This window comes from Clostridium carnis, assembly GCF_054657435.1.
In genome coordinates, this window is record NZ_BAAHYS010000001.1 from 1,510,001 (window position 1) to 1,740,686 (window position 230,686).

General features: G+C 29.5%; 229 protein-coding genes, 7 tRNA genes, 2 rRNA genes, 4 pseudogenes, 3 riboswitches and 2 other annotated features (2 of these 247 cut by a window edge). Of the genes and pseudogenes, 222 read left to right on the forward strand and 20 right to left on the reverse strand.

Annotated elements, in window-relative coordinates; all coding sequences use genetic code 11:
* The 4 genes from ACYQ1T_RS07090 to ACYQ1T_RS07105 form a co-directional block, all read left to right on the forward strand.
* Window positions 1-2,440 (forward strand): 23S ribosomal RNA (locus ACYQ1T_RS07090); it begins 466 nt to the left of the window's first position.
* Window positions 2,441-2,586: 146 nt separating this feature from the next.
* Window positions 2,587-2,703, forward strand: a 5S ribosomal RNA gene (gene rrf, locus ACYQ1T_RS07095).
* A 5-nt stretch (window positions 2,704-2,708) separates the two neighbouring features.
* Window positions 2,709-2,784 (forward strand) — tRNA-Phe (locus ACYQ1T_RS07100).
* 5 nt (window positions 2,785-2,789) lie between these two features.
* A tRNA-Cys gene (locus tag ACYQ1T_RS07105) sits at window positions 2,790-2,863 on the forward strand.
* A gap of 45 nt (window positions 2,864-2,908) precedes the next feature.
* Here the strand turns inward: ACYQ1T_RS07105 and ACYQ1T_RS07110 are convergent.
* Both ACYQ1T_RS07110 and ACYQ1T_RS07115 read right to left on the reverse strand, forming a co-directional pair.
* On the reverse strand, window positions 2,909-3,832 hold the full coding sequence (locus ACYQ1T_RS07110) for a S66 peptidase family protein (protein ID WP_459833345.1): 924 nt from the start codon (window positions 3,830-3,832) through the stop codon (window positions 2,909-2,911).
* Window positions 3,833-3,922: 90 nt separating this feature from the next.
* A complete protein-coding gene (locus ACYQ1T_RS07115) occupies window positions 3,923-4,870 on the reverse strand; it encodes a magnesium transporter CorA family protein (protein ID WP_459833348.1) in 948 nt (315 codons plus the stop codon).
* A gap of 270 nt (window positions 4,871-5,140) precedes the next feature.
* On the opposite strand from ACYQ1T_RS07115, the gene ACYQ1T_RS07120 reads away from it, so the two are divergent.
* The 15 genes from ACYQ1T_RS07120 (at window position 5,141) to ACYQ1T_RS07190 (ending at window position 16,748) form a co-directional block, all read left to right on the forward strand.
* Window positions 5,141-5,656, forward strand: coding sequence for a DUF6106 family protein (locus tag ACYQ1T_RS07120; RefSeq protein ID WP_459833350.1), 516 nt, complete (start codon window positions 5,141-5,143; stop codon window positions 5,654-5,656).
* 126 nt (window positions 5,657-5,782) lie between these two features.
* Window positions 5,783-5,979: riboswitch (cobalamin riboswitch) on the forward strand.
* 158 nt (window positions 5,980-6,137) lie between these two features.
* Window positions 6,138-6,965: a sirohydrochlorin cobaltochelatase gene (locus ACYQ1T_RS07125; RefSeq protein WP_459833353.1), complete on the forward strand. Its 828-nt coding sequence runs from the start codon at window positions 6,138-6,140 to the stop codon at window positions 6,963-6,965.
* Window positions 6,965-8,263, forward strand: a complete 1,299-nt coding sequence (locus ACYQ1T_RS07130) for a cobyrinic acid a,c-diamide synthase CobB (RefSeq protein ID WP_459833355.1) — start codon at window positions 6,965-6,967, stop codon at window positions 8,261-8,263. Before ACYQ1T_RS07125 ends, ACYQ1T_RS07130 begins: the two co-directional genes overlap by 1 nt.
* 2 nt (window positions 8,264-8,265) lie before the next feature.
* Entirely contained in the window at window positions 8,266-8,892 is a 627-nt protein-coding gene (locus ACYQ1T_RS07135) for a precorrin-8X methylmutase (RefSeq protein ID WP_459833358.1), read from the forward strand.
* Between the two features lie 4 nt (window positions 8,893-8,896).
* Window positions 8,897-9,985: a cobalt-precorrin-5B (C(1))-methyltransferase CbiD gene (gene cbiD / locus ACYQ1T_RS07140; RefSeq protein WP_459833360.1), complete on the forward strand. Its 1,089-nt coding sequence runs from the start codon at window positions 8,897-8,899 to the stop codon at window positions 9,983-9,985.
* Window positions 9,985-10,593, forward strand: coding sequence for a precorrin-6y C5,15-methyltransferase (decarboxylating) subunit CbiE (gene cbiE, locus ACYQ1T_RS07145; protein ID WP_459833362.1), 609 nt, complete (start codon window positions 9,985-9,987; stop codon window positions 10,591-10,593). The genes cbiD and cbiE overlap by 1 nt, the downstream gene beginning before the upstream one ends.
* Window positions 10,594-10,600: 7 nt before the next feature.
* Window positions 10,601-11,179 carry a precorrin-6Y C5,15-methyltransferase (decarboxylating) subunit CbiT gene (gene cbiT / locus ACYQ1T_RS07150; RefSeq protein ID WP_459833365.1) on the forward strand — a complete coding sequence of 193 codons (579 nt, stop codon included), beginning with the start codon at window positions 10,601-10,603 and terminating at the stop codon, window positions 11,177-11,179.
* A gap of 2 nt (window positions 11,180-11,181) precedes the next feature.
* The gene (locus tag ACYQ1T_RS07155) at window positions 11,182-11,847 is read left to right on the forward strand and encodes a cobalt-factor II C(20)-methyltransferase (RefSeq protein WP_459833367.1); all 666 of its coding nucleotides are present in this window, start codon (window positions 11,182-11,184) and stop codon (window positions 11,845-11,847) included.
* 7 nt (window positions 11,848-11,854) lie between these two features.
* Entirely contained in the window at window positions 11,855-12,601 is a 747-nt protein-coding gene (cobM, locus tag ACYQ1T_RS07160) for a precorrin-4 C(11)-methyltransferase (RefSeq protein ID WP_459833370.1), read from the forward strand.
* 2 nt (window positions 12,602-12,603) lie between these two features.
* Window positions 12,604-13,572 carry a cobalt-precorrin 5A hydrolase gene (cbiG, locus tag ACYQ1T_RS07165; RefSeq protein WP_459833373.1) on the forward strand — a complete coding sequence of 323 codons (969 nt, stop codon included), beginning with the start codon at window positions 12,604-12,606 and terminating at the stop codon, window positions 13,570-13,572.
* Between the two features lie 13 nt (window positions 13,573-13,585).
* Complete coding sequence (cobJ, locus tag ACYQ1T_RS07170; protein WP_459833375.1) at window positions 13,586-14,302, forward strand: precorrin-3B C(17)-methyltransferase; 717 nt, start codon at window positions 13,586-13,588, stop codon at window positions 14,300-14,302.
* Window positions 14,299-15,066 carry a cobalt-precorrin-6A reductase gene (locus tag ACYQ1T_RS07175; RefSeq protein ID WP_459833378.1) on the forward strand — a complete coding sequence of 256 codons (768 nt, stop codon included), beginning with the start codon at window positions 14,299-14,301 and terminating at the stop codon, window positions 15,064-15,066. The genes cobJ and ACYQ1T_RS07175 overlap by 4 nt, the downstream gene beginning before the upstream one ends.
* Before the next feature lie 11 nt (window positions 15,067-15,077).
* Window positions 15,078-15,803 carry an energy-coupling factor ABC transporter permease gene (locus ACYQ1T_RS07180; RefSeq protein ID WP_459833381.1) on the forward strand — a complete coding sequence of 242 codons (726 nt, stop codon included), beginning with the start codon at window positions 15,078-15,080 and terminating at the stop codon, window positions 15,801-15,803.
* Window positions 15,803-16,084 carry an energy-coupling factor ABC transporter substrate-binding protein gene (locus ACYQ1T_RS07185; protein WP_459833383.1) on the forward strand — a complete coding sequence of 94 codons (282 nt, stop codon included), beginning with the start codon at window positions 15,803-15,805 and terminating at the stop codon, window positions 16,082-16,084. The genes ACYQ1T_RS07180 and ACYQ1T_RS07185 overlap by 1 nt, the downstream gene beginning before the upstream one ends.
* A complete protein-coding gene (locus ACYQ1T_RS07190) occupies window positions 16,059-16,748 on the forward strand; it encodes a CbiQ family ECF transporter T component (RefSeq protein WP_459833386.1) in 690 nt (229 codons plus the stop codon). Before ACYQ1T_RS07185 ends, ACYQ1T_RS07190 begins: the two co-directional genes overlap by 26 nt.
* 77 nt (window positions 16,749-16,825) lie before the next feature.
* On the opposite strand, the gene ACYQ1T_RS07195 is transcribed toward ACYQ1T_RS07190, so the two are convergent.
* Window positions 16,826-17,977, reverse strand: a complete 1,152-nt coding sequence (locus tag ACYQ1T_RS07195) for a zinc-binding metallopeptidase family protein (protein ID WP_459833388.1) — start codon at window positions 17,975-17,977, stop codon at window positions 16,826-16,828.
* A 145-nt stretch (window positions 17,978-18,122) separates the two neighbouring features.
* Here ACYQ1T_RS07195 and ACYQ1T_RS07200 point away from each other — a divergent pair, with 145 nt between their 5' ends.
* From ACYQ1T_RS07200 to ACYQ1T_RS07230, 7 genes are all read left to right on the forward strand, one after another.
* Window positions 18,123-18,335, forward strand: a complete 213-nt coding sequence (locus ACYQ1T_RS07200) for a sigma factor G inhibitor Gin (RefSeq protein WP_459833391.1) — start codon at window positions 18,123-18,125, stop codon at window positions 18,333-18,335.
* Window positions 18,336-18,352: 17 nt separating this feature from the next.
* Window positions 18,353-18,988: a dTMP kinase gene (gene tmk / locus ACYQ1T_RS07205; protein WP_459833393.1), complete on the forward strand. Its 636-nt coding sequence runs from the start codon at window positions 18,353-18,355 to the stop codon at window positions 18,986-18,988.
* Between the two features lie 86 nt (window positions 18,989-19,074).
* Window positions 19,075-19,404, forward strand: coding sequence for a cyclic-di-AMP receptor (locus ACYQ1T_RS07210; RefSeq protein ID WP_459833396.1), 330 nt, complete (start codon window positions 19,075-19,077; stop codon window positions 19,402-19,404).
* Between the two features lie 17 nt (window positions 19,405-19,421).
* Window positions 19,422-20,354 (forward strand): DNA polymerase III subunit delta', encoded by a 933-nt coding sequence (locus ACYQ1T_RS07215; protein WP_459833399.1) that lies wholly within the window; start codon window positions 19,422-19,424, stop codon window positions 20,352-20,354.
* Window positions 20,355-20,356: 2 nt separating this feature from the next.
* Window positions 20,357-21,262 carry a PSP1 domain-containing protein gene (locus tag ACYQ1T_RS07220; protein WP_459833402.1) on the forward strand — a complete coding sequence of 302 codons (906 nt, stop codon included), beginning with the start codon at window positions 20,357-20,359 and terminating at the stop codon, window positions 21,260-21,262.
* A gap of 11 nt (window positions 21,263-21,273) precedes the next feature.
* Entirely contained in the window at window positions 21,274-21,477 is a 204-nt protein-coding gene (locus ACYQ1T_RS07225) for a heavy-metal-associated domain-containing protein (RefSeq protein ID WP_459833405.1), read from the forward strand.
* Between the two features lie 120 nt (window positions 21,478-21,597).
* Window positions 21,598-21,768, forward strand: coding sequence for a DUF362 domain-containing protein (locus ACYQ1T_RS07230; RefSeq protein WP_021876904.1), 171 nt, complete (start codon window positions 21,598-21,600; stop codon window positions 21,766-21,768).
* 136 nt (window positions 21,769-21,904) lie between these two features.
* Here the strand turns inward: ACYQ1T_RS07230 and ACYQ1T_RS07235 are convergent, their stop codons facing one another.
* Window positions 21,905-22,546 (reverse strand): MBL fold metallo-hydrolase, encoded by a 642-nt coding sequence (locus tag ACYQ1T_RS07235; RefSeq protein ID WP_459833409.1) that lies wholly within the window; start codon window positions 22,544-22,546, stop codon window positions 21,905-21,907.
* Between the two features lie 213 nt (window positions 22,547-22,759).
* Between ACYQ1T_RS07235 and ACYQ1T_RS07240 the strand changes: the two genes are divergently transcribed.
* The 5 genes from ACYQ1T_RS07240 to ACYQ1T_RS07260 all read left to right on the forward strand — a co-directional run bounded on the left by ACYQ1T_RS07240 (window position 22,760) and on the right by ACYQ1T_RS07260 (window position 28,560).
* A complete protein-coding gene (locus ACYQ1T_RS07240; RefSeq protein ID WP_459833411.1) occupies window positions 22,760-23,215 on the forward strand; it encodes a CtsR family transcriptional regulator in 456 nt (151 codons plus the stop codon).
* A 77-nt stretch (window positions 23,216-23,292) separates the two neighbouring features.
* Entirely contained in the window at window positions 23,293-25,737 is a 2,445-nt protein-coding gene (locus ACYQ1T_RS07245; RefSeq protein ID WP_459833414.1) for an ATP-dependent Clp protease ATP-binding subunit, read from the forward strand.
* A 176-nt stretch (window positions 25,738-25,913) separates the two neighbouring features.
* Complete coding sequence (trxB, locus tag ACYQ1T_RS07250) at window positions 25,914-26,855, forward strand: thioredoxin-disulfide reductase (RefSeq protein ID WP_459833416.1); 942 nt, start codon at window positions 25,914-25,916, stop codon at window positions 26,853-26,855.
* Window position 26,856: 1 nt separating this feature from the next.
* Window positions 26,857-27,084, forward strand: a complete 228-nt coding sequence (locus tag ACYQ1T_RS07255) for a glutaredoxin family protein (RefSeq protein ID WP_459833417.1) — start codon at window positions 26,857-26,859, stop codon at window positions 27,082-27,084.
* A gap of 12 nt (window positions 27,085-27,096) precedes the next feature.
* Entirely contained in the window at window positions 27,097-28,560 is a 1,464-nt protein-coding gene (locus ACYQ1T_RS07260) for an NADP-dependent glyceraldehyde-3-phosphate dehydrogenase (protein WP_459833419.1), read from the forward strand.
* A 40-nt stretch (window positions 28,561-28,600) separates the two neighbouring features.
* On the opposite strand, the gene ACYQ1T_RS07265 is transcribed toward ACYQ1T_RS07260, so the two are convergent.
* Both ACYQ1T_RS07265 and ACYQ1T_RS07270 read right to left on the reverse strand, forming a co-directional pair.
* Entirely contained in the window at window positions 28,601-28,828 is a 228-nt protein-coding gene (locus ACYQ1T_RS07265; RefSeq protein WP_459833422.1) for a glutaredoxin family protein, read from the reverse strand.
* 170 nt (window positions 28,829-28,998) lie between these two features.
* On the reverse strand, window positions 28,999-29,160 hold the full coding sequence (locus ACYQ1T_RS07270) for a hypothetical protein (RefSeq protein ID WP_459833424.1): 162 nt from the start codon (window positions 29,158-29,160) through the stop codon (window positions 28,999-29,001).
* Between the two features lie 136 nt (window positions 29,161-29,296).
* Here ACYQ1T_RS07270 and ACYQ1T_RS07275 point away from each other — a divergent pair, with 136 nt between their 5' ends.
* The 4 genes from ACYQ1T_RS07275 to disA all read left to right on the forward strand — a co-directional run bounded on the left by ACYQ1T_RS07275 (window position 29,297) and on the right by disA (window position 33,361).
* Entirely contained in the window at window positions 29,297-30,019 is a 723-nt protein-coding gene (locus tag ACYQ1T_RS07275) for a GntR family transcriptional regulator (RefSeq protein WP_459833427.1), read from the forward strand.
* On the forward strand, window positions 30,016-30,747 hold the full coding sequence (gene nagB / locus ACYQ1T_RS07280) for a glucosamine-6-phosphate deaminase (RefSeq protein ID WP_459833430.1): 732 nt from the start codon (window positions 30,016-30,018) through the stop codon (window positions 30,745-30,747). The genes ACYQ1T_RS07275 and nagB overlap by 4 nt, the downstream gene beginning before the upstream one ends.
* A gap of 165 nt (window positions 30,748-30,912) precedes the next feature.
* Entirely contained in the window at window positions 30,913-32,280 is a 1,368-nt protein-coding gene (gene radA / locus ACYQ1T_RS07285) for a DNA repair protein RadA (RefSeq protein ID WP_459833432.1), read from the forward strand.
* A gap of 16 nt (window positions 32,281-32,296) precedes the next feature.
* Window positions 32,297-33,361, forward strand: a complete 1,065-nt coding sequence (disA, locus tag ACYQ1T_RS07290; RefSeq protein WP_459833435.1) for a DNA integrity scanning diadenylate cyclase DisA — start codon at window positions 32,297-32,299, stop codon at window positions 33,359-33,361.
* A 71-nt stretch (window positions 33,362-33,432) separates the two neighbouring features.
* Here disA and ACYQ1T_RS07295 read toward each other — a convergent pair whose 3' ends face one another.
* A complete protein-coding gene (locus tag ACYQ1T_RS07295) occupies window positions 33,433-33,828 on the reverse strand; it encodes a nucleoside triphosphate pyrophosphohydrolase family protein (protein WP_459833437.1) in 396 nt (131 codons plus the stop codon).
* A gap of 294 nt (window positions 33,829-34,122) precedes the next feature.
* On the opposite strand from ACYQ1T_RS07295, the gene ACYQ1T_RS07300 reads away from it, so the two are divergent.
* The 66 genes from ACYQ1T_RS07300 (at window position 34,123) to ACYQ1T_RS07625 (ending at window position 84,914) form a co-directional block, all read left to right on the forward strand.
* Window positions 34,123-35,208: a PIN/TRAM domain-containing protein gene (locus ACYQ1T_RS07300; protein ID WP_459833440.1), complete on the forward strand. Its 1,086-nt coding sequence runs from the start codon at window positions 34,123-34,125 to the stop codon at window positions 35,206-35,208.
* Between the two features lie 15 nt (window positions 35,209-35,223).
* A complete protein-coding gene (gene ispD, locus ACYQ1T_RS07305; RefSeq protein ID WP_459833442.1) occupies window positions 35,224-35,892 on the forward strand; it encodes a 2-C-methyl-D-erythritol 4-phosphate cytidylyltransferase in 669 nt (222 codons plus the stop codon).
* A gap of 454 nt (window positions 35,893-36,346) precedes the next feature.
* On the forward strand, window positions 36,347-38,059 hold the full coding sequence (locus ACYQ1T_RS07310) for a proline--tRNA ligase (RefSeq protein ID WP_459833444.1): 1,713 nt from the start codon (window positions 36,347-36,349) through the stop codon (window positions 38,057-38,059).
* A gap of 11 nt (window positions 38,060-38,070) precedes the next feature.
* Window positions 38,071-39,471 carry a cysteine--tRNA ligase gene (gene cysS / locus ACYQ1T_RS07315; RefSeq protein WP_459833447.1) on the forward strand — a complete coding sequence of 467 codons (1,401 nt, stop codon included), beginning with the start codon at window positions 38,071-38,073 and terminating at the stop codon, window positions 39,469-39,471.
* A gap of 47 nt (window positions 39,472-39,518) precedes the next feature.
* Window positions 39,519-39,938: a Mini-ribonuclease 3 gene (locus ACYQ1T_RS07320; protein ID WP_459833449.1), complete on the forward strand. Its 420-nt coding sequence runs from the start codon at window positions 39,519-39,521 to the stop codon at window positions 39,936-39,938.
* A gap of 29 nt (window positions 39,939-39,967) precedes the next feature.
* Complete coding sequence (gene rlmB, locus ACYQ1T_RS07325) at window positions 39,968-40,882, forward strand: 23S rRNA (guanosine(2251)-2'-O)-methyltransferase RlmB (protein WP_459833451.1); 915 nt, start codon at window positions 39,968-39,970, stop codon at window positions 40,880-40,882.
* Between the two features lie 24 nt (window positions 40,883-40,906).
* Entirely contained in the window at window positions 40,907-41,419 is a 513-nt protein-coding gene (locus ACYQ1T_RS07330; RefSeq protein ID WP_459833454.1) for an NYN domain-containing protein, read from the forward strand.
* A gap of 69 nt (window positions 41,420-41,488) precedes the next feature.
* Window positions 41,489-42,133 carry an RNA polymerase sporulation sigma factor SigH gene (gene sigH, locus ACYQ1T_RS07335; protein WP_459833456.1) on the forward strand — a complete coding sequence of 215 codons (645 nt, stop codon included), beginning with the start codon at window positions 41,489-41,491 and terminating at the stop codon, window positions 42,131-42,133.
* 82 nt (window positions 42,134-42,215) lie between these two features.
* A tRNA-Thr gene (locus ACYQ1T_RS07340) sits at window positions 42,216-42,291 on the forward strand.
* Window positions 42,292-42,441: 150 nt separating this feature from the next.
* Window positions 42,442-43,635 carry an elongation factor Tu gene (gene tuf / locus ACYQ1T_RS07345; RefSeq protein ID WP_459833458.1) on the forward strand — a complete coding sequence of 398 codons (1,194 nt, stop codon included), beginning with the start codon at window positions 42,442-42,444 and terminating at the stop codon, window positions 43,633-43,635.
* Window positions 43,636-43,813: 178 nt separating this feature from the next.
* On the forward strand, window positions 43,814-43,963 hold the full coding sequence (gene rpmG / locus ACYQ1T_RS07350) for a 50S ribosomal protein L33 (protein WP_021876926.1): 150 nt from the start codon (window positions 43,814-43,816) through the stop codon (window positions 43,961-43,963).
* Between the two features lie 51 nt (window positions 43,964-44,014).
* Entirely contained in the window at window positions 44,015-44,248 is a 234-nt protein-coding gene (secE, locus tag ACYQ1T_RS07355) for a preprotein translocase subunit SecE (protein WP_459833462.1), read from the forward strand.
* Window positions 44,249-44,285: 37 nt separating this feature from the next.
* Window positions 44,286-44,807, forward strand: coding sequence for a transcription termination/antitermination protein NusG (nusG, locus tag ACYQ1T_RS07360; RefSeq protein ID WP_459833465.1), 522 nt, complete (start codon window positions 44,286-44,288; stop codon window positions 44,805-44,807).
* A 78-nt stretch (window positions 44,808-44,885) separates the two neighbouring features.
* The gene (gene rplK, locus ACYQ1T_RS07365; RefSeq protein WP_459833467.1) at window positions 44,886-45,311 is read left to right on the forward strand and encodes a 50S ribosomal protein L11; all 426 of its coding nucleotides are present in this window, start codon (window positions 44,886-44,888) and stop codon (window positions 45,309-45,311) included.
* 52 nt (window positions 45,312-45,363) lie between these two features.
* On the forward strand, window positions 45,364-46,053 hold the full coding sequence (gene rplA / locus ACYQ1T_RS07370; protein WP_459833470.1) for a 50S ribosomal protein L1: 690 nt from the start codon (window positions 45,364-45,366) through the stop codon (window positions 46,051-46,053).
* A gap of 42 nt (window positions 46,054-46,095) precedes the next feature.
* Window positions 46,096-46,225: a sequence feature (ribosomal protein L10 leader region), on the forward strand.
* 38 nt (window positions 46,226-46,263) lie between these two features.
* Window positions 46,264-46,767 (forward strand): 50S ribosomal protein L10, encoded by a 504-nt coding sequence (gene rplJ / locus ACYQ1T_RS07375; protein ID WP_459833472.1) that lies wholly within the window; start codon window positions 46,264-46,266, stop codon window positions 46,765-46,767.
* A 31-nt stretch (window positions 46,768-46,798) separates the two neighbouring features.
* Window positions 46,799-47,167 carry a 50S ribosomal protein L7/L12 gene (gene rplL / locus ACYQ1T_RS07380; RefSeq protein ID WP_459833475.1) on the forward strand — a complete coding sequence of 123 codons (369 nt, stop codon included), beginning with the start codon at window positions 46,799-46,801 and terminating at the stop codon, window positions 47,165-47,167.
* 375 nt (window positions 47,168-47,542) lie between these two features.
* A complete protein-coding gene (gene rpoB / locus ACYQ1T_RS07385; RefSeq protein WP_459833477.1) occupies window positions 47,543-51,250 on the forward strand; it encodes a DNA-directed RNA polymerase subunit beta in 3,708 nt (1,235 codons plus the stop codon).
* Between the two features lie 21 nt (window positions 51,251-51,271).
* On the forward strand, window positions 51,272-54,805 hold the full coding sequence (rpoC, locus tag ACYQ1T_RS07390; protein WP_459833479.1) for a DNA-directed RNA polymerase subunit beta': 3,534 nt from the start codon (window positions 51,272-51,274) through the stop codon (window positions 54,803-54,805).
* 153 nt (window positions 54,806-54,958) lie between these two features.
* Window positions 54,959-55,198 (forward strand): ribosomal L7Ae/L30e/S12e/Gadd45 family protein, encoded by a 240-nt coding sequence (locus tag ACYQ1T_RS07395; protein WP_459833481.1) that lies wholly within the window; start codon window positions 54,959-54,961, stop codon window positions 55,196-55,198.
* Between the two features lie 58 nt (window positions 55,199-55,256).
* The gene (rpsL, locus tag ACYQ1T_RS07400) at window positions 55,257-55,637 is read left to right on the forward strand and encodes a 30S ribosomal protein S12 (RefSeq protein WP_459833483.1); all 381 of its coding nucleotides are present in this window, start codon (window positions 55,257-55,259) and stop codon (window positions 55,635-55,637) included.
* A 144-nt stretch (window positions 55,638-55,781) separates the two neighbouring features.
* Window positions 55,782-56,252 (forward strand): 30S ribosomal protein S7, encoded by a 471-nt coding sequence (gene rpsG, locus ACYQ1T_RS07405; protein ID WP_459833486.1) that lies wholly within the window; start codon window positions 55,782-55,784, stop codon window positions 56,250-56,252.
* 75 nt (window positions 56,253-56,327) lie between these two features.
* Complete coding sequence (gene fusA, locus ACYQ1T_RS07410) at window positions 56,328-58,388, forward strand: elongation factor G (protein ID WP_459833489.1); 2,061 nt, start codon at window positions 56,328-56,330, stop codon at window positions 58,386-58,388.
* A gap of 187 nt (window positions 58,389-58,575) precedes the next feature.
* Window positions 58,576-59,769, forward strand: coding sequence for an elongation factor Tu (tuf, locus tag ACYQ1T_RS07415; RefSeq protein ID WP_459833458.1), 1,194 nt, complete (start codon window positions 58,576-58,578; stop codon window positions 59,767-59,769).
* Between the two features lie 555 nt (window positions 59,770-60,324).
* A complete protein-coding gene (gene rpsJ / locus ACYQ1T_RS07420) occupies window positions 60,325-60,633 on the forward strand; it encodes a 30S ribosomal protein S10 (protein ID WP_021876938.1) in 309 nt (102 codons plus the stop codon).
* An 80-nt stretch (window positions 60,634-60,713) separates the two neighbouring features.
* Window positions 60,714-61,343: a 50S ribosomal protein L3 gene (gene rplC, locus ACYQ1T_RS07425; protein ID WP_459833492.1), complete on the forward strand. Its 630-nt coding sequence runs from the start codon at window positions 60,714-60,716 to the stop codon at window positions 61,341-61,343.
* A gap of 24 nt (window positions 61,344-61,367) precedes the next feature.
* Window positions 61,368-61,988, forward strand: a complete 621-nt coding sequence (gene rplD, locus ACYQ1T_RS07430; protein ID WP_459833494.1) for a 50S ribosomal protein L4 — start codon at window positions 61,368-61,370, stop codon at window positions 61,986-61,988.
* A complete protein-coding gene (gene rplW, locus ACYQ1T_RS07435; protein ID WP_459833497.1) occupies window positions 61,988-62,278 on the forward strand; it encodes a 50S ribosomal protein L23 in 291 nt (96 codons plus the stop codon). Before rplD ends, rplW begins: the two co-directional genes overlap by 1 nt.
* Window positions 62,279-62,345: 67 nt before the next feature.
* Window positions 62,346-63,179, forward strand: coding sequence for a 50S ribosomal protein L2 (rplB, locus tag ACYQ1T_RS07440; RefSeq protein ID WP_459833500.1), 834 nt, complete (start codon window positions 62,346-62,348; stop codon window positions 63,177-63,179).
* Window positions 63,180-63,247: 68 nt separating this feature from the next.
* Window positions 63,248-63,532 (forward strand): 30S ribosomal protein S19, encoded by a 285-nt coding sequence (rpsS, locus tag ACYQ1T_RS07445; RefSeq protein ID WP_021876943.1) that lies wholly within the window; start codon window positions 63,248-63,250, stop codon window positions 63,530-63,532.
* Between the two features lie 20 nt (window positions 63,533-63,552).
* Entirely contained in the window at window positions 63,553-63,888 is a 336-nt protein-coding gene (gene rplV / locus ACYQ1T_RS07450) for a 50S ribosomal protein L22 (protein ID WP_459833503.1), read from the forward strand.
* Between the two features lie 19 nt (window positions 63,889-63,907).
* On the forward strand, window positions 63,908-64,576 hold the full coding sequence (gene rpsC / locus ACYQ1T_RS07455; RefSeq protein WP_459833506.1) for a 30S ribosomal protein S3: 669 nt from the start codon (window positions 63,908-63,910) through the stop codon (window positions 64,574-64,576).
* Between the two features lie 17 nt (window positions 64,577-64,593).
* Window positions 64,594-65,028: a 50S ribosomal protein L16 gene (rplP, locus tag ACYQ1T_RS07460; protein ID WP_066678360.1), complete on the forward strand. Its 435-nt coding sequence runs from the start codon at window positions 64,594-64,596 to the stop codon at window positions 65,026-65,028.
* A complete protein-coding gene (rpmC, locus tag ACYQ1T_RS07465) occupies window positions 65,028-65,240 on the forward strand; it encodes a 50S ribosomal protein L29 (protein WP_459833510.1) in 213 nt (70 codons plus the stop codon). Before rplP ends, rpmC begins: the two co-directional genes overlap by 1 nt.
* A 22-nt stretch (window positions 65,241-65,262) precedes the next feature.
* A complete protein-coding gene (gene rpsQ / locus ACYQ1T_RS07470; protein WP_459833513.1) occupies window positions 65,263-65,517 on the forward strand; it encodes a 30S ribosomal protein S17 in 255 nt (84 codons plus the stop codon).
* A 28-nt stretch (window positions 65,518-65,545) separates the two neighbouring features.
* Window positions 65,546-65,914, forward strand: coding sequence for a 50S ribosomal protein L14 (rplN, locus tag ACYQ1T_RS07475; protein WP_008681183.1), 369 nt, complete (start codon window positions 65,546-65,548; stop codon window positions 65,912-65,914).
* Between the two features lie 17 nt (window positions 65,915-65,931).
* Window positions 65,932-66,246, forward strand: a complete 315-nt coding sequence (gene rplX, locus ACYQ1T_RS07480; protein WP_459833515.1) for a 50S ribosomal protein L24 — start codon at window positions 65,932-65,934, stop codon at window positions 66,244-66,246.
* Between the two features lie 22 nt (window positions 66,247-66,268).
* The gene (gene rplE / locus ACYQ1T_RS07485; protein ID WP_459833518.1) at window positions 66,269-66,811 is read left to right on the forward strand and encodes a 50S ribosomal protein L5; all 543 of its coding nucleotides are present in this window, start codon (window positions 66,269-66,271) and stop codon (window positions 66,809-66,811) included.
* Window positions 66,812-66,826: 15 nt separating this feature from the next.
* Window positions 66,827-67,012 (forward strand): type Z 30S ribosomal protein S14, encoded by a 186-nt coding sequence (locus tag ACYQ1T_RS07490; protein ID WP_459833520.1) that lies wholly within the window; start codon window positions 66,827-66,829, stop codon window positions 67,010-67,012.
* Window positions 67,013-67,043: 31 nt separating this feature from the next.
* Entirely contained in the window at window positions 67,044-67,442 is a 399-nt protein-coding gene (rpsH, locus tag ACYQ1T_RS07495) for a 30S ribosomal protein S8 (RefSeq protein ID WP_459833523.1), read from the forward strand.
* 65 nt (window positions 67,443-67,507) lie between these two features.
* A complete protein-coding gene (gene rplF, locus ACYQ1T_RS07500; RefSeq protein WP_459833526.1) occupies window positions 67,508-68,050 on the forward strand; it encodes a 50S ribosomal protein L6 in 543 nt (180 codons plus the stop codon).
* A gap of 20 nt (window positions 68,051-68,070) precedes the next feature.
* A complete protein-coding gene (gene rplR / locus ACYQ1T_RS07505; protein ID WP_459833528.1) occupies window positions 68,071-68,433 on the forward strand; it encodes a 50S ribosomal protein L18 in 363 nt (120 codons plus the stop codon).
* Window positions 68,434-68,452: 19 nt separating this feature from the next.
* Window positions 68,453-68,950 (forward strand): 30S ribosomal protein S5, encoded by a 498-nt coding sequence (gene rpsE, locus ACYQ1T_RS07510; protein WP_459833531.1) that lies wholly within the window; start codon window positions 68,453-68,455, stop codon window positions 68,948-68,950.
* A gap of 11 nt (window positions 68,951-68,961) precedes the next feature.
* The gene (rpmD, locus tag ACYQ1T_RS07515; RefSeq protein WP_459833533.1) at window positions 68,962-69,141 is read left to right on the forward strand and encodes a 50S ribosomal protein L30; all 180 of its coding nucleotides are present in this window, start codon (window positions 68,962-68,964) and stop codon (window positions 69,139-69,141) included.
* A gap of 22 nt (window positions 69,142-69,163) precedes the next feature.
* The gene (rplO, locus tag ACYQ1T_RS07520) at window positions 69,164-69,604 is read left to right on the forward strand and encodes a 50S ribosomal protein L15 (RefSeq protein ID WP_459833535.1); all 441 of its coding nucleotides are present in this window, start codon (window positions 69,164-69,166) and stop codon (window positions 69,602-69,604) included.
* A 1-nt stretch (window position 69,605) separates the two neighbouring features.
* Window positions 69,606-70,880, forward strand: coding sequence for a preprotein translocase subunit SecY (gene secY, locus ACYQ1T_RS07525; RefSeq protein WP_459833538.1), 1,275 nt, complete (start codon window positions 69,606-69,608; stop codon window positions 70,878-70,880).
* A gap of 23 nt (window positions 70,881-70,903) precedes the next feature.
* Entirely contained in the window at window positions 70,904-71,554 is a 651-nt protein-coding gene (locus ACYQ1T_RS07530; protein ID WP_459833540.1) for an adenylate kinase, read from the forward strand.
* Window positions 71,554-72,303: a type I methionyl aminopeptidase gene (gene map, locus ACYQ1T_RS07535; protein ID WP_459833542.1), complete on the forward strand. Its 750-nt coding sequence runs from the start codon at window positions 71,554-71,556 to the stop codon at window positions 72,301-72,303. Before ACYQ1T_RS07530 ends, map begins: the two co-directional genes overlap by 1 nt.
* Before the next feature lie 51 nt (window positions 72,304-72,354).
* The gene (locus ACYQ1T_RS07540; protein WP_459833544.1) at window positions 72,355-72,666 is read left to right on the forward strand and encodes a hypothetical protein; all 312 of its coding nucleotides are present in this window, start codon (window positions 72,355-72,357) and stop codon (window positions 72,664-72,666) included.
* Between the two features lie 7 nt (window positions 72,667-72,673).
* Entirely contained in the window at window positions 72,674-72,892 is a 219-nt protein-coding gene (gene infA / locus ACYQ1T_RS07545; protein WP_008681165.1) for a translation initiation factor IF-1, read from the forward strand.
* A gap of 47 nt (window positions 72,893-72,939) precedes the next feature.
* Window positions 72,940-73,053, forward strand: a complete 114-nt coding sequence (rpmJ, locus tag ACYQ1T_RS07550; protein ID WP_003448032.1) for a 50S ribosomal protein L36 — start codon at window positions 72,940-72,942, stop codon at window positions 73,051-73,053.
* Window positions 73,054-73,272: 219 nt separating this feature from the next.
* A complete protein-coding gene (gene rpsM, locus ACYQ1T_RS07555) occupies window positions 73,273-73,638 on the forward strand; it encodes a 30S ribosomal protein S13 (protein WP_459833548.1) in 366 nt (121 codons plus the stop codon).
* A gap of 15 nt (window positions 73,639-73,653) precedes the next feature.
* Window positions 73,654-74,049 (forward strand): 30S ribosomal protein S11, encoded by a 396-nt coding sequence (gene rpsK, locus ACYQ1T_RS07560; RefSeq protein ID WP_021876963.1) that lies wholly within the window; start codon window positions 73,654-73,656, stop codon window positions 74,047-74,049.
* 23 nt (window positions 74,050-74,072) lie between these two features.
* Window positions 74,073-74,693, forward strand: coding sequence for a 30S ribosomal protein S4 (gene rpsD / locus ACYQ1T_RS07565; RefSeq protein WP_459833552.1), 621 nt, complete (start codon window positions 74,073-74,075; stop codon window positions 74,691-74,693).
* Window positions 74,694-74,795: 102 nt separating this feature from the next.
* Window positions 74,796-75,743: a DNA-directed RNA polymerase subunit alpha gene (locus tag ACYQ1T_RS07570; protein WP_459833555.1), complete on the forward strand. Its 948-nt coding sequence runs from the start codon at window positions 74,796-74,798 to the stop codon at window positions 75,741-75,743.
* 14 nt (window positions 75,744-75,757) lie between these two features.
* Entirely contained in the window at window positions 75,758-76,099 is a 342-nt protein-coding gene (gene rplQ / locus ACYQ1T_RS07575) for a 50S ribosomal protein L17 (protein ID WP_459833557.1), read from the forward strand.
* A 227-nt stretch (window positions 76,100-76,326) separates the two neighbouring features.
* Window positions 76,327-77,172: an energy-coupling factor transporter ATPase gene (locus ACYQ1T_RS07580; protein WP_459833559.1), complete on the forward strand. Its 846-nt coding sequence runs from the start codon at window positions 76,327-76,329 to the stop codon at window positions 77,170-77,172.
* Window positions 77,157-78,017 (forward strand): energy-coupling factor transporter ATPase, encoded by an 861-nt coding sequence (locus tag ACYQ1T_RS07585; protein ID WP_459833561.1) that lies wholly within the window; start codon window positions 77,157-77,159, stop codon window positions 78,015-78,017. Before ACYQ1T_RS07580 ends, ACYQ1T_RS07585 begins: the two co-directional genes overlap by 16 nt.
* Before the next feature lie 15 nt (window positions 78,018-78,032).
* Window positions 78,033-78,836: an energy-coupling factor transporter transmembrane component T family protein gene (locus tag ACYQ1T_RS07590; RefSeq protein WP_459833563.1), complete on the forward strand. Its 804-nt coding sequence runs from the start codon at window positions 78,033-78,035 to the stop codon at window positions 78,834-78,836.
* A gap of 26 nt (window positions 78,837-78,862) precedes the next feature.
* On the forward strand, window positions 78,863-79,597 hold the full coding sequence (gene truA / locus ACYQ1T_RS07595; protein WP_459833565.1) for a tRNA pseudouridine(38-40) synthase TruA: 735 nt from the start codon (window positions 78,863-78,865) through the stop codon (window positions 79,595-79,597).
* Between the two features lie 166 nt (window positions 79,598-79,763).
* On the forward strand, window positions 79,764-80,198 hold the full coding sequence (gene rplM / locus ACYQ1T_RS07600) for a 50S ribosomal protein L13 (protein WP_459833567.1): 435 nt from the start codon (window positions 79,764-79,766) through the stop codon (window positions 80,196-80,198).
* A 25-nt stretch (window positions 80,199-80,223) separates the two neighbouring features.
* Window positions 80,224-80,616: a 30S ribosomal protein S9 gene (gene rpsI, locus ACYQ1T_RS07605; RefSeq protein ID WP_459833569.1), complete on the forward strand. Its 393-nt coding sequence runs from the start codon at window positions 80,224-80,226 to the stop codon at window positions 80,614-80,616.
* A gap of 229 nt (window positions 80,617-80,845) precedes the next feature.
* On the forward strand, window positions 80,846-82,462 hold the full coding sequence (locus tag ACYQ1T_RS07610) for a Na/Pi cotransporter family protein (protein WP_459833571.1): 1,617 nt from the start codon (window positions 80,846-80,848) through the stop codon (window positions 82,460-82,462).
* Window positions 82,463-82,602: 140 nt separating this feature from the next.
* A complete protein-coding gene (cwlD, locus tag ACYQ1T_RS07615; protein WP_459833573.1) occupies window positions 82,603-83,298 on the forward strand; it encodes an N-acetylmuramoyl-L-alanine amidase CwlD in 696 nt (231 codons plus the stop codon).
* 201 nt (window positions 83,299-83,499) lie between these two features.
* On the forward strand, window positions 83,500-84,342 hold the full coding sequence (locus ACYQ1T_RS07620; protein WP_459833576.1) for a fumarate hydratase: 843 nt from the start codon (window positions 83,500-83,502) through the stop codon (window positions 84,340-84,342).
* 11 nt (window positions 84,343-84,353) lie between these two features.
* A complete protein-coding gene (locus ACYQ1T_RS07625) occupies window positions 84,354-84,914 on the forward strand; it encodes a Fe-S-containing hydro-lyase (protein ID WP_459833578.1) in 561 nt (186 codons plus the stop codon).
* Between the two features lie 211 nt (window positions 84,915-85,125).
* Here the strand turns inward: ACYQ1T_RS07625 and ACYQ1T_RS07630 are convergent, their stop codons facing one another.
* A complete protein-coding gene (locus tag ACYQ1T_RS07630) occupies window positions 85,126-85,986 on the reverse strand; it encodes a YitT family protein (RefSeq protein WP_459833580.1) in 861 nt (286 codons plus the stop codon).
* A 186-nt stretch (window positions 85,987-86,172) separates the two neighbouring features.
* On the opposite strand from ACYQ1T_RS07630, the gene ACYQ1T_RS07635 reads away from it, so the two are divergent.
* The 5 genes from ACYQ1T_RS07635 to ACYQ1T_RS07655 all read left to right on the forward strand — a co-directional run bounded on the left by ACYQ1T_RS07635 (window position 86,173) and on the right by ACYQ1T_RS07655 (window position 92,552).
* Window positions 86,173-86,868 carry a response regulator transcription factor gene (locus tag ACYQ1T_RS07635; RefSeq protein WP_459833582.1) on the forward strand — a complete coding sequence of 232 codons (696 nt, stop codon included), beginning with the start codon at window positions 86,173-86,175 and terminating at the stop codon, window positions 86,866-86,868.
* Window positions 86,852-88,627: a sensor histidine kinase gene (locus ACYQ1T_RS07640; RefSeq protein ID WP_459833585.1), complete on the forward strand. Its 1,776-nt coding sequence runs from the start codon at window positions 86,852-86,854 to the stop codon at window positions 88,625-88,627. The genes ACYQ1T_RS07635 and ACYQ1T_RS07640 overlap by 17 nt, the downstream gene beginning before the upstream one ends.
* A 68-nt stretch (window positions 88,628-88,695) precedes the next feature.
* Window positions 88,696-89,055 carry an arsenate reductase family protein gene (locus ACYQ1T_RS07645; RefSeq protein WP_459833587.1) on the forward strand — a complete coding sequence of 120 codons (360 nt, stop codon included), beginning with the start codon at window positions 88,696-88,698 and terminating at the stop codon, window positions 89,053-89,055.
* Window positions 89,056-89,264: 209 nt separating this feature from the next.
* Window positions 89,265-91,496: a ribonucleoside-diphosphate reductase subunit alpha gene (locus tag ACYQ1T_RS07650; RefSeq protein ID WP_459833590.1), complete on the forward strand. Its 2,232-nt coding sequence runs from the start codon at window positions 89,265-89,267 to the stop codon at window positions 91,494-91,496.
* 21 nt (window positions 91,497-91,517) lie between these two features.
* Window positions 91,518-92,552, forward strand: coding sequence for a ribonucleotide-diphosphate reductase subunit beta (locus ACYQ1T_RS07655; RefSeq protein WP_459833593.1), 1,035 nt, complete (start codon window positions 91,518-91,520; stop codon window positions 92,550-92,552).
* Between the two features lie 25 nt (window positions 92,553-92,577).
* Here ACYQ1T_RS07655 and ACYQ1T_RS07660 read toward each other — a convergent pair whose 3' ends face one another.
* Window positions 92,578-92,880, reverse strand: coding sequence for a hypothetical protein (locus ACYQ1T_RS07660; RefSeq protein WP_459833596.1), 303 nt, complete (start codon window positions 92,878-92,880; stop codon window positions 92,578-92,580).
* 357 nt (window positions 92,881-93,237) lie between these two features.
* On the opposite strand from ACYQ1T_RS07660, the gene ptsP reads away from it, so the two are divergent.
* From ptsP to iadA, 5 genes are all read left to right on the forward strand, one after another.
* Window positions 93,238-94,857: a phosphoenolpyruvate--protein phosphotransferase gene (ptsP, locus tag ACYQ1T_RS07665; protein ID WP_459833599.1), complete on the forward strand. Its 1,620-nt coding sequence runs from the start codon at window positions 93,238-93,240 to the stop codon at window positions 94,855-94,857.
* Between the two features lie 100 nt (window positions 94,858-94,957).
* Window positions 94,958-95,494: a chromate transporter gene (locus ACYQ1T_RS07670; protein ID WP_459833602.1), complete on the forward strand. Its 537-nt coding sequence runs from the start codon at window positions 94,958-94,960 to the stop codon at window positions 95,492-95,494.
* Window positions 95,494-96,018, forward strand: coding sequence for a chromate transporter (locus ACYQ1T_RS07675; RefSeq protein ID WP_459833605.1), 525 nt, complete (start codon window positions 95,494-95,496; stop codon window positions 96,016-96,018). The genes ACYQ1T_RS07670 and ACYQ1T_RS07675 overlap by 1 nt, the downstream gene beginning before the upstream one ends.
* Window positions 96,019-96,036: 18 nt before the next feature.
* The gene (locus ACYQ1T_RS07680) at window positions 96,037-97,158 is read left to right on the forward strand and encodes a tetratricopeptide repeat protein (RefSeq protein ID WP_459833607.1); all 1,122 of its coding nucleotides are present in this window, start codon (window positions 96,037-96,039) and stop codon (window positions 97,156-97,158) included.
* 19 nt (window positions 97,159-97,177) lie between these two features.
* A complete protein-coding gene (gene iadA / locus ACYQ1T_RS07685; protein WP_459833609.1) occupies window positions 97,178-98,353 on the forward strand; it encodes a beta-aspartyl-peptidase in 1,176 nt (391 codons plus the stop codon).
* A 32-nt stretch (window positions 98,354-98,385) separates the two neighbouring features.
* Here iadA and ACYQ1T_RS07690 read toward each other — a convergent pair whose 3' ends face one another.
* Together ACYQ1T_RS07690 and ACYQ1T_RS07695 are read right to left on the reverse strand one after the other, a co-directional pair.
* On the reverse strand, window positions 98,386-98,982 hold the full coding sequence (locus ACYQ1T_RS07690; protein WP_459833612.1) for a cell wall hydrolase: 597 nt from the start codon (window positions 98,980-98,982) through the stop codon (window positions 98,386-98,388).
* Between the two features lie 65 nt (window positions 98,983-99,047).
* Window positions 99,048-100,043 (reverse strand): hypothetical protein, encoded by a 996-nt coding sequence (locus tag ACYQ1T_RS07695; protein ID WP_459833615.1) that lies wholly within the window; start codon window positions 100,041-100,043, stop codon window positions 99,048-99,050.
* A gap of 154 nt (window positions 100,044-100,197) precedes the next feature.
* On the opposite strand from ACYQ1T_RS07695, the gene cdaA reads away from it, so the two are divergent.
* The 16 genes from cdaA (at window position 100,198) to ilvC (ending at window position 119,038) form a co-directional block, all read left to right on the forward strand.
* Window positions 100,198-101,055: a diadenylate cyclase CdaA gene (gene cdaA / locus ACYQ1T_RS07700; protein WP_459833617.1), complete on the forward strand. Its 858-nt coding sequence runs from the start codon at window positions 100,198-100,200 to the stop codon at window positions 101,053-101,055.
* A complete protein-coding gene (locus ACYQ1T_RS07705; protein WP_459833620.1) occupies window positions 101,022-102,275 on the forward strand; it encodes a CdaR family protein in 1,254 nt (417 codons plus the stop codon). Before cdaA ends, ACYQ1T_RS07705 begins: the two co-directional genes overlap by 34 nt.
* A 151-nt stretch (window positions 102,276-102,426) precedes the next feature.
* The gene (locus ACYQ1T_RS07710) at window positions 102,427-104,028 is read left to right on the forward strand and encodes an NAD(P)/FAD-dependent oxidoreductase (protein WP_459833622.1); all 1,602 of its coding nucleotides are present in this window, start codon (window positions 102,427-102,429) and stop codon (window positions 104,026-104,028) included.
* A gap of 173 nt (window positions 104,029-104,201) precedes the next feature.
* Complete coding sequence (gene ptb, locus ACYQ1T_RS07715; RefSeq protein WP_459833624.1) at window positions 104,202-105,110, forward strand: phosphate butyryltransferase; 909 nt, start codon at window positions 104,202-104,204, stop codon at window positions 105,108-105,110.
* A 20-nt stretch (window positions 105,111-105,130) separates the two neighbouring features.
* Window positions 105,131-106,201: a butyrate kinase gene (gene buk / locus ACYQ1T_RS07720; protein ID WP_459833627.1), complete on the forward strand. Its 1,071-nt coding sequence runs from the start codon at window positions 105,131-105,133 to the stop codon at window positions 106,199-106,201.
* A 146-nt stretch (window positions 106,202-106,347) separates the two neighbouring features.
* Complete coding sequence (locus tag ACYQ1T_RS07725) at window positions 106,348-107,181, forward strand: AIM24 family protein (RefSeq protein WP_459836488.1); 834 nt, start codon at window positions 106,348-106,350, stop codon at window positions 107,179-107,181.
* A gap of 91 nt (window positions 107,182-107,272) precedes the next feature.
* Window positions 107,273-107,575 carry a YerC/YecD family TrpR-related protein gene (locus ACYQ1T_RS07730; protein WP_459833629.1) on the forward strand — a complete coding sequence of 101 codons (303 nt, stop codon included), beginning with the start codon at window positions 107,273-107,275 and terminating at the stop codon, window positions 107,573-107,575.
* Between the two features lie 100 nt (window positions 107,576-107,675).
* Complete coding sequence (glmM, locus tag ACYQ1T_RS07735) at window positions 107,676-109,019, forward strand: phosphoglucosamine mutase (protein ID WP_459833632.1); 1,344 nt, start codon at window positions 107,676-107,678, stop codon at window positions 109,017-109,019.
* A 594-nt stretch (window positions 109,020-109,613) separates the two neighbouring features.
* Window positions 109,614-110,126, forward strand: coding sequence for an acetolactate synthase small subunit (ilvN, locus tag ACYQ1T_RS07740; RefSeq protein ID WP_459833634.1), 513 nt, complete (start codon window positions 109,614-109,616; stop codon window positions 110,124-110,126).
* A gap of 18 nt (window positions 110,127-110,144) precedes the next feature.
* Complete coding sequence (gene cimA / locus ACYQ1T_RS07745; RefSeq protein ID WP_459833636.1) at window positions 110,145-111,740, forward strand: citramalate synthase; 1,596 nt, start codon at window positions 110,145-110,147, stop codon at window positions 111,738-111,740.
* A 15-nt stretch (window positions 111,741-111,755) separates the two neighbouring features.
* Window positions 111,756-113,015 (forward strand): 3-isopropylmalate dehydratase large subunit, encoded by a 1,260-nt coding sequence (gene leuC / locus ACYQ1T_RS07750; protein ID WP_459833638.1) that lies wholly within the window; start codon window positions 111,756-111,758, stop codon window positions 113,013-113,015.
* A 15-nt stretch (window positions 113,016-113,030) separates the two neighbouring features.
* The gene (leuD, locus tag ACYQ1T_RS07755) at window positions 113,031-113,519 is read left to right on the forward strand and encodes a 3-isopropylmalate dehydratase small subunit (RefSeq protein ID WP_459833640.1); all 489 of its coding nucleotides are present in this window, start codon (window positions 113,031-113,033) and stop codon (window positions 113,517-113,519) included.
* 38 nt (window positions 113,520-113,557) lie between these two features.
* On the forward strand, window positions 113,558-114,628 hold the full coding sequence (gene leuB / locus ACYQ1T_RS07760; RefSeq protein ID WP_459833643.1) for a 3-isopropylmalate dehydrogenase: 1,071 nt from the start codon (window positions 113,558-113,560) through the stop codon (window positions 114,626-114,628).
* A 21-nt stretch (window positions 114,629-114,649) separates the two neighbouring features.
* Window positions 114,650-116,308: a dihydroxy-acid dehydratase gene (gene ilvD, locus ACYQ1T_RS07765; protein WP_459833646.1), complete on the forward strand. Its 1,659-nt coding sequence runs from the start codon at window positions 114,650-114,652 to the stop codon at window positions 116,306-116,308.
* A 36-nt stretch (window positions 116,309-116,344) separates the two neighbouring features.
* Window positions 116,345-118,021: a biosynthetic-type acetolactate synthase large subunit gene (gene ilvB / locus ACYQ1T_RS07770; protein ID WP_459833649.1), complete on the forward strand. Its 1,677-nt coding sequence runs from the start codon at window positions 116,345-116,347 to the stop codon at window positions 118,019-118,021.
* Between the two features lie 12 nt (window positions 118,022-118,033).
* Window positions 118,034-119,038, forward strand: coding sequence for a ketol-acid reductoisomerase (gene ilvC, locus ACYQ1T_RS07775; protein WP_459833652.1), 1,005 nt, complete (start codon window positions 118,034-118,036; stop codon window positions 119,036-119,038).
* Window positions 119,039-119,069: 31 nt separating this feature from the next.
* Here ilvC and ACYQ1T_RS07780 read toward each other — a convergent pair whose 3' ends face one another.
* Both ACYQ1T_RS07780 and ACYQ1T_RS07785 read right to left on the reverse strand, forming a co-directional pair.
* A complete protein-coding gene (locus ACYQ1T_RS07780) occupies window positions 119,070-119,864 on the reverse strand; it encodes a TPM domain-containing protein (protein WP_459833654.1) in 795 nt (264 codons plus the stop codon).
* Window position 119,865: 1 nt separating this feature from the next.
* Window positions 119,866-120,435, reverse strand: a complete 570-nt coding sequence (locus ACYQ1T_RS07785) for a LemA family protein (RefSeq protein WP_459833656.1) — start codon at window positions 120,433-120,435, stop codon at window positions 119,866-119,868.
* A gap of 184 nt (window positions 120,436-120,619) precedes the next feature.
* Between ACYQ1T_RS07785 and ACYQ1T_RS07790 the strand changes: the two genes are divergently transcribed.
* The 9 genes from ACYQ1T_RS07790 (at window position 120,620) to ACYQ1T_RS07830 (ending at window position 130,059) form a co-directional block, all read left to right on the forward strand.
* Entirely contained in the window at window positions 120,620-121,045 is a 426-nt protein-coding gene (locus ACYQ1T_RS07790; protein ID WP_459833659.1) for a YczE/YyaS/YitT family protein, read from the forward strand.
* Window positions 121,046-121,284: 239 nt separating this feature from the next.
* The gene (locus ACYQ1T_RS07795) at window positions 121,285-122,136 is read left to right on the forward strand and encodes a hypothetical protein (protein WP_459833662.1); all 852 of its coding nucleotides are present in this window, start codon (window positions 121,285-121,287) and stop codon (window positions 122,134-122,136) included.
* Window positions 122,137-122,226: 90 nt separating this feature from the next.
* Window positions 122,227-122,646: a hypothetical protein gene (locus tag ACYQ1T_RS07800; RefSeq protein WP_459833665.1), complete on the forward strand. Its 420-nt coding sequence runs from the start codon at window positions 122,227-122,229 to the stop codon at window positions 122,644-122,646.
* An 89-nt stretch (window positions 122,647-122,735) separates the two neighbouring features.
* Window positions 122,736-123,683 carry a 1,4-dihydroxy-2-naphthoate polyprenyltransferase gene (gene menA, locus ACYQ1T_RS07805; protein WP_459833673.1) on the forward strand — a complete coding sequence of 316 codons (948 nt, stop codon included), beginning with the start codon at window positions 122,736-122,738 and terminating at the stop codon, window positions 123,681-123,683.
* Between the two features lie 193 nt (window positions 123,684-123,876).
* Window positions 123,877-124,314, forward strand: a complete 438-nt coding sequence (locus ACYQ1T_RS07810; RefSeq protein ID WP_459833675.1) for a hypothetical protein — start codon at window positions 123,877-123,879, stop codon at window positions 124,312-124,314.
* A 75-nt stretch (window positions 124,315-124,389) separates the two neighbouring features.
* Window positions 124,390-124,650, forward strand: a complete 261-nt coding sequence (locus tag ACYQ1T_RS07815; RefSeq protein ID WP_459833678.1) for a GIY-YIG nuclease family protein — start codon at window positions 124,390-124,392, stop codon at window positions 124,648-124,650.
* A gap of 689 nt (window positions 124,651-125,339) precedes the next feature.
* Entirely contained in the window at window positions 125,340-127,166 is a 1,827-nt protein-coding gene (gene glmS, locus ACYQ1T_RS07820; protein WP_459833681.1) for a glutamine--fructose-6-phosphate transaminase (isomerizing), read from the forward strand.
* A gap of 55 nt (window positions 127,167-127,221) precedes the next feature.
* Window positions 127,222-127,383: a hypothetical protein gene (locus tag ACYQ1T_RS07825; RefSeq protein WP_459833684.1), complete on the forward strand. Its 162-nt coding sequence runs from the start codon at window positions 127,222-127,224 to the stop codon at window positions 127,381-127,383.
* A gap of 324 nt (window positions 127,384-127,707) precedes the next feature.
* On the forward strand, window positions 127,708-130,059 hold the full coding sequence (locus ACYQ1T_RS07830; RefSeq protein ID WP_459833687.1) for a sensor histidine kinase: 2,352 nt from the start codon (window positions 127,708-127,710) through the stop codon (window positions 130,057-130,059).
* Between the two features lie 88 nt (window positions 130,060-130,147).
* Here ACYQ1T_RS07830 and ACYQ1T_RS07835 read toward each other — a convergent pair whose 3' ends face one another.
* Window positions 130,148-130,885 (reverse strand): NAD-dependent protein deacylase, encoded by a 738-nt coding sequence (locus ACYQ1T_RS07835; protein ID WP_459833690.1) that lies wholly within the window; start codon window positions 130,883-130,885, stop codon window positions 130,148-130,150.
* 506 nt (window positions 130,886-131,391) lie between these two features.
* Here ACYQ1T_RS07835 and ACYQ1T_RS07840 point away from each other — a divergent pair.
* The 8 genes from ACYQ1T_RS07840 to ACYQ1T_RS07875 all read left to right on the forward strand — a co-directional run bounded on the left by ACYQ1T_RS07840 (window position 131,392) and on the right by ACYQ1T_RS07875 (window position 140,329).
* Entirely contained in the window at window positions 131,392-131,886 is a 495-nt protein-coding gene (locus ACYQ1T_RS07840) for a pyridoxamine 5'-phosphate oxidase family protein (RefSeq protein WP_459833693.1), read from the forward strand.
* Between the two features lie 299 nt (window positions 131,887-132,185).
* Window positions 132,186-133,838 carry a PTS transporter subunit EIIC gene (locus tag ACYQ1T_RS07845; protein WP_459833696.1) on the forward strand — a complete coding sequence of 551 codons (1,653 nt, stop codon included), beginning with the start codon at window positions 132,186-132,188 and terminating at the stop codon, window positions 133,836-133,838.
* A gap of 88 nt (window positions 133,839-133,926) precedes the next feature.
* Window positions 133,927-134,748 (forward strand): HAD family hydrolase, encoded by an 822-nt coding sequence (locus tag ACYQ1T_RS07850; protein ID WP_459833699.1) that lies wholly within the window; start codon window positions 133,927-133,929, stop codon window positions 134,746-134,748.
* A gap of 205 nt (window positions 134,749-134,953) precedes the next feature.
* Complete coding sequence (locus tag ACYQ1T_RS07855) at window positions 134,954-135,994, forward strand: substrate-binding domain-containing protein (protein ID WP_459833702.1); 1,041 nt, start codon at window positions 134,954-134,956, stop codon at window positions 135,992-135,994.
* 171 nt (window positions 135,995-136,165) lie between these two features.
* Complete coding sequence (locus ACYQ1T_RS07860) at window positions 136,166-137,488, forward strand: ABC transporter substrate-binding protein (RefSeq protein ID WP_459833705.1); 1,323 nt, start codon at window positions 136,166-136,168, stop codon at window positions 137,486-137,488.
* A gap of 80 nt (window positions 137,489-137,568) precedes the next feature.
* Complete coding sequence (locus ACYQ1T_RS07865) at window positions 137,569-138,495, forward strand: carbohydrate ABC transporter permease (protein WP_459833708.1); 927 nt, start codon at window positions 137,569-137,571, stop codon at window positions 138,493-138,495.
* Between the two features lie 18 nt (window positions 138,496-138,513).
* Entirely contained in the window at window positions 138,514-139,377 is an 864-nt protein-coding gene (locus ACYQ1T_RS07870; protein ID WP_459833711.1) for a carbohydrate ABC transporter permease, read from the forward strand.
* Window positions 139,378-139,462: 85 nt separating this feature from the next.
* Window positions 139,463-140,329, forward strand: a complete 867-nt coding sequence (locus tag ACYQ1T_RS07875; protein WP_459833714.1) for an N-acetylneuraminate lyase — start codon at window positions 139,463-139,465, stop codon at window positions 140,327-140,329.
* A 175-nt stretch (window positions 140,330-140,504) separates the two neighbouring features.
* On the opposite strand, the gene ACYQ1T_RS07880 is transcribed toward ACYQ1T_RS07875, so the two are convergent.
* The gene (locus ACYQ1T_RS07880) at window positions 140,505-141,191 is read right to left on the reverse strand and encodes a L,D-transpeptidase family protein (protein WP_459833717.1); all 687 of its coding nucleotides are present in this window, start codon (window positions 141,189-141,191) and stop codon (window positions 140,505-140,507) included.
* Window positions 141,192-141,356: 165 nt separating this feature from the next.
* Between ACYQ1T_RS07880 and ACYQ1T_RS07885 the strand changes: the two genes are divergently transcribed.
* From ACYQ1T_RS07885 to ACYQ1T_RS07905, 5 genes are all read left to right on the forward strand, one after another.
* Entirely contained in the window at window positions 141,357-141,995 is a 639-nt protein-coding gene (locus tag ACYQ1T_RS07885; RefSeq protein ID WP_459833719.1) for a lactate utilization protein, read from the forward strand.
* Between the two features lie 44 nt (window positions 141,996-142,039).
* The gene (locus tag ACYQ1T_RS07890; RefSeq protein ID WP_459833722.1) at window positions 142,040-143,068 is read left to right on the forward strand and encodes a homoserine dehydrogenase; all 1,029 of its coding nucleotides are present in this window, start codon (window positions 142,040-142,042) and stop codon (window positions 143,066-143,068) included.
* A gap of 45 nt (window positions 143,069-143,113) precedes the next feature.
* Entirely contained in the window at window positions 143,114-143,671 is a 558-nt protein-coding gene (locus ACYQ1T_RS07895; protein WP_459833724.1) for a 5-formyltetrahydrofolate cyclo-ligase, read from the forward strand.
* Between the two features lie 73 nt (window positions 143,672-143,744).
* Window positions 143,745-143,869, forward strand: a riboswitch (SAM riboswitch).
* Window positions 143,870-144,080: 211 nt separating this feature from the next.
* Entirely contained in the window at window positions 144,081-145,358 is a 1,278-nt protein-coding gene (locus ACYQ1T_RS07900; protein WP_459833727.1) for an O-acetylhomoserine aminocarboxypropyltransferase/cysteine synthase family protein, read from the forward strand.
* Window positions 145,359-145,382: 24 nt separating this feature from the next.
* Window positions 145,383-146,603, forward strand: coding sequence for a homoserine dehydrogenase (locus ACYQ1T_RS07905; RefSeq protein WP_459833730.1), 1,221 nt, complete (start codon window positions 145,383-145,385; stop codon window positions 146,601-146,603).
* Between the two features lie 42 nt (window positions 146,604-146,645).
* On the opposite strand, the gene thrS is transcribed toward ACYQ1T_RS07905, so the two are convergent.
* Complete coding sequence (gene thrS / locus ACYQ1T_RS07910) at window positions 146,646-148,583, reverse strand: threonine--tRNA ligase (RefSeq protein WP_459833733.1); 1,938 nt, start codon at window positions 148,581-148,583, stop codon at window positions 146,646-146,648.
* Window positions 148,584-148,712: 129 nt separating this feature from the next.
* Window positions 148,713-148,931: a binding site (T-box leader), on the reverse strand.
* Between the two features lie 155 nt (window positions 148,932-149,086).
* Between thrS and ACYQ1T_RS07915 the strand changes: the two genes are divergently transcribed.
* Window positions 149,087-149,170 (forward strand) — tRNA-Leu (locus tag ACYQ1T_RS07915).
* A 5-nt stretch (window positions 149,171-149,175) separates the two neighbouring features.
* Window positions 149,176-149,250 (forward strand) — tRNA-Gly (locus ACYQ1T_RS07920).
* A 106-nt stretch (window positions 149,251-149,356) separates the two neighbouring features.
* Here the strand turns inward: ACYQ1T_RS07920 and ACYQ1T_RS07925 are convergent.
* Window positions 149,357-149,767: an HNH endonuclease signature motif containing protein gene (locus tag ACYQ1T_RS07925; RefSeq protein ID WP_459833735.1), complete on the reverse strand. Its 411-nt coding sequence runs from the start codon at window positions 149,765-149,767 to the stop codon at window positions 149,357-149,359.
* A 228-nt stretch (window positions 149,768-149,995) separates the two neighbouring features.
* On the opposite strand from ACYQ1T_RS07925, the gene ACYQ1T_RS07930 reads away from it, so the two are divergent.
* From ACYQ1T_RS07930 to ACYQ1T_RS07945, 4 genes are all read left to right on the forward strand, one after another.
* Window positions 149,996-150,670, forward strand: a complete 675-nt coding sequence (locus ACYQ1T_RS07930) for a hypothetical protein (RefSeq protein WP_459836490.1) — start codon at window positions 149,996-149,998, stop codon at window positions 150,668-150,670.
* A gap of 64 nt (window positions 150,671-150,734) precedes the next feature.
* Window positions 150,735-150,808, forward strand: a tRNA-Gly gene (locus ACYQ1T_RS07935).
* A 5-nt stretch (window positions 150,809-150,813) separates the two neighbouring features.
* Window positions 150,814-150,889 (forward strand) — tRNA-Lys (locus tag ACYQ1T_RS07940).
* A 308-nt stretch (window positions 150,890-151,197) separates the two neighbouring features.
* Window positions 151,198-151,305: riboswitch (SAM riboswitch) on the forward strand.
* 89 nt (window positions 151,306-151,394) lie between these two features.
* Window positions 151,395-152,675, forward strand: a complete 1,281-nt coding sequence (locus ACYQ1T_RS07945) for a Na+/H+ antiporter NhaC family protein (protein ID WP_459833737.1) — start codon at window positions 151,395-151,397, stop codon at window positions 152,673-152,675.
* Window positions 152,676-152,789: 114 nt separating this feature from the next.
* Here the strand turns inward: ACYQ1T_RS07945 and ispF are convergent, their stop codons facing one another.
* Entirely contained in the window at window positions 152,790-153,263 is a 474-nt protein-coding gene (gene ispF / locus ACYQ1T_RS07950; RefSeq protein WP_459833739.1) for a 2-C-methyl-D-erythritol 2,4-cyclodiphosphate synthase, read from the reverse strand.
* A gap of 351 nt (window positions 153,264-153,614) precedes the next feature.
* Here ispF and ACYQ1T_RS07955 point away from each other — a divergent pair, with 351 nt between their 5' ends.
* From ACYQ1T_RS07955 to ACYQ1T_RS07975, 5 genes are all read left to right on the forward strand, one after another.
* A complete protein-coding gene (locus tag ACYQ1T_RS07955) occupies window positions 153,615-154,205 on the forward strand; it encodes a class D sortase (protein WP_459833741.1) in 591 nt (196 codons plus the stop codon).
* 15 nt (window positions 154,206-154,220) lie between these two features.
* Window positions 154,221-155,216 (forward strand): anti-sigma factor domain-containing protein, encoded by a 996-nt coding sequence (locus ACYQ1T_RS07960; RefSeq protein WP_459833744.1) that lies wholly within the window; start codon window positions 154,221-154,223, stop codon window positions 155,214-155,216.
* A 17-nt stretch (window positions 155,217-155,233) separates the two neighbouring features.
* Window positions 155,234-156,007, forward strand: coding sequence for a 23S rRNA pseudouridine(2604) synthase RluF (rluF, locus tag ACYQ1T_RS07965; RefSeq protein WP_459833746.1), 774 nt, complete (start codon window positions 155,234-155,236; stop codon window positions 156,005-156,007).
* A gap of 308 nt (window positions 156,008-156,315) precedes the next feature.
* Window positions 156,316-157,047 (forward strand): DUF3298 and DUF4163 domain-containing protein, encoded by a 732-nt coding sequence (locus ACYQ1T_RS07970; RefSeq protein ID WP_459833748.1) that lies wholly within the window; start codon window positions 156,316-156,318, stop codon window positions 157,045-157,047.
* Window positions 157,048-157,077: 30 nt separating this feature from the next.
* Window positions 157,078-158,454 carry an aldehyde dehydrogenase gene (locus tag ACYQ1T_RS07975; protein WP_459833751.1) on the forward strand — a complete coding sequence of 459 codons (1,377 nt, stop codon included), beginning with the start codon at window positions 157,078-157,080 and terminating at the stop codon, window positions 158,452-158,454.
* 59 nt (window positions 158,455-158,513) lie between these two features.
* On the opposite strand, the gene ACYQ1T_RS07980 is transcribed toward ACYQ1T_RS07975, so the two are convergent.
* Entirely contained in the window at window positions 158,514-161,180 is a 2,667-nt protein-coding gene (locus ACYQ1T_RS07980; protein ID WP_459833755.1) for a cation-translocating P-type ATPase, read from the reverse strand.
* 385 nt (window positions 161,181-161,565) lie between these two features.
* Between ACYQ1T_RS07980 and ACYQ1T_RS07985 the strand changes: the two are divergent.
* From ACYQ1T_RS07985 to ACYQ1T_RS08040, 12 genes and pseudogenes are all read left to right on the forward strand, one after another.
* Window positions 161,566-161,823, forward strand: a pseudogene (locus ACYQ1T_RS07985) (sugar phosphate nucleotidyltransferase); the annotation flags it as partial.
* A 249-nt stretch (window positions 161,824-162,072) separates the two neighbouring features.
* On the forward strand, window positions 162,073-162,273 hold the full coding sequence (locus tag ACYQ1T_RS07990; RefSeq protein ID WP_459833759.1) for a hypothetical protein: 201 nt from the start codon (window positions 162,073-162,075) through the stop codon (window positions 162,271-162,273).
* Window positions 162,274-162,376: 103 nt separating this feature from the next.
* A complete protein-coding gene (locus ACYQ1T_RS07995) occupies window positions 162,377-163,570 on the forward strand; it encodes a hydroxymethylbilane synthase (protein WP_459833762.1) in 1,194 nt (397 codons plus the stop codon).
* Window positions 163,571-164,211: 641 nt separating this feature from the next.
* Window positions 164,212-164,505, forward strand: coding sequence for a hypothetical protein (locus tag ACYQ1T_RS08000; RefSeq protein ID WP_459833765.1), 294 nt, complete (start codon window positions 164,212-164,214; stop codon window positions 164,503-164,505).
* A gap of 149 nt (window positions 164,506-164,654) precedes the next feature.
* On the forward strand, window positions 164,655-165,569 hold the full coding sequence (locus tag ACYQ1T_RS08005) for an MvdC/MvdD family ATP grasp protein (protein WP_459833767.1): 915 nt from the start codon (window positions 164,655-164,657) through the stop codon (window positions 165,567-165,569).
* Entirely contained in the window at window positions 165,569-166,621 is a 1,053-nt protein-coding gene (locus ACYQ1T_RS08010) for a hypothetical protein (RefSeq protein ID WP_459833769.1), read from the forward strand. Before ACYQ1T_RS08005 ends, ACYQ1T_RS08010 begins: the two co-directional genes overlap by 1 nt.
* A gap of 2 nt (window positions 166,622-166,623) precedes the next feature.
* Window positions 166,624-166,809, forward strand: coding sequence for a hypothetical protein (locus tag ACYQ1T_RS08015; protein ID WP_459833771.1), 186 nt, complete (start codon window positions 166,624-166,626; stop codon window positions 166,807-166,809).
* A 24-nt stretch (window positions 166,810-166,833) separates the two neighbouring features.
* Window positions 166,834-166,992, forward strand: a complete 159-nt coding sequence (locus ACYQ1T_RS08020; RefSeq protein WP_459833774.1) for a hypothetical protein — start codon at window positions 166,834-166,836, stop codon at window positions 166,990-166,992.
* 70 nt (window positions 166,993-167,062) lie between these two features.
* Window positions 167,063-169,672, forward strand: coding sequence for a Spaf_1101 family AAA-like ATPase (locus ACYQ1T_RS08025; RefSeq protein ID WP_459833776.1), 2,610 nt, complete (start codon window positions 167,063-167,065; stop codon window positions 169,670-169,672).
* Between the two features lie 948 nt (window positions 169,673-170,620).
* On the forward strand, window positions 170,621-171,190 hold the full coding sequence (locus ACYQ1T_RS08030; RefSeq protein WP_459833779.1) for a hypothetical protein: 570 nt from the start codon (window positions 170,621-170,623) through the stop codon (window positions 171,188-171,190).
* A gap of 12 nt (window positions 171,191-171,202) precedes the next feature.
* A complete protein-coding gene (locus tag ACYQ1T_RS08035) occupies window positions 171,203-172,468 on the forward strand; it encodes a competence protein CoiA family protein (RefSeq protein ID WP_459833782.1) in 1,266 nt (421 codons plus the stop codon).
* A 72-nt stretch (window positions 172,469-172,540) separates the two neighbouring features.
* Window positions 172,541-172,840 (forward strand): helix-turn-helix domain-containing protein, encoded by a 300-nt coding sequence (locus tag ACYQ1T_RS08040; protein ID WP_459833784.1) that lies wholly within the window; start codon window positions 172,541-172,543, stop codon window positions 172,838-172,840.
* A 260-nt stretch (window positions 172,841-173,100) separates the two neighbouring features.
* Here ACYQ1T_RS08040 and ACYQ1T_RS08045 read toward each other — a convergent pair.
* Window positions 173,101-174,312 (reverse strand): annotated as a pseudogene (locus tag ACYQ1T_RS08045) (IS256 family transposase).
* Window positions 174,313-174,408: 96 nt separating this feature from the next.
* Here ACYQ1T_RS08045 and istA point away from each other — a divergent pair.
* The 50 genes and pseudogenes from istA to ACYQ1T_RS08295 all read left to right on the forward strand — a co-directional run.
* Window positions 174,409-175,658, forward strand: a pseudogene (gene istA, locus ACYQ1T_RS08050) (IS21 family transposase); the annotation flags it as partial.
* Window positions 175,652-176,410: an IS21-like element helper ATPase IstB gene (gene istB, locus ACYQ1T_RS08055; protein WP_459831189.1), complete on the forward strand. Its 759-nt coding sequence runs from the start codon at window positions 175,652-175,654 to the stop codon at window positions 176,408-176,410. The pseudogene istA and the gene istB, both read left to right, overlap by 7 nt.
* A gap of 445 nt (window positions 176,411-176,855) precedes the next feature.
* Window positions 176,856-176,996: a hypothetical protein gene (locus ACYQ1T_RS08060; RefSeq protein WP_459833787.1), complete on the forward strand. Its 141-nt coding sequence runs from the start codon at window positions 176,856-176,858 to the stop codon at window positions 176,994-176,996.
* 12 nt (window positions 176,997-177,008) lie between these two features.
* Window positions 177,009-178,346, forward strand: a complete 1,338-nt coding sequence (locus ACYQ1T_RS08065) for a recombinase family protein (RefSeq protein WP_459833789.1) — start codon at window positions 177,009-177,011, stop codon at window positions 178,344-178,346.
* A gap of 345 nt (window positions 178,347-178,691) precedes the next feature.
* Window positions 178,692-178,883 carry a hypothetical protein gene (locus tag ACYQ1T_RS08070; RefSeq protein WP_459833791.1) on the forward strand — a complete coding sequence of 64 codons (192 nt, stop codon included), beginning with the start codon at window positions 178,692-178,694 and terminating at the stop codon, window positions 178,881-178,883.
* Entirely contained in the window at window positions 178,880-180,430 is a 1,551-nt protein-coding gene (locus tag ACYQ1T_RS08075) for a recombinase family protein (RefSeq protein WP_459833794.1), read from the forward strand. Before ACYQ1T_RS08070 ends, ACYQ1T_RS08075 begins: the two co-directional genes overlap by 4 nt.
* 56 nt (window positions 180,431-180,486) lie before the next feature.
* On the forward strand, window positions 180,487-182,214 hold the full coding sequence (locus ACYQ1T_RS08080; protein ID WP_459833797.1) for an RNA-binding domain-containing protein: 1,728 nt from the start codon (window positions 180,487-180,489) through the stop codon (window positions 182,212-182,214).
* A gap of 71 nt (window positions 182,215-182,285) precedes the next feature.
* Window positions 182,286-183,107 (forward strand): annotated as a pseudogene (locus ACYQ1T_RS08085) (mannose-1-phosphate guanylyltransferase); the annotation flags it as partial.
* Window positions 183,108-183,253: 146 nt separating this feature from the next.
* A complete protein-coding gene (locus ACYQ1T_RS08090; protein WP_459833799.1) occupies window positions 183,254-184,339 on the forward strand; it encodes a CdaR family transcriptional regulator in 1,086 nt (361 codons plus the stop codon).
* A 90-nt stretch (window positions 184,340-184,429) separates the two neighbouring features.
* Complete coding sequence (locus ACYQ1T_RS08095; RefSeq protein ID WP_459833802.1) at window positions 184,430-185,686, forward strand: GntP family permease; 1,257 nt, start codon at window positions 184,430-184,432, stop codon at window positions 185,684-185,686.
* Window positions 185,687-185,711: 25 nt separating this feature from the next.
* Window positions 185,712-186,842 carry a glycerate kinase gene (locus ACYQ1T_RS08100; protein ID WP_459833804.1) on the forward strand — a complete coding sequence of 377 codons (1,131 nt, stop codon included), beginning with the start codon at window positions 185,712-185,714 and terminating at the stop codon, window positions 186,840-186,842.
* 264 nt (window positions 186,843-187,106) lie between these two features.
* Window positions 187,107-187,697: a zinc dependent phospholipase C family protein gene (locus ACYQ1T_RS08105; protein WP_459836493.1), complete on the forward strand. Its 591-nt coding sequence runs from the start codon at window positions 187,107-187,109 to the stop codon at window positions 187,695-187,697.
* 217 nt (window positions 187,698-187,914) lie between these two features.
* Window positions 187,915-188,280 (forward strand): ArsR/SmtB family transcription factor, encoded by a 366-nt coding sequence (locus ACYQ1T_RS08110; RefSeq protein ID WP_459833807.1) that lies wholly within the window; start codon window positions 187,915-187,917, stop codon window positions 188,278-188,280.
* A 15-nt stretch (window positions 188,281-188,295) separates the two neighbouring features.
* Complete coding sequence (locus ACYQ1T_RS08115; RefSeq protein ID WP_459833809.1) at window positions 188,296-190,539, forward strand: heavy metal translocating P-type ATPase; 2,244 nt, start codon at window positions 188,296-188,298, stop codon at window positions 190,537-190,539.
* Window positions 190,540-190,899: 360 nt separating this feature from the next.
* A complete protein-coding gene (locus ACYQ1T_RS08120) occupies window positions 190,900-191,493 on the forward strand; it encodes a manganese efflux pump MntP (RefSeq protein ID WP_459833811.1) in 594 nt (197 codons plus the stop codon).
* 127 nt (window positions 191,494-191,620) lie between these two features.
* A complete protein-coding gene (locus ACYQ1T_RS08125; RefSeq protein ID WP_459833814.1) occupies window positions 191,621-192,259 on the forward strand; it encodes a redox-sensing transcriptional repressor Rex in 639 nt (212 codons plus the stop codon).
* A 186-nt stretch (window positions 192,260-192,445) separates the two neighbouring features.
* Window positions 192,446-193,228, forward strand: a complete 783-nt coding sequence (locus tag ACYQ1T_RS08130; protein ID WP_459833816.1) for a short-chain-enoyl-CoA hydratase — start codon at window positions 192,446-192,448, stop codon at window positions 193,226-193,228.
* A 78-nt stretch (window positions 193,229-193,306) separates the two neighbouring features.
* A complete protein-coding gene (locus tag ACYQ1T_RS08135) occupies window positions 193,307-194,446 on the forward strand; it encodes an acyl-CoA dehydrogenase (RefSeq protein ID WP_459833819.1) in 1,140 nt (379 codons plus the stop codon).
* A gap of 14 nt (window positions 194,447-194,460) precedes the next feature.
* The gene (locus ACYQ1T_RS08140) at window positions 194,461-195,240 is read left to right on the forward strand and encodes an electron transfer flavoprotein subunit beta (protein WP_459833822.1); all 780 of its coding nucleotides are present in this window, start codon (window positions 194,461-194,463) and stop codon (window positions 195,238-195,240) included.
* Window positions 195,241-195,262: 22 nt separating this feature from the next.
* Window positions 195,263-196,270 carry an electron transfer flavoprotein subunit alpha/FixB family protein gene (locus ACYQ1T_RS08145; RefSeq protein WP_459833825.1) on the forward strand — a complete coding sequence of 336 codons (1,008 nt, stop codon included), beginning with the start codon at window positions 195,263-195,265 and terminating at the stop codon, window positions 196,268-196,270.
* A gap of 76 nt (window positions 196,271-196,346) precedes the next feature.
* Window positions 196,347-197,189, forward strand: coding sequence for a 3-hydroxybutyryl-CoA dehydrogenase (locus ACYQ1T_RS08150; protein ID WP_459833828.1), 843 nt, complete (start codon window positions 196,347-196,349; stop codon window positions 197,187-197,189).
* 156 nt (window positions 197,190-197,345) lie between these two features.
* Entirely contained in the window at window positions 197,346-197,774 is a 429-nt protein-coding gene (locus tag ACYQ1T_RS08155) for a C-GCAxxG-C-C family (seleno)protein (RefSeq protein ID WP_459833830.1), read from the forward strand.
* Window positions 197,775-197,863: 89 nt separating this feature from the next.
* Window positions 197,864-198,808 carry a DNA-3-methyladenine glycosylase family protein gene (locus ACYQ1T_RS08160; protein WP_459833833.1) on the forward strand — a complete coding sequence of 315 codons (945 nt, stop codon included), beginning with the start codon at window positions 197,864-197,866 and terminating at the stop codon, window positions 198,806-198,808.
* Window positions 198,809-199,090: 282 nt separating this feature from the next.
* Window positions 199,091-200,044 (forward strand): N-acetylglucosamine kinase, encoded by a 954-nt coding sequence (locus ACYQ1T_RS08165; RefSeq protein ID WP_459833836.1) that lies wholly within the window; start codon window positions 199,091-199,093, stop codon window positions 200,042-200,044.
* Between the two features lie 191 nt (window positions 200,045-200,235).
* Window positions 200,236-200,796 (forward strand): hypothetical protein, encoded by a 561-nt coding sequence (locus tag ACYQ1T_RS08170; protein WP_459833838.1) that lies wholly within the window; start codon window positions 200,236-200,238, stop codon window positions 200,794-200,796.
* Window positions 200,797-201,062: 266 nt separating this feature from the next.
* Entirely contained in the window at window positions 201,063-201,794 is a 732-nt protein-coding gene (locus tag ACYQ1T_RS08175) for a GntR family transcriptional regulator (RefSeq protein ID WP_459833840.1), read from the forward strand.
* Window positions 201,795-201,871: 77 nt separating this feature from the next.
* The gene (locus ACYQ1T_RS08180) at window positions 201,872-203,032 is read left to right on the forward strand and encodes an SIS domain-containing protein (RefSeq protein ID WP_459833842.1); all 1,161 of its coding nucleotides are present in this window, start codon (window positions 201,872-201,874) and stop codon (window positions 203,030-203,032) included.
* A gap of 26 nt (window positions 203,033-203,058) precedes the next feature.
* Window positions 203,059-203,493 carry a PTS galactosamine/N-acetylgalactosamine transporter subunit IIA gene (agaF, locus tag ACYQ1T_RS08185; RefSeq protein ID WP_459833844.1) on the forward strand — a complete coding sequence of 145 codons (435 nt, stop codon included), beginning with the start codon at window positions 203,059-203,061 and terminating at the stop codon, window positions 203,491-203,493.
* Between the two features lie 45 nt (window positions 203,494-203,538).
* Complete coding sequence (locus ACYQ1T_RS08190; protein ID WP_459833846.1) at window positions 203,539-204,396, forward strand: tagatose bisphosphate family class II aldolase; 858 nt, start codon at window positions 203,539-203,541, stop codon at window positions 204,394-204,396.
* Between the two features lie 25 nt (window positions 204,397-204,421).
* Complete coding sequence (locus tag ACYQ1T_RS08195) at window positions 204,422-205,765, forward strand: class II D-tagatose-bisphosphate aldolase, non-catalytic subunit (protein ID WP_459833848.1); 1,344 nt, start codon at window positions 204,422-204,424, stop codon at window positions 205,763-205,765.
* A gap of 207 nt (window positions 205,766-205,972) precedes the next feature.
* The gene (locus ACYQ1T_RS08200) at window positions 205,973-207,478 is read left to right on the forward strand and encodes a 4Fe-4S dicluster domain-containing protein (protein ID WP_459833850.1); all 1,506 of its coding nucleotides are present in this window, start codon (window positions 205,973-205,975) and stop codon (window positions 207,476-207,478) included.
* A 27-nt stretch (window positions 207,479-207,505) separates the two neighbouring features.
* The gene (locus ACYQ1T_RS08205; RefSeq protein ID WP_459833852.1) at window positions 207,506-208,207 is read left to right on the forward strand and encodes a TVP38/TMEM64 family protein; all 702 of its coding nucleotides are present in this window, start codon (window positions 207,506-207,508) and stop codon (window positions 208,205-208,207) included.
* Window positions 208,208-208,437: 230 nt separating this feature from the next.
* Window positions 208,438-208,722, forward strand: coding sequence for a co-chaperone GroES (groES, locus tag ACYQ1T_RS08210; RefSeq protein ID WP_459833854.1), 285 nt, complete (start codon window positions 208,438-208,440; stop codon window positions 208,720-208,722).
* A gap of 14 nt (window positions 208,723-208,736) precedes the next feature.
* On the forward strand, window positions 208,737-210,362 hold the full coding sequence (groL, locus tag ACYQ1T_RS08215; protein WP_459833856.1) for a chaperonin GroEL: 1,626 nt from the start codon (window positions 208,737-208,739) through the stop codon (window positions 210,360-210,362).
* A gap of 203 nt (window positions 210,363-210,565) precedes the next feature.
* On the forward strand, window positions 210,566-210,976 hold the full coding sequence (locus ACYQ1T_RS08220; RefSeq protein WP_459833858.1) for a prepilin-type N-terminal cleavage/methylation domain-containing protein: 411 nt from the start codon (window positions 210,566-210,568) through the stop codon (window positions 210,974-210,976).
* Between the two features lie 94 nt (window positions 210,977-211,070).
* A complete protein-coding gene (locus ACYQ1T_RS08225; protein WP_459833860.1) occupies window positions 211,071-211,823 on the forward strand; it encodes a prepilin peptidase in 753 nt (250 codons plus the stop codon).
* A 118-nt stretch (window positions 211,824-211,941) separates the two neighbouring features.
* Window positions 211,942-213,633 (forward strand): GspE/PulE family protein, encoded by a 1,692-nt coding sequence (locus ACYQ1T_RS08230; protein ID WP_459833862.1) that lies wholly within the window; start codon window positions 211,942-211,944, stop codon window positions 213,631-213,633.
* Between the two features lie 16 nt (window positions 213,634-213,649).
* Window positions 213,650-214,852 carry a type II secretion system F family protein gene (locus ACYQ1T_RS08235; protein WP_459833864.1) on the forward strand — a complete coding sequence of 401 codons (1,203 nt, stop codon included), beginning with the start codon at window positions 213,650-213,652 and terminating at the stop codon, window positions 214,850-214,852.
* A gap of 46 nt (window positions 214,853-214,898) precedes the next feature.
* A complete protein-coding gene (locus ACYQ1T_RS08240; protein ID WP_459833866.1) occupies window positions 214,899-215,312 on the forward strand; it encodes a prepilin-type N-terminal cleavage/methylation domain-containing protein in 414 nt (137 codons plus the stop codon).
* An 82-nt stretch (window positions 215,313-215,394) separates the two neighbouring features.
* Window positions 215,395-216,570, forward strand: coding sequence for a type IV pilus assembly protein PilM (gene pilM / locus ACYQ1T_RS08245; protein WP_459833868.1), 1,176 nt, complete (start codon window positions 215,395-215,397; stop codon window positions 216,568-216,570).
* An 11-nt stretch (window positions 216,571-216,581) separates the two neighbouring features.
* Complete coding sequence (locus ACYQ1T_RS08250; RefSeq protein WP_459833870.1) at window positions 216,582-217,130, forward strand: PilN domain-containing protein; 549 nt, start codon at window positions 216,582-216,584, stop codon at window positions 217,128-217,130.
* A 1-nt stretch (window position 217,131) separates the two neighbouring features.
* Window positions 217,132-218,370 carry a hypothetical protein gene (locus ACYQ1T_RS08255; RefSeq protein ID WP_459833872.1) on the forward strand — a complete coding sequence of 413 codons (1,239 nt, stop codon included), beginning with the start codon at window positions 217,132-217,134 and terminating at the stop codon, window positions 218,368-218,370.
* An 8-nt stretch (window positions 218,371-218,378) separates the two neighbouring features.
* Window positions 218,379-219,260 carry a type IV pilus modification PilV family protein gene (locus ACYQ1T_RS08260; RefSeq protein ID WP_459833874.1) on the forward strand — a complete coding sequence of 294 codons (882 nt, stop codon included), beginning with the start codon at window positions 218,379-218,381 and terminating at the stop codon, window positions 219,258-219,260.
* Window positions 219,261-219,273: 13 nt separating this feature from the next.
* A complete protein-coding gene (locus tag ACYQ1T_RS08265; protein ID WP_459833876.1) occupies window positions 219,274-221,412 on the forward strand; it encodes a hypothetical protein in 2,139 nt (712 codons plus the stop codon).
* Window positions 221,413-221,423: 11 nt separating this feature from the next.
* Window positions 221,424-221,999: a PilW family protein gene (locus ACYQ1T_RS08270; protein ID WP_459833878.1), complete on the forward strand. Its 576-nt coding sequence runs from the start codon at window positions 221,424-221,426 to the stop codon at window positions 221,997-221,999.
* Between the two features lie 40 nt (window positions 222,000-222,039).
* Window positions 222,040-224,922 carry a VWA domain-containing protein gene (locus ACYQ1T_RS08275; RefSeq protein ID WP_459833880.1) on the forward strand — a complete coding sequence of 961 codons (2,883 nt, stop codon included), beginning with the start codon at window positions 222,040-222,042 and terminating at the stop codon, window positions 224,920-224,922.
* Window positions 224,923-225,159: 237 nt separating this feature from the next.
* A complete protein-coding gene (kdpA, locus tag ACYQ1T_RS08280; RefSeq protein ID WP_459833882.1) occupies window positions 225,160-226,899 on the forward strand; it encodes a potassium-transporting ATPase subunit KdpA in 1,740 nt (579 codons plus the stop codon).
* A 17-nt stretch (window positions 226,900-226,916) separates the two neighbouring features.
* The gene (kdpB, locus tag ACYQ1T_RS08285; protein WP_459833884.1) at window positions 226,917-228,983 is read left to right on the forward strand and encodes a potassium-transporting ATPase subunit KdpB; all 2,067 of its coding nucleotides are present in this window, start codon (window positions 226,917-226,919) and stop codon (window positions 228,981-228,983) included.
* Between the two features lie 10 nt (window positions 228,984-228,993).
* Entirely contained in the window at window positions 228,994-229,587 is a 594-nt protein-coding gene (gene kdpC, locus ACYQ1T_RS08290) for a potassium-transporting ATPase subunit KdpC (RefSeq protein ID WP_459833886.1), read from the forward strand.
* 13 nt (window positions 229,588-229,600) lie between these two features.
* Window positions 229,601-230,686 carry the beginning of an ATP-binding protein gene (locus ACYQ1T_RS08295; protein WP_459833888.1) on the forward strand. Its footprint extends 1,620 nt past the window's final position, so only the first 1,086 of its 2,706 coding nucleotides appear in the window; its start codon is at window positions 229,601-229,603; its stop codon lies beyond the right edge, outside the window.

A 230,686-nucleotide genomic window follows, 5' to 3' on the forward strand; every position in this document is an offset into this window, starting at 1 on the left:
TACTACCTGATGACCGATAGTGAAGCAGTACCGTGAGGGAAAGGTGAAAAGAACCCCGGGAGGGGAGTGAAATAGAACCTGAAACCGTGTGCCTACAACCGGTCAAAGCCCCATATGAGGGTGATGACGTGCTTTTTGTAGAACGAGCCAACGAGTTACGGTATGTAGCAAGGTTAAGTACTTAAGGTACGGAGCCGAAGGGAAACCGAGTCTTAATAGGGCGACTAGTTGCATGCCGTAGACCCGAAACCGGGTGACCTATCCATGGCCAGGTTGAAGCGGGGGTAAAACCCCGTGGAGGACCGAACCACGTTGCTGTTGAAAAAGCATGGGATGAGCTGTGGATAGCGGAGAAATTCCAATCGAACTCGGAGATAGCTGGTTCTCCTCGAAATAGCTTTAGGGCTAGCGTCGGATATGAGTAATGGAGGTAGAGCACTGAATGGGCTAGGGGGCATATCGCTTACCGAACCTTATCAAACTCCGAATGCCATATACTATGAGTCCGGCAGTCAGACTACGAATGATAAGATCCGTGGTCAAAAGGGAAAAAGCCCAGATCGTCAGCTAAGGTCCCAAAGTGTAAGTTAAGTGGAAAAGGATGTGGGATTTCTAAGACAACTAGGATGTTGGCTTAGAAGCAGCCACTCATTGAAAGAGTGCGTAATAGCTCACTAGTCGAGAGATCCTGCGCCGAAAATGTCCGGGGCTCAAACTTACCACCGAAGCTACGGGCTGAAGTTTACTTCAGCGGTAGAGGAGCGTCGTAATCGGGCTGAAGTCGTACCGTAAGGAGCGGTGGACTGATTACGAGTGAGAATGTTGGCATTAGTAGCGAGATGTAAGTGAGAATCTTACAGGCCGAAAACCTAAGGTTTCCTGGGGAAGGCTCGTCCGCCCAGGGTTAGTCGGGACCTAAGCCGAGGCCGAAAGGCGTAGGTGATGGACAATCGGTTGATATTCCGATACCACTATTATCGTTATTATCGATGGTGTGACGGAGAAGGATAGGATGTGCTAGCGATTGGAAATGCTAGTCTAAGCGTTTAGGAAGTTAAGGTAGGCAAATCCGCTTTAACAATTCTGAGGCGTGATGGGGAAGGTCCAAGTGACCGAAGTATCTGATTCCATGCTTCCAAGAAAAGCATCTAGAGAGAGAAATAGTGCCCGTACCGCAAACCGACACAGGTAGGTGAGGAGAGAATCCTAAGGCCATCGGAAGAATTGCAGTTAAGGAACTAGGCAAATTGACCCCGTAAGTTCGCGAGAAGGGGTGCCTACGAGAGTAGGCCGCAGAGAATAGGCCCAAGCAACTGTTTAGCAAAAACACAGGTCTCTGCTAAAGCGTAAGCTGATGTATAGGGGCTGACGCCTGCCCGGTGCTGGAAGGTTAAGGGGAACACTTAGCGCAAGCGAAGGTGTGAACTTAAGCCCCAGTAAACGGCGGCCGTAACTATAACGGTCCTAAGGTAGCGAAATTCCTTGTCAGGTAAGTTCTGACCCGCACGAATGGCGTAATGACTTGGGCACTGTCTCAACTGCAAATCCGGCGAAGTTGTAGTGCGAGTGAAGATGCTCGCTACCCGCGATTGGACGGAAAGACCCCGTAGAGCTTTACTGTAGCTTAGCATTGAATTCCGATATTGTCTGTACAGGATAGGTGGGAGACTGAGAAACTAGGGCGTCAGCCTTGGTGGAGTCAACCTTGGGATACCACCCTGACAGTATTGGGGTTCTAACCGGACGCCATGAATCTGGTGACGGGACATTGTTAGGTGGGCAGTTTGACTGGGGCGGTCGCCTCCTAAAAAGTAACGGAGGCGCCCAAAGGTTCCCTCAGAACGGTCGGAAATCGTTCGAAGAGTGCAAAGGCAGAAGGGAGCCTGACTGCGACACCCACAAGTGGAGCAGGGACGAAAGTCGGGCTTAGTGATCCGGTGGTACCTCGTGGGAGGGCCATCGCTCAACGGATAAAAGCTACCTCGGGGATAACAGGCTGATCTCCCCCAAGAGTCCACATCGACGGGGAGGTTTGGCACCTCGATGTCGGCTCGTCGCATCCTGGGGCTGTAGTAGGTCCCAAGGGTTGGGCTGTTCGCCCATTAAAGCGGCACGCGAGCTGGGTTCAGAACGTCGTGAGACAGTTCGGTCCCTATCCGTCGCGGGCGTAGGAAATTTGAGAGGAGCTGTCCTTAGTACGAGAGGACCGGGATGGACTGACCTCTGGTGCACCAGTTGTTCTGCCAAGAGCATAGCTGGGTAGCTAAGTCGGGAAGGGATAAACGCTGAAAGCATCTAAGCGTGAAGCCCCCCTCAAGATGAGATTTCCCATAGCATAAGCTAGTAAGACCCCTTGAAGAACACAAGGTTGATAGGTCAGAGGTGTAAGTGTGGTAACATATTTAGCTGACTGATACTAATAGGTCGAGGGCTTGACCAATAAAAAAGAAGAAAACTCAGCATAGCTGAGTAAATTCGAGAAATAAAATCAAAGAATTTTGGCTCTCATTCATGTGCAATTTTCAGAGAACAAACTCTGAAAATTAAAAAGAAGAAACTAAATCAAAGATTTAGGATCTCAATCCATCTAGTGATGATGGCGTAGAGGAAACACTCCTTCCCATTCCGAACAGGACAGTTAAGCTCTACAGCGTCGATGGTACTGCACGGGTGACTGTGTGGGAGAGTAGAACGTCGCTAGGTCATGTGGCTCGATAGCTCAGTCGGTAGAGCAGAGGACTGAAAATCCTCGTGTCCCTGGTTCGATTCCTGGTCGAGCCACCAGGTATGGCGCTATAGCCAAGTGGTAAGGCAGAGGTCTGCAAAACCTTTATCCCCGGTTCAAATCCGGGTGGCGCCTCCAAAAAAACCTACAAGAATTATTCTTGTAGGTTTTTTGTTATATAAATTAATATTTAAATATATTTTCACAAATTGATAAAGTATCATTGTTACTAGAAAATTTAAACTTAGAACCTATAGGGAATGTTATATTAGGATAAGCATGTCCGGCAGGAAATCCATAGATAATAGGAATATTTAAAGGTGATAAGAGTTCATTAAATATTTCTTCAACTTTAAAGCTTCTTGGATTATTCGAAGAACAATCAGTAAAATAACCTAATATAATTCCATTGCAGTATTTTAGTTTACCACTGCTAATTAATTGAGAAAGTAATCTATCCACAGAGTATGGACTTTCATCCACTTCTTCAATAAATAATATTGAATTTCGACAATCTATTTCATATGGTGTTCCAATACTTGAGCAAATAATTGAAAGGTTACCCCCTATAAGTCTCCCTCTGAAATCCCTTTTATTATGAATAGTGTAATTTTCACCACAAATTTCTCTTAAATTATATGAAAATTTATTATTGTTACTTAATGAATCAAAGAAGTATTTATTAGTAATATTATCTTTAAAATTAGAATTAATCATAGGACCGTGAAAGGTAGGAATGTTACATTTTTTATTAAGGTAATTTAAAAGTAAAGTTATATCACTATAACCACAAAAAGGTTTTGGATGTTTTTTTATTGCTTTTAAATCTAGATAAGGAATCATTCTAATGGCTCCATAGCCACCTCTAAAACAGACAATAGCATCTACTTCATCATCTAGGAACATAGCTGTTAAATCTTCAGCACGATTTTTATCATTTCCAGCAAGATAGCCATATATGTCGTATATATGTTTTCCTTTTTTTACTTTAAATTCAAGTTCCTCAAACTCACATATTTTTTTATTTATGAAGAGTTCATCATCACAAGAAGCCGGAGAAACTATTCCTATTGTAGATTGTTTATTTATTGGGTTTACTTTTAACAAAGGAATTCACCTACTTAAAATTATTCTTATTTATAAATATATTAAAAAAAATATAGGTTAGTACAAATATACTAACCTATAAAGAATATACTAGCTAAACATATCGTGTTTGTATAAGAAAAATGCTGCACCTAATGTTAATATTATTGTTATTACCATAGTTATTTCAAAACCATATTCATGAGTTAATAAAGGCATTTTAATAAAGTTCATACCAAATATCCCACCAATTACAGTTGGAATAGCCATTAGTATAGTAACAGATGCAAGAACTTTCATTACTATATTAAGATTGTTTGATATAACAGATGCAAAAAAGTCCATTGTACTGGCAAGAATATTACTATATATTTCTGTCATTTCAATTGCTTGTTTGTTTTCAATTATTACATCTTCTAAGACATCTTTATCATCTTCATATTTTTGCATTATTTCAAGCTTAAGCATTTTTTCTAAAGTTATTTCATTTGCTTTAAGTGATGTAGAAAAATAAACTAAAGATTTTTCTAACGAATGTAGTTGAATAAGCTCTCTATTTTTCATTGATTTATGAAGTCTTTTTTCTATCATTAAACTTTTTTTATCTATTTGTCTAAGGTACAGTAAATAGAAAGATGAAATTTTATTTAATATTTGTAGTATAAATCTAGATTTCTTAAATGAGTAAAAAGATTTAACTTTTCCATTTATAAAATCAGTTAATATTCTACTATTTTTTAAACAAACAGTTATAAGTTGCTTTTCAGTATGAATTATAGCAAGTGGATATGTATCATAGGTAAGAGAGTTATCCTCCATTTCGGTAAAAGGAATATCCACTACAACTAAAACACAATTATCTTCTATATCAATACGGGATGTTTCTTCATCATCTAAAGGTGCTTTTAAAAAAGGTAGTGGAACACCGGTCTTTTTAGAAATTAAAATTAGTTCTTCATCAGATGGGGCCACTATATTAATCCAGCAACCTGGTTCTAAATTATCTAGTACTTTTAATGAAGGATTTTGTTCGCTCATGCTTTTGTAAATTTGAATCAAAAAATACACCTCCTATTAGTTACAGAAACAATTATACTATTAAATAGGATTTTATGACATTAAATTTAAAAAATACTTATATAAAATTTTAATATTGAAGATAAACAAAGATAACATTAGAAAAAGTATATATTTATGATTAGTTTTCATTAAACAAACTTTAAGATTGAAATATCATCGTTAATGAATGAATTTTAAAGTGGCTAAAACCAGTAATTATTAGTATAATCACAATATTGTTTATTAAATACAATACGGGGGATTTTTAAAATGATGCATAGGGAAATTATTGCTAAGAGAAAGGTGCCGGTAATAGTAATAACACTTACTGTACTTACTATATTTTTATATATATCTGAAGCAATAGAAAGATCTAATCTTAATAGACATATTTTAGGTCGTATATTTAATTGGACATTGGTAGTATTAACATTAGCTCTTATATTTAGAGAAATTAGAAGTTGCAGACAATCCTATAAGCATGCAATAATAGCAGACAAGCTTATAATAAATAGAATAACTTCTAGAGAGGAAAAGAACTTAGAGAGTATAAAAATATCAGACATATTATACATAGGAAAAAGAGTGGATATTCCTAAAAAATATGCAGCGATAAGAAGATGCAAAAGTTATTTATGTAATAGAATAGGTGATGATGTTTATTATTGCATATATAATAACGATAATAAAGTGAAGAAAATAAAGTTTCAACCTAGTGATTTATTTATAAAACGTATAATTAAACACGGAAGATTAGCTTGTAATATGAATAATAAAATTAATTAATATAAAAATAGGTTTTTATTATAAAGACCTATTTTTTTATTTTTTAGTAAATAGAGTTTTGTGATGTAAAATCATTCATAAATAGTAAGTGTTGCAAGGAATACTTTATTAAGATATAATTAAAAGAAAATATTGAAAATTTTAGGTGCTTTAGAGTTATATAGTTCTAAAGTTAAAAGGGAAAGTGGTGTAAGTCCACTACAGCCCCCGCTACTGTAAAAACAGACAATTCTCTATAATATCCACTGGCATATAATTTGTTGGGAAGGAGGAGATGCGGTAGAAGTTTAAGTCAGGAGACCTGCCTAAAGTTGATGCTATCCTTCGGAGGGAAGATAAGTAGCAAGGGCAAGTTATATATAGTTTTAAAACTGGAATATTATTATATTACAGATTATTAATCTTGCTTTTTGTTAGAAATTTAGCGTCTCTTAAGGAGGCGCTTTTATTTTTTTAATTAAAAATTATTAGGAGAAGATAAATGGAAAAGGTTATATTAGTTGTCAGTTTTGGTACTAGCTATTTAAATACATTAGAAATGTGTATAGAAAAAGCAGAAAATCAAATTAGAAGAGCTTTTAAGGATTATAAGGTTATTAGAGCTTTCACATCACATAAAATAATAAAAAAATTAAAAGAAAAGCATGAAATAAATACTGATACACCGGAAGAAGCTTTAGAAAAGTTATATAAAGATGGTATTGAGGAAGTAATAATACAACCACTTCATCTTATTCCAGGAGAGGAATTTAATTATATAAGGAATGTACAAAGAACATTTGCAGATAAGTTTAAATCTTTAAAATTAGGAAGACCAATATTTTATTATCAAGGGATAGAGGAATTGCCACAAGATTATTCATTATTTATAAATTCGGTAAAGGGTTTACTTAAATTAGATGAGGGAATAATTATGATAGGACATGGAACGGCTAATCCGTCAAATGCAGTTTATGGTTGTTTACAAATGGTACTAGAGGATATGGGCTATGAAAATGTTTTTGTTGGAACAGTTGAAGGCTATCCTAATTTTGAAACTGTATTAAAAAGAGTTAAGAGAAAAAATATAAATAGTGTTATGTTAGTTCCTCTTATGTTAGTAGCAGGAGATCATGCTATAAATGATATGGCATCAGATGATGAGGATTCTTGGAAAACAATGTTAGAAAAAGAGGGTATAAAAGTTAGAGTTCATTTACATGGACTTGGTGAAATAGACTCATTTAACAATTTATATATAGATAGAATTAATGATTTAATAGAAGATAGATATTTAGGCATTGGAGAAACTAAGAAGGGGAATAGATAATGAAAACATTAATAATTTCATCAAATTGTAGTGGTGGTGGAAAAACCACAGTTACTTTAGGATTAATGAAGGCTTTAAAAAATAGAGGGTATGATATTCAGGGGTATAAAAGTGGGCCAGATTATATAGATACAGGTTTTCATAGTGAGATAACAGGTAAAGCATCTAGAAATTTAGATTTACATTTAATGGGGGAAAATGGAGTTAAAGCGAGTTTTTCTAGAGGAGATGGGGATTTAGCAATTATTGAAGGGGCTATGGGCTTATATGATGGAATGGGGATAACAGAAGAAGGGTCAACTTATAGCTTATCTAAAGTTTTAAATAATGCACCAATACTATTGGTGATAACTCCTAAAGCACAGAGTGTAACATTATGTGCAGAAATTAATGGAATTAAGAATTTTAAAAATGCCAACATAGTAGGTGTTGTATTAAATTGTATTTCTGAAAGTTATTATAAGTTATTAAAAGTAGCAATCGAGTTAAATTGTAACTTAAAAGTTTTTGGATATATTCCTAAAAATGAAGAGATGAAATTATCAAGTAGACATCTTGGCTTAGTGCAAAGTGTTGAGGTAGATAACCTTATTAATAAAATAGAAATTTGTGCAAATGAAATAGAAGATAATATAGATTTAGATACGTTAATTGATGAATTTAAAGATATAGATAAATATGAGGATAAATTTCACTTAGATAATTTAGGTATTAGAATCGGTGTTGCATATGATGAGGCTTTTAGATTTTACTATAAAGAAAATTTAGAGTTGTTAGAAGAAGTTGGTGAGGTTATTTATTTTAGTCCATTGAGGGATAAAAAGTTACCAGATAATATTGATTTTATTTATTTAGGTGGAGGCTATCCAGAAGTATTTAAAGAAGAGCTTAGTAATAATAAAACAATGTTAAAAAGTATAAAAGATGCTTTAAATAGTGGTATTAATTGCTATGGTGAGTGTGGTGGATTAATGTATTTAACAGAAAAAATAGATGAAGTTCCTATGGTAGGTTTCTTTAATGGAAAAAGCTATATGACTAAAAGGTTAAATAGATTTGGTTATGCTAAAGTGAATTTTGATGGTGTAGAGATTAATTGTCATGAGTTTCATAAATCTTTAACTGACTCAAATGAAAAAACAGTATATGATGTTGAAAAAAATTCGTATACTGGGGAAAAAATATTATGGAACTGTGGATATAAAAAGAATAATACATTAGCAGGATATCCACATATTCATTTCTTTGGGAATATTGAATTCTTAAAGTATATATTAAAAAATAGTAAGGAGAGTTAATTATGGGATATATTAAAAATCCTATGGATATAGAAAATACTAGCTTTGAAATTATAGGAAAAGAAATGGGAAACCATAATTTTAATGAAGATGAACTTAAAATAATAAAAAGGGTAATTCATACAACAGCGGATTTTGAGTATAAAGAATTAGTTGAGATAAGCTCTGATGCAATAGAGACTGCTAAAAACATATTAAAATCTAATCCGGTTATATATACAGATACTAATATGGCTTTATCAGGTATAAATAAAAAAGCATTAGAAAAATTACATGGAAAAGCTATATGTTATGTGAATTTAGAAGAGGTTCATAAGGAAGCTAAAGAAAAATCAATAACAAGATCAATGGCAGCAGTAGAAAAAGCTTGTGATGATAATGTAGATATTTTTGTTTTTGGAAATGCACCTACAGCTTTATTTAAACTTAAGGAATTAATAAGTGAAGGAAAAGCAAACCCAAGACTTATAATAGCTGTTCCAGTTGGTTTTGTAGGCGCAAGTGAAAGTAAAGAAAATTTAGAGGATCTAAAAATACCTTATATAAGAGTTAGAGGTAGAAAGGGTGGAAGTACTGTAGCAGCAGCTATTGTAAATGCATTAATGTATATGGTTGCTGAAAGGACGTGAATAAATGCTAGATCTTTATATAGAAAGTGATGGTAAAAGGTTAAGATGTGGATATACAACTGGATCTTGTGCAGCAGCGGCTGCAAAGGCTGCAACTTTTATGTTATTTAATGATGAAATACTAGAGAGTATTAATATAAAAACCCCAAAGGGAATTAGTTTAAATATTGATATAGATTCTATAAAAAAAGAAGAAAATTCTGTAACTGTATCTGTTATTAAAGATGGTGGAGATGATATTGATATTACTAATGGAATAAAAATTTATGCAAAAGTAGAAAATTATAATGAAGATTTTTGTATTACTGGAGGAGAAGGCATAGGAATAGTAACCAAGGATGGATTGTTTGTAAAAAAAGGAGAATATGCCATTAATGATATTCCAAGAAAAATGATAAAAGAAGAAGTATACTCTGTTAAACCTAAAAATAAGGGAGTTAGAGTAACAATTTTTTCTCCAATGGGGAAAGAAATAGCAGTTAAAACATTTAATCCAAGACTTGGAATAGAAAATGGTATATCAATACTAGGAACTACAGGGATTGTTAAACCAATGTCTGAAGAGGCTCTTAAGGATTCAATAAAAATAGAAATTAATCAAAAAGCTATAAATAAAAAAAGACTTGTATTAGCAATAGGAAATATAGGAGAAAAATGTGCTTTAGAAAATGGATTTAATAAAGATGAAATAGTCATAGTATCTAACTTTATAGGTTTTTCATTAGAATGTTGTTCCTTAGCTAAAGTGAAAGACATTGTTCTTGTTGGACATATAGGAAAAATAAGTAAGGTTGCATATGGATGCTTTAATACACATAGTAGAGTTGCTGATGTAAGGCTTGAAGTAATAGCATTAGAATTAGCACTATTAGGTCATAAAAAGGAACTAATAGAAGATGTGTTAAAAGAAAAAACAAGTGAAGGAGCTGTTAAACTGCTTGGAGATGGCTATGAAAGCTTATATAAGAATATAGGTGAAAAAATAAATAATAGAATGACGATATATTCCTATGGAGAAATTAAATGCAATACAATAATGTACTGTGGTTTTTCAGATTATAAAATACTATACAATTCTTTGGAGGATAAATAATGGTTTATATAGTTGGTGTAGGCCCAGGAAGCTTTGAATATATAATACCCGAAGCTATAAGAATTTTAAGTGAAAGTAATATTATACTAGGATTTTCTAGAGTAATAGATTCATTGGACAAAATTAATACTAAAAAGGTTAAAGTGTCATCACTAAAGGAGTTAGTAGATAAAGTTAACGAGTTAAAGGAAGATGAAAATATATCTATAGTTGCATCAGGAGATCCAACATTTTACGGAATAACAAATTTTATAAAAAATAATTATAATGGTAATTTAAAAGTGATACCGGGTATAAGCTCTTTTCAATATTTAACATGTAAGATTGGAGTTTGTTGGAATAATTCATATGTAGGAAGTTTACATGGAAGAGATGATGACTTTATAAACAAAGTTAATGAAAATAAATTATCTATTTGGCTAACTGATAAAAGGAATAATCCTCAAAATCTTTGTAAAATTTTATTGAAAGAATCTATAAATTGTAAAGTAGTAGTTGGAGAAAATTTATCTTATGAGAATGAGAGGATTTTAATAGGAAAGCCAGATGAAATAGTGAATGAAGTTTTTAGTGATTTATCAATATTTATAGTAGAAAGAGAGGATTAAAACTTTAATGATTTTAATTAAGGATAATGAGTTTATAAGAGGAAATTGTCCAATGACTAAAGAGGATATAAGAGCTTTAAGTCTTTTAAAAATGGAACTAAAGGAAGATTCAATAGTACTTGATGTTGGATCGGGTACAGGGACAATAACTGTACAAGCTTCTAAAGTTGTAACAAATGGAAAAGTATATGCAATAGAAAGAGATGAAGAAGCTTATGAAGTAACAGTTAAAAATATAGAAAAATTTAATTGTAAAAATATAAATTTATTTAAAGGTGATGCATCTGAGGTATTAAATGAACTTATAGAAAAGAAAATTAAGTTTGATTCTATATTTATTGGAGGTAGTGGAGGAAATATAGAAGATATAATTGAAAAGTGTAATGAGCTTCTTAATATAAATGGAACAATAGTAATGAACTTTATTACATTAGATAATGCATATAAGGCAATGGAATATATTAAAGGTATTGGATACATAGTTGATGTATCTTTAGTTCAAATAAGTAAAAATAGAGGGAAGAGCTATATGATGATAGCTAATAACCCAATTTATATAGTGAAAAGTGTAAGAGGAGAAAGTTAAATATGGCAACTTTATATGGAATAGGTGTAGGACCTGGAGATAGTGAATTACTTACTGTAAAAGGGGTAAGAATAATAGAGAAATGTAGTGTTATAGTTGCACCAAGTGCTATGGCAGGTGGAACTAGCATAGCTTTAGAAACCGCAAAAGAGTATATAAGAGAAGGTACAGAAGTTATAGTTAAGCATTTCCCAATGGGAACAAGTGATAAAAATATAAAAGTAAAAGAAGCTTATGACGTAATTGAGGAAAAACTAAAAGAGGGAAAGGATGTAGCATTTTTAACTATTGGAGATCCTTATGTATATAGTACTTATATTCATTTATTAACTCATATGGAGGAAAGGGGTTTTGAAGTTAAAACAATACCTGGAATAACTTCATTTTGTGCAGCAGCAAGTATAGTTGATAGAACTTTAGTTGTAGGGGATAACCCACTTATGATTTTACCAGCTACAAGAGTAGATGATATTAAAGATGAAAAGTATGTTGTAATTATGAAAGTTTATAAACATGAAGAAAATGTTGTGAATGTATTAGAAAAAAAAGGTTTTGATTATATATATGTAAGTAGAGCAGGTAGAGAAGGACAAACTATTTTAAAAGATAAAGAGGCAATAATAAATTCTAGAGATTATATGTCTTTAATTTTAGCAAGTAGGGAGTAGGTTGAAAATGGTTTATTTTATAGGTGCAGGACCAGGTGATGTTGACTTAATAACTATAAAGGGAAGAGATATTTTAACTAAAGCAGATATAGTAATTTATGCAGGTTCATTAGTTGCTAAGGAACATTTAACCTTTTGCAAAAAAGATGTTATTAGCTATAATTCAGCAAGTATGAACTTAGATGAAGTAATAGAAGTGATAAAGAAAAATGAAAATAAAATAATAGTTAGACTTCATACAGGAGATCCATCAATATATGGAGCTATTAAGGAACAAATGGATGAACTTGATAGGTTAAATATAGATTATAAAGTAATTCCAGGTGTTAGCTCATTTACAGCAGCAGCAGCAGCTATAAATAAAGAATTTACACTTCCATCAGTAACTCAAACAGTAATATTAACAAGAGTAGAAGGACGAACTCCGGTGCCAGAAACAGAAAATTTAGAGGTTTTAGCTAAAATAGGAGCATCGATGGCTATATTTCTATCAATATCAATGATAGATAAGGTAGTAGAGAAATTAAAAAAAGGTTATGGAAGGAATGTTCCAATAGCAGTTGTAGAAAGAGCAACCTGGGAAGATGAAAGAGTAATAACTGGAACATTAGATGATATTTCTGAAAAGGTTAAAAAAGCTGGAATTAAAAAATGTGCTCAAATATTAGTAGGAGATTTTATAGATTGTAGTTATGAAAAAAGCCTTTTATACGATAAGTCATTTACTCATATGTATAGAAAAGGAATAGAGTAATTATGATAGGTATAATCAGTGTTACTGAAAAAGGAAATATTTTAGCTGAAAAAATACAATGTGAACTTGGAGGGGATTTGTATTTAAAGTCTAAAGATAAAAAATTTTCATTAGATAATATAACATCTATTTGTTTTGAAAAATATAAATATGTAATATTTATAAGTTCAACTGGTATAGCAGTAAGAGCTATAGCTAAATATTTAAAAGGAAAGGATAAAGATCCTGGAGTTGTAGTAGTTGATGTTTGTAATAATTTTTCAATAAGTTTAGTTTCAGGTCACCTTGGAGGTGCAAATGAATTAGCAAGAAAGGTTTCAACAGTACTAAATAATACTGTAGTAATTACAACTGCAACAGATAATTTAAATAAAGAAGCACCAGATATTATAGCAATTAATAATAATCTTTTAATAGAAGATTTAAAGTTTGCAAAGGATATTGCCAGTAGACTGGTAAATGATGAAGAGGTTTATTTTAAAGATGATATAAATAAAATTAATCTTCCTAATGGATATATTGCAACAGATAAATTAAGAGAAAATACTTTATGGATTACTAATAAGCTAGAAGAACAGGCTAAGGTTTTAAAGCTTATAAGAAGAAATGTAATTTTAGGTATTGGATGCAGGAAAAATACTGAAGGGGAGAAATTGAAGAAGTTTATTTTTGATACATTGAAGGAAAATAATATAAGTGAAAAAGCTATAAGATATATAGCTTCAATAGATGTAAAAAAAGATGAAGAAGCTATTTTAAGTTTGACTAAAGAAGTAAAATGTGAATTTAAGGTTTTTAGTAAAGAAGAAATTTTAAAAATTGAAGATAAATATGAAGGTAGTAGCTTTGTAAAAAAACAAGTTGGTGTTAAATGTGTTTGTGAACCTGTAATAGAACTTTTAGGTGGAAATTTAATAGTAAAAAAAATTAAAAATAATGGAATGACACTAGCTATTGGTGAATTAGTTTAAAGGAGAATATAAAATGGGGAAATTATACGTAATAGGAATTGGGCCTGGTGGGTTAGAGCATATTACTACAAAGGCATTAAAGGCTATTGAAAAAAGCAATATTATTGTTGGATATACAAAATATATATCAATGGTCAAACCTCTTATAGAAGGAAAAGAAATTTTTTCAACAGGTATGAGAGGAGAAGAGGAAAGATGCAAGGAAGCTTTAAGGCTTTCAAAGGAAAATGATGTTGCATTAATAAGTACTGGAGATTCAGGGATATATGGAATGGCTGGTTTAATATTAGAGATGCAAAAAGATGAAGAGATTGAGATAATACCTGGAATAACAGCTTCAAGTGCAGCAGGATCATTAATAGGCGCACCGTTAATGCATGATAACTGCAATATTAGTTTAAGTGATTTAATGACTCCATACGAAGATATAAAAAAGAGAGTTAAGTTAGCAGCAGAAGGAGATTTTGTTATTTCTCTTTATAACCCAAGAAGTAAGGGAAGGCCTAATTACTTAAAAGAATGTATAGAAATTATAAAAGAATATAGAGAGTTAAAAACTCCAGTTAGTGTAGTTAGAAATGCATTAAGAGATGATGAAAGCTTTAAATTTTTTACCCTAGAGAATTTTGATGAAAATGTTGTAGACATGTTTTCTATAGTTATTATTGGAAACTCTAAAAGTTTCATTAAAAATAATAAGTTTATTACTCCAAGAGGATATTCTTTATGATAGGTTTTGTTTTAGGAACATCAGAAGGCAAAGAGATTTTATCACTTTTAAATAAACATACAAGTGATGTTATTATTTCAACAGCAACAGCTTATGGGGGAGAACTATTAAGTAAATATAAATTTAAATATATAAATACTAAGCCACTTAATTATGATGAATTTAAGGAATTAGTTAAAAGATTTAATCTTAAATCATTAGTTGATGCTTCGCATCCATATGCGAAAGAAGTGAGTAAGACATTAATCAAAGTTTGCGATGAAATGAATATTGATTATATACGTTATGAAAGAAAAAGTTATTTTGATGAGATACCAAAAGAAAACGTAATTGAAATTCAAGAATATTATCAATTAAAAGAAGCTCTATCTAATATAAAGGGAAATGTTTTAAATACCACAGGAAGTAATAATGTAGAAACTATAGTCAAGTTAGGTTTGAAAAATAGAGTTATACATAGAATACTTCCAAATCCAAATGTATTACAAAAGGTAATAAATAGTGGTGTTGATATAGAAGATATTATAGCTATAAAGGGTCCATTTGGATATGAACTAAATAATGGGATAATTAAGGAATACAATATTAAGGCCTTAATTACTAAAGAAAGTGGATTAGAGGGGGGGATAAAAGAGAAAATAGATTCTGCACAAAAGAATAATGTAAAAGTCATTATTATAAAACGTCCTAAAATAACATATGGACAAGTTTTTGATAATGTAAATACACTGGTTAGATTTTTAATTAAAAAATACTATATTTAGGGGGAGAAAAAATGAAAAGGTTAGGATTTATATTATTTACTTTAATGCTTTCGTTTAGCATACCATTTAATGCTTATGCAATGCATATTGCTGAAGGGTATTTATCTTTAAATTGGTGTGTATTCTATTTTGTTTTAGCAGCGCCATTTATATTTTTAAGTGTTAAGGAGCTAAGAAAAAATATAAAGAGAAATAGTGATATAAAAATGCTATTAGCATTAATGGCAGCATATGTTTTTATGATGTCTGCATTAAAGCTTCCATCAGTTACAGGAAGTTCATCACATCCAACAGGAACAGGTCTTGGGGCAATAGTTTTTGGACCAATAGCTATGGTTATAATTTCAGTAGTTGTACTGTTATTTCAAGCATTATTACTAGCACATGGTGGTTTAACTACACTAGGAGCAAATGTAGTGTCAATGGGGATTATAGGGCCATTTATAGCCTATGGAGTATATAGATTATTAAAGAAGAAAAATCAATCAATTGCAGTATTTTCAGCTTGTGCATTAGGAAATTTATTTACCTATGTTGTTACTTCAATACAACTAGGTCTAGCATTTCCATCACCAGAGGGTGGACCATTAGCATCTATGATTAAGTTTGCAGGGGTATTTGCTATAACACAAGTACCATTAGCTATTGTAGAAGGTATAGTTTCTGTTATTATATATGATTTTATTAAGAAACATTGTTCAAAAGAAGTATTAGAATTAGAGGAGGCACTAATGTAATGAAAAGGAAAAATTTAATTTTAATTATTATTTGTATTTTATTAGTTGCAGTGCCATTTGTAGTTAGTAAAAATGGAGCTTTTGAAGGGGCAGATGCTCAGGCAGAAGAGTTAATAACTGAAATAAATAGTGAATATGAACCATGGGCAGAAAGTTTATGGGAGCCACCATCAGGGGAAGTAGAAAGCTTTCTTTTCTCAATGCAGGCAGCTTTAGGAGCTGGATTCATAGGATACTTTATAGGAAAGAAAAAAAGTGATAAGAGAAATAAATCTATATAGTTTAAATAGTAAATATAGAGAAATTCATCCGCTAGAAAAAATATTTTTAGTAATAGTATCATTAGTTAGTTGTAGTTATACAAAAAATATTTATTTTATATGCTTCAATATACTATTAATCATAGTATTAAATTTATTAGCAAAAAATCCACTTAAAATAGTAAGTAAATTTTTAGCTATTATAAGTTTATTTTCACTATTCACAGCTATAACACTATTAATTGATAGATATACTATAAATTATATACTAATTTTAATTTTAAGAGGTATTAATGGAGGAGTATCTATAGGTTTCTTAGCGTTAACAACTCCAATAAATCATATTGTATATATATTAAGTAAATGGGAGTATACAAAAGATATTGGTGATATTATTAAATCTATGGAAAGATTTATTATTATTTTAGAGGATGATTTTTCAATAACATTAAAAGCAATAAAATCAAGAGCTGGATTTAATGGATTTAAAGGAAGCGTAATAGATTTTGGTAAGCTTTGTGGTGTTTCATTTAAAAATTTAATTAATAGATGGAAAGAAATTGATCTAGCATTGAAAAATAGGTGTTATATAGGACGTCATAATTATAGTTATAATTTTAATAAAAATAATAAAATTATAATTGGAATTATAATTTATACTACTATAACAATAATATTAATTTAAAGAGGCTATCGCATTAAAGGATATAGATATACTATATAGTATATTAAAATTTCTTTGTGCGGAAGCCTCTTTAAATTTTACTTCTTAAAAAATTCTTCTTTTACTTCTGATAATAAGTTTGAGTTTAAGATTATATCATATCCTGTAAAAGCCAAAGATAATGCAGCTTTAATACATTGATCCATAGCAAAATCGGAAATAGTAGCACTAGCAAATTCCTTTGTACCATACTTAATGTTAGGATTATCTACTATAGATATATAAGGGTGAATGCAAGGTAATTTCTTACTTACTACACCAAGACTTAAGCCTGAATATACATCTCTAGGTCCATTAATATTTATAATTCCATTTTCTTTAAGGTTATGACTAAATAACCTATTTAGCGTTCTATTAGTTAATAGCTCTTCATTTTCAGGCTCATAAAGAGATATAGAGTATTGGACTCTAATTAGCTTTGATACATATATAGCAATTTCTCTAAGTTTACTCTCAGCTAATCTTGCAAGATCCATATCTTTAGCTCTAATGTAGAATTTAGCTTCTGATTCTAAAGGCATTAATAATGGGGTAAATCCACCTTGTGATAGTATAGAATTTATTTCTATATCTTCAGGGAAGCCTTTAAGTAATGAATTTAGGATATTAAATGTTAATAAGATACCATCTAATGATGTATAACTACCTTTATTTAAAAAGCTTAGTCCACTATTACCAATAAACTTTATATTTAAAGGAATAATTGCTGAAGAACTACCACTTTCAGATGTAATAATATCAGGATGTGCAAGCAAAACAACATCTATGTCGTCAAAGACTCCTTGTTTAACCATAACAGATTTAGTTCCACCTAAATATTCACCAGGACAACCTATTATAATAACTGTACCACCACATTTTTCAATTATTTTACCAAGTGATAAAGCTGCTGCAATTGATGTAGATGTAAGTAGGTTGTGTCCAGTTAAGTGACCTTCGCCAGGAACAGCATCATATTCACATAAAAAACATACTTTAGGATGGCCATTTCCCTTAGAAGCATAAAAGGAAGTTTTTAAATCTAAATAATTTGTTTCAATATTAAAATCATATTTTTTTAAAAAGTTAGTAATATACTCACAACTCTTATGTTCATTATAACTGTCTTCAGGATTATCAAATAAATACTTATTTAATTTACATATATCTTCTTTACAAGTAGATAAATAAGAAATCATATCTTGTTTCATAGAACTTATTCCTCCCAAATTATCTTTTTCTTTAATTTTCCCTTAAAGTGAAAAAAATATTTATAAATTTTATTGTTTTAAAAAAGAATAAAATTTGTTTTATTAGTTCAGAATTAAAATAGTAAATTATGAAAGGGTGGGGGAAATGAATATAAAACCTAAAGAAATTTATAAATATGATAATAAAAATCAATGTATTATTTGTAGAAAAGAAAAAGATAATGGTATAATTATAGCTAAAAGACTATTATGCCAAAGCTGTTATAACAAAATAGCTAATTGTAGTATAGAAGATGCTAATTATAAATTTTACGTGGACAAGATAAAAGAAAATTTAATTAGTAAATTTAACATATAGATTAAGAGGTAAAAATAATGACAAGAGGAAAGTTTATAGTATTTGAAGGTGGAGATGGTTCAGGAAAAAGTACAATTTTAGAAATGGTGTACAACTATTTAATAGAAAATAATATAGAGTGTATTAAGACTCGTGAGCCTGGTGGAATAAAAATTTCTGAACAAATAAGAGAAGTGATATTAGATCCTAAAAATACATTAATGGACGGAAAAACAGAAGCATTATTATATGCTGCTGCAAGAAGGCAGCATTTAGTAGAAAAAGTTATAAAAGAATTAGAAAAAGGGAAAATAGTACTTTGTGATAGATTTGTATACTCCTCCTTAGCTTATCAAGGATATGCAAGAGGATTAGGAATCAAAGAGGTATTTGAAATAAATAAATTTGCGATAGATGATTATATGCCGGATTTAAGTATATTATTTGATGTATCCCCTGAAATTGGATTATCTAGAATATCTAAAAACAATGAAAGAGAAGTAAATAGACTTGACCTTGAAAAAATAGATTTTCATAAAAAGGTTAGAGAGGGATATGATATTATTTACAAGGATAATTCAAAGGATATAATAAAAATAAATGCAGAGAAATCAGTAGAAGAGGTTTTTGATGAGGTAAAGAATATAGTTTTAAGAAAAATAAATGAAAAATAAAACGTATATTAATAAAATTTACTTAATTTATACAGCATTTATGATAAAATATTATTAGGGTATTATATTTTAGGGGAGGATTTAATATGAAGTTAGTAATAGCAATGGTACAAGATGATGACGCACTAGATTTAGTAGATGCAATAACTGAAGCAGGCTTTAGAGTTACTAAGTTAGCAACAACAGGAGGATTTTTAAAATCCGGTAATACTACCCTTATTATAGGGGTAGAAAAGGATAAAGTTCAAAGCGTTATAGATGTTGTTGAAGAAGTATGTAAAACAAGAAAGCAAATGATAACAACACCAACGCCTATTGCTGGAAACACAGATATGTATATGTCATATCCAATAGAAGTTCAAGTTGGTGGGGCAACAATTTTTGTTGTTGATGTAGATCAGTTTATTAAGATATAAAATTAACGGAGGATTGCATGAGAAAATTTATAGGACATAGTAGTATAATTAATAGTTTTGAAAAAAGAATATTGTCTGGTAATATTTCTCATGCACATCTTATAGTAGGGGAAGATGGAATAGGAAAAAGTAGCTTAGCTAAAAAGTTTGCTGTTAAAATTTTAAATGGTGAAGAAAATAGAAACTATGTTGATATTATAAATTATAGATGTAAAAAATCTTCATTTGGAGTAGACGAGGTAAGAGATATTATTGAAGAAGTAAATAAAAAGCCATTTGAAGGTGATAAAAAGGTTATTATTATTCATGATGGAAATAAGCTTACAACTCAAGCTCAAAATGCTTTACTAAAGACAGTAGAAGAACCACCAAGGGGTGTATTTATAATGATTCTTTGTGAAAGTCTAGAGCTAATATTAGATACCATAAAATCTAGATGTCAAATATATAAATTAACACCATTATCTAAAAATGAAGTAATAGAATACATTGAAATTTTAAATAAAGATATAAGTGATGAAGAAATAACATCAGCAGTGGCTTATAGTGAAGGAGTTCCAGGTAGAGCTGAAAGATTTTTGACAGATGATAAATTAAAAAGTTTGAGAGAATTATTATTGGACTTGCTTGGGCAAATTGGGAAAAGTGACTTAGAAAAGATATTAAGCTTTGAAAATGAGCTAAATACATATAAGGATAAAAAAGAAGAAATATTAAACATTTTAGCCTCCTTTATAAGAGATATAATGGTTTATAAAGAAGTAGAAAATATTAGCGGAATAATAAATGGGGATAAAATAGAGGTTATAAAACAATTAGCTATAGATATGTCGTATAATAAGCTTAATGGTATTATAGAAAAAATAGGAGATACTAGAATTAATCTAATTAGTAACTCAAATTTTTCTATTACAATAAGAGTTATGCTTATAGACTTTATGGAGGTTTAAATATGATAAAAGTTATTGGAGTAAGATTCAAAAAGGCTGGAAAGATATATTATTTCGATCCTAAAGATTTAAATATACAAAAGGGAAATTATGTTGTAGTAGAAACAGCAAGAGGAATTGAGTTTGGAGAATGTGTAATAGGAATTAAAGAAATTCTAGAAACAGATATAGTCGCACCATTAAAAAGTGTTATAAGAGTTGCAGAGAAAGAAGATATAAATAAACATAAGGATAATAAGGTAAAAGAAAAAGATGCTCTTGAAATTTGTTTGAAAAAAATAACAGAGCATGGATTAAACATGAAATTAATAGATGTAGAGTATACATTTGATAATAATAAAGTTATATTTTATTTTACAGCAGATGGAAGAGTTGATTTTAGAGAATTAGTTAAGGATTTAGCAACAATATTTAAAACTAGAATAGAGTTAAGACAAATTGGTGTTAGAGATGAAGCTAAGATGCTTGGTGGATTAGGACCTTGTGGTAGACCAATGTGTTGTTCTACGTTTTTAGGTGATTTTGCATCAGTATCTATAAAGATGGCAAAGGAACAGAATTTATCATTAAATCCAACTAAAATATCAGGAATATGTGGTAGATTAATGTGTTGTTTAAATTATGAACAAAGCACATATGAAGAAATTAGAAAGAGATTACCTAGAGTTGGTTCAATAGTTAGAAATGAAGAAATGCAAGGTGAAGTTGTAAGCAATAACACAGTAAAAGAAAGTGTTAAGGTAAAATATAGAAGAGGCGATGAAGAGGTAGTAGAAGAGTTTAGAATAGAGAATTTAGAGCTTATTGAAGGAGTTTATGAAGATTCAGTTGAAGATTCAGATATTAAATTAGAAGTAGAACTACCAGAAGATAAGAAGTTAATTAGAGATCTTATAAAAGATAATTAGGAGGATTAGTAATGAAATCTTTAATAAAAGTAAGCAATATTAATACAAATAATGATGTAATTAGCATTAGAGAGGCTATATCTAATAATGAAGGAGTAATTGCCTGTGAAGTAAATATGTTAAAGAAAGAGGTTAGTATAGTATATGATGATAGAAGTATAACAATAGAAGATATAACTAACTCAATAGAAGAGAAAGGGTATAGTGTTATATAAACGATATAATTATACAATAAGTACTAGAAATAGATAATTTATTCATTCCTCTTTAAAAATTAAAATCATTGTGCTAAAATAGATATGAAATAAATTCAAAAAAATTAGGAGGTGCTTTTTATGGCATTCGTAATTCAAGATTCATGTGTAAACTGTGGTGCATGCGCTGCAGAATGTCCAGTAAATGCTATAAGTCAAGGAGACACTCAATTCGTTATAGATGCAGATACTTGTATCGATTGCGGAAACTGTGCAAATGTTTGTCCAGTAGGAGCTCCAGTTCAAGAGTAATCTAAATGAAAAAACCGTCGATTGACGGTTTTTTTTATTCTTTAGAAAATTATATCAAAACATAATTTATAGATAACTTCTAGTATAATCTTAAAGTTAAAAAGATTATACTTTATAACTTTTTTAGGTAAAGAATCTAATTTGAAAAAGGTAAAAGGATAACTGTATTTTTATTTTCAAAATTTAATTCATCTGTTTTTAAGATAGTAGATTTATATTTAATTACATTTTTCATATTAGATAAAAATTTATGGGGGCCATCTAAAAAGAAATATTCATTACAAGTTCTATAGCACATAGGTATAATGTATTTAGGGCCAATAGAAAGTGCTAATTTTGATGCTGTATATCCATCTAAGTAAAAATGCCCTCCAATAGGAATAAATAAAATATCTATATCTGTAAGAGTTTTTAATAAATCTTCATCAAGCTTATGTCCAAGGGCTCCTAAATGGCAAAGTTTAAGACCATCAATTTCGAAAATATAAATTATATTTTCACCTCTTTTAGTTCCATTCATATTATCTCTATAAGATAAAAATCCATTTAATGAAAGAAAGTCATTTTCAAAAGAACAAACGCTATTTATAATTTTACACTCGTTATCTACAAAATCTAAAATATTTTTATGATTATGAGTATGACTAAAAGTAATTATATTAGATTTAAAATCATATTTTTTAATAGTAGAAATTAATTGTACAGGATCTATTAAGATACGTTTTCCAATAGAATTTTTTATTATAAAGCTTGAACCACCAATCCATTGAATTTCCATAAAAATCACTCCTAAAAAAACAATATAATTATTTTTTGAAAAAACCTATAAAATAATTCCTATTTTTGAAAAATATATAGTGATTTAATATATTTCACTACTAAAATTATATTATAAAGGGTAAAACTTATAAAATGGACATAATAAAAAGAATAATATATAATGAAAGTCAAAGAAGGTCTATTTAAAATATAGGTTTAAGAAGGTGAAAAAATGGCAATAATTTCAGATACAATAGAAAGTTTTATAAAGAATATGATAAATGAAGAAAGAGGAAAGCAAATATTAATTCAGAGAAATGAATTAGCAGACAAGTTCTCTTGTGCTCCATCACAAATAAATTATGTATTAACTACTAGATTTACCTACGAGAAGGGGTATCTAATCGAAAGTAAGAGAGGTGGAGGTGGTTGTATAGTTATTAGAAAAGTGACATATGACAATCAGGATAAAAGATTAGATTTAATAAGAAATTCCATAGGTAGTAGTATTACATATAAAGGAGCAATATCAATTCTTGATCATTTAAAAGACTCTAATGCAATTACGCATAAAGAGTATGAAATAATAAAAATTTCATTAAATGATAGAACATTAATTACAGCAGAAGATAAGAATAAAATAAGAGCAGATATATTAAAAGGAATTATAACGGTAGTTTTATCATAATATGAATACTAAATTAGTTGTTTTAAATTTATCTGTTAATGAGGTTAAATATAGCAATAGGGTATGGAGGTATATATATGATTTTTGGGAGGTTTACTGAAAGAGCACAAGTAGTGCTGGTTGAAGCTCAAAAAGAATCACAATATTTTAAACATGGTTATATAGGAACAGAACATATTCTTTTAGGGATCCTTAGGGAAAATGGATATGCAGGACAGATATTATATGCCAATGGGGTTACAATAGAAAAAGTTAAAAAAATTATTGAAGAGTATTTAGGGTTTGGAGATATAGAAATTTCAATAGGAGAAATGTTACTTAATCCAAGATCTAAGAGGCTATTTGATGATAGTTTAGCTAAGGTAAGAAAGTATGATCATACTTATATAAGTCCTGAGCATATATTATTATCATTATTAGAGGATAAAGAGAGCATTGTATATAAATCAGCAGCTAATTGTAGCAAAATAGATTTAAATATAATAAAAGATGAACTTAATAAATATTTATCAGGTAAAGAAGTAGATGGTTTAAAATCAGAAGAAAAAGAAAAAAGGAAGAATATAAAAACTCCACTATTAAATCAATATGGTAGAGATCTTACTACTATGGCTAAAGATGGTAAGCTAGATCCTGTTATTGGACGAGATGATGAAAATCAGAGAATATTAGAAATCCTTTGTAGAAGGATAAAAAATAATCCTTGTTTAATTGGTGAACCAGGAGTAGGAAAAACTGCAGTTGTAGAAGGTCTAGCACAAAGAATTGTTAATGGAAATGTTCCAGAAATATTAAAGGATAAAATACTAATTTCTATTGATTTAACTTCTATGATAGCAGGGGCTAAGTATAGGGGAGAATTTGAAGATAGATTAAAGAAAGTAATGGATGAAATTAAAAGCAGAGAGGATATAATAATATTTATTGATGAAATACACACAATAGTTGGAGCTGGTGGAGCTGAAGGTGCAATAGATGCTTCAAATATACTAAAACCTGCATTAGCAAGAGGGGAAATAAAGTGTATTGGTGCAACAACTATAGAAGAATATAGAAAGCATATAGAAAAAGATACTGCTTTAGAGAGAAGATTTCAACCAGTTAATATAGGAGAGCCAACAAAAGAAGAGACATTAGAAATTCTTAAGGGCCTTAGAGATAGATATGAGTCACATCATATGGTAAAAATAACTGATGAAGCTCTAGAAGCGGCAGTAGAACTTTCAGATAGATATATAACAGATAGATTTATGCCAGATAAAGCAATTGATTTAATTGATGAAGCAGCAGCTAAGGTTAGAATTGAGAATTTAATTGCACCTCCAACTGTAAAAGAATTAGAAGATAAAATTGAAGATATAGTTAAAGATAAGGAAGATGCAATAAGAGGACAAGAATTTGAAAAGGCAGCATCGTTAAGAGATAATGAAAAGGAATTAAAAAGCAAATTAATATCTTTAAAAGAGGATTGGACAACACACAGTTCAACAATAACTTATAAGGTTGATAGAGAAAAAATAGCAAAGGTTGTTGCTATTTGGACTAAAATACCATTGGAAAAGCTTACAGAAAAGGAATCTGAGAGATTATTAAAGCTTGAGGAAATATTGCATAAAAGGGTAATAGGACAAAAAGAAGCTGTAAAAGCTGTTTCAAGGGCAGTTAAAAGGGCTAGAGTTGGTTTAAAAGACCCAAATAGACCTATAGGTAGTTTTATATTCTGTGGGCCTACAGGAGTTGGAAAAACAGAACTTTCAAATGCATTAGCAGAAGCTATGTTTGGAAATCAAAAAAATTTAATTAGAATAGATATGTCAGAATATATGGAGAAGCATTCAGTATCTAGATTAATAGGTTCTCCTCCAGGGTATATTGGTCATGAAGAAGGTGGTCAACTAACGGAGGCTGTAAGAAGAAATCCATATTCAGTAATATTATTAGATGAAATAGAAAAAGCTCATCCAGATGTTTTTAATATACTTCTTCAAATAATGGAAGATGGACGACTTACTGATAGTAAAGGAAAAAATGTAAATTTTAAAAATACAATAATTATAATGACATCTAATGTAGGTGCACATACTTTGAAGAAACAAAAAGTTATGGGCTTTACAACACCTGAAGCAATACAAAATAGTGAATATGAAAAGATGAAAGAAAACATTATGGAAGAAATAAAAAGACAATTTAAACCAGAGTTTATAAATAGAATAGATGACATAATAGTTTTCCATCAATTAGACAATAATGATATATTAAAGATAGTTAATATTATGCTAAATAATACTATAAATAAACTTAAAGAAAGAAAGATAAGTATAAATCTTGATGAAAACAGTAAAAATTTCCTAGTAAGTAAAGGTGTAGATATAAGTTATGGTGCAAGACCTTTAAGAAGAATTATAACTAAGGAATTAGAAGATAAATTAAGTGAAGAAATGCTTAAAGGATGTATAAAAGGTGGAGATAAATTAGAAGTTTATTGCGATGGAGCAAGTCTATGCTTTAAGCATATATCTTAAATAAAAAGGAGATTTTCCAAGGGGAAATCTCCTTTTTTATGAATAAAATATAATAGGTAATATAATAATAATTATAAAGAATAAAAAATATTAAATAAAAACTATTGCAATTTAAAGTGGAAATGACTATAATTATATCAAAGAATATACCCCCTGGGGGTAAAGGAGAGGATCTTATGGAAAAGGAAGTAAAGCATAAAGAGCTTATAATAATAGGTGGGGGCCCAGCTGGATTAACTTCTGCAATATATGCAAGTAGAGCAAAATTAGATATGTTACTATTAGAAAACCAAATCTTAGGAGGTCAAGTTAGAAATAGCTATACTATTGAAAACTATCCTGGATTTAAGAAAGTAAGCGGAACTGAATTAGCAGATTTAATGCAACAACAAGCAGAAGAGTTAGGAGCAGAAATTGACGAATTTGATGCAGTTGAAAAAGTAACTTTAAGCCATACAGAAAAAGTAGTTGAAACTGGTGATTACATTTATAAAACTAAGGCTGTAATAATAGCTACAGGCGCTAGTCCAAGAAAATTACCTATTCCATCAGAAAATGAATTTTCAGGAAAAGGGGTTCATTACTGTGCAGTATGTGATGGAGCTATGTATGAAGGTAAGGTTGTAGCTGTTGTTGGTGGTGGAAACTCTGCCTTAGAAGAAGCTTTATTTTTAACTAAATTTGCAGAAAAGGTAATAATGATTAGAAGACATGATTACTTTAATGGAGAAAAATCTACTATAGAGGAAGTTAAAAATAACCCTAAAATAGAAATATTATTTAGTCATGATTTAGTAGATGTAAAAGGTGACAGATTTGTAGAAAAGGCAGTAATTATAGATACTAAAACTAATGAAGAGAGAGAAATAGCTTTAGATGCAGTATTTGGATTTATAGGAACAGAGCCAAAAACTGGAGAGTTTAAAGATAATTTAAATTTAACATCAAATGGATACATCATAACTGATGAAAATATGCAAACTAATATTAAAGGTGTATATGCTGCAGGAGATGTTAGAGATAAGGCATTTAGACAAATAACAACAGCTGTAGCAGATGGTACAATAGCTGCATTACAAGCAGAAAAATATATAGTAGAAAAAAAGGAGAGAAATTAAAATGATAAAAATTTATTCAACATCATGGTGTCCATCATGTATAAAGGCAAAAAGATTCTTTGATATGAAAGGTTGGGAGTACAAAGAAATAAATGTTGCTGACAAGCATGAAGATAGAGAAGAAGTTTTCAAGGTTTCAGGACAAAGAACTGTACCTGTAGTAGATATTAATGGAGAGATAATAGTTGGCTTTGATAAAAAAGCTATCGAATTAGCTGTTCAAAAATAAGGAAGTGTTAATATGTTTAGTTGCATAAAAGGTAAAGAAAGAACATTTAGAAATTTTATAAATGGTCAATGGGTAAGTAGTGTAAGTGAAAAGTTTTTAGAAATATTTTCACCAATAGACTCTACTTTAGTTGGAAAAGTACCGGCAATGACAAAAGAGGAAGTAGATTTTGCTATTAAAAGTGCAAGTGATGCTCAAAAGTCATGGAAAAATGTTCCGGTTAATGAAAGAGCTGAAATATTATATAAAGCAGCAGATATTCTTGTAGAAAGAATAGAAGAACTTTCAGATATAATGATTAGAGAAATTGCAAAGGATAGAAAAAGTGCAGAATCAGAAATTTTAAGAACAGCTGATTATATAAGGTTTACTGCGGATACTGCAAAAAATATATCTGGAGAAAGTATACCTGGAGATAGTTTCCCAGGATTTAAAAGAAATAAAATATCTGTAGTAACAAGAGAGCCGTTAGGGGTTGTACTTGCAATATCACCATTTAACTATCCAATAAACTTATCAGCATCTAAGATTGCACCAGCATTAGTAGCAGGTAATTCTGTTGTATTAAAACCAGCTACACAAGGAAGTTTAAGTGCCTTATATTTAGTAAAAGTATTTGAACAAGCTGGAATTCCTGCTGGAGTATTAAATACTATAACTGGTAGAGGTGGAGAAATAGGAGACTATATTGTTACTCACCCACAAATAGATTTTATAAACTTTACAGGAAGTACAGAGGTTGGAACTAGAATATCTAGAATAACTTCTATGGTACCATTACTAATGGAGTTAGGAGGAAAAGATGCTGCAATAGTTTTAGAAGATGCAGATTTAGATTTGGCAGCTAGCAATATTGTAGCTGGAGGCTATTCTTACTCAGGTCAAAGATGTACTGCTGTAAAAAGAATATTAGTAATGGATAAGGTTGCGGATAAATTAGTTGAAAAAGTAAAAGAAAAAATAGAAAAATTAATTTTAGGAAATCCATTATTAGAAAAGGATGTTAATATAGTTCCTCTTATAGATACAAAATCAGCAGATTATGTATGGGAGTTAATAGAGGATGCTAGGGAAAAGGGAGCTCATTTAGTTATAGGTGGAAAAAGAGATGGCAATATGATATATCCAACTTTATTTGATAATGTAACTACTGATATGAGATTAGCATGGGAAGAACCATTTGGTCCAGTGCTACCAATAATAAGAGTTTCAAGTAAAGATGAAGCGATTGAAATAGCTAATAAGTCAGAATATGGTTTACAGGCGGCTGTATTTACTGAAAATATTAATGAGGCATTTTACGTAGCTGATAGATTAGAAGTTGGAACAGTTCAAGTTAATAATAAAACAGAGAGAGGTCCAGATCATTTTCCATTCTTAGGTGTAAAAGCTTCAGGGATAGGTACACAAGGAATTAGATATTCAATTGAATCAATGTCTAGACCAAAGGCAACAGTTATAAATTTAGTTAGATAAAAAATAAATCCTACTGTTTTTAAGCAGTAGGATTTATTTTTTATTTATTAAGAGCAGAATCGATAGCTCTCTTATCAAAACCTATTATTATTGTTCCATTTACATCTAGTACAGGAACACCCATTTGTTTTGATTTATCAATCATTTCTTGTCTTGCGTTCATATCATCTTGAACATTTAAGTCTTCAAAGTCTATGTTTTGTGATTTTAAATAACTTTTAGCCTTAACACACCAAGGGCAAGAGTTTGTTGAATAAACTTTAACCATATGTATAATCTCCTTAACTTTAAATTATTAAATAGTTATTTAATAATAAATATTATTTATTATTAATTTTACATCAATTAGTCAGATATTACAATAAATTTAAATCTATTTATTAAAATAAAAATTGTAATATGGTATTATAGGAAGGTGAAAAACAAAGAAAAAAGATTTTATTTAATAATATTTTGGTTATCTAAATTTGAATTTAGAACCATATTATCTAAGGAATTTTCTATATATGTATTAGAAAGTTCTTCAGATAAATTTTTTGAGTTGTTATCTCTAATTACATTGCGAGAAGCAACATTAGTAAAATAATCTTTATTAATCATTGGATCATCTCCTTATAAATTATTAAAGTTATTTTTACCAAAAAATAAGGTTATTATAACAAATTAAATAAAATTAATTAACTGGTCTAGACATCTATAACTTTTAATAATATAATAATAAATAGGAGGATTAATCATGATAGATAAAAATAGTCCAATTCCAGTATATTACCAATTGAAAAATGATTTAATAGCAAAAATATCACAAGGATTATGGAAAGCTGGTGAGTGTATAGCTAGTGAAAGAGAACTTTGTGAAATCTATGGTGTAAGTAGAATGACCATAAGGCAAGCAATTGGTGAGTTAGTTCAAGAAGGGATACTTTTAAGAATTAAAGGAAAAGGTACATTTGTTTGTGAGCAAACATTTAAGCAACAAGATATGATGAGCTTTACTGAAATAATTAAGCAAACAGGTAAGGATTTAAAGTCAGAGGTTGTTGAGTTTTGTAAAATTAGTACTCCAGAAAATTTAGCAGAAACATTTTCTTTAGATGAGCTTTATAAGATAAAGAGAAAGCGTATTGTAGATGGAGAATGTGTAGCACTTGAAACAGTTTTTATACCAGTAGATTATTGTGGATATATAGATGAAGAAATGTTAAAAGGATCTTTATTTAGAATTTTAGATGAATTTGGATACGTAGTTGAACATTCTCAGTCATCAATAGCTGCAGTAATAATGAATGATGAACTAAAAGATATATTTAATGTGGAAAATGAAGTTCCAATGTTGAAAATAATAAGTAAGACATTTGATAAAAATAATAAATTAATATTTTTAGAAGAGGCAATTTATAGATCAGATAAATTTTTATTACAAGTTAATATTTCAATGAGAGAGGGGAAAATACGATGAAAGTAATAATAACAAAAAATTATGAAGAATTAAGTAAAGCAGCGGCTAATGAAATGGCAAATATAATTAAAAATAATCCCAAAGCAATTTTAGGGTTAGCAACTGGTGGCTCACCTATTGGAATGTACAAAGAATTAATAAGAATGAATAAAGATGGAGAACTTGATTTTTCAGATATTACAACAGTAAACTTAGACGAATATGTGGGTTTATCAGGAGATCACAATCAAAGTTATAGATATTTTATGAATGAGAATTTATTTAATCATATTAATATAAATAAAGAAAAAACATTTGTACCTAATGGATTAGCAGAAAATATAGAAGAAGAGTGTAAAAATTATGATGCTAAGATAGCAGAATTAGGAGGAACAGATGTTCAATTATTAGGTATAGGAAATAATGGACATATTGCATTTAACGAGCCAGATAGCTCATTAGTGGCTGGAACTCATTTAACTAAATTAACTCAAGACACTATAGAAGCAAATGCAAGATTTTTTGAATCAATAGATATGGTACCAACAACTGCATTAACTATGGGATTAGGCGGAATAATGAAATCTAAGAAGATAATAGTTATAGCTAGTGGAGCTGGTAAAGCTGAAGCTGTTAAAGAAATGGTAAGTGGAAAAATAAATACTAATATGCCAGCATCAATGCTACAAATGCATAGAGATGTTGTTGTAATAGTTGATGAGGCAGCAGCAGCATTATTAAATAAGTAGTATAAATAGTTATAAATATGGGAATTGTTACTAAAAGGAAATATAGTAGCAATTCTTTTTTTTATTACATCAAATAAAATAGTTTTTATAAAATTATTATGATATATTATAATATAGTAAATAACTAAATTTATATAAAATAAACAAAGAATGGTAGTGAAATTTATGGCTAAAATTAAATCCATGTTTGTTTGTCAAGAGTGTGGATATGAGTCTCCAAAATGGCTAGGAAAGTGTCCAGATTGTAATAAATGGAATACTTTAGTTGAAGAAGTTAGAGACTCACAAAAAGATTTAAAAGTAAAAGTTAATAATGTTAGAATTATAGATAATATGCCAAAGAGTATAAGTGAAATAAAATCAGGAAATAAAGAACGTTATGATACGGGACTTAAAGAGTTAAATAGAGTTTTAGGTGGAGGATTGGTGAAAGGTTCACTTACTCTTATATCAGGGGATCCAGGTATAGGTAAATCAACTCTGCTTCTACAAACTGCGAATACTATAGCAGAAAAGTATGGTAAAGTTCTATATGTATCTGGAGAAGAATCAGAAGAGCAAATTAAGATAAGAGGAGATAGATTAGGGGTTAAAGCAAAAGAGTTATATATATTATCAGAGACTAACCTAGATCTTATCGAAGCTTATATTAATGAGTTAAAGCCAGTCTTCGTAATAATAGATTCAATACAAACAGTTTATAAAGAAACAGTAACATCAGCACCAGGAAGTGTTTCACAAGTTAAGGAATGTTCTAATGCTATTATGAGAATAGGAAAAAATCAAAATATACCTTTATTTATAGTTGCTCATGTAACTAAACAAGGGGAACTTGCTGGCCCTAGGGTATTAGAGCATATGGTAGATACAGTTTTATATTTTGAAGGTGAAAGAACAGAAGAATTCAGGGTTTTAAGAACCATGAAAAATCGTTTTGGAACTACTAGTGAAATAGGAGTTTTTGAAATGGCAGAAGAAGGCTTAGTAGAAATATATGATCCATCAAGAATATTTTTAGAAGATACTAATTTTAATCAAGAAGGTTCAGCAGTAATTGGAATTATGGAAGGAACAAGACCTATATTAGTTGAAATACAAGCACTTGTAAGTGCAACTAATATGCATATGCCTAGTAGAACAGCAGTTGGGATAGATGCTCAAAGGTTAAGACTAATATTGGCTGTATTAGAAAAGAAACTTAAAGTTCCTTTTTATAAATATGATGTTTATGTAAATGTAGTTGGTGGTTTAACTTTAGATGGAACAACAGGAGATTTAGGGTTAGCACTTGCTCTACTATCCAGTGTCAAAAGTTCAGGTTTTAAACTAGAAAGAACTGCTATAGTAGGAGAAGTAGGATTAACTGGAGAAATAAGACCTATAACATCTTGCGATAGATTGATAAAAGAAGCAGAAAAAATGGGATTTAAAAATATAATAATACCAGAAAGAAATAAAGATAAAGCTATAAGTAACGATATGAATATTATTAGTGCAAATAATTTAAGAGAAATAATTAGTAAGATATTCTAGTAGATTGGGTGAGTATATGAGGATTAAAAATGACAAAGAAATAAAAAATATATTAAAATTAATGAGTCCAGGAACACAGTTAAGAGAGGGCTTAGAAAATATCCTTAGAGCCAAAACCGGTGGATTAATTGTAATAGGTGATGGAGAAGAAATTATGAAGCTAGTAGATGGAGGCTTTAATATAAATGCCGAATATACACCTGCTTACATATATGAATTAGCTAAAATGGATGGAGCTATAGTTATTAGTGGAGATTGTAAAAGAATAATATCAGCTAATACTCAATTAGTACCAGATCATTCATTAACAACTTATGAAACTGGAACAAGACATAGAACTGCAAATAGGGTTGCAAAGCAAACAGGAAATATAGTTGTAGCCATTTCACAAAGAAGAAATATAATAACTATTTATAAAGGTGATATTAAATACGTATTACAAGAAAGTAGTGTTATACTTGCAAGAGCCAATCAAGCAATACAAACATTAGAAAAGTATGTAAATGTATTAGAAAGAGTAATAAATAACTTAAATTTATTAGAATTTCAAGATTTAACAACAGTATTCGATGTAGTAACAGCTATTCAAAGAACAGAAATGGTTATGAGAATTGTTGAGGAAATTAAAAGATACATAGTTGAATTAGGCAATGAAGGTAGACTAATATCAATGCAATTAAATGAGCTTGTTAAATTTATAGAAAGGGATGGAATACTTTTAATAAGAGATTATTGCAAAGAGGGAGTATGCCCAGATGATATTTATAAGGAAATTCAAAAGTTAAGTTCGGAAGAATTGGTTGATTTAGATTCTATAGCAAAAGTATTAGGTTATGGTGGAATATCATTAGTTGATTCCTTAATATCCCCAAAAGGATATAGATTATTATTTAAGGTTCCAAGAGTACCAAATTCAGTAATTGAAAATCTTGTTAAGCATTTTAAAGAACTTAAGTATGTTATAGAAGCAAATACTGAGGAATTAGATATGGTAGAAGGAATTGGTGAAGCTAGAGCTAAGGCTATAAGGAATGGTTTAAGAAGAATAAAAGAACAAATTTATTTAAAGAATGAAATTTAGTAAATTATTGTATAATAATTTAAAAAATAGACAATAATAGGAAAGCAGGCATATTAAGCCTGCTTTTAGATTTATCTAAATGTAAATTTTCCTAATGTTTTAATCTTATCTTCTTCTTTAAGTAAGATATCATATAAGTTTAGATCTAAACTATTACATAAGGAAGTTAGATAAAATAAATTATTTCCTATTTCACGCTCTAAGACTTCACGACAACTATTACAAATAGCACCTTCCAAATGGCTATTTAAGGAATAGTTAAAATCATCTGCTGAATTATCACTAGGTAGAATTTGTTTGCTAGCAGAAATATTAATACAGCCACAGTTTGTCACAGCTTTGGCTACAGCCCTATTTACTCTAGCACTTGATTCACCATACTTAGTAATTATATCAAGAATACTTTTATGTCGTAATAGTGATTCATTAACATCATTTTGAAAGTTATCAAATATTATGTCTTTCATATGCTTCAACTCCTTATAAAAATAATGGCTGTAATTAAATTATAAATATTTTCAGATAATTTTGTCAATACAACTTTAATGTGTATTTTATTCACTATTAATAATAGCTATTATTGTGAAAAATTTATAGGGGGTCTAAGAATTTAAATTAAGAAGAATTTAAGAAATACTCATTTTAGATATTACCTTAATGTGGTATAATGATATAAATTCTTCAAATTAATAGGAAATATATTAATTGGGATTAGAATTATAAAGAGAGATTACGTTAATAACAAATAAGGAGGTGACTTTATGTTAAAAAAAGCAATAAGAATTAGTTTTGCTCTAATAGGATTAATAAGTGGGTATATTGTTAGTGGTATTATTTTAGAAATCCCGAAAATTAAAGAAATAGGATTTTTATCAAAAACTATTGGCTCGGTATCATTTATTATTTTTATGATTTTATTATTTGGACTTATATTATATTTAATTTCTCCACGAATTTACGATTGGGTAGTTAATCTTGTAGAGTATGCAGAAAAAAACATTCAAAAGTTAAGTGCAACTGAGCTACTATATGGTGGATTAGGTATATTGATATCTTTAGTAATTACATCATTAATATTATTACCATTAAATAAATTGAATATATTTGGACCAATAATATTTACATTACTAAATTTAATATTTGCATTTATTTCAGCACATATATTTGTGGATAAGAAAGATGATATATCTGCTTTATTTGTAAGCTTAAAGAAAGCAAGTAGCAAGGAAAAGAAGTCTAAGATAATAAATAAAAGTAATCCTAAGGTACTTGATACATCAGTTATAATTGATGGAAGAATATTTGATATATGTCAAACAGGTTTTGTTGAAGGTCCGTTAGTTATTCCAAATTTTGTACTAGATGAATTAAGACATATATCTGATTCGTCAGATTCCTTAAAAAGAAATAGAGGAAGAAGAGGACTTGATATATTAAATAAAATTCAAAAGGAATTAGAAATTGAAACACAAATTTGGGAAGGTGATTTTCCAGAAATAGCAGAAGTGGATAGTAAATTATTAAAGCTAGCACAAACCCTTAAAGGAAAAGTAGTTACAAATGATTTTAATTTAAATAAAGTAGCAGAATTCCAAGGTGTACCGGTTTTAAATATAAACGAATTAGCTAATGCTATAAAGCCTGTAGTACTTCCTGGCGAAGAAATGAAAGTAGTTGTTGTAAAAGATGGTAAAGAGGCAACTCAAGGAGTAGCATACTTAGATGATGGAACAATGATAGTTGTTGAAGGTGGAAGAAGGTTTATGGGAGACCAAATTGTGGTTATAGTAACTTCAGTACTTCAAACAGCCGCTGGTAGAATGATTTTTGCTAGACCAAAAGAATAAATAGTAGGTGTTAATATGATAAGTGCTATTATTTTAGCTGGTGGAAAAGGTAAAAGAATGGGTGCTAAGATTAGCAAACAATATATAGAGATAAAAGGTAAACCTATTTTATATTATACTTTAAAGAGGTTTATAGAAAATAAAGATATAAATAGAATTATATTAGTTTTACCTAAGGATGAAATAGAATATTGTAAAAGTGAGATACTTAATAAATATTCTATAAAGGTAGATCTTATAGTAGAAGGTGGAAAAGAGAGGCAAGATTCTGTATATAATGCTTTAGAAGCTATTGAAAGTAGTGAAGTAGTTTTAATACATGATGGGGCAAGACCTTTTGTAACTGATGAAATTATTACTAAGGGTATAAGATTTGCAAAAAAGTTTGGGGCAGCAGCTCCAGGAGTAATGCCTAAAGATACAATAAAAATTAAGGATAGTAATAATTTTTCTAATAGCACACCTAAAAGAGAGAGTTTAGTGGCTATTCAGACACCTCAAGTATTTAACTTTAATATAATAAAAGAATGTCATAAAAAAATAAAAAAAGAAAAAATTGTGGTAACGGATGATACTATGGTAGTAGAGCAATATAATCATAAAGTTTACTTGTATAATGGTGATTACACTAATATAAAAGTTACAACTCCAGAAGATTTAATACTTGCAGAAAAACTTGTTTAGTATAGTATTTATGAATGTTGACATAATTTTACCTTGAAGATATAATAAAGCTACAATTTTATATACTAACGCAGTGAAAAAGAATAGTAAAAACCGCTATTTCAGAGAGAAAATCCATAGGCTGTAAGATTTTCACCTAGGTTTTGAACCAGCTTTAGAGTTGTAGGTAAAAACTATCGGTTTAATACCGTTATCATTTTAGAGAACAAATTTAGGTGGTACCGCGATATAAGTTCGCCCTAATCATAGGGGCGGACTTTTTTTATTTTTTGAGAAATTATATTTATAGACTAATTGTAGATAAGTACAACATATTAAGAAATATAAGTGATTTAGCCTAAAGAATAAAAATAAATTAAGATAAAGATTATAAATTAAATAGTAAATGATTTAAATAACGAAAATAAAAAAATACTAATAAGATATATAGTATAGAATATAGGAGGAAAATCATATGAAAATGTCAAATATGCTTATTTCAACATTAAGAGAGGTTCCAGCAGAGGCTGAAATAGATAGTCATAAGTTAATGTTAAGAGCGGGAATGATAAGAAAAATGGCTTCGGGGATTTATAACTATATGCCTTTAGGATTAAAGGTTCTAAAAAATATAGAAGATATAGTAAGAGAAGAAATGAATAATGCAGGAGCTCAAGAATTTTTAGCATCAGCTGTACTTCCAGCAGAACTATGGCAAGAATCAGGAAGATGGGATGTTTATGGAGAAGAGATGTTTAGATTAAAGGATAGAAATAACAGAGATTTCTGTCTTGGGCCAACACATGAAGAAGTTTTTACTGATATTGCTAGAAATGAAATAAAATCATATAAGCAATTACCAGTTAATTTATATCAAATTCAAACTAAGTATAGAGATGAAAGAAGACCTAGATTTGGAGTTATGAGATCAAGAGAGTTTATAATGAAGGATGCTTATAGCTTTGATAAGGATCAAGCAGGGCTTGATATATCATTTGATAAAATGAATGAAGCTTATGTGAAAATATTTAATAGATGCGGATTAGATGCTAAATGTGTAGAAGCTGATTCAGGAGCTATAGGAGGGTCAAATTCAGCAGAGTTTATGGTTAAGTCAGAGGTAGGAGAAGATGATATAGTTTTCTGTACTTCTTGTAATTATGCAGCTAATATAGAAAAGGCTCCATCAACAGTTGAAAAAGCAGATAAAGAAGATTTAAAAGAATTAGTTAAAACTGAAACTCCAAATGTTAGAACTATTGAAGAATTAGTTAAGTTCTTTAACACTGATAATAAAAAGTTTGCTAAAACTCTAATATTTAATGCAGATGGTAAGATTATTGCTGTAATGGTAAGAGGCGATAGAGAAGTAAATGAAATAAAGGTATCTAATGCGTTAGGTGGTATAGTTAATTTAAATATGGCTACTCCAGAAGAAGTTTTTGCTGCAACAAAAGCATCAGTTGGATTTGCTGGTCCTATAGGAATAAATGTTGAAGAACTTCTAGTAGATGAAGAAGTTGTAAATATGTATAATTTTATAGTAGGAGCTAATGAAACTGGATATCACTTTGAAAATGTAAATTACTCAAGAGATTTTGAAGGGAAAGTCGGAGATTTTAGAAACATAACAGAAGGGGAAAAGTGCCCATTATGTGGAGGAGCTGTAACAATAGCAAGAGGTACAGAGGTTGGACATATATTCAAGCTTGGAACAAAGTACTCTGAAGCTATGAAAGCTACATTCATTGATGAAAATGGAAAAGAAAAACCATTTGTTATGGGTTGTTATGGAATTGGAGTAACAAGAACTATGGCATCAGTAATAGAGCAACATCATGATGAAAATGGAATAGTATGGCCATTAGCGGTAGCACCATATCATGTAACAGTTATACCAGTAAACATAAAAGATGAAGCTCAAATGGAAATTGCTAATAATTTATATAATCAATTAAAGTCTATAGGTGTAGATGCATTACTTGATGATAGAAATGAAAGAGCTGGAGTTAAATTTAAAGATTCTGAGCTAATGGGAATACCAATGAGAATAACAGTTGGAAAGAAAATTACAGATGGAGAAATAGAATTCAAGTTAAGAGATTCTGAAATAGAAGTTATTAAAGTAGAAGATGCTATAGAAAAGGTTAAAGAGCAATTTGAAAAAAATAACTTAAATATTAGATAGGAGGTAATAGAATGAAAGTTTATAACACCTTAACTAGAAAAAAAGAGGAGTTTGTACCTATAAATCCAGATGAAGTAAAAATGTATGTGTGTGGACCTACAGTGTATAATTATTTTCATATAGGAAATGGTAGAACTTTTATAATATTTGATACTATAAGAAGATATCTTGAATATAGAGGTTATAAAGTAAAATTTGTTCAAAATTTTACGGATATCGATGATAAAATGATTAACAAAGCAAATGAAGAAGGAACTACTGTAAAAGAAATAGGTGACAAATATATTTGCGAATACTATAAAGATGCTGATGGATTAAATATAAAAAGAGCATCAGTAAATCCAAGAGCTACAGAGTATATAACTGATATAATTGAATTTGTAAAAGGATTAGTTGATAAGGGATATGCATATGAAGTTAATGGAGATGTTTATTTTAGAACAAAGAAATTTGAAGGATACGGAAAGTTAATAGGACAGAATCTAGATGACTTACAAGCTGGAGCTAGAATAAATGTAGATGAGAGAAAAGAGGATCCAATGGATTTTGCTATATGGAAGGCTCAAAAACCAGGTGAACCAGCATGGCAAAGTCCTTGGGGAATGGGAAGGCCAGGTTGGCATATTGAATGTTCATGTATGGCGAAAAAAATATTAGGCGATACTATAGATATACATGCTGGTGGAATGGACTTAGCCTTTCCACATCATGAAAATGAAATTGCACAAAGTGAGGCTTTAACAGGAAAGCCATTTGCAAACTACTGGATACATGGAGCATTTTTAAATGTAAATAATCAAAAAATGTCTAAATCATTAAATAATTTCTTAACAGCCAGAGAAGCTTTAAAAGAGTATGATGCAGATGTAATAAGATTTTTAATGTTATCAGGACATTATAGAGTTCAATTAAACTTTAGTGGTGAGTTGTTAGAATCAGCAAAGTCATCTGTAGAAAGATTATATAACGCTATCGGAAATTTAGAAAACTTAATAGAAGAAGTAGAAAAAGAAAAAATGGACGATAATGAGAAGGAATACTTTAAGTCATTAGATATTCACAGACAAAAATATATAGAAAAAATGGATGATGATTTTAATACAGCTGATGCTATTACAGCTATCTTTGACTTAATAAGAGATATAAATAGTAACGTTACAATAAATTCTTCAAAGGAACTATGTAATGAGGCACTAAACCTAATAAGAGAATTAGGTGGACCGCTTGGAATTCTTCAAGAGTCAACCAAAGGTAGTTTAGAAGAAGAAATTGAAGAATTAATTGCACAAAGACAGCAAGCAAGAAAGGATAGAGACTTTGCTTTAGCAGATAAAATAAGAGATGATCTTAAAGCTAGGAATATAGTTTTAGAAGATACGCCTCAAGGAGTAAGGTGGAAAAAGATAAACTAAAATATAAAGGCTGCAATGTTGCAGCCTTTATTTAAAGGAGTAAAGTTATGCTAGATGATTTAAGAATCGAGGAGTTTTCTAAAAATAAAGCGAGAATGTTAAATCCATTACAGTTAGCATTAATAGGTGATGGCGTTTATGAAATATTTATAAGAAACTATATATTAACTCAAAATAGCGAGTTATCTGCACATAAAATACATGTAAAAGCTATTGGATATGTAAAAGCAAAAAGTCAATCACTTATAATGCATGAAATAGAAGAAACATTAACCGAAGAAGAGGCCTATATATACAAAAGGGGAAGAAATGCAAAATCTGCAACAGTACCTAAAAATGCAGATGTAAGAGATTATAGAAATGCGACAGGGTTTGAAGCGCTAATTGGCTATTTATATCTTGTAGGAGATAAAAAAAGACTATCAGAAATACTTGAAAAAAGCATTAGCGTAGAATTAAATTACTAATTAGATAGAAAGAATAAGGAGTGTTATAAATGACAAAAGGTTCAAGAATGGTAAGAAAACAAGCTAGATTAGAAAGAGAGTTAGCAGAAAAGGGACAGATAAAAGGTAAAAGAGACTTTAGAGAACCTAGAAAAACTAGAGAATATGTAGAGCCTAGAAAAGGGAGAGAATACGGAGAAGAAAATATAGTTAATAATGATCAAATAAGAGAAGATATTATTATTGGTAGAAATGCAGTTATGGAAGTTCTAAAAAGTGATAGAACTATAGAATGTTTATACATAGCCAAAGGTGATATGGAAGGATCAATAAAGGCAATAATAAATAGTGCTAGAGAAAAGAATCTAGTTTTAAAGGAAGTTGATAGAAAAAAATTAGATGGAATGAGTGAAGGCGGAAATCATCAAGGTGTTATTGCTCAAGTTACTCCGTTTAAATATTGTCAAGTTGCGGATATAATAAGAATTGCAAAAGAAAAAAATGAAGATCCTTTTATAGTTATACTAGATGAAATAGAAGATCCTCATAATTTAGGATCAATAATAAGAACGGCAGAATTATGTGGAGCACATGGTATAGTAATACCTAAGAGAAGAAATGTTGGAATAACATCTACAGTATATAAGTGTTCAGTTGGGGCTATAGAACATATGAACATAGCGAAGGTTACTAATATAAACGCAGTAATAGAAGAGCTTAAAGCAGAAGGAATTTGGGTTTATGGGGCAGATATTAAAGGTGATGAATATAGCTATCAAGTAAACTTTAATGGACCATGTGCAATAGTTATAGGAAGTGAAGGAAGAGGAATATCACAACTAACTTTAAAGAAATGTGATAAATTAGTTAAAATTCCCATGGTAGGTAAAATTAACTCTTTAAATGCTTCAGTAGCAGGTGGTATAATGATGTATGAAGTATTAAAGGGAAGATTGTCAAAATAGTTGATTAATCAAAAGAGGTAAAATGTGAAAATTGTATTTGTTGATGGGTATAATGTTATAAATAGTTGGCCAAATTTAAAAAGACAAAAAGATTATAGTTTTAATGGAGCAAGGCAAAAACTAATAGATACACTTCACAACTACTCAGTATATGAAGACTGTAAGGTTGTTATAGTCTTTGATGCTCATAAGGTTGCCAATAATATAGAAAGTAAAGAAGAGATTAATAAAAATATAAGCATAGTTTTTACTAAAGATGGAGAAACAGCAGATTCTTATATTGAAAGAGAAGTTCATAGTCTTGGCAGAAGATTTGAAGTTTATGTTGTAACATCAGATTGGTTAGAACAACAAACTATATTTCAAAGAGGGGCTGTAAGAGTATCGGCATTAGAATTTTACAATGAAATTTTAGAAACAGAAAGTAGAATAAATAATAAGGCAGAGAAAATCATGTCATCTTCAAAAAATCATTTGGGAGATAATGTAGATGATGAGATTCTAATAATGCTTGAAGCTATGAGGCGAAGTAAATAGGCGGTTTGACTTAAGTATAACTTTTGAGATATAATTGTTAGGAAATATGGGGTTTAAGGGGGGAATAAAGTGGATTACAAAGGAAAGGAAGTTAATTGCTTCATAGAATTTTACAATAAATCAGATGAAGAAATTGTAGTTGAAGCTAAAAATGGAAATTCAAGAGCGCAAGAATATCTAATATCAAAGTATGAGAATTTTGTAAAATCTAAGGCCAAATCGTACTTCCTAATAGGTGCAGATAAAGAAGATATTTATCAAGAAGGAATGATAGGCTTATATAAAGCTATTAGAGATTTTAAGATAGATAGATTGACTAGTTTTAGAGCATTTGCAGAACTTTGTGTTACAAGACAAATTATAACTGCTATAAAAACTGCTACAAGACAAAAGCACATTCCTTTAAACACTTATGTATCTTTAAATAAACCCATTTACGAAGAAGAATCGGATAGAACATTAATAGATGTTCTAGCTGGCTTTAAAATCACAGACCCTGAAGAGTTAATAATAGGAAAAGAACAAATGGAACATATAGAAAGTGAAATGACAAAAGTACTATCAGGGCTTGAAATGGAAGTTTTGCAATCATATTTAGATGGTAAATCATATCAAGAAATTGCTTGTGATTTAGATAGACATGCAAAGTCTATAGATAATGCATTGCAAAGGGTTAAAAGGAAGTTAGAAAAATGTCTATATAATCAAAAATGAGTCGTTAAATTTATGTTGACAAATTTTTTGAACAATAGTAAACTTTATAATTGGTATATTAAACTATAAAGCAAGCAAGAGTGCTCACGTAGCTCAGTTGGCAGAGCGTCGCCTTGGTAAGGCGGAGGTCGTCGGTTCAATCCCGATCGCGAGCTCCAAATATAATTGAGTGCTCACATAACTCAATAAGCAAAATGTAGCCTTTATAAGGTTTAAAGTTGCTGATTTAGGATAGTGAGCCCAATGTATTATCAAAAAACACAAAACGCTAGGCAAAGTTTATTAGAAAAATAAAGGAGGAATTTACAATGGCAAAGCAAAAATTCGAAAGAAGTAAACCACACGTAAATATTGGAACAATTGGTCACGTAGACCACGGTAAGACAACATTAACAGCAGCTATAACAACAGTATTAGCAAATAAGGGTTATGCAGAAGCTTTTAACTATGCAGATATAGATAAGGCTCCAGAAGAAAAAGAAAGAGGAATCACAATCAATACAGCACACGTTGAGTATGAAACAGAAAACAGACACTATGCTCACGTTGACTGTCCAGGACATGCTGACTATGTTAAGAACATGATCACAGGAGCAGCACAAATGGATGGAGCAATCCTAGTTTGTTCAGCAGCAGATGGTCCAATGCCTCAAACAAGAGAGCATATACTACTTGCATCAAGAGTAGGTGTTGACTATATCGTTGTATTCTTAAACAAAGCAGATATGGTAGATGATGAAGAGTTATTAGAATTAGTTGAAATGGAAGTTAGAGAATTATTATCAGAATACAACTTCCCAGGAGATGATATTCCAGTAATAAAGGGATCAGCTTTAGTAGCATTAGAAAACCCAACAGATGAAAAAGCAATTGCTCCAATAATGGAATTAATGGCAGCAGTAGATAGCTACATCCCAACTCCAGAAAGAGCAACAGATAAGCCATTCTTAATGCCAGTAGAAGATGTATTCACAATCACTGGTAGAGGAACAGTTGCAACAGGAAGAGTTGAAAGAGGAGTTCTTCACGTAGGAGACGAAGTAGAAATCGTTGGATTATCAGAAGAAAGCAGAAAAGTAGTAGTAACAGGAATAGAAATGTTCAGAAAGTTACTAGACGAAGCGCAAGCTGGAGATAACGTTGGAGTTCTTTTAAGAGGAGTTCAAAGAACTGACATCGAAAGAGGTCAAGTATTATCAAAAGTTGGATCAGTTAAGCCACACAGCAAGTTCGTAGGTCAAGTATACGTACTTAAGAAAGAAGAAGGTGGTAGACATACTCCATTCTTCGATGGATACAGACCACAATTCTACTTCAGAACAACAGATGTAACAGGATCAATCAAGTTACCAGATGGAATGGAAATGGTTATGCCAGGAGACCACATCGACATGAACGTTGAATTAATAACTCAAGTAGCGATGGATGAAGGATTAAGATTCGCTATCAGAGAAGGTGGAAGAACTGTAGGTTCAGGAGTTGTTACTAGCATAATCGAATAGTAATTACTAGGAACATATAAATATAAGGACTGGGTTTCATTACCTAGTCCTTTACAAAGGTTGACATATTGACATAATACGCTATTTATGATAATGTGTTTAGGTAATTAACGAAATTAAATTAACATAAAAGCAATTAAGTTTTTATATTATTTACGATAAACTGGAGGTGCAGACTGTGAGAGTAAAGATAACTTTAGCATGCACAGAGTGTAAGCAAAGAAATTACAATTCAATGAAGAACAAGAAAAATAACCCAGACAGATTAGATATGCAAAAATACTGCAAGTTCTGTAAGAAACATACACTTCATAGAGAAACTAAGTAATTAGCTGATATAGTAATGACACATACTCACAAAGATTAAGGATGTGAAGTAATGGCCGTTAAGGAAAATGTGAATTTAACTAAAAACACACCTGTAAAAGGTGGCATATTTAAGTTTTTTAGAGAGGTTAAGGCAGAAGTTAAAAGGATAACTTGGCCTTCTAAAAATGACACTAAAAAAGCGTTAATTGCAGTTGGCGTAGTCGTTCTAATATATGTTGTATTAGTTGGCGGGTTTGATTATATTTTTCAAAACCTCTTTGAATTCATCTTTAAACTAAAGTAAGGAGGTTTAGGTGATATCCTTTCACCTATAAGAAAATATGAGCGAAAGAGCAAGATGGTATGTTGTACACACATACTCAGGCTACGAGAACAAAGTTAAAGCAAATCTTGAGAAGACCATCGAAAATAGAAATCTTCAAAACTTACTTCAGGATATTCAAGTTCCTATGGAGGAAGTTATAGAAGAAAAAGATGGGAAACAAAAGATTTCTCTAAAAAAGAAGTTCCCTGGATATGTGTTAGTAAAAATGCTGATGACTGATGAGTCATGGTATGTGGTTAGAAACACAAGAGGAGTAACAGGATTTGTTGGTCCAGCTTCTAAACCAGTACCGCTTACTGATGAAGAAATCGAATCAATGGGAGTTGTAGAAACACCAATTGATATAGACTTAGAGGTAGGCGAAAGCATAAGAGTTATTTCAGGACCGCTAAGAGAATTCGTAGCGACTATCCAAGAAATAAATTTAGAAAAGCGCAAAATAAAAGCGTTAATTGACATGTTCGGTAGAGAAACTCTAGCTGAATTAGAATTTACACAAGTTGAAAAATTAGTTTAATAATTAATTATAAGCTAATGTTTTAATAAAGTGGGAGGACTAAAGGTCCGTATTACCACAGTATAGGAGGAATAATACATGGCTAAGAAAGTAACAGGAATGATTAAACTTCAACTTCCTGCAGGTAAGGCAACACCAGCACCACCAGTTGGTCCAGCATTAGGTCAACATGGTGTTAACATTATGGGATTCTGTAAGGAGTTCAATGCAAAAACTGCTAATCAAGCTGGATTAATAATTCCAGTTGTTATAACAGTTTATCAAGATAGATCTTTTAGTTTTATCTTAAAGACTCCACCAGCAGCAGTTCTTATAAAGAAAGAATTAGGACTTGAAAGTGGTTCAGGAGTTCCAAACAGAACTAAGGTTGGTAAATTAACAAAGGATCAAGTAAGAAAGATCGCTGAGTTAAAGATGCCTGATCTTAATGCAGCAACAATCGAAACTGCTATGAGCATGATCGAAGGTACTGCAAGAAGTATGGGAGTAACTATTGAAGAGTAATTCGTAAAAAAGTGGGAGGTAAATACCGTTAAAACCACAAAGGAGGCTAATTATGGGAAAGAATTATATTGAAAGCGCAAAGTTAATAGATAAGAGTGTTTTATATACTCCATCAGAAGCTTTAGATTTAGCTGTTAAAACTGCTAAAGCTAAGTTTGATGAAACTATAGAATTACATGTTAGATTAGGGGTTGACCCAAGACATGCAGACCAACAAGTTAGAGGAGCAGTTGTTCTTCCTAACGGAACTGGTAGAACTGTAAGAGTATTAGTATTTGCTAAGGGTGATAAGGCTAAGGAAGCACAAGAAGCTGGAGCAGACTTCGTTGGAGCTGAAGAATTAGTTCAAAAAATCCAAAGTGAAAACTGGTTCGATTACGATGTAGTTGTAGCTACACCAGATATGATGGGTGTTGTTGGTAGAATCGGTAGAGTTTTAGGACCTAAGGGATTAATGCCAAACCCAAAATCAGGAACAGTTACATTTGATGTTGCTAAGGCAATAGCTGATATCAAAGCAGGTAAGGTTGAATATAGAGTTGATAAAACTGCTATCGTTCACTGCCCAATTGGAAAGAAATCATTTGGTGTTGAAAAGTTACAACAAAACTTCCACGCTTTAATGGATGCTTTAATAAAGGCTAAACCAGCAGCTGCTAAGGGACAATACGTTAAATCAGTATCTGTTTCAAGCACAATGGGACCTGGAGCAAAAGTTAACCCAACAAAAGTTTTAGAATAGTATTGACAAAATAGAAATTATGTTATAAAATAATCTCTGTTGTTAAAGAAAATACTGTTTCCAAAGACCGTAGGTGCCGAAAGGTTTAAAGATAATCGCCTACCGAGGAATACCAAGGTAAGTGATTATTTGGTCTTCCTATGTCAATGGGAAGGCCTTTCTTAATATAAATTTGCAGTTAAAAGACTGTGAGGAGGTGGACACACAGTAATGAACAAGAATAGACAAATTAAAGAAGCTAAGGTAGCTGAAATAAAAGAAAAGCTAGAAAAAGCTCAAGCTGTTGTTTTAGCAGATTACCAAGGTTTAACAGTTGAAGAAGATACAGCTCTAAGAAAAACTCTAAGAGAAGCTGGTGTTGAATACAAAGTTTACAAGAATAGCTTAGTAACATTAGCTGCTAAAGAATTAGGTATCGAAGGTGTTGCAGAATACTTAGAAGGACCAGTTTCTATAGCATTCGGATATGAAGATGCTACTGCTCCAGCAAGAGTATTACATACATTTGCTAAGGATCATAAGAAATTAGAATTAAAAGCTGGTATAGTAGATGGTACTATCTACACTAAGGAACAAGTTGAAAAACTTGCTACAATACCATCAAAAGAAGTTCTTATTGCAAAACTTCTTGGAAGCTTCAAGGCTCCATTATCAAACCTTGCATATTTATTAAATGCAATTAAAGAAAAAAAAGAATCAGAATCAGCTGAATAATAACTGATAAAAATTTGGAGGTGCAATTATTATGACAAGAGAAGATATAATTCAAGCTATAAAAGAAATGACTGTTTTAGAATTAAACGAACTAGTAACAGCTTGCGAAGAGGAATTTGGTGTTAGCGCTGCTGCTCCAGTTGCTGTTGCAGGTGCTGTTGCAGGAGCTGGTGCTGCTGCAGAAGAAAAAACTGAATTTGATGTAGTTTTAGCTAACGCTGGATCACAAAAGATCAAAGTTATAAAAGTAGTTAGAGAATTAACTGGATTAGGATTAAAGGAAGCTAAGGAAATAGTTGATGGAGCTCCTAAGACATTAAAAGAAGCTGTATCAAAAGAAGAAGCTGAAGACATGAAAGCTAAATTAGCTGAAGTTGGAGCTGAAGTAGAAGTTAAGTAATTTTAACTTTAAAATAAAAAGGTGCTGTAAAGGCACCTTTTTAATTGTCTAAATGAAACTATATAAAATATCAGATTCCTGGGATACTTTATATAGTTTTATAATTTTATAATTTTATAAGATTATATAGTTAATTAGGAATATTATTTAAAATGAATAGTATACTATGCGGTAAAAAAATATTGACAATGAAATAATATTGTGATACCATCATTAAATGTACTATTCAATATGGATACGTATATATTCATATGAAAAAAATGTATAATTAAACAAAAAGTTGGTTATACTAATAAGTGATGCTGTCCGAAAGCGAAAGTCCTTAGGGAAATTATGCTTTTGGTTATTTTAGTTTTATACAAGGGGTGAAAATTCATGGTACATCCTGTCCAAGTCGGAAAAAGAACTAGAATGAGTTTTGGTAAAGTTAAAGATGTAACTGATATGCCAAATCTTATTGAAGTACAATTAGATTCCTACCAGTGGTTTTTAAAAGAGGGACTTCATGAAGTATTTAATGATGTTAATCCAATAACAAACTTCACGGGTAATCTAGTACTTGAATTCGTTGATTACAAGCTTGATATGGATAATATTAAGTATTCAGTGGAAGAGTGTAAGGAAAGAGACGCCACTTATGCTGCACCATTAAAAGTTTCAGTGAGATTACAAAACAATGAAACAGGCGAAATTAAAGAACAAGAAGTATTTATGGGTGATTTCCCATTAATGACAGAACAAGGTACTTTCATCATCAATGGTGCTGAAAGAGTTATTGTAAGTCAATTAGTAAGATCACCAGGCGTTTATTACAATTATAGTGTTGATAAGACAGGTAAAAAGCTTTATTCATCAACAGTAATACCAAATAGAGGAGCATGGTTAGAATATGAAACAGATTCTAACGATATTATTTATGTAAGAATAGATAAAACAAGAAAGCTTCCTATATCTATATTAGGTAGAGCTATGGGCTTTGGTAGTGACCAAGAGCTTTTAGACTATTTCGGTGAAGATGAAAGATTTAAGGCTACAATTGAGAAAGACAACACAAAGACAAAAGAAGAAGGTTTATTAGAAATATATAAGAGATTAAGACCAGGCGAACCGCCAACAGTTGATAGTGCTGTATCTCTTATAGATTCATTATTCTTTGATGCTAAAAGATATGATTTATCAAGAGTTGGTAGATATAAGTTTAATAAAAAATTAGCATTAAATCTAAGATTAGTTAATCAAGTAGCTGCGGTTGACATAGTTAATCCTCAAACAGGAGAAATTATGGTAGAACAAGGTGAAAAGATTAGCAGGACTTTAGCAGAAGAAATTCAAAATATAGGTATTAACTCAGTTGACATTTTAGTAGAAGATAGAATAGTTAGAGTTATAGGTAACCATTTTGTTGATATTGCTAAAAATGTTTCATTTAATGTAGAGGATCTAAATATAAGAGAATTAGTTCATTATCCTACATTAAAAGAAATATTAGATAATTTTGATGATGAAGCAACTATAAAGGAAGAAATCAAGAAAAATATAAATAGATTAATTCCTAAACATATAATTAGAGATGATATATTTGCAACTATAAGCTACGAATTAGGTTTACCTTATTCAGTAGGTTATGTAGATGATATTGATCACTTAGGTAATAGAAGATTAAGATCAGTAGGTGAGTTATTACAAAATCAATTTAGAATTGGTTTATCAAGAATGGAAAGAGTAGTTAAAGAAAGAATGACTATTCAAGATCAAGAAGCAATAACGCCTCAGATGTTAATAAATATAAGACCAGTTGCTGCAGCTATTAAAGAATTCTTTGGTAGTTCACAATTATCACAATTCATGGATCAAACGAATCCATTATCAGAATTAACTCATAAGAGAAGATTATCAGCTTTAGGACCAGGAGGTCTTTCAAGAGAAAGAGCTGGTTTTGAAGTGAGAGACGTTCACCACTCTCATTATGGTAGAATGTGTCCTATAGAAACACCGGAAGGTCCTAATATAGGTCTAATTAACTCTTTAGCTACTTATGCAAAAGTTAATGAATATGGATTTATAGAAACTCCATATAGAGTTATAGATAAGGAAAAAGGAATAATAACTGATGAAATTAGATACTTTACTGCTGATGAGGAAGATCAATATCTAGTAGCTCAAGCTAAGGAACCTATTGGTGAAGATAGAAAGTTCGTTGATAGCAGAGTTACTGTTAGATATATGCATGAAGTATTGGTTGTAAACTCTGAAGAAGTTGACTTGATTGATGTATCACCAAGACAAATAGTTTCAGTTGCAACAGCTATGATACCTTTCCTTGAAAATGATGATGCATCAAGAGCACTAATGGGTTCAAACATGCAACGTCAAGCTGTGCCACTATTAAAGCCACAAGCACCAGTAGTAGGTACAGGAATAGAATATAAAGCAGCGGCAGACTCAGGAGTTCTTCCTAAGGCAAAAAATGCTGGTACTGTAGTATATGTAAGCTCTAATGAAATTAGAGTAAAGAGAGAATTAGATGGTGGAATAGATACTTACAAGCTTCTTAAATTTAAGAGAAGTAACCAAGGTACTTGTATAAATCAAAGACCTTTAGTTGATAAGGGTGAAATTGTATTTAAGAATCAAGTATTAGCAGATGGTCCATCAACTGATTTAGGGGAAATAGCATTAGGTAAGAATATCAGAATGGGATTCATAACTTGGGAAGGTTATAACTATGAAGATGCCATGCTAATTTCAGAAGAATTAGTTAGAGAAGATGTCTTTACTTCTATTCATATAGAAGAATATGAATGTGAAGCTAGAGATACGAAACTAGGACCAGAAGAAATAACTAGAGACATTCCAAACGTAAGTGAAGATGCTCTAAAAGATATAGATGATAGAGGAATAATCAGAATTGGTGCTGAGGTAAGATCAGGAGATATACTTGTTGGTAAAGTTACACCAAAGGGTGAAACTGAATTAACTGCTGAAGAAAGATTATTAAGAGCTATCTTTGGAGAAAAAGCAAGAGAAGTTAGAGATACATCTTTAAGAGTTCCTCATGGAGAAGCTGGTATTATAGTAGATGTTAAAGTATTTACTAGAGAAAACGGTGATGATTTAAATCCAGGAGTTAACGAACTTGTAAGATGTTATATAGCTCAAAAGAGAAAGATATCTGTAGGGGATAAAATGGCAGGACGTCATGGTAATAAAGGGGTTATCTCTAGAGTATTACCAGAAGAAGATATGCCATTCTTACCAGATGGAAGACCACTACAAATATGCTTAAATCCACTAGGGGTTCCATCACGTATGAATATAGGTCAGGTTCTTGAAGTTCACTTAGGTTGGGCTGCAAGTCAATTAGGATGGCATATAGCTACGCCTGTATTTGATGGTGCAACTGAAAATGATATTGAAGCATGTCTTGAAAAAGCTGGATATAATGCAAATGGAAAAACAGTGTTATATGATGGAAGAACAGGTGAAGCTTTTGATAATACAGTAACAGTGGGTATAATGTATATCTTAAAACTTGCTCACTTAGTTGATGATAAGATTCATGCTAGATCAACAGGACCATACTCATTAGTAACTCAACAACCACTTGGAGGTAAAGCTCAATTTGGAGGTCAAAGATTCGGTGAAATGGAAGTTTGGGCATTAGAAGCATATGGTGCAGCTCATACACTACAAGAAATATTAACTGTTAAGTCAGATGATGTTGTTGGTAGAGTTAAAACATATGAAGCTATTGTCAAGGGTGAAAATATACCTGAACCAGGAGTTCCAGAATCATTTAAGGTTCTAATTAAAGAACTTCAAGCTTTATGTTTAGACGTTAAAGTATTAAATGATGAGAATCAAGAAGTTAAACTAAAAGAGTTTGCTGAAGAAGAAATGGAAGACTTAGAAGTTAATATAGAAGGTACAGAAGAAGTTGTACCAGAAGAAGTTAATGTTGATGATAGTTATACATCAACTGATGAAGAAATGGAAGAAGAAGTTGAATTTGAAAACTTCCCATTAGATGGATTCCATGAAGAAGATTTAGAACTTGATGATTTTGTAAATGATGAACACTAAAATTGAAGGGAGGATATACCCTTGTTTGAATTGAATAATTTTGATGCTATACAAATTGGTTTAGCTTCTCCAAGTCAGATTAGAGAATGGTCTAGAGGTGAAGTTAAGAAACCTGAAACAATAAACTATAGAACTTTAAAACCAGAAAGAGATGGTTTATTCTGCGAAAGAATTTTTGGACCAATCAAGGACTGGGAATGTCATTGTGGTAAGTACAAGAGAGTAAGATATAAGGGAATAGTTTGTGACAGATGTGGAGTAGAGGTTACAAAGGCTAAGGTAAGAAGAGAAAGAATGGGGCATATAGAACTGGCTGCCCCAGTATCTCATATTTGGTACTTTAAAGGAATTCCATCAAGAATGGGATTACTTATGGATATGTCACCAAGAGCTTTAGAGAAAGTTTTATACTTTGCGTCATATATTGTTATAGACCCTAAAGAAACTCCGTTATTAAAGAAACAGCTTTTAAATGAAAAAGAATATAGAGAAGCTGTAGATAAATATGGTGATGAAAGCTTTGTGGCTGGAATGGGTGCTGAAGCTATTCAAGATCTTTTAGGTGAAATTGATTTAGAAGGTCAATCAAGAGACTTAAAAGAAGAATTAAAAACAAGCACAGGTCAAAAGAAAGTAAGAATCATAAGAAGATTAGAAGTTGTAGAATCATTCAGAAAGTCAGGTAATGATCCAAGATGGATGGTTATAAATGTAATTCCTGTAATTCCACCTGATTTAAGACCTATGGTTCAATTAGATGGTGGAAGATTTGCCACTTCAGATTTAAATGATTTATATAGAAGAGTTATAAATAGAAATAACAGATTAAAGAAGTTATTAGATTTAGGAGCTCCAGATATAATCGTTAGAAATGAAAAAAGAATGTTACAAGAAGCAGTAGATGCTCTTATTGATAATGGTAGAAGAGGAAGACCAGTTACTGGTCCTGGAAATAGACCTCTTAAGTCTTTATCAGATATGCTTAAAGGTAAGCAAGGTAGATTTAGACAAAACTTACTTGGTAAGAGAGTTGACTACTCAGGTAGATCAGTTATCGTTGTTGGTCCAGAATTAAAAATGTACCAATGTGGTCTTCCTAAAGAAATGGCTTTAGAATTATTTAAGCCTTTTGTAATGAAGAAATTAGTAGAAGATGGTGTTGCACATAACATAAAGAGTGCAAAAAGAATGGTTGAAAGAGTAAATCATCAAGTATGGGATGTACTTGAAGAAGTTATTGCAGATCATCCAGTTTTATTAAACCGTGCACCTACTCTACACAGACTTGGAATTCAAGCATTCCAACCAGTACTTGTTGAAGGTAGAGCGATAAAGCTACATCCATTAGTATGTACAGCATACAATGCTGACTTCGATGGTGACCAAATGGCTGTTCACGTACCTTTATCAGTAGAAGCACAAGCAGAAGCAAGATTCTTAATGCTTGCAGCTGGAAACATAATGAAACCTTCAGATGGTAAGCCAGTTTGTGTACCTACGCAAGATATGGTTTTAGGTTCATACTATATGACAATGGATAAAGATGGAGCTAAAGGTGAAGGAAAAGTATTTGCTTCAAAAGACGAAGCTATTATGGCATACCAAGTTGGAGCTATAGCAATTCATGCGCTAATTAGTGTAAGAATGTTTAGAGAAGTAAATGGAGAAATTAAATCAGGTATAATTAAAACAACAGTTGGTAAATTAATCTTTAATGAATCAATTCCACAAGATTTAGGTTTTGTAGATAGAAATAAAGAAGATGAAATGTTTAATCTAGAAGTTGATTTCCTAATAACTAAGAAGTCATTAGGAAAAATTATAGATAAATGTTATGCGGTTCATGGACCAACTAATACATCTATAATGCTAGATAAAATTAAAGCTTTAGGATATCACTATTCATCAATTGGAGCCGTAACAGTTGCAGCTTCAGATATGATAGTACCAGAAGCTAAATATGCTCTATTAAAAGATGCAGATGAAACTGTTGATAAGATAGAAAAAATGTATAAAAGAGGGTTCATATCAGAAGAAGAAAGATATGAAAGAGTTATTGAAAAATGGACTAAGACAACTGAAGAAGTTGCAGATGCCTTAATGGAAAGTCTTGACAAATTCAACCCTATATTCATGATGGCAGATTCTGGAGCCAGAGGATCTAAGTCACAAATTAAGCAACTTGCAGGTATGAGAGGTCTGATGGCGAGTCCAACAGGTAAAATCATAGAATTACCAATCAGAGCTTCCTTTAGAGAAGGTCTTGAAGTTCTAGAATACTTCATATCTACTCATGGAGCTAGAAAAGGTAATGCCGATACAGCACTAAAAACAGCTGACTCAGGTTACTTAACAAGAAGACTTGTTGACGTATCACAAGATGTTATCGTAAGGGAAATAGATTGTGGAACTGATAGGGGTATCTATGTTTCAGAAATTAAAGAAGGAAATGAGGCAATCGAAGGATTAGCTGAAAGACTTCATGGAAGATATACAGCTGAAGAAATAATACATCCTGAAACAGGAGAAGTTATGGTGCCAGCTGATGAATACATGGAGTTAGATGTTGCTGAAAGAGTTGCAGCAGCAGGAGTTAAAAAAGTTAAGATTAGATCAGTATTTACATGTAGCTGTAAGATTGGAGTATGCTCTAAGTGTTATGGTATGAACATGGCTACTGCTAAAAAGATTAACATTGGAGAAGCTGTTGGTATAATAGCAGCTCAATCAATCGGAGAACCTGGTACACAGCTTACAATGAGAACATTCCATACTGGTGGAGTTGTTGGAGCAGATATCACTCAAGGTCTTCCTAGAGTTGAGGAATTATTCGAAGCTAGAAAACCTAAGGGATTAGCAATAGTAAGTGAAATAACAGGTACTGTAAGAGTTGAAGAAACAAAGAAGAAGAGAACAGTATTTGTAATGTCTGCTGATGGAGAAGAACGTAGTTACGAAATACCATTTGGTTCAAGATTAAAAGTTTCAAATGATGATTTCATTGAAGCTGGGGATGAAATTACTGAAGGTTCAGTAAATCCACATGATATAATGGCAATCAAAGGTGTTGATGGAGCTAGAAGATATTTACTTTCAGAAGTTCAAAAAGTTTATAGACTTCAAGGTGTTGATATCAATGATAAGCATTTAGAAGTAGTTGTAAGACAAATGACTAGAAAAGTAAAAGTTTTAGAATCAGGAGATACTGAGTTACTTCCAGGAACAATGATAGATATGTTTGACTTTGAAGCTGAAAATGAAAGAGTAAGAGAATTTGGTGGAGAAGAAGCGAAAGGTGAAACAGCGTTACTTGGTATTACTAAGGCTGCGTTAGCTACTGATAGTTTCTTATCAGCTGCATCTTTCCAAGAAACAACAAGAGTTCTTACAGAAGCTGCTATCAAAGGAAAAATAGATCCATTAGTTGGTCTGAAAGAAAATGTTATTATTGGTAAGTTAATTCCAGCAGGTACTGGAATGATGAGATATAGAAACGTAAAGCTTGATGTAGAGGATGTTGTAGAAGAAGAAGAAGCTTTAGATACAATTGAATAATACATTGCAATTTTATTGACATGTGTATGCTTAAATGATAAAATACGAATTGTGTGATTTTGAAAGCTACACTACAGTATAATTGTCTACATGATTTCATGGAGGCAAAGTCATGAACTTATGCCTCTATGAACTTTATATAAGGAGGGCTTCATGATAGACAGACTAGTAGGAAAAAAGGTAATTGGAATAAAGCAATCTTATAGATCATTAATAAATGATGAGGGTGTTGTTTTATATGTAGCTAAAGATGCAGAAAATAGTCTAGTTAAGCCAGTGGTTGAATTGGCTATTGAGAAGAAAATCAAGGTTATCACAATAGATACCATGAAGGAACTCGGCAAATTATGTGGGATAAGCGTTAAATGCGCTGCTACATTAATGCTTGAGTAATTAAAAAGCTTTTATCTTAAATATTAAATAGATAAAAAAATTTTCAGGAGGTGAAAAAATGCCAACTATTAGCCAATTAGTAAGAAAAGGCAGAAAAACTGTTATCAACAAGTCAACAGCACCAGCACTTAATGAGTGTCCACAAAGAAGAGGAGTTTGTACTGTTGTTAAAACAACAACTCCAAAGAAGCCTAACTCAGCTTTAAGAAAAATTGCAAGAGTAAGACTTACAAATGGATTCGAAGTAACTGCATACATTGGTGGTATGGGACACAACTTACAAGAGCATAGTGTTGTTCTTATAAGAGGTGGTAGAGTTAAGGACCTTCCTGGTGTTAGATACCATATCGTAAGAGGAGCACTTGATTGTGCTGGAGTAGCTAACAGAATGCAAGGAAGATCAAAGTACGGTGCTAAAAAGCCGAAGGCAAAAAAGTAGTTTAAACTACACCAGTGCTTGTCTTCAGCATTTACATAGATTTATAAATTAAGTTTATATAGATGAAGAAGCGAAGCACTTTGCGGTAACAAAGATTACCGAGTACCAATGAACTTAAATTATCATGTTAAGGAGGGAAGAAAAGTGCCAAGAAAAGGACATATCGCAAAGAGAGATGTATTACCAGATCCAATGTACAACTCAAAGGTTGTTACAAAGTTAATAAACAATGTAATGGAAGATGGTAAAAAAGGAGTAGCGCAAAAAATATGCTACGATGCATTTGAAATGATGGCGCAAAAAACAGGCAAAGATGCTTTAGAAGTATTTGAAGAAGCTATGAACAATGTAATGCCTTTATTAGAAGTTAAAGCTAGAAGAATAGGTGGAGCTAACTACCAAGTTCCGATAGAAGTAAGACCAGAAAGAAGACAGACTTTAGGATTAAGATGGATTCTTGATGCTTCAAGAAAAAGAGGCGAAAAGTTAATGGCTCAAAGATTAGCTGGAGAATTATTAGATGCAGCTAACAATACTGGAGCAGCTGTTAAGAAGAGAGAAGATACTCACAAGATGGCTGAAGCAAACAAAGCATTTGCTCACTACAGATACTAATAAACAAACTGTTTTGGCTTTTGCCAAAACAGTTTTGTCGAATTTAAAATTACTCGTTGAGAGGAGGAAATACAAATGGCTAGAAAATATCCATTAGAAAAATTCCGTAATTTCGGAATTATGGCTCATATAGATGCTGGTAAGACTACAACTACTGAGCGTATATTATTCTACACAGGTAGAAGCCATAAAATAGGAGAAGTTCACGAAGGTGCAGCAACAATGGACTGGATGGTTCAAGAACAAGAAAGAGGTATAACAATTACTTCTGCTGCAACTACATGTGCATGGCAAGGACATGAATTAAACATCATCGATACTCCAGGACACGTAGATTTCACAGTTGAGGTTGAAAGATCTTTAAGAGTTCTAGATGGTGCTGTAACAGTTCTTGATGCAAAGAGTGGGGTTGAACCTCAAACAGAAACAGTATGGAGACAGGCAGACAAATATGGTGTTCCAAGAATGATATATGTTAACAAGATGGATGCTACAGGTGCAGACTTCTTTAGATGTATAAACACTGTAAGAGATAGATTAAAAGCTAATGCTGTTCCAATACAAATCCCAATAGGTTCAGAAGATCAATTTAAAGGAATGGTAGACTTAATAACTAATAAAGCTATAATGTTCTACGATGATTTAGGAAAAGATGTTAGAACTGAAGAAATTCCAGCTGACTTAGCTGATCAAGCTGAAGAGTATAGAATGGCTCTTATAGAATCAATAGCTGAAACTAATGAAGAATTAATGGAAAAATATCTTGAAGGTGAAGAATTAACTGAAGAAGAGTTAATTACTGGATTAAGAAAAGCTACTATAGCTAATGAAATAGTTCCATGTATTTGTGGTTCATCTTACAAAAATAAGGGTGTTCAACAAATGATTGATGGAGTTGTTGCATTCTTACCATCACCATTAGATATACCAGCTGTTAAAGGAATGACATTAGAAGGTGAAGAAGATTCAAGAGAAGCTTCAGATGAAGCTCCAATGTCAGCTTTAGCATTTAAAATAGCAACTGACCCATTCGTTGGTAAGCTTGCTTTCACAAGAATATATTCAGGTGTTATGCAAAGTGGATCATATGTATTAAATTCAACTAAGGGTAAGAAAGAAAGAATAGGAAGACTTGTTAAGATGCATGCTAACTCAAGAGAAGAAGTAGAAGCATTAGAAGCAGGTGAATTAGGAGCTATCATAGGATTAAAGAACACTACTACAGGGGATACTCTTTGTGTAGAAAGTTCACCAATAATCCTAGAAGCAATGGAATTCCCAGAACCAGTTATATCTGTAGCGATTGAGCCAAAGACAAAAGCTGGTCAAGAAAAGATGGGATTAGCGTTAGCTAAGCTTGCTGAAGAAGATCCAACTTTCAAAACTTATACTGATCAAGAAACTGGTCAAACAATCATCGCTGGTATGGGTGAGCTTCACTTAGAAATCATCGTTGATAGATTAACTAGAGAATTCAAAGTTGAGTGTAACGTTGGTGCACCTCAAGTTGCTTATAAGGAAACAATTAGAAAAGCTGTTAAGGCTGAAGCTAAGTATGCTAAGCAATCAGGTGGTAAGGGTCAATACGGTCACTGTGTAATTGAAATGGAACCTACTGAAGGTGAATACACATTTGAAAATGCTGTTGTTGGGGGAGCTATTCCAAGAGAATATATACCTGCAATTGATGCTGGTATCCAAGAAGCAGCAAAGAACGGTATCATAGCTGGTTATGAAACTATTAACTTCAAAGTTAAAGTAGTTCACGGATCATACCATGATGTCGATTCATCAGAAATGGCCTTCAAGATTGCCGGTTCTATGGCATTTAAAAATGCTATGTCTAAAGCAGATCCAGTTTTACTTGAACCAATGATGAAAGTTGAAGTTACAGTTCCAGAAGAATACATGGGAGACGTAATGGGAGACATCAACTCAAGAAGAGGAAGAATTGAAGGTATGGAAGCTGTTAATGGAGCTCAAATTATCAGATCATTCGTTCCACTATCAGAAATGTTTGGATATGCAACTACTTTAAGATCAAGAACTCAAGGTAGAGGTACTTATTCAATGGTATTTGATCATTTTGAAGAAGTTCCAAAGAGCATTCAAGAAAAAATAAAGGGTGAAAAGTAATTCACTATTAGTTATAAATTAAGATATTATTACTCATATTAAATGTGAGTAATAATATCAAAATGTGAATAATTATTTTATTATAGATACAAGTAAAAGTTCACATAAGTATAGAAAAGAAAACTTAAATTAGATATAATAACTAAGAATATTTATAAAATTAATTTCCATAAAGGAGGAATTTACAATGGCAAAGCAAAAATTCGAAAGAAGTAAACCACACGTAAATATTGGAACAATTGGTCACGTAGACCACGGTAAGACAACATTAACAGCAGCTATAACAACAGTATTAGCAAATAAGGGTTATGCAGAAGCTTTTAACTATGCAGATATAGATAAGGCTCCAGAAGAAAAAGAAAGAGGAATCACAATCAATACAGCACACGTTGAGTATGAAACAGAAAACAGACACTATGCTCACGTTGACTGTCCAGGACATGCTGACTATGTTAAGAACATGATCACAGGAGCAGCACAAATGGATGGAGCAATCCTAGTTTGTTCAGCAGCAGATGGTCCAATGCCTCAAACAAGAGAGCATATACTACTTGCATCAAGAGTAGGTGTTGACTATATCGTTGTATTCTTAAACAAAGCAGATATGGTAGATGATGAAGAGTTATTAGAATTAGTTGAAATGGAAGTTAGAGAATTATTATCAGAATACAACTTCCCAGGAGATGATATTCCAGTAATAAAGGGATCAGCTTTAGTAGCATTAGAAAACCCAACAGATGAAAAAGCAATTGCTCCAATAATGGAATTAATGGCAGCAGTAGACAGCTACATCCCAACTCCAGAAAGAGCAACAGATAAGCCATTCTTAATGCCAGTAGAAGATGTATTCACAATCACTGGTAGAGGAACAGTTGCAACAGGAAGAGTTGAAAGAGGAGTTCTTCACGTAGGAGACGAAGTAGAAATCGTTGGATTATCAGAAGAAAGCAGAAAAGTAGTAGTAACAGGAATAGAAATGTTCAGAAAGTTACTAGACGAAGCGCAAGCTGGAGATAACGTTGGAGTTCTTTTAAGAGGAGTTCAAAGAACTGATATCGAAAGAGGTCAAGTATTATCAAAAGTTGGATCAGTTAAGCCACACAGCAAGTTCGTAGGTCAAGTATACGTACTTAAGAAAGAAGAAGGTGGTAGACATACTCCATTCTTCGATGGATACAGACCACAATTCTACTTCAGAACAACAGACGTAACAGGATCAATCAAGTTACCAGATGGAATGGAAATGGTTATGCCAGGAGACCACATCGACATGAACGTTGAATTAATAACTCAAGTAGCGATGGATGAAGGATTAAGATTCGCTATCAGAGAAGGTGGAAGAACTGTAGGTTCAGGAGTTGTTACTAGCATAATCGAATAATTTGATTAAATTAGAACAATTTTATTTTAAATATAAATAGCGCTAAATGTGATCACTGAAAAAAGAGTGGGGGGACGCCTTCGCTCTTTTTTTTATAATAAGATAAAAAAATAATATTAAGTTAATTAAAATATTGAAAATGTTTAACATATTGTAAATAGGGAATAATAATAATATTCGCGTTTGTGGCACCAAAAATTACAAGAAAAAAAATATTGATTAAAATTAAAAAGAAATATAAAATATATTTATTGAAAAAAATATTTAAAAAAGTTTACGAAAATTAGCTTTTAAAAAGTTTTAAAAAGGCTAAAAAAAAGTCTTGAAAAGACTTATTAAAGATAGTATAATAAAGAAGTTGTATAGCAAACAGCGATGAATCAAGAGGTTGCCGGACTTCCGGGTTAATTCTTGATGAGTATGTTAGGATCTAGAATCCAACGACAGGGGTTTTATAGAAATGCGTGTTTTATTATGAAACACCAGGAACAGTTTATAGAACATCCGCTGTTGTGCGTTAGAAGTAAAGCGTACATGAAAAGGAGGGAAACCAAGATGTCAAAACAAAAAATAAGAATCAGATTAAAGGCTTTTGATCACACAATATTAGATCAATCAGCTGAAAAGATTGTTGAAACAGCAAAGTCAACAGGTGCTAAGGTTGCAGGTCCAGTACCACTACCAACTGAAAAGGACGTTGTTACTATATTAAGAGCTGTTCATAAGTACAAAGATTCCAGAGAACAATTCGAAATCAGAACACATAAGAGATTAATCGACATAGTTAATCCATCACCTAAGACAGTTGATGCTTTAATGAGATTAAACTTACCAGCAGGTGTTGATATCGAAATTAAGCTATAGTAGTAGCTATTATTAAATAAACAGTTTGAACGGTTATGATTACAAAGTAATCCGCTAATACGTTTAGGAGGTGTAAATACATGAAAAAAGCTATATTAGGAAAGAAAATAGGAATGACTCAAATATTTGATGAAAATGGTAAAGTTGTTCCAGTAACAGTAGTAGAAGCTAGCCCATGTGTTGTTGTTCAAAAGAAGACTATCGAAAAGGATGGTTATGAAGCAATACAAGTAGGTTTCGGCGATGTAAGAGAAAAGCTTGTTAACAAGCCAAAGAAAGGACATTTTGCTAAGGCTGGTGTATCTTTAAAGAGAAAGCTAAAAGAATTCAGATTAGAAGATTGCTCAACTTATGAAGTTGGTCAAGAAATCAAAGCTGAAATATTTGTAGCTGGAGATAAAGTTGATGTATCAGGAGTTTCTAAAGGTAAGGGATTCCAAGGTGTTATCAAGAGATGGAATGCTAATAGAGGACCTATGACTCATGGTTCTAAGTTCCACAGAGCCGTTGGTTCAATGGGAGCTTCATCAGATCCATCAAGAACTTTCAAAAACAAGAATATGCCAGGACATATGGGTGCTGTTAACACAACAGTATTAAACTTAGAAGTAGTTAAGGTTATAGCTGAAAAGAACTTAATACTAATAAAGGGTGGTATCCCAGGACCTAACAAAGGTACAGTAGTAATAAGAAATGCAGTTAAAGCTTAATTGCTGTAGAAAGGAGGAAACAGAATGCCTACAGTAGGATTATTTAATCAAGAAGGAAAACAAGTTGGAGATATCCAATTAAATGATAATGTGTTCGGAGTTGAAGTTAATACTGATGCAATGCACCAAATGGTTGTTGCTTTATTAGCTAACAAGAGACAAGGAACTCAATCAGCTAAGACTAGAGCTGAGGTTAGAGGAGGCGGAATTAAGCCTTGGAGACAAAAGGGAACTGGTAGAGCAAGACAAGGTTCTATTAGAGCACCACAATGGATCAAAGGTGGAATTGTGTTCGCACCAAAGCCAAGAGATTATAGAATGTCAGTGCCAAAGAGCATGAGAAGAGTAGCTATGAAGTCAGCTTTAACTAGCAAAGTTCAAGACGGACAAATGGTTGTTCTAGAAAATTTAGCTTTTGAAGCTCCAAAAACTAAGCAAATGATTGCTGTTTTAAAAGCTTTTGAAGCAAAGAAAACATTAGTAATAACAGCTGAGTCAAACGAAGCAGTTTACAAATCAGCAAGAAACATTGCTGGTGTTGAAGTAATGCCAGTTAACAACATCAATGTTTATGATTTATTAAAGTTTGAAAAATTAATCATAACTAAGGATGCTGTATCAAAGATCGAGGAGGTGTACGCATAATGACAAGCTATGATATCATAAGAAAGCCTGTTATCACTGAAAAGAGTATGTCTGCTATGGCAGAAAAGAAGTACACTTTCATAGTTCATATGAATGCTAACAAAGTTCAAATAAAGAAAGCAGTTGAAGAAGTTTTCGGCGTTAAAGTTGAAAAAGTTCAAACAATAAGAACTATGGGAAAAACTAAGAGAATGGGCGTACATGTAGGAAAGAGAGCTGACTTCAAGAAAGCTATCATAACATTAGCACAAGATAGCAAGAATATTGAATTCTTCGAAGGAATGCAATAATACATTAAAGCACACTATTGGTACTAATGAATAGTACCAGATAAGCTGAAAGAAGGAGGGAATTTACATGGCAGTTAAAAAGTTTAGACCAACTACCCCATCAAGAAGAGAAATGACAATGGCTACTTTTGAAGAAGTAACTACTAACTCACCTGAGAAATCACTTCTTGTATCATTAAGCAAGACTGGTGGTAGAAATGCTCAAGGTAAAATAACTGTTAGACACCATGGTGGTGGCGCTAAGAGAAAATATAGAATAATAGATTTCAAGAGAAATAAGGATGGTATTCCAGCAAAAGTTGCTACTATAGAATATGATCCAAATAGAACAGCATACATTGCATTAGTAGTATATGCTGATGGTGAAAAGAGATATATAATTGCTCCAGTAGGATTAAAAGTTGGAGATGTTATAGTTTCAGGAGCTGATTCAGATATAAAACCAGGAAATGCTCTTCCATTAAGAAACATACCAGTAGGTACTTTTGTTCATAACATTGAGTTACAAGCAGGTAAGGGAGCTCAAATGGTAAGATCAGCTGGAACAACAGCTCAATTAATGGCTAAAGAAGGTAACTATGCAACATTAAGATTACCTTCAGGTGAAATGAGATATGTAAGAATCGAATGTAGAGCTACAATCGGTACTGTATCAAACACTACTAACGATATCATCAATATTGGTAAAGCTGGTAGAAAGAGACATATGGGATGGAGACCTACAGTTAGAGGTTCTGTAATGAACCCTTGCGATCACCCTCATGGTGGTGGTGAAGGTAGATCACCAATCGGTAGACCAAGTCCAGTTACTCCATGGGGTAAACCAGCACTTGGATACAAGACAAGAAAGAACAAGAAGTATTCAGATAGATTCATAATAAAGAGAAGAAACGATAAGTAGTATGAAGAGAATCTAAAGTTCTCTTCATGGCTTGTCAGCCTAGAGATTATGAAGGGAGGCAAATTATAGTGAGTAGATCAACAAAGAAAGGACCTTTCGTACACGAAGGACTTTTAAAGAAAATCGAAGAAATGAATGCTAGTGGAGAAAAGAAGGTTGTTAAGACTTGGTCAAGAAGTTCAACTATCTTCCCACAAATGATAGGTCATACAATCGCTGTTCATGATGGTAGAAAACATGTACCAGTTTTCATAACTGAAGATATGGTAGGACAAAAACTTGGTGAGTTCGCTTTAACAAGAACTTACAGAGGACACGATTACGACGAAAAAGCGTCAAGAAAAAGAAAGTAATCCGGAAAGGAGGAACATAAATGGAAGCTAGAGCTATAGCTAAATATGTGAGAATGTCTCCAATGAAAGTAGGAGTAGTTCTTGATTTAATAAGAGGAAAAAATATTCAAGAGGCTTTTGCTATTTTACAATATACTCCAAAAGATGCAGCAGTAGTTATAAATAAAGTTTTAAAATCAGCTGTTGCTAATGCTGAAAACAATCACGAAATGAACTTAGAAACTTTATATGTTTCAGAAGCATTTGTAGGTGCAGGTCCAACTCTTAAGAGATTCAGACCTCATGCACAAGGAAGAGCGTTCAGAATTAACAAGAGAACAAGTCATATAACACTTGTAGTTAAAGAAAGAGCTTAGAAAGAAGGAGGGAAAACAAGTGGGTCAAAAAGTACATCCTCACGGACTTAGAGTAGGAGTTATCAAGGATTGGGATGCTAAGTGGTATGCTTCAAAGAAGAACTTTGCAGATAACCTTATCGAAGATAACAAAATCAGAGAATTCGTAAAGAAAGAACTTTTCTCAGCTGGTATTTCAAGAATTGAAATAGAAAGAGCTGCTAAAAGAATTAAATTAAATATACACACTGCTAAACCTGGTGTTATCATCGGAAAAGGTGGATCAGGAATAGAAGCTTTAAAGGTTAAATTAGCTAAGATAGTTTCAAACAAAAACTTACTAATAAACATCGTTGAAGTTAAAAATGCTGAAGCAGATGCTCAATTAATGGCAGAAAACATTGCTGCACAATTAGAAAAGAGAGTATCATTCAGAAGAGCTATGAAGCAAAGCATTCAAAGAGGAATGAGACTTGGAGCTAAGGGTGTTAAAACTGCTTGCTCAGGTAGATTAGGTGGAGCTGAAATAGCTAGAACTGAACAATATCATGAAGGAACAATTCCACTACAAACTTTAAGAGCAGATATCGATTATGGATTTGCTGAAGCTGATACTACTTACGGAAAGATCGGCGTAAAGGTTTGGGTTTATAATGGAGAAGTTCTTCCAACTAAAAAAGTTGAAAAGAAGGAAGAAGTTAACGCGTAAGAAAGGAGGAATTAATCATGTTAATGCCTAAAAGAGTTAAGCATCGTAAGGTACAACGTGGTAGAATGAAAGGAAAAGCTACAAGAGGTAATTTCCTTGCATACGGAGATTACGGTATTCAAGCTACTACTTGTGGTTGGATTACTAGTAATCAAATAGAGTCTGCCAGAATTGCTATAAACAGATATATCAGAAGAGGAGGAAAACTTTGGATAAAGATTTTCCCAGATAAGCCAGTTACTGAAAAACCAGCTGAAACAAGAATGGGTTCAGGTAAAGGTTCACCAGAATATTGGGTTGCAGTAGTTAAGCCTGGTAGAGTGTTATTCGAATTATCAGGAGTTAACGAAGAAGTTGCAAGAGAAGCTATGAGACTTGCATCACACAAGCTTCCTGTAAAGTGTAAATTCGTTACAAGAAGAGATTTTGAGGAAATGGGTGGTGAAGAATAATGAAGGCTAGAGAATTAAAAGAATTAAGAGCAAATGATCCTCAAGATTTAAAGGTTAAGCTAAATGACCTTAAGGCTGAATTATTCAACTTAAGATTCCAATTAGCTACAGGCCAATTAGAAAATCCTATGAGAATAAGAGAAGTTAAAAAATCTATAGCCCAAATCAAAACCATCTTAAGAGAAGAAGAGATCAGGGCTTTCGAGCAGTAAATCTGAAAGGAGGTAACTCTTAATGGAAAGAGGATTAAGAAAGAAAAAAATAGGTAGAGTTGTTTCAGATAAAATGGAAAAAACTATTGTTGTTGCAGTTGAAACAAAGGTAAGACATCCATTATATGGTAAGACTGTAAACAGAACAACTAAGTTTAAGGCTCATGATGAAAACAATGAAGCTAAAATGAATGATAGAGTTTTAATTATGGAAACTAGACCATTATCTAAGGATAAGAGATGGAGACTTGTTGAAGTAGTTGAAAAAGCTAAATAGGCTTTAAGACTGAAAGGAGGGTAATTCAATGATACAACAACAAACCTTACTAAAGGTAGCAGACAACTCAGGTGCTAAAGAAATAATGTGTATCAGAGTTTTAGGCGGATCAAAAAGAAAGTTCGGTAACATTGGAGATGTAATAGTTGCTAGCGTTAAAAGTGCAACACCAGGCGGAGTTGTTAAAAAAGGAGACGTAGTAAAGGCTGTTATAGTTAGATCAGTTAGAGGATTAAGAAGAGCTGACGGTTCATACATTAAGTTTGATGAAAACGCAGCTGTTATTATAAAGGATGATAAGCAACCAAGAGGAACTCGTATCTTCGGACCAGTTGCTAGGGAGCTAAGAGATAACGAATTTAACAAGATATTATCATTAGCACCTGAAGTTCTATAATAGAGGAGGTGTCTCATTTGAAGGTACACGTTAGAAAGAACGACACAGTTGTAGTTGTTTCAGGTAAAGATAAAGGAAAAACTGGTGAAGTTTTAAAAGTAAGTCCTAAGACAGGAAAAGTTATTGTTCAAGGAGTTAACATAGTTAAAAAGCACCAAAAGCCAAACAGAGCTAATGCTCAAGGTGGCATAATAGAAAGAGAAGGAGCTATATATAGCTCAAAAGTTATGTTATACTGCACAAAATGCAAAAATGCTACAAGAATTAGCAACAAGATCTTAGAAGATGGTTCTAAGGTAAGAGTTTGTAAGAAGTGTGGAGAAACATTCTAGAATCTGAAAGGAGGTACTTATTATGACAACAAGACTTCAAGAGAAGTATGAAAAAGAAGTAGTTCAAGCTATGATCGAAAAGTTCGGATATAAAAACATTATGGAAGTTCCAAAGCTTGAGAAAATTGTCATCAACATGGGTGTTGGAGAAGCTAAGGATAATCAAAAAATATTAGAAGCTGCAGTTAACGATTTAACTATAATTGCAGGTCAAAAACCAATCTTAACAAGAGCAAAGAAATCAGTTGCTAACTTTAAGATTAGAGAAAATATGGCTTTAGGATGTAAGGTTACATTAAGAAAAGCAAATATGTATGAATTTGCTGATAAGCTAATGTCAATTGCTCTTCCAAGAGTTAGAGATTTCAGAGGAGTTTCAAGCAAGGCTTTTGATGGTAGAGGAAACTACTCTTTAGGAGTTAAAGAGCAATTAATATTCCCAGAAATTGAATACGATAAAATCGATAAGGTTAGAGGAATGGATATCATCTTCGTTACATCAGCAAATACTGACGAAGAAGCAAGAGAATTATTAAGATTCCTTGGAATGCCATTTGCTCAATAATAAGGAGGGAAAACCGTGGCACGTAAGGCTATTATTGAAAAGTGGAAAAAAGAACCTAAATATACAACAAGAGCTTATACAAGATGCAGAATATGTGGAAGACCACATTCAGTACTAAAGAAGTTTGGTATTTGCCGTATATGCTTTAGAGAACTTGCTTACAAGGGTCAAATCCCTGGTTGTAAGAAAGCAAGCTGGTAAAAAACTGATGTAGTGAAAGGAGGCACATTAAATGGTTATGACAGATCCTATCGCAGATTTGCTAACACGTATAAGAAACGCAAACGCTGTAAGACATGAAGTAGTAGAAATTCCTTCATCAAACATGAAGAAGGCTGTTGCAGATATATTATTAAAAGAGGGATATATTAAGGAAATAGAGGAATACAACGATGGTGTTGTTCCAATGTTAAGAGTATCTCTTAAGTATGGTTCAAATAAAGAAAGAGTTATAACTGGTATAAAGAGAATATCTAAGCCAGGATTAAGAGTTTACTGCAAAAAAGACGAAATACCAAAGGTTTTAAGTGGATTAGGAATCGCTGTAATATCAACTTCTAAAGGATTATTAGTTGATAGAGAAGCTAGAAAAGCTGGATTAGGCGGAGAAGTAGTTTGCTACGTTTGGTAGTTCCAAATTAGAAAGTAACTAGAATTAACATATATACACGAACAAGTAAAACAGGAGGTGCGATTATGTCAAGAGTAGGTAGATTACCGATAGCTATACCTGCAGGCGTAACTGTAACTGTTTCAGCAGAAAATGTTGTTACAGTTAAGGGTCCAAAGGGCGAACTTGTTAAAGCTATGAGTACAGACATGAATATAGCAGTTGAAGACAACCAAGTTGTTGTTACTAGACCTAGTGATCAAAAAGAGCACAGAGCTCTTCACGGATTAACTAGAGCATTAATCAACAACATGATCATCGGAGTTGAAAAAGGATTTGAAAAGAATCTAGAATTAATAGGCGTTGGTTATAGAGCTCAATTACAAGGTAAAAAACTTGTAATGAACTTAGGATATTCACATCCAGTTGAAATAGAGCCAATCGAGGGTGTTACTTTCGAAACTCCAGCAGCAACTAAAGTTGTTGTTAAGGGTATCGATAAGGAAAAGGTTGGAGCAGCTGCGGCTGATATAAGATCATGGAGAAAACCTGAACCATATAAGGGTAAGGGAATTAAGTATGATAACGAAGTAATCAGACGTAAAGAAGGTAAAACTGGTAAGAAATAATAGAAAGGAGTGAACCTTTTATGTTCAAGAAGGTAGACAGAAAAGCTAGTAGAGAAAGACGTCACCTTAGAGTACGTAAGAAAATTTCTGGTACTCCTGAGAGACCTAGACTTTCAGTATATAGAAGTGAAAAGAATATATATGCTCAAATTATAGATGATGTTAATGCAGTAACTTTAGTTTCAGCTTCAAGCTTAGACAAAGACTTTACTGCACAAGCAGGCGGAAATAAAGAAGCAGCTAAATTAGTAGGTGAATTAGTTGCTAAAAAAGCTTTAGAAAAAGGAATTTCTGATGTAGTATTCGATAGAGGTGGATATGTATATCATGGAAGAGTCCAAACTTTAGCTGAAGCTGCTAGAGAAGCAGGCTTAAAATTCTAATAAACAAGGAGGGAAATACATGAGAATCGATCCTAGCACACTAGACCTTAAGGAAAAGGTTGTTTTTATAAACAGAGTAACTAAGGTTGTTAAGGGTGGTAGAAACTTCAGATTCAGCGCTTTAGTAGTTGTAGGTGACGAAAACGGACACGTAGGCGTAGGAATGGGTAAGTCAATAGAAATCCCTGAAGCAATTAAAAAAGGAATAGAAGACGCTAAGAAACATTTAGTAAGTGTTTCAATAGTTGGAACAACTGTTCCTCATCAAATATACGGTAAATTTGGAACTGGTAAGGTTCTTATAATGCCAGCTAAAGAAGGTACAGGAGTTATCGCTGGAGGTCCAGCAAGATCTGTATTAGAATTAGCAGGATTAAAGGATGTTAGAGCTAAGTCATTAGGTTCAAACAATCCTAAAAACATGGTAAATGCAACAATCAATGGATTAGCAAACTTAAGAACAGCTGAAGATATAGCTAAATTAAGAGGAAAATCTGTTGAAGAGATTTTAGGTTAGGAGGGATAGCAATGGCAAACATTAAAGTTACTTTAGTAAAGAGCTTAATTGGTAGAAAGAAAGACCATATTGCTACTGCACATGCCCTTGGACTAAGAAAAATCGGTAAGACAGTAGAACATCAAGAAACTCCTCAAATCAGAGGAATGATTAATAAAGTTGACTATCTACTAAAAGTAGAAGAAGTTTAATACAGAGGAGGTGCATTGAGTAATGAAACTTCATGAATTAAAACCAGCAGCAGGAAGTAAAAAAGCTCCTAAGAGAGTTGGTAGAGGTACTGGTTCAGGTTTAGGTAGAAACGCCGGTAAAGGTGAAAAAGGCCAAAACTCAAGATCAGGCGGTGGAGTAAGACCAGGATTTGAAGGGGGTCAAATGCCACTATATAGAAGACTTCCTAAGAGAGGATTCACAAATATATTTGCTAAGAAATATGTTAGCATTAACGTTGATAGATTAAACATCTTTGAAAACGGAACTGAAGTTACACCAGAAGTTTTACTTGAAACAAGAGTTGTAAGTAAATTAATGGATGGTGTTAAGATTTTAGGAAATGGTACATTAGATAAGAGCCTAACTGTTAAAGGATGTAAGTTCTCAAAATCAGCGGCTGAAAAGATAGAAGCAGCTGGAGGAAAAGTTGAGGTGATTTAGTATGCTATCAACCCTACGTAATGCCTGGAAGGTTCCTGAGTTAAAAAGAAGATTTTTATGGACATTATTCCTAGTAGCAATTTTCAGGATGGGAACACATATTCCTGTTCCTGGAATTAGCACTCACCATTTGCAAAACTTAACAGGTGGTAACACTTTATTTGGTTTTTATGATCTATTATCAGGAGGAGCTTTTAGTAAATTTAGTATATTTGCTTTAAGTGTAACACCATATATTAATGCTTCTATCATTATGCAATTATTAACAATTGCTATACCATCTTTAGAACAACTTTCTAAGGAAGGTGAAGAAGGTAGAAAGAAGATTCAAAAGATAACAAGAATAGTTTCAATATTTATTGGATGTGTTCTTGCCTTTGGAACTTATACAATGGTAGCATCAATTGGTGCAGCATCAGGTATGAAAGCAACTGAAATATTAGTTGTTATTGTAGCATTAGTAGCAGGTTCAACATTCTGTATGTGGCTTGGAGATCAAATAACAACAAAGGGTTTTGGAAATGGAATTTCTATACTAATCTTTGTTAACATAGTATCTCAGTTACCTATGACTTTAATGTCATTATTTACATTAAAAGATCAAGGGAAAATTACTATAGTAGAAATTACTTTGTTTGTAATTTTTGCAATCTTAATGTTAGCAGGTGTAATATTCTTCTCATTAGCAGAAAGAAGAATACCAGTACAATATGCTGGAAAAGCAGTTGGAAACAAGGTTATGAAAGGTCAATCTACTCATATACCTTTAAGCATAATTGGATCAGCAGTAATAGCAATAATATTTGCTATGTCAGTTATGATGTTTCCAAGAACAATTGCAACATTCTTCCCTGATCATAACTGGGCTGTATGGATAACTACAAGTAAATATAGTATTTTTAATGAGAAGACATGGATGTATCCTGTATTTTACTCAATATTAACAATATTCTTTACTTGGTTCTATACACAAATTACATTTAAGCCTGATGAAATGGCAGAAAATCTGCATAAATCAGCAGGTTTTGTACCCGGAGTAAGACCAGGAGAAGCTACAGAAAAGTATTTTGAAAAGGTACTTACAAGAGTTTCCTTAGTTGGTGGTATATTTGCAGCAATTCTTGCAGTACTACCAATACTAATGTCAAATACTTCTCTGCAAGGAATTCAATTTGGTGGTACTTCACTACTAATCATGGTTGGAGTTGGCCTTGATTTTTCAAGACAACTTGATTCACAGTTAGTAATGAGACATTATCAAGGGTTCTTAAAATAGATTAATAATTGGAGATGATGCCCGTGAAGATAGTATTATTAGGTCCTCCTGGAGCAGGAAAGGGAACACAGGCAAAATCAATTAGTAATAGATACTCAATACCACATATTTCTACAGGAGATATATTTAGAAAGAATATTTCTGAAAATACTCCTTTAGGAATAGAAGCTAAAAAACACATCGATAAGGGTCAGTTAGTACCAGATGAAGTTACTATTAATATGGTAAAAGACAGACTACAAGAAGAAGATTGCAAGGGTGGATATCTATTAGATGGATTCCCTAGAACAGTTGCACAAGCTGAAGCACTTCAAGATTTCCTTAATTTAAATGATGAAAATATTGATACTGCATTATTAATTGAAGTACCAATGGATTTCATTTTAGAAAGAATGACAGGAAGAAGAGTATGTCCATCATGTGGAGCTAGCTATCATATAAAATTTAATCCAACAAAAATTGCAGGAAAATGTGATGTTTGTGGAAGCGATGTAATCCAAAGAAAAGATGATACGGAAGAAACTGTATCAGAAAGATTAGATGTGTATGAGAGACAAACACAACCACTGATTGATTTTTATAAAGAAAGAAACTTACTTTCAATTGTAGATGGTACAAAAGCTATTAACGAAGTATTCGAAGGTATCTGTGATATCTTAGGGAGTGGTAAATAATGATAATTATCAAAAACCACAAAGAAATTGACCTAATGAGAGCAGCAGGTAAAATAGTAGCTGAAACATTACTATTAGTTGAAGAAAAAGTAAGACCAGGAATAACTACTGCTGAATTAGACAGGATAGCAGAAGAATTTATAACTAAGCATGGAGCAAAGCCTTCTTTTAAAGGTTTGTATGGTTTTCCTGCTTCACTATGTATATCTGTTAACGAGCAAGTAGTTCATGGGATCCCAGGAGGTTATGTATTAAAAGATGGAGATATAATTAGCGTAGACTGTGGAGCATGTCTTAATGGTTTTCATGGAGATGCCGCAAGAACATTTGCAGTTGGAGAAGTATCTGAAGAAGCTAAGAAGTTAATTAAGATAACTGAAGAGTGTTTCTTTAAGGGAATTGAAAATGCAAAGGTTGGTAACAGACTTACTGATATATCACATGAAATACAAAGCTACGTAGAAGCTTCAGGTTTCTCTGTAGTAAGAGATTTCGTAGGACACGGTATAGGTAGAGTTGTACACGAAGATCCCGAAGTACCAAACTTTGGTAAGCCAGGACGTGGTCCAAAATTAGTAGCAGGTATGACACTTGCTATTGAGCCAATGGTTAATGCTGGAACTTATAAAGTGAAGACATTAAATGATGATTGGACAGTTGTGACTAGTGACGGAAGTCTATCAGCACACTACGAAAATACTGTTGTAATTTTACCAGATGGACCCGAAATATTAACACTAGTTAAATAAGTGTTGCTTAGTTATAAATTCGCATGATACCAAAAGGTGGCTTGTAGATTTATGGCTAAGGTAATCATCGAGGTGAAAAGTTTGCAAAACAATGACTTAATTGGGAAGGTAGTTCTTTCACAAGCAGGAAGAGATAAAAATCATTTATATGTAATAGTTAGCCAAGTAAGTGATGGTTATGTTTTCTTGAGTAATGGAAGCACTAAAACATTTCAGTTGCCTAAGAGAAAAAAGCTAAAGCATATGAGTGTTTTAGAATATGTAGATGATGAGATTAAAGCATCAATCATATCAAAAGATAGAGATATTGATTTAAAGATCAAGAGATTTCTAAAACTTAAAGGCATTGTTAAGGAGGGTTGATTACCTTATGTCAAAAGATGACGTTATAGAAATGCAAGGTACGGTATTAGAATCATTACCAAATGCTATGTTCCAAGTAGAACTAGAAAGCGGTCATAAGATTCTAGCACATATATCAGGTAAATTAAGAATGAACTTCATAAGAATTCTACCAGGAGATAAAGTAACAATTGAACTTTCTCCATATGATTTAACAAGAGGTAGAATAACATGGAGAGCTAAATAGAAATAGTAAGAGATTACTAATCGTGAATATTACAAGGAGGGTTAGCGATGAAAGTAAGACCATCAGTTAAGCCTATTTGCGAAAAGTGCAAGATTATAAGAAGAAAAGGAAGAGTAATGGTAATCTGTGAAAATCCTAAGCACAAGCAAAAACAAGGCTAATATAATTAGTATTAGGCAAAAAAAGTATTATTTTACTATATAAATTTTATTGACTTTTATATTAAAGTCAAATATGATTATATAGGCATTTTAATTAAGTAAATAAGTTTTAGGTACGGCTGACGATAGAGTAAAAACTCTATCGACCTAGGATTTTATTATATAAAACACATATAAATAACTTATATGCATTTCAATTATCAGGAGGTGTAAGTTTTAATGGCAAGAATTTCAGGAGTAGACCTACCAAGAGAAAAAAGAGTTGAAATAGGTCTAACATATATATACGGTATAGGACTTTCTACTTCACATAAGATTTTAGCAGCTACTGGAGTTAATCCAGACACAAGAGTTAAGGATCTTACTGAAGAAGAAGTAACAGAAATCAGAAACTACGTAAAGACTTTAACAATTGAAGGTGACTTAAGAAGAGAAGTTGCTTTAAATATTAAAAGATTAGTAGAAATTGGATGTTACAGAGGAATAAGACATAGAAAAGGTCTTCCAGTTAGAGGTCAAAAGACTAAAACTAACGCAAGAACTAGAAAAGGTCCAAAGAAAACTATCGCAAATAAGAAGAAGTAGTGAGGAGGGAATTCGATGGCAGCTCAAAAAGTCAAAAAGACTAGAAGAAGAAAAGAAAGAAAGAATGTTGAGCATGGTGCTGCACACATCAAGTCAACTTTCAATAACTCAATAGTTACTTTAACTGATGCGGCAGGAAATGCTTTATCATGGTCAAGTGCAGGAGCTCTAGGTTTTAGAGGATCAAGAAAAAGCACTCCATTTGCAGCGCAAATGGCAGCTGAAACAGCAGCTAAAGCAGCTATGGAACACGGATTAAAAAGTATAGAAGTATACGTAAAGGGACCAGGTGCTGGTAGAGAAGCAGCTATAAGATCTTTACAAGCAGCTGGATTAGAAGTAACTTTAATTAAAGATGTTACTCCAATTCCACACAACGGATGTAGACCACCGAAGAGAAGAAGAGTCTAGTATTCATACAGGAGGTGTAATTAATGGCAAGATATACTGGAGCTACATGTAGATTATGTAGAAGAGAAGGTATGAAATTATTCCTTAAAGGGGATAGATGTTATACAGATAAATGTGCTTTTGTTAGAAGAAGCTATGCACCAGGACAACATGGAGCAGCTAAGAAGAAAATGTCTAACTATGGAGTACAATTAAGAGAAAAGCAAAAAGCTAGAAGAATATACGGAGTGTTAGAAGGTCAATTCAGAACTTACTATGAAAAGGCTGATCACATGAAGGGTATCACTGGTGAAAACTTACTTATGTTATTAGAAATGAGATTAGATAACGTTGTTTACAGACTAGGATATGGTGCTTCAAGAAATGAAGCTAGACAATTAGTTACTCATGGTCATTTCTTAGTAAATGGTAAGAAAGTTGACATTCCTTCATACAAAGTTTCTGTTAATGATGTAATATCAGTATGTGAAAAAAGCAGAGGAACTGAAAAGTTCAAGACTTTTGTTGAAAATCCAAAGACATTACCAAAATGGTTAGAAGCTAATGTTGAAAACTATGAAGGTAAAGTAGTTGCTGTACCAGCAAGAGAAGATATAGACGTTCCAGTTAACGAAACTCTTATTGTTGAGTTATACAGCAAGTAATAAGCTATTATTTGTATTGTTAAGATTTATCTTACAATACAAATATAGAATCAGTTGCCCTCAGAATAAGGTTGCCATTTTAAATATAAGGAGGGTTTGTACATGTTAGAAATAGAAAAGCCAATAATAGAATGTATAGAAGCGAATGAAGATGGTACTTACGGTAAGTACGTAGTTGAACCATTAGAAAGAGGATATGGTATTACTCTTGGAAATGCTCTAAGAAGAATATTATTATCATCACTTCCAGGTATTGCTCCAACTTCAGTTAAGATTGATGGAGTATTACATGAATTCTCTACTGTGCAAGGTGTTAAGGAAGATGTTACAGAAATAATCTTAAACATTAAATCTTTAGCATTAACAATGAATGGTGAAGGTCCAAAGACTATCTATATAGATGCTCAAGGACCAGGAGTAGTTACAGGTGCAGATATAAAGACTGATGGAGATGTTGAAGTTGTAAGTAAGGACCTACATATTGCAACATTAGACGATAATGGTAAGTTATATATGGAAATAACAGTTAATAGAGGTAGAGGATATGTTACTCAAAATAAAAATAAGAGTGATGAACTTCCATTATCATCTATAGCAGTTGATTCAATATATACACCAGTAAAAAGAGTTAACTTTACAGTAGAAAATACTAGAGTAGGTCAAATTACTGATTATGATAAGTTAACTTTAGAAATCTGGACTAATGGAACTATAAAGATTGATGAAGCTATAAGCTTATCAGCAAAAATTCTTATAGAACATTTTAAATTATTTATGTCATTAGGAGATAGTACTAATGATGTAGAGATTATGATAGAAAAAGAAGAAGACAAAAAAGAAAAAGTACTAGAAATGACTGTAGAAGAGTTGGATTTATCAGTTAGATCATATAACTGTTTAAAGAGAGCTGGTATAAATACAGTTCAAGAACTTGCTGGAAAGTCAATGGATGACATGATGAAAGTAAGAAATCTAGGAAAGAAATCTTTAGAGGAAGTCGAAAGAAAGCTTAAGGAATTAGGCTTAGGATTAAGACTAAACGATGAGTAAGGAGGTAAATCCACATGGCAGGTTATCGTAAGTTAGGTCGTCCTACTGACCAAAGAAGAGCTATGCTAAGAAGCCTTGTTACAAGCTTTTTAAAGCATGGTAAAATCGAAACAACTGAAACAAGAGCAAAGGAAACTAGAAAATTAGCTGAAAAGATGATTACTTTAGCAAAAAGAGGTGATCTTCACGCTAGAAGACAAGTTTTAGCTTTTGTTCACGAGGAAGAAGTAGTTCAAAACCTATTTGAAAATGTAGCTCCAAAGTACGCAGAAAGAAATGGTGGATACACTAGAATGTACAAAAAAGGTCCAAGAAGAGGGGACGGAGCAGAAGTTGTTATACTTGAATTAGTATAATAGTTTAGGGGATTAAGTTTAAGACTTAGTCCCCATTTTTACATATAGAAATTTAAAAATTATATAAGTGTTTATAATTTAGAAAATATAATTAAAGTAATTGTAATTGAAGTTATATATAATATAATATTGTTATATGTAATGTATATACACAGTATAAACTTTTATATAATTTTTAAAATTAATAGCAATAAGAATATATTGTAACTTTATAAGGAGGGCTTTGGATGGAACAATCAATGATTAATTGTAATAATGTATCTTTTAAATATGAAGTACATGATGGATTAGAAGAAAGATATGCTGTTAATGGTGTTAACTTTGATGTTAAAAAAGGTGAGTTTTTAGTAATATTAGGCCATAATGGATCAGGAAAATCAACTATTGCTAAACATATGAATGCGTTATTAGTACCAAGTAGTGGTACGGTAATAGTGGATGGATTAGATACCTTAGATCCTAATAATTTATGGGATATAAGAGCACGTGCTGGAATGGTATTTCAAAATCCAGATAATCAGTTAGTTGCAACTATAGTAGAGGAAGATGTAGCCTTTGGTCCAGAAAATTTAGGTATTGCACCCGATGAAATAAGAAAAAGAGTAGATGAAAGTTTAGAAAAGGTTGGAATGAGTGAATATAAGCGACATGCTCCACATTTGCTTTCAGGTGGTCAAAAGCAAAGAATAGCAATAGCTGGAATACTAGCTATGCAACCTAAATGTATAATTTTTGATGAGCCAACAGCTATGCTTGATCCATCAGGAAGAAAAGAAGTAATAAGAAATATTAAAGAAATAAATAAGAAGTATGGTATAACAATAATTCTTATAACTCATTATATGGATGAAGCAGCAGAAGCTGATAGAGTTATAGTTATGGATAATGGTAAAATAATTCTTGAAGGAATTCCAAGAGATGTATTTTCAAAAGTTGAAACTATGAAAAGAATAGGGTTAGATGTTCCGCAAGTTACAGAACTATGTTATGAACTTCAAAAGAGTGGAGTAAATATAAGTACAAATATTTTAAATGTGGATGAGATGGTGAATGCGTTATGTCAATTAAAATAGAAAATTTAACACATATATATATGCCTAAGTCACCTTTTGAAAAAGTGGCATTAGAAAAAGTAAATTTAGAAATTAATGAAGGTGAATTTGTTGCATTAATAGGACATACTGGATCAGGAAAATCAACATTAATACAACATATGAATGGATTGTTAAAGGCAACAGAGGGAAAAATAACTGTAGACTCTGTTGACATTACAGCAGCTGGAGTTAAATTAACTGATATAAGAAAGAAAGTTGGATTGGTTTTTCAGTATCCAGAATATCAATTATTTGAAGAAACAATAGAAAAGGACATAGAGTATGGTCCAAGAAATTTAGGGCTAGAACAAGAAGAAATAACACGAAGAGTAAAAAAGTCAATGGAAATGGTTGGTTTAGATTACGATTTATATAAGGATAAATCTCCATTTGACTTAAGTGGTGGACAAAAGAGGAGAGTAGCAATAGCAGGTGTTATAGCTATGGAGCCTAAGGTATTAATATTAGATGAACCAACTGCAGGATTAGATCCAAAGGGAAGAGATGATATTTTAGCTCAAATTAAGCAGCTTCATGAAGCTTATAAGATGACTATAATTTTAGTAAGTCATAGTATGGAGGATGTAGGTAAGCTAGCAGAAAGAATTATAGTAATGAATAAAGGAAAAGTAGCGTTACAAGGAAGTCCATCAGAAGTCTTTAAAGAAATAGATATATTAGAAAAAATAGGGCTTGCAGTACCACAAGTAACATATTTAATGAGAGCTTTAAGAAATAAAGGTTTTAATGTATCAGATAATATATATACAATTGAACAAGGAAAGAAAGAACTTTTAAGAATATTAAATTCTACTAACAATTAGGGGGTGACTTAGAAAGTGATTAAGGATATAACTATAGGACAATATATACCAGGGGAAACTTTTGTGCATAAATTAGATCCTAGAACGAAGATATTACTTTCGATTTTATTTATAGCTTGCTTATTTATAATAGATAAGTTTGTTGGTTATGCACTTATAATAGGCTTTTTAGTTTTAACAGTTTATGTAGCAAAAATTCCACCAAGATATTTATATAAAGGATTAAAACCAGTATTCTTTTTAATCGCATTTACCGCAATTTTAAATATATTTATGATTAAAGGAACAGTTAATACATTAGTTTTTGAATTAGGTTTTTTAAAGGTATATGAAGAAGGAATAAGAACAGCTATATTTATGGCATTAAGATTAATTCTTTTAATTATGGGTACATCAGTTTTAACACTTACAACATCTCCAATAGAATTAACAGATGGGATAGAGCGATTATTAAAACCTATAGGAAAAGAAATGGCACATGAATTAGCTATGATGATGACTATAGCATTAAGGTTTATACCAACTTTAATGGATGAAACAGATAAGATTATGATGGCTCAAAAAGCAAGGGGAGCAGATTTTGAAACAGGCGGTATAATACAAAAAGCTAAAAGCTTAATACCTTTATTAGTACCACTTTTCATTAGTTCATTTAGAAGAGCTGATGAGTTAGCTATGGCAATGGAAGCTAGGGCATATAGAGGGGGAGCAGGTAGAACTAGAATGAAACAATTAAACTTTACATCAAATGACTATATAGCATTTATAGTATTTACAATTCTTTTAGTTGGTAGTATATCAATTAGAGTATTTATGTAAATTTTAATAAGATTTAGGTGAGTATAATGAAAAATATAAAATTAGTTATAGAGTATGATGGGACTAATTATTTAGGATGGCAAAAACAGAAGATTGGAAAGACTATACAAGAAACTATAGAATGTGCTATAGAATCATTAACTGGTGAAAATGTAGATTTAATAGGTAGTTCTAGAACGGATTCAGGAGTTCATGCTAGAGGTTTTGTAGCAAACTTTAAAACAATGAGCACTATTCCATCTGAAAGGTTTAGAGAGGCTCTAAACGTAAGGTTACCAAATGATATTGTAATTATTAAATCAGAAGAGGTAGAGTTAGAATTTCATTCAAGATATAATGCTAAAGGGAAAACATACTCATACACTATTTTAAATAGAGATATACCTAGTGCTATTGGTAATGATTATGTGTATTATTTTAAAACATCATTAAATATAGAAGCTATGAAGGAGTCTTGTACATATTTCGTAGGGACACATGATTTTAAAGCTTTTAGAAGTAGTGGAAGTTCAGTTAAGACTACTATTAGAACAATTTCAGATCTTCATATAGAAATAAATGGAGAATATATAAAAATATTTGTTACAGGTGATGGTTTTTTATATAATATGGTTAGAATAATAGTAGGAACATTATTATTAGTAGGAACAAACAAAATAAAGCCTAACTATATTAAAAATATCATAGAAGATAAAGATAGAAATGGCGCAGGTATGTGTGTTCCTGCAAATGGTTTAATACTTGAAAAAGTTTTTTATTAAACTAAAAAATAATAATAAAAATATGTTGACACGCCCGTGTGCGTGTATTATAATAATGTATGTTTGTTAGAATATTTATGTATATAAGATCCACTAGCCCCGGGTCTTGACATAAATGCAGTACTTGAAAGAGTAAAGCACAATGTAAGTTCAGGGAGGGAAAAAGATGAAATCATACATTGCGAAAGCACAAGAAGTTGAAAGAAAATGGTATGTTGTTGATGCTGCTGGTAAGCCACTAGGAAGAGTTGCTAGCCAAGTTGCTTCAATTTTAAGAGGAAAGAATAAACCAACATTTACACCAAATGTTGACTGTGGAGATTTTGTTATCATAATCAATGCAGAACAAGTTGTTTTAACTGGTAAGAAGTTAGATCAAAAATTAATGAGAAAGCATAGCTTATATCCAGGTGGATTAAAGGAAACTCCATATAGAGAAGTATTAGCAAAGAAACCTGAGTTTGCTTTCGAAGAAGCTGTTAGAAGAATGCTTCCAACAGGCGTTTTAGGAAGAAAAATGCTTAAGAAGTTAAAAGTATATAGAGGTGCTGAGCACGATCACGCAGCTCAACAACCAGAAGTACTTGAGTTAAAGTACTAATACAGGCTCGGGAGGAGGAAGAAAAATGGCAAAAGTTCAATACATGGGTACTGGAAGAAGAAAGAAATCAGTTGCAAGAGTAAGACTTGTACCAGGAAACGGTAAAGTAGTTATAAATAACAGAGAAATAGAAACATTTTTTGGTTTAGAAACTTTAAGAATGATCGTTAATCAACCATTAGTTTTAACTGGAACTAAAGATAAGTTTGACGTTTTAGTTAACGTTCACGGTGGTGGATTTACAGGTCAAGCAGGAGCTATAAGACACGGAATATCAAGAGCTCTAGTTAAATCAGATGAAGCTCTTAAGCCAGAATTAAAGAAGGCTGGATTCTTAACAAGAGATCCAAGAATGAAGGAAAGAAAGAAATACGGTCTTAAAAAAGCAAGAAGAGCACCACAATTCTCAAAGAGATAATATTTGGTGTTACAGAAATCCCACAATCTCTATGGTTGTGGGATTTGTTTTTCTGAAAAAAACAAAAAATTTTCTTTTATTTTTTTATAAATGTTAAAATTAAATATAATTAAAAAAATATAGGTTTCTTATATTAAATTTAGGTTAAAAGTATGTTTAATTACTTAACAAATGTTAAAAAATGTTGTAAACTTAGTTTGTAAAATAACGAAGTAAAGGAGAATAAACCTTGGAGTCATTAATGGTTATTATTAAATTATTAGGTGGATTAGGTCTTTTTATTTACGGTATGAAATTAATGGGCGATGGCCTAGAAAATGCAGCTGGAGATGGATTAAAATCAATACTTGAAAAAGTAACTAAAAATCCTATTATATCTGTTTTAGTTGGAGCAGCAGTTACTGCAGTAATTCAAAGTAGTAGTGCAACTACTGTAATGGTTGTAGGATTTGTAAATGCAGGATTAATGAATCTTGCTCAAGCAGCTGGTATAATAATGGGGGCTAATATAGGAACTACTATAACAGCTCAATTAGTAGCATTTAAATTAGATACAATTGCTCCATTATTTGTTTTTGCTGGAGCATTTATGGTTATGTTTGCAAGTGGAAAGAAAAGAAAAGATATAGGTAATATAATTTTAGGATTTGGTATATTATTTGTTGGAATGGGTAGTATGAGTGAGGCAATGAAGCCATTAACTGCATCACCAGTATTTGAACAAATTCTTACAATGGTAGGTAGCAAATGGTATTTAGGAATAATTGCTGGAGCATTATTAACAGCTATTTTACAAAGTTCATCAGCTACTACAGGAATACTTGTTGCTTTAGCAACAGCAGGAGCTATAAACATACATGATGCATTACCAATTATATTTGGATGTAACATTGGAACATGTATTACAGCTATGATAGCATCAGTAGGAACAAGTAAAACAGCTCGTAAGGCAGCTATGCTACATCTGATATTTAATTTAGGTGGAACTTTAATATTTATTCCTATATTAATAAGTGGAGTATTAGGAAACTTTGTATCAAAAATAAGTCCTGGGGATGTAAGTAGACAAATTGCTAATGCGCATACAGTGTTTAATATAGTAAATACTATGATAATGTTACCATTAACTGGATTGTTAATTAAAGTAGTTAATAATATTATTCCTGGAGATGATGAAGAAGATAAACCAGGTCCAAAGTATATTGATGATAGATTATTAGAAACTCCTGTTATAGCAGCAGGTCAAGTTGAGAAAGAAACTATAAGAATGGCTAATAAAGCTAAGAAGAGTTTAGAACTTGCAATAAGTTCATTTGATAATAATGATGAAAAAATGGTTCAAAAAGTTTATGACAATGAAGCTGTTATAAACAATTTAAATGAAGTTATAACTAATTATTTAGTTAAACTTTCTAAGTGTGATTTATCAGATAAAGAAAGAGGAATAGTTGCTGCAACTTTCCATGTAATTAATGATATTGAAAGAATAGGTGATCATGCAGAAAATATTGCTGATTTAACTTCACAAAAAATTTCTAAGAAGCTAGAGTATAGTGATCATGCCTGCGAACAATTACATAAAATGTATGATAAAACTATACAAGCATTAGAAATTGCTATAGATAGTTATCAAAATAGAGATGTTGAAAAAGCAAGAAGTATAAATGATGTTGAAGCTTCAATAGATAAGCTTCAAAAGAAGTATAGAGAACTTCACATACAAAGACTGTATGATGGAACTTGCAATGCATATGCAGGAACTATATTCTTAGACCTATTAAGCAACTTAGAGAGAATAGGTGATCATTCAACAAATATAGCAGAAAGTGTTATAGAAAATAGTTAAATATAAATTCTTAAAGAGCTAAAACTTAAATGTTTTAGTTCTTTTTAATTTTATATGTAAAAAATAAAATTAAATGGGCATAATATTTTTATAATTGTTTAATTAAATAAATATTTATAATATATTATGGAGGGAAACAAATGAGAAAAATAAAATCAGCATTAGTATTGATGGCAATTTTAATGGTTCCTATAGTACAAGTACATGCTACTATGAATACTAAAGAAGAGAAAATTATATTAATTGATCCAGGTCATGGAGGATTTGATGGAGGAGCACAGTCTAAATCTGGGACAATAGAAAAAGATATAAATTTAGAAATAAGCTTAAAACTTAAGGAGTCATTAGAAAAAAGAGGATATAAGGTGTATTTAACAAGAGAAACTGATGATGGATTACATGAAAAGGGATCAACAATAAGAGAAAAAAAGAGAGATGATTTAAAAAGAAGATGTGAGTTGAAGAAAGAAACAAAATGTGATGTATTTATATCAATACATCAAAACATGTTTCCGCAAACAAAATGTTATGGAGCGCAAGTTTGGTATTCTTCAAATGATATAAGTAAGAAATTGGCCGATAATATACAAAACTCATTGAGAGATACCATAAAAGATAACAATAAAAGGGTTGCTAAGGCTGCGGGAGAAGCATATTTAATATTAAGAGATAAATATGAAGGTGCATCTGTTTTAGTAGAATGTGGTTTTCTATCTAATCCAGATGAAGATAAAAAATTACATACTGAAGAACATCAAAATGCTATTGTAGAAGGTATCTCATTAGGAATTGATAAATATTTTGATGAAGATTCAAGTAATAATATAGCATCATAAATATATTTCCAGGGAAATTTGTAGAAAAGAATCTATATAGTAAGGAATATAGATTCTTTTTTTGTTCTATTTATGTTATTTTATAGAGGTAATAGAAAAATATAAGAGGAGAAGAGAGAATATGTATTAAAAGGGAGATAATTGAGTGTAAAAATGTATTGAAAAATATAAATTAAAAGATTTTACGGGAGGTTAAGAAGATTGAGAGAGATACATATAAATGAAATAGTAATGGCAGTAAGTAAATTATGTATTGATGCAAATTATAATTTGTCCAAAGATATAAAGGATGCATTAATTAAATCAAAAGAAGAGGAAACCTTTGATTTAGCAAAAGATATTTTAGATAAAATAATAATAAATTCAGATATAGCTAGGGATGAGCAAATGCCAATGTGCCAAGATACTGGAATGGCTTGTGTATTTATAGAAATTGGACAAGATGTACATATAGTAGGTGGTAGTCTAGAAGAAGCTATAAATAATGGTGTAAGAAAAGGCTATAATGAAGGCTTATTAAGAAAATCTGTAGTTAAAGATCCTATAGATAGAATTAATACAAAAGATAATACACCAGCTATTATATATTATGATATAGTTCAAGGCGACCGTCTTAAAATAACTATTGCGCCAAAGGGATTTGGTTCTGAAAATATGAGTAAAATTAAAATGTTAAAGCCAGCAGATGGATTAGAGGGGGTAAAAGATTTTATTATACAAGTAGTTAAAGATGCTGGCCCTAATCCATGTCCACCAATGATAGTTGGAGTTGGAATAGGAGGAACTTTTGATAAGGCTGCATATCTGGCTAAAAAGGCATTATTAAGACCTATAGATACTAAGAATAAAAATAAATTCTATAAAGATTTAGAAGAAGAGCTATTAATAAAAATAAATGAACTTGGAATAGGACCACAAGGGTTTGGTGGGAAAACTACAGCTCTTGGGATAAATATTGAAACTTATCCAACTCATATAGCAGGGCTTCCTGTAGCAGTAAATATAAATTGTCATGCTACAAGGCATAAAGAAGTTATATTATAGGAGGAAGATAGATGGATAAAAGAATAATAACTCCATTAACAAAAGAGAAAATATCAGATTTAAAAGCTGGAGATAGAGTTTTGCTTTCAGGAATAATATATACAGCTAGAGATGCAGCTCATAAAAGATTAATTGAATTAATAGATTCAGGTAAAGAACTTCCAATAAACATAAAAGATGAGATTATTTATTATGTAGGTCCAAGTCCTGCTAAAGAGGGAGCGGTAATAGGCTCAGCTGGACCAACTACAAGCTATAGAATGGATCCATATTCTCCGAAACTTTTAGACTTAGGTTTAAAGGGAATGATAGGAAAAGGTGAAAGAAATGAAGAAGTTGTTAAATCTATAGTTAAAAATAAAGCTGTTTACTTTGGAGCTATTGGTGGAGCAGCAGCATTAATAGCTAAAAGCATTGTTTCATCAAAAATAATAGCATATGAAGATTTAGGGGCAGAAGCTATAAGAAGATTAGAAGTTAAAGATTTACCGCTAGTTGTTGTAATTGATACAAGAGGTGAAAATTTATATAAACAAGGTCAAAAATTATATCTAGAATCATTAAAAAAGTAGTTTTAAAACTTAAAAGTTATCCTCAAAATATAATGAAGATATATATAAATTGTGGATAAGATAATATTAGTTGTGAATAAAATAAAAATAAAATCCATACTTTGAATTACTCTTTATAGTAGATATTTTTATTACTTAAACTGTGTACTATAAAGAAATAATATCAAATGTATGGATTTTTATATATGCATTTATTATTTAGTAGTATAGATTATATTTTGTGGAAGCCTTTACCGTTTACTTCAGAAACATCTATTATAGTAATAAATGCTTTTGGATCTATTTTTAGTATTTTATTTTTTAAACTAATCATTTGAGATGATGTTACTGCTATATATAGCATTTTCTTTAGTTGATGTGTATACTCTCCTTCAGCTATAAGTGAAGTAGCACCACGATGTAAGTCTTTAATTACGTAATCTATAATATCTTGTTCTTTTTCAGAAAGTACAAGTAAAAGTTTTTTACTATTAAACCCATTTATTACTCTATCAACAACTACCCCTTGAACAAATATTGATATAAGAGTATAAAGTGCTTTAGGAAGACCAAAAATTATTGCACCAATAATAATTATTATACAATTTATAGCAAAACTAAGTTTTCCTATTTCAAAGGTAGAATATTTTTTTCTAACAAGCATTGTAATGATATCTGTACCACCTGTAGATCCATTCCTTAAAAAAACCAGACCATAGCCTAGACCGCATAATAATCCACCATATAAACAATAAAGTAAGATATCATTAACCCTTACTAAATGAGAAAATGGTTTAGTTATTATAAGAGAAATAGACAAAGAAATCATTCCAACTGCAGAATAAAGTGTAAATCTTTTACTAAGCATTTTAAAGCTTAATAAAAATAGTGGTATATTTAAAATGAATACAGTTATACCAGAAGAAATTCCAGCTATGTATTCGAGTATTAGAGCAACACCAGTAGCTCCACCACTTAATAATTGAGCATTTACTAAGAATAAATTAACTCCTAGAGATGCAATTAGGCATCCTATAAAAATTAGGATGAAGTCTAAGATAACGTGTTTGTTTAAAGTAACTTTTGAGACCATAATAAACTCCTTAATCTTATGCATTACATATATAATATCAACTTATGTAATTATACACCAAATTATATGTGAATTTAAGAAAGAAATTAACAAAAATTTATCTTAATAAAAATGTAATTTTTATCATTAGGAAATTATTAAAATATAAGTTATCATATTTATATGATATAGATAAGGGGTGAAAATATGTTTAATGTTTTAGTTGTTGATGATGAAAAAGAGATTCGTGATGCAATTGATATATATTTAAGAGGTGAAGGTATGAAAATTTTTAAGGCTAAAGATGGAATAGAAGCCTTAGAAATATTAGATGAGGAAAAAATACACCTTATAGTTTTAGATATAATGATGCCAAGACTTGATGGTATAAAAACATGCTTAAAAATTAGAGAAAAGAAAAATTTACCTATAATAATGCTATCAGCTAAGGGTGAAGATAGCGATAAAATATTGGGATTAAATGTAGGAGCAGATGATTATATTGCCAAACCATTTAATCATTTAGAGCTTGTTGCAAGAGTTAAATCTCAATTAAGAAGATATCAAAAACCATTAGAGCTTGAGGAAGAAAGTCCAGACATAATAGAAGTTAAAGATTTGATTATAAATAATAAAGAAAAGACAATAATATTAAGAGGCGAAGAGGTTAAAGCAACAGCAACAGAATTTAAAATATTACAACTTTTAGCTGCAAATTTAGGTAGAGTATTTTCTATTAAAGAAATATATGAAAAAGTATGGGAAGAGCCTTTTTATAGAAGTGAAAATACTGTTACAGTTCATATAAGAAGAATAAGGGAAAAGATAGAAATTAATACTAAGGAACCAGAATATATAAAAGTTGTATGGGGAGTTGGCTATAAAATTGAAAGAGAAGATTAGAAATTATATTAAAGGTGTATGGGGAATTGAGATAGTAATATGCATAATTTTAATGTGCAGTACTATTATTGGGTATTATCAATCATTAAATAATTCCTTTTCAGATATAGGAGCAGGATCTTTTGATGCATTACTTGATAAAGATAGCTATATTGAATCAATGATTTATTATGATAGTAGAGAGTTAGCTCACTATATATATGATACCACAAATAATCTTCAATATATTGAACCTATTGAAGTTGAGAATTCTTATTTAGTTGAAAAAAATTATTATGATCAAAATATGTTTTACATAATTTTCAATAAAGAAACTGGCAATTTTGTGACTAATGATTTAAATATGAAAAATTATATCTCCTCATATAAATATAATACTAAGATAATGGATGAAAAAATACATTCATATATAGATGAAAATGGATTAAAAGCTACAACTATAGATAATGTTAAAAAATTTAATTATTATGTTGCTTTTAATGATGATGATTTGAAAAATAAAAGTATTAAGGATTATACAGAAGTATATTATAAATATCCTTCTGGATATAATTATTTAGTAAGGGCAGATAGTTTAACTGCTAAGCTAATAATATTATCAACAATAGTAACTATAATTTTATTATTAAAAATAATTATAAATATTATATTTAATAGGAAAAATATTCATTTAGAAATAAAAGTATTGAGTAGACTTATTTATGTATTAAAATATGGTCTTAAATATAAAACTACCAGAAATAAAATACTAATTTCAATAGGAGGCTCTATTGTAGTAATAGTGGCATATTTATATTTAGTTGCAGGTATAAGAAACCAGAATGTTTTAGTTACATTTTTAACTAGATATCCATTTAAAGGAACCCTTATATTAGTATTAATACCTTTAGTTTGCGTTATATATTCTCTTAAGAAAAGTCTTGATGTTTCAATAATAAACGATGGACTTAAGAAGATTAATTCTGGAGATTTAGAACATAATTTAAATGATATAGGAGAACGAGAAGTAAAAGAATTAGTATATAATATAAATCAAATTAAAGATGGATATAAAATAGCTTTAAACGAAAAAATTAAAAATGAGAAACTTAAAACAGAATTAATATCAAATGTATCACATGATTTAAAAACTCCATTAACTTCAATTATAAATTATGTAAATATACTAAATGATGAGAATATAACTGAAGAGGAGAGAAAAGACTATTTAAAAATATTAGAACAAAAATCAATGAGATTAAAAACGCTAATAGAAGATTTATTTGAAGTTTCTAAATTAAATAGTGGAAAAATGACAATTAATAAATCAGAAGTAGATATAGTATCATTAGTTCATCAAGTTGTAGGAGAGTATTGTAATTTATATGAAGAAAAAAATATAGAGTTTAAAGTTACAACTAATAAAGAAGAAATATTCTTTAAATTAGACGGAAAACTAATGTCTAGAGTTTTTGAAAATATAATTATAAATGCTTTAAAATATTCATTAGATAATACTAGAGTTTATATTTCTATTTTAGATAATGATGATCATGTAGAGATTTCATTTAAAAATATATCGAATTATGAAATGGACTTTAATACAGAAGACATATTTGAAAGATTTGCTAGAGCAGATAAATCAAGAACATCATCTATAGAAGGATCTGGTATGGGATTAGCAATAACTAAAAGTATTGTTGAACTTCATAATGGGAAAATTAATATCCAGGTAGAAGGAGATATGTTTAAAATGTATTTACTAATACCTAAAAAGTAATATTGTAATATTATCTGTTAAGGTGATATAATTAATATTATTAAAGAACAATTATTGGAGGAGTGGAAATGAGCTATTTATTTATTGAATATCCTAAATGTACAACATGTATAAAAGCAAAGAAATTTTTAAGTAGTAATGGCGTAGAATTTAATGATAGACATATTGTAGAAAATAATCCAACAGAACAAGAGTTAAGTAAATGGATAGAGAAAAGTGGATTACCAATTAATAAATTTTTCAATACATCTGGAAAGTTATATAGAGAAATGGAATTAAAGGATAAGGTTAAGTCATTACCAAAAGAAGAATTAATATCAATATTAGCATCAAATGGTATGCTTGTAAAAAGACCAATACTAATAACTGATAATAAAGTTATAGTTGGATTTAAAGAAGCAGAGTGGCTAGAAGTGATTAAACAATAAATATTAGAAAAATAAAAAAGTCAACAAATAAAAGTTATCAATACTTTTAAAATAAGGAGGTATTTAATTATATATCTCCTTTTTTCTTTGTGTAGAGTTAATTTTCTAATTTTACAAAGATAAAAAAGTTTTTTATAATAGGCTATATATTGTATAGAGATGGGAACTATAGTATATATACATACTATATATAGTGGAAGGGGAAAAGTATGCACTACTTAAATAATATTTGCAGTTTGGCAATTGATGGAATAAAAAATGAAGCAGGTATTTATACCAAGGAAAGATTAATAGATGCTTTTAAACATATAATTAGACCTAATATGAATGAAGATGAAATAAGAGAGTCATTAATTCAAGTGGCGTTAGAGTTAACATCAGATATAGAACCGGCTTGGCAATATGCTGCTTCAAAATTATATGTATTTAAACTATATGATGAAATAAAAGAAAATAGAGGACTAGAAAATCATAGTGAGTTATATAGTGGATTATATAACTTTATAGTTGATTTAACTAATAAAGGATTATATGGTAAATATATATTAGAGAATTATACTAAGGAAGAAATAGAAATTCTTGAAGGTGAAATTAAACCAGAGAGAGATTTTTTATTTACATACAGTGGAATAAATCTTTTAGCAAAAAGATATTTAGTTCAAGATTTTAATAGAGCTACTTTAGAGCTTCCACAACAAATGTTTATGGGAATAGCTATGCATTTAGCAATTCCAGAAAAAAAAGAAAATAGAGTAGAGTGGGTTAAAAGATTTTATGATGTATTAAGTTCTTTAAAGGCTACAATGGCAACACCAACAATGTCAAATGCCAGAAAGCCTTTTTATCAACTAAGTTCATGCTTTATAGATGTAGTTGATGATAGTTTAAAAGGAATTTATAAATCACTAGACAATTTTGCAGAAGTATCAAAATTTGGTGGTGGAATGGGAATATACTTAGGAAAGGTAAGAGGTCTTGAATCTCCTATTAGAGGATTTAAAGGAGCTTCAGGTGGTGTTATTCCATGGGTAAAATTATTTAATGATACAGCTATAGCTGTTGATCAATTAGGAGTTAGAAATGGTTCAGTTGCAATTTGGTTAGATGCATGGCATAAGGATTTACCAGAGTTTCTTCAATTAAAAACTAATAATGGTGATGATAGAAAGAAAGCACATGATGTTTTTCCAGGGCTTTGTTACCCAGATTTATTTTGGAAACTTGCAGAAAATGATATAGATGCAAATTGGTATATGATGTGCCCTCATGAAATCAGATTAGTTAAAGGGTACTCTTTAGAAGATTTCTATGGAGAAGAATGGGAAAAAAGATATAAAGATTGTATAGAAGATAAGAGAATAAGTAAAAGAGTAATGTCAGTTAAAGATATAGTAAGATTAATTATAAAAAGTGCAGCAGAAACAGGAACTCCGTTTGCTTTTTATAGAGATACAGTAAACAAGATGAATCCAAATAAGCATAAAGGAATTATTTACTCATCAAATCTTTGTACAGAAATAATGCAGAATATGAGTCCAATGGAGATTCAAAATTCAGAGATAAAAGATGAAAATGGAGACACTATAATTGTAGAAAATATAAAAGCTGGAGATTTTGTAGTATGTAATCTTTCGTCAGTAGTTTTAGGTAATGTAGATGTAAATAATGATGAAGAACTAGGATATGTTGTAGAAACACAGATAAGAGCTATGGATAATGTTATAGATTTAAATTACTATTCAGTTCCTTTTGCAGAAGTTACAAATAAAAAATATAGAGCTATTGGACTTGGAACTAGTGGATATCATCATATGCTGGCAAACAATTTAATACATTGGACAGCAGAGGAGCATCTAGAGTTTGCAGATAGAGTTTATGAAAGAATAAATTATCATGCAATAAAAGCTAGTATGAGAACTGCAAAAGAAAAAGGTGCTTATAAATGCTTTGAAGGATCAGATTGGCAAAATGGAGAGTATTTTTCATTAAGAGGCTATGATTCAGAGGATTGGAATCAATTAAGAGAAGAAATCAATACTTATGGAATGAGAAATGGATATATTATGGCTGTTGCACCAAATGGTTCCACAGCAACTATAGCAGGAACATCAGAAGGAATAGATCCAGTAATGGCGAGATTTTGGCTAGAAGAGAAAAAAGGAAGTATAATTCCAAAAACAGCACCAGGGTTAAATGAGGAAAATTACTGGTATTATAATTCAGCTTATAACATAGATCAAAAATGGTGTGTAAAAATTAATGGAATTAGGCAAAGACATATAGATCAAGGTCAATCTTTCAATTTATATATAACTACAGATTACACTATGAGACAAATAATGAACCTTTATATAGAAGCGTGCAAATCAGGGGTAAAATCTATATATTATGTAAGATCAAAGTCATTAACTGTAAGTGATTGTGAAAGTTGTTCAGCTTAATTTTAATTTGGAGGGTAACGGATGAATATAAATAAGAAACCTCTTTTTAATGAGTTTGGAGATATAGAAACATCAAAAAAGAGAATAATAAATGGAAATACTACAAACTTAAATGATTTTAATAATATGAAATATTCATGGGTTTCAGATTGGTATAGGCAAGCTATGAATAATTTTTGGATACCAGAAGAAATAAATCTTTCACAGGATTTAAAAGATTATAATAAGTTAACAGAAGAAGAAAGAACGGCTTATGATAAAATATTATCATTTTTAATATTCTTAGATTCAATACAAACAGCTAATCTTTCTAATATTAATAATTATATAACTGCAAGTGAGGTTAACCTTTGTTTAACAATTCAAGCTTTCCAAGAAGCTGTTCATTCACAAAGCTATAGCTATATGTTAGATACAATATGTTCACCAGAGAAGAGAAATGAAATTTTATATCAATGGAAAGATGATAAAATATTACTAGAAAGAAATAAGTTTATAGGAGATTTATATAATAATTTCTTAGAAAACCCAAATGAAAATACATTATTAAAAACTATTATGGCTAATTATATATTAGAAGGGATATATTTCTACTCAGGGTTTATGTTTTTCTATAATTTAGAGAGAAATGGAAAAATGCCAGGCTCAGCTCAAGAAATAAGATATATAAATAGAGATGAAAATACTCACTTATGGCTTTTTAGGAATATATTAAAAGAACTTCAACAAGAAGAGCCTCAAATATTTACAGATGAAGTAAAAGAAGAACTAAAGGAAATGATGAGAGTTGGAGTTGAACATGAAATAGCTTGGGGACATTATGTTATAGGAGACAATATTCAAGGGATTAATAAAAAATTAATAGAAGATTATATTAAATATTTAGGAAATTTAAGAATGAAGAGAATAGGCTTAGAGCCGCTATATGATGAATATACAGAAAATCCAGCTGCATGGGTTGATATATTAGCAGACGCAAATTCAGTAAAAACAGATTTCTTTGAAGCTAAATCAACAGCATATGCAAAAGCTGGAGCACTAATAGATGACTTATAAAAAGGTGGCTTATAATGCCACCTTTTTATTCATATTTAAATTTTATTAGTATTTCTTTAATTTCACCCTTAGAATTTTTCCTAGTTTTAAAATCCTTTATATCAGCAAAATCATTATTAAGTTGATATGTCAATTCATGTATTGTAGCCTTAGCTTTTTTAGATAAATCATTATCTTCAATAATTGTAAATCTTTCTTTTTTAGTTGTTATTTCATTAAGTTCATCATCGAAGATAACATAATAATTAGGACCTTCTTCAATAACTGGATATTCTTTACCAACTGTAATAGATGAGCAAAGAGTATTATTTATACATTTAATAATCATATTAACAGGACCCCCTCATAAATATAATAATATTTATTATAACTTATTATGTAGAGAAAAGTATAAAAATAATTAAAAAAGTCAGAAAATTTGGAAAGGTAAACAAAAAAACTATGGAAAAATTGTGAAAAATTTTTCGCTAAATTATATTGTGAAATTAATAAATGTAAAAAATGCAAAAAATAGAAGAATAAATTGTGCGAAAATAATAAAAAATATGTGTATTTTTATTAACATAGACAAAAAATATGATATAATACTTAATAGTTGTAATAAATAAACTAGATTAGTGTTTCTATAAATTTTAATAGTATTTAGATTAAATTTTATAGTTATTATTAAGGAGGAATCTTGGAAATGAAAAAAGGTATAGCTGCGTCTAAAGGTTATGCAATAGGAAAAGTATTTTTACAAGAACATGAAGAAATAGTAATAACAGATACAAAGATTTCTGATATAGCTGCTGAAAAGGAAACTTTACAAAAGGCTTTAGATGATTCAAAGGTTCAATTAGCTGCAATAAGAGATAAGGCTTTAGCAGAAATAGGAGAACACGAAGCACAAGTTTTCGAAGCTCACTTAACTTTACTAGATGATCCAGAATTTACAGGCGGAATGTTATTAGAAATAGAATCAAGCAGTACTAATGCTATGAAAGCTGTTGAAAACATAACAAATACATTTGTAATGATATTTGAATCAATGGAAGATGAATATATGAGAGAAAGAGCGGCTGATATTAAGGACGTTTCTAAGAGAATAATCTCAAACTTAGCAGGAAGAGGTGGAGATGCATTTGCAATTACTGAAGCTAATACTGTAGTTGTTGCTCATGATTTAACACCATCAGATACAGCACAATTAGATAGAAGTAAAGTTACTGGTTTTTTAACAAACATTGGAGGAAGAACTTCACATTCAGCTATTATGGCTAGAACATTAGAAATTCCTGCAATAGTTGGATTAAAAGATATAACAACAACTGTTAAAAATGGAGACATGGTAATAGTTGATGGTATAGAAGGCGTTTGTATAATAAATCCAGAACAATCAGTAATAGATGAATATACAGCAAAGAGAGAAAAGTTCTTAGCACAACAAGAAGAACTTAAAAAGCTTATAGATGTTAAAACTGTTACAAAGTCAGGTAAGAGAGTGGAAGTTTGTGGTAATATAGGCTCACCAGCAGATGCTGAAGCAGTAGTTGCTAATGGTGGAGATGGTGTTGGTTTATTTAGAACTGAGTTCTTATACATGGATAGAGATTGTGCTCCAACTGAAGAAGAACAATTTGAATCATATAAGAAAGTTCTTGAAATAATGAATGGTAAACAAGTTGTTATAAGAACATTAGATATCGGTGGAGATAAGACTCTTCCATATTTACCATTACCAGAAGAAATGAATCCATTCTTAGGATATAGAGCAATAAGATTATGCTTAGATAGAAAAGACATATTTAAAGTTCAAATAAGAGCTTTATTAAGAGCATCTGTTTATGGAAAATTAGCAGTTATGTTCCCAATGATTTCAGGATTAGAGGAATTTAAGGCTGCTAAGGAATTTGTAGAAGAATGTAAAGCTGAATTAAAGGCTGAAGGAATAGCTTATTCAGAAGAAATTCAATGGGGTATCATGGTAGAAATACCAGCTGCTGCTGTTTATGCTGATGAATTAGCAAAATATGTAGACTTCTTCTCAATTGGAACAAATGACTTAATTCAATATACATTAGCTGCTGATAGAATGAGTGAAAAGGTATCATACCTTTATAACCCAATGCATCCAGCTGTATTAAGATTAATAAAAATGACTATCGATGGTGCTCATAAGCATGGAAAATGGGTAGGAATGTGTGGAGAAATGGCAGGGGATGAAGCTGCTATACCAACATTAGTTGAATATGGTTTAGATGAGTTCTCAATGAGTGCAACATCAATTTTAACAGCTAAGAAGATAATTTTAGAACAAGAATAATTTTAATATAAAAAAAGTCGCATACTATAATATGCGACTTTTTCCTGTTGTATAGAAATAATAAATAGTTAATAAAAATATTAAGGTATGGTGGTGAATTATGAAAAAAATAATTGAAATGTTTATTGCATTTTTTAAAATTGGAGCTTTTACATTCGGTGGAGGATATGCAATGATTCCACTTATAGAAGAGGAAGTAGTTAAAAATAAAGGGTGGATAGATAAAGAGGAGTTTATGGATATATTAGTAGTTTCACAAAGTTTACCTGGAGCATTAGCGGTTAACTGCTCAATTTTTTTAGGATACAAAATAGGTGGATTATTAGGAGCTATAATGGCTTTAATAGCGGTTGTATTACCATCCTTTACTATAATAACTTTAATTGCAGCTTTCTTTATGCAGTTTAGAAATAATTATTATGTAAATGCAGCATTTAAAGGAATAACAGCAGCTGTACCTATGCTTGTATTAGTAGGTGCAATAAGCTTAAGTAAGGGATTAGAAAAAAACAAAATTACAATAATAACAATAATAATAGCTCTTATAGCATTAGAAATATTTAACTTACATCCTGTGATTGTTATATTATTATCAGCAATTTTTGGCGTTGTATTTCTAAGAAAGAGGGTAAAATAATGGAGATGATAGTTAGATTATTTATTGCATTTTTCAAAATAGGAGCTTTTAGTTTTGGTGGAGGATATGCAATGCTTCCATTTATAGAGAGAGAAATAGTAACAAATAATAGTTGGATTAATATAAGTGAATTTATGGATATAATTGGAATATCACAAATGACACCAGGACCAGTAGCTATAAATTCTGCAACATTTGTAGGATATAAAGTAAGTGGTATTTTAGGTAGTATTGCAGCAACGTTAGGTGTAGTAATTACATCATTTATTTTAGTATCTATTGTAAGTAGAGTTTTAAGCACATTTAAAAATTCTGTTATAGTTAAATCAGCACTTATGGGAATGAGACCAGTACTAATAGCACTTATAATATCTGCATTTCTAAGATTAGCTAAGGAGTCTTATTTAGATTTAAAGAGTTTAATAATAACTTCGATAATAGGAGTAGTGTTAATTTCAAAAAAAGTACATCCTATATTAGTAATTGTATTAGCGGCAGTGCTAGGATTCATATTTTATATATAGGAAATCAAGGGAGTTATTATGAGTAATACAAGAAAAGATTATGAAAAAGCAGAGAGACTATATCATAATGGCCAGTTAGAGAAGTCATTAAAACATTGTGAATTAGGTATATCTAAAAATTTGAAAAACCCTCAATTATTGAATTTGAAGGGTCTTCTTTTATATCTTAAAGGAGATCTAAAAGAAGCAATAACAGTATGGAAAATTAATAAAGATTATAATAATGATAATATGGCTAAATCTTATATAAAGGATGCAGAAGATGATTATGAAAGATTAAATCTTTATAATGAAGCACAGGAATTAATAAAAGCCTTAAAAATAGATAATGCTATAGAAATACTTACACTTTGTACTAAAAGTGATTTTAATTCAATTAAAGTAAATAATGCCTTTGCAATATGTTACTTGAGAAAAGGTCAGTATGATCAAGCAAAGATATATATAAATAAGGTATTAGTAATAGATAAAGAAAATAATACTGCAAAATCAATAATAAAAGAAATAGATTCATTTTCAGAAAGTGGAAGTAAAAAAAATATAATTCTTTCTATAGTTATTATATTAATTATATGTATTAGTGGTGGTGCCTTTATAATTAATAAAGCTATTAACTATAAAGCTAAAGCCAATGATGTTAGTCCAAATACAGTTATAGAAAATAATATAAATAAGGAAGAAGCATCAAAAGAAACAGAAAATCATGATAATAAAAGTATTGTTACAAGTGAGAAAAAGAATTTAGAAATTAAAGAAAAGTCTTTAACACTAGAAGAGGTAAAACAAAATTATATACAAGCTACAACATATTTTAAAGAAGAGAAGTATGTTGAGGCAAGTAATTTGTTAGAAAAATCATTACCTTACTCAAAAGAAAGTTATTTAAATGATGATATATTATTTTTAATTGCTTCAACAAAGGATAAACTTAAAGATGTAAATGCTTCTATAAAATATTTTGAGGAGTATATAAGCCTTTACGAAAATGGGAACTATATAGAAGAGAGTTATTATAAATTGGCACTGGCATATAAAGATATTAATATAATAAAAAGTAAAGAATATGCTCAAATATTAATAAATAAATATCCAAAATCAATTTATAATAATAGCAATATAGATGCTATACTCAAAATTTGATCTCTAGGAAGTGGGTAATTTGTTAACAATAATTAAAAATATTAAGGTTTATGATCCAGAATATAAAGGAATAAAAGATGTAGTTATTTTAGATAGTAAAATAGAGGGAATTTATGATGAAATAAATATACCTAAAGATTTTATATCTATAAATATTATAAATGGAGAAGGAAAGCTGGTATTTCCAGGTTTTATAGATTCTCATGTACATATATTAGGTGGTGGGGGTGAGGGTGGTTTTAAAACAAGAACCCCTGAATTAAATTTAACTGAATTAACAAAAGCAGGAATAACAACAGTAGTAGGCTGCATAGGAACAGATGGAGTATGCAGAAATATGAGAAGTCTAATAGCAAAAGCAAAGGCTTTAGAAGAAGAAGGATTAACTACATTTTGTTATACAGGGTCTTATGAAATACCAGTAAAAACTATAACTGAAAGCATTAAAGGTGATTTAATGATGGTAGATAAGGTTATAGGTGTAGGAGAAGTAGCATTATCAGACCATAGAAGTTCACAAGCTACTTTTAATGAATTTGTAAATACTGTAGCCCAAGCCAGAGTTGGAGGCTTATTATCGGGAAAAGCAGGAATAGTAAATGTTCATTTAGGTGATGGAGCTAGAAAGTTAGATTATTTATTCTCCTTAATAAAGGAAACAGAAATACCACCTACTCAACTTTTACCAACACATATAAATAGAAGTAGAAAACTATTTACAGTGGGAGAAGAATATGCAAAAAAAGGTGGATTTATAGACTTAACAACTAGTTCAGATCCAAGATTTTTAGAACCGGAAGAATTAAGAGCTAGCGAGGGGTTAGCAAATCTAATAAAAAATGGAGTTAATATAGAGCATGTAACATTTTCATCAGATGGTAATGGAAGTATGCCGGTTTTTGATGATAATGGACATTTAGTAGGACTAGGAATTTGTTCAGTTTCAACTCTTTATGGAGAGGTTAAAGAAAGTATAAAAACATACAATATTAAAATAGAGGATGCTTTAAAGGTAATTACATCAAATGTAGCAAAAGTATTGAAGTTATCAAATAAGGGTGAGATAAAATCAGGAAAAGATGCCGACTTAGTAATAGTAAATGAAGATAAGTTAGATATAGATATTGTAATTGCTAAAGGAAAAGTCATGGTTAAAAATGGAGAGCCCATAATTAAAGGAACCTTTGAAAGATAGAAAAAGGACTAAAATTTTAGTCCTTTTTCTTTTTAATATCCTGGTTTGAAAAATAAATGTTGACCTATGGATCGACTATCTGCTTTTGCAACATCATGCATCCATGAACAGGTAGCTATTGCTGGGTTATAAAAAAATAAAGCTTCATTAGTTGGGTCATTCCCCTTTATAGCTTCATAAACAGCATTGTAGCACTCTTGGGTTGGTTCAACAGAAATTTGGCCATTAACTACACAAGAAAAAGCGTTTGGTTGGAATATTACTTCTTGAATAGTGTTTGGAAACCCAGAGCTTAAAACTCTGTTTAGTATTACCGATGCAACAGCTACCTTACCCTCATATGGTTCACCCTTACTTTCAGCATAAACAATTTGAGCCATTAGATTTACATCTTTTTGTGTTAAATAAATTAAACTGTCATTGTGGTTAAAGACTTCAACCACACCGTCTTTTGGCATATTTATAAAAGTATTGTTATATTCGTTAGTTGAGTCATTAGCGGCAGAACTATTTGAAAACACTGCTACTTCTTCAGGGCTAAGTTCATCGCTAGACACCTTTTTAATTAATATGTTTGCTGAAAAAGAGAGGGTTAAAAAGAAAATAAATATACATTTTAAATATTTCATGAATAACCTCCTTTTGGATATAACCCAATCCAGAATTATTATTAACCAAAAGAAAAAAAATAATACTAAGAATTTTTAAATAAGTCTTTGTACTTAGAATAATAGCTTATAACATCTTCACGTTTTGAAGAGGCATTATCATATAATTTTTCTAATTCTTTATTAGATTTTTCACTTTTATCACTAGTTTTTTCAAAAATAACAGCATCCTTCATTGATTTTAAGTAGGCATCATATATTTTTAAATATTCTTGTAGTGCATTATAAAATTCCATACATCCATCAGGAATTGATATATTTAAAATACTAGATTGTATATCATTAAAGTCCTTTTCTTTTTTATATAAGTCATCAACAATAACTTGAATATCTCTTTTATCAATTCGTATTTTATCTATTGCTGGCATTAAATCTTCTGAAAGTTTTTCAAGAGTTGGGTCAAATGATTCCAAAGCAATAATAAACTTACGTTTATTTGAACTTTTAAAATCCCTATCTCTATTTATTTTAATTACTGTGTTTGTATAGTTATAAGTGTTTTCAAAGAAAGATAAGGTTTTATCAGAAAAATCTATTGAAATGCCATCTTTCCTTAAAGTATTATAACTTTTAATACAATCATCCTTATACACTAGAAAGTCATTTAAATCTTTACTAGAATTTATTTCATTTGGGTTATTAATTATATAGAGAGAAAAATCGTATAAGGCTATAGTTGTTGATAAAGCATTAGCTAACTCTTTTTTGGCAATTATGCTTTTTTCAGATGGCGTTTCAATGTTTGAGAGTTTAAAAGATAATTCTTTTAATGAAGCTGAACCATCTGATAATATTTCACTAGCTAAAGTAGTATTAATAGTCATGTCATTAAGTCCTTTTTCAAGGGATAAATTTATTTTACTTAAGTCTTTACCTATATTTTTTAAAGCAGGCATTCCTTTGTTTGAATTTAATTTTGTGAAAATAAAAAATATAATTAAAGTACTTGTGATAAAAAGTGAAGAAAAAATTATAATATTTTTTTTGTGACTTTCAATAAAAGATGATATTTTATCATTCATATAGTACCTCCTTTTTAATTGTCTCTTTACATAAATTTATATTATAGTTCATGAAAAAATATTATAAAATTTAAAAAAAAATTTAATCGATATACTAAGAATTTACTAATTGGTGTATAATTTATATTAGAGAATAAAGAGTGGGGTGCCCGGCATGCAAGAATTTTTTTCGTTAATAATAAACACAGCAAAAAACATATCAATATGGTCAGTATTAGATATTTTAGTAGTAGCTTATATCTTCTATAAGGGCTATATTTTAATTAAAGAAACAAGAGCTGAACAGCTTTTAAAGGGTATAGTTTTAATAATTGCACTTATACCTATAAGCTATATACTAAAGCTAGAAATGCTTAATTTTATTTTAAACAAAACACTGACAATAGGGGTATTATCAGTAGTTATTATATTCCAACCTGAAATAAGAAGAGCTTTAGAACATTTAGGGAGAAGTGCATTTGAAGAACTTCATAGTATACAAAGTGAAGAAAAAAGAAATATAGCTGTAAATGAAATTGTTACGGCAGTTTCTAATTTAGCGGAAACAAAAACAGGAGCATTAATAGCCATAGAACAGGGGACAGGTCTAGGAGAAGTTCTTAATTCAGGAACAATTTTAGAAGCTAATATTACTGCAAATTTATTAGAAAATTTATTTGTAGTAAATACGCCATTGCATGATGGGGCAACTATAATAAGAAGAGATAAAATCTTAGCAGCTGGTTGTGTACTTCCATTAACAAATAATAATACTATAAATAAAAAGTTAGGTACAAGACATAGAGCAGCAATAGGACTATCAGAAACATCAGATGCATTAATAATTGTAGTATCAGAAGAAACAGGAGTCATTTCATTAGCTATAAATGGTAGACTTACTAGAAACTATGATAAAGAAAAGTTAAGAGTAGTATTATTAAAGATAATGGAAAATAGAGAAAGTAAAAATGTAAAATCAGCTGGGGAGAAGGTGAAGACATGGATAAAAGGGATAAAGGAAAAAGACAAATAATAGTACCTATAATTTGCATTTTAATGTCTATAGGACTATGGTTTTATGTTACAAATGTAGAGAATAAAGTTAGAACTACTGAAATTAATAAAGTTCCAGTTGAGTTAATAAATTTAGAATCATTAGAAGGACATAAGATGGTTTTAGCACCCAAACAACAGTTTTATGTTAATTTGAAATTAGAGGGATATACAAACTATATAAATAAAGTCAAAAAAAGTGATTTTAAGATACAAGTAGATTTAAGTGAGTATGCATTAAAAAAAGGTGAAAATAAGATTCCAGTAACTATTACAGATTATCCAACAGGAGTAAGTATAAAAAATAATAATATGCTTAGCATAAATATAGCATTAGAAGATCTAGTGGAAAAAGAGGTAGAAGTACAGTCAAATATAGCAGTTAGTGCAAGGCAAGGATATTTTGCTGGGCCAGCAGTAATAAATCCTAAGGAAGTTAAGATTTCAGGACCAGAATCAATAATAAGTAAAGTATATGCTGTTGTAGCTAATGGAGAAAGAAAAGATGTATATGAAGATATAATAGAGGATTATAATATAAAGGCAGTTGATAGTGCTGGGAATGCAATCTCAGATGTTATATTTTCGCAAAATTCTGTTAGTGTTAATATAAAGGTTAGTAAGGGGAAAAGTGTGCCATTGAAAGTTAATACTGTGGGTGAATTACAAAATGGAGGAAAGTTAAAAAGTATTGAATCTACTAGAAGATCAGTAGAGTTATTAGGACCTAAGGAGACACTAGATAGTATTAATGAAGTAGAGACATTGCCTGTAGATTTATCTCAAATAAAAGATAGTGGTGAATTAACAGTAGCTATAAAAGTACCTAATGGAGTACATTTATTAGCTGGAGAAGAAACAACAACTGTTAAATTAATATTAGTAAAAACAGTAACTAAAGAGTTTGATGTTAAATTCACAATTCATGGAGTAAATCAAGGATTAATAGTAAAACCTGATAAAGAAATTGTTAAAGTTAAAATAAATGGTTTAGAAGACGAAATAACAAATATAACTGCAGATAATATAAAGGTAGATTTAAATTTAGAAACCTATAAAGACGAAGGTCATTTTGATATAACACCAGTAGTAACTCTTACAGGGTTAAGTCAGAAGTTTACAGTTAACTCAGTAGAAAATATAGGTATTACAGTAACAAAAGAAGTAACCCAAAAGCCAGAGGTTACAAGTACACATTAGTTTAATATTAAAGGCTTAATAAGTAGTTGTGTTTAAAGGATATTATATTTAAAACACGACTACTTTATTAAATTTTTCAATTAATTTAGTTCACAATAATTATTCTTTGTGTTAGAATGAACTACTAGAAAATTAGAATGAAGGTGATGATATGTCAATTAGAATTAATAATATAATTTTACAAATAGATGAAAGCAAAGACTTACTACTTAAGAAGGTTTCTAAAAAATTAAAGGTTTCTGAAAAGGAAATTAAAGATTTAAAAATAATAAAAGAAAGTCTTGATGCAAGAAAGAAAAATGCTATTAAATTTATATATTGTGTTGAAGTTAAGCATAATAGTGAAGAAAAGCTAGTAGCTAAATTAAAAGATAAAGATGTAAAGTTAGAATCAGAAGTTTATGATGCAGAAATAGAAAAAGGTACAAAAGAATTAAAAAATAGACCAGTTGTTGTAGGATTTGGACCAGCAGGTATTTTTTCAGCCTTACTATTAGCCGAAAAAGGTTATAAACCATTGGTGATAGAAAGAGGAGAAGATGTGGATAAAAGAACAAAGACTGTTGATAAGTTTTGGGAAAATGGAGAATTAAATTTAGAGTCTAATGTTCAGTTTGGTGAAGGTGGCGCAGGAGCCTTTTCAGATGGTAAATTAACTACGAGAATTAAAGATACTAGATGTGATTATGTTTTAAGAGAGCTTGTAAAAGCAGGAGCACCAGAAGAAATTACATATATAGGAAAACCACATGTAGGGACTGATTTATTAAAGGAAGTAGTTAAAAATATAAGAGAAAAAATTAAATCCTTAGGTGGGGAAGTATTATTTTCATCTAAACTAGAGGAAATAAAACATGAAGATGGTAAGTTAACGGCTATAGTTGTTAATGGAAGAGAAATTAAATGTGAAAACTTAATATTAGCAATAGGACATAGTTCAAGAGATACATATGAAATGTTACATAAGCTAGGGGTTTATATGGAACCTAAGGCCTTTGCGGTAGGTGTTAGAATAGAACATCCACAAGAGTTAATAAATAAAAGTCAATATGGTGAAGCTCATGAACATCCAAGATTAAAAGCCGCAGAATATAGATTAACATATCAAAGTGAAAAGCTAGGAAGAGCAGTTTATTCATTCTGTATGTGTCCAGGAGGCGTTGTTGTTGCAGCAGCTTCAGAAAGTGAAAGATTAGTTTCTAATGGAATGAGCTATCATGCTAGAGACTTAGAAAATGCTAATTCTGCTTTAGTTGTAACTGTTGGGCCAGATGATTTTGAGGGAGATTCTCCACTTAGAGGAATGGAGTTCCAAAGACATTATGAAAGTTTAGCTTTTAAACTTGGAGGAGGAAACTATAAAGCTCCAATACAACTAGTTGGTGACTTTATGGAAGATAGAATAAGCACTAAGCTAGGAAATGTAAAACCTAGTTATAAACCAGGATTTGAATTTAGAGATTTAAGGGAATGCTTACCTCCTTATGTTATAGAAGCTTTGAAAGAGGGTATAGTTGATTTCGATAGAAAGATAAATGGGTATGGAAGTAATGATGCACTTTTAACAGGAATTGAAACAAGAACATCAGCACCAGTTAGAATAACAAGAAATGAAAACTTAGAAAGTATTTCAGTAGAAGGATTATATCCTTCAGGAGAAGGTGCTGGATTTGCTGGTGGAATTATTTCAGCAGCTGTTGATGGAATAAAAGTAGCTGAAAAAATAATAAGTAAGTATAAACCAATAATTTAATAAAATAAAGCGCGAGAGAATATTCTGAAAACTTAAGTTTTCAGAATATTTTTTGTTACAATATAATATAAGGAAATATTTGTACATTATAGCTTATATTTGTATAATTCTAACATTTAGGAAAAAGGTTAATAACTAAAAATTAATAAAGGAAATATGAGAGGTGCAAGAAAATGAGTAAAAATTTTGATGACTTACTATTAAAGCTTAAAGATTGTAATAAAAAGAAGGTTGCAGTAGCTGTTGCTCAAGATGAGCCAGTTTTAGAAGCAGTAAAAGCAGCTAAAGAAAGAGGAATTGCAGATGCAATACTTGTTGGTAATAAAGATGAAATAATAGAAATAGCAAATAAGATAGATATGGATATTGCACAATTTGAAATAGTTCATGAAGTAGATATAAAGAAAGCAACTATAGAAGCTGTTAAATTAGTTTCAACTGGTAAAGCAGATATGGTTATGAAAGGGTTAGTTGATACAGCTACTTTTCTAAGAAGCGTATTAAATAAGGAAGTTGGATTAAGAACAGGACAATTAATGTCTCACGTAGCAGTGTTTGAAATAGAAGGAATAGATAGACTAATACTATTAACAGATGCAGCATTTAATACTTATCCAGATTTAAAAGCAAAGATACAAATTTTAAATAATTCAGTTGGTGTTGCAAAGGCTTGTGGAATAGAACTTCCAAAGGTAGCTCCAGTATGTGCAGTAGAAGTAGTAAATCCAGATATGCCAGCTACAGTAGATGCATCACTACTTTCAAAGATGAACGATAGAGGTCAAATAAAGGGTTGTTTAGTTGATGGACCACTTGCTTTAGATAATGCATTATCAGAAGAAGCAGCACATCATAAGGGAGTTACAGGACCTGTTGCTGGAAAAGCAGATATATTATTACTTCCAAATATAGAAACAGCAAATGTTATGTATAAAACTTTAACATATACATCAAAATCAAGAAATGGAGGACTTTTAGTAGGAACTTCAGCTCCAGTAATATTAACATCTAGAGCAGACAGTTTTGAAACAAAGGTTAACTCTATAGCACTTGCTGCATTAGTTGCAGAATCAAAAAAGTAATAATTGGAGGGGAATTTATCATGTCTTATAAGCTATTAATAATTAACCCAGGATCAACATCAACAAAAATAGGAGTATATGATGGTGAGAAGAGTATATTAGAAGAAACTCTAAGACATTCATCAGAAGAAATAGGTGCGTACAAAACTATCTACGACCAATTTCAATTTAGAAAAGATATTATTCTTAATGTATTAAAAGAAAAGAACTTTGATATTAATACATTAAATGACGTAGTTGGTAGAGGTGGAATGCTTAAGCCAATGGAAGGTGGAACATATTCAGTTAATGAAAAAATGTTAGAAGATTTAAAAGTTGGAGTTCAAGGTCAACATGCATCAAATTTAGGTGGAATATTAGCAAGTCAAATAGGAAATGAACTAAAAATTCCATCATTTATAGTAGATCCAGTAGTTGTAGATGAATTAGATGATGTTGCAAGAGTTTCAGGGGTTCCAGAATTACCAAGAGTTAGTAAATTCCATGCGTTAAATCAAAAGGCTGTAGCTAAGAGATTTTCTAAAGAAAATGGAAAGTCATATGATGAGTTAAATTTAATTGTAGTTCATATGGGTGGCGGTGTTTCAGTAGGAGCACATAAACATGGAAGAGTAGTAGATGTAAATAATGCATTAGATGGAGATGGACCATTTTCACCAGAAAGAGCAGGTAGTGTACCAGTTGGATCACTTATAAAGATGTGTTTTAGTGGAAAATATACAGAAAAAGAAGTTTATAGTAAGATAGTAGGTAAAGGTGGTTATGTTGCATACCTTAATACAAATGATGCAAGAGATGTATTAAAGCTAGTAGCAGAAGGAAATAAAGATGCTAAGTTATACTATAATGCTTTTATATACCAAGTGTGTAAGGCTATAGGGGAGATGGCTACAGTTTTATGTGGAAAAGTCGATGCTATAGTTACTACAGGTGGTATAGCTTATTCTGATATAATTATAAATGATATAAAAAATAGAGTAGAATGGATAGCACCAATAACTGTATATCCAGGAGAAGATGAACTATTAGCTTTAGCACAAGGAGCAATAAGAGTACTAAGTGGAGAAGAAAAAGCTAAAGAATATAAATAAAGAGAAAAAGTTCCCCTTCCTTATAGAGAATGGGGAATTTTTTATTTTTTTAGGGAATTATATTTATAGACTAATTGTAGATAAGTACGGTATGTTAAGTAATATAAGTTATTTAGTTTAAAAAATAAATAAAAGGAGGGATTAAGCTGAGAACTTCAGTAAATATAAATAATAAGTTAACAATGATTTCAGAAATGAGTAATGACACAATATTTCAAATATTAGAATATGATGATTTAGAAGGTGCTAGTGACTTAAATACCTCTATGCAAATAGATTTTATGAAAAAGTCTAAGGTTAAGCTTAGACAAGTTAGGATAATATTAGATGATAGCGCTGTTAAGATAGAATCAGGTTCACTAAGTTACATGAAAGGTAATATAGAAATAGTGAATAAAACTGGAGGTGTAATAGGGTTAGGCAGAAAGTTCTTCTCAAGTAAAGTTACTGGAGAATCTATGTTTAAGCCGGTGTTAAGAGGAACTGGAGAGGTTTTTCTTGAGCCTACTTTTGGACATTATACTCTTATAGAGCTTGAAGATGAAGAAATAATTGTTGATGATGGATTATTTTATGCTTGTGAAGAAAGTATAGAAGTAGAGCCAATTATGCAAAAGACCGTATCTTCTATAATATTTGGTAATGAAGGTTTGTATCAAACTAAATTAAAGGGAAGTGGTATAGTTTTATTAGAAATACCAGTACCAGAAAAAGAAATATTAAGATGTAAGATGTTTAGAGATACATTAAAGGTTGATGGAAACTTTAGTATATTAAGAACTTCAAATATTACATTTACTGTAGAAAAATCCTCTACTACATTAATAGGAACAGCCTTTAATGGAGAAGGATTATTAAATGTTTATAGAGGAAGTGGAGAAGTTTGGTTAGCACCAACTAAAGCTGTATATAATAAACTTATGGATGGTGGCCTAAAAGATATATCTGATCCAGATGGTGAAAGTGATACAGAAATTTAAATAGTAACAACTACTTTACTACAATACAGTTGTAAACTAGTATGAATGTGGTTATAATTTATTTAAGTTAGAGAAATTAAGAGGTGGTAAAGTGGAAAGCAAGCTTAAAAATGAAGAGCTAGATTTGTTTTTTAAAGCTGTATTAGAGCTTAAAGATATAGAAGAATGTTATAACTTTTTTGAAGATGTAGCGACTATAAATGAATTGAAGGCTCTTGCACAAAGAATACAAGTTGCTAAGATGTTAAAACAAAAAAAAGTATATACAGAAATTGCAGAAAAGACTGGAGCCAGCACAGCAACTATAAGCAGAGTAAATAAATGTTTAAATTACGGTACTGGTGGATATAACCTAATATTAGATAGAATAGATGAAAGTTTAAAAAATAATTAGTTAAATTGTTATTAGTTGTAAAATATATTGAAAAAATATATACTAATAATGTGACATAAGGTATAACTAATAAACCAATAGAAAAAGTGAGGTAAAAAATATGAGTAGAATGTTTGGGACAGATGGAGTAAGAGGTGTTGCAAACACAGAGTTAACTGCTGAATTAGCATATAGTTTAGGAAGAGCAGGAGCATATGTTTTAACAGAAGGTACTCACAAGCCAAAAATATTAGTTGGTAAGGATACAAGAATATCAGGAGATATGCTAGAAGCAGCTTTAGTTGCAGGTATATTATCAGTTGGAGCAGAAGCTGTAATTTTAGGAGTAGTTCCTACACCAGCAGTGGCACATTTAACAAGAGAATATAATGCAGATGCAGGTATTATGATTTCAGCATCACACAATCCAGTAGAATATAATGGAATAAAATTCTTTGATGGAAGAGGATATAAACTACAAGATGAATTAGAAGATGAAATTCAAAGAATTATAGAAACAGGATTTGAAGGAGTTCCTAGTCCAACTGGACATGATTTAGGAAGATCAACAATAGAAGTTGGAGCTCTTGATGAATATATGGACTATGCGATGTCAACTATTCCTGTTGATTTAAAGGGAATTAAAGTAGCTTTAGATTGTGCTAATGGAGCATGCTATAAAGCTGCAGTTAAAGCATTTAGAGAATTAGGTGCTGATGTTTATGTAATAAATGATAATCCAGATGGAACTAACATAAACGAAAATTGTGGATCAACACATCCAGAAGAGCTAATGGATTACGTTGTTAGAAAGAACTGTGATTTAGGTTTTGCTTTTGATGGAGATGCAGATAGATGCTTAGCAGTAGATGAAAAAGGAACTCTTATTAATGGAGATTTTATATTAACTTTATGTGCTAAACATCTTAAAGATATAGGTAAACTTAAGGAAGATACTTTAGTTGTTACTGTAATGAGCAATTTAGGATTAGATATTGCATGTAAAAATGAAGGAATAAATATTATAAAGACTAAAGTTGGAGATAGATATGTCCTAGAAGAAATGATTAAAGATGGATATGTTTTAGGTGGAGAACAATCAGGTCATATTATATTCTTAGATTATAATACTACAGGAGATGGACTTGTTACTGCACTTCAAGTTGCTGCAATTAAAAAAAGAAGTGGAAAAACTTTAAGTGAATTAGCAGGAATAATGAAAGAACTTCCACAAGTTTTAGTTAATGCAAAGGTTCCAAATAATAAGAAAAACATATATTTAGAAGATAAAGAAATAGTTGAAGCTATAGAAAAAATAGAAGCATCATTAAATGGTGTAGGAAGAGTACTGATAAGACCATCAGGTACAGAACCTTTAGTAAGAGTTATGCTAGAAGGAGAAAACCAAGAAGAAATAGATAAAATGGCTCATAGTTTAGTGGATTTAATACTAAGCAAAATTTAATTTTATAGATATTAAATAATTTATATAAAGAGGTTATTTTGTATATACTAATGCAAAATAACCTTTTTTTATTCTAAAAAGTAAATAATACAATGATAAAGGATATAGCATAAAAATAATATAGAAATAAAAAAGTGAAATTAAGTTTAACAATTTAATAAAAAATAAACTTTAAAAGTAATAAAAAGTTAAAATTATAAAAGAAGAAAAGCATATAAAAATTAAATTGGAAAAAATTTAAAAAAATTCTTGACACTGGTAAAATAAAGAAGTAAAATCTTAACAATAACAAAACTTAATATGTCCTTAGAAATTTAAATAAATGCTAAGACGGAGACAGTTATAATAGAAAAAAAGCTACAGAGAGTCCATGGTTGGTGTGAATGGATGCTTTACTATAATAAGTATCACTCCAGAGCAGTATACTGAAAGTGCTAATAAGTATAAGTAAGTCATAACCGGTATGCCCCGTTATAAGCAAGGGTTTGTTGGAACCTAGTGATGATGTATAATTAAGGCGAAATTTAATGCTACCTTATTGATTCATATCATTAATGGTGGTTTTTTTTACAATTTTTTAAGGGGGGCTAATTTATGGAAAGACATGTGTTATCTGTATTAGTTAGAAATTCATCAGGGGTGTTAACTAGAGTATCAGGTCTTTTTGCAAGGAGAGGATTTAATATTGATAGTCTAACTGTTGGTAGAACAGAAAATCCTAATATTTCAAGAATGACAATAGGTCTTATGGGGAATGAAGATATTTTAGAGCAATTTACAAAACAGCTTAATAAGCTAGAAGATGTTCTGAGAGTTTTTGAATTAAAATCAGAATATTCAGTTTATAGAGAACTTGTTTTAATAAAGGTTAAAGCAACACCAGAAAATAGAGCTTCAATAAATGAGGTAGTAAAGATATTTAGAAGCAAGATAATAGACGTAGCATCAAATACTTTAACAATTGAGCTAACTGGTGATGATAGTAAAATAAATGCACTTATAAAGTTAATGGAGGGATATGAAATTCAAGAAATAGTTAGAACTGGTGTAACTGCCCTTGAAAGAGGCGATAATGATATAACTAACTATGGGGAATATTTTAATTAGTTAATAAGAGGTGGGGCAATGAGCAATAAAAAAGTAGAAGTTTTTGATTCTACCTTAAGAGATGGGGCACAAGGAGAAGATATTTCTTTTTCTTTAGAAGATAAGCTTAAGATTGTAAAAGCTTTAGATGATATTGGGGTAGATTATATAGAAGCAGGAAATCCAGGATCAAATCCAAAAGATATGGAATTTTTTAAAAGGGCTAAATTAATAAATTTAAAACATTCTAAATTAGCAGCTTTTGGGGCAACACGAAGAGCTAATATAGATGCAAATAAAGATGAAAATTTAAAAAAATTATTAAAAGCAGAAACAGAGGTAGTAGTTATATTTGGAAAGTCATGGGACGTACAGGTTGAAAATATTATAAAAACTTCACTAGAAGAAAATTTAAATATGATAAGAGATTCAATAAAATTTCTTAGAGAAAATAGTAAAGAAGTAATATTTGATGCAGAACATTTTTTTGATGGATATAAAGAAAATAATGTTTATGCACTTGAAACTTTAAAGGTGGCAAGGGAAGCCGGGGCAAGGGTTATTGTATTATGTGATACGAATGGAAGTATACTTCCATCTGAAATAGAAGATATAACAAAAGATGTTATAGAAAAAGTAGGAGGAATAATAGGAGTACATTGTCATAATGATATAGGCTTAGCTGTAGCTAATTCAATAATATCAGTAGAGGCAGGAGTAAGACATATACAAGGAACATTTATTGGATTTGGAGAAAGATGTGGAAATGCAAATCTCTCAACAATAATACCAACTTTAAAGTTAAAAATGAATTATGAAATTATAGATGATGAGCATTTATTAGAACTTACTAAAACAGCAAGATTTATTTCTGAAATATCAAATATTCCATTATCATATGATATGCCTTATGTTGGAGCTTCGGCATTTGCACATAAAGGTGGAATGCATATAGATGCTGTTTGTAAGGAGTCAAAGTCATATGAACATATTGAACCAGAAAAGATTGGAAATAGCAGAAGATTTTTAATTTCTGAAGTAAGTGGGAAAAGTACAATTTTAAAAGAAATACAAAAGGTATTTCCCAATATAACAAAGGAAAGTAAAGAAGTAAAAGACATAACAAATAGATTAAAAGAATTAGAGTATGAGGGATATAAGTTTGAGGGTGCAGAAGGTACCATAGAGCTACTAATGAGAAAAATAATGGGGAAATATAAACCATTTTTTAAACTCAATCACTTTAAAACTATGGGAGAACAACCATCAAGTAATGGTGATTTTAGTTCAACAGCCCTTATCAATATAACTGTAGATGGAAAAAATAAAATGACAGCAGCAGAGGGAGACGGTCCAGTTAATGCACTAGATAAGGCCTTAAGGGAAGCGTTAGAATCTTTTTATCCAAAGTTAAAAGATGTAAGGCTTGTAGATTATAAAGTAAGGGTTTTAGACTCAGAAAGTGCAACTGGAGCTAAAGTAAGAGTTTTAATAGAATCAACAGATGGAGTAGAGAGCTGGAGTACAGTTGGGGTATCAAGAGATGTAATTCAAGCAAGCTGGATTGCGTTAGTAGATTCTATTGAATATAAATTAATAAAAGATATAGAAAGAGAAGTAAAAACATATTTTTAAAGGGGGCTATAAAAAATGACAATGACAATGACACAAAAAATATTATCTGCACATGCAGGCTTAGAAAGTGTGAAAGCAGGACAGCTGATAGAGGCAAATTTAGATTTAGTGTTAGGAAATGATATAACATCTCCTGTAGCTATAAAAGAATTTGAAAAGTTTGGGGTAAAAGATGTTTTTAATAAAGAAAAAATAGCAATTGTACCTGATCACTTTACACCAAATAAAGATATAAAGGCTGCAGAGCAATGTAAGTTTATTAGAGAGTTTTCAAGAGAAAAAGAAATTAAGAACTTTTTTGAAATAGGTGAAATGGGAATAGAGCATTGTTTATTACCTGAAAAGGGGCTAGTTGTAGCTGGTGATGTTGTAATTGGAGCAGATTCACATACTTGTACTTATGGGGCATTAGGTGCATTTTCCACAGGAATAGGATCAACAGATATGGCAGCTGGAATGGCTACAGGAAAGTGTTGGTTTAAAGTACCAGCAGCCTTAAAGTTTGTACTGAAAAATAAACCAGCTAAATGGGTAAGTGGTAAAGATATAATTTTACACATAATAGGCATGATAGGAGTTGATGGGGCTTTATATAAATCTATGGAATTTTTCGGAGATGGACTAGCTTATCTTTCAATGGATGATAGATTTACTATGTCTAATATGGCTATAGAAGCTGGTGGTAAAAATGGAATTTTTCCAGTAGATGATAAAACTATAGAATATTTAAAAGAACATACAGAAAGGCAATGGAAAGTATATGAAGCCGACGAAGATGCTGAATATGAAAATGTATATGAAATAGATTTAAGCACATTAAGACCTACAGTTTCATTTCCACATTTACCTGATAATACAAGAACTATTGATGAAGTTGGAGAGGTTTTAGTAGATCAAGTAGTTATAGGTTCATGTACTAATGGTAGAATATCTGATTTAAGAATAACAAGAGATATTCTTAAAGGTAAAAAAGTTAAAAAGGGAGTTAGATGTATTGTATTCCCAGGAACTCAAAAAATTTATCTTCAAGCCTTAGAGGAAGGAATATTAAAGGATTTAATTGAAGCAGGTGCAATTGTTTCAACTCCTACATGTGGACCATGTTTAGGAGGACATATGGGAATATTAGCAAAAGGAGAAAAGGCAATATCAACTACAAATAGAAACTTTGTAGGTAGAATGGGACACGTTGAGTCGGAAGTTTACTTATCAAGTCCAGCAGTTGCAGCTGCTTCAGCATTAACAGGAAAAATAACAAATCCAGAGGTAATTTAGAAAGGAGATAAATCAATGAAGGTAAGAGGAAAAGTTTTTAAATATGGAGATAACGTAGATACAGATGTAATAATTCCAGCAAGATACTTAAATACTTCAGATCCAAAGGAGTTAGCAGCACACTGCATGGAAGATATAGATTTAGATTTTGTAAAAAAAGTAAGTGATGGAGATATTATAGTTGCAAATAAAAATTTTGGTTGTGGGTCATCTAGGGAACATGCTCCAATAGCTATAAAAGAAAGTGGAGTAAGTTGTGTTATAGCATCAACATTTGCAAGAATATTTTATAGAAATGCAATAAATATAGGATTACCTATTATTGAATGTAATGAGGCGGTAAAGGCGATAAATTCAGGTGATGAATTAGAAGTAGAATTTTCAACTGGGGTAATAAAAAATATAACAAAGAATGAAGAATATAAGGGAGAGGGATTTCCTGAATTTATGCAAAAAATAATAAATAATAATGGGTTAATTGGATATATAAAAAATAATAAATAAAGTTATATACTGACAATTAAATAAGGGGGCTTTTAAAAATGAATTTTAATATTGCAGTTATTCCAGGAGATGGAATAGGACCAGAAGTAATAGAAGAAACAGTTAAGGTTTTAAATAAAATAGGTGAAAAATATAATCATAGTTTTAAATATGAATATTTATTAGCTGGTGGATGTGCTATAGATGAAAAAGGTACACCACTTCCAGAGGAAACATTAGAAAAATGTAAAAAGTCAGATTCTGTTTTATTAGGTGCAGTTGGTGGACCTAAATGGGATGATCCTAATGCAAAAATAAGGCCAGAACAAGCTCTTTTAGGTTTAAGAGGAGAATTAAATCTTTATTGTAATTTAAGACCAGCTATTTTATATGCACCTTTAAAAAATGCATCTCCACTTAAAGATAGCATAATAGGAGATGGAATAGATATTTGTGTAGTAAGAGAACTTACTGGTGGTATTTATTTTGGTGAAAGAGGAAGAGAAGAAAATAATGGTGTAGCTTCAGCTTATGATACAGAAAAGTATAATGTAGAAGAAGTTAGAAGAATTGCTAAAATCGCTTTTGAAACAGCAATGAAAAGAAATAAAAAAATAACTAGTGTAGATAAAGCAAATATACTAGAAAGCTCTAGATTATGGAGAGCTGTTGTAGAAGAAGTGGCAAAGGACTATAAAGAAGTTGAATTAAATCATATGTATGTTGATAATGCTGCAATGCAACTTGTAAAAGATCCAAAACAGTTTGATGTAATAGTTACTTCAAATATGTTTGGAGATATATTATCAGATGAAGCTAGTATGGTAACAGGTTCAATAGGAATGCTTCCATCAGCATCTCTTGGAGAGGGAAAAATAGGAATGTATGAACCAATACATGGAAGTGCACCAGATATAGCTGGAAAAGGAGTTGCAAATCCATTAGCCACAATTCTTTCATCAGCAATGATGCTTAGATATAGCTTTGGCTTAGAAAATGAAGCAAATTCAATTGAAAATGCAGTATTAGGAGTTTTAGAAGAAGGCTATAGAACAGGGGATATAATGAGTGAAGGTATGAAGTTTATTGGAACTAAAGAAATGGGGAAATTAGTTTTAGATAAAATTTAAATTAAAGAGGAGGTGAAATGTATGAGAAGTGATGTAGTAAAAAAGGGACCATCGAGGGCACCTCATAGATCACTATTTAAAGCATCTGGATTAACAGATGAAGAAATAAAGAAACCATTAATTGGAGTTGTAACATCACAAAATGATATAATTCCAGGTCATGTAAATTTAGATAAAATTGTTGAAGGTGTAAAAAAAGGAATACTACTTTCTGGTGGCACCCCTTTGGTATTCCCAACAATAGGTGTATGTGATGGTATTGCCATGGGGCATGAGGGAATGAGGTATTCATTAGCAACAAGAGAACTTATAGCAGACACAATAGAGTGTATGACTAAGGCTCATGGATTTGATGCTTTAGTATTAATACCTAATTGCGATAAAATTGTTCCAGGAATGATAATGGCAGCGCTGAGATTAAATATACCGGCAATACTTGTAAGTGGAGGGCCAATGCTTGCAGGAAAATTTAAAGATAAAGCAGTATCTCTTTCAACTATGTTTGAAGCAGTTGGTGCCTTTGAAAATGGTGCTATGCTAGAGGGTGACTTATGTGATTTAGAAAATAAAGCCTGTCCAACTTGCGGTTCATGTTCAGGTATGTTTACTGCAAACTCAATGAATTGTTTATCAGAAGTTTTAGGACTAGCATTACCGGGTAATGGAACTATACCAGCTGTATATTCAGAGAGGATAAGACTTTCTAAATATGCAGGTATGGCCATAATGGAATTATTAAAAAATGATATTAGACCTAGAGATATAGTCAATGAAAGATCAATAAAAAATGCTTTAACTGTTGATATGGCATTAGGATGTTCAACAAATAGCGTTCTTCATTTAACAGCAATAGCAAATGAAGCTAAAGTTGAAATGAATTTAGATATTATAAATGAAGTATCAGCTAAGACACCTAATTTATGTAAGCTTGCACCAGCATCAGAAACTCATATTGAAGATTTATATTGGGCAGGTGGAATTCAAGCTGTTATAAAAGAATTATCAAAGAAAAACTTAATAGATTTAGGCTGTATAACATCAACTTGTAAAACTCAAGAAGAAAATATAAAAAATGCAAAAGTTTTAGATTATGAAGTTATTAAAAATATAGACACTCCATATAGTAAAACTGGCGGAATTCAAGTTTTAAAAGGTAATCTAGCAAAGGATGGAGCTGTTGTTAAAAAGTCAGCAGTACTACCTGAAATGATGAAACATGAAGGGCCAGCAAGGGTATTTAATTCAGAAGAAGAGGCAATAGAAGCCATATTATCAAAGAAAATAGTTAAAGGTGATGTTGTAATAATAAGATACGAAGGGCCTAAGGGTGGACCAGGTATGAGAGAGATGTTAGCACCAACATCAGCAATTGCAGGTATGGGGCTAGATAAATATGTGGCATTAATTACAGATGGGAGATTTAGTGGGGCAACAAAAGGGGCGGCTATAGGCCATGTTTCTCCAGAGGCAGCAGAAGGTGGAGTAATTGCATTAGTAGAAGAAGGAGATAAAATATCCATAGATATAATAGAAGGAAAACTAGATATATTAGTAGATAATGAGGTTTTAGAGAATCGTAGAAAAAATTTAAAACTTCAAGAACCTAAGGTTAAAGAGGGATATTTATCAAGGTATGCAAAACTTGTTAGCTCTGCAAGTACAGGTGCTGTTTATAAGTAATAAAAATTCTAAAATTTAATAAAAAGGGGGGCTAGTATGTTATTAACAGGTGCAGAGATATTAATAAAATCTCTTATTGATGAAGGGGTAGATACTATATTTGGATATCCAGGTGGAGCTGTATTAAATATTTATGATGAACTATATAAGTATAGAGAAGAAGTAAATCATATTTTAACCTGTCATGAGCAGGGGGCAGCTCATGCTGCAGATGGATATGCAAGAGCTACAGGAAAAGTTGGAGTTTGCTTAGCAACTTCAGGACCGGGAGCAACAAATTTAGTAACTGGAATTGCAACAGCATATATGGACTCAATACCTTTAGTTGCTATTACAGGAAATGTTCCAAAATCATTACTTGGAAAAGATAGTTTTCAAGAAGTAGATATAGCAGGGATAACTATGCCAATTACAAAGCATAATTATATAGTTAAAGATGTGAATGATTTACAAAGGATAATAAGAGAAGCCTTTTATATAGCTAAAGAAGGAAGACCAGGACCTGTATTAATAGACATACCAAAGGATATAACTATTTTAAAGGCTAAATATGCAAAATTAGAGCCAAAGGATATAGAGAGAAGAAGTAAACATATTACAGTTGAATCATTAGAAAAAGCTGTAGCTATGATTAATGAAGCTGAAAGACCATTAATTTATGCAGGTGGAGGAGTTAATTTATCAGGGGCAACTAATGAACTTATAGAGTTTGCAGAAAAGATAAATTCACCTGTTGCAAACTCTTTAATGTGTACATCAGCATTTCCATATGAGCATTATTTATCTACGGGAATGATTGGAATGCATGGAAGTAAGGCATCAAATTTATTGGCATCTAAGTGTGATTTATTAATAACTTTAGGAGCTAGATTTAGTGACAGAGTTATTAGTAACCAAAATCATATTAAAAATGCGAGAATAATACAATTAGATATAGATCCAGCAGAAATAAATAAAAATATTAAGGTAGATGCATTTATAATTGGGGATTTAAAAAGATCATTAGAAAGAATAATTCCATTAGTGGAGAAAAAAAATAATGATAAATGGATAGAAAAAATGAATAGTTTAAAAGAACTTAAAAAAGAGGATAAATGTAGTGAAGGAGAACTTACTCCAGAGTATTTATTTAAAATTTTAAGTGAACTTGATAATGGAGATTTTATAATTACTACAGAGGTAGGCCAACATCAAATGTGGGCAGCACAACATTTTAATTATAGAACACCGAGAACATTTATTTCATCAGGTGGACTTGGAACAATGGGCTTTGGATTAGGAGCATCAATAGGAGCCCAAATTGGTAAAAAAGATAAGCGAGTATTTAATATTGCAGGTGATGGTAGCTTTGGCATGAATTGCAATGAGTTAGCAACGGCAGTAAAAAATAATTTACCACTAATAATAATAGTAATGAATAATAATGCATTAGGGATGGTTAGGCAATGGCAAGACTTTTTCTATGAAGCAAGATATTCAGCAACTACATTAGATAGGGCAACTGATTTTGTAAAATTGGCAGAAGCATTTGGTGCAAAAGGATTAAGAGTTAATAAAAAACAAGAGTTAAAAAGTATTTTAAAAGAAGCTCTAATAACTGATGGACCAGTTGTAATAGATTATATAATTCATAATGATAAAAAGGTATTTCCTATGGTTGCACCTGGTGCACCAATTAATGAAATAATAAGTGAAGAAGATCTAAATAATTAGGGGGTTAGACAAATGGCAAAAATGTATTATGAAAAGGACACAAATTTAGAATTATTAAAGGGAAAGAAGGTAGCAATAGTCGGTTATGGTAGCCAAGGACATGCTCATGCATTAAATTTACATGAGAGTGGGGTAGATGTGGTAGTTGGTCTTTATGAAGGAAGTAAATCTTGGGATAAAGCAAAGAGTGCGGGCCTTGAAGTAGCAACAGTTGCAGAAGCTTCAAAAGCAGCAGATATTATAATGATATTACTACCAGATGAAAAACAGGCAGCTGTATATAAATCAGAAATAGCACCAAATTTAGAAGCTGGAAATGCTTTAGTATTTGCACATGGATTTAATATTCATTATGGACAAATAGTTCCACCAACAGATGTAGATGTATTTATGTGTGCACCAAAAGGACCAGGACATATGGTAAGAAGAACGTATACAGAAGGTTCAGGAGTACCATGTTTAATAGCTGTTTACCAAAATGCTACAGGAGTAGCTAAAGATTTAGCATTAGCTTATTCAAATGGAGTAGGAGGTGCAAGAGCAGGCGTACTAGAAACTACATTTAAAGATGAAACAGAAACAGATTTATTTGGAGAACAAGCAGTTTTATGTGGTGGATGTACAGCTCTAATAAAAGCAGGTTTTGAAACTTTAGTAGAAGCGGGATATGCTCCAGAAAATGCTTATTTTGAATGCTTACATGAAATGAAGTTAATAGTAGATTTGCTTTATCAAGGTGGAATGAGTATGATGAGATATTCTATTTCTGATACTGCAGAATACGGTGATTATATGATAGGAAATAGAATAGTTACAGAAGAAACTAAGAAGGAAATGAAAAAAGTCCTATCAGAAATTCAAGATGGTACTTTTGCTAGGAACTGGCTAATGGAGAATATGGTTGGAAGACCAAACTTCAATGCAGTTAGAAGAAATGAAGCAGAACATCCAATTGAAAAAGTTGGTAAGGAATTAAGAGAAATGATGAGTTGGATAGACACAAAGAAATTAGACTAATGAAAAAGGAGCGATAAACGCTCCTTTTTTATTACCATCCACCTGAGGATCCGCCTCCATTTGATGATCCACCACCAAATCCGCCAAAACCACCACCAGAACCTCCTGATCCTCCTCTAGGTCCATTACGTCTATTTAAGTTGCTCCAAAATATAAGTTGAAGCATTGTAGATGAAACTCTACCACCATTAAAAATTACATCAAGAAATAATGATAGTATCAATATTCCAGATATAATTGCTATTCCAATATTAGATGTACTATTAGAACTGTTATCAGGCAATACTATATTTAATGATTTATCTAATTTAACTCCATATTCATTGCCAATATAGTCACAGAAGGTACTATAAGAATTAATAAGACCTTCACCATAGTTATTATTTATAAAACTTGGTTTAGCAAGGGTTGTCATAACTCTATTACTTAGTGCATCAGGAATAGCTCCTTCAAGTCCACGACCAACCTCAACTCTCCATGCTCTATCTTCTATAGCTAAAAGTATTAAAAGCCCATTATCCTTACTCTTTTGACCTATTCCCCAACTTCTAAATAATTTAATTGCATACTCTTCAATTGGAACATTATTAGTGGTGTTAATTATAACAATAACAGCTTGAGCTCCAGTTTTATCCTCTAATTCTTTACCGATAGATACTATTTTTTTTGTATCAGTATCATTTATAACACCAACATAGTCATTTAAGTATTTATAGTTTGTTGGGGAAGGTAGTGAATCAGATGCAGATACAGGAAAATAAAAAAACAATATTAATATAAAAAGAGAAGATAGAAATATTTTTAAATATTTATTTTTAAAAGACATTTTATCTAGAGAAGTCTACAGAAGGAACATTTTGGGCTCCTTCACTTGCTTTATAAAGTGGTTTTTCTTGAAATCCAAATAAAGATGCCATCATATTAGTAGGAAATTTTCTTCTCTTATTATTATATTGAGTTACAGCAGTATTGTAATCTTGTCTAGCAACTGCAATTCTATTTTCAGTGCCTTCTAACTGAATAGATAAGTCTCTAAAGTTTTCATTAGACTTTAAGTCAGGATACCTTTCAACTACAACAAGCAACCTAGATAATGCATTAGAAAGCTCATTATCTGCATTTGCTTGATCAGAAACATTAGTAGCGCCAGCTAGTTTACTTCTTGCATTGGCTATGTCTGTAAAAATATCTTTTTCTTGAGTGGCATAACCTTTAACAGTATTAACTAAGTTAGGTATTAAGTCAGATCTTCTTTGAAGCTGAGTATCAATATTTGAGGAAGCTGTATTTACATTTTGTTCTAGGGAAACTAAGCTATTATATCCACCTATTATTGGTAGAGCTAAAACTAAAATAATAGCTAATACAATTAGAGTTATCTTTAAACCTTTCTTCATAATAATAAATCTCCTTTCATGTTTTTATTATTATATGTAAATTTTACAAATAATATATGATAAAATAATTATTTTGTAATTTTACGTACAATATAGAAAAATAAAAAAGATAATATGAAAAGTAATTAAAGTTGTTTATAATAATATTTATGACCTTTATTAAATAAAGAGGGAGAATAACGTAATGAAAAATAAAATATTTAAATTAATAAGATTATTTTTAGGGTTTATACTTTGTGCTAGTTCAACAGTTTTAATGTTAAATTCTAATTTAGGATTATCACCATGGGATGTATTTCATCAAGGTATATCCAGAGTAACAAACATTACTATTGGACAAGCTAGTATAGCAGTAGGTATTGTATTTGTAATTTTAGGAATGATATTAGGACAAAAACTAGGTATAGGTACAATTCTAAATATGATAATTGTGGGACAGTTTATGGATTTAATTATAGAAATGAACATTATTCCAGTTGCAAGTACTGTTATAGGTGGAATTTTTATGATGATAATTGGTATGCTTGTTATGGGAATAGGATGCTATTTATATATAGGATGTGGATTGGGCTGTGGGCCGAGAGATGGTGTTATGATAGGGATTAGCTAAAAATTAAATAAGCCAATAAAATATGTAAGGGCAAGTATAGAAATAACAGTTTTAATACTTGGATATATACTAGGTGGAAAAATTGGAGTTGCAACATTAATAAGCGCTATAGGGTTAGGTTATAGTATACAATTAATATTTAAAATATGTAAATTTGATGTAGTAAAAGTTAAACATAAGTCTTTAGTAGAAAGTATAAATTTTTAATATAATAATATGATGTAAAAGGGGTGAATAATTTGAAGTTTATAAAAAGCTATGGAATAAGTGATAGAGGAAACATCACAAATGAGGATATTTTTAATATAGTAGAAAATGCAGCATGGGTTTTAGATGGTGCAACTGGTTTAACAAAAAATAAAATAAGTGATTTTGAAAGTGATGCATCTTGGTATGTGGATAGATGGAACAAATATTTAACAAAAAATATAAACAAAAATTGTAGTTTAAAAGATATAATAAAAGAAGGACTTCGTTTAATTAAAAATGAGTATGAAGGTTTAAGTGGATTTAGAAATCTAACATATTTAGAATATCCATGTGCAGCTATATCAATAATAAGATTAAGAGAAAATAAGTTAGAATATTTTATTCTTGGAGACTGTACTGTAGCTTATAAAATAGGAGAGAATAATATTATAGAGCTCTATGATAAAAAGTTAGAAAGTTTAGAAGAAATAATATTAAATAAAATAAAAAGAATATCTATAGAAAGAAAAATAGATGTATTAGAAGCGAAGCAATTTTGTTTAAATGATATAAAAGATACAAGAAAATTAAAAAATACTAAGGATGGATATTGGATATTAGAATTAGATGAAGAAGCAGTAAATCATGCATTGGTTGGAGAGATAAGCTTAAGTGAAGACATTAGATTATTTATGACTTCAGATGGAGCATCACAACACTATGATACTTTAAATATTTCATCGAATAGTAATGAATTTTTAGTAAAGCTAGAAAGTAGTAACCTTAATAGTATTATAGACGAAATAAGAGAGAGTCAAAATAAAGATAAATTTTGTAGTAAATATCCAAGATTAAAAAAATCTGATGATGCAACAATAGTTTACATTAAAATTAGTAATTAGTATTATTTAATAATGATATTCAGAAGAATATTTTTAAATTATGTGATATAATATAAAAAATATTATACGGATTTGCTAAGGAGGATAAAAATGTTTTTAAACGAACTTAATAGAGATTTAGGTATAGCATATATTAATTTACTTATTGAATTTGCTTTAGTTGATGATAAAGTAGAAGAGCAAGAAAGAGAATTAATAGAAAGATCATTAAAAGAAATGAATTTAGAAAAACTTGAGTTAAATCAAATTAAACATGATGAGATTATAAAAACTATAAAAAATGCTGGAGAAAGAGTAGTAAATATAGTATTTTTTGAATTAACAAGAGTAGCATTAGCAGATGCAGAGTATGAAATGGACGAAGTAGATTTCTTAGATGGATTAGCAACAGAATTTAATATATCAAGATCAAAGAGATTCCAAATGGCAAACTATTTCTATAAACATTCAGAATATGATGAAGTTAATGAAGAAGTAGCAAAAAAAGAAGCAGAAGGATTTTTAGCATAGTTAAAGCTTATGGGTATATCCCATGAGCTTTTAATTTTTAGAAGATTAAAATTATAATATTTACTAAAGTTTATTTGAAGGAGTTTAATATGAATATAGGAAGTTTTTTTAAGTTAGTAGAAATACAGACAAAAGTAGCAAGTGTTCTTCCATTCTTATTAGGAACAAGCTATACATTATATAAATTTGATAATTTTAATATAAAAAATGCAGTGATAATGTTTTTAGGAATGATATGTTTTGATATGACAACTACTGCAATTAATAATTATATAGATTATAAAAAGGCAATAAAAAAAGACGGGTATGGTTATGAAAAACATAATGCAATAGTTAAAGATAATATAAAGCCTATAAGTGTTATAGTAACTATATTCATAATGCTAATAATATCAACTATATTAGGTTTAATATTAGTAAAGAATACTAATGTTATAGTTTTATTATTAGGTGTTGTTAGTTTTATAATAGGAATCTCATATTCTTTTGGACCAATACCAATATCAAGAACTCCATTTGGAGAAGTATTTTCTGGATTAACTATGGGATTTATAATTACTTTTCTAGCTGTATATATACATATATTTAATGAGAAAATAGTTAGTATATCATTTATAAATGATTCTATGTCATTTATTATTAATATAAGAGTAATAATTGAAATATTTATTATAAGTATTCCAGCAATTATGGGAATATCAAATATAATGTTAGCTAATAATATATGCGATATTGAAGAAGATATAGAAAATAAAAGATATACATTGCCAGTATATATAGGAAAGAAAAATGCACTTTTATTATTTAAAACTATCTATTATATAGCTTATGTAGCTATTAGCATTGGAGTTGTTTTGAAAATATTACCAATAATATCTGTAATATCAATAATAACTATAATACCAGTTCGTAATAATATTAAAGCTTTTACGAGATTACAAACTAAAAAAGATACCTTTATATTATCAGTGAAAAACTTTATATTAATTAATTTAGTATTCATTATATCAATTACATTTAGCTTAATAATTAAGTAATTAAAATATTAAGTAGATGTTGTATTAAAAATTATATAACCTTACTTTAAGAAAGATATTATATAATTTAAATAGAAAAGTTATAAAAATAGATATAATTACTGCAATAAGATAATACTAAAATCACAATTAGTATAAAATTTGTACGATCTTCACAATATATTAGTATAAAATATATAGGGAGTGAGTACATATGAAAAAGATATTATCATCTATTTTAATATTAATCATAATGGTAACAACTGTAGGGTGCAAAAATAATTTAACTAATAATACCAGTGAAGGTCAATCAAGTAATCAAACAGCACCACAACAAAGTAATAGAGATAAAAGTAATATGCTTGAAGAAAGTAAAGATGATATTAAGGATTTATATGAGGATCTAAAAGAAGAGGTAGCTGAACAAAAAAATAAATTAGATACAGTAGAATGGGAAGAGTTTAAGCAAGAATTTAATAATGAAAAATCAAGGTTAAAAGATTTAGTAAAAGATAGCTATTTAAATGAAGCTGTAGTAAACTTAGAAAAGTTATTTAATGAATATGATAGTGCTATAAAAAGTAAAGTAGAAGTTGGTAAAGATAAAGTAGAAAATTTTAAAAATAAAATTGAAGAAATATTAAATAAGTAAAATTTAAATGGCTGTTTTATTATAAAAAATAATTTTTAAAATAAAACAGCCTAAATGAGATAAAAAGGAGAAAAAATGAATTATGTCTATATATTAAAATGTTCAGATGATACTTTATATACTGGATGGACAAACGATTTGAAAAAAAGATTAAAGGTTCATAATAGTGGACAAGGAGCCAAATATACAAGAGCTAGATTGCCAGTAGAACTTTTATATTTTGAAGAGTTTTTAGATAAGAAAGATGCAATGAAAAGGGAATATGAAATTAAAAAATTATCTAGAAAAGAAAAAATAAGTTTAATAGAATCTTTTAATAAAGAAATAGCAATATAAGACTGATTATATAAGTTTTATATTGTTATTTTTTTGTTTTAAAATATAGATATATGTCTAGACATCTACATGTATAGTTATTAATAAGAGTAAACAAGAGAAAAATGAAGAAATATAGATTTAAATTAACTAAACAATTAAAAATAATTAAATTTAGATAAAAATCATTGATTTTGAGAAAAAATATGTTAAAATTAGTGTAGCTTTCAGTTGAATATGCATAAGATATATTATTGAATGCTAAAAAGTAAGGAGGTTATAGTATTAAAAATAATAAAGCGCCAGAACTTAAGTTGCATAATCCGAATCATAGATTTTGAGATTGAAAAAGGAAACTCAGCTAAGGCTGAGTAAGTTCCCTAAGCCGAATCATAGATTTGGGGATTGGAAAAGGAAACTCAGCTAAGGCTGAGTAAGTTCCACCAACCAAATCATAGATTTGGGGTGTCACTTAAGTTGACGAGGTTGGGGAGTATCGAAACTTCGGCGGGTGCCCCACGGTATTAGCACACTACCGTTAACGGTTAATAAAACTGTAGAGTGATTTGCAGCACAATATTGACCAGGTGTTAAAACCTTCAATAAAGAGATTTTGGGTTTATTTGTTAAGAAAAATATTAAATAAATATCTCTTTATTAATTGATAATAATAAATAAAGAACTTTTAAGAAAAGGAAGGAAGAAATGATATGTGCGGAATAGTTGGATTTGTAGGAAAAAGAGAAGCTTCACCTATATTAATAGAAGGATTATCAAAACTTGAATATAGAGGTTATGACTCAGCTGGAGTTGCTATATTAGAGAATGGAAATATAAATGTAAAGAAATTTAAAGGTCGTCTTAAAAATTTAGAAGATAATTTACAGAAAAATCCGTTGAGTGGAAATATAGGAATAGGTCATACAAGATGGGCAACTCATGGAGAACCATCAGATATTAACTCACATCCTCATAGTAATGGAGATATAAGTATAAGTGTAGTTCATAATGGAATAATTGAAAATTATATAAAACTAAGAGAATGGTTAACAAACAAAGGATATACTTTTAGTTCAGAAACAGATACAGAAGTAATACCAAATCTAGTTGATTATTATTATAAAGGTGATTTGTTTGAAGCTGTAACTAAAGCAACTGCTAAGATGGAAGGTAGTTATGCAATTGGTGTTATAGCAAAGGATGAACCTAATAAATTAATAGCTGTTAGAAAAGACTCACCTTTAATAGTTGGATTAGGAGAAGACGAATATTTTATAGCTTCTGATATTCCAGCTGTACTTGGATATACTAGAGATGTGTATCTATTAGAGGATAAAGAGTTTGTAATAATAACTAAAGATGGTGTAGAACTTAAAACAGAAGATGGAGAAAAAATAGAAAAGGAAGTTTATCATGTTACTTGGGATGCATTAGCTGCTGAAAAAGGTGGATATGAAGACTTTATGCTAAAAGAAATTCATGAACAACCAAAGGCTATTAAAGATACGTTAACATCAAGAGTAGCAAAGGGAAAGAAAATAGAATTAGAAAATATAAAAATGACAAAAGAAGAATTAGATGCTTTCGATAGAGTATTTATTGTAGCATGTGGAACAGCTTATCACGCAGGATTAGTAGGGAAAACTGCTATTGAAAGGTTAGCTAAGATACCTGTAGAAGTAGATATAGCATCTGAGTTTAGATATAGAGATCCACTTATAACAGAAAAATCATTATTAATAGTAGTAAGTCAATCAGGGGAAACAGCAGATACATTAGCTGTTTTAAGAGATGCTAAAAAAATAGGTGCAAGAGTTTTAGCTGTAACTAATGTAGTTGGAAGCTCAGTTGCAAGGGAAGCTCATGATGTTATTTATACATGGGCAGGTCCAGAAATAGCAGTTGCTTCTACTAAAGCATATGAGACACAGCTTATAGCAATGTATATACTAGCTATTTATTTTGGAGAAGTAAAAGAAACTTTAACAGAAGAATATGCAAATGAATTAAAAGAAGAGTTATTAAGTTTACCAGATAAGGTTACAGAAATAATAAGTAGAAAAGAGGAACTTCAAAAATTTGCATCAAAGAACTATATGGATAAAGATATGTTCTTCTTAGGTAGAGGTGTGGATTATGCAGTAGCATTAGAAGGATCACTAAAACTAAAGGAAATATCATATATTCATTCAGAAGCATATGCTGGTGGAGAATTAAAGCATGGACCAATAGCTTTAATAGAAAAAGGAACTCCAGTTGTTTCATTATTAACTGAAGAAAAATTAAAAGATAAAATGATAAGTAATATTAGAGAAGTTATTACAAGAGGGGCAAGAGTTTTAGCAGTAGCAATAGATGGAGATAAAGAGGCTAGGGAAGTATCTGAGGATATTATTTATATACCAAAAACAAACTCAATATTATCACCAGTTTTATCAGTGGTACCACTTCAATTAATCGCATATTACATTGCGAAACAAAAAGGATGCGATGTAGATAAGCCACGTAATTTAGCTAAATCAGTAACAGTTGAATAAAGAAAGATTTATTTGAGAATAGTAATTAATAATGAGAATTCTGGGAGGGTTAATTATGAAAGAAGAGTTAATAAAACTATTAGAGGATTATAAAGAAACCGAATTTGCAATGGAAAAATATATGGATTTACTAGAAGATAAAGATTATGCTCAAGGTAAATTAGATTTAGTAAAAGTAATAATAGCAGATTTAGAAAAATTATATAAAGGTGTTTAATAATATTTAATAAGACTGCACACTGTCATTTAATGATTTGTGTGCAGTCTTTAATTATTTAAGATTTAATTTTTTAGCTAATATATAGTTACAAAGTATAAAAAATTAAAATTTAAAACTTTTTATTGATTGCAATTTTTATTTTATAATTAGCCTAGGCTTTTTTTTCTTAAACTTAAAATTTAGATACAAAATTTTAAAAATAAAATATTATACAAGTAAATAAATGTAATGTAAAATTATAGAGATATGAAAATGATGTTAATAAATTTCAGGGTATAAGATAATTTAAGGGTATAAGATAATTTAATTGAGGAGTTAAAGATGATTTTTTATAAGAAAACTGAAAGAGAAGAATTACTTAAAAGTAGAGGTATAAATACAGCTTTAATAATAATATTTATTTTTATAGTGGTAAAGATTGTACAAATTATGACTAATAGCATGGGGAGTATTGGGTATTCAGAGGCTATAGGAGATATGGAAAGCGTTAATTATACTCTAGCTATTATGTCTATAGTTAGTTGTTTCTTATATTATTATACATATAAAAAAGGTGAGTTTTTTATAGTAACTCTTATATATACAAGTTTTGGAATAGAATATTTATTAGCAGATTCTATTTTAAAAGGGAAATTATATATAGATAATGAGTATATTAACTTTTTAATATTGGCATATATATTTAGAAGTGTATTAATTACATTAATTATAACTAAGGAAAATAAGTTAACTAAATTTATTGAAGAAAGAAAAACTTTTTTTGTGATTTTAACAGTAGCAATAACTATTACGTTTATTAAGTTTGAAAGTATTTTAAGATCAGTAAGTTACTATAATTTTAGAGAAAATATAGTTTTAGATTTAAATGTTATATTAATTATATATCATTTTTTCATTATAATAATGTTAGCAATTAGAAGTGTAAAAGAACAAGAAGTTATATATATAATTATAATTGCTAGTATAAGTTTATTTACATTAAAAAGATTATATACATTGGTTAACTTAAATAAACACAATATAATGGTAGAAGAAAATTGCAATTTATTTACATTTATTGGTTTTATCATATTGCTTATAGGGATATTAATAGAAATGTTTAATAGGATAAGAGAAAGTGATAATCTTAAAGAAGAACTAAGAATTTTTTATAATTTAACAGAATATAACAAAAGTAATTTTACAATTTTATACAATAAAGATAGAAAGGCAATTTACGCCAATGAATTATTGAGAAAAAAATTTTCAGTGAAAGGCATAAGCAATAACAAGCAATATGAAGCAATAGGAAATTTGATAAGTAAGCAGGTTAATATTGAAGAGATGTATTATATTTGCAAAGAGCTAGCTCAAAAAGGTTGTTCTAATAGAATAGTAAAATTAAAAGATGAATGTATATTAAAAGTAGATATTAATAGGGTGTGGGTAAAGAAAGATGATTATATGTTTGTATCTTCTTTTTCAGATATAACATCTACCTATAGAAACAATGAAAAGCTGAAAATTAATGAAGAAAGATTAAGATGTATAACTAAAAATATTAAAGAGATTATTGTTACAACTGATATCAATTGGAATATAAATTATGCAAATGATTCTATAGATGCAATATTGGGATATAGTAAGGATGAGATATTAGGAAAGTCACTTTCAATCTTATATAATAATAATGAAATAGAAGTAGAGCATGATGAAAGTAAATTTATTAAGCATAAAATTAAGAGTAAAGACAATCGAGATATTACTATGGAGTCAGTAGTAAGTAAAATAATTAATGATAATGGTGAAAAAATAGGAAGTGTTATAGTTTCAAGAGATATAAGTTCTAGAAATGAGTATGAAGCATTAAAAATGAAGTATGATAAAATGAAAGAATATGAAAAGATACGAAGTGAATTTTTTGCAAATCTTTCTCATGAATTTAAAACACCTATTAATATTATATATTCATGTATTCAATTATTTAATAAACAAAATGAAAATGGAGCTGAAAATTTAAGTATATGTTATAGCAAGTATGAGACTGCTATTAGACAAAACTGCTTTAGAATGCTTAGATTAATAAATAACTTAATAGATATTACTAAATTTGATTCAGGATTTATGAAGATGAATTTTATAAATATAGATATAGTAAAATTAGTAGAAGACATAACGTTATCTATTGCTCCATATGTAGAAGAAAAGAATATAAATGTTATTTTTGATACTGATATAGAGGAACTTGATATTAAATGTGATCCAGATAAAATAGAAAGAGTTATGTTAAATCTTATATCAAATTCAGTAAAGTTTACAGAAGCTAATGGTCATATATTTGTTTCCATTAATACAGATGAAAAGTTTGTTAAAATAAGTGTTAAGGATGATGGAATAGGAATACCATCAGAATTTAAGGATTTTGTATTTGAAAGGTTTGTACAAGGAGATAAATCATTAAATAGAGGAACAGAAGGTAGTGGAATAGGACTGGCTTTAGTTAAATCTATAGTTGATATGCATAAAGGTAAAGTTTATTTAAAAGATTCAAGTGAATTAGGCAGTGAATTTATAGTAGAAATACCTAATATAAAATGCGATGAATGCGTCTTAAATAGTACTTATATTATTGAAGATAAAAAGGCTATAGCTGATAGAATTAAAATAGAGTTTTCAGATATTTATGATTTGTAAAATAAAAAACTATATAAACAGGTAGATTACTAAATAAAGTTCCTTTAAAATATACGAGGTATTTTTATAGTAATCTACCTATTTTTAATTATAAAGATTTAATTACTTTATCTAATATTTTACCTATAGAATCATTAATTACTAAGGTTGATTTGTTATCAGCAGAAGTGGTACTTTTATTTATTAGTACAAGATTTTTACCGTTAAAGTAATTAATAAGCCCAGCAGCTGGATAAACGACTAAAGAAGTTCCGCCTATAATAAGGGTCTCAGCTTTAGATATAGCATTAATAGAACCTCTAATAACATCATCATCTAACCCCTCTTCATATAAAACTACATCAGGTTTAACAGTTCCACCACATTTAGTACAAGTTGGCACACCTTTTGATTCTAGAATAAAATTTTCATCATAAAAAGCATGACATTTAACACAATAATTTCTTAAAACAGAACCATGTAGTTCAAATACATTTTTACTTCCAGCAGCTTGATGTAATCCATCTATATTTTGAGTTATAACAGCCTTCAATTTTCCCATTTCTTCAAGTTTAGCAAGAGCCATATGTGCAGCATTAGGTTTTGCTTCAGGATATATTAGTTTTGCTTTATAGAAGTTAAAAAATTCTTTAGGATATCTTATGTAGAAACTATGAGATACTAATTGCTCAGGTGTAAAAGTTATATTAAGCTTTTCATTAAATAATCCATTTGAACTTCTAAAATCAGGAGTTCCAGATTCGGTTGAGACTCCTGCTCCTCCAAAGAAAACTATATTGTTACTTTCTTTTAAAATTTTAGTTAATTGCTCCATATTATTTTCCATTAAATCACCGACCTATATATTTTATATTTTTATTATGGCATAAATAAATTGAAAAATAAAATTATTATAACTAAGAACTTTAAAATCCAAAGTTACCTGACAAAGGAGCTAAGACTGGCATAAAAATAGATGGGAATTTTAATGTTAATTAAATTCAATTATTTTTTTAGGATATTATAGCATGTAATAAAATTATATTTATTACATTTATTGCTACATGAAATGCTATCGTGCTATACTTGTGATAATTTATATTTTTATGGATGTAATATTAATGAGGTATTTAGGAACACAAACTATAGAAATAGAACGACTAATATTACGACGGTTTGAAATTAATGATACTAAAGATATGTTTAATAACTGGACAAGTGATAAAGATGTTACAAAGTAGTTTGGATGGTCTGCTCATAAAAAGAGGACACTGCAAGAATTAGGTATAAATAATCAAGGAATATGTGATGAAGCATGGTATTCTTTGTTAAGAAAGGATTATTATAAAAAATATGTTTAGAGAAATGAGAAGAAAAAAACAAATGTTATCAAATGATGAAATAGTTGAAGTACTAGAAAGAAATACTTCAGGTGTATTAGCTTTAATCGGAGATGATAATTATCCATATTCAGTACCATTAAGTTATGTATATAGTGATGGAAAAATATTATTTCATTGTGCAAAGCAAGGTCATAAGATTGATGCAATAATGAAAAGTAATAAGGTTTCATTTTGTGTTATTGATAAAGATGATGTTGTAGCAGAAAAATTTACAACAAACTTTAGAAGTGTTATAGCTTTTGGGAAAGCTAGAATTATAACAGATGATAATGAAAAGATATTTATATTAAGGAGTTTAGTAGATAAATATTCTAATGATTTTAAGCTAGATGGGGAAGAAGAGATTAAAAGAGAATTGAATTTAGTATGTATAATAGAGATTAGCATTGAGTATATGACAGGAAAAGAAGCTATGGAGATGGCAAAAGTTAAGTTAAAAAAATAACTTAATAGAATAATAAAAAATATATTAATTTAAGAATAGGAGATAAAGGTAATAAAAAAATTCAAAAAAACATTTACATTGAAAAAAAACTATGATATTATAAGAACATAATTTAAGAAGTAGTGTGTTACTGGTTATGCAGGCAAGGACTAAGAGAGTTATAAGTAATATTGTATTACTTATAGGTTTTTGGTCCTTTTTTTATTTTTTATTAATAAAAATAAAAAAATTGCAAAGAATATTTACATAGATGCATGACAAGCATACTAACTTATTTATAAATTAAGGAGGAATTATAAATGCTTCAATTTTTACAAAGAATAGGTAAAGCTATTATGCTTCCAATAGCTGCTTTACCAATAGCAGGTATTTTATTAGGAGTTGGTGGAGCTTTACTAGGTATAGCAGGATTAGAAAATGCACCAGCTGTTTATCAACCATTAATAGCTTTCGTTAATATTCCAGTAGTTACAGCAATATTAACAATAATGAAAAATGTTGGTGATATAGTATTTGGAAACTTACCAATATTATTTGCAGTAGGTGTTGCAGTTGGATTAGCTAAAAAAGATAAGGGAACAGCAGCATTAGCTTCTGTATTTGGATTCATAGTTATGAATCAAGTTATCTCAACTCTTTTAAGCTTAGGATTAACTCAATTAGGTGTTCTTACTCCAGGAAATGTAGGAGAATTTGGAACTTACGTTACTACAAACTTAGGAATATTTACATTAAACATGTCAGTATTCGGTGGTATCATAACAGGTATAGTTACAGCGTTATTACACAATAGATTCCATACAATAGAATTACCACAAGTAATTGGATTCTTCTCAGGTTCAAGATTTGTACCAATAATAACATCATTAACAATGGCATTAGTTGGAGCTTTACTAGCATTCATATGGCCATTAGTTCAAAATGGTATAGGTGTATTAGCAGAATTAGTTAGAAATGCAGGTCCTATTGGAACATTCTTCTATGGAGTAATAGAAAGAGCATTAATTCCATTTGGATTACATCACGTATTCTATACACCATTCTGGTTTGGTTCATTTGTTGAAGGACAAATATTAGTTGATGGTGCTTGGCAAACAGTAGCTGGTGCAAATACAGCATACTTTGCACAATTATCACACATGGGATCTTTAGTTGGTGCTTCATCAGAAACTATGTCAACAATAGTTGGTGGAACAACAAGATTTATGGCTGGTAAATTCCCATTCATGATCTTTGGTTTACCTGCTGCAGCTTTAGCAATGTATAAAGCAGCTGCACCAAGTAAGAAGAAGGTTGTTGGATCATTATTAATTTCAGCTGGGGTTACAGCTATGTTAACTGGTATAACTGAACCAATCGAATTTACATTCTTATTCGTTGCTCCAGTATTATACGGAGTTCACTGTCTATTAGCAGGTTTATCATTCATGTTAATGGATATATTAAATGTATTTATAGGTATGACTTTCTCAGGTGGTATAATTGACTTTACTTTATTTGGTATATTACCAGCAGGTGCAGGAGTACCAACTAACTGGTTAGTAGCAGTTGGTGTTGGTTTAGTATATGCAGTAGTTTACTATTTCTTATTCTACTTCATGATTACTAAATTAAACTTAAAGACTCCAGGTAGAGATGAAAACGAAGGTGAAACTAAACTTTATACTAAAGCAGATTATCAAAATGCAAAGGGTGGAAGCGGTAATGAAATAACTGAAAAAGCTCCAGCAGTATTAGCAGCTTTAGGTGGAGAAGAAAATATCGTTAGCGTTGATGCTTGTATAACAAGATTAAGAGTAGAAGTTAAAGATAAAGCAAAAGTAAATAAAAATGAATTAAAATCTCTTGGTGCTGCAGGTGTTGTTGAAGTAGGAAACGGAATTCAAGCAATATTTGGTGCAAAAGCTGATAAATATAAAAATGAAATAAATGATATATTAGGAATAAGCTAATATATACTTAGTTAAGGTTCTAGAGATATTCTCTAGAACCTTAATTTATTATATAATGATTATAAAAGTAAGAAAAAGAGAGGTTAATATGGAATTATTTATTTCAGATTTAGATGGTACATTGTTAAATAGTAATCAAGAAATATCAACATATAGTAAAAAGAAATTAAATGACTTGATTGAGAATGGATTAAATTTTACAGTTGCAACAGCAAGAACACCTGCAACGGTAGTTGATATAGTAAATGGAATAAATATAAAAATACCAGCTGTATTAATGAATGGTGTTTTAATATATGATTTAAAGAAACAAGAATATATTAAAGTAAATGAAATTTCAAAGGATATTGTTAAGAAAGTGATAAATGTTTTTGATAAATATAATAAAAATTACTTTTTATATGCTATAAGAAATAATCATTTATTTGTATATCATAAGGATTTTACATGTAGTATGGAAGAAAACTTTTTTTTAGAAAGATGTAATAAATCACTTAAGACATTTTTAAAAGTAAAAAATTATAACGAGGCTTTAATAGAGTCTAAAGTAATTAATTTTATAATATTTGATAAATATGAGGTAGTTAAAGCTATATATAATGAACTTATAAATATGGAAGGATTACATGTAGATTATTATAAAGATCTATATGGTGATGGATTTTATTTAGATGCATATAGTTCAAAAGCATCTAAAGCCAATGGAATAAAATATTTATATAGATATATAAAGAGTGATAAATTAATAACATTTGGAGATAATGTAAATGATATACCTATGTTTAAAATATCACATGAATGCTATGCTATGAGCAATGCCACGAATGAAATTAAAGAAATAGCAACATCAGTTATAGAAAGTAATAATGATGATGGAGTAGTAAAATTTATAGAAAAATATAAAAGTTAAATAAAGAAACATATTCTATAAAGTAGAAAGATTCTATATTATAGAATATGTTTTTTATTTATAAAATTAAAAAAAGTTCCTAAAATAATACAGTGAAAAATTTGTAAAAAATATAAAAATTTTAAAAAAACTACTTGAAAACCTTTTCTAAAGGTAGTATGATTATCTCATAAAAGTAAAATAAATACAGAAAAGGGATAAAGAAGTGATAAGACAATCTGATATTGCAAAGAAATTAAATATTTCTAGGACAACCGTAGCAAGGGCTTTAAATGGAACAGGTAGTATAAATCCTGAAACGAAAGAAAAAATATTGAAAGCGTGCGAAGAGTTGGGATATAAAAGAAATCCAATAAGTACTTCTTTGGCCTCTAAAAGGAAAAAAAATATTTTTGCTTTTATAGTTAAGACAAGAAATCATTATTATATAGAGGGAATAAGGTTAGGATTTAAGGAGGCTGAAATAGAATACAAATTCTATAAGTATCAAATTAATATTATTGAAACAGATATCAATAATCCAGAAGAGCAAGTACAAATGTTAAGGACAATTATAAAAAAAGGAAATGTAGATGGGATTATAATTACGCCGCTTTTAAAGGAAGAAATAAAGGCAATTAAAAAAGATAATCCTAAAATTGTTTTTATGGCTCTAGATTTACCTCTAGATAGGGGAACTTATAGCGTATATTCCAATTATTATAAAGTTGGAAGAATAACAGCAAATATTTTATTAAGTGTTTTAAATAATGGAGACAAGATATTAGTAATTAATACAGAGGATGATAGGATTTCTTCAAGATTAAGTTTTGATGGGTTTTATAGTAAGTTACTAGAAGAGAAAAAGTGTAGAATAGTAGGACCAATATATCAAAAAGATTTAAAGAATAATATTGAAAAAGTTGTAGAAGAAAATGTTACTGATGATATTAATGCTTTATATAGTAGTAGATTTTTAGTTGATATAGTTGAATACATATCATCAAATAAAAATATAAATTTAAAAGTTATAGATAATGGTTTTTCGAAAGCAACAAAGGAGCTGATTAGAAAAAACAAGATAATTGCTACTGTAGTTCAGAAGTATGAAGAACTTGGATATTTAGCTTCCAAAAATATGTTTGAATATTTATATAAAGATAGTAAGCCTAAAAATATAAATAATGAAATAGACAGTATTATTATTTTTAAAGAAAACTTAGAGAGAAATGTTATAAGTAGGGGAATAAATACAAAAAGTAAATAATATGTTATAAGTGGTTATTAAAGCAGAACTTTCAATTAAATTGTTCACGTGAACTTGAATAGTTTAGTTAATGAAATAGAAAATGTTCTCGCGAAATTTTATTAATTAGTTTACAAGAAAATAGTATATATTTTCTTTAAAAATAAAATAGTATATAGGGGGATTTATTTTATGAAAAAAATTAAGTTGTTATCAACAATTCTTTTAGCAACAACTATGACTATGTCAATATTTGTTGGATGTGGCAACAAGGATAAGGGAGGAGAAGCAGGTACTTCTGATAAGCCAGTTGAAATAACATGGTGGAACTTCCCTAACTTTGAAGTTAAAGATGGTCAAGTGGGTAAATATGAAGAAGAGCTAGTTGCAGCCTTCCAAGCAAAAAATCCAAATATTAAGGTAAATGTTGAAATGCTTTCATTCAATGGTGGTGGAGAAAAAATAAATGCTGCAATAGCATCTAACTCAGCTCCAGACATATTATATGATGCACCAGGAAGAATAATTGACTATGCAAGACAAGGTGTACTAGCACCAATAGATGATATGATAAAAGATCTAAATGGAGATGTATCAGAATCATTACTACAAGGATGTAAATTAGATAGCACATATTATATGTATCCGTTTAATACAACTACATTTATGATGGCTGCAAATAAAGATATGTTTGAACAAGCAGGATTATTAGATGTACTTCCTTTAAAGAAAGAAGATAGAATGTGGACAATTGAAGATCTTGAAAAGGCATTAAAAGCTATAAAACAAGCTAAGCCAGATGTAATTCCACTAAACTTCTATAGTAAGAGTACAGCAGGAGACCAAGGAACAAGAGCTTTCGTAGCTAATATTTTTGGTGGAAGCGTAATGAATAAAGACCAATCTTCATATGCTTTTGATTCAGCAGAAGCTCAAAAGGCTATGGAATGGATTAAAAAGGCTATAGATGAAGGACTTATAGGACAAGGTAGTGAATCACTAGCTTCAAATGACGCTATTGATCTTTATTTACAACAAAAAGCTGCTGTAACTATACTTTATTCAACTGGATTACTTAAGAGTAATGCTTCAAAGAAATCAGTAGATTTTAAAGATGCATTATTACCAATCCCAGCTCCAGAAGGAAAGCTTAACTTAGAAGCTCTTATAGGTGGATTATGTATATTTGATAATAAAGACCAAGCTAAAGTAGATGCTTCAAAGAAATTTATAGACTTCTTAGCTAATGATTCAGAATGGAGAGAAAAGAACTTAAAGGCTACAGGAACTTTCTCAGTAAGAGATTCTGTTAAGGGATTATATGAAGATGAAGAAATGAAATTTGCTGAAGGTATGGGTAAATATACAGCTAAATATTATAATACAGTAAAAGGTTTTGCAGAAATGAGAACTCACTGGTTCCCAGCTCTTCAAGAAATAACTTTAGGACAATCAGCTCCTAAGGATGCATTAAAAGCATTTAATGATAAAGCAAATGAAACCCTTAAAAAATAGAGATAGTTAAAAGAATGGTATGGTAGGGAGGGAGTAATCTCCCTTCTTATTAATTTATATCAATAGGAGGTAGGCTTTATATGGTTACTGAATTATCAGATGGCAAACAACCAAAAATAAAAATGAATAAACATACAAGACTAGCAAAGAAGGAATGGCTTACAGCATACTTATTTTTATTGCCAGCAGCAATATTTTTCTTAGGGTTTGTTATACTTCCAATGATTGGTGGTATAATTATAAGTTTCTTTAATTATACTCCAAGAGTATCAGAATTTATTGGAATGCAAAACTATATAGACATATTTAGAGATCCAGTATTTAGAAAATCTCTATGGAATACAATAGTATTAGTTATAGGAAATGTACCTATAGTAGTAGTATTTTCAATGTTTGTATCTTTAACAATTTATAAAAGATCATCAAAGGTTAGATCATTCTTTAGATCAGTATTTTACTTACCAGCAATTGCATCTGTAGTTAGTATTACAGTTGTATGGAACTGGATTTTTCATCCAAACTATGGAATATTAAATTATATTTTAGGACTTTTTGGAGTTGATCCTTTAGTATGGCTTGGAAATCCTAGCATAGCTAAGTGGGCAATTTTAATGGTATTAGTAACATTATCAGTTGGACAACCTATAGTTCTTTATATGGCTTCATTAGGAAATATTCCAAAGGATTATTTAGAAGCAGCAGAAATAGATGGGGCAAATGAAAGACAAGTATTCTGGAACATAACATGGCCATTACTTAAGCCAACGACATTATATATAGTTATTATAACTACAATTAATTCATTCCAAAGTTTCTCATTGATTCAGCTATTAACAGCTGGTGGTCCAAACTATGCAACAACAACAATAATGTATCAAGTTTATGAAAGATCATTTACATTAGGACAATATGGATTAGCATCTTCTATGGGAGTTGTTCTTGCAGTTATAGTTATGACTATATCAGTAATTCAATATAAATATTTAGGTTCAGATGTTGAATATTAGGAGAAAGGAGATATATGTATGTTTAACAAGAAGAAAGAAAAAGAAGAGTTATATGATTGGAGAAGTCAATGGACTCCAAAGCACATTATATCATTAATAATACTATGCATTTTTATGATAGTTTTCATATTTCCTTTTTACTGGATTATAACAGGAGCATTTAAGGACCAAGGAGCTGCTATAGCAATTCCACCACAATGGTTTCCTAGTGAACCAACAATGCAAAACTGGGCAAGTTTAGGAAAACAACCTTTATTAAGATGGACATTTAATAGTTTCTTTATAGCTATATCAACTACATTTTTAGTTTGTTTAACATCTGCTTTATCAGGATATGTTTTAGCTAAAAAGAGATTCCCAGGAAGACAAATTATATTCTGGCTATTAATAATAGCAATGGCACTTCCAAAACAAGTTATTATGGTACCATTATTTAATATATTAACAAAATTAGATTGGATAGATACTTATAAATCATTAATTTTACCAGCTGTTGGATGGCCTTTTGGTATTTTCCTTATGAAGCAATTTAGTGAAACAATTCCTACAGAACTTATAGAGGCAGCTAAGATAGATGGATGTACAGAAGTTGGTATATTTAGGAATATAGTTATTCCAATAGTTAAACCAGGTATAGGTGCTTTAGCTATATTTACATTTATAGGTTCATGGAATGATTATTTCATGCAATTAATACTTATAAGAAGTAAGAGTATGCAAACACTTCCTTTAGGAGTAGCAACAATGCAACTTGAATTTGCAACTGATTATGGATTAATGATGGCTGGTGCAGCATTAGCATCAATTCCGATGATAATAATATTCTTAATATTCCAAAAGTCATTTACTCAAGGTATAACTATCGGAGCTGTAAAGGGTTAATGGTAAATAGAATATATAGTTATTTAGCATAAAAGTTATAAATATTATATAGAAAATCAAAATAGGATGTATTGGAGTGGTAATAATGAAAGGATTATTTTCAGCATTATTAGTATCTTTTGACAAAGATGGAAATATAAACGAAAAGGGACTAAGAGAAATTGTAAGATATAATATTGATGTATGCAAAGTTGATGGATTATATGTTGGAGGAAGTACCGGGGAAAACTTTATGTTAGGTACTGATGAAAAGAAAGAAATATTTAGAATTGCAAAGGATGAGGCAAAGGATAGTGTTACCCTTATAGCTCAAGTAGGATCTGTAAACATAAAGGAAGCTGTTGAGCTTGCTAAGTATGTAACAGATTTAGGATATAATGCAATTTCAGCTGTTACACCATTTTATTATAAGTTTGATTTTGAAGAAATAAAAAATTATTATAATACAATAATCAATTCAGTTGATAATAAAATGATAATATATTCAATTCCATTTTTAACTGGAGTAAATCTTTCAGTAGAGCAATTTGGAGAATTATTTGAAAATGAAAAAATAATAGGTGTTAAGTTTACAGCAGGCGATTTCTATCTATTAGAAAGAGTAAGAAAGACTTTTAAAGATAAGCTTATTTATTCTGGATTTGATGAAATGCTGTTACCAGCAGTTGCATTAGGTGTAGATGGCGCTATTGGATCAACTTTTAACGTAAATGGGTTAAGAGCAAGAGAAATATTCAATCTTGTTAAAGAAGGCAAAATTGAAGAGGCAAATAAAGTTCAAAATATAACTAATGATTTTATAACAGATGTATTAAATAATGGATTATATAATACATTAAAATTATTATTAAAAGAGAAAGGTGTAGATGCAGGGTATTGTAGGGCCCCAATGAAGATGTACACTGAAAAGCAAGTAGAAAGAAGTAAAGAAATATCTAAAAAATATTTTTAGGATTTATTAAAAGGTTATTTATAAATAGCATTTTATTAAAAAAAGTTCGCGAGAAACTTTGAAGGATATTACAAAATTAAGTCAACTTTTTAATTTTAAATAATAAACCCTTATTAAATTAGAAGGAGATATTTGTTAATATTAATAAATATCTCTTTTCTCATTTTCTTTTAAATTACTCAAACTTCCATAAACCGATTTTATCAAGAAATTTCCCATCAATATCTAATCCTCCTGGTAAATCATTCTCTTCTCTATAATTACGAACAGCTAATTGTAAAGAGTATTCATAAATACCATTTGGTTCTGAATGAAAATAACCTAAAGATTTTAATTTCATTTGTACAAGATAAACATCAGATCCTCTTGAATTAGGCTTAATAACTCTGTTATAGGAAGAAAACCGCCAGTTAGGGCCACCAGTAATTATTACAGAGGTACCATATTCAACTAATTCAAAAAGTTCTTTTATATCAGTATTGTACATTCTTATGCATCCACCAGATGCTTGAGTGCCTATTGATCCAGGTCTATTGGTTCCATGAATACCAAATGTGTCCCAAGGAGCATTTAATCCTAACCAATAGCCACCATAAGGGCCAGCCATAAGAGCTTTACTAGTAATTTGCCAAGTACCTAGTGGTGATGGTGTAGTAGGTTTCCCTATAGCTACAGGATATACTTTTTCAAATTTATAATTATCCTTATTAATTAAAGTAAGAGTAAATGTATTTATATCTATATATATTATATAGTTAGTATCTTGAGAAGAAGTTTTTAAGCTTAAAGCTTTTGGAGTACTAAATGAAAGTACAACAAAATAAATAATAAACAAATATAATAAAAATTTTTTATTTCTCATAAAACCACCTCTCTCAGAACATATATAAATATATTTAAACAAATTAAATATATTTATACATAAATACAATTAATAAATATAAAACCGGTTTACTAAATGGCATTAAATATGTTAATATTAATGTATAAATTTGGATAGTATTATATAAGTTAAAGGAGAATTATAATGGATAAAGTTAAGAAGTGGAAATATGAATGTGATGGTAAAAAATTAGTAGGTATATTAAATGAGAGAAAATATAATGCAATTTATGTTGATAATATAGCAGAGGCAAAAGAGAAGGTTCTAGAGCTAGTTGAAGAAGGATCAAGTATAGCACTTGGTGGATCAGTTACTTTAAATGAAATGGACTTAGTAAATACAATAAGAAATGGTAATTATAATTTTTATGACAGATATCAAGATTTACCTTTTGTAGAAATAGTAGAAATAATGAGACAATCCATGGTTGCAGATTATTTAATTACTAGTACAAATGCAGTTACTGAAGCTGGAGAACTTGTTAATATGGATTGTTCAGGTAACAGGGCAGCGGGAATGATATTTGGACCCAAAAAGGTTATTGTAGTTGTAGGTGCAAATAAAATGGTTAAAGATATGGATGAAGCTTTAGATAGAATAAAAAGAGTAGCAATAATGAATGCTAAAAGAATAAATCATAAGACACCGTGTGCAGAAAGTGGAGTATGTGAGGATTGCTTTGTAAAGGGAAGAGTTTGTAATTATTTATCAGTAGTAAATAATGGCGCAAAATTTCCAGGTAGATTTACAGTAATTGTAGTTGGAGATGAAGTTGGATATTAAAAAATAGTATATAATAAACTTATAGAAATTGGGGAGGAGTTATTATGGATGTAGCTATAATAGGCTTTGGTGGTGTAGGGCAAGCTTTTATAAGTTTATTATGTAAAAAACGAGATTATTTAAAAAATAAAAATATTGAATTAAATATTAAATATATAATTCATAAAAGTGGTGGGCTTTACAACAAATATGGCATAGATATAGAGGATTTAGAAAAATTTTTAAAAGAAGGAAATTTGTTAAGTGAGTACTGTGGATATATAAAAAAAGATATCAACATAAATAATATAATAAAAAATAAAGATGTGGATATTTTAATAGAAGTAACAACTACTAATATAAAGGATGGAGAACCAGGGCTAACACATATAAAATTAGCACTTGAAAACTCTATAAATGTAGTAACAGGTAATAAAGGGCCAATTATATTAAAATATAATGAGTTAAAGGAAATTGCCTTAAAAAATAATGTTCATTTAGGAATAGGATGTACTACGGGAGGAGCTTTACCATCTATTAATGGTGGGATTTTTGATATTGCAGGAAGTGAGCTAATTTCTATAGAAGGAATATTAAATGGAACTAGCAATTATATACTTACACAAATGTATAAAAATAATATAAGTTATAAAAAAGCTTTAGAAGATGCTCAAAAATTAGGTATTGCAGAATTAGATTCTAGCTTAGATATAAGTGGATTTGATACAGCATGTAAAATAATAATATTAGGAAATATTTTAATGGGGGCATCATTAAACCTTAATAATATAGATATACAAGGAATTGAAAATATAACTATTGATGATGTAATAAGAGAAAAATCAAATAAGAGAAAAATAAAATTAATAGGAAAAGTATATAGTGAAAACAATATTATTAAAGGATACGTAAAGCCTGTTATAATAGATAGTAAACATCCATTATATTTTGTAGATGATAAAAATAAAGGTGTATTTTATTCTACAGATACATTAGGTGACATATCTATAATAGGTGGAGCTTCGGGAACTATTAATGCGGCAGCAGCAATATTTAGAGATATTATAAATATAATTAATGGGATATCGTATTAATATAAATTAGGATATTTAAGAATATAGTTTGTGGAGGTAAAATATATGGTTGCTAATAATAAAGTTAAAATAAGAAAAGAAGTATTAAAAGTAAGAGCTTTAATGAAAAAAGAAGAGAAAAAAATTAAAGATGAAATTATTTTTAATAAACTAATAGAAAGTAAAATATATATAAATAGCAAAAATATATTTACGTATATTAGTACAGAAGATGAAATAGACACAAAAAGATTCATAGAGTATGCACTTAAAGATAATAAGAAAATTTTTGTTCCTAAAATAATAAGGGAAACAAGAGATATGAAGGCTATAGAAATAAAGAGTTTAAATGAATTGGAAAAAGGTGTTATGGGGATTTTAGAACCAATAACATTTGAAGGTGAGATAAAAAAGGAAGGTATAGATATAATAATAGTTCCTGGAGCTGTATTTGATAAAGAGGGAAATAGAATAGGATATGGTGGGGGATATTATGATAAATTTCTTCTTAGTATATCTGAGAAGAAAAATAAAATTGCAGTTGCATATAGCTTTCAAGTATTAGATAAAATAAAAAATGAACCACACGATATTAAAGTAGATTATATTATATCTGAAAAATAAATAAAAATTCTAAGAAAAGTGTTGCATAAATATAGAAAAAATGTATAATAATTATATAATTAAATAAAACTAACTTTTATTAAGAATGGTGGAGGGACTGGCCCTATGAAGCCTAGCAACCTATTAGGAGATTGATTAAAGTATCAATTATATTTATGTGGTGCTAAATCCTGCAAGTGAAAGCTTGAAAGATAAAATGTTTAAAGTAATAAAACTATTGCTTAGAATTAGGTTTCTTAAGTTGCTTCTTATATAATAAGAGGCAACTTTTTTATTCTTTAAGAAATTATATTTACAGACTAATTGTGGATAAGTATAACATGTTAAGAAATATAAGTGATTTGATTTAAAGAATAAAAATAAATTAAGTTAACTTAACAGAAAGTAAAAATAAAAGGGGGCAATTAAAATGACAAAACAATGGGGCAAGGATACAATATGTATTCAAGGTGGATATTCTCCAAAGGAAGGAGAACCAAGGGTTTTACCAATATTTCAGACAACTACCTATAAGTATGAAGATCCAGATCACTTAAAAGATTTATTTAATTTAGAAGCAGTGGGGCATTTATATAGCAGAATATCAAATCCAACTGTATGTGCTTTAGAAGATAAATTTGCACAAATACAGGGGGGGATTGGAGCAGTAGCAACTGCATCAGGTCAGGCAGCCATATTATATTCAATATTAAATATTTGTAAGGTTGGGGATCATATTATATCTACATCAACTTTATATGGGGGAACTGTTAATTTATTTACTGTTAATTTAAAAAGAATGGGTATAGATGTAACTTTTGTTGATCCAGAAGCTGATGTAGAGGAAATATTATCAAAAGCAAATAAAAACACTAAATTAATCTATGGAGAAACAATAGGAAATCCAGGACTTAATATATTAGATTTTGATAAGTTTGCAAAAATAGCATCTAAATTAAAGATTCCATTTATAGTAGATAATACTTTAGGAACTCCTTATCTTTGTAATCCCTTTGAGCATGGGGTAAATATAATTGTACATTCTACAACAAAGTATTCAGATGGACACGCTCAAACTATTGGTGGAATTGTTGTAGATGGTGGAAATTTTAATTGGAGTAATGGAAAATTTCAAGATTTTGTAGAGCCAGATCCAAGTTATCATGGAATATGCTATGTAGAGACTTTTAAAGAGGGAGCATATATAAATAAATTAAGAGTAACCTTAGGTAGAGATTTAGGTGCATGTCAAAGTCCATTTAATGCTTATTTAACTAATTTAGGTTTAGAAACATTACATTTAAGGATGGAAAGACATTCTCAAAATGCTTTAAAGCTTGCTAAATGGTTACAAGATAATCCGAAGGTAAGTTGGGTTAACTATCCTTATCTTGAGAATAGCAAAGAGTATGAAAAGGCAAAAAAATACCTTAAGGGTGGCGCAAGTGGAATTTTAACTTTCGGAATAAAAGGGGATATAGAAGATGCTACAAAGTTTACTAAAGCTTTAAATTTAGTATCATTAGTAGTTACGTTAGGTGATGCTAGAAGTAGTATTTTACATCCAGCAACAACAACACATAGCCAACTATCAGAAGAAGAACAAAAAGCAAGTGGTGTAACAGCAGATATGTTAAGAGTTTCAGTTGGAATAGAAGGAATAGATGATATAATAGAAGATTTTGAAAATGCATTTAAGGTAATATAGAATTAACTATAAGAGGGGGATATTATGACTAAAATAGCTGTTATGGGGTATGGAGTTGTAGGGACAGGGTTAGTTGAGATAATTGATAAGAATAGAGAAAGTAATAATAAAGATATAATAATAACAAGTATATTAGTTAAGAATATAGAAAAGCATAAAGATAAAAAACATAATAATATTTTAACTGTAGATATAGAAGAGCTATTTTCTAAGGAAAGTGATATAGTCATTGAAGTTATTGGAGGGCTACATCCAGCTTATGAGTATGTAAAAAGAGCGTTGAATTATAAAAAACATGTTATTACAGCAAATAAGGATTTAATAGCAGAATATGGAGAGGAGCTTTTTAAAGTAGCAGAAGAAAGTGAAGTTACAATAAAGTTTGAAGCTGCTGTAGGTGGAGGAATACCTATAATAAAACCCTTAACCGAATCACTTTCAGGAAATAATATAATGTCTATTAAAGCAATATTAAATGGAACTACAAATTTTATATTAACAAAAATGGATAGAGAGAAGGTAAGTTATGAGGAGGCACTATCTGAAGCTCAAAAACTTGGATTTGCAGAGGCCAATCCAGATTCGGATGTTTTAGGATATGATGCTGCAAGAAAATTATCTATATTATCATCTATAGCTTATAATGAAAAGGTATATTGGAAAGAGCAAAGAATTGAAGGAATAACTAAATTAGATTTAATGGATTTTAAATATGCAAAAATGGTTAATAGTAGAGTTAAGCTTTTAGCAATAAGTGAGAAAACAGACGATGGTATATACTGTGTAGTAAGGCCTAGTTTAATTTCTGAAAATAATATTTTATCATTAATAGATAATGAAGTTAATGCTATTATTTTAGATGGAGATTCAGTTGGTGAAGCCTCATTTATAGGAAAAGGAGCAGGAATGCTTGCAACAGGAAGTGCTGTATTTAGTGATTTAAATGATTTAGTAGAAAATAGGTATTTGAAAAGTAAATTATTTAGTGGAAGTGAAGCTAAAATAAACAAAATCTATAATAAAGAATGTAGTGCCATCTTAAGAGTAGAAACTAATAATCAACATGAAGTAATTAAGGATTTTTCGACTAAATTCAAATATGTTAGAATATTAAATGCAGAGATAGAAGGTGAAATAGGATTATTTATAGAAGCAAAATCTGAAGCAGACATAGATGAATTCATAGAATCTATTAAAGAAAAGAAACATATATTTAAAATTAAAAAAATGATAAAAGTAGCCTAATAAAAAGGGGGTAGATTATTAAATAATCTACCCTAAAGTTTTTTACTTTTCCTTATTAGCTATTTCTAGTATTAATCTATTTTTTAGATCAGAAGTTTTAATTGCTCCTTCTTCACCATTTTTTCTACTTCTTACAGAAGCTTCATTATTAGCAGCTTCTTTTTCCCCAACAACTAAAATGTAAGGAATTCTTTCAAGTCTAGCTTCTCTAATTTTATAACCAATTTTTTCAGCTCTATAGTCAGCAGTTATTTTAATTCCAGCATTTTTGAAGTCTTTAACTATTGATTCAGCATAATCGTTATATTTATCTGAAATTGGAAGTACAATAGCTTGAGTTGGTGCTAACCAAGTTGGGAATGCACCAGCATATTTTTCTATAAGCATTGCTAAAGTTCTTTCATAACATCCAATTGATGATCTATGAATTATAAATGGAATTTTCTTTTCTCCATTTTTATCAATATAGCTCATACCAAATCTTTCAGCTAAAGCAAAGTCTATTTGAACTGTGATAATTGTATCTTCCTTACCATGAACATTCTTAAATTGTATATCAAGCTTTGGTCCATAGAAGGCAGCTTCACCATCAGCTTCTTTATAGTTAATACCAATATGATCTAATATGTTTTTCATTAAGCCTTGAGCATTTTCCCAGTCTTTTTCAGCTCCAATATATTTTTCTTTATTCTTTGGATCCCACTTTGAAAATCTGTAGCTTATATCTCCATCTATACCAAGAGTAGACATTATGTGATTAATTAAATCTACACAACCTTTGAATTCTTCTTCTAATTGTTCAGGAGTACATACTATGTGTCCATCTGCAAGAGTAAATTGTCTAACTCTTATTAGTCCATGCATTTCTCCAGAAGATTCATTTCTACAAAGAGTAGCAGTTTCAGCATATCTTATTGGCAAATCTCTATAGCTATGTTGTTCAGCATTATAAATTGAGAATTGGAATGGACAAGTCATTGGTCTTAATGCAATAACCTCAGAGTCTTTTTCTTCATCACCTAAAACAAACATTCCATCTTTGTAATGATCCCAGTGGCCTGAAACTTTATATAAATCATTTTTAGCCATATTAGGAGTTTTAGTTAAAGAGTAACCTCTTTTTTCTTCTTCATCTTCAACCCATCTTTGTAAAGTTTGAACTATTCTAGCTCCCTTAGGCATTAATAATGGTAAACCTTGACCTATATTTTCATCAGTAGTAAATAATTTAAGTTCTCTACCTAATTTATTATGGTCTCTCTTTTTAGCTTCTTCTAAAGCTTCTAAGTGAGCGTCTAAATCAGCTTTCTTTAAGAAGGCAGTTCCATAAATTCTTGAAAGCATTTTGTTCTTTTCGTCACCTTTCCAGTAAGCACCTGCACTTCTAAGAAGTTTTATAGCTTTAACATTTTTTAATGACATCAAGTGTGGTCCAGCACATAAATCAGTAAAATCACCCATTTTGTAGAATGAAATAACTTCATCTTCTCCTAAGTCATTAATAAGTTCAACTTTATAAGGTTCATTAGCTTCTTCCATAAGCTTTAAAGCTTCAGATCTTGGTAATTCAAATCTTTCTATAGAAGGATTTTCTTTTATTATTTTTCTCATTTCATCTTCAATTTTTACTAAATCTTCAGCAGAAAAAGAAGTATCTAAATCAAAATCATAGTAAAATCCATTAGAAATAGCTGGTCCTATAGCTAATTTAGCATTAGGATATAATCTTTTAACAGCATAAGCTAATACATGAGATATGCTATGTCTTAATGCATCTTTACCTTCTTCAGAGTCAAATGTACATATTGAAAGGTCTGAATCTTCATTTACAGTATGACGTAAATCTACAACCTCTCCATTAACAATACCACAGCAAGCATTTCTAGCTAATCCTTCACTAATTCCTTTAGCTATATCAAGAACTGAAATACCAGCTTCAAATTCTTTTATTGATCCATCTTTTAAAGTAATTTTAATCATAATAATTTCTCCTTTCAAAATTAAATATATAGTTATAAATTAAGTTAAATATCAGTGACGAATATCTTTTATAAAATATAGATAATACTTAAAAAATAAAAAAAGCCCTCGTCACAATTTCTATAATAGAAAAGGGACGAGAGCATTAAATTCCCGCGGTTCCACCCTTAATTGCCTAAAATAAATATAGTAGGCCTCTTAAAGTAAATATCGTAACGTGATAAAACGGACTTTATTAGAGTCACTCAGAGGGGGTCTTCAACTAATTTCATATAAGAATACTTCCACCAAATGTAATCTCTCTCTGAAAATGAAGTTTTAGTTTACTCTTCTCTTCAACGTGTTTTCATTATTTGTTATTAATTATAATAATATAAAATATTAATGTCAATAAAAGTTGAATTAAATATTCAAAATAAAAGAAATATTATATTACATAACATTGAGAATTTTTATAAATATATTGATTTTTATATAATAACTATTTATAATATAAAGAGTAAGCAGATGTGGCGGAATTGGCAGACGCACTAGACTTAGGATCTAGCGCCATTGGCGTGGGGGTTCGACTCCCTTCATCTGCACCATATTTGCGGAAGTGGCTCAATGGTAGAGCGTCACCTTGCCAAGGTGAATGTTGCGGGTTCGAGTCCCGTCTTTCGCTCCAAAAAATAACACAGTAAAGTACTGTGTTATTTTTTTATTTTAAATATGAATATATATATAGAAAAAAGGCTATCATATAATAGCCCTTTTAAATATAAAGTTAAAATTTAGCTAATATTAATACTATGAAAAAGTCGTTCAAGTTCAAGCTCTTCAAGCATAGTATAAGAATAAAGTTTACCACCCATAAGTGTTTTTATAATTTGTTCTTTAGAGTAACCTTCTTTAAAAAGCTTAAGTTTTTTAATTAATCTTTTTAAAGACGAGTTAGAAATATTTAGAAGTTTTAAAAGTTCCTTCGCAGTATAGTAATCCTTTGGTAGTAAATTAAAAAGCTTGTCTTGAAGTTCAAGCTTATATTTTAAATCAGTTTCTATACAGTGATGTGGACCAGTCTTTCCTCTATGGTGGTAATTACAAAGATATTTATAGTTTAGTTCTATATCGTAGCCACCTTCGTGTTTGTGAACTATATGATGAATATCTGCTGTTGCCCCGCAAATTTCACAGTGGTACAAATTAATGCCTCCTTTATAATATCCTTATATATAATTATAAGGTAAAAATAATTAAAACTCAAACTAATGACTAGTATAGTTTTTTCAGAATATTAAAACTATAAAGTGTTTGGAATTACCTCTTTATAATCCGAAAAAACGCTTGAAACATAGTAATACATACCTTATAATATATTGTATAAGGGATATATTATATTATAGTATTTTATAGAAAGAAAGGTGATAAAGGTGAGACATAATTATGATTCTTTCAACTATTGGGAAAGCTTAATTAATGAAAACAAAACTATAAGAGGGCATATGTTTATGGAAAAACTACCTACTGAAAAAAGCCTTTATATTCACACCCTAGTTTTTTGCAAAAATAATGGTATTAACAATATTTGGAGTTATTTCCCAGATGAAAATACACTTTTAGGATATATTCAATATTCATTTTTACAAGAAGCTTTTTACAAATGGATATATGGAAAAGAAAGAATGGTTGTTAAAATACCAAATGTACCAGTTGAAAAAATAATAGAAGATGGCGAAGCCAATGGAAAAATTACAAAAGAAGAATCTGAAAATATGAGAAAGCATTTACAAATGCTTAGAGCGTGTTGGGGATTACCAAGAGAGAAGCTTATAAGACAATTAAATAAATTTTCTAGAGATTTCAATAGAACTTGGTATGGAGATAATAGAGAATTTTTATATTTAAAAATATTTAGTACAGCGGAAGAACTTGGAGAGTTTGTTATAAATTCTAGTTATATGACTACTTCAGAAAGTGAATTTTCTGAAAAAACAGGAACGAGCATAGCATTATGGAAAGACATATGTAGAGATTCAGTTAAAAATAGAAGAAAAGGCGAGCAATTTAGAGATATTTTGCTAAAATCTTTAACAGAAATAATATAATTTTTAAAAATCTTATTGACAGTAATTAAAATAGTAAGTATAATAATTACTGTAAATAAGATTTGCGGGTGTAGCTCAATGGTAGAGCCCTTGCCTTCCAAGCAAGTTACGTGAGTTCGATTCTCATCACCCGCTCCATTTATGCGTTATTAGCTCAGTTGGTAGAGCACCTGACTCTTAATCAGGGTGTCCCGGGTTCGAATCCCTGATGACGCACCAAAAAGAGATTAACTTAAGTTAATCTCTTTTTTTATAGATAAATATTAATTAAATAAAAAAGAAAAAGTACCATATGGTACTTTTTAAAACATAAGGAGTTTGGGATTGGGACTTGGGGAATCCTATATTAAATTATTGGCTATATTTTTAATTTTTATACATAAATAAAAATTAAAATTTAAGATTTATTTTTCTAGAGTAGTAAATTATAAAAAAGATAAAAAGAGTCTTTTGTAAGAGGAATAATTTAGGCGTTGACATAATAATAGTATGTTGATAATATAATAATGTAAAATTAAAAAAATGATATCTTATCAAGAGTGGTGGAGGGACTGGCCCGTTGAAACCCAGCAACCAAAAACAATCATTAGTTTTTATGGTGCTAAATCCTGCAGGTTTATCCTGATAGATAAGAGGCGTATTATATACTTTTTTAAACTTGTAATTAATAGCTTCTGATTTTATCAGAAGCTTTTTTTACTTTAAAAATTAGGAGGATAGAATTATGAAAAATAAGGGAAGTGCTTTAGCATTGTTACCTTTAGGCGTATTTATAATAGTATATTTAGGTGTGTCGGTAATAGCAAAAGATTTTTATGCAGTTTCTGTTGTTGTACCATTTCTAGCAGCTACTTTAACAGCACTAATTATGAATACTAAAGTAAAGTTTGAAGAAAAAATAGAAATATTTTGTAAAGGGGCTGGAAATTCTAATATTTTATTAATGATACTTATATTTATTTTAGCAGGAGCCTTTGCACAGGTAGCAAAAGATATGGGAGCTGTTGAATCAACAGTAAATTTAGGATTAACATTATTACCTAGTAGCTTATTAATACCTGGGATATTTATTATAGCTTGCTTTATAGCATTATCAGTAGGAACATCTATGGGAACTATAGTTGCATTAGTACCAATTGCTGTTGGGATTGCAGATAGAACAGGAATAGTTATACCTTTAGCAGTTGGAGCAGTTGTAAGTGGTGCTATGTTCGGGGATAATCTATCAATAATATCTGATACTACAATTGCAGCAACTAGAACCCAAGGTTGTGAAATGAAAGATAAATTTAAAATGAATTTTATAATTGTTTTACCAGCAGCTATTATTACTGCGACTTTATTGTTCTTTTTAACTAAAGATTCAAGTGTAACAACTATAGAGGTTATGGAATTTAGTATAGTAAAAATAATACCATATATAGCCGTTATAGCATCAGCTTTAGCAGGAGTTAATGTTATACTAGTTTTACTAGGTGGAATATTTATATCAAGTATTATAGGTATAGCTTATGGGAGTTTTGATATAATAGGATTATTTTCATCAATATCAAATGGTATAGCAGGAATGAGTGAACTTATAATAATATCCTTATTAATTGCAGGTACAATAGAATTAATAAAGTTTAATGGTGGAATTGAATTTATATTAAATAAGGGATTAAAGAAATTTAAAAGTAAAAAGGGAGCAGAATTTGGAATTGCAACGTTAGTAAGCTTAGTAGATGTATGTACAGCAAATAATACTGTAGCTATAGTAACGGTTGGACCAATTGCAAAAGATATATCAAATGAGTTTGAACTTGAGCCTAAAAGAGTAGCAGGTATTATGGACATGTTTTCTTGTGTATTTCAAGGTATAATTCCATATGGAGCTCAATTAATTTCTGCAGCAGGGTTAGCTGCAATTTCGCCTTTTGCAATAATGAAGTATTTGTTTTATCCTTACTTAATGGGGATTTGTGCAATAATAGCGATAAATTGGCACTGGAGAAAAAGAAAATAGTAATATAGCAATATTAAAATAAAGTGGTTATGTATATAAATTAATTAAAGACATAACCACTTTATTATTTTAGTTAAGATAAAGTTAAATAACTAGTATAAAAGAGTATAGGAGTTATTTTGATATTAATAAACAAATGCTTTGAGAGGAAATTCCTTCGCCTGCTCCTGTAAAGCCAAGACCTTCTTCAGTAGTTGCTTTTACATTTATTTGATTTATATTAATATTTAATGCACTTGAGATATTTTCTCTCATATTTTGTATATAAGGAGACATTTTAGGTTTTTGTGCAATAATTGTTGAGTCAATATTATTTATTAAATACCCATTAGCTTCTAATAATTTTCCAACTTCCTTTAAAAGCTCTATACTAGAAATTCCTTTATATTTTTCATCAGTATCTGGAAAATGTTTACCTATATCACCTAAAGCAGTTGCACCTAACAAGGAATCCATAATTGCATGTATAAGAACATCAGCATCAGAATGACCAAGTAAACCCTTTTCATAGGGAATTCTAACCCCACCTAATATTAAATCTCTTTCTTCTACTAAACGATGTACATCATATCCTAATCCAATTCTCATTCTATCACCTCTAAGTCAAATTATAGATTTATTTTATCATAAATTAAAAAAATATATTATAATACTTTTTTAAAAGGATAGATTTTAGAGTTGATATTTTTCTTTTGTTTTCTTAAAAAGTATTGAAATAAGTTTTTAAGTTTTATATTTATTGAGCAAAGAAAGTGTAATTTTTTTGATGAGATTCGTTTTCTTCTAAAAACAAAATCAACATAAATAATTTTTTTATTCATAAATAACCTCTCAATGATATTGATGGGCTTTAAAATAATTTATTATAATAAAAAGTGTATGACCTTTATGATATAATATATGTAAAAAAAATATAAATGTTTATAGGGGGCATGGTTAGTGAAAGAAAAGTTTAGACGTGGTATAGGATTAATACTTATAATAGTTGGTTTAACTTTAATAGTTTCAGTTGTTTACAGAAAGATTCAAACAAGCAAGAAACAGGAGGAACTTAAACAAGTATTACAAGAGGTTATAAAAGATGAATCTAATGAACCATTAGAAGAAAAGCAGGAAGAATCAGTAAATGGCTATAAACCTGTTGGGTTAGTAGAAATTCCAAGTATAAATTTATCACAAGGATTAGTTGAAGGAGTAACAGATGATATATTACAATATTATTTAGGTCATTTTGATACTTCAGTTAAGCCTGGTGAAAAAGGAAATTTTGCTATAGCAGGTCACAGAATATCTAATTACTCAGAGGCATTTGTTAATTTATATAAGGTTCAATCAGGAGATAAGGTTATAATAAAAACAAAAGGTAAAGAATTTACTTATGAAATAGATAATAATTTTATTGTAGATCCAGAGCAAATTGAAGTCTTAGATAATACAAAAGAAGCCACTATTACACTAATAACTTGTACAGTTGGAGCAAAACAAAGAGTAATAGTAAAAGGTAAACTAATATCGACTAAGGACATATAGTGACGGGGGTATAGGATGAGTGAGTTTCAAAAAGATAAATATAAATTTAGTATAAGAACTAATCTTACTTTAGTTAATGGGTCTGATATTGAAGGAAGAGCAGCTGAAATTGAAGAATTAAATAGTTATTTATTTGAAAAGAAAATAATAATCAAAGATTTAGTTACAGATAGCCCTGAATATGGAATAAGAAATACTTTATTAAATATAGCTTATTTTATAGTAGAAGATATAGAATTATTTGATTATATAAATGAAAAGAATAAACTACCTATAAATAGAATGACAAAAAGAATTCCTATAGCAAGAAATTTTTTAGAGAAATGGAAAGATTATATTTTAACCTATGTAATAATTTTTTCTAATCCTAAATTTAAAAATATTCAAGATTACTTAAAGGTAGAAGATGCAATAAATATACTGGGTGTAGATGAAATTAAAGAAGATTTATCTCAAAAACAATATAAAGGGATAATAATAGCAAAGGGATTTAAAAACGTTACAATATTAACAGCGACAGGAGAGTTTAAGCAAGTTAAGAAGTTAGAAGAAAATAAAATAGGAGAAGAGATTACAGGAGAAAAAATTAAGACTATAAGAGATTATAAGCTTCAATTAGCAATATTATTAACATTAATTATATTAGTGGCTACAACTATAGGATTAAAATATACATCTACATATAGTACTGTAATTATAGAAACTACATCTCAAATCAAGCTTGAAATTAATTCTTTTAATAAGGTTATAGGAGCTTCAAGTGGAACTAAAAAAGGTAGAGAACTAATAAATATTGTTAATATACAAGATGAAAATATAGATAATGCAGTAGTGAATATATTAGATTATGCAATAAAAAATGAAATGATTTTAGACAGTGGAATATCTATTACTGTAACAGGAAAACCATTAAAATATGGAATTCTAGAAGAAACTGAAACTTTTATGAATAAAAATCATATATCAGCAAAATTTAATAATTCAGGGAATGAAAATATACTAAATCCATAGATAAAAGGATGGTAAAAATGGAACAAGGCAAGAATAAAAACATAATAATACATGCTGATAGAGCTGAAGAAATAAGATTAAACAAATATATTAGTGAAACAGGAATTTGTTCAAGAAGAGAAGCAGATAGGCTTATAGAAAGTGGTAGAGTAACAATAGATGGAGTTAAAGCATCTATGGGTACAAAAGTTTCTAAAGATCAAGAAGTGAAGGTAGATGGAAAGCTAATAAAAAAAGTAGATGATCTTGTATATATAGCTTTAAATAAACCAGTAGGAATTACATGTACAACAGAACATAAAATAAAAGGAAATATTGTTGATTTTGTAAATCACCAAAAAAGAATATTTCCAATTGGAAGATTGGATAAGGATTCTCAAGGATTAATTTTACTAACTAATGATGGAGATATAGTTAATAAAATTTTAAGAGCAGGAAATAATCATGAGAAAGAATATATAGTCACAGTTGATAAACCTATAAATGATGAATTTATAAGAAATATGAGCGGTGGAGTAAAAATACTTGGAACTGTAACTAAAAAATGTTTTGTAAAAAAAGAAGGGCCAAATACTTTTAGAATAATATTAACTCAAGGAATGAATAGGCAAATAAGAAGAATGAGTGAAGCATTAGGATATAAAGTTGTTAAGCTGAAAAGAATAAGAATTATGAATATATCTATTGGAGAGTTAAAGATTGGAGAATGGAGAGATCTTACTCCAAAAGAGTTAAAGAAATTAAGTGAGTTAATATCCACATCAGTAAAGACTAAGGAAGCTGGAGTTTAGTAATAAAAACTAAACTCCAGCTTTTTTATACGTAAATTTAATTAAAAATAGAAAAATACATTTTGTTAATAAAAGTTATCCACAAGCATCAAAGTCACTAATAGCAATAGGTTCATGAAAAATAGTAAAAAATATATATTGGATTAGAAGTAAATAAATGTATGTTACGCACATAATCCACAGGTGCATGTGGATAAGTTGTGCAAAAAATGTTGATAGTAATGTTGATAATTATTAACAATCCTGTAGATAATAATAAAAGCAGAGTATTAATTATAATAATTTGTAGAAAAAGGAGGTATCTTTAAATGAGGATATTTAAACGCTTTTTATTAGTTTTTACCTTTTTGATAATAGTTGTCCACAATTGTCCACAAGGTCTGTTGATAAATAATGAAGGTGATTTTGTCGAATGTCCAGTATTTGTGGATAAGGATATTAACAAAGACTATGGATATTTGAAGGTTGATGTCAAAATTCCTCAAATAAATGGAATAGAGGATAAGGAGAGGGAAAAAGTTATCAACAGTGAAATTGTAAATTGGACAGAGATGTGGATAAAAGATGTGGAAGACATAGCAAAAGAGTATTTCGACAATCCTAAAAAGGAAAAACCTATATTTCCATATCAGCTAATGGCATTATATCAAGTAACTAATAAATGCAATTTAATCAGTTTTTATATAGAGTTCTATCAATATACTGGAGGAGCTCATGGGTTAACAGAAAGAAGAACATACAATATAGATGTGAAAAGTGGTAAGGAGTTATCATTAGCGGATTTATTTAAGAAAGGGTATGATTATAAATCTAAAATAAACTCTGAAATAAATAAAGAAATTAGTAAACATCCGGAGTATTATTTTACAGGTAAGGATGGGTTTAATGGAATAAAGGATAATCAAAGTTATTATATAGAAGATGGTAATATTATAATACACTTTGGAGCTTATGAAATAGCACCATATGCTTCTGGTATGCCAGAATTTAAAATTCCTATAGACATATTTAAAGATAACTTTCTTTATGATAACATTTAGTTAGATTAAATAAAATATTGGGGGAATATCATGGAGAAGATATTAGATGTTTTTAATAAACAAAAAAAATTCTATGAAGGTGGAAATACTAAAGATGTAAGTTTTAGAATAGGATGTTTGAAAAAATTAAAGAAATTAATAAAGGATAATGAAAATAAAATTATAGATGCATTAGAAAAAGATTTAGGAAAGTCTCCTTTTGAGAGCTATGCAACAGAAATTGGTATAGTTTATGATGAGATTAATATGCATGTTAAAAATTTAAAAAAGTGGAGTAGAAGAAAAAGAGTTAAATCTCCAATAGCACATTTTCCATCAAAAAGTTATATATATAAAGAACCTTATGGTGTAACTTTAATAATTGCACCTTTTAATTATCCTTTTCAATTATTAGTTGCACCTCTAGTAGGTGCAATCTCAGGGGGAAATTGTGCGATACTAAAACCATCAGAGCATACTGTTAATATATCAATTTTAATGGAAAAGATAATTAATGATAACTTTGAAAAGGAGTATATAAGGGTAATAAATCCTTTAGGAGGAAAAGAAGTAGTTTCTTATTTACTGGATTTAAAGTTTGACTATATATTTTTTACAGGAAGTGTTGCCGTTGGGAAAATAATAATGGAAAGGGCGGCAAAAAACTTAATACCTGTAACTTTAGAACTTGGAGGAAAAAGTCCGTGTATAGTTGATAAGGATGCTAAAATTGATATAAGTGCAAAGAGATTAGTTTGGGGCAAATTTTTAAATGCAGGTCAAACTTGTGTAGCTCCAGATTATTTATATGTTCATAAGGACATAAAGGAAAAATTTTTAAAAGCTGTAGTAAATGAAATAAGAACTCAATTTGGAGAAAATATAAAAGAAAATAAAGATTTTACTAGAATAATAAACTCTAAAACTATTGATAAATTAGAAAAATATCTAATGGATGGTGATATATATTTTGGGGGATCATGTGACAGAGAATCATTGTACTTTGAACCTACAATAATTACGAATATAAAAGATAATGCTAAAATAATGGAAGATGAAATATTTGGCCCTATATTACCAGTAATAGAATTTAATGATATAAATGAAGCTATAACATATGTTAATAGTAATGAAAAACCATTAGCATTATATTACTTTTCAGAAAATAATGATTCTATAGAAAAAGTTTTAAGAAACACTACAGCTGGAGGAGTAACTATAAATGATACTATTATACATGTGGCATCTTCATATTTACCATTTGGTGGAGTAGGAAATAGTGGTATGGGAGAGTATCATGGAAAGGCTAGTTTTGAAGCATTTACTCATAGCAAGTCAGTAATTAAAAGAGGAACTTTTATGGAACTGCCAGTTAGATTTGCACCATATAAAGATAAAATTAAATTTGTTAAATTATTAATGAAATAAAAACAGTGGGATTAATTTTTCCCACTGCTTTTTACTTAAATAAATTATATTAGTATTGATTAAGCTATATTTTCAAGATTTTCTTCTTTTTTATTAGAGCTTTCTATTAGTGAAGAAGTTTTATTATCAAAAATATCTTTAGCAATTTTAATGGCTTGTATTATTACTGTAGGTAAGAAGGCTAGTAAGTAAATAAAGCCTATTTGACCTCCAGTTAAAGGAGTTACTTCAAATAAATTTTGAAGGAATGGAATAAATAAAACTGAATTTAAGAATAATACTCCAGCTCCAAATGCCATCCAGCTATATTTATTAGTGAATAAACCAAGAGTAAATATAGACTTATTTCCTCTACAGTTAAATCCGTGGAATAATCTTGCTAAACAAAGTGTAGCAAAAGCCATTGTAGATGCAACTGAACTATCTACTTTTAGACCTATATAGAAGGCGATTAATGTAAAAATACCTATTATTAATCCTTCCACTGTAATTTCTCTTATAAATGATTTTGAAAGTATAGATTCATTACTTGATCTAGGTTTATCTTTTAATAGATCCCTACGAGATTGTTCCATACCAATAGCTATTGCAGGTAAACTATCTGTAAGTAAGTTTATAAATAATAAATGTACTGCTGCAAATGGCATTGGTAGTGCCATTAGTGAAGTATATAATACTGCAATTATTCCAGATGCATTACCGGATAATAGGAACTTAATAGAATTTTTTATATTACTATATATATTTCTCCCATTAGCAACAGATTTTACTATTGTAGCAAAATTATCGTCTGTTAATATTACAGATGCAGCATCTTTAGATACTTCAGTACCGGTAATACCCATTGCAATACCTATATCAGCTTGTTTTAAAGCCGGTGCATCATTAACTCCATCACCAGTCATTGCAACAATTTGACCTTTTTCTTGCCAAGCATTAACTATTCTTATTTTATGCTCAGGAGATACCCTAGCATAAACTGATATAGTTGATATATTATCTTTAAGTTCTTTATCACTCATTTTATCAAGTTCAAGACCTTCTATAGCTCTATCACCATCTTGTAAAATTCCTATTTGTTTAGCTATTGCAGATGCAGTTATTTTATGGTCACCAGTTATCATAATTGGCTTTATACCTGCAGTTATACAATCTCTAACAGCAGCAGCAGATTCTTCTCTAGGTGGATCAATCATTGATATTAAACCTATGAATGTATAAGAAGTTTCATCATTTAATGATAATTCATGTACATTTTCTAGTTCTCGATATGCAAATGCTAAAACTCTTAAACCACTTTGAGAAAGTTGTTTATTTGTATTAATTATGTTTTGTCTATCTTCATAAGAAATTTCATGAACTCCAGATGAGGTTTTAATATATTTAACTCTATCTAAAAGTACATCAAATGCACCCTTAGTAAACATTAAACATTTTCCATCAAAGCTGTGTAATGTACTCATTAGTTTTCTATCTGAATCAAAAGGTAATTCACTTAATCTATTAAATTCATTTCTTACATTTAATTCATCTAAAGAGAACTTATGACCTAAGTTAACAAGAGCAACTTCAGTTGGATCCCCAATTTCTGTGCCATTTTTAGAAGTAGAATCATTACATAAAATTGAACTTTTTAATAAATAGTTATGAGTACTTTCTTCTAAATTTAAATCTTCACCGTCTATAAGTTTATTATCAACATAAACTTTTTTAACAGTCATTTTATTTTGTGTAAGTGTACCTGTTTTATCAGAACAAATTATAGACACACAACCAAGACCTTCAACGGCTTTAAGTTTTTTTATAATGGCATTTTCTTTAGCCATCTTTTGTGTACCTAAAGCTAAAACTATTGTAACAATAGAACTTAATGCTTCAGGGATAGCAGCAACTGCTAAGGCAACAGCAAACATTAATGAATCTATTATAGGAGTTCCTCTATAAAGGCTTAATATGAATACTAAAGCACAAATAGCTAAGATACCAATAGCTAGTTTTTTACTAAAGTCATCTAAATTGCTTTGAAGAGGAGTTTTCTTTTCTTGAGTTTGTTCCATTAAGTTAGCAATTTTACCGATTTCGGTACTCATACCAGTATTAGTTACGACAACTAAAGCTCGTCCATAAGTAACTAATGAACCAGAGAAAACCATATTTTTTTGATCGCCTAAAGCAACCTCTGGTTTATCAATTATATCTAATGTTTTATTAACACTTTCAGATTCACCTGTTAATGAACTTTCATTAACTTGTAGTGAAAAGTTTTCTATTATTCTACCATCAGCAGCAACTAAATCACCAGCTTCTAATATTAAAATATCTCCAGGAACAACTTCTTTAGATAATATTTCTTCTTTAATACCGTTTCTATATACCTTTGCATAAGGGGATGAAAGGGCCTTTAAACTATCTAGAGATTGTTCAGCTTTAAAATGTTGAACTGTTCCTAAAATTGCATTTAATATTATTACTGCAAATATAACCAATGTACTTTCAACATTTCCTGTAACCATAGATATAATAGCGGCTATAATTAATATGAATACAAGCAAGTCTTTAAATTGGTTTAAAAATACTTCTAATAAGCTTTGTTTTTTCTTTTCTGTTAACTCATTATAACCATGAGTTTTTAAATTTTCTTGGATTTTATTAGTATTAAGTCCACTTTTAGAAACATTAAAGTCTTTTAAAGTTTCTTCAACAGATTTTGAAAAGAATCTTTTCATAAGAATTTCCTCCAAACATAATTTCATTGATTTATAGGCTGTCTTTTAAATATAAGTATATAAAAAGAGACTCCTAATATAATCTTCAAAAATTTTGAAAATTATATTAAAAGTCTCGTAACCAAATTGGTATATAACACCAGGTCTTTTACACCGCGAATGTTGATGTTATATTTACTACTACTCCCTCTTAATAAAGAAAACTTTTTATATGAGTATAAGAAAATTGTAAAACTACAATTTGAAAAAGTCAATATATAAATTCTAAAATTAAAAAATAAATCATAAAATCAAAGGAGTAGACTTCCATATGGGACTAAATATTTCACAAAATGACAATAGACCGCATATGATGAAGTATAGTATTACATGGAGTTGAAAATTCGTGATATACGGGCTAATTTTAGCTGGAGGAAAAGGTACAAGGCTTTACCCTCTATCAAGAGCAAATCAACCAAAGCAGTTTTTAAGACTTATAAATAACAAAAGTTTTTTAGAAAATACAGTAGATAGAGTAGTTCCTTTAATTAAGAAGGATAATATTTATGTAGTTACAAACAAAGATTATTTGGATAAAATAAGATTAGAGCTAACTGGCATAAATAGAGAAAATATTTTTACAGAGCCACAAAACAAAGAGACTCGTTATTAGACGCTATAGGTCATTTACAAAATAAAATTAGATTAATATTTATGTTTTAAATTAATGAAGTGGATAGATTGATTTACAAAATAAAATAACAATCATATGAAGTACATTTTAGAATTAGGTATAGGATATACAGTATTTTTGAATAGCAAAAAGAAAAGAAGGTAACTTAATAAATAATATAGCAATGTTAGATAAAACAAGTCAGCATATGAAAAAAAGTTATAAATGGGGTTTAGGATAATGAATAAAGAGGAATTTATTTATATAGAGATTAGAAATTCAGTTTTAAAATACTTTAGTTTTTATATAGTATATGTAATAACAGCAAATAGAATATTTGAGTATATTGGGGGAGCATATTTAATTTACGTGGTATTTAAAATAATTGAAATTATTATAATTGCAATTATTGATATGGAAAAAATATCAGAAAAAGATTAATAAAATATATTCTTAGATTTAAAAGAACATAAAGCAAAATATAAAGAAAAATATGGTAAAATTAAGTTGCAATATACTAAAAGTTTAATTTGTTGAGGTAATTATGAATAAAAAGATTAGGGGCATCATTATAACTAATAGAATATGGAGTAATTTAGATAGATATCCAGTTCTATATGAAAGATTTTATATGAACAAACTTTATTGTTATGAGGAGATTTTAAAATCAGCATATGATATATTGGAGATAATTAAAACGGATTATCCTAAAGGGCACTTGTTCTTGAGAGATGAGTTTATCTTTGATGAAATGTTATTTTCAATAGCATATTGTAATTTTATAGGTAAAAAATATCTAGGTAATGTAGAGATAATGAATGATTTTATTAATAAAAAGTTAAAATCAATGTATAAGGGTGTATTTAGTATTAAAGTTTTTAATGAGAACCTAAGTGAATTTATGATATATTTTTATATGTTAACTAGTATATTTTTTAAGAGTGATTTGTATAAGGATTTTAAAACAATAAAATATGAAACAATAGGTGCAAATAATAAAAGATTTGAGTATACCTTTATTATTGGCAATAAGGAAATAAACATTGAGGTTAAAGCACTTGATTGTGATCCATTTAGTAAAGATAACTTGGACGTTAGAGAATTAAAGGATGGAGATATATTTATAAAATCTTATTTTAATAGACCAATTGAGGAATATAACATAATAAAACTCAATAAGGTTAAAATTTTAAGTAGTAATTATAGACAATTGAAGAAAAATATAAAAAGAATAGATGAGAAATGCAAAAAAACAGACTTAAATACTATTAATTTAGGATTTGTTATAATAAATTATGGAACCTCTAGAGAGGAATTTCTCTCATATTTATTTAATAGTAAATATGGAATTATGAATTTATATGATGTTAAAAATGTAGATGGGATTATGCTGTTTTCAATGTGTACAGATACAACATTGTTATTTGATGAGGTATATCTAAATGATCATATATTAACGGCTTTATTAAATGATAATATTGAAAATTTTAAATTATTTGAGGCATTAAGATTAGATAAATATATATATAATAATGGATGTGTAATAGATGATATTACTAGTATAGTAGAGGAAGAATATCAATTATATAGATATATTTTAAAAGGTGGTCTTATGACTATAGAAAGTTATTATATAGATGAAAATATTATAGAAGAAAAAATTAATACATTAAATGAAGAGGTATTCGATAAAAAGAGAGATGTAATGAGATTAATTAGAAATACAGATTGGGATTGATTAAAAGGAGGTAGTTACTATATTAAAAATAAGATAATTAAAACAATAAAATAACGAATTTGGTGGAGTTACGAAAATATGGTATGTTGCACTTAAATGTATGTAAAAGATGAGGGAGAGATCCCTCATCTTTTCTTTTAATCTATAATTTTCTTAACAAACCCACGATAAACTCACCCTTTAAGAGGGTACTGATAATTACATAGACCAAAAACTAAGTATTCACCGGATAGATAAAATTTACTGTTTATATTAAGAGGTGCTATGGTATGGCTACATATATGAGAACTGCGACCGGTACCTAACTCTCTATATCTATATCCTAATTTATATAGTTCAGAATATAGTTTTCACCTGTAGGGATATTTTTTAAATCATTTAATTTTTTCATTTCATTATTTATATTTTTTTTTGATAGTATTCACATTGACCATCTCCTTTTTCTTTTGATAGCCATATATAACACAGTTTTAAAAAATAAATAAAAAACTTTTATGTTTTTTGGAAGAAAAAATAAAAAGTGTGTGATATATAAGTATAAGTTTAAAAGGAGATGATATTATGTTGAAAATTACTTAAAAATTTTGGTGTTGTTTTGATGTTAGATAATAAATATAAAATAGTTTAAGGAGAGATGTATAATGATGAGAAAGAGTTTAGAAACAAAAAAATATAAGGTTCAATATCTAGGTGAATTTGCGTATGATGATAGTTTTGAATATATTTTTGATAGATATTTAGTTGAGGTAAAGGATATAGAGTGTTCCGCTATAATGTATGAATTTGATCAAAATGGAGTGTGTTGTATGGCAGCATGGGAGCAAAATAATCAAACAAAGGAAGGACAAGAATTAACAAACTATACTCATATAATTGGTAAACTAATTGAAAATGATATTGTAGATATAGTAGGATTTATAAATAAACACTTGTAATAATAAATAAGATAGAGAACTAGGTATATTGGATTATATCTAGTTCTTTTGTTAAATTAATAGAAAATATTTAGTAAGTGAAGTAATTAGAATACAGAAATAATGAAAATTGTGGTAAAATATAGGGAATAATTATAATGGGAGGTAGTATGAGGAGAATATTAATTTTTACTAGTTCAGTAGATTATACAGTAGATTACATTATAAACAAATATAATAAACAATACATTTTCTATAGAGTAAATGTAGATAGATTTAATAAGTATGAATTTAATGTTTGTTTTGAAGGTGGTTTCACAATAAAAAGTAGCCAATGGGAAATTAGAGAAGATGAAATAGATTCTATATATTATAGAAAGCCTATATTACCAAACTTATCGGAATATAGTGGAGTTTATCACAGTATGATTTCAAGGGACATAATTTCATATATTAATGGAATCGTAGATGCTTTCGATGGAAATGTACTATCAAGACCTAGCATATTGAAGAAAACTGAAAATAAAGTATATCAAATTAAAATTGCTAGTAAGGTAGGATTTGAATTCCCAGAATCATCAATAGGAACGTCGGTTAATGATATAAATGAAATCATTCGAGAGGAAGGAATTATAAAACCATTAACAACAGGAAAGGTAGTTAATGGAGATAGATGTGAAATAATTCAGACCTCGAAAGTAGATAGGGATATAGAAGAAGACATATCTCTAACACCACTATACGTACAAAAGTATGTAAAAAAGAGTTATGAAGTAAGGGTTACAATTATAAATAATAAAGTTTTTCCAGTTAAGATAAAGGCATTTAATTCTGTTGATTGGAGGATTGATCAAATTAATAATGAATATGAACTTATTAGTATACCTAAAGATATTGAATCCAAGTGTATAGAAATGATGAATATTATGGAGTTAAGTTTTGGAGCATTTGATTTTATAGTTAATGAAAATAATGACTATATTTTTTTAGAAGTAAATCCAAATGGTCAATGGCTATGGTTAGAAGAAAAAATAGGATTAAGTATATCTAATGAAATAATAAATTACTTAGGGGGGATAGTGTGATGAAGATTATATTAAATTTTATACTTTTAATTTTATCTTATAGCCCTATTTTATGTATTTCAGATGATGAGAATTTTGGAACAAATGAAGAGGGGATTAAAGACTTTAGAGAAAGGCTTAGAGTAAGCATATTTTCATTAAATTTTGGAGCATATAAATATTATTTTTTAACTTTTAAAATAAAGAATAATAGACTTCATTTTAATATGAAATATAGAATAAGGCTACATGACTTTTTTACTTTTACTGATGAGAAAATAGATAGATTAACTAACATTCAGGAAGAATATTTAAATAATAATTTAGAAATTGAGGAAGATAAGGAGTTTTTGTTATATCAAATTGAAAGTCAAAATAATAGGAATGGTATTTCGTATAATAAGGTAAATACATATACTACAATAATTTTAGCATTAATTCCATTAATATTAGTATTCTATAAAGTAGAAATGTTTATAAAAGCCAACGTTATGATTAAGTTATTAACAGTAATTTTATTTTATATTATTGCGAATATTTGTGTATTGTTATTGCAGGTAAATAAGGTAAGTGGACACAAAAGGCAAAGATATTCAGATTTAAAAAGAGGTAATAAAAAAAAGGGAATAATAATGGCATACTATTTAGACTATCAAAGCATAAAAACAAGCACAGATAGGATAGTTACATTTGTTAAAAACATAGAGACATATATTAGGGGGGCAGTTATATGTACAGGCATACTTGTGATAGGTAGTTATTTAAGTATATTAAATAATCAATATAAACAAGTATCAGCACCCCAAACTATATATCAAATAGATTTTAATAAATTAGAGAATAAAGATAAAGAGACTATAGAAGTAATAAATACAATAAATAAAAAGATACCTGATAATGCTGTGACAAAAGTATTAGTGATTTATAATAGTGATGAAATTTTAAAAGATGAATCTTTTAAGGCGATAATAAATTATTTTAATATTTTTAAAAGCAAGAATGATGTAGTGTTATTAAAAGATAGTGATGATGGAGAAAGAAACAAAATTAAAATAATAATGGTGGAGGATTAGAGATGAGAGAGCATATATTAAGCAAGTTTTCAAGGGTTTGTGATTATGAAGGTATAAATAATAATTATTATGATGAGGTTACACAAGTATCTTATAGGGATAGTAATTTAAAACATAAAGTTATAGGTAATGGAAGGACAATTTTAACAGAAACAATAGAAAATAGTGATGAAGATGAATTTAGATAACAAGGACCAACGTTGGAGACAGCAGTGGTTGAGAATAGCGATGCAGATGAGTTTATGAGTATAGGGAGTACAAAGACAACTTTTACATTAGAAACATCTGATGAGGATGAGTTGTATCTTGGTCTATGGTCAGAGGAGACTAGAAGAATAGAAAATAGCGATGCAGATGAATTTGTATGCTAGGAAATATAACTTAATAATAAACTAATAAGAAGGGTATCGTATAATAGATAAATAAATGAGGGGTTAATAGATGAAGAATGCTTACAGTGAAAGGGAACCATTTTTAAATGAGGTATATAATAAAATAAATTCTTCTAGGAAAAAATATGGGCAATTAAGAAAGGTTGAATTACACATACATACACCAGAGTCAAATTGCTATAGATTTTATATAGAAAATGAAGAAGAAAAGAAAGATTTAGAAGGAAAATATTTATACTCAAATTTGACAACTAGACAAGTTGTTGATTATTCATATAAGGTTGGATATTTATCAGATAATACATATGAATCAATATTAAATGATTGGGATAGTTTTAATTCAGATAAATATAGAGAGAATTTAAAGGAGAAAAACGTGCCATTTGATTCGTTTAAAGAATATATGGCATATATGACAATAGCATATAAATTATATAAAGAGAGTATAGAGATTGCTGTAGTAAGTGATCATAATACAATTCGCGGCTATGAAAAGTTAAATTATGCAATAAAAAAGTATTTTGATGATAATTATAAAAATAAAATGAAATTAATTAAATTATTTTTAGGCGTAGAAGTCTCATGTTCAGATAGAAATCATTTAATGATAATATATGATGAAAAAAGAATTGAAGATCTTGAGAAATATCTAGATTATATTATATTACAGAAAGAACTAGGATCTTTTTATGATACTAGAAAAATAATAGAAGATATGAAAAATCATAATGCTATTACATATATTGCTCATATTAATACGTCAGATCTTTTAGGAAATGCTGCGTATAAGCAAAAACTATTAAATAATAAATGGCTAAATGGAATAGGATTAACTAATATTGAAAAGTTAAATAGAGAAAAGAATAGAGTAAGAGAATTTAGAAATGATATCTCTGATATAGCAATAGTTTACGAGGGGGATTCACATGAAATTAATGAAATAGGAATTAAGAATACATGGATAAAAATGAGTAATTTACACTTTAAATCACTTAAAAAAGCCTTCCTAAATCATCAAGTTTGTATTTATACACAAGAGCAACAACCAGTAAAAAAGTATATAAAAGGATTAGTAGTTCAAGCAGGAAAAGATGGATTTTTAGGATGTAATCCTAATCAAAGAGATAAGAAATGTGAGGAATTGATTATTGATTTTTCAAAAGATTTAAATTGTATTATAGGTGGAAGAGGAACAGGGAAAAGTACAATATTAAATATTTTAGAAACTATTTATTCTATGGAGTGTGATAATTGGGAGTTGTTAAATTACATATCTATGCATAGAAAGATTTTTTCTTTATTTGTTGATAATGACGATGAATATTTAATAGAATTTATTCCGCAAATATCTTTAAGAGGATCATATATTAATGTACCAACTATTTTGAGAAATTCTTATTATGAATATAATAATACATATAAATTAAAACCACAGTGGTATAATGTATTTAAAGTTATATATATAAATGGAAGGAGACGATACATTAGGGTAGATGATAAAAATATAGCACAATTATTTAAGAAGGTCTTTAGACGTGGATATAATATAAATAAATTAGTAGAAAAAATTAGTACTAAACAAATTTCAGGTTATATTGAAAATGTAATTAGATACAATGTTCAGTATGATGAAATTAATAGATATATAAAAGAGGTAACAGTTGCATCATCAACAAGGATATTAAAAGTTATCAGGGATAATTTAGATAATATACTAAAGATGATAGAGAAGAGACGAGTTGGGTTTCAAGAAGTTGTTAAAGAATTTAATGATTTAAATAGTAAAGTTCTAAATATAGAGTATGAACCAATGAATGATATCAGATTATATTTTGATGATTTTATTAAGATATTTGAAGTGGAGGATAACAGTTATTTTAAGGATAAGCATATTAATAATACATTGTTAACTTGGGAAAATGTTCAAGATTATTTTTCAGAGTTAATAAGACTTAGAAATTATTTTGAAGTGTTAGATCTAATATTAAATAAGAAATTTACAGTTATGAATAAGATATTGCCAATAGAAAAATTTCAAACTTTAAATGAAAGTTATCATACTGTAGAAAAAGGTCTAGTTTCAATTAATAATGAAAATAGAAAAATTATTTATAATGAGATATTTAAAAGGATTAAGGAAAATGATTCACTTATTAGAAGCAGTATAATAAATTGCTTCAAGGTTATGGATAATTTTAATTTGAAGTTTAATATTAATTCTAAGGAAGATGTTAAAAATAACGCTATTATTTTTAAAGATTTGAGAGAGTTATCGTTAGGACAAAAAGTTGTTGCACTATTAACATTCGTATTTAATTTTGGGAGAATTACTGGTGATACTACACCGCTTATAATAGATCAACCAGAAGATAATTTAGATAATATATATATTTATAAAACATTAGTAAATAGTTTGAAATCAGTAAAAAATAGTCGTCAAGTAATTGTAGTGACGCATAGTTCAACAATAGTGACTAATGCTGATGCAGAAGAGGTAATAGTTATGAATTCTGATGGTAATAGAGGATGGGTTGAAAAGATGGGATATCCATCGGATGAGGTTATAACTAATCATATAATCAATTATTTAGAAGGTGGAAAAAATTCATTTAATCATAAAGTAAAGATGTATGGAGTTATATTAGAAAATGCAAAATAATAGATAGGATAAGTTATCAGAATATCTTTTTTAGATTAGTTTTTGAAAAAATTATAATTATAACTTAGGAATTTAGGGGGGACAAACTCTAAAAAGTTAAAATGATGTTGGTGAGTATAATCTTAATATTAAAAAATACCTAGTATATCATTTATAGGTTAACTAATATTAAATAACTTACAACATATACTTATAAACATATTACTACCATGGACAAACCAAAAAAAGAATAACTAGAAGAAAAAAGATTGAACAAAGAGAAGATAGCAGAAAAGGTATTGAAAATAGAGGCTTGAAAGCATATTGAACAGTACTTGATCTGCTTTTTTTTATTGAATTTTATTGAATAGGATTGAAGGAATAACCTCATTTTTTAGCCAATCTTTATTTTACTAATTCAACCACTCTATATATCCGAAACACGCTATTCATGAGCGTTTCATTACTTTTCATATCACTTTCTTTATTGTTCAGTCTTTTTTTGACGTGTACATAGATAGGAATAAGAATTTAGTATTTGGGATTAAGAGGTAAAAATATAAAATAATACTTATAAAATAAATATAGTAAAATTGGATCTTAGAGTGCTTGATATAAGGGCTTTAAGGTCTTTTTATTTAAAAAAATACAAAACTTAACTTTTCATATGAAAAAATTAAGTTTTGATTTAGAAAAATAAATATAGAACATTAGATAAATAAAGATTGGGTTTTAACGAATATAGATTGTACAAGGAAAAATAAGTGAACAAAAATAAAAAATAGTTGCATTAAAATAAAAAAAGAATTACTAAAAAATTATCTTAATGTTATATCTATAAGTTAAAAAGTATGCAATTGCATACAAATTATAAAAATAAAAAATAATACTGATATTTGAATACAAAATCTTGCAAATAGAAACTTTTAGTATTAAAATGTACATATAAATGGTAAAAGAGGTGTTTGTATGGCAAAGGAAAAGAAGAGTATAGCATTTAGTACAAGACTTACTGAAAGTATGGATAAAGCATTAGAAGAATTAAGTGATGTCAAAATGCTTACAAAACATGACTTGGTTAGAGTAGCATTGTCGGAATACTTATTAAGTAATAAATATCTTATAGATAGTAATAAGGAATATAAGGATAATAAGAGTAGTAGGTATGATAGTTTTGGCTTAACAACAGTAAAATCATCAAGTACAGGAGAGCGTGACAAATGGATACAGGGTATTGATTATGATGATAATGGAGAGCCAGAGGTAATGGATGATTTAGTGAAAATAGAAGTTAATATACCATTAGTTGAGGAGAAGGCAAAAATACCAGAATTGCTTGCTATGTTAAAAAATGCATCAGAAAGTGAAAAGAAGGAATTACAAGATAAATTAATTAATTTAGTTTCAGTTGATATAGTAGAGGAATATACAGTTAGATATACCGAAAAAGGCATTGAGTTTAAGGATGATCCTAGATTTCAATTATATTTAAACAAATGTATTAATGAGATTATTAGTGATATAAGACAAGGTCTTTAGGGGGAAGTAGGTATGGAGATTTGTGAGTATAAGGGTGAAATGCTATGTGCATATGACGTTACAAATAGTAATTATGCATTAAACTATGAATTGGTTAAAGTATTAAGAATTGCAGGTAAACTTGGGGAGTTAAGGTGTCCTGATTGTGGAAGAGAAGTTGTTTTAAATATAAAAGATCCAAGAGTTAAAATACCACATTTTTCACATAAGAATAGTGAAGAAAAGTGTGAGTATGTTAATGATGGATTTAAAGAAACAGAGCAACATAGAAAAGGAAAAATGATCTTATATTCATATTTGAAAGAAATGTATCCTACAGGTAAAATATATATCAATCATAGATTTAGTAATAAAAGAAGATGTGATATATACTGCGAATTTGAAGATGGTAACAAGTTAGCAATAGAATATCAAAGAACAGCATTAGATATACTAGAATGGCAGGACCGTCAAATGGAATATGATAATCAGGGAATAAGGGTACTTTGGTTATTATCTGGTAAAAAAGAAATACTAAATAATAAAGAAAAACAGATAGAAGTACCATTTTTTCAGCAAATAATGTTAAATGAATTAGAGAAAGTAGCAATATATATAGACGTAGACGAAGATGAATTTATACTGGCTAAAAATATGTATTATGTAGATAAATTTGATAGTAAAAATACATTTGATGAATTGTTTGTTGAGCCTTATAAACTGAAAAATGTTACTATTAATACAGAAGGTAAAATAGTATGTGATTTTATAGAAAAATATAATAGAGAAAATATAAGGTTTATTAGATATCATGAAAGAATGTGTGAGTTGGAAGAGACAGAACGAAAATTAAAGTTAGAAAAAACAGTAAAAGAAGTTTTTCAAGATAGAGAGAAAAGAGAGTTGAATGTAGAGTATAACTATGAAGAGGTAATAGAGAGATATTGTACAAGCAATAACAGGTATAGTTATAAAATAAAAGAATCTATAAATAATAATTCAGGGTCAATAAATGATTTAACTAAGTTTATAATATATAATGCAGGATCACAAGATTATAAAAATATTACATTAATGTTTAAATATATATATTTAACTGGTGAAGAAAAGGCTCTTGAAATATATACTCAAATAATGAGAGAGGCTGTTATTGAACCTGATATATTTGATAATAAACAATCACTGCAAGAGTTAAAATGTCCATATTGTGATGGTAATCTAATAAGAAGATATGGAAAGTATGGACCATTCGTTTCTTGTGGAAATTATCCGAAGTGTAAATTTTCATTTCAAGTATAAATATAAATAATATTTTGAAAAACAATAAAAGACTTCTATATAATATGAAAAATTATATGGAGGTCTTTATTTATGGTTTTAGGAAAATATATTAAACAAATAAGGTGTAATAAGAATATAACATTAAAAGAGTTATCAGAATTAACAGGAGTATCTGAATCCTATTTAAGTAGGATAGAAAATGGGGTAAAAACAAATCCTACTACAAGTGTTATAGAAAGAATACAAGAAGTGCTAGGAGTAGATATACTTGATAGGAAGATAGTATTTATTACTACGGAATTAAAGGGTATAAGAGTGATTTTAGATGATAAATTACTAAATGAAAAACAAGTGAAATCTCTTCAAGAATTTTTACTAAAATTAAAATGATAATAATAAAGTGCTAGAGATATAACTTTAGCACTTTATTATTGTTCTTTGACTAATACTGTGAATTTATAGGATATTTAGAGGCTGTAAAAAACTTTGTGTATCTGAAATTTCTTCTTAGAAATAATTAAAGAAATTTTGATTTATATTGTGTCTTCAAGTCATTGTATATATTCACCAATTAAGGTGAATAATATAAGTAGATAGAAGATTTCTTTTAAAAGAACTTTGACATTGGGAAACCTTTGTTGAAGTTTTTTTTATGCTCCTTTTGAAAAAGTATCGGAGAATATTATTTTTAATTCATTGATAACTAAATCCCAGTTTGCATAACTTCTAGTCCATTTAGCATGAACTCTTTCAGTAGCTAAATATAACATTTTTAATAGGCTTTCATCAGTAGGAAATATTAGTTTAGTCTTGGTAACTTTTCTAAATTGGCTATTTAAACTTTCGATAACGTTAGTTGTATAAATTATTTTTCTTATATATGGTGAAAATTCGAAGAACGTACTCAAGTTATCCCAATTGTCTTCCTAACTTTTTATTGCATTAGGATATTTGTTAACCCATTTTTCTTTTACATCTATAAGATTTTCCATAGCTTCGCTTTCGGTTACAGCTGTATAAATAGTTTTTAAATCAGCAACAAAAGCTTTTTTATCTTTATAAGGTACATACTTCATACTTGATCTTATTTGATGTATTATGCATCTTTGAATTTTAGCAAATGGGAAAGTAGCTCCGATAGCTTCTTTGAAGCCATTTAACCCATCTACACAGAATATTAAAACATCTTGAACTCCTCTATTCTTAAGGTCATTAAGTACTGAAAGCCAAAATTTACTACTTTCATTAGCGCCTATCCATATTCCTAAAACTTCTTTATTTCCGTCTAAATCAACGCCTATAACTACATATGCAGCTTTAACAACCACGCGTTTATCATCTCTAACCTTATAATGAATAGCATCCATAAAAATAAATGAATAAGTCTTTTCTAGGGGTCTATTCTGCCATTCAGACACTAATGGTAAAATTCTATTAGTTATATTAGATACTGTTTCAGCACTTATTTCAACATCATATAGTTCCTTTATTTGCTCTGATATGTCTCTAGTAGTCATTCCTTTAGAATAAAGGGATAATATCTTATCTTCTATGCCATTAACGTTTCTTTGATGCTTTGGTACTATTTGTGGTTCAAATTCGCCGTTGCGGTCGCGAGGTATATTTAATGATATTTCTCCTAGTTCTGTCTTAATTGTTTTCTTGGAGTATCCGTTTCTACTATTCACTTTTTCACTTACTTCATGCTTTCCGTACCCAAGAGTTTCATCTAACTCAGCTTCTAAAGCTTCTTGTAATACATCCTTAAATAATTCTTTTAATGAAGATAGAACCTCGTTAGGATTAGTGAAATTTTGTTCATTAATATAAGCTCTTAATAATTCTTTTGATAAATCTGACATAATAAAAGACTCCTTCCTGGTAATTAATTATTAGCTTAATTATCGCCAAGAAGAAGTCTCCCTTATTCAGTTTACACAAAATTATTTACATGCTCTAATAGTTTAGTAGATCTTCATAAATTAAAAGTAATTATGGAGGTAAATAATTTGAAAGTTAATAAAAGTCAAATTGCAAGAGAACTTGGCGTGGATGCCCGTACCGTAGGCAAATATTTAAATGGATATGTTAAGCCATCAACTCGAAATCGAAAATCACCAATTGATGATTTTAAGCCTATTATACAATCTCTTTTGAATGAAGAGTCAATTCAAGTATTCTATTATAAGCGTGTTCTATGGCAATATCTTAAAGATAACCATGGCTTAGACTGTGCAAAATCTTCTTTTAGAAGATACATATCTAATAATATTGAGTTTAATGACTATTTTAAACGTAGAAAAAAAGGCTACATATCTAATAAATCTACTATGAGATTTGAAACGGATAAGGGACAACAAGCACAATTAGATTGGAAAGAAAATATTGATTTTGTTTTAAGCAACGGTGAAGTTATTAACATAAATATATTTGTTTTAATACTGTCATATTCAAGGTTTAGAATTTATAGATTATCATTAGAAAAAACACAAGATATATTATTTTCATTTTTAAATGAATCATTTGAAGCCTTTGGCGGCGTTCCTAAAGAGTTATTAACAGATAATATGAAAACTGTTATGGATCACCCAAGAACAACTTATCAAAGCGGAAAGGTAAATAATAAATTTCAACAGTTTGCAGATGATTATGGTTTTAAAGTACGTCCCTGCATAGCAGGTAGACCGAATACAAAAGCTAAAGTAGAAGCACCAATGAAATTACTAGATGAGATTAGAGCTTATAATGGTACTCTCAACTTTGATGAATTACATGAATTGATTTCAAAACTTAATAACAGAATTAATGGGACATGCCATACTTCAACTGGAAAAATTCCTGTTCTACACTTAGAAAAAGAAAAAGATTTCTTATTTGCGCTTCCAACATAACAAATAAGAAATCAATACAACATCATAACTACAAGTGTTAAGGTTAATAGCCAAAGTATGATTTCTTATAAATCAAACCAATATTCTGTACCACCAGAATATATAGGCAAAAAACTTAAACTGCAAGTATATGACAATCAACTACATTTGTATTATAGCACAAATTTAGTTACTATCCATGAAATTAAAAATCAAAAATTAAATTATCATAATAATCATTACTTACAGATTAGTTCTTTAACATTAAAAAATTCTAAATATGAAATGAATGAAATAGCTAAAAATAATTTAAAAGTGATAGGAGAAATATATGGTAACTAATAGTGCGTATATGCAATTAATTAATAATTTAGAGTATTTAAAATTAAAGCAAATGGTTAATCATTTAGATGAAGTTATTGATTTTTCAACAAAAAACAATTTATCATTTGTTGATACTCTTATAAAACTTACATCTCATGAAATAGATTGTAAAGAAGCAAATATGATTAGATCAATGGTTAAAGTAGGGGCATTTCCCCACACTAAAGAACTTAAAGACTTTGATTTTAATTTTCAACCATGTATAAATAAAGATCAAATATTAGATTTTGCATCATTACGCTTCTTACAAGCAAAAGAGAATATTGTATTTTTAGGAACAAGTGGAGTTGGAAAGACTCACCTGTCCACTTCTATAGGTATCGCTGCCGCGAAGCGAAGATGTAGCACATATTTTATTAAATGTAATGATTTATTACAGCAATTAAAAAGAGCTAATTTAGAAAATAGGCTTGATTCAAGGCTTAAGCATTTTAGTAAATACAAGCTTTTGATTATAGACGAATTAGGATACTTACCTATAGATAAAGAAGATTCAAAACTATTTTTTCAACTTATAGATATGCGTTATGAAAAGAAAAGTACTATTATAACTACTAATATAAATTTTAATGCTTGGGATGAAATATTTTGTGATCCTATAATAGCTAATGCTATTTTAGATAGGGTACTTCACCACGCTCACGTAGTTTCTATTACTGGAAATTCTTATAGATTAAAAGATCATTTTAATTTTGAGGAGAACTAAAAACAACACTCTTAAATGATCAAAAACTTACAGCATTAACTTGACATTTATAATATCTATTGTGCTTGGGATTTCTATTTTAAAGATAGTATAATAGAACAGATAAAATTTAATATTAAAGAACTAAAAGAATTTGATGTTGATATAGTAAATTTATAGTTAGAGAATGAGATTAAGACTAGGGTATTGTTTCCTGGTCTTTTTTTTATAAAAAAAATTAAAAATTTTTAGAGGATTTTATTTTACTCATGTTATGTATAAATACAAAGGTTATAGAGGCTTTGTTTACAAGACTTAACGAAAAGTAAAAAAGTTTTAAAAAAATAAAAAATTTTTGGCGGATTTTATTTTACTCGTGTTATGTATAAATACAAAGGTTATAAAGCCTTTGTTTACAAGACTTTCCGGAAAGTAAAAAAGTTAAGTAACAGAGGAGGATAAAATTATGGCAAGAATAAAAATAGAAGAATGTAAAGTAGAAGAGGTAAATTTATATAAATTTGATATAGAAGATTTAATGGAGAAATTTGTAGTAAATACAATTAAAGAAAATAACAATGAAAAGAATATAAAGAAAACAGCATAGGAGGAATTAAATATGAAGTTAAAAGAATTAATTTGTAATTTAGAAAAGTTAGGAGTAAAGGTAGGGAATTATAGAAATTGGTCATTTTATAAGGAGAATGAAAATAATGAAGTTAAAGTTGGTATATATGCTAGAGTATCTAAAAAAGATGATATTGCAATTACTAAACAATTAGATAATCTTAGATTTTTTGCAGAAGACTTAGAGTTAGAGGAAGAAGATATAACAGAGTATTATGATAATGGGGTTTCAGGAACTGCTAATGATAAGAGGGCTGGTTATACAGAAATGTTAAGGGCTTTAAAAGCAGGAGAGATAAATTGTATAATAACAACTCACATTGATAGATTAGGAAGATTAACAAACAATAACATGAACTTGCTATATAATGGTGGTTCAGCAAATTTATTATATATAGATATGGATAATTCAATAATAAATTCTATGAAGGCATATTCAGAAATTGAAGCAATAAGCAATGTAGCACAAGATTATGTAAAAGCAAGTTCTGTAAAAACAAGAAGAGGATTAAACGGCATGGCTAGAAAAGGGAGTTATATTGGTTCAAAGGCGCCCTTTGGATTAGAGAGGTATAGGAACAGTAATGGGATAGTTGAATTGAGAGTAGAAAAATCAATTAAATCAGATATAGTTAAATTAATTTTCGAAGATTATATTTTAGGGTTAACATTAAATGATATTGCAGATAAAATTACTAAACTAGGTATAGCATCACCAACAGGTAATAAGATATGGAGTAAACAAACAATTTCTGCTATATTAAAAAATCCATTATACTGTGGTAATCTAAGTCAATTTAGGACTCAAAAAAACGGATTTATAAATTCGGGGGAATTTAAAGAAATAATAAGTAAAGATAAAGATAATTGGATGACTACAGCAAAGTTTAAAAGTATAATTGATGAAAAGACATATGAGTTAGTACAAGACTTGCTTATAGAAACCAATAGTAATAGTAGAACTAAGTCTGGAATTAAATATGCCTTTGCTGGATTATTGAAATGTGGAGATTGTGGACAAGCGCTAGTATATAAGAAACGTTCAAAGGGATATGTCTGTGCAGCAAGTAATAATAAGGGGAAATTTGGATGTACTACACATTTAATAAAGGAAGAAGAGTTGTTTAAAATAGTTAAGGAATTATTAATTAACAATATTAATTCTTGTGAAAATTTAGACTTGAATAAGGTTTTAGAAAAGGTTATAAGTGTTAAAAATGATAACTCATTTCATGTTAGTGAAAAAGAAAAATTAGAGACACAAGTAAAGGAGACTACAAAAGAAATACTTGATGTAGAAAGACAACTTGATAGTAAAGATTGTAGTTAAGACATAGATATATTAAATGAATTGATCATAGATTTAAAAGAAAAAAGAAGTTCATTAAAAGAACAAATTAAACTAAAAGATGAGATTATAGATTATCAATTTTCATTATTTGAAAAAAGCAAAAAGATTATTGAGATTTAGATAAACATATAACTTGTAAAAATTCCGTACTAACATTATTTATTGATAAGATTAAAGTATAGGAGAATAATAAAATTGAAGTAATGTGGAGATTTTAGCAAAAGGATTAGGTGCAACAATTACTGTTGTTGTATCTAGTCCTTTTCATATATATAGGTATTTTAGAATAATGTATATCAGTAGTAATTTTTAAGGGAAAGATTAATGAGTAAAGTCATAGTAAATATTCAATATGGGGAAGAGAATATTGAAAACATTATTGATAAAATAATTAAAGAAAAAATTAATGAAGTAACTAGAAATATAAAAAAAGGTGATATAGCGCGGTATAATAATATTGTAAACAAAGATCTATCCACTAATTGTGAAGAAAAGCAAGAGGTGGTTAAAGAGTGAGAAAGATATGGAATGTAGCAATATATGCTAGAGTAAGTACTGATAAGGATTCACAAGCGGAATCTATTCCAGCACAGGTTGGAAATTTGAAAAAGTGGCTATTAGAGAAGTCGAGGGATGATAAGGAGGGAGTATATAACTTAGTAAATATTTATGAAGATTTGGGAATGTCAGGAACAAACTTTGATAGAGATTCATTTATAAGGATGAAGCAAGATATAGAGGATAAGAAAATAAATATGGTTTTAACTAGAGATTTATCAAGATTCTCTAGAGACTACATTACTGCAGGATATTATTTAGAAGATTACTTCAAAGTTAAGGATGTAAGATTTATATCTGTTTTAGACAATGTTGATACAGATAATGAGTTTAATGATATTATTCCATTTAAGAATATTATAAATGAAATGTATGTAAAAGACTGTAGTAAGAGAGTAAAGAGTGCTTTAAATGATAGAATGCAACGAGGCTCATCCATAGCATCTAAACCACCTTATGGGTATAAGTTTGAAGAGTTCTATGAAGGTAATCAGAAAACAATTGTGTTAGTTCCAGAAGGGGGAGAACATACAGAAGTAGTTAAAGAAATATTTTCCTTATACCAGCAGGGATGGGGCTACGGAAGAATAGCCACCTACTTAAACAAAAAAGGAATATTACCCCCAAGTGCAAGAATTAATAATTTCAAGAGAAAGAAATTTGGAATTTGGACTAATAATACAATTCAAAGCATACTTACAAACCCAAAATATGGAGGGTATATGGTCCAGCAACGATGGAAAAAAGTTAGTTATAAAATAAAACAAGTGAAAGTAACATCAAAAGAAGAATGGATTTGGGGAGGAGAATTTGAAGGTATTATAGATAAGGATACTTTCAAAAGAGTACAAACTATAATTGAAAAAAGAAAGAATGGGTATAGATATAAGCAAGATAGAATATATCCATTTACTACTGTATTAAAATGCGGAGGTTGTGGCGGAAGTATGTCCTATAGAAAAAAATATAAGGGATATAAGTGTACAAACTCTCAAATGGGTGGTGGCAGATGTACACCACACTCTATTAAGGAAGAAGATCTAATAGAAGAAATAAAGTCTTATGTAGAAGGAGCAATAAATAAAAAAGTAAATAAAAATAAGTATTATAAAGATGTGGATGGTATTGTTATAGAGAATGAATTCGAAAAAGAGTTATCCAAAGTAATTACTGAATTATCCACATTGGATGCTAAATTTCAGAGGCTATATGAGGATAAATTAAATGAAAAAATATCTGAAAGGAATTTTTCGAATTTAAGTGTTACAATACAAACAAAGCAAGAAAGTTTAATAAAGAGAAAAGAAGAATTAGAAGAGATAATACAAAATAATGATAAAGATATAGATATAACTAAAATATATAAAGATGAAATAGATAAAGTTTTATCTTTAGAAGAACTAGATAGAAATTTTGTGGAGGCTTTAGTAGATAAAATTATTGTTAATGAGGATAAGATAACAAAAGAAAAAAGTGTGGATATTTATTTTAAGTTTAGTAAATAGAGGCTATAATAAAAAGTATGAGATAAAAGTCAGAGGAAAGAAAGAGGTGAATTATATTGGAGATAGACATATATTCAATAGTTGAAAATGAAGAAATAGAATGCAAAGAAGCAGCAGGAGGCTTACCTAAAGATTTATGGGAAACTTACTCCGCATTTTGCAATACAAATGGAGGGACTATTTTATTAGGTATAAAAGAAAAGAAGGGTATATTTAGTGTGTGTGGAATAGAAAATACAGACAATATACTTAAGGATTTATGGGATAATTTAAATAACCCTAAAAAAGTAAGTTCTAACATATTAAATAATTCACTAGTAAAGATAGAAGAAGTTGATAATAAGAAAATAATATTAATTAATGTTCCCAAAGCAGAAAGAAAAGAAAGGCCTGTTTATATTGGTGAAAATCCATTTAATGAAAGTAAACATTTAGGAACATATAGAAGAAATCACTCTGGAGATTATAAATGTTCAAGTGAAGAAATAAAAAGAATGATTGCAGATCAATTAGATGAATCACAAGATAGTATTATTTTAGATGGATTTTCTATGGAAGATTTAAATCAAGATACTATTGATAGTTTTAGAAATAGACTAAGAGCAGTAAAACCAAATCATCCATGGGTATCTTTAGAGGATAAATCATTTTTATATAAATTAGGTGCTTATGATAAAGATAGGAAAACAGGTAGAGAAGGAATTACAGCAGCAGGGCTTTTAATGTTTGGAGAAGATAGGAGCATAACAGATGAGTTTCCAAAGTATTTTTTAGATTATAGAGAGAAAATGTCACAAGACGTTAGATGGGATTATAGAGTAATATCTTCTGATGGGACATGGAGTGGAAATATATTTGATTTTTATTTTAAAATTATAAACAGAATAACAGATAATTTAAATATACCATTTAGAATTGTTAATGGAGTAAGACACGAGGACACAAGAGTGCATGAGGCTGTAAGAGAGGCTGTTGCAAATTCTTTAATACATTCAGATTATAGACTTCCGAGAGGGATAGTTATAGAAAAGGGAAAAACTTTTTTCAAAATTAGTAATCCGGGAAGTTTAAGGATTAGTAGAGAAGAAGTATTAAGAGGTGGGATAAGTGATCCAAGAAATGAAAATATATTTAAGATGTTTAATATACTAGGTGTTGGAGAAAGAGCAGGCTCTGGACTTGAAAATATTCAGTTAGTATGGAAAGAGCAAGAATGGTTAGCACCAGATTTGGAAGAATTATATAATCCAGATAGAATAGACTTAACATTAAGAACAGTAGCTATGTTGCCAGAAGAAAGTATAAGACTCTTAAAAAGTGTATTAAAAGATAAATATAATAAGTTAAATAGAGAAGAAGTAATGGCACTAGTAGCGGCACATCAAGAGGGATATGTAACTAATAACAGATTACAACAACTATTAGATACTCATGCGATAAATAGTAGTAAGATAATATCATCTTTAGTTGATGAAAATTATTTAGAGGCTGATGGGATAGGAAGAGGAACTAAGTATTATTTAACAAATTTATTTAGAAACTTAAATCAAAATTATGAAGTTAACATTCAGAACAATGATGAAAGCGATCTTTCTAAAGATGAGCAATTAATAGTTGACTATATCATAAAAAATAAGTTCATAACAAATTCTTTAGCAAGAAGTGATTTGAAATTATCTAAAACAACTGCAAGTAGAATTTTTAATAAATTAATAAGTAAGGATAAAATAGTTAGGCTTGGTTCAGGTTCTCAAATTAAATATGTAATTGCAGATAAGTTTTAAAATGAAACGGTGGAACGGTGAAGTGGAACGGTGGAACGGTAAAATGGAACGATAGAATGTCCAATAACGTCAATGTGGAGACAGCTACTTGCATAGGTCTTTCAGCAGTTAAGTTATTAAAACAAGATGGAGATGCTGTTATGGTTGTTTTACCTTCAGATCATCATATAGAATGCGAGAAGGATTATATAGAAACATTAGCACAAGCTGTAGATATAGCAAATAGAAAAAGAGGAATAGTAACACTTGGAATTTCACCAACAAGACCAGAAACAGGGTATGGATATATAGAAATGGGACAAAGAATACCAGGGGAAAGACCAAGCTATAAAGTTGCAAGATTCACAGAAAAGCCAAACACAGAGGTTGCAAAGGACTTTTTGTTAAAAGGAACTTATTTGTGGAATTCGGGTATATTTGTATTTAGAGCAGATGCTATATTAAGAGAAATAGAAAAATACCTTCCACAATTATATAAATCCTTAATGGAAATATATAAGCACCTAGGTGAAGAGGATGAAGAAAAAATAATAGAGGAACAATATGAGCTAATAGATGGCATATCAATAGACTTTGGAGTAATGCAAAAAACAAGAAAAGCTTATGTTATAAAAAGCGATTTTGTTTGGGATGACATAGGAAGTTTTTCAGCATTAAGTAGATATTTGAAGGAAGAGAAAAATAATAAAGTTAGTGAAAATGTATATCTACAGGAATGTGAAAACTGTGCTGTCTTTGGCGAAAAAAATCTCATTATAGGTTTAGGAGTAAAAGATTTAATCGTAGTAGATGCTGGAGATGTAATATTAATAATGGATAAAAATAAAGATCAAGAAATTAAGCATTTATTAAATGATTTAAATCATAAAAATGAATATGAAAACTTTATTTAAATAAGATTAAAAAGGATGTATTAGAAATAATACATCCTTTTTGGTTAAGTAGTAATAGTTTTATTTTGTTGATTATTTTAATAATTTAAGCATTAATATAAATAATAGAATCTAATTAAGAGAAAAATATAAAAATGGAGGTAAATATGTTAAGTAAAGAGTTGGCTCAAAATATAGTTGATAAAATGATGCAAGTTATCCCATATAACGTAAACATAATGAATGAGAAAGGGGTAATTGTTGGTAGTGGAGATTACTATAGAGTAGGAAGCTTACATTGTGGAGCTGTAGAAGCTTTGCACTTAAGAAAGACAATTGAAGTTATAAATGAAAATACAGATATAAAACCAGGAGTAAATATACCTATATATTTTAAGGAAAGAGTAATAGGTGTCATTGGAATAACTGGTAATCCAGAACAGGTTAGAGCTTTTGGTGAAATTGTAAGAGTTACAGCAGAACTTTTAATTAATCAGGAATATTCATTAAATCAATACATAATAAAAAGTAAGTTAAAAGAAGAGTTTATTTATGAATGGTTGTACTCTAACAATGAATATGATAATGAGTTTAAAGATAGGGGAAAGGCGTTAGAGATAGATGTAACTGGTAATAAAATAGTTATTATAATTGAGTACAAGAAAGAAACCTCAGATAAAATTAGAAAATATATAAATAAAGTTATAAAGCAAAATGAATATTACTTAAATATATCAACAAATAGAATAGCAGTAATAATAAACGATGATATTAATAAAAAGAAAAGAATACAGGATTTAGAAAGTAAGTTTAATGAAGCTATAATCAGACTAGGAATAGGAAGAAATAGTAAAATATTAAATAATTCTTTATTAGAAGCGATAGAGTCAATAAATATAGCTAATAGTTTATTTGAATATAGAAAAATAGTTAGGTACGAGGAAATAGAATTCTTTTATAAAATGCAAGAATTATTTAAAAGTAACAATAATAATAACATTATAAATTCTATTAAGCTTAGTAGTAAGGGAAATGAACTTATTGATACCTTTATAACTTTTATGGATTTAAATGGTGAGAGAAATAAGATAGCTCAAAATCTACATATACATAGAAATACATTAAATTATAGGTTAGAGAAAATAGAAGAGGTAACCAATTTAAAGTTTGATAATATATTAGATTTCTATAAATTAAGTACTGCGTATATTTCCTATAAATTATTTTGTGCAAATGAACAAAATAATAGCTAAAAAATACGTTAAAAGAACAATGAATTCGTTTACGAAAACATATACAATAAGGTCATAAGATAGAAAATAAAATGTGTTAGGGGGATACAAATGGATATTACAGTAACAGCTTTTGGGGCTATAGTAGCTTTAATAGTTTCAATAACGTTAATTATCAAAAAAGTACATCCAGCTTATGGCTTAATAATAGGAGCTTTAGTAGGTGGATTAATAGGGGGAGCTGGATTAACGGGAACTGTTAATTTAATGATGGGCGGAGCAAAAGGAATGATGCCAGCCATATTAAGAATATTAACAGCAGGAGTATTAGCAGGCGTGCTAATAGAATCAGGAGCAGCAGCTAGAATAGCAGAGACAATAGTAGAGAAGATAGGTGAGTCAAGAGCACTTATAGCACTTACAATTGCAACTATGGTTTTAACAATGGTTGGAGTATTTGTTGATGTTGCGGTAATAACTGTTTCACCAATAGCACTTGCAATAGCAAGCAAATTAAACTTAAGTAAATCAGCAATACTTTTAGCAATGATTGGTGGAGGAAAGGCTGGAAATATAATGTCTCCTAATCCAAACACAATTGCAGCGGCAGATAATTTAGGAGTTTCATTAACTAGTGTCATGATGGCTGGAATAATACCAGCAATATTTGGCGTAATAGTTACTTGCATATTAGCAAAAAGATTAAAGGAAAAGGGTAGTTTTGTAACTAATTCAGATAATATAAGAAAAATAGAGGATATGCCAAAGTTTTTACCGGCAATAGTAGGACCTCTAGTAGCTATACTACTATTAATGTTAAGACCAATTGCGGGAATAAATATAGATCCATTAATAGCATTGCCAGTTGGAGGAATATGCGGAGTTTTAGCAATGGGAAAAATGAAGCATCTAAATTCATATGCTTCATTTGGATTAGGAAAAATGAGTGGAGTAGCAATACTTTTAATTGGTACAGGAACTTTAGCAGGAATAATATCTAATTCAGGATTAAAGGATGTAATAATTCAGGGAATAAATACATTAGGATTACCAAGTATTGCGTTAGCACCTGTTTCAGGTATATTAATGTCAGCAGCAACAGCATCAACAACATCTGGAACAGCAGTTGCAACATCCGTATTTGGAGGAACAATTTTAGAACTTGGAGTACCAGCATTGGCTGCAGCTGCTATGATACATGCAGGAGCAACCGTTTTAGATCACTTGCCACATGGAAGTTTCTTTCATGCAACAGGTGGTAGCGTAAATATGGGAATGAATGAAAGATTAAAGCTTATACCATATGAATCATTAGTTGGACTAACAATGGTAGTAGTATCAACAATAATTTTTGGAATAATATTATAATCAGTTAAGAATGGAGATGGAATAAATGAAGTTTGTATTAGCACCAGATTCCTTTAAAGAAAGTATGAGTTCAAAAGAAGCATGTAATGCAATGGAAAGAGGAATAAAAAAAGTATTACCAAATGCTGAGTGTATAAAGGTTCCTATGGCAGATGGTGGAGAAGGGACAGTAGAAGCATTAGTACATGGAACTGATGGTAAAATTGTAAATGTTATTGTTACACCACCACTAGGAGAAAGAAAAGTAAGTGCAATATATGGAATACTTGGAAATGGAACTACTGCAATTATAGAAATGGCCAGCGCAAGTGGAATACATCTTGTAAAAAGAGAAGAACGAAATCCATTATTAACAACAACCTATGGAACAGGAGAAATAATAAAGGATGCCTTAGATAAAGGAATTAAGCATTTTGTTATAGGTATAGGTGGAAGTGCCACTAATGATGGTGGCGCAGGAATGATACAGGCGTTAGGTGGAAAACTACTAGATAAATATGGAAATCAAGTTTCATTTGGAGGAGGAGCTTTAAAAAATATTGAAAAAATAGATTTGAGTGAACTAGATAAAAGACTTAAAGAGGTTACTATAGAAGTTGCTTGTGATGTTACAAATCCACTAATTGGGGAAAATGGTGCATCAGCAGTTTTCGGACCTCAAAAAGGTGCAACTTCAGAAATGGTAAAAGAACTTGATAGAAATCTAGCCCATTACGCTGAATGTATAAAAAGAGATATAGGAAAAGATGTTGCATATGAAGAAGGAGCAGGTGCAGCTGGTGGATTAGGAGCAGCATTATTAGCATTTTTAAATGCAGATCTAAAAAAAGGAATTGAATTAGTTATTAAACACACGGAGCTATCTAAAAAGGTTGAGGGAGCAGACTTTGTATTTACAGGAGAAGGAAGTATCGACAATCAAACTATCTATGGAAAAACTCCAATGGGAGTAGCACAAGTGGCTAAATCAAAAAGAGTAAAAACAATTGCATTTGCAGGTAAAGTTGGAGAGGGAGTTGAGAATTTATATGATATAGGAATTAACTCTATATTTAGTATAATGACAGGTGTATCAACTCTTGAAGAGGCTCTTGAAAATGGAAGAAAGAATTTAGAAAAAACAACAGAGAATATAGTTAGAGCATTAATTAAATAAAAAACAAAAAAATCTTCATTAAAAATTTTTTAATGAAGATTTTTTATTTTGAATAATTAGAGCGAAAATATTCATATATTACTAATTAGATGTAAGGTTAAAAAATACTTTTTATTATAAGGAATATAAGGTGTTAGTATTATACATGATAAGTAATGGAGATTTATACAGTAAAACATATTTGTATTTTACGGCATATAGTATTATCATTAAGTTAGAAAAGTTAATGTAGACAAAAGAAGTTTAAGCGAGGTGATTGAAATGATGATGAATACTCACAAAGCCTTAGCACAAAATTTTATAAATAATATAGATGAAGATAAGTTATTTATTATAAAGGATTCACATTTTATTTGGGGAAATATAAAGCCAGATTGTGCATCAAAGTATAAATTTAAAAAGCATTATTTAGATGAAAGCTTTGAGATGATAGTTAGAAAAATTCAATTTCTATCATCATTAAATTTAAATGATATTTATACAAGATATTCACCAAATAAATTTAATCAAGAACTTGGGGTAATTTGTCACTTTTTATGTGATTATTTTTGTGTACCACATTTTCAAAGATGGGAATTTAAAAGTGCTAATGCTATGAAAGAACATGTTATGTATGAAAATGAGTTATCTAAAGTAGCAAAAGATTTTAAAATAAAAAAAGATATTAATACTAAATTAACATCTAATGAGATTGAAGAATATATTATGAATTTACAAAAAGAATATGAAGGTAAACCAGAATATGAAAAAGATTTAACTTTTGCATATTATATTTGTGATAGCGTTATTAATATGATATTAGATGAAGTTATATTAAATCAGAAACTTAAAGAGCATATGTCTTTAGTGATTTAAAAGAAATTAGAGTGGCAATAGCCACTTTTTTTTGCTATTTAGGAAATTATATTTACAGACTAATTTAGGATAATTATAACATGTTAAGAAATATAAGTGATTTGTTCTAAAGAATAAAAATAAATTAAAATAAAGTTGACAATTTTAGTAAGAATAGAATATAATATAAACAAATAAACATATGAGCAACTATTCATATGTAAGGAGGATAATTGTTATGGAGGAGAGAGATAATAAAATAGAAAACTGTAGTTGTACAGTAATTCATAAAGATACAATAGAAAAAGTTAAAGAAGAAATTCCAAAAGATGAAATTTTATACGATTTAGCAGATTTGTTTAAAGCATTTGCAGATTCAACTAGAATTAAAATACTTTGTGCGTTATTTCAATCTGAGTTATGTGTCTGTGATTTAGCAGCTCTTTTAAATATGACACAATCAGCAATTTCACATCAATTAAGGGTATTAAAATCAAATAGATTAGTTAAGTTTAGAAGAGATGGAAAAGTTATTTATTATTCTCTTGCAGATGACCATATTAAGCATATATTTGATGAAGGATTTAAGCATATTATTGAATAATTAGGAGGAAATAAGATGATGGATATAAAAGAAATAAAGCTTTTGTTATCTGGATTAGTTTGTGCCAATTGTGGAAATAAAATTGAAGATAGAGTAAATAAATTAGAGGGAGTAAAGGAAGCTAATTTAAATTTTTCTACTTCAACTTTAATAGTAGAGTTAAATGGTGAAGTAAATCGTGAAAATGTTATAGAAGAAATTAAATATATTGTGAAAAAACTTGAACCAGATGTAAGGGTTTTAGAAAAGAATAATAAAATTTTAAAAAATAATAATATTAAAAAATGTACAAGTAATGTATGTTGTACAAGTAGTGCATGTAGTTCCGAAAAAGAACATACGCATGAAGAACATGGACATGATAATCATAATCATGATGGAGATGATAATGAACATGGGAATAGTCATGATCACGGCAATATAAGCTTCAAAATAAAAGATAATTTAAGGTTAATAATTGGAGCAATTATATATGCAATAGCTTTAATTGCTCCAAAGGATAATATTATATCTATTATATTATTTGCGTCAAGTTATGTACTAATTGGTGGAAAAGTTGTTTTAACAGCTTTCAAAAATATATTAAGAGGAGAAGTTTTTGATGAGAACTTCTTAATGACAATAGCAACATTAGGAGCATTTTTTATAGGAGAATTCCCTGAAGGTGTAGCAGTTATGTTGTTCTATGAAGTAGGTGAAATGTTCCAATCATATGCGGTAAATCGTTCAAGAAATTCTATATCATCACTTATGGATATAAGAGCTGATTATGCAAATTTATTAAAGGGAGACAAAGAAGAAAAGGTATCACCAGAAATAGTTTCAATAGATGATATTATTTTAATAAAACCAGGTGAAAGGGTTCCGCTAGATGGAATAATAGTAGAAGGGAAAAGTTTTGTTGATACTTCGGCCCTAACAGGAGAATCAGTTCCAAGAGAAGTTTTAGAAAATGATGAAATATTATCCGGATTTATAAATACAAGTGGTGTTTTAAAAGTAAAGGTGACTAAGGTATTTGGAGAATCTACTGTTGCAAGAATTTTAGAGCTTGTAGAAAATGCCTCAAGTAAAAAAGCACCAACAGAAAAGTTTATTACAAAGTTCTCTAAAATTTATACTCCTATTGTAGTAATTTCAGCATTAGCTTTAGCAATATTACCACCATTATTAATAAAAGATGCAGTATTTTCAGATTGGATATATAGAGCTCTTATTTTCTTAGTTGTATCTTGTCCTTGTGCATTAGTTGTATCTATTCCATTAGGGTTGTTTGCAGGAATTGGCGGGGCATCTAAAAAAGGAATTTTAGTTAAGGGTGGAAATTATTTAGAAGCATTAAAAGATGTTGAAGTTATAGTTTTTGATAAAACAGGAACTTTAACTAAAGGTGTATTTAAAGTAACTGAAATAAATAATTTAAATATTGAAAAAGATGAACTATTAAAAATAGCAGCATTTGGAGAAAGTTTATCTAATCATCCTATAGCACAATCAATAGTTAAGGAATATGGAAAAGATATAAATAAAGATGAAATAAATAATTATGAAGAAATATCTGGTCATGGAATTAAAGTTAATATCAATGGTAATGAAGTTCTTTTAGGTAATTATAAGTTAATGGAAAGGTTCAATATTTCTTATGAAAATAAGGAGTCTATAGGAACAATTATTCATATAGCTATAAATGGAAAATATAAAGGAAATATAGTAATTTCTGATGAAATTAAAGAGAGTTCTAAATCTGCAATAAAACAACTAAGAGATATAGGGGTGTCTAAAACTGTAATGCTAACAGGTGATAATAAAAAGGTTGCAGAAAAAGTTAAAAATATAATAGGTATAGATGAAGTTTATTCTGAGCTATTACCAGCAGATAAAGTAGAAAAAATTGAAGATTTAATAAATAAAAAATCACAAAAGGGCAAGGTCATATTTGTAGGGGATGGAATAAATGATGCACCAGTATTAGCAAGAGCAGATATCGGAGTTGCAATGGGTGGTATTGGTTCAGATGCAGCTATAGAAGCAGCAAATGTAGTTTTAATGAAAGATAATCCAGAAGCATTAGTAGATGCAATAGAAATAGGAAGAAAAACAAATAAAATATTATGGCAAAATATTATTTTTTCATTGGGAATAAAGGTTTTAGTCTTAATTCTTGGTGCTTTAGGTATGGCAAATATGTGGGAAGCTGTTTTTGCAGATGTTGGAGTTACTGTTATAGCAGTATTGAATTCTACTAGATGTTTAAAGTAGCAATTAGAGTGATATTTAAAGAGGAAAAATTATTATTTTAATGTTGTTGACAAATTTCATCATTTTAAATATAATGAATTAGGTTGAGAACATTTCAGGCATAAGGGAAGCATACAAGATCATTGATCTTGATTACAAACCCTATAAATACTAGGTTTATAGGTGGTTTGTATAAATTTAGAGACTTATGTATAACGAATCTGCTGCGTTATACATAAGTCTTATTTTTATAATGATAAATTAATTTTTTTGAAAATTTTTTAATTAATTAATAATATAATTAAGATTTTTACAAAAGATAAAGGGGTAATATGGAATTTTAAATAGATAAATGTATTTTTATGACTATGGAGGCAAAGTATGAACTTAATAAGTATTCTTTTAATAGCGATAGGATTAGCAATGGATGCTTTTGCAGTATCGTTAACAACTGGACTTAAAGTAACTAAAGATAAAAAGACTTATTTAGCAATTAAGTCAGGTATATTTTTTGGTATAGCACAAGGGGTTATGCCAGTAATAGGGTGGTTTTTAGGAAATAACTTTAAACAGTATATAGAAGGCTTTGATCACTGGATAGCATTTTTACTTTTAGGAATTATAGGAGGAAAAATGGCTTATGAAGGATTAAAATCTAATGATGAAGAATCAGAAAATGAAGTAGATTTTTCAAATAAAAGAATGTTTATATTATCTATAGCTACAAGCATAGATGCACTAGCAATTGGAGTAAGTCTTGGAGCTTTAAATGCAAATATAATTACATCCGCATTAATAATTGGAGTAGTTACAATGATAATATGCATATTAGGGGTATATTTAGGAAAAATATGTGGAAATTTACTTCAAGGGAAAGCGGAAGTAGTTGGTGGAATAATATTAATATGCATAGGGGCAAAAATTTTATTAGAGCATACAGGAATTATAGATAAAATAATAAACTTTGTTAAATAGATAACTCAAATAGTTTTAAAAATTGTATAAAGGTGTTACAATATAAAATATAAATAAAGTATATAATAGTATTATTTGTTAATACGGTTATACTATTAAAAATAAATTTGGTTAGGAGATACACAGTATGGAAAAGAAAAAAAATATTTCTATGGCTGTAATAAAGAGATTACCAAAATATCATAGATATCTACAAGAATTAATGAGAAATGACGTTGATAGAATTTCATCCAAAGAATTAGGTGAAAAAATAGGATTTACAGCATCTCAAATACGTCAAGATTTAAATTGTTTTGGTGATTTTGGACAGCAAGGTTATGGATATAATGTTAAAGATTTATTTAATCAAATAAGTCTAATTTTAGGTCTTAATAAAGATTATAAAGGTATAATCATAGGTGCTGGTAATATAGGTCAGGCAATTGCAAACTATAGTAGATTTTCTAAGTTAGGGTTAACAGTAGAAGCGATTTTTGACGCTAATCCTAAATTAATTGGAATGAAAATTAGAGATATAGAGATAGAAGATATAGATGGATTAAGTGTATATTTACAAGAAAATAATATAGACGTAGGAATGATTTGTGTGCCTAGAATTAATGCGCAAAAGGTATGTGATGTCTTAGTTGAAGGTGGAGTAAATGGTATTTGGAATTTTGCACCTGTTGATTTAGTAGTTCCAGAAGATGTTATAGTAGAAAATGTACATTTATCAGAAAGTTTATTAACTCTAATATATTTATTACATAAAGGTGATAAAGAGTAGATTCATAATATTGTAAAAGTTATCTTATTATAGAAATAGTTATTGCAAAAGAAAAATTCAAGGTTTATAATTATAATTGAAGTTAAGGCTTCAATTATTTTTTTTATTTAATTGTTAATCTTATAACAATTTTATGGTCAGTAAATTAACTTTAAATATAAAAGTTGGGTAAAGGGAGGATTTTACATGGAATTAAAAAATGTAATTCTTGAAAAAGAGGGGAATTTAGCTATTGTTACAATCAATAGACCTAAGGCATTAAATGCATTAAACTCAGAAACACTTGTAGATTTAAATACAATTTTAACAGATCTAGAAAGTGATAAAGATATTTACTGCGTAATTTTAACAGGAGCTGGTGAAAAATCATTTGTTGCTGGTGCAGATATTGCTGAGATGAAAGATTTAAATGAAGAACAAGGAAAAGAATTTGGACTTCTTGGAAATAAAGTTTTCAGAAGATTAGAAAATTTAGATAAGCCAGTAATAGCAGCTATATCAGGATTTGCACTAGGTGGTGGATGTGAAATAGCAATGGCTTGTGATATAAGAATAGCTTCAGAAAAGGCTAAATTTGGACAACCTGAAGCAGGGCTTGGAATTACTCCTGGTTTTGGTGGGACTCAAAGATTACCAAGATTAGTTGGACAAGGAAAAGCTAAGGAAATGATTTACACAGGAGCAATAATTAAAGCAGATGAAGCTTTAAGAGTGGGATTAGTAAATAAGGTAGTACCTTTAGAAAGTTTAATGGAAGAAGCAAAGAAAATGGCAGGCATGATAATTGCAAATGCACCAATAGCAGTTAAACTTTGTAAGGATGCAATAAATAGAGGAATGCAAGTAGATATAGATACTGCAATCGTTATAGAAGCAGAAGATTTTGGGAAGTGTTTCTTAACAGAAGACCAAAAAGAAGGAATGAGTGCTTTTATTGAAAGAAGAGAAAAAAGTTTCCAAAATAAATAGTCAGAATTATCATTAAAAAATAAATAGTCAAATATTTTGGTGAATTAAAAAGGTGTAAACATAGGGAGGTAAAATTAAATGAATTTCCAATTAACTAGAGAGCAAGAATTAGTAAGACAAATGGTTAGAGAATTCGCAGTAAACGAAGTAAAACCAATTGCAGCAGAAATCGATGAAACAGAAAGATTTCCAATGGAAAACGTTCAAAAAATGGCTAAACTAGGTATGCTTGGTATTCCATTTTCAAAAGAATATGGTGGAGCTGGTGGAGACACTCTTTCTTATATATTAGCTGTTGAAGAATTATCAAAAGTTTGTGGTACAACAGGTGTTATAGTATCAGCACATACTTCACTTTGTGCTTCGCTTATTGAACAATTTGGTAATCCAACTCAAAAAGGAAAATATCTAAAAGACCTTGCAACTGGTAAAAAGCTAGGTGCTTTTGGTTTAACTGAACCAGGCGCAGGTACAGATGCAGCTGGACAACAAACAGTTGCAGTTTTAGAAGATGATCACTATGTATTAAATGGATCAAAGATATTTATTACAAATGGTGGAGTTGCTGAAACATTTATTATATTTGCTATGACAGATAAGAGTAAAGGAACAAAGGGAATTTCAGCATTTATAGTTGAGAAAGACTTCCCAGGTTTCTCTATAGGAAAGAAAGAAGAAAAGCTTGGAATAAGAGCATCTTCTACAACAGAATTAGTTATGGTTAATTGTATAGTTCCAAAAGAAAATTTAATTGGACAAGAAGGTAAAGGCTTCGGTATAGCAATGAAGACTCTAGATGGAGGAAGAATTGGTATAGCAGCACAAGCATTAGGAATAGCAGAAGGTGCTTTTGAAGAAGCTGTAGCTTATATGAAAGAAAGAAAACAATTTGGTAGACCAATTGCTGCATTCCAAGGTTTACAATGGATGATAGCAGAAATGGATACTAAAATTGAAGCTGCAAGACATTTAGTTTATAAAGCAGCATGCTTAAAAGAAGCTAAAATGCCTTATTCAGTAGATGCAGCAAGAGCTAAACTTTACGCTGCTGAAGTAGCTATGGAAGTTACAACTAAAGCAGTTCAAATATTTGGTGGATATGGATACACTAAAGAATATCCAGTAGAAAGAATGATGAGAGACGCTAAGATAACTGAAATATATGAAGGAACTTCAGAAGTTCAAAAAATGGTTATCGCTGGAAGCGCATTAAGATAGAGGAGGACTTATAGATGAATATAGTAGTTTGTTTAAAGCAAGTTCCAGATACAACAGCTGTTAAAATTGATCCTAAAACAGGAACCCTTATAAGAGATGGAGTTCCATCAATTATAAATCCAGAAGATAAGCATGCTTTAGAAGCAGCTTTAGCAATAAAAGAAAATTCAGGTGCAACTATTACTGTAGTTAGTATGGGACCACCACAAGCTAAAAATGCATTAAGAGAAGCTTTATGCATGGGAGCTGACGAAGCGATATTAATAACTGATAGAGCATTTGCAGGTGCAGATACACTAGCTACTTCAAAAGCTTTAGCAGGAGCAATAAAGAAATTAAAATATGATATAGTATTTGCAGGAAGACAAGCAATTGATGGAGATACTGCTCAAGTAGGACCAGAAATTGCAGAACACTTAGATATACCACAAGTAACTTATGTTCAAGATGTTAAAATAGAAGAAGATGGATTATTAATAAATAGAGCTTTAGAAGATGGATATGAATTAATTAAAGTTCAAGCTCCAGTTCTTTTAACAGCTATAAAGGAATTAAACAACCCAAGATATATGAATGTTCAATATATCTTTGATACAGCTAATAAAGAAATTCAAATTTGGTCAGCTGATGATATAGAAGTAAATAAGGAAGAGTTAGGACTTAAAGGTTCACCTACTAAGGTTAAAAAGTCAATGACAAAGGAAACTAAGGGAGCAGGAGAACTTATAAGTGAAACTCCAGCAGAAGCTGCAAAATATGTGTTAGGAAAATTAAAGGAAAAGCACTACATCTAAGATATATGGGAGGGAAAAAAAGATGAATATAGCAGATTACAAAGGCGTTTGGGTATTTGCTGAGCAAAGAGAAGGAGAACTTCAAAAAGTTTCTTTAGAATTACTTGGTGAAGGTAGAAAAGTTGCAGATAAATTAGGAGTTAAGCTAACAGCTTTATTATTAGGCGATAATGTTAAGGGAATGGCAGATACATTAGGAAGACATGGCGCGGATGAAGTTATAGTTGCTGAAAATGAATTATTAAAGCACTATACAACTGATGGATATACTAAAGTTATCTGTGATTTAGCTAGTGAAAGAAAACCAGGAATATTATTTATAGGTGCTACTTTTATAGGAAGAGATTTAGGTCCTAGAGTAGCAGCAAGATTATCAACAGGTTTAACAGCTGATTGTACAGTACTAGATGTTGAAGTTGAAAATGGAGATCTTTTAGCTACAAGACCAGCTTTTGGTGGAAACTTAATGGCTACAATAGCATGCCCAGATCATAGACCACAAATGGCTACAGTAAGACCAGGGGTTTTCTCTAAGTTAGATGATGCTGACAGAGAATTTACTGTTGAAAATGTTGAAGTTAAAATAGAAGATTCTGATATTAGAACTAAAATTATAGAAATAGTAAAAGAAGCTAAAGATATAGTTGATATAAGTGAAGCTAACTTTATAGTTTCAGGTGGTAGAGGAGTTGGTTCAAAGGAAAACTTTGCTCTTTTAGAAGAACTAGCTGAAGCTTTAGAAGGAACTGTTGCAGGATCAAGAGCAGCAGTAGATAATGAATGGATTGAAAGAAACTATCAAGTTGGTCAAACTGGTAAAACTGTAAGACCAAATATATATATTGCTTGTGGTATTTCAGGAGCTATACAACACGTTGCTGGTATGCAAGACTCAGATTTAATTATAGCTATTAATAAAGATGCTTCAGCACCAATTATGAAGGTTGCAGATTATGCAATTGTTGGAGATTTATTAAAGGTAGTACCTGAAATGACTGCTCAAGTAAAGGCAATGAAGGAAGCAGAATAATATATTATTCAAGATAGGGTTGAAAAGTACAACTAATGGTATAAGATAAAAAATAGGTTTATAGGAGGAATATAAAATGGAGAAAATTTTTGTTTTAGGTGCTGGAACAATGGGAGCTGGAATTGTTCAAGCTTTTGCACAAAAGGGATATGAAGTTATTGTTAGAGATATAAAAGAAGAATTTGTTGAAAGAGGAATAGCTGGGATTAATAAAGGACTTAGCAGACAAGTTTCTAAGGGAAAAATGACTGAAGAGGAAAAAGAAGCTATACTTTCAAGAATATCAGGAACAACTGATATGAATTTAGCAGAAGATTGTGATTTAGTAGTTGAAGCTGCTATAGAAAATATGGAAATTAAAAAGAAAATATTTGCTGAATTAGATTCTATTTGTAAAGAAAGTGCTATATTAGCATCAAATACATCTTCATTATCAATAACAGAAGTTGCATCTGCTACTAAGAGACCAGATAAGGTTATAGGAATGCATTTCTTTAACCCAGCTCCAGTTATGAAATTAGTTGAAATTATAAGAGGAATGGCTACTTCACAAGAAACTTACGATGCTGTAAAAGAATTATCAGTAGCAATTGGTAAGGAACCAGTAGAAGTTGCAGAAGCTCCAGGATTTGTTGTTAATAGAATACTTATTCCAATGATTAATGAAGCTACATTTATACTTCAAGAAGGAATTGCTTCAGTTGAAGATATAGATACAGCTATGAAATATGGTGCTAACCACCCAATGGGACCTTTAGCATTAGGAGATCTTATAGGTTTAGACGTTTGTTTAGCAATAATGGATGTTTTATATAATGAAACAGGAGATACTAAGTACAGAGCTAGCAGTTTATTAAGAAAATATGTTAGAGCTGGATGGCTTGGAAGAAAGAGCGGAAAAGGCTTCTACAATTACTAAAATATTATTAGATTAAAATTTATTAAAATCATATGAAAAATCTCGATTCATAGCTTTGAATCGAGATTTTTAATTTACATAAAAAACTCAGGATAGATAAATAGATATAGAATTAAGCATATGATATAATTGATACAAAAGAAACGGAGGATAGTTATGAGTTTATTAGAGAAAACTAGAGAACTTTATAATGTTAAATATGATTTAAATTGTGCAGAATGTATATTAAAAGCTGTAAATGAATACTATGACTTGGATTTATCTAAACAAACTATGAAAGCAATGGCTTCATTTGGTGGGGGAATGGCCATTGAAAGTGTTTGTGGTGCAGCAACTGGTGCTATAGCAGCAATTGGAATTATGTTTACTGAAGAAAGAGGGCATCAAAGTCCACATGTAAAAGTTATGACTTCTGAATTTATGAATATATTTAAAGAAAAACTAGGAACATTAAATTGTGATAAGCTAAAAAGCGATTATAGAAAAGAAGAAGATAGATGTTTATATATGATGGATATTGCATCTGAAACATTAGAAGAAATAGTTGAAAAACATAAAAAAAATTATAATATCATAAGGGGATAATTATAATAAAAATAGATTTTGGTATAGTTTAAATGTAAATAAGGGAATATAAAGTATTGATTTATGTTAAAACAATATGAGGTGAAGAAATGGATTTTAAAAGTGTAAGTTTTGAAAAAAATTCAGCAATATTAAAAGAGGTAAAGAACTTTAATATAAAGCAAATATTAGAATGTGGTCAATGTTTTAGATGGGAGAAAATAACCGATACAAATTACATAGTTATAGCTTATGAAAGAGTTATAGAGATTTTACAGAATGATGACGAAGTAGTAATACTTAATACTAATGAAGAAGATTTTAATAATATATGGATTAAATATTTTGATTTAGAAAGAAATTATGATTCTATAAAAGAAGAATTATCAAAAGATGAAATTTTAAAAAAAAGTGTGGAGTTTGGATATGGTATAAGAATTTTAAATCAAGATCCATTTGAAATGCTAATTAGTTTTATAATATCAGCAAGAAATAGTATTCCATCAATAAAGAAAACTGTAAAAAAAATATGCGAAAAATGGGGAAGTAAAATTGAATATAAAGGCGAAGAGTATTTTACTTTCCCTAAGCCTATAGATATTAAAGAGGCTACTTTAGAAGAAATTCAAAGTACAGGGGCATCATTTAGAAGTAAATATATTGTAAATACAATAGCGCGAGTAAATGAAGCTTTAGAAGTAAAAAAAGATTTTGAAAATAATCCATCAAATTATAATGAGACACCAGAAGCTTTAGAGTTTGATTTAGAATATATACTTAATTTAGATGATGATGATTGCCATATAGCTCTTCAAAAGTTTATGGGAGTTGGAGCAAAAGTTGCAGATTGTATAATGTTATTTTCTATGGCAAAACATTCAGCTTTCCCAGTTGATGTATGGGTAAAAAGGGCTATGATATATTTCTATGTAGCACCTGATGTATCTTTAAACAAAATGAGAGTTTTTGCTAGAGAAAAGTTTGGGAGCTTATCAGGATTAGCACAACAATATCTTTTTTATTATGCGAGAGAAAATAAAATCAATATAGATTAATTATAAGTATATTGTTAATAAAATTTATAAGAGTAGATTAATGAATCAAATAAATACTTAGTATTAAAATTAATTAGATTTGGGATTTTAACTAATTCCAAGTCTATTTTTTATATCAACAAGTATAAAATTAATTATTAATAATATTATAAATTTAATATAAGATAGTTGTTATTGGAAATTTTAATAATAAAGTTTATAATTTAATATATAATGTTTGAAAATTTAGAAAATAAATTGTAAGCAATATTATAATTTATAAGTTTAATGGAGGAATAGGAAATGTATTACTTGGGTATTGATGGTGGAGGAACTAAAACCAAATATTTACTTGTAAATGAAGATTTAAAAAAGGTTGTAGAATGTGAAGGGGCTACTATTCATATTCATCAAACTGGAGTAGATGGAATTAAAAGAGAATTAAAAGAGAATATAGAACATTTATGCAAAGAGGCAAATATTAAAGTTAAAGAAATTTCATATGCATTTACAGGGGTTCCAGGGTATGGTGAAAGTTTAGAAGATAAAATTAAAATAGATGAAGCAGTGAAAGAAGTTATGGAAGTTCCATATATGATTGATAATGATGCAGTAAATGGTTGGGCAGCAGGAACAGCATGTAAAGCAGGAATAAATATGGTAGCTGGAACAGGAAGTATCGCTTATGGTAGAAATGATGAAGGTAAATTAGCTAGATGTGGTGGATTTGGGCCAGGAATAGGTGATGATGGAAGTGCATACTGGATTGCATTAAAAACTATTAATGAATATACTAAGCAGAAGGATGGAAGAAAAGAAGAAACTATTTTAACAAAAATATTAGAAGAAAACTATGATATAAATTATAAATATGAAATAGTTGATATTGTATTTAATAAATTAAAATTTAATAGAACAGATGTAGCAGGATTTTCTAAAATATGTTTTTTAGCAGCAGAAGCTGGATGTCCTGTTGCTAAAAAAATATTTGAAGATGCAGCAGAAGCTATATTTGAACATGTATACGCATTATCTAAAGAATTAGGTTTTAAGGATGAGTTTGTACTTTCATATACTGGTGGAGTATTTAAATCAGGAAAACATGTTATAGAACCATTGAAAGAAAAAATAGCAGCTTCAGGATTAAAATGCAAAATACAAGAACCAGAGCTTGACCCATGGAATGGGGCTGCTTTATTAGCATATAAACTTGCAGGAAATGAAATTCCTTTAAATGTTAAAGAAATAATGAAATAGTTATAAAGAATAAAAAAGCCTCTCTAAGCCAATTTACTTTAGAGAGGTTTTAAAATTAAAATAATTAAAATGTAAAGTTAATATAACTTTAACATATAAAATCATTTTTAAAGAAAACGATTGCTTGAAAGTGTTAGGTAAAATGATATAATAAATAATATACTACTATTTAAATAAAAGGGGGAGAATAAATGAAGTATATAATATCCTTGGTATCATTAATTGTTATAACATTTTTAATAATATTATTATTTTTTACAATAACAAACAAGAATAATAGTTTTAAAGGAAATTTAAAAAGGTCATATATGTTTATGCTAGTAGTTGTGCCAATAGTATCATTAGTTGGTGGGTTGTTATTTCTATTATTTAAACTGATAACGATGTTATTACCAGTTGCTATAGAGACTTTTGATATCTTTATAGTAGCTATAACAGGTGTATTTATAATATTTGTAAGTGATATTATTAGTAAAAGTTTAGTATCTAGAATGGTATCTACAGTTTTCTATAATAAATATAAGAGTCAAGATTTAAGTGAAAATGATGTAATGAATATAGCAAAAGAAAATCAAAAACTATTTAATACTTGGGTGGTAGTTGTTATGTTTTTAGGTACTTTTGCATTATATACAGCAGTTACGTTACTTATGTCAATACCTTTCAATTTAGCATTTATTACCATAATATCTGTTTGCAATATTTTGGGATATAAATTGTTTTTCAGAAGTAAGGATGTTGCTTTAAATTAATAATTTTTAAGTAGAAGACGAAGTTTTAAAAATAAAAACTTCGTTTTTTATTTTTAAATTATAATAATATTTAATAAATAAACAAGGAATATATTTAAGCTAATAAAAAATATATTACAAAAAAGTAAAAAATATAAAAATGAAATTTGAGATAAAATAATTTATGAAATAGCCTTTAAAATTTTAAGATAAAATTTTTAATTTATTATAGGTGTTAATGACCAGTTTGTGATATAATAAATTCGAATAGATAAAGAGGTGATGTTGTGAGCGTTATTGATAAGAACTCTAGAACACCGCTGTATTTACAATTAATGGGAATATTGATAGAAAACATAGAAAAAAATATGGAAGAAAATGATCAGATACTTTCAGAAAGAGAAATCTGTGAAATCTATAATGTAAGTAGAACAACAGTTAGACAAGCGTTGGTTGAACTTGAGAAGGATGGATATATATATAAAGTCCATGGAAAAGGTACCTTTGTATCACCTAAAAGAGTAAATCAAGATTTAATGTCATTTTATTCTTTTACAGAAGAAATGAAAAAGCTTGGAAAAGAGCCTACATCAGAGGTTATTGGGTTCGAAGTAATTCATGCAGGTGAAAAATTAGGAAGAATATTTAATCTTGATGAAGAGGGATTACTTTATAAAATATCTAGAATTAGAAAAGCAGATGATATTCCAATGATGTATGAAACTACATACTTACCATTTAATAGATTTCAAGGTTTAAATAAGAATCAACTAGTTGGAAAGCCTATGTATGATGTATTAGTAGAATATTTTAATGCTAAATTAACTTCAGCAGAAGAATTTTTCCAACCTATATTAACAAATAAACTAGAAAGTATCTACTTGGACATAAAAGAAGGAGCTCCAAGTTTAAAAATAGAAAGAATGACATATGAAAATAACAATACTATCGAATATACATTAGGTGTAGCTCGTGGAGATAAGTTTAAATACAGAGTTAAATTAAAAAACAATCAATAATTAATAACATAAATAAAACAAAAAAATTTTAAAACAACTGGTAATGACGACATTAACAGTTAGCAGGAGGTATTTAGATGTTTTTTGGAATGACAAGAGAAAGAATACAAGAATTAGGTGCTACATTTACAGCAACAGAAATTAGGCAACAACCAGAATTATGGGAGGAAACTTATAAAATAGTTTCAGATAATAAAGAAAGAATAGTTACATTTTTAAAAAATAACTTAAAAAGTAACACAAGAATAGTATTAACTGGGGCGGGTACTTCAGACTATGTAGGGGATACTATTTATCTATATTTAGCTAAAAAACTAAATTTAAGAGTGGAAGCTATTGCAACAACTGATTTAGTATCTAATCCACATGAATTTGTTGAAGAAGATACACCTACAATATTAGTTTCTTATGCTAGATCAGGAAATAGTCCAGAAAGTGTAGGAGCATATGATATATTTGAAAATAATGTAAAAGATATATCACAACTTGTTATTACTTGTAACAAAGATGGTGAGCTTGCTAAAAAATCAATGGTTAATGAAAAAGATCTTTGTTTATTAATGCCAGAGTTATCAAATGATAAAAGTTTCGCTATGACAAGCTCTTTTAGCTGTATGTTACTTGCATCATTATTAGTATTTGATATTGAAAACCTAGAAGAGAATAAGAAACATGTAAATGCAGTTGTAAATCAAGGAAATCATATACTAGATAATATGTGGCAAGAAGTTAAAGATCTTGTAGACTATGGCTGTGAAAGAGTAGTTTATTTAGGATCAGGAGCACTTAAAGGTTTATGTCAAGAAATGGCTTTAAAAAACTTAGAGTTAACTAGTGGAAAAACAATTACAGTTTGTGAATCAGTACTAGGGTTTAGACATGGTCCAAAGTCAATTATCAATGATAATACTTTAGTAATATTTATGAATTCTACAAATAGCTATACAAATCTATATGATATGGACTTAATAAAAGAAATTCATGGAGATATAGGAAATCATAAATTAGCAGTTATTAGCTATAAAAATAATAATGAGTTAAATGGATTATGTGATAAGTACTTAAATATAAATGGAGAAGAAGTTCCAGAAGTTTATACTGTATTTAACTATATGTTATTTGGACAAATGTTTGGTTTATTTAGTTCATTAAAGTTTGGAATATCACCTGATAATCCAAGACCAGATGGAACAGTTAATAGAGTTGTTAAAGGTGTAATTATACACCCATATAAATAGAAATATTTTAATTGGAGGTTTAATTGATGGTAGGAATAATAGTAACAGGACATGGGAATTTTGCAACAGGAATGTTAAGTTCTCTTGAATTAATAGCAGGTAAATCAGATAAGCTAATAGGGGTAGATTTTACAGCAGAAGATAGCACTGAAACTTTAGAAGTTAAGATAGAAAAAGCAATGAATGAGTTTGATGATGAAATAATAGTATTATCAGATTTAGCTGGAGGTTCACCATTTAAGGTTTCTGCAATATTAGGTCAAAAGTTATCAGATAAAAAAATACAAGTTGTAGCAGGAACTAATTTAGGAATGTTAATTGAGGTTTCATTATGTAGAGAGGGAATGTCAGTAGAAGAATTAGTTGATTTTGCAATAAATTCAGGAAGCAATGCAATAAAAGCATTTGCATTAAAAGAAAAAGAAGAAGTAGAAGAAGATGAAGAATTCGACGGAATATAAATAGGAAAAATAATAACAGTATAGATAAAAGGAGATGTATTTAAAATGGGAAATATATTATCAACAAGAGAAATGTTAAAGAAAGCACAAAGAGAAGGATATGCTGTACCAGCATTTAATATTCATAATTTAGAAACACTACAAGTTGTAGTTGAAACAGCGGCAGAATTAAAGTCACCAGTTATACTAGCAGGAACACCATCAACAATTCTATATGCTGGTGGAGAATATATAGTAGCTATGGCAGAAGTAGCAGCAAAGAAATATGACATTCCAGTAGCTATACATTTAGATCACTATGAAGATGTAGCAGAAATAAAACACTACGTTGATTTAGGCTTTAAATCAACTATGATAGATGCATCACATGAAGACTATGAAAATAACATTAAAACTGTTAAAGAAGTAGTTGAATATGCACATAAATTTGATGCTACAGTAGAAGCAGAGCTTGGAAGATTAGGTGGTCAAGAAGATGATTTAGTAGTAGATGAAAAAGATGCTTTATATACTAATCCAGCTCAAGCTAAAGAGTTTGTAGAAAAGACAGGTATAGATTCATTAGCAATAGCAATAGGAACTGCACATGGATTATATAAAGGAGTAGCAAAGCTTGATTTTGATAGATTAAAAGAAATAAGAGCAATTGTTGATGTACCGTTAGTATTACATGGAGCTTCAGATGTTCCAGATGAACTAGTAAAAAAAGCTATATCACTTGGAATATGTAAAGTAAATGTAGCTACAGATTTAAAGATACCTTTCTCAGATGCAGTTAAGAAGTATTTTATAGAAAATCCAACTGCAAATGATCCAAGAAAATATATGGCACCAGGTAAGGAAGCTATGAAAGCTGTAGTTGCTCATAAAATAATGGTATGTGGAAGTAATGGAAAAGCTTAAAAATATTTTTTATTGAGGTGATTATATGGTACATCCTATTAAGGATATGGTAACTAGGTATAAAAATGGAGAAAATATTGGTATAGTTTCAGTTTGTTGTTCAAATCAGTTTGTAATTGAAGCTGCTATGGAAAGATTAAAGGGAACAAATAGTCCACTACTAGTTGAATCTACAGCTAATCAAGTAGATCAATTTGGTGGTTATACTGGTATGAAGCCAAAGGATTATGTTAACTATATTTATAAGCTAGCAGAAAAAACAGGCTTTCCAAAGGAAAGAATAATTCTTGGAGGAGATCATTTAGGTCCACTTACATGGAAAAATATAGATCCTAGAGAAGCTATGGAAAATGCTAAAAATCTTGTAAGGGAATATGTTTTAGCAGGATTTACAAAAATACATTTAGATACTAGCATGCCTTTAAAAGGAGATATAGAGAAAGGGTTATATGATGATTCTTTAATTGCTAATAGAGCTTCTGTATTATGTAAAATTGCTGAGGAAGCATATATAGAATTATTACAAAAAGATGAAAATGCTATACATCCAGTTTATGTTATAGGAAGCGAAGTTCCAATTCCTGGAGGTGCACAAGCAGAGGAAGAGGAAGAAGAAGGACTTCAAGTAACAAAAGTGGAAAACTTTAAAAACACAATAGAAACATTTAAACAAGCCTTTGAAAGCTTTGGAGTAGGTGATTCATGGCAATATGTAGTTGGAGTTGTTGTACAACCAGGCGTTGAATTTAGTAGTGATCATGTTTGGGAATATGATAGAGAAGCAGCTAAAGATTTAGTAGCAGCTTTAGATGACTATGAAAATTTAGTATTTGAAGCACATTCAACTGATTATCAAACTCCTAAAGCTTTAAAAGAAATGGTTGAAGATGGCTTTATAATATTAAAGGTAGGCCCAGCTTTAACATATGGATTTAGAGAAGGTGCCTTTGCAGTAAATGCAATGGAAAATGAATTATTAAAATATGATTCAAATATAGAATTATCAAATTTTATAGAGATATTAGACTTTAGTATGGTTAAGGATCCTAAAGATTGGAAAAACCATTACTCAGGAACTGGAGATAAAATTAAACTAGATAGAAAATATAGTCTATCAGATAGATGTAGATATTATTTACCTAAGGAAGAGGTTAATTTTGCTTTAGAAAAGATGTTAGAAAACTTAAAAGATGTAAATTTACCAATAACATTAGTAAGTCAATTTATGCATACACAATATAAGAAGCATAGAGAAGGTAAGCTTGATCTTACAGCAGAAGACTTAATTAAAGATAGAATAGGTGAATATATAGATGACTATTTATATGCTACAGATGTAGTAGAAGAAAAAATACCACAGTTATGTTAAGAAATAAGCAGGAAGTTTTTTGGACTTTCTGCTTATTTTTATAATTAATTATATAAAGATTATTTAAATAGTGTGGCAGTAAAACACGTGAGTATATAAATAGAAAAAAATATAATATACTGAAAATTTGGAATATAATGAGAAACAACCGAAGATATGGTATAATATAACATGTAAAAAAATGTATTAGGGTGGGAGGATTTATATATGTTTCAATTTGAAACTCAACTAAAAAAACTTAAACATGAAGTTTTAACTGAGGTAGCTAAACTAGCAAAGGAAAATAGATTAACTACGGAAGAGATAGAAAAAATTCCATATGAAATAATTAAGGGCGATAAAGCTATGTACAGATGTTGCGTTTATAAAGAAAGAGCAATTGTACTAGAAAGAGCAAAGCTTGCATCAGGTTATTTAGCAAATGGAGATAATATTGATGATGAGTTCGTAGATATTAAAGAAGATGATCAAATAATATATGTAATAGAAGCTGCATGTGATAGATGTCCTATAAATAAATATAGTGTTACAGATTCCTGCAGAAATTGTTTAGCACATAAGTGTCATGAAGCATGTAATTTTGGAGCAATAACTTATGTTGCAGGAAGAGCATATATAAATCAAGAATTATGTAAAGAATGTGGGATGTGTAAAAAAGCATGTCCGTATGATGCTATAGCAGAAGTTATGAGACCATGTAAGAGATCATGTCCTACTGGTGCTTTAGATATAAATCAAGATGATAGAAGAGCAATTATAAAAGAAGAAAAGTGCGTAAATTGTGGAAGCTGTATGACAGCATGTCCTTTTGGAGCTATATCAGATAAAAGCTTAATAGTTCCAGTAGCTAAGAGATTAGCAAGAGGAAGAAAAATGTATGCTGTAGTTGCACCTGCTATTACAGGACAATTTGGAATGAAAACTTCTTATGGAAAAATAAAAAATGCAATTAAAAATCTAGGTTTTGTAGATATGGTAGAAGCAGCATGTGGTGCTGATGCTGTCACAGTGCATGAAAGTAATGAATTTGGGGAAAGAATAGAAAATGGAGATTCATATATGACAAATTCATGCTGTCCAGGATTCTTAAGTTATATTGAAAAAATATTCCCATCAGAAGTAGAAAGAGTTTCAGGAACAGTTTCTCCAATGGTAGCAACAGCAAGATTCATAAAGCATAATGATCCAGATGCAAAGGTTGTATTTATTGGGCCATGTACTGCAAAGAAAAGTGAAGCAGTAAGAGAATCTATTAAAGATGCAGTAGATTATGTATTAACTTTTGAAGAGTTACTTGCATTGTTTAGTGCTTTTGAAATAGATATAGAAAAATGTGAAGACACTGTTGTAGATGATGCATCAATATTTGGAAGAGGCTTTGGTGCACATGGAGGCTTAACAGCTGCAATAGAAAACTATGTAAGAAGTAAATGTTTAGAGGTTGACTTTAAACCAGTAAAAGTATGTGGAGGAACTGAGATAAAGAAAGCTATGACAATGGCTAAAATAGGAAAGCTTCAAGGTAATTTTATTGAAGGTATGATGTGTGAAGGTGGATGTATAAATGGAGCCGGAACTGTAGCAACACCTATTAAAGCAAAAGTACCATTTAATAAAATAAATTCAGGAGCTACTAGAAAAGCTGTTGTAGATAATGATAAACTAAAAGAGTATAATAATGTTAATTTAGAAAGAGAGAACAAAGAAGAATAAATAAATTTAAGAACAGGCGGTGTATAAATGGAAAAAATAAAAAAATTATTAGTAGATCATAAATTTAAAATTTTAGCAGTATTAGGTGTAGCTATACTCATTGCCTGTCTTTATGATTATAAAGTACAGTATGCAGAATTTTTTAGAAATCCAGAAAAGATAAAAACACTTATATTAAGTTATGGAAACTATTCATTTTTAGCTTATATAGGTCTACAAATATTACAAATAATAGTTTTCTTTATACCAGGAGAATTAGTACAAATTGCAGCGGGATATATATTTGGTTCTTTGTGGGGATTTGTACTATCATTTATAGGGATAGCCATAGGAAGTGCTTTGTCATTTATGGCGGCAAGAGTACTAGGAAAAAGATTTGTTGAAAAAATGGTTTTTAAAGATGATAAGTGGATTTTTAGAAAAATAGAAGAAATGAAAAAGAATAAAAAGCAGTTTAAGGAGTTAGTATTTATAATGTATCTAATTCCAGGAATACCAAAGGATATATTAGGATACATATGTGGTGTTACGACACTTAGTTTGAAAGAATTTTTAATTATATCAATGATAGGAAGAACTCCTGCATTATTTATATCATGTTTTTTCGGAGATAAAATATCTAAGGATAATGCTCTTATGTTAATAATAATAGGTATATTATGTTGTTTGATATTCTTAATAAGCATTTTAAAAGGAAAGAAATTTATTTCAGACTATGGTAAGAGATAAGGTGCAATCACAAATGATTGTACCTTTAATTTTAAGAAATCATGAGAAATAAGAGATTAATTAGATTTAATTGGTAATATTTATTATATATGAGGTAATAATATATTAAGTAGTATTTGAAAAAATTTTCTTGAAATATTATCATAAAATTGTTAGCACTTGATAAAGATGAGTGCTAAAATATAAAATATAGTAATAAATTAAATAATATATATTTAGGAGGGGTTTTTATGAATATTAAGCCACTAGCGGATAGGGTAGTCATAAAAAAATTAGAAGCAGAAGAAACTACTAAAAGTGGAATAGTTTTAACAGGAACAGCAAAAGAAAGACCACAGGAAGCTGAAGTTGTTGCAGTTGGACCAGGAGCCATAGTAGATGGTAAGAGGATAGCTATGGAAGTTAAGGTTGGAGATAAGGTGCTTTATTCAAAGTATGCTGGAAGTGAAGTTAAGGTTTCAGGTAAAGAATATACTATATTAAAGCAAGATGATATATTAGCAATAGTTGAATAGGGGAGGAAAGAATTATGGCAAAAATACTTAAGTTTGGAGAAGATGCAAGAAGATCTATGCAAATAGGTGTAGATAAGTTAGCAGATACAGTTAAGGTTACTTTAGGACCAAAGGGAAGAAATGTTGTACTTGATAAAAAATTTGGTGCACCTCTTATAACAAATGATGGTGTTTCAATTGCAAGAGAAATAGAGTTAGAAGATCCATATGAAAACATGGGAGCTCAATTAGTAAAGGAAGTTGCAACAAAAACTAATGATGTTGCAGGGGATGGTACTACAACAGCAACTCTTTTAGCTCAAGCTATTATAAGAGAAGGTCTTAAGAATGTAACAGCTGGAGCAAATCCAATGTTAATTAGAAATGGTATAAGAAAAGCTGTAGATAAGGCAGTTGAAGAAATACAAGGGATTTCTAAGCCAATAGCAGGTAAAGAAGATATTTCAAGAGTAGCTGCTATATCAGCTGCTGATGAAGAAATAGGAAAGTTAATAGCAGATGCTATGGAAAAAGTAGGAAATGAAGGGGTTATAACAGTTGAAGAATCTAAGTCAATGGGTACTGAACTAGATGTAGTTGAAGGTATGCAATTTGATAGAGGATATGTATCAGCTTACATGGTAACAGATACAGAAAAAATGGAAGCAGTTTTAGATAATCCATTAATACTTATAACTGATAAAAAAATAACTAATATACAAGAAATACTTCCAATCTTAGAACAAATAGTTCAAGCAGGTAGAAAACTACTTATAATAGCTGAAGATATTGAAGGCGAAGCTATGGCTACATTAGTAGTTAATAAGTTAAGAGGTACATTTACTTGTGTAGCTGTAAAGGCACCAGGCTTTGGTGATAGAAGAAAAGAAATGCTTCAAGATATTGCTATTCTAACAGGCGGTACAGTTATTGCAGAAGAATTAGGAATAGATATTAAAGAAGTTGGAATAGAAATGTTAGGACAATGCGAAAGCGTTAAAATAACTAAAGAAAATACTACTATAGTTAATGGTAGAGGAGATTCTGCTACTATTAAAGATAGAGTTAATCAAATAAAAACTCAAATAGAAGAATCAACTTCAGATTTTGATAAAGAAAAACTAACAGAAAGATTAGCGAAGCTTGCAGGTGGAGTAGCAGTAGTAAAGGTTGGTGCTGCTACAGAAACAGAGTTAAAGGAAAGAAAGCTTAGAATAGAAGATGCTTTAGCTGCTACTAAAGCTGCTGTTGAAGAAGGAATAGTGCCAGGTGGTGGAACTGCTTATGTAAATGTTATTAATGAAGTTGCAAAGTTAACTTCAGATGTTCCAGATACTCAAGTAGGTATAAATATTATAGTAAGAGCATTAGAAGAACCAATGAGACAAATAGCATCTAATGCAGGAGTTGAAGGTTCTGTTATAATAGAAAATGTTAAAAATAGTGAAGCAGGCATGGGATATGATGCACTTCATGGAAACTATACAAATATGATTAAAGCAGGAATCGTTGACCCAACTAAGGTTACAAGATCAGCACTTCAAAATGCTGCATCTGTAGCATCAACATTCCTTACTACAGAAGCTGCTGTAGCTGATATACCACAAAAAGAAGCTCCAATGCCAGGTGCACCAGGCATGGGAATGGATGGAATGTATTAAAAAATAGTTTTATAAAGCCCTGTTAAATAGAAGCAGTTAGAGAACTGTTAGAAAATCTATTTAACAGGGCAATTTTTTATTTAACTCTATTATAATTACTGGAAATAATATAGAATAATAAAGTGAATATAAAACTATGTAAAAGGTAAGAATTTCAATAGTTAAATTATTTAAGTAAATTTTTATGGGGAGTTGAATTAAAGGTGAGTGGTAAAAAAAATAGAAAAGCTAAGAAATATGGCTTTACTATTGTGGAGTTAATATCTGTAATAGCTATAATAGGGATTTTAGCAGGAATATTAATTCCAAATGTAACTAGTTATATGAGAGACAGCAAAAAGGTAGAGGTTAAGAGTCAAGCAAGAGAATTAGTAGTTGCTGTAGAGGCTATACGTTTTAAAAACTCAGTTTCTATTTCTGATGATGAAACTATTGCTTCAATAAAAAGTGAAGGAAATTCTCAAAAAATATCCGAGATTAATCATTATATTGGGAATATAGATGATTTGCAAAAAATATTTAACTTGAAAATAAGTGATGCTAAAAAAGTTGTTTCAGGAAGTCATGACTTTGAAATAAATGGTTCAGGTGAATATTTAGGGTTAATAGAGTAATAAAAAATATAATTATATTAAGCCAAGATTGCTTTTAATCTTGGCTTAAATATTAATAATGTATTGGAAAAAATTGAAAAATGGAGGAAGATTAATGAGTATATTAGTATTAATTTTAGGATTATGTATAGGAAGCTTCTTAAATGTTTGTATCTATAGATTAGAAAGAGAAGAGTCTATAGTTTTTCCTGCGTCACATTGTACTAGTTGTATGTATGAACTAAAATGGAAGGATTTAATTCCAGTTATAAGCTATTTAATTTTAAGAGGAAAGTGTAGAAATTGTAATGAAAAAATATCTTTAAAATATCCATTAATTGAAATTTTAAATTCAATTATATATATATTGTTATTTATAAAGTTTGGATTAACTATTACATTTATAAAATTTTGTTTTCTTAGTTCACTATTAATAGTGATAAGTATGATTGATTTTGAAACAAAATATGTATATTCAGCAACTACTATATTTGGAGGTGTAATAGGAGGAACTTTTATATTTATTAATTGGTATATAAATGGAACTTCTATAGTAAATAATATATTAGGTGGTTTATTTGGGTTTGGAATTATCTATTTAATTGTAATATTAACAAAAGGAATGGGGGCAGGAGATGCTGAAATAGCAGGAGTTTGTGGACTGTTTTTAGGTTTAAATGGAATAATTGTAGCATTATTTTTAGCAGTTGTTTTAGGTGGAATAGCTGGAGTAATTATTTTAGTATCAAAATTAAAAAATAAAAAAGATGAAATTGCATTTGGACCATATATAGCAATAGGAACAATTATTACTATTTTCTTTAGTAATGAGATTGTGTCATTTTATGTAAATAGTTTTTTGAAATAATAAAGTAAAATTAAAAAACATCTTGTTGTTGAAAATAAAATATCATTATATTATAGTTAGTATATATCTGTTATAATATGGAAAAAATGAAAATTATATATTAAATAGGAGGGAATTTATGGCCATTGTTCAAAAAAGAAGATTAGGTGATATTCTTGTAATGGCAGGAAAGTTAACCTCATTTCAATTACAAAATGCTTTAAAAACTCAAAAGATGTTAGGAAAAAAACTTGGTGAGGTTTTAATTGAAAATAATATAGTATCAGAGGATGACATAATAGATGCTATTGAAAAGCAAACCGGTATAAAAAAGATAGATTTAAACGATATTAAATTTGATAAAAAGGCTATAAAACTTGTATCTCAAAATCTTTGTAATAAGTATACTTTAATACCATTTGGATTTGAAGGAAACAAAATAAAAGTAGCTTTACAAGACCCATTAAATATATTTGCTATAGATGACGTATCTATATCTACTGGATTAGAGGTTGAATCGTATATTGCTACTAAAAATGATATACAAAGATCTATTGAAGTAAATTATAGTAGCCAAGAAGTAAGCAAAGCTGCTGAAGAATTATTAAAAGAGACATTAGAATCAAAAACAATTACAAATAATATTGAAGAAATAGATGATGTAAAAAATGCACCAGTTGTAAAGATGATAGAACATTTATTTAGAAATTCTGTTGAAATGAGGGCTTCAGATATACATATTGAACCCTATGAAAATGAAATAAGAATTAGATATAGAATAGATGGTGAACTTCAAACAGTAAATGTTTTAGGAATAGAAAGTTTAGCACCATTAGTAACAAGAATAAAAATATTAGCTGGATTAAATATAGCTGAGAAAAGAATATCACAGGATGGAAGAATTATTACGAAAGTAGGTAACAATGACGTAGATTTAAGAGTATCTATTTTGCCAGTTGTAAATGGTGAAAAGGTAGTTATAAGAATATTAAATAGAAGTAGTTATAAAGTAGGAAAAGACAAGCTTGGGTTAAATAAAGACAACTTAGTAAAGCTAGAAAATATAATAGCAAGTCCTCATGGAATAGTTCTTGTAACAGGACCGACAGGTAGTGGTAAATCAACAACCTTATATACAATTCTAAGTGAACTTAACTCACAGAAAGTAAATATAGTAACTGTAGAAGATCCTGTAGAATACACTTTAAATGGAGTGAATCAAGTAAATGTTAATACAAAAGCTGGGGTAACATTTTCAAATGGCTTAAGAAGCATATTAAGACAAGATCCAGATATTATAATGGTTGGTGAAATAAGAGATGATGAAACTGCTAAAATTGCTATTAAAGCAGCGATAACAGGTCATTTAGTGTTAAGTACATTGCATACTAATGATGCACCATCATCAATAACTAGACTTATAGATATGGGAATAGAACCGTATCTAGTTGCAACATCTATATCAGGGGTTATAGCCCAAAGATTAGTTAAAAAGATATGCCCAAATTGTAAAGAAGGTTATATGGCTTCAGAATATGAAAGGTCTATATTAAAAGGTTCAAATGAAGAGGAATTAACTCTTTATAGAGGAAAAGGTTGTGGTCATTGTAATAATACTGGCTACTTAGGAAGAATTGGTATTTATGAAATAATGGAAATTACACGTGAACATAGAGATGCAATTAATGCAACAAGAAATCCAAATGTTCTTAGAGATATATCAGTTAAAAATGGAATGAGTACTTTAGCAGATGAATGTAAAAAGTTAGTTGTTGATGGTGTAACTACATTATCAGAGTTAGCATCAATAACATTGTTAAAGGATATATAGGTGGTGATGGTAAGTAATGAAAAAGTTTAGTTATAGAGCCATGAAACAAGATGGAACTAAAACTAATGGCGAATATGAAGCTAATTCTAGAGATGAAGTTATAAATATGATTACTGTTAATGGATATTATCCATTAAAGGTTGAAGAGGTTTCAGAAGGTACTAAAATAGAACTAAAATTCCTTGAAAAAGTAAAGGTAAAGGATATAGCCATTTTATGTAGACAGCTTTATACAATGTTAGATGCTGGAGTATCTATTAATAGTGCTCTTAATATACTAGCAAATGAAATATCAAATAAAAAGTTAAGAGAAATATTATCAAATGTAGAAGATGACGTTAAAAAAGGAGAAATGCTTTCAGAATCTATGGCTAAGTATAAAGATGTGTTTCCACCTATTTTAATTAGTATGATTGAATCGGGAGAAGTTAGCGGTAACTTAGATGAAATGATGCTTAGAATGTCTATGCATTTTGAGAAGGAAAATAGGCTTAATAATAAAGTAAAGTCAGCTATGACTTATCCTGCTGTATTAAGTGTTGTTGCCGTATCGGCAGTTATGTTTATTATGACTTTTGTAATGCCAACATTTATAGAGATGTTTGAAACTGAAGGTATTAATTTACCTGCGACAACTAGAGTGTTAATGGGGATTAGTGGCTTTCTTAGAAATAATATTTTTTTAATAATTTTATTTCTAATTATTGCTACAATGGGATTTAAATTTTATAAAAGAACTGATAGTGGAATAATAACAATAAGTAAGTTAAAACTTAAGTTTCCGATAATAGGTAAACTAAACAAAAAAATAATAGTTTCGAGATTTACAAGAACACTTTCAACATTACTAGGTGCAGGTGTTTCACTTGTACACGCACTTCCAGTAGTTGCAGGAGTTTTAGATAATAAAATTGCAGAGGAAGTTCTTATGAAAATAAGAGAGAAAGTAGTAAGAGGAGAAACATTAAGTAAAGCTGTAAGGGAAACAGATATATTCCCAGTAATGCTAGCATCTATGGTTAAAATAGGTGAAGAATCAGGTTCATTAGATGATATTTTAAATAAAACAGCAGATTTTTATGATGAAGAAGTTGAACAAGCCATTGTTACAACAACGGCATTAATAGAACCACTATTAATAGTTATTATGGGAATTGTAATAGGGTTTATAGTAATTTCTATTATGCTTCCAATGTTCGATCTTTACACACAACTATAGGTTAAAATTTAATTTTAATATAAATAAAATAATGGGAGGTTTTTTTGTGATTAAAAATTTAACAAAGAAAAAGAAGAAAAAAGGATTTACTCTTATTGAACTTATTATTGTTATTGCAATTATAGCAATATTAGCAGCTATAGCTATTCCCAAATTTGGAGCAGTTAGAGACAGTGCAAATAAAAAAGCTGATATAGCAAATGCAAAAACAATAGCAAATGCAGCAGCAACATTATTAGCTGAAGATGGAAATGCAAAGGTTGCTGGTGAGGTTAAAGATGGAACAGTTGTAGCAGCGTATATTCAAAGTGTACCTACTCCAAAAACATTAGAAGGTAGTTTTTATGTTGATAATAATAGTGGAACTATAAAAGTTTATATAGCTGCAAAGGGATTAACATCTAATATACCAACAACTAATGAAGCATATCCAGATCAAAAAGGAACTGTTGCAAAGTAATTTTATTAGATACAAATATTAAAGTGTATAACGGTAGTATGTTTATACACTTTAATATTAGGTTTAAATAAAGAGGTGAAAAATGAGTAAAGTAGATTTTTCTAAATTAAAAGAATTAGGGAAAATGGATATTAAGGATATAGGTAAGTTATTTAGTAAGTCAAAAAGTGAATCTTTAAGTGTAAAATCGGAAAATTCCATTAAAGAAAAATTTAAAAAATCAAAAAGTGTTGTTGCTATGGATATAGGTTCCAATACTATAAAAATAGTTGTTGGAAAGTACTTTAAAGATAAGCTTAGTATAGCAAAGCTTATTGATTTACCTACTCCAGAGGGAGCTATTATTGATGGTAAGGTATCAAATAAACAGGTATTAGCAGATATGATTCAATTTTCTTTAAAGGACAATGGCATAAGAGTTAAGGATGCTATATGTACAACTAATTCTTCTTTAATTATAAATAGAGATATTGTTATACCAAAGGTTGAAGAAGAGGAAATGGAAACTGTAATAAGATATGAAATACAACAATATTTACCTATAAACTTAGATGATTATATAATTCAGTTTATAGTACTTGATGAAATTATAGATGATGTTGGTGCAAAGCTTAAGGTTAATGTTATTTCTTATCCAGAAAGAATGGCTTATGGTTATTATGAGTTATTAACATCAATAGAGTTAAATCCTTATATTTTAGATGTTACTTATAACTCTTTAAATAAATTAGCTAATTATTCAGAAGGCACTAATGGTGAAGTATTAGGAGGTACTGTTGCTTTTGTTGATATGGGAGCAACCTCTATTAATGTGACTATATTTAAAAATGGTAAGTTGGATTTTACTAGAATGATAAAGTCTGGTGGGGATAATATAGATTATGCCTTAAGCCAAAGCCTAAATATGTCAGCAAAATCAACAGAATCTATAAAGGTTGAAAAGGCAAATTTAATAGATATACAAGATGAAGATGCTATTAATAAAACAATAAAACAAGTAATTGATGATATTTTAGATGAATTAGAGAGAATATTACAATTTTATAGAAATAAAACTGTAGGAAATAATATAGATAAAATATTTATATATGGAGGAAGTTCAAATATAAAAGGAATAGCTCCATATATGGAAGAAAAACTAAATATAGCTATAGAAAAAATAACAGATTTAAAAAATGTAGAAATAGCTTCTAAAGCAATAAATGAAGAACCAATAGGCGAATATTTAAATGCAATAGGATCTATTATAAGACTATAGGGGGAAGATATATGAGAAGAGATATGAACTTTTTTAGCCATTATCAAGGGCAGAAAAAAGAGCAAAAAAATAAAAATATGTATATATATTCCTTATTAGGCTTTCTAGGTGTACTTATAGTAGGAACATTACTTTGGAACTCTATAAGATTATTTTTAGTAGGGAAAAAAATAACAGATTATGAAGCAAAATTAAGTGCACCAGATATACAAGAAAAAATAAAAGAATCTGATGATATAAATGGAAAAACCACGATATTAGAGCAATATAATAAAGGGTTAACATCTATATCAAAAGCGGTAGAAAGTAGAGATATAGTAAAGACAAGATTACTTGATAAAATAAGCTCAACACTTCCAAGTGAAGTAACCTTTAGTAGTATAAATATTACAAATACTGAAATATCAATACAAGCAGTATCAACAAAAAGGTCTGCAATTGGGGAAATAGAATACAATCTAAAGCAATTAGATAATATTCAAGATGTTTATATTGGTGGAATATCAGGGGATGAAAAATATACTTTTGATATAAAATGTGTTTTAAAGGATGTTGAATAATATGAAAGCAAGTAAGAGAGAAAGGTATTTATTAGGATTTTTAGGAACAATACTTATTAGCGTTGTTTATTACCAATTTATTTATACAAAACAGGTTGAGAAACTTAATACAAAAAAATCTGAAAGAGATCAAATTGAAGAGAGATATAATAATATAATGAACTCTGTAAAAACATTAGAAGCTAGAAAAGAAGAACTTAAAGTATTAAATGCTAATATTTTAGATAAATCAAAAAAGTTCTATCCAGATATATTACAGGAAAAAGTAATCTTAGAAATAGACAAGCTATTAAATGATAGTGGTTTAAAAGGAAATATAGCATTTAGTCCAATAGAAGTAGCAGCAGTAGAAAATTTAACATCACCTAAAATAAATAAAACGGAAAGTTCATTAAAGGCTACAGTAGATAAGTATAATAATGGAAACATTGCATCAGATGATGAAAAAAAGGAAGGTTCTAGCACTGAAGATGAAACTTCATTAAATAAAGGAGAAGAAACTTCAACATCACAGCAGCTAAAGGTAGCTATAAATTTTAATGGTAAATATAATGATTTAAAGAAATTTATAGCTTCAGTTGAAGGATATGATAAAAAGATTGTAATGACTAATATAGCTATAACTTCAAAGTCTCAAGATGAGATAAGTGGCACCTTAAATCTTGAGTTCTATGCAATTCCTAAAATAGGTGATAGTGACTTAGAATATTTAAAATGGACTTTAGCTAATGTATATGGAAAAGAAATATTATTTAGTGATGGGCCTGCAAGTGGTGCATATAGCTCTATGGTTGAAGAGAATACAAGAGAAAAGGATATTAATGATTTTGTAATGATGCTTAGAGCTTCAACCTCAGAATTGTCAACATTAACTTTAGGTAAGGCAAAGGATGAATCAAGACAAAGCTATATTTATGGCGATAAGGCAAAGGTTGAAGAAGTGGAGATAGAGTTTAAAGAAGATAATGGCAAATTATATTATAAGTATAAAACATCAGAAGCATTTTATCCAAAGGATAATGGAAGTACAGGAAAAGAATTTACACCAGTTTCTAAAGATATAGTTTTAGAGATATCAAGCGAAAAAAGAGTAGGAAATGATGATTCCTCAGGAATAAAGTTAAAATTAGTTAATAGCACTAAAAAAACAGTTAATGTAATTGTTAAGGATGATGATAGTTCAAATCCTAGAGTAACTATATTAAGTGAAGGTAACACAATAAATGTTACTAAGAAGTAGGTGTTAAGATGAAGCATAAAAGGAAAGCAAAAAAAGGGATGACATTAATAGAGGTAATTATTAGTGTTACCCTTTTATCCATATTAATAATACCTTTATCAGGGTTAGTTATGACTACATTAAAAACAAATAAAATGGCAGAATATAGTCAAAAGGCTACATATATAGGTCAAAGCTTGCTTGAAGAAATAAAATCATATAACGAAATAAAAATAAAAACAGACCCTAAAACAGGAAGTAGTGGATTTTATTTATTAGATAATGATTTTATTAAAAAAGATAATAGTAAAGATACCTTTTCGGGAAACTTTCAAAGAGAATATTTAAATACAGATTTTAATGTCTATGTGTATTTAGAAAAAGATTTAAATTTAAGCTATGAAAGTAAATCTCAAGGGCAAATAGAAAATGAATTAAAGCAGGATTATGAAATAAAGCTTTTAAAGAGTAATAATATAAATGTTAATACTAGCACTGGAAATATAGGAAATGATATTAAAATAGAATTTGATATAAATTCAAATCTAAAAATATTTAATAACAATGATACAAATCCAATTCTTAATTCTACAATTAATGGGACTCCTAAAAATAAAATATTAATATCTTTATCAGAGGACTTTAAAAATATAGAAGAGAATATTGCCTTAAATATAAATATAGATAATAAAAAGGAAGAAAGATTAGATATTTATATAAAGAAAAATAAAAATACAAAGGGAAAAGTAAATATAGCGTCAGTTGGAAAAGGAAATATAAAAGTATATGAAAATATATCAGATACGGAAAAGAATAACATTGGAGATTTATATAAGATAAAGGTAGTTATTAAGAAGGGAAATTCAGTAGTTTTTGAAGGAGAGGCAGCTAATAATATTATCTTTAAATAGGTGGTGATTAAAGATGAAAAGAAGAAAAAAAGGTTCAAGTTTTGTAATAGTAGTTGTTGTTATGGCTATAATCTTTACAACTGCAACAGCTATGATAGGATTAGTAGCAAATGATTATAAAATGAGAATAAATGAAAGTAAAAATTTACAAAATATGTACGGATCAGATTCTGGGTTAGATGTAGTTTATAATATAATCCTTAAAAACTCAGAAACAGCAATATTATTATCTAATGAAAAAATTAAAAATAATATTGCAAATGGAGATATAGATGGGACTTCTTATGATGATATAAATGAAAAGTTTAAAGAATATTTTATTGAATTTCTTGGACAAGACCCTGAAGGTTTAAATCCTAATAAAGAATCCTTACTTGCTAAAGGTATTTTAGGAGGAAGTTACTATAAATTAGCTAAAGATAGTGACATAGAGGGAATAAGTATTATTAAAAACTCTAATTTAAAGTGGACAGAAGTTTCTATTTATGAAGAAACTGAAAAAAAACCTGAAATAGAGATAGAAAAGTATGACGTTGAAAAATTAAATAATAAAATTGAAATTATCGTTAAATCTACTTTCTCTAATTTGCCAGATAGTAATGGTATAGAAAATAAAAAGATAATAGAAGGTAAATATAATGTAGAATCACCAGATTACCAACAGGTTATAGAAAGTGAAAATATAAATAAATATCCTATTTTTGATAAAAAAATTATAACAGCAGATGGAAATTTAAACATGAAGGGAAATATTGATATTAGCGGCGATATATGGGTTAAAGGATATGATGGGAATTTTAATAATAAACCACAGTATGCTTTTGATAAATATATTAATGGAATATCAATAAATAATGGAACTTTTAATTTAAAAGGTAATTTATATACTGCAAATACATTAAAACTTAAAACAGAAGCAAATGTAAATATAAATGGAAATCTATATGCATTAAATTCATATCTTGGACATTCTAATAAAACAGACTATGCAAAGGAAATGCCTAAAAATAATATATTAACTGTAGAAAAAGATTTAATTGTAAATAATGATTTAGCTTTAAACTCTAAATCAAGCACTATAAAAATGAATAACTTTTATGGAATATCAGATAAAACAGAAAGTAATGCTGAGAATATTCAAAAAGCACTTAAATCAAGTAGTATTATAGTTAATGATGTTGATAGTAATTCAAGCATAACCTCAAGTAAGGCTTATATTATGGGTGTTGCTTATATTGATACAAATAGTGATGAAAAGTATCAAACAGGTGAATCAGTAGCTGTTAAAGGAAATTATTTAGCTTATACAGACATATTAGATGGATATGAAAATAGAGTTACATTAAGATACTATAATCCATTACAATTAATAGAAACAATAGATGGTAGTAATGATGCTACTAAAAAAGCTAATTACTTCTCAGAGTATTATAATAATGAACAAAGAAAATCAAAACTAAAAAGTCCTACAATAAACTTAGGAGAAGTTTATGCAACGGGAGCTTATATATCACCAGAAGGTGTTAGAAATTCAACTTCTAATAATGAAAAAGTTGCAGGAGAGATTAAATCACGTAAAAATGAATTTGCTCAAAATGTACTATCAATGGGAGATAATACAGGGGCAGGTACATTGGATGATATTTATATAAATGGTAATGTAGTAAAAACAGTAAAAAATCAAATTAATTTTAATAAAATAAATGAAATCAATAAAGAATCCTTAATAAAGACACAAGGAGAAGTTATATTAAATAACTCAAGTGAACCTAATAAGGAAAGTGAAACTATAGTAATAGATAAAAATAAAATTAAAACTCCTAAAGGAGAGATAGAAGTAAATTATAAAAATGATACAATAAATGCTTTAATAGTAACAAATGGAAATGTAATAATTAAAAGTGGAGTTAAATTTAAAGGAAATATAATAGCAGGAGGAAATGTAACAGTTGAAAATGTGGCTGAGAAAGTTCAGCTTACTTATGATGAGGAATTAACCAACAAAATAATTGCATCTAACTATAATCAAATAAAGGATATTTTCAATGGAGAGCCAAATGGACACATTGTAAAAATAGATGTAAGCAATTCGGTTAATGGTTATGATATATCTAGCATTGTTAAAAGAGGAAGATGGAAAATAATAAAATAGAGGTGGAGTTATTGAAAAAAAAGAAAAAAGGATTTACCTTAATTGAATTAATTATAGCTCTATCTTTAACCGTAGTTATAATGGGTGTAGCATATACATTCTTCTTTTCAAATAATAGAACATTAAATAACACAGAAGCAAATTCAACTTTGCAAATGGACGGAGCTAAAATTCAAGATGAACTTATATCTATTGGAACACAAACAAAAGAGATAATATCAATTGATAATAATGATTCTAGCAAAGTAAATTATAATTATGATATAACTGGAAATAATCATAATAAATTAGATATAAGTGAAATAAAATTAAGGTTTTATGATGATACAATTTATACATTCGAATATAGAAACAATGAATTAAAACTTAAAGATAAAAATAATAATATAAAAATATTATCTACAAATGTAAAAGAATTTAAAATTAGACCATTAGATATTAACATGGTTGATAACAAGAGTAATGCTAGCTTTAAAGAGGCGCCAGGAATAGAGTTTAATATAACTTTAGCTTTAAAAAAGGGATATACAAATATTGAATATCCAGTAAACTGTATAGTTAAGTTTAGAAATAAAAATATTAATTAAATTTAGAACTATAATTTAATTTCTGGAAAGGAGGAAGTAGATGATTAGTAAGAAAAAGGTTGTTATTATAAGTTTAAGTATTTTTATATGCTTTATATCAACACTAGTAGCCTCCAAATATGTTAATGTAAATGCTAGTATTGGAAATAGACCGGATTTTGATATCGAAATTTCCGCACCTGATTCTGCAATGGTTGGTGAAGATATTTTAGTAAGTGGTGTAATAAAGCCAAAACCATTTGAAACAGAAGTACCACCAAAAGAAATTGTTATGGTGCTTGATATATCTGGAAGTATGAGAGATCAGATTACAGGAGTTAGATGTAATAACACGGGATATTGTGAAGAACATAATTCATATTATAGACATTATACAACAAAAATGTATGAACTAAAAAAGGCTGCAAAAAACTTTGTTGAGAAAATGAAAAATGTACCTAATCTTAAAATTGGAATAGTTACATATTCAACAGAGGCCAATATTCAAAAAAGAAATAATTATGCTTTAATACCTGCCGATAAAGTTAATACTTTAAATTCAATTATAGATGGATTAAAAGCAGATGGTGGAACTAATACAGGAGAGGGACTAAGAAAGGCAACATATCTATTAGATAAAAGTAAAGAAAGTAATCCAAATGCTAATAAAACAATAGTATTAATGTCAGATGGAATTCCAACATTTAGAACTGTATATATTGATGATTGGATTATAGATAGAATTTGGGAAAAATACGAATATGGTGGAAGAAAATATTGGACTGGTAGATGGATTGAAGGTTGGAGACAAGATCATTATATAGATATTAATACAGAAAGATATAATACTGATTATATTGGTATAGCTGGTTGGGGATATGAGGATGATAGTAATTTAAATACAAGATATGCGAAAGAAATTGGTGAAATTATTAATATTAAAGGATATAATACTTTTTCAATAGGCTATGGTATGAATGAGGCAGGAAATAGCAAAATGAGAGAAATACATGGAGCTATGACTGGATTAAATATGAATGACCAAAGTACTACAGATGAAGCAAAAGGATTCTTTCCAACAAGTGATAACGCTATAGATGGTGTTTTTGATAAAATTGCAGATGAAATATTAGATAGTTATCCTGTTAATAATATAGACTTAAATATTAACTTTACAGAAAGTTTTTCTTTAGATATTGGAGGTAATAAAGTAAGAATAAATAATGTAAATTATAAAAAAGTATCAGAAAATAGCAATGGGAAAATTAGATATGAAGCAGATGATGTTCCTTTTCAGTTTATAGTAAAAGGAGATAAATCAGGATTTCATAATATTTATAGTGGGACAACCATAACATTCCCTTGGAAGGGAGAAACTATAGCTATAAAGCCTAATAAGCCATTAAGTATTACCATAAAGCCAAATGAATTACCAACAATTACGGCGAAATTAGTAAGTGAAAAGGCAATTAAAGCATCATCAGGAGATGAAGTGAAATTAAAATATCAAATAGATGCTGATGATTTTATTTTCAATGATAATAATAATTTAGTTCCTAATGATATAGTTATTGTTTTAGATGTATCTAAAGAGATGAGTGGGAAAATTAATTATATAAAGAATGCTATTTGGAATAAATTGTTAAATAATGAAACTATGAAGCTTAATAGAAGCCATTACGGAATAGTTACTTATAGTAGCCAGGTTGAAAGTAAAAATGATCTAACTGATGATATTACTAATTTAAATGATAACTTTATAAAAAATATAAATATCAATAATTCAAACGGAAGTAATATAGGTAAAGCTTTTGAAAGTGCTAATTTACTATTAGAAAAAGGAAGAGCAGAATCAAGAAAAAGCATACTTTTTATATCAATGGGTAAAACATCATATAGTGAAAATGAAATAGAAATATTAAAAGATAAAAATTATAATATAGTTAGTTTAGCTATGGATGATAGTTATAATCAAAATAGTTTATTTGAAGTTCATCAGAATTTAAATGGAAAAGACGATGATTATTTTTATGTGAAAAACTCGGATTATAATTCTATTGAAAATAGTTTAATGGCTCTAGTAGCAGATAGATTTATTTCCACCACTAATTATAAGCCTTATGATATTAATGTAGAGTTAAATATAAATTTAGGTGGGAATTTTATAAAAGGAGCAGGAATTAAAACTTTAAATGGTGAAATTGCTACAATAAATGTTCCTAAAGTTAGATACAATCATACTAGTAATGGGAAGTATGTTGCAGAACCAATAAATCCATTAGAGTTTACGGTTATTGTTAAAGAGAATAAAGTAGGAGAGCTAACTTTTGGAAATACACAAAATAATAATTTGAATAAAATATCTTATAAAAAGTTAGTTGGTGGGATAGTACAATTTACAGTAGAAACTCCTAAAATTACTGTGAAAGAACCAGTTAAGAATTTAAGTCATGGTTTATATAATGGAATAAAAAATAATGAAGTAGAAATATTAAAATCACAGGGGAATGGATTTGAAATTGCAGCAGGGGCAACTGTTAATTTTGGAGCAAAGTATTTAGTAAGTGGAAAAACAAGCAACTTTATTTTAGATATAGATGAAAAGTTTGAAAAAGTTAATTTATCAGATATTAAGGTATTTAAAAAAGTAAATACTGCCTCTAAAGTAAACTTAGTTGAACTAACAAGTAAGGTTATAGAAAACACTACTAAAAATAATAGTTTTGATGTTAGTATTTCAGATATAAAAGATAATGAGCCACATGGGGACTTAGGAAATGAAACAGAAATAGTAGTTATATATTCAGCTAAAGTAAAAGCTAACAGCTCAAATGAAATATTTGAAAATAATATTAAATTTTCAAGTGATATATATGATACTGTAAAAATAAATACGCCAGTTAAAAATAAAGATGGGTCAATAGATTTACCAGATTTATTTTAATACAAAGAGAGATTGTATTAAGAGTTTTATATTCTTAATACAATCTTTTTTTATGAAAATCTTTATACAGTCTTAATGTTTGTCTTTATAATCCTAACACTATCTTTATATTAAATTTTATATAATTTTATATAGAAGGGGGAAGGAAATAATGGAATCTATTATTAGTCTTATTGGCTTAGTAGCGATAATATTATTTATCTATTTAAGTTATATTTTACTAAGAGGTGATAATGAATGATTAATTCAATAATACAATACTCATTATATTTGATAATTTTAGTTGTACTAGCTATCCCATTGGGGAAGTACATTGGAAAAGTAATGAATGGAGAAAAGATTTTTTTTAGTAGGGTATTAAATCCAGTAGAAAACTTTATATATAAAATACTAAAAATAGATAAAAATGAAGAGATGAGTTGGAAGAAATATGCTGTATCAGTAATTGGATTTAGTATAGTAGGATTTGTAATTATATTTTTATTACAAATTATACAGGGGGCATTACCTTTAAATCCTGAGGGAATAAAGGGGGTAAGTTGGGATTTAAGTTTTAATACAGCAACAAGCTTTATAACAAATACAAACTGGCAAGCTTATTCGGGTGAAAGTCAGCTAAGTTATTTAACTCAAATGATAGGCTTAACAGTTCAAAACTTTTTATCAGCGGCAACAGGAATTGCAGTTTTATTTGCACTTATAAGGGGATTTATAAGAGTTAAGGAAAAAACTATAGGAAACTTTTGGGTAGATGTTACAAGAAGTGTAGTTTATATATTGATACCTCTCTCAATAGTAGTTTCACTAATGATTATTTCTCAAGGAGTTGTGCAAAATTTTTCCGCATATGAAGAAGTTGAACTTTTAGAGCCAATAACCCGTGAAGATGGTACAGTTATAACGAAACAAGTAATACCACAAGGTCCAGCAGCAAGTCAGGTGGCTATAAAACAGTTAGGTACTAATGGAGGAGGTTTTTTTGGAGTTAATTCTGCTCATCCACTAGAAAACCCAACACCACTTACAAATCTAATAGAAATGATTTCAATATTATTAATACCAGCAGCATTATGTTTTACTTTTGGAAGAAATATAAAAGACAAGAGGCAAGGAAGAGCAATATTTATTGCAATGTTTACAATGCTAGTTATTTCTCTTTGTATAATAGCAGTAAATGAATCAAATGCAACACCACAACTTGTACAAAATGGAGCGGTAGATATATCAACTATTAATCAAGCAGGTGGAAATATGGAAGGTAAGGAAGTTAGACTTGGAATAGCAGCATCTTCAACATGGGCAGCATTTACAACGGCAGCATCTAATGGTTCTGTAAACTCAATGCATGATAGTTATACTCCATTAGGTGGTATGATTACAATGTTATTAATGCAGTTAGGTGAAGTTATATTTGGTGGTGTTGGATGTGGATTATATGGAATGCTTGCATTTGCAATAATAGCAGTATTTATAGCCGGTTTGATGGTAGGAAGAACACCAGAATATTTAGGGAAGAAAATAGAACCATTTGAAATGAAAATGGCAATGTTAGTATGTCTTGCAACACCAGTAGCAGTATTAGTAGGAAGTGCTATAGCAGCAGTAGTACCAAGTGTATCAGAGAGTCTTACTAATTCGGGAGCTCATGGCTTTTCAGAAATGCTTTATGCATATTCTTCAGCAGGTGGAAATAATGGATCAGCTTTTGCAGGATTTTCAGCAAATACACCATTTATAAATATAAGTATAGCTTTAGTAATGTTATTTGCAAGATTTGTTCCAATGATAGCAACACTAGCTATTGCAGGAGCGCTAGCTGAAAAGAAAAAAGTTGCAGTAAGTGTAGGAACTTTACCTACACATAATGCTTTGTTTATAGGACTTTTAATATTTGTAGTACTTTTAGTTGGAGCATTAAGCTTTTTTCCAGCACTTTCATTAGGTCCTATAGCAGATTTTTTCCAAATGATAGGATAGAACAGGGGGAATAATATATGAATAAGAAAAATAGTTTTCTATCTGATAAAAAAATGGTAAAAAGAGCAATAAAGGATTCTTTTATAAAATTAAATCCTAATACACAAAAAGAGAATCCAGTTATGTTTATAGTATATATAGCTTCAATTATAACAACTATTTTATATTTTGTATCTTTATTTGGAATAAGAGATAATTCGCCGAGTTTTATATTAGGTATAACAATTTTATTATGGTTTACAGTTTTATTTGCAAACTTTGCCGAAGCAATAGCAGAGGGGAGAGGTAAGGCACAAGCAGATGCACTACGTTTAGCAAAAAAAGATGTTATTGCAAAAAAAATAGTTTCTTTAGAAGAAAGAGATAAAGAAATAAAAGTAAACTCTACAGATCTTAGAAAAGGGGATATAGTTATTATTTATGCTGGGGAACAAATCCCAGCAGATGGAGATGTAATAGAAGGTGCAGCATCAGTAGATGAAAGTGCTATAACTGGCGAATCAGCTCCAGTTATACGTGAGAGTGGTGGAGATAGAAGTGCCGTTACAGGTGGTACAACAGTAATTTCAGATTGGCTTATAATTAGTGTAAGTAACGATCCCGGTGAAAGCTTTATGGATAAGATGATAGCTATGGTTGAGGGGGCAGCTAGAAAGAAAACACCAAATGAAAAGGCTCTTGAAATATTATTAGTTTCACTTACAATAATATTCCTTATAGTAACTGTTTCACTATACTTTTATTCAGAATTTATTTCTAATCAAGTAGATATAGTAAATACAACATCAATAACTTCATTGATAGCATTATTAGTTTGTTTAGCACCAACAACTATAGGAGCACTTTTATCAGCAATAGGAATAGCTGGAATGAGTAGATTAAATAAGGCAAATGTACTTGCTATGAGTGGTAGAGCTATAGAGGCAGCAGGTGATGTTGATATATTAATGTTAGATAAGACAGGAACAATAACTCTTGGAAATCGTCAGGCTAGTGAATTTATAACTGTAGATGAAGTTGATATAAAAGAGCTTGCAGATGCAGCACAATTATCTTCACTAGCAGATGAAACTCCAGAAGGAAGAAGTATAGTAGTTTTAGCTAAAGAGCAATTTGGAATTAGAGGAAGAGATATGAGAAGTCTAAATGCAACATTTATCAAATTTACAGCTAAGACAAGAATGAGTGGAGTGGACTTTAAAGGAAATGAAATAAGAAAGGGTGCTGCAGATGCTATAAAAAAATATGTTATAGATAAAGGTGGAGTTTTTTCTAAAGAGTGTGAAGAAAAAGTTAGATTAATAGCAAATGTAGGAGGAACACCATTAATTGTAGCAAAAAACGGTAAGGTATTAGGAATAATACACTTAAAGGATATCGTTAAAAAGGGAGTAAAAGAAAAATTTGCAGACCTTCGTAAAATGGGAATAAAAACAATAATGATAACTGGAGATAACCCTCTTACAGCAGCAGCTATTGCAGCAGAAGCTGGGGTAGATGACTTTCTTGCTGAAGCAACTCCAGAGGGAAAGCTAGATATGATTAAAGACTTTCAAAAGAAGGGTCATTTAGTTGCAATGACTGGAGATGGAACAAATGATGCTCCGGCACTAGCTCAAGCAGATGTGGCAGTGGCTATGAATACAGGAACACAAGCAGCTAAAGAAGCTGGTAATATGGTTGATTTAGATTCATCACCAACTAAACTTATAGAGATTGTTCGTATTGGTAAACAACTTCTAATGACAAGAGGAGCATTAACAACATTTAGTATAGCAAATGATATAGCAAAATATTTTGCTATAATACCACCTCTATTTATAGGACTTTATCCAGAATTATCGAATTTAAATATAATGGGACTAAGAAGTCCCGAAAGTGCAATATATTCGGCTGTTATATATAATGCTCTGATTATAGTAGCTCTTATTCCATTGGCATTAAGGGGTGTAAAATATAGAGAAGTTCCAGCGAGCAAGTTATTATCAAGAAATCTTTTAGTATATGGACTTGGTGGTATAATAGCCCCATTTATAGCAATAAAGATTATAGATATACTAATAACTTCTATAGGTCTAGTTTAGGAGGAAAATTATGAAAGTTATAAATAAAGCACTTAAATTTATTTTAACATTTACAATAATATGTGGATTAATATATCCAATTTTTATAACAGGTATTTCACAATTAATATTTAAAGATAAAGCTAATAGTAGTATTATAGAAATAAATGGGAAAAAATATGGTAGCGTATTGCTGGCTCAGGAATTTACAGGAAATAAATATTTATGGGGACGTATAATAAATTTAGATACAAAGACATTTACAGATGATAATGGAAATTCATTAATGTATGCAGTCCCTTCAAATTTAAGTCCTTCAAGTGAGGAATATAAAAAAATAGTAAGCGATAGAATTAATAAGATAAAATTAGAAAATCCAGATAAAGATGCTGAACCTATTCCAGTAGATTTAGTTACATCTTCAGGAAGTGGACTTGATCCACATATATCAGTTGCAGCTGCTAAATATCAAGTAAATAGAATTGCAAAAGTCCGTAATATAAATATTAATGAAGTAAATCAAATAATTGAAAGATATACTAAGGGTAGAACTTTTGGAGTATTTGGAGAAGAAACTGTAAATGTATTACAAGTTAATCTTGCTTTAGATGGAATATTAAAATAATGAGGTGCTATCAATGAAGGAAACTCGTCCTAATCCAGAAGATTTATTAAAAAAAATAAAAGATGAAGAAAAAGAAAATAGAAAAGGTAAGCTTAAAATATTTTTTGGATATGCAGCAGGGGTAGGGAAAACCTACGCTATGCTAGATGCAGCTCATGCTTGCAAAAAATCAGGAATAGATGTGATTGTAGGTTATATAGAACCACATACAAGACCAGAAACATTAGCTCTTTTAGATGGATTAGAACTTTTATCAAATATTGAGGTTAAATATAAGGGGATAACTTTAAGGGAATTTGATTTAGATGGAGCATTAAAAAGAAAACCAGAGCTTATATTAGTAGATGAATTAGCTCATACAAATGCAATAGGATTAAGGCATAAAAAACGATATAGTGATATAGAGGAGCTTTTAAATGCTGGAATTGATGTCTATACTACGGTAAATGTTCAGCATATAGAAAGTTTAAATGATATAATTGCATCAATTACTCATATTGTTGTAAAAGAGCGTGTTCCAGATAGATTTTTTAATGAAGCATTTCAAGTTGAATTAATAGATATTGAACCATCAGATCTTATAGAAAGATTAAATTCAGGCAAAATATATAGAGAAAATCAAGCTAAAAAAGCATTAGGCAATTTTTTTACTAGAGAAAATCTGGTAGCATTACGTGAAATTGCATTAAGAGAAACAGCTGATAGGGTAAATAAAGAAGTTGTTATTAATAAAATTTATAGTAAAAGTATATATCACACAAATGAGCATATTTTAGTTTGTTTAAGCTCATCTCCATCTAATGCAAAAGTAATAAGAGCTGCAGCTAGAATGGCAGAGGCCTTTCATGGAGAATTTACAGCTCTTTTTATTGAAACTATATCTTCGAAAGATTTAAATGAAAAAAATATTCAAAAGCTCAGAGAAAATTTAAAATTGGCAGAAGAATTAGGTGCAAATGTAGAAACTGTATATGGAGATGATATCCCATATCAAGTAGCAGAATTTGCCAAGTTAAGTGGTATATCTAAAATAATTATTGGAAGAACTAAAAGAAGAAGAGCTTTTATTGGTTCTAAGCTTGGATATGTAGATAGAATA

Bases quoted from the DNA above. Each gene is read 5' to 3' on its own strand.
- ACYQ1T_RS08130 (WP_459833816.1), top strand. From the start codon at position 192,446: ATGGAATTAAAAAATGTAATTCTTGAAAAAGAGGGGAATTTAGCTATT.
- ACYQ1T_RS07900 (WP_459833727.1), top strand. From the start codon at position 144,081: ATGACAAAACAATGGGGCAAGGATACAATATGTATTCAAGGTGGATAT.
- map (WP_459833542.1), top strand. From the start codon at position 71,554: ATGATAATTATCAAAAACCACAAAGAAATTGACCTAATGAGAGCAGCA.
- rlmB (WP_459833451.1), top strand. From the start codon at position 39,968: ATGACAAAAGGTTCAAGAATGGTAAGAAAACAAGCTAGATTAGAAAGA.
- kdpB (WP_459833884.1), top strand. From the start codon at position 226,917: ATGAATAAGAAAAATAGTTTTCTATCTGATAAAAAAATGGTAAAAAGA.
- ACYQ1T_RS07220 (WP_459833402.1), top strand. From the start codon at position 20,357: ATGATAAAAGTTATTGGAGTAAGATTCAAAAAGGCTGGAAAGATATAT.
- ACYQ1T_RS08205 (WP_459833852.1), top strand. From the start codon at position 207,506: ATGGAAAAAATAAAAAAATTATTAGTAGATCATAAATTTAAAATTTTA.
- rplK (WP_459833467.1), top strand. From the start codon at position 44,886: ATGGCTAAGAAAGTAACAGGAATGATTAAACTTCAACTTCCTGCAGGT.
- pilM (WP_459833868.1), top strand. From the start codon at position 215,395: ATGAGTAAAGTAGATTTTTCTAAATTAAAAGAATTAGGGAAAATGGAT.
- rplB (WP_459833500.1), top strand. From the start codon at position 62,346: ATGGCAGTTAAAAAGTTTAGACCAACTACCCCATCAAGAAGAGAAATG.
- rplJ (WP_459833472.1), top strand. From the start codon at position 46,264: ATGAACAAGAATAGACAAATTAAAGAAGCTAAGGTAGCTGAAATAAAA.
- ACYQ1T_RS08070 (WP_459833791.1), top strand. From the start codon at position 178,692: ATGAGTAAAGTCATAGTAAATATTCAATATGGGGAAGAGAATATTGAA.
- secE (WP_459833462.1), top strand. From the start codon at position 44,015: ATGGCCGTTAAGGAAAATGTGAATTTAACTAAAAACACACCTGTAAAA.
- ACYQ1T_RS08155 (WP_459833830.1), top strand. From the start codon at position 197,346: ATGAGTTTATTAGAGAAAACTAGAGAACTTTATAATGTTAAATATGAT.
- ACYQ1T_RS08255 (WP_459833872.1), top strand. From the start codon at position 217,132: ATGAAAGCAAGTAAGAGAGAAAGGTATTTATTAGGATTTTTAGGAACA.
- agaF (WP_459833844.1), top strand. From the start codon at position 203,059: ATGGTAGGAATAATAGTAACAGGACATGGGAATTTTGCAACAGGAATG.
- ACYQ1T_RS07840 (WP_459833693.1), top strand. From the start codon at position 131,392: ATGTTTAGAGAAATGAGAAGAAAAAAACAAATGTTATCAAATGATGAA.
- menA (WP_459833673.1), top strand. From the start codon at position 122,736: ATGAATATAGGAAGTTTTTTTAAGTTAGTAGAAATACAGACAAAAGTA.
- ACYQ1T_RS08110 (WP_459833807.1), top strand. From the start codon at position 187,915: ATGGAGGAGAGAGATAATAAAATAGAAAACTGTAGTTGTACAGTAATT.
- ACYQ1T_RS08145 (WP_459833825.1), top strand. From the start codon at position 195,263: ATGAATATAGCAGATTACAAAGGCGTTTGGGTATTTGCTGAGCAAAGA.
- cbiG (WP_459833373.1), top strand. From the start codon at position 12,604: ATGATAGGTATAATCAGTGTTACTGAAAAAGGAAATATTTTAGCTGAA.
- cobM (WP_459833370.1), top strand. From the start codon at position 11,855: ATGGTTTATTTTATAGGTGCAGGACCAGGTGATGTTGACTTAATAACT.
- rpsQ (WP_459833513.1), top strand. From the start codon at position 65,263: ATGGAAAGAGGATTAAGAAAGAAAAAAATAGGTAGAGTTGTTTCAGAT.
- nagB (WP_459833430.1), top strand. From the start codon at position 30,016: ATGAAAGTAATAATAACAAAAAATTATGAAGAATTAAGTAAAGCAGCG.
- ACYQ1T_RS07960 (WP_459833744.1), top strand. From the start codon at position 154,221: ATGAGTGAGTTTCAAAAAGATAAATATAAATTTAGTATAAGAACTAAT.
- ACYQ1T_RS08140 (WP_459833822.1), top strand. From the start codon at position 194,461: ATGAATATAGTAGTTTGTTTAAAGCAAGTTCCAGATACAACAGCTGTT.
- ACYQ1T_RS07690 (WP_459833612.1), bottom strand. From the start codon at position 98,982: ATGAAATATTTAAAATGTATATTTATTTTCTTTTTAACCCTCTCTTTT.
- ACYQ1T_RS07155 (WP_459833367.1), top strand. From the start codon at position 11,182: ATGGCAACTTTATATGGAATAGGTGTAGGACCTGGAGATAGTGAATTA.
- ACYQ1T_RS07395 (WP_459833481.1), top strand. From the start codon at position 54,959: ATGATAGACAGACTAGTAGGAAAAAAGGTAATTGGAATAAAGCAATCT.
- glmM (WP_459833632.1), top strand. From the start codon at position 107,676: ATGAGTAGAATGTTTGGGACAGATGGAGTAAGAGGTGTTGCAAACACA.
- ACYQ1T_RS07785 (WP_459833656.1), bottom strand. From the start codon at position 120,435: ATGAAGAAAGGTTTAAAGATAACTCTAATTGTATTAGCTATTATTTTA.
- kdpA (WP_459833882.1), top strand. From the start codon at position 225,160: ATGATTAATTCAATAATACAATACTCATTATATTTGATAATTTTAGTT.
- ACYQ1T_RS07980 (WP_459833755.1), bottom strand. From the start codon at position 161,180: ATGAAAAGATTCTTTTCAAAATCTGTTGAAGAAACTTTAAAAGACTTT.
- ACYQ1T_RS08105 (WP_459836493.1), top strand. From the start codon at position 187,107: ATGATGAATACTCACAAAGCCTTAGCACAAAATTTTATAAATAATATA.
- ACYQ1T_RS07195 (WP_459833388.1), bottom strand. From the start codon at position 17,977: ATGAAACAAGATATGATTTCTTATTTATCTACTTGTAAAGAAGATATA.
- ACYQ1T_RS07860 (WP_459833705.1), top strand. From the start codon at position 136,166: ATGAAAAAAATTAAGTTGTTATCAACAATTCTTTTAGCAACAACTATG.
- rplA (WP_459833470.1), top strand. From the start codon at position 45,364: ATGGGAAAGAATTATATTGAAAGCGCAAAGTTAATAGATAAGAGTGTT.
- ACYQ1T_RS07695 (WP_459833615.1), bottom strand. From the start codon at position 100,043: ATGAATGATAAAATATCATCTTTTATTGAAAGTCACAAAAAAAATATT.
- ACYQ1T_RS07880 (WP_459833717.1), bottom strand. From the start codon at position 141,191: ATGAGAAATAAAAAATTTTTATTATATTTGTTTATTATTTATTTTGTT.
- ACYQ1T_RS07675 (WP_459833605.1), top strand. From the start codon at position 95,494: ATGGAGATGATAGTTAGATTATTTATTGCATTTTTCAAAATAGGAGCT.
- ACYQ1T_RS07300 (WP_459833440.1), top strand. From the start codon at position 34,123: ATGTTAAAAAAAGCAATAAGAATTAGTTTTGCTCTAATAGGATTAATA.
- ACYQ1T_RS08225 (WP_459833860.1), top strand. From the start codon at position 211,071: ATGAGTATATTAGTATTAATTTTAGGATTATGTATAGGAAGCTTCTTA.
- rpsE (WP_459833531.1), top strand. From the start codon at position 68,453: ATGAGAATCGATCCTAGCACACTAGACCTTAAGGAAAAGGTTGTTTTT.
- ACYQ1T_RS08230 (WP_459833862.1), top strand. From the start codon at position 211,942: ATGGCCATTGTTCAAAAAAGAAGATTAGGTGATATTCTTGTAATGGCA.
- rpmJ (WP_003448032.1), top strand. From the start codon at position 72,940: ATGAAAGTAAGACCATCAGTTAAGCCTATTTGCGAAAAGTGCAAGATT.
- ACYQ1T_RS08195 (WP_459833848.1), top strand. From the start codon at position 204,422: ATGGTACATCCTATTAAGGATATGGTAACTAGGTATAAAAATGGAGAA.
- rplW (WP_459833497.1), top strand. From the start codon at position 61,988: ATGACAAGCTATGATATCATAAGAAAGCCTGTTATCACTGAAAAGAGT.
- ACYQ1T_RS07245 (WP_459833414.1), top strand. From the start codon at position 23,293: ATGATTTTTGGGAGGTTTACTGAAAGAGCACAAGTAGTGCTGGTTGAA.
- ACYQ1T_RS07630 (WP_459833580.1), bottom strand. From the start codon at position 85,986: ATGGTCTCAAAAGTTACTTTAAACAAACACGTTATCTTAGACTTCATC.
- ilvC (WP_459833652.1), top strand. From the start codon at position 118,034: ATGGCAAAAATGTATTATGAAAAGGACACAAATTTAGAATTATTAAAG.
- ACYQ1T_RS07210 (WP_459833396.1), top strand. From the start codon at position 19,075: ATGAAGTTAGTAATAGCAATGGTACAAGATGATGACGCACTAGATTTA.
- ACYQ1T_RS07240 (WP_459833411.1), top strand. From the start codon at position 22,760: ATGGCAATAATTTCAGATACAATAGAAAGTTTTATAAAGAATATGATA.
- ACYQ1T_RS07870 (WP_459833711.1), top strand. From the start codon at position 138,514: ATGTTTAACAAGAAGAAAGAAAAAGAAGAGTTATATGATTGGAGAAGT.
- tuf (WP_459833458.1), top strand. From the start codon at position 58,576: ATGGCAAAGCAAAAATTCGAAAGAAGTAAACCACACGTAAATATTGGA.
- ACYQ1T_RS07540 (WP_459833544.1), top strand. From the start codon at position 72,355: ATGGCTAAGGTAATCATCGAGGTGAAAAGTTTGCAAAACAATGACTTA.
- ACYQ1T_RS07275 (WP_459833427.1), top strand. From the start codon at position 29,297: ATGATAGATAAAAATAGTCCAATTCCAGTATATTACCAATTGAAAAAT.
- ACYQ1T_RS08015 (WP_459833771.1), top strand. From the start codon at position 166,624: ATGAGAGAGCATATATTAAGCAAGTTTTCAAGGGTTTGTGATTATGAA.
- ACYQ1T_RS08120 (WP_459833811.1), top strand. From the start codon at position 190,900: ATGAACTTAATAAGTATTCTTTTAATAGCGATAGGATTAGCAATGGAT.
- rpsJ (WP_021876938.1), top strand. From the start codon at position 60,325: ATGTCAAAACAAAAAATAAGAATCAGATTAAAGGCTTTTGATCACACA.
- ACYQ1T_RS08060 (WP_459833787.1), top strand. From the start codon at position 176,856: ATGGCAAGAATAAAAATAGAAGAATGTAAAGTAGAAGAGGTAAATTTA.
- rplM (WP_459833567.1), top strand. From the start codon at position 79,764: ATGAAATCATACATTGCGAAAGCACAAGAAGTTGAAAGAAAATGGTAT.
- truA (WP_459833565.1), top strand. From the start codon at position 78,863: ATGAAAAATATAAAATTAGTTATAGAGTATGATGGGACTAATTATTTA.
- ACYQ1T_RS08135 (WP_459833819.1), top strand. From the start codon at position 193,307: ATGAATTTCCAATTAACTAGAGAGCAAGAATTAGTAAGACAAATGGTT.
- ACYQ1T_RS08010 (WP_459833769.1), top strand. From the start codon at position 165,569: ATGAAGATTATATTAAATTTTATACTTTTAATTTTATCTTATAGCCCT.
- groES (WP_459833854.1), top strand. From the start codon at position 208,438: ATGAATATTAAGCCACTAGCGGATAGGGTAGTCATAAAAAAATTAGAA.
- ACYQ1T_RS07260 (WP_459833419.1), top strand. From the start codon at position 27,097: ATGTTTAGTTGCATAAAAGGTAAAGAAAGAACATTTAGAAATTTTATA.
- cbiD (WP_459833360.1), top strand. From the start codon at position 8,897: ATGCTAGATCTTTATATAGAAAGTGATGGTAAAAGGTTAAGATGTGGA.
- glmS (WP_459833681.1), top strand. From the start codon at position 125,340: ATGTGCGGAATAGTTGGATTTGTAGGAAAAAGAGAAGCTTCACCTATA.
- ACYQ1T_RS08260 (WP_459833874.1), top strand. From the start codon at position 218,379: ATGAAGCATAAAAGGAAAGCAAAAAAAGGGATGACATTAATAGAGGTA.
- ACYQ1T_RS08235 (WP_459833864.1), top strand. From the start codon at position 213,650: ATGAAAAAGTTTAGTTATAGAGCCATGAAACAAGATGGAACTAAAACT.
- cobJ (WP_459833375.1), top strand. From the start codon at position 13,586: ATGGGGAAATTATACGTAATAGGAATTGGGCCTGGTGGGTTAGAGCAT.
- rpmC (WP_459833510.1), top strand. From the start codon at position 65,028: ATGAAGGCTAGAGAATTAAAAGAATTAAGAGCAAATGATCCTCAAGAT.
- istB (WP_459831189.1), top strand. From the start codon at position 175,652: ATGGTAACTAATAGTGCGTATATGCAATTAATTAATAATTTAGAGTAT.
- rplE (WP_459833518.1), top strand. From the start codon at position 66,269: ATGACAACAAGACTTCAAGAGAAGTATGAAAAAGAAGTAGTTCAAGCT.
- ptsP (WP_459833599.1), top strand. From the start codon at position 93,238: ATGAAAAAAGGTATAGCTGCGTCTAAAGGTTATGCAATAGGAAAAGTA.
- ACYQ1T_RS07655 (WP_459833593.1), top strand. From the start codon at position 91,518: ATGAATATAAATAAGAAACCTCTTTTTAATGAGTTTGGAGATATAGAA.
- ACYQ1T_RS08160 (WP_459833833.1), top strand. From the start codon at position 197,864: ATGGATTTTAAAAGTGTAAGTTTTGAAAAAAATTCAGCAATATTAAAA.
- rpsH (WP_459833523.1), top strand. From the start codon at position 67,044: ATGGTTATGACAGATCCTATCGCAGATTTGCTAACACGTATAAGAAAC.
- rplQ (WP_459833557.1), top strand. From the start codon at position 75,758: ATGGCAGGTTATCGTAAGTTAGGTCGTCCTACTGACCAAAGAAGAGCT.
- rpsM (WP_459833548.1), top strand. From the start codon at position 73,273: ATGGCAAGAATTTCAGGAGTAGACCTACCAAGAGAAAAAAGAGTTGAA.
- leuC (WP_459833638.1), top strand. From the start codon at position 111,756: ATGACAATGACAATGACACAAAAAATATTATCTGCACATGCAGGCTTA.
- ACYQ1T_RS07990 (WP_459833759.1), top strand. From the start codon at position 162,073: ATGAATAAAGAGGAATTTATTTATATAGAGATTAGAAATTCAGTTTTA.
- ACYQ1T_RS07780 (WP_459833654.1), bottom strand. From the start codon at position 119,864: ATGTCTTTTAAAAATAAATATTTAAAAATATTTCTATCTTCTCTTTTT.
- ACYQ1T_RS07670 (WP_459833602.1), top strand. From the start codon at position 94,958: ATGAAAAAAATAATTGAAATGTTTATTGCATTTTTTAAAATTGGAGCT.
- ACYQ1T_RS07945 (WP_459833737.1), top strand. From the start codon at position 151,395: ATGAAAAATAAGGGAAGTGCTTTAGCATTGTTACCTTTAGGCGTATTT.
- ACYQ1T_RS07850 (WP_459833699.1), top strand. From the start codon at position 133,927: ATGGAATTATTTATTTCAGATTTAGATGGTACATTGTTAAATAGTAAT.
- ACYQ1T_RS07200 (WP_459833391.1), top strand. From the start codon at position 18,123: ATGAATATAAAACCTAAAGAAATTTATAAATATGATAATAAAAATCAA.
- ACYQ1T_RS07295 (WP_459833437.1), bottom strand. From the start codon at position 33,828: ATGAAAGACATAATATTTGATAACTTTCAAAATGATGTTAATGAATCA.
- ACYQ1T_RS08170 (WP_459833838.1), top strand. From the start codon at position 200,236: ATGAAGTATATAATATCCTTGGTATCATTAATTGTTATAACATTTTTA.
- buk (WP_459833627.1), top strand. From the start codon at position 105,131: ATGTCTTATAAGCTATTAATAATTAACCCAGGATCAACATCAACAAAA.
- ACYQ1T_RS07995 (WP_459833762.1), top strand. From the start codon at position 162,377: ATGAATAAAAAGATTAGGGGCATCATTATAACTAATAGAATATGGAGT.
- ptb (WP_459833624.1), top strand. From the start codon at position 104,202: ATGAGTAAAAATTTTGATGACTTACTATTAAAGCTTAAAGATTGTAAT.
- ilvN (WP_459833634.1), top strand. From the start codon at position 109,614: ATGGAAAGACATGTGTTATCTGTATTAGTTAGAAATTCATCAGGGGTG.
- rpsD (WP_459833552.1), top strand. From the start codon at position 74,073: ATGGCAAGATATACTGGAGCTACATGTAGATTATGTAGAAGAGAAGGT.
- ACYQ1T_RS08125 (WP_459833814.1), top strand. From the start codon at position 191,621: ATGGAAAAGAAAAAAAATATTTCTATGGCTGTAATAAAGAGATTACCA.
- rpmD (WP_459833533.1), top strand. From the start codon at position 68,962: ATGGCAAACATTAAAGTTACTTTAGTAAAGAGCTTAATTGGTAGAAAG.
- rpsI (WP_459833569.1), top strand. From the start codon at position 80,224: ATGGCAAAAGTTCAATACATGGGTACTGGAAGAAGAAAGAAATCAGTT.
- ACYQ1T_RS08100 (WP_459833804.1), top strand. From the start codon at position 185,712: ATGAAGTTTGTATTAGCACCAGATTCCTTTAAAGAAAGTATGAGTTCA.
- ACYQ1T_RS08090 (WP_459833799.1), top strand. From the start codon at position 183,254: ATGTTAAGTAAAGAGTTGGCTCAAAATATAGTTGATAAAATGATGCAA.
- ACYQ1T_RS08150 (WP_459833828.1), top strand. From the start codon at position 196,347: ATGGAGAAAATTTTTGTTTTAGGTGCTGGAACAATGGGAGCTGGAATT.
- ACYQ1T_RS07705 (WP_459833620.1), top strand. From the start codon at position 101,022: ATGGATAAAAGGGATAAAGGAAAAAGACAAATAATAGTACCTATAATT.
- ACYQ1T_RS07255 (WP_459833417.1), top strand. From the start codon at position 26,857: ATGATAAAAATTTATTCAACATCATGGTGTCCATCATGTATAAAGGCA.
- tuf (WP_459833458.1), top strand. From the start codon at position 42,442: ATGGCAAAGCAAAAATTCGAAAGAAGTAAACCACACGTAAATATTGGA.
- ACYQ1T_RS08035 (WP_459833782.1), top strand. From the start codon at position 171,203: ATGGAGATTTGTGAGTATAAGGGTGAAATGCTATGTGCATATGACGTT.
- cdaA (WP_459833617.1), top strand. From the start codon at position 100,198: ATGCAAGAATTTTTTTCGTTAATAATAAACACAGCAAAAAACATATCA.
- rpsL (WP_459833483.1), top strand. From the start codon at position 55,257: ATGCCAACTATTAGCCAATTAGTAAGAAAAGGCAGAAAAACTGTTATC.
- ACYQ1T_RS07710 (WP_459833622.1), top strand. From the start codon at position 102,427: ATGTCAATTAGAATTAATAATATAATTTTACAAATAGATGAAAGCAAA.
- ACYQ1T_RS07800 (WP_459833665.1), top strand. From the start codon at position 122,227: ATGTTTTTAAACGAACTTAATAGAGATTTAGGTATAGCATATATTAAT.
- ACYQ1T_RS07580 (WP_459833559.1), top strand. From the start codon at position 76,327: ATGGAACAATCAATGATTAATTGTAATAATGTATCTTTTAAATATGAA.
- thrS (WP_459833733.1), bottom strand. From the start codon at position 148,583: ATGATTAAAATTACTTTAAAAGATGGATCAATAAAAGAATTTGAAGCT.
- rplO (WP_459833535.1), top strand. From the start codon at position 69,164: ATGAAACTTCATGAATTAAAACCAGCAGCAGGAAGTAAAAAAGCTCCT.
- ACYQ1T_RS07635 (WP_459833582.1), top strand. From the start codon at position 86,173: ATGTTTAATGTTTTAGTTGTTGATGATGAAAAAGAGATTCGTGATGCA.
- ACYQ1T_RS07235 (WP_459833409.1), bottom strand. From the start codon at position 22,546: ATGGAAATTCAATGGATTGGTGGTTCAAGCTTTATAATAAAAAATTCT.
- ACYQ1T_RS07135 (WP_459833358.1), top strand. From the start codon at position 8,266: ATGGGATATATTAAAAATCCTATGGATATAGAAAATACTAGCTTTGAA.
- rplC (WP_459833492.1), top strand. From the start codon at position 60,714: ATGAAAAAAGCTATATTAGGAAAGAAAATAGGAATGACTCAAATATTT.
- groL (WP_459833856.1), top strand. From the start codon at position 208,737: ATGGCAAAAATACTTAAGTTTGGAGAAGATGCAAGAAGATCTATGCAA.
- ispD (WP_459833442.1), top strand. From the start codon at position 35,224: ATGATAAGTGCTATTATTTTAGCTGGTGGAAAAGGTAAAAGAATGGGT.
- rplN (WP_008681183.1), top strand. From the start codon at position 65,546: ATGATACAACAACAAACCTTACTAAAGGTAGCAGACAACTCAGGTGCT.
- ACYQ1T_RS08190 (WP_459833846.1), top strand. From the start codon at position 203,539: ATGGGAAATATATTATCAACAAGAGAAATGTTAAAGAAAGCACAAAGA.
- cbiT (WP_459833365.1), top strand. From the start codon at position 10,601: ATGATTTTAATTAAGGATAATGAGTTTATAAGAGGAAATTGTCCAATG.
- ACYQ1T_RS07570 (WP_459833555.1), top strand. From the start codon at position 74,796: ATGTTAGAAATAGAAAAGCCAATAATAGAATGTATAGAAGCGAATGAA.
- rplF (WP_459833526.1), top strand. From the start codon at position 67,508: ATGTCAAGAGTAGGTAGATTACCGATAGCTATACCTGCAGGCGTAACT.
- ACYQ1T_RS07830 (WP_459833687.1), top strand. From the start codon at position 127,708: ATGATTTTTTATAAGAAAACTGAAAGAGAAGAATTACTTAAAAGTAGA.
- ilvB (WP_459833649.1), top strand. From the start codon at position 116,345: ATGTTATTAACAGGTGCAGAGATATTAATAAAATCTCTTATTGATGAA.
- ACYQ1T_RS08180 (WP_459833842.1), top strand. From the start codon at position 201,872: ATGTTTTTTGGAATGACAAGAGAAAGAATACAAGAATTAGGTGCTACA.
- ACYQ1T_RS07180 (WP_459833381.1), top strand. From the start codon at position 15,078: ATGAAAAGGTTAGGATTTATATTATTTACTTTAATGCTTTCGTTTAGC.
- ACYQ1T_RS07875 (WP_459833714.1), top strand. From the start codon at position 139,463: ATGAAAGGATTATTTTCAGCATTATTAGTATCTTTTGACAAAGATGGA.
- rplL (WP_459833475.1), top strand. From the start codon at position 46,799: ATGACAAGAGAAGATATAATTCAAGCTATAAAAGAAATGACTGTTTTA.
- ACYQ1T_RS07815 (WP_459833678.1), top strand. From the start codon at position 124,390: ATGAATTATGTCTATATATTAAAATGTTCAGATGATACTTTATATACT.
- ACYQ1T_RS07835 (WP_459833690.1), bottom strand. From the start codon at position 130,885: ATGGAAAATAATATGGAGCAATTAACTAAAATTTTAAAAGAAAGTAAC.
- rpoB (WP_459833477.1), top strand. From the start codon at position 47,543: ATGGTACATCCTGTCCAAGTCGGAAAAAGAACTAGAATGAGTTTTGGT.
- rplD (WP_459833494.1), top strand. From the start codon at position 61,368: ATGCCTACAGTAGGATTATTTAATCAAGAAGGAAAACAAGTTGGAGAT.
- ACYQ1T_RS07660 (WP_459833596.1), bottom strand. From the start codon at position 92,880: ATGATTATTAAATGTATAAATAATACTCTTTGCTCATCTATTACAGTT.
- ispF (WP_459833739.1), bottom strand. From the start codon at position 153,263: ATGAGAATTGGATTAGGATATGATGTACATCGTTTAGTAGAAGAAAGA.
- ACYQ1T_RS08250 (WP_459833870.1), top strand. From the start codon at position 216,582: ATGAGAAGAGATATGAACTTTTTTAGCCATTATCAAGGGCAGAAAAAA.
- ACYQ1T_RS08030 (WP_459833779.1), top strand. From the start codon at position 170,621: ATGGCAAAGGAAAAGAAGAGTATAGCATTTAGTACAAGACTTACTGAA.
- ACYQ1T_RS07230 (WP_021876904.1), top strand. From the start codon at position 21,598: ATGGCATTCGTAATTCAAGATTCATGTGTAAACTGTGGTGCATGCGCT.
- secY (WP_459833538.1), top strand. From the start codon at position 69,606: ATGCTATCAACCCTACGTAATGCCTGGAAGGTTCCTGAGTTAAAAAGA.
- ACYQ1T_RS07905 (WP_459833730.1), top strand. From the start codon at position 145,383: ATGACTAAAATAGCTGTTATGGGGTATGGAGTTGTAGGGACAGGGTTA.
- ACYQ1T_RS07790 (WP_459833659.1), top strand. From the start codon at position 120,620: ATGAAAAATAAAATATTTAAATTAATAAGATTATTTTTAGGGTTTATA.
- ACYQ1T_RS08265 (WP_459833876.1), top strand. From the start codon at position 219,274: ATGAAAAGAAGAAAAAAAGGTTCAAGTTTTGTAATAGTAGTTGTTGTT.
- leuD (WP_459833640.1), top strand. From the start codon at position 113,031: ATGAAGGTAAGAGGAAAAGTTTTTAAATATGGAGATAACGTAGATACA.
- ACYQ1T_RS08040 (WP_459833784.1), top strand. From the start codon at position 172,541: ATGGTTTTAGGAAAATATATTAAACAAATAAGGTGTAATAAGAATATA.
- ACYQ1T_RS08165 (WP_459833836.1), top strand. From the start codon at position 199,091: ATGTATTACTTGGGTATTGATGGTGGAGGAACTAAAACCAAATATTTA.
- rluF (WP_459833746.1), top strand. From the start codon at position 155,234: ATGGAACAAGGCAAGAATAAAAACATAATAATACATGCTGATAGAGCT.
- ACYQ1T_RS08025 (WP_459833776.1), top strand. From the start codon at position 167,063: ATGAAGAATGCTTACAGTGAAAGGGAACCATTTTTAAATGAGGTATAT.
- ACYQ1T_RS07650 (WP_459833590.1), top strand. From the start codon at position 89,265: ATGCACTACTTAAATAATATTTGCAGTTTGGCAATTGATGGAATAAAA.
- ACYQ1T_RS08275 (WP_459833880.1), top strand. From the start codon at position 222,040: ATGATTAGTAAGAAAAAGGTTGTTATTATAAGTTTAAGTATTTTTATA.
- ACYQ1T_RS07890 (WP_459833722.1), top strand. From the start codon at position 142,040: ATGGATGTAGCTATAATAGGCTTTGGTGGTGTAGGGCAAGCTTTTATA.
- ACYQ1T_RS07680 (WP_459833607.1), top strand. From the start codon at position 96,037: ATGAGTAATACAAGAAAAGATTATGAAAAAGCAGAGAGACTATATCAT.
- ACYQ1T_RS07120 (WP_459833350.1), top strand. From the start codon at position 5,141: ATGATGCATAGGGAAATTATTGCTAAGAGAAAGGTGCCGGTAATAGTA.
- ACYQ1T_RS08000 (WP_459833765.1), top strand. From the start codon at position 164,212: ATGATGAGAAAGAGTTTAGAAACAAAAAAATATAAGGTTCAATATCTA.
- ACYQ1T_RS07885 (WP_459833719.1), top strand. From the start codon at position 141,357: ATGGATAAAGTTAAGAAGTGGAAATATGAATGTGATGGTAAAAAATTA.
- nusG (WP_459833465.1), top strand. From the start codon at position 44,286: ATGAGCGAAAGAGCAAGATGGTATGTTGTACACACATACTCAGGCTAC.
- disA (WP_459833435.1), top strand. From the start codon at position 32,297: ATGAGGATTAAAAATGACAAAGAAATAAAAAATATATTAAAATTAATG.
- ACYQ1T_RS07270 (WP_459833424.1), bottom strand. From the start codon at position 29,160: ATGATTAATAAAGATTATTTTACTAATGTTGCTTCTCGCAATGTAATT.
- radA (WP_459833432.1), top strand. From the start codon at position 30,913: ATGGCTAAAATTAAATCCATGTTTGTTTGTCAAGAGTGTGGATATGAG.
- ACYQ1T_RS07585 (WP_459833561.1), top strand. From the start codon at position 77,157: ATGTCAATTAAAATAGAAAATTTAACACATATATATATGCCTAAGTCA.
- kdpC (WP_459833886.1), top strand. From the start codon at position 228,994: ATGAAAGTTATAAATAAAGCACTTAAATTTATTTTAACATTTACAATA.
- rplV (WP_459833503.1), top strand. From the start codon at position 63,553: ATGGAAGCTAGAGCTATAGCTAAATATGTGAGAATGTCTCCAATGAAA.
- tmk (WP_459833393.1), top strand. From the start codon at position 18,353: ATGACAAGAGGAAAGTTTATAGTATTTGAAGGTGGAGATGGTTCAGGA.
- rpsK (WP_021876963.1), top strand. From the start codon at position 73,654: ATGGCAGCTCAAAAAGTCAAAAAGACTAGAAGAAGAAAAGAAAGAAAG.
- ACYQ1T_RS07645 (WP_459833587.1), top strand. From the start codon at position 88,696: ATGAGCTATTTATTTATTGAATATCCTAAATGTACAACATGTATAAAA.
- cysS (WP_459833447.1), top strand. From the start codon at position 38,071: ATGAAAGTTTATAACACCTTAACTAGAAAAAAAGAGGAGTTTGTACCT.
- leuB (WP_459833643.1), top strand. From the start codon at position 113,558: ATGAATTTTAATATTGCAGTTATTCCAGGAGATGGAATAGGACCAGAA.
- ACYQ1T_RS08115 (WP_459833809.1), top strand. From the start codon at position 188,296: ATGATGGATATAAAAGAAATAAAGCTTTTGTTATCTGGATTAGTTTGT.
- infA (WP_008681165.1), top strand. From the start codon at position 72,674: ATGTCAAAAGATGACGTTATAGAAATGCAAGGTACGGTATTAGAATCA.
- ilvD (WP_459833646.1), top strand. From the start codon at position 114,650: ATGAGAAGTGATGTAGTAAAAAAGGGACCATCGAGGGCACCTCATAGA.
- ACYQ1T_RS07845 (WP_459833696.1), top strand. From the start codon at position 132,186: ATGCTTCAATTTTTACAAAGAATAGGTAAAGCTATTATGCTTCCAATA.
- ACYQ1T_RS07215 (WP_459833399.1), top strand. From the start codon at position 19,422: ATGAGAAAATTTATAGGACATAGTAGTATAATTAATAGTTTTGAAAAA.
- ACYQ1T_RS07225 (WP_459833405.1), top strand. From the start codon at position 21,274: ATGAAATCTTTAATAAAAGTAAGCAATATTAATACAAATAATGATGTA.
- ACYQ1T_RS08200 (WP_459833850.1), top strand. From the start codon at position 205,973: ATGTTTCAATTTGAAACTCAACTAAAAAAACTTAAACATGAAGTTTTA.
- ACYQ1T_RS07175 (WP_459833378.1), top strand. From the start codon at position 14,299: ATGATAGGTTTTGTTTTAGGAACATCAGAAGGCAAAGAGATTTTATCA.
- ACYQ1T_RS07895 (WP_459833724.1), top strand. From the start codon at position 143,114: ATGGTTGCTAATAATAAAGTTAAAATAAGAAAAGAAGTATTAAAAGTA.
- ACYQ1T_RS07310 (WP_459833444.1), top strand. From the start codon at position 36,347: ATGAAAATGTCAAATATGCTTATTTCAACATTAAGAGAGGTTCCAGCA.
- rplR (WP_459833528.1), top strand. From the start codon at position 68,071: ATGTTCAAGAAGGTAGACAGAAAAGCTAGTAGAGAAAGACGTCACCTT.
- rplP (WP_066678360.1), top strand. From the start codon at position 64,594: ATGTTAATGCCTAAAAGAGTTAAGCATCGTAAGGTACAACGTGGTAGA.
- ACYQ1T_RS07320 (WP_459833449.1), top strand. From the start codon at position 39,519: ATGCTAGATGATTTAAGAATCGAGGAGTTTTCTAAAAATAAAGCGAGA.
- ACYQ1T_RS07970 (WP_459833748.1), top strand. From the start codon at position 156,316: ATGAGGATATTTAAACGCTTTTTATTAGTTTTTACCTTTTTGATAATA.
- cbiE (WP_459833362.1), top strand. From the start codon at position 9,985: ATGGTTTATATAGTTGGTGTAGGCCCAGGAAGCTTTGAATATATAATA.
- ACYQ1T_RS07265 (WP_459833422.1), bottom strand. From the start codon at position 28,828: ATGGTTAAAGTTTATTCAACAAACTCTTGCCCTTGGTGTGTTAAGGCT.
- ACYQ1T_RS07130 (WP_459833355.1), top strand. From the start codon at position 6,965: ATGAAAACATTAATAATTTCATCAAATTGTAGTGGTGGTGGAAAAACC.
- ACYQ1T_RS07825 (WP_459833684.1), top strand. From the start codon at position 127,222: ATGAAAGAAGAGTTAATAAAACTATTAGAGGATTATAAAGAAACCGAA.
- ACYQ1T_RS07975 (WP_459833751.1), top strand. From the start codon at position 157,078: ATGGAGAAGATATTAGATGTTTTTAATAAACAAAAAAAATTCTATGAA.
- ACYQ1T_RS07125 (WP_459833353.1), top strand. From the start codon at position 6,138: ATGGAAAAGGTTATATTAGTTGTCAGTTTTGGTACTAGCTATTTAAAT.
- cwlD (WP_459833573.1), top strand. From the start codon at position 82,603: ATGAGAAAAATAAAATCAGCATTAGTATTGATGGCAATTTTAATGGTT.
- trxB (WP_459833416.1), top strand. From the start codon at position 25,914: ATGGAAAAGGAAGTAAAGCATAAAGAGCTTATAATAATAGGTGGGGGC.
- ACYQ1T_RS07810 (WP_459833675.1), top strand. From the start codon at position 123,877: ATGAAAAAGATATTATCATCTATTTTAATATTAATCATAATGGTAACA.
- cimA (WP_459833636.1), top strand. From the start codon at position 110,145: ATGAGCAATAAAAAAGTAGAAGTTTTTGATTCTACCTTAAGAGATGGG.
- fusA (WP_459833489.1), top strand. From the start codon at position 56,328: ATGGCTAGAAAATATCCATTAGAAAAATTCCGTAATTTCGGAATTATG.
- ACYQ1T_RS08095 (WP_459833802.1), top strand. From the start codon at position 184,430: ATGGATATTACAGTAACAGCTTTTGGGGCTATAGTAGCTTTAATAGTT.
- ACYQ1T_RS07185 (WP_459833383.1), top strand. From the start codon at position 15,803: ATGAAAAGGAAAAATTTAATTTTAATTATTATTTGTATTTTATTAGTT.
- ACYQ1T_RS07865 (WP_459833708.1), top strand. From the start codon at position 137,569: ATGGTTACTGAATTATCAGATGGCAAACAACCAAAAATAAAAATGAAT.
- ACYQ1T_RS08065 (WP_459833789.1), top strand. From the start codon at position 177,009: ATGAAGTTAAAAGAATTAATTTGTAATTTAGAAAAGTTAGGAGTAAAG.
- ACYQ1T_RS07625 (WP_459833578.1), top strand. From the start codon at position 84,354: ATGGATAAAAGAATAATAACTCCATTAACAAAAGAGAAAATATCAGAT.
- ACYQ1T_RS08005 (WP_459833767.1), top strand. From the start codon at position 164,655: ATGAGGAGAATATTAATTTTTACTAGTTCAGTAGATTATACAGTAGAT.